At 57.9% G+C, this 230686-nt stretch carries 191 protein-coding genes, 2 tRNA genes, 1 riboswitch and 1 other annotated feature (2 of these 195 cut by a window edge); of the genes, 148 read left to right on the top strand and 45 right to left on the bottom strand.

The window, feature by feature from the left end; genetic code table 11:
- Together ACSAMM_RS09345 and ACSAMM_RS09340 are read right to left on the bottom strand one after the other, a co-directional pair.
- Positions 1 to 1633: the 5' portion of a DUF4838 domain-containing protein gene (locus tag ACSAMM_RS09345; protein ID WP_457791153.1), read on the bottom strand. The gene continues 242 nt to the left of window position 1, outside the view; the window shows 1633 of its 1875 coding nt (coding positions 1-1633); its start codon is at positions 1631 to 1633; the stop codon falls past the left edge of the window.
- A gap of 14 nt (positions 1634 to 1647) precedes the next feature.
- Positions 1648 to 2916 carry a hypothetical protein gene (locus ACSAMM_RS09340; protein ID WP_178723439.1) on the bottom strand — a complete coding sequence of 423 codons (1269 nt, stop codon included), beginning with the start codon at positions 2914 to 2916 and terminating at the stop codon, positions 1648 to 1650.
- Positions 2917 to 3368: 452 nt separating this feature from the next.
- Here ACSAMM_RS09340 and ACSAMM_RS09335 point away from each other — a divergent pair, with 452 nt between their 5' ends.
- The 16 genes from ACSAMM_RS09335 (at position 3369) to ACSAMM_RS09260 (ending at position 24140) form a co-directional block, all read left to right on the top strand.
- Entirely contained in the window at positions 3369 to 4664 is a 1296-nt protein-coding gene (locus ACSAMM_RS09335) for a beta-galactosidase (RefSeq protein ID WP_178723442.1), read from the top strand.
- Between the two features lie 14 nt (positions 4665 to 4678).
- A complete protein-coding gene (locus tag ACSAMM_RS09330; protein WP_178723444.1) occupies positions 4679 to 6025 on the top strand; it encodes an extracellular solute-binding protein in 1347 nt (448 codons plus the stop codon).
- Positions 6026 to 6046: 21 nt separating this feature from the next.
- Positions 6047 to 6946, top strand: a complete 900-nt coding sequence (locus tag ACSAMM_RS09325; RefSeq protein WP_178723446.1) for an ABC transporter permease subunit — start codon at positions 6047 to 6049, stop codon at positions 6944 to 6946.
- Between the two features lie 16 nt (positions 6947 to 6962).
- A complete protein-coding gene (locus ACSAMM_RS09320) occupies positions 6963 to 8171 on the top strand; it encodes a hypothetical protein (RefSeq protein ID WP_457791152.1) in 1209 nt (402 codons plus the stop codon).
- Positions 8172 to 8375: 204 nt separating this feature from the next.
- Positions 8376 to 9215: an ABC transporter permease subunit gene (locus ACSAMM_RS09315; RefSeq protein ID WP_178723450.1), complete on the top strand. Its 840-nt coding sequence runs from the start codon at positions 8376 to 8378 to the stop codon at positions 9213 to 9215.
- A gap of 140 nt (positions 9216 to 9355) precedes the next feature.
- Positions 9356 to 10915 (top strand): hypothetical protein, encoded by a 1560-nt coding sequence (locus ACSAMM_RS09310; RefSeq protein WP_457791151.1) that lies wholly within the window; start codon positions 9356 to 9358, stop codon positions 10913 to 10915.
- Positions 10916 to 10948: 33 nt separating this feature from the next.
- Positions 10949 to 12244: a hypothetical protein gene (locus tag ACSAMM_RS09305; RefSeq protein WP_178723454.1), complete on the top strand. Its 1296-nt coding sequence runs from the start codon at positions 10949 to 10951 to the stop codon at positions 12242 to 12244.
- Positions 12245 to 12429: 185 nt separating this feature from the next.
- Positions 12430 to 13659, top strand: a complete 1230-nt coding sequence (locus tag ACSAMM_RS09300; protein WP_457791150.1) for an ROK family protein — start codon at positions 12430 to 12432, stop codon at positions 13657 to 13659.
- Positions 13660 to 13692: 33 nt separating this feature from the next.
- Positions 13693 to 15720, top strand: coding sequence for a sialate O-acetylesterase (locus ACSAMM_RS09295; RefSeq protein ID WP_457791149.1), 2028 nt, complete (start codon positions 13693 to 13695; stop codon positions 15718 to 15720).
- An 8-nt stretch (positions 15721 to 15728) separates the two neighbouring features.
- A complete protein-coding gene (locus tag ACSAMM_RS09290) occupies positions 15729 to 17933 on the top strand; it encodes an alpha-L-rhamnosidase-related protein (RefSeq protein ID WP_178723460.1) in 2205 nt (734 codons plus the stop codon).
- A gap of 316 nt (positions 17934 to 18249) precedes the next feature.
- The gene (locus ACSAMM_RS09285) at positions 18250 to 18588 is read left to right on the top strand and encodes a hypothetical protein (protein WP_457791148.1); all 339 of its coding nucleotides are present in this window, start codon (positions 18250 to 18252) and stop codon (positions 18586 to 18588) included.
- 296 nt (positions 18589 to 18884) lie between these two features.
- On the top strand, positions 18885 to 19811 hold the full coding sequence (locus tag ACSAMM_RS09280) for an AEC family transporter (RefSeq protein WP_457791147.1): 927 nt from the start codon (positions 18885 to 18887) through the stop codon (positions 19809 to 19811).
- A gap of 30 nt (positions 19812 to 19841) precedes the next feature.
- Positions 19842 to 20690: an aminoglycoside adenylyltransferase domain-containing protein gene (locus tag ACSAMM_RS09275; protein WP_457791146.1), complete on the top strand. Its 849-nt coding sequence runs from the start codon at positions 19842 to 19844 to the stop codon at positions 20688 to 20690.
- 67 nt (positions 20691 to 20757) lie between these two features.
- On the top strand, positions 20758 to 22200 hold the full coding sequence (locus ACSAMM_RS09270) for an HlyC/CorC family transporter (protein WP_457792169.1): 1443 nt from the start codon (positions 20758 to 20760) through the stop codon (positions 22198 to 22200).
- A gap of 177 nt (positions 22201 to 22377) precedes the next feature.
- Positions 22378 to 23862 (top strand): 4-alpha-glucanotransferase, encoded by a 1485-nt coding sequence (malQ, locus tag ACSAMM_RS09265; protein WP_457791145.1) that lies wholly within the window; start codon positions 22378 to 22380, stop codon positions 23860 to 23862.
- 143 nt (positions 23863 to 24005) lie between these two features.
- Positions 24006 to 24140, top strand: a complete 135-nt coding sequence (locus ACSAMM_RS09260) for a hypothetical protein (RefSeq protein ID WP_457791144.1) — start codon at positions 24006 to 24008, stop codon at positions 24138 to 24140.
- A 45-nt stretch (positions 24141 to 24185) separates the two neighbouring features.
- On the opposite strand, the gene ACSAMM_RS09255 is transcribed toward ACSAMM_RS09260, so the two are convergent.
- From ACSAMM_RS09255 to ACSAMM_RS09235, 5 genes are all read right to left on the bottom strand, one after another.
- On the bottom strand, positions 24186 to 24566 hold the full coding sequence (locus ACSAMM_RS09255; protein WP_457791143.1) for a hypothetical protein: 381 nt from the start codon (positions 24564 to 24566) through the stop codon (positions 24186 to 24188).
- Positions 24567 to 24918: 352 nt separating this feature from the next.
- Positions 24919 to 25569 (bottom strand): immunoglobulin-like domain-containing protein, encoded by a 651-nt coding sequence (locus tag ACSAMM_RS09250; protein ID WP_457791142.1) that lies wholly within the window; start codon positions 25567 to 25569, stop codon positions 24919 to 24921.
- Positions 25556 to 26077: an RNA polymerase sigma factor gene (locus ACSAMM_RS09245; RefSeq protein WP_457791141.1), complete on the bottom strand. Its 522-nt coding sequence runs from the start codon at positions 26075 to 26077 to the stop codon at positions 25556 to 25558. The genes ACSAMM_RS09250 and ACSAMM_RS09245 overlap by 14 nt, the downstream gene beginning before the upstream one ends.
- A 126-nt stretch (positions 26078 to 26203) precedes the next feature.
- Entirely contained in the window at positions 26204 to 28660 is a 2457-nt protein-coding gene (locus ACSAMM_RS09240) for a glycogen/starch/alpha-glucan family phosphorylase (RefSeq protein WP_178724473.1), read from the bottom strand.
- Between the two features lie 312 nt (positions 28661 to 28972).
- Complete coding sequence (locus ACSAMM_RS09235) at positions 28973 to 29458, bottom strand: HD domain-containing protein (protein WP_178724475.1); 486 nt, start codon at positions 29456 to 29458, stop codon at positions 28973 to 28975.
- 239 nt (positions 29459 to 29697) lie between these two features.
- Here ACSAMM_RS09235 and glmS point away from each other — a divergent pair, with 239 nt between their 5' ends.
- On the top strand, positions 29698 to 31527 hold the full coding sequence (gene glmS / locus ACSAMM_RS09230; RefSeq protein ID WP_178724477.1) for a glutamine--fructose-6-phosphate transaminase (isomerizing): 1830 nt from the start codon (positions 29698 to 29700) through the stop codon (positions 31525 to 31527).
- Between the two features lie 54 nt (positions 31528 to 31581).
- Here glmS and ACSAMM_RS09225 read toward each other — a convergent pair whose 3' ends face one another.
- The 4 genes from ACSAMM_RS09225 to ACSAMM_RS09210 all read right to left on the bottom strand — a co-directional run bounded on the left by ACSAMM_RS09225 (position 31582) and on the right by ACSAMM_RS09210 (position 33036).
- On the bottom strand, positions 31582 to 31758 hold the full coding sequence (locus ACSAMM_RS09225; RefSeq protein WP_178724478.1) for a hypothetical protein: 177 nt from the start codon (positions 31756 to 31758) through the stop codon (positions 31582 to 31584).
- A 128-nt stretch (positions 31759 to 31886) separates the two neighbouring features.
- A complete protein-coding gene (locus ACSAMM_RS09220) occupies positions 31887 to 32174 on the bottom strand; it encodes a GNAT family N-acetyltransferase (RefSeq protein ID WP_178724480.1) in 288 nt (95 codons plus the stop codon).
- A 72-nt stretch (positions 32175 to 32246) separates the two neighbouring features.
- Complete coding sequence (locus tag ACSAMM_RS09215; protein ID WP_178724482.1) at positions 32247 to 32624, bottom strand: TSUP family transporter; 378 nt, start codon at positions 32622 to 32624, stop codon at positions 32247 to 32249.
- A gap of 49 nt (positions 32625 to 32673) precedes the next feature.
- The gene (locus tag ACSAMM_RS09210; protein WP_178724484.1) at positions 32674 to 33036 is read right to left on the bottom strand and encodes a TSUP family transporter; all 363 of its coding nucleotides are present in this window, start codon (positions 33034 to 33036) and stop codon (positions 32674 to 32676) included.
- A 285-nt stretch (positions 33037 to 33321) separates the two neighbouring features.
- Between ACSAMM_RS09210 and ACSAMM_RS09205 the strand changes: the two genes are divergently transcribed.
- The 6 genes from ACSAMM_RS09205 to ACSAMM_RS09180 all read left to right on the top strand — a co-directional run bounded on the left by ACSAMM_RS09205 (position 33322) and on the right by ACSAMM_RS09180 (position 38242).
- Positions 33322 to 34374: a Gfo/Idh/MocA family protein gene (locus tag ACSAMM_RS09205; RefSeq protein ID WP_457791140.1), complete on the top strand. Its 1053-nt coding sequence runs from the start codon at positions 33322 to 33324 to the stop codon at positions 34372 to 34374.
- 104 nt (positions 34375 to 34478) lie between these two features.
- Entirely contained in the window at positions 34479 to 35021 is a 543-nt protein-coding gene (locus tag ACSAMM_RS09200; RefSeq protein WP_178724488.1) for a DUF5317 family protein, read from the top strand.
- Positions 35022 to 35174: 153 nt separating this feature from the next.
- On the top strand, positions 35175 to 35693 hold the full coding sequence (locus tag ACSAMM_RS09195; RefSeq protein ID WP_178724490.1) for a hypothetical protein: 519 nt from the start codon (positions 35175 to 35177) through the stop codon (positions 35691 to 35693).
- Positions 35638 to 36264, top strand: a complete 627-nt coding sequence (locus tag ACSAMM_RS09190) for an accessory gene regulator ArgB-like protein (protein WP_457791139.1) — start codon at positions 35638 to 35640, stop codon at positions 36262 to 36264. The genes ACSAMM_RS09195 and ACSAMM_RS09190 overlap by 56 nt, the downstream gene beginning before the upstream one ends.
- A 33-nt stretch (positions 36265 to 36297) precedes the next feature.
- Positions 36298 to 36423 carry an AgrD family cyclic lactone autoinducer peptide gene (locus ACSAMM_RS09185; RefSeq protein ID WP_178724494.1) on the top strand — a complete coding sequence of 42 codons (126 nt, stop codon included), beginning with the start codon at positions 36298 to 36300 and terminating at the stop codon, positions 36421 to 36423.
- 127 nt (positions 36424 to 36550) lie between these two features.
- Positions 36551 to 38242: a diguanylate cyclase gene (locus ACSAMM_RS09180; protein WP_178724496.1), complete on the top strand. Its 1692-nt coding sequence runs from the start codon at positions 36551 to 36553 to the stop codon at positions 38240 to 38242.
- Positions 38243 to 38292: 50 nt separating this feature from the next.
- Here ACSAMM_RS09180 and ACSAMM_RS09175 read toward each other — a convergent pair whose 3' ends face one another.
- The 5 genes from ACSAMM_RS09175 to ACSAMM_RS09155 form a co-directional block, all read right to left on the bottom strand.
- Positions 38293 to 39891: an ABC-F family ATP-binding cassette domain-containing protein gene (locus ACSAMM_RS09175; RefSeq protein WP_457791138.1), complete on the bottom strand. Its 1599-nt coding sequence runs from the start codon at positions 39889 to 39891 to the stop codon at positions 38293 to 38295.
- Between the two features lie 83 nt (positions 39892 to 39974).
- On the bottom strand, positions 39975 to 40862 hold the full coding sequence (locus ACSAMM_RS09170; protein WP_457791137.1) for an ATP-grasp domain-containing protein: 888 nt from the start codon (positions 40860 to 40862) through the stop codon (positions 39975 to 39977).
- Positions 40863 to 40892: 30 nt separating this feature from the next.
- A complete protein-coding gene (locus ACSAMM_RS09165) occupies positions 40893 to 42059 on the bottom strand; it encodes a cation diffusion facilitator family transporter (RefSeq protein ID WP_457791136.1) in 1167 nt (388 codons plus the stop codon).
- Positions 42060 to 42094: 35 nt separating this feature from the next.
- Positions 42095 to 42919, bottom strand: coding sequence for an HAD hydrolase family protein (locus tag ACSAMM_RS09160; RefSeq protein WP_457791135.1), 825 nt, complete (start codon positions 42917 to 42919; stop codon positions 42095 to 42097).
- 25 nt (positions 42920 to 42944) lie between these two features.
- Positions 42945 to 43451: an NUDIX hydrolase gene (locus ACSAMM_RS09155; protein WP_457791134.1), complete on the bottom strand. Its 507-nt coding sequence runs from the start codon at positions 43449 to 43451 to the stop codon at positions 42945 to 42947.
- A gap of 196 nt (positions 43452 to 43647) precedes the next feature.
- Between ACSAMM_RS09155 and ACSAMM_RS09150 the strand changes: the two genes are divergently transcribed.
- From ACSAMM_RS09150 to ACSAMM_RS09060, 19 genes are all read left to right on the top strand, one after another.
- The gene (locus tag ACSAMM_RS09150) at positions 43648 to 44463 is read left to right on the top strand and encodes a TlyA family RNA methyltransferase (protein ID WP_457791133.1); all 816 of its coding nucleotides are present in this window, start codon (positions 43648 to 43650) and stop codon (positions 44461 to 44463) included.
- 200 nt (positions 44464 to 44663) lie between these two features.
- Positions 44664 to 46061: a hypothetical protein gene (locus ACSAMM_RS09145; protein WP_457791132.1), complete on the top strand. Its 1398-nt coding sequence runs from the start codon at positions 44664 to 44666 to the stop codon at positions 46059 to 46061.
- Positions 46062 to 46124: 63 nt separating this feature from the next.
- Positions 46125 to 46841 carry a response regulator transcription factor gene (locus tag ACSAMM_RS09140; protein ID WP_457791131.1) on the top strand — a complete coding sequence of 239 codons (717 nt, stop codon included), beginning with the start codon at positions 46125 to 46127 and terminating at the stop codon, positions 46839 to 46841.
- A 27-nt stretch (positions 46842 to 46868) separates the two neighbouring features.
- A complete protein-coding gene (locus ACSAMM_RS09135; protein WP_457791130.1) occupies positions 46869 to 48311 on the top strand; it encodes an ATP-binding protein in 1443 nt (480 codons plus the stop codon).
- Positions 48312 to 48380: 69 nt separating this feature from the next.
- The gene (locus ACSAMM_RS09130) at positions 48381 to 49562 is read left to right on the top strand and encodes a DUF1385 domain-containing protein (RefSeq protein WP_457791129.1); all 1182 of its coding nucleotides are present in this window, start codon (positions 48381 to 48383) and stop codon (positions 49560 to 49562) included.
- Between the two features lie 8 nt (positions 49563 to 49570).
- A complete protein-coding gene (prmC, locus tag ACSAMM_RS09125) occupies positions 49571 to 50422 on the top strand; it encodes a peptide chain release factor N(5)-glutamine methyltransferase (protein ID WP_457791128.1) in 852 nt (283 codons plus the stop codon).
- A 137-nt stretch (positions 50423 to 50559) separates the two neighbouring features.
- Entirely contained in the window at positions 50560 to 51714 is a 1155-nt protein-coding gene (gene recA, locus ACSAMM_RS09120; RefSeq protein WP_457791127.1) for a recombinase RecA, read from the top strand.
- 366 nt (positions 51715 to 52080) lie between these two features.
- Positions 52081 to 52716, top strand: coding sequence for a RecX family transcriptional regulator (locus tag ACSAMM_RS09115; RefSeq protein WP_178721394.1), 636 nt, complete (start codon positions 52081 to 52083; stop codon positions 52714 to 52716).
- A gap of 29 nt (positions 52717 to 52745) precedes the next feature.
- On the top strand, positions 52746 to 54089 hold the full coding sequence (gene rimO / locus ACSAMM_RS09110; protein ID WP_457791126.1) for a 30S ribosomal protein S12 methylthiotransferase RimO: 1344 nt from the start codon (positions 52746 to 52748) through the stop codon (positions 54087 to 54089).
- The gene (gene pgsA, locus ACSAMM_RS09105; protein WP_178721398.1) at positions 54073 to 54663 is read left to right on the top strand and encodes a CDP-diacylglycerol--glycerol-3-phosphate 3-phosphatidyltransferase; all 591 of its coding nucleotides are present in this window, start codon (positions 54073 to 54075) and stop codon (positions 54661 to 54663) included. Before rimO ends, pgsA begins: the two co-directional genes overlap by 17 nt.
- Before the next feature lie 555 nt (positions 54664 to 55218).
- Positions 55219 to 55884: a serine O-acetyltransferase gene (gene cysE, locus ACSAMM_RS09100; RefSeq protein ID WP_178721400.1), complete on the top strand. Its 666-nt coding sequence runs from the start codon at positions 55219 to 55221 to the stop codon at positions 55882 to 55884.
- 109 nt (positions 55885 to 55993) lie between these two features.
- Complete coding sequence (gene cysS / locus ACSAMM_RS09095) at positions 55994 to 57385, top strand: cysteine--tRNA ligase (protein WP_178721458.1); 1392 nt, start codon at positions 55994 to 55996, stop codon at positions 57383 to 57385.
- Positions 57386 to 57641: 256 nt separating this feature from the next.
- Positions 57642 to 58595: a 1-phosphofructokinase family hexose kinase gene (locus ACSAMM_RS09090; RefSeq protein WP_457791125.1), complete on the top strand. Its 954-nt coding sequence runs from the start codon at positions 57642 to 57644 to the stop codon at positions 58593 to 58595.
- A gap of 186 nt (positions 58596 to 58781) precedes the next feature.
- On the top strand, positions 58782 to 59384 hold the full coding sequence (locus ACSAMM_RS09085; RefSeq protein ID WP_178721404.1) for a hypothetical protein: 603 nt from the start codon (positions 58782 to 58784) through the stop codon (positions 59382 to 59384).
- On the top strand, positions 59377 to 59595 hold the full coding sequence (locus ACSAMM_RS09080) for a cation transporter (RefSeq protein ID WP_178721406.1): 219 nt from the start codon (positions 59377 to 59379) through the stop codon (positions 59593 to 59595). Before ACSAMM_RS09085 ends, ACSAMM_RS09080 begins: the two co-directional genes overlap by 8 nt.
- Positions 59596 to 59610: 15 nt before the next feature.
- Positions 59611 to 61761 (top strand): heavy metal translocating P-type ATPase, encoded by a 2151-nt coding sequence (locus ACSAMM_RS09075; RefSeq protein WP_457791124.1) that lies wholly within the window; start codon positions 59611 to 59613, stop codon positions 61759 to 61761.
- Positions 61762 to 61764: 3 nt separating this feature from the next.
- On the top strand, positions 61765 to 62601 hold the full coding sequence (locus tag ACSAMM_RS09070; protein ID WP_457791123.1) for an NAD(P)/FAD-dependent oxidoreductase: 837 nt from the start codon (positions 61765 to 61767) through the stop codon (positions 62599 to 62601).
- A gap of 206 nt (positions 62602 to 62807) precedes the next feature.
- Positions 62808 to 63128 (top strand): thioredoxin, encoded by a 321-nt coding sequence (gene trxA, locus ACSAMM_RS09065; RefSeq protein ID WP_178721412.1) that lies wholly within the window; start codon positions 62808 to 62810, stop codon positions 63126 to 63128.
- 128 nt (positions 63129 to 63256) lie between these two features.
- Complete coding sequence (locus ACSAMM_RS09060; protein WP_418977484.1) at positions 63257 to 64705, top strand: IS1182 family transposase; 1449 nt, start codon at positions 63257 to 63259, stop codon at positions 64703 to 64705.
- 57 nt (positions 64706 to 64762) lie between these two features.
- Here ACSAMM_RS09060 and ACSAMM_RS09055 read toward each other — a convergent pair whose 3' ends face one another.
- A complete protein-coding gene (locus tag ACSAMM_RS09055) occupies positions 64763 to 65764 on the bottom strand; it encodes a glycosyl hydrolase (RefSeq protein ID WP_457791122.1) in 1002 nt (333 codons plus the stop codon).
- A 12-nt stretch (positions 65765 to 65776) separates the two neighbouring features.
- On the bottom strand, positions 65777 to 68074 hold the full coding sequence (locus tag ACSAMM_RS09050) for a hypothetical protein (RefSeq protein ID WP_457791121.1): 2298 nt from the start codon (positions 68072 to 68074) through the stop codon (positions 65777 to 65779).
- A gap of 4 nt (positions 68075 to 68078) precedes the next feature.
- Here ACSAMM_RS09050 and ACSAMM_RS09045 point away from each other — a divergent pair, with 4 nt between their 5' ends.
- From ACSAMM_RS09045 to groL, 26 genes are all read left to right on the top strand, one after another.
- A complete protein-coding gene (locus ACSAMM_RS09045; RefSeq protein WP_457791120.1) occupies positions 68079 to 69818 on the top strand; it encodes a hypothetical protein in 1740 nt (579 codons plus the stop codon).
- 179 nt (positions 69819 to 69997) lie between these two features.
- On the top strand, positions 69998 to 70993 hold the full coding sequence (locus ACSAMM_RS09040; RefSeq protein ID WP_457791119.1) for a spore photoproduct lyase family protein: 996 nt from the start codon (positions 69998 to 70000) through the stop codon (positions 70991 to 70993).
- A 169-nt stretch (positions 70994 to 71162) separates the two neighbouring features.
- Positions 71163 to 73196, top strand: coding sequence for a single-stranded-DNA-specific exonuclease RecJ (gene recJ / locus ACSAMM_RS09035; protein ID WP_457791118.1), 2034 nt, complete (start codon positions 71163 to 71165; stop codon positions 73194 to 73196).
- Positions 73197 to 73254: 58 nt separating this feature from the next.
- Positions 73255 to 75459, top strand: a complete 2205-nt coding sequence (locus ACSAMM_RS09030) for a RelA/SpoT family protein (protein WP_457791117.1) — start codon at positions 73255 to 73257, stop codon at positions 75457 to 75459.
- Between the two features lie 19 nt (positions 75460 to 75478).
- On the top strand, positions 75479 to 76000 hold the full coding sequence (locus ACSAMM_RS09025) for a GNAT family N-acetyltransferase (RefSeq protein WP_457791116.1): 522 nt from the start codon (positions 75479 to 75481) through the stop codon (positions 75998 to 76000).
- On the top strand, positions 76001 to 76453 hold the full coding sequence (gene dtd / locus ACSAMM_RS09020; protein ID WP_457791115.1) for a D-aminoacyl-tRNA deacylase: 453 nt from the start codon (positions 76001 to 76003) through the stop codon (positions 76451 to 76453). It begins immediately after the preceding gene.
- 13 nt (positions 76454 to 76466) lie between these two features.
- Positions 76467 to 77099, top strand: coding sequence for an MBL fold metallo-hydrolase (locus ACSAMM_RS09015; protein WP_457791114.1), 633 nt, complete (start codon positions 76467 to 76469; stop codon positions 77097 to 77099).
- Between the two features lie 31 nt (positions 77100 to 77130).
- Complete coding sequence (hemZ, locus tag ACSAMM_RS09010) at positions 77131 to 78615, top strand: coproporphyrinogen dehydrogenase HemZ (RefSeq protein WP_457791113.1); 1485 nt, start codon at positions 77131 to 77133, stop codon at positions 78613 to 78615.
- A 225-nt stretch (positions 78616 to 78840) separates the two neighbouring features.
- The gene (locus ACSAMM_RS09005) at positions 78841 to 79794 is read left to right on the top strand and encodes a nucleoside kinase (protein ID WP_178721427.1); all 954 of its coding nucleotides are present in this window, start codon (positions 78841 to 78843) and stop codon (positions 79792 to 79794) included.
- Between the two features lie 136 nt (positions 79795 to 79930).
- Entirely contained in the window at positions 79931 to 80290 is a 360-nt protein-coding gene (locus ACSAMM_RS09000) for a zinc-ribbon domain-containing protein (RefSeq protein ID WP_178721429.1), read from the top strand.
- Positions 80291 to 80437: 147 nt separating this feature from the next.
- On the top strand, positions 80438 to 81262 hold the full coding sequence (locus ACSAMM_RS08995; protein WP_178721431.1) for a purine-nucleoside phosphorylase: 825 nt from the start codon (positions 80438 to 80440) through the stop codon (positions 81260 to 81262).
- A gap of 29 nt (positions 81263 to 81291) precedes the next feature.
- Positions 81292 to 83031: an oligosaccharide flippase family protein gene (locus ACSAMM_RS08990; protein ID WP_178721433.1), complete on the top strand. Its 1740-nt coding sequence runs from the start codon at positions 81292 to 81294 to the stop codon at positions 83029 to 83031.
- A gap of 44 nt (positions 83032 to 83075) precedes the next feature.
- On the top strand, positions 83076 to 83894 hold the full coding sequence (mazG, locus tag ACSAMM_RS08985) for a nucleoside triphosphate pyrophosphohydrolase (protein WP_178721434.1): 819 nt from the start codon (positions 83076 to 83078) through the stop codon (positions 83892 to 83894).
- Positions 83895 to 83961: 67 nt separating this feature from the next.
- Positions 83962 to 84237: an HU family DNA-binding protein gene (locus ACSAMM_RS08980; RefSeq protein ID WP_178721436.1), complete on the top strand. Its 276-nt coding sequence runs from the start codon at positions 83962 to 83964 to the stop codon at positions 84235 to 84237.
- 109 nt (positions 84238 to 84346) lie between these two features.
- The gene (locus tag ACSAMM_RS08975) at positions 84347 to 84592 is read left to right on the top strand and encodes a S4 domain-containing protein (RefSeq protein ID WP_178721438.1); all 246 of its coding nucleotides are present in this window, start codon (positions 84347 to 84349) and stop codon (positions 84590 to 84592) included.
- Between the two features lie 73 nt (positions 84593 to 84665).
- Positions 84666 to 84947: a sporulation protein YabP gene (yabP, locus tag ACSAMM_RS08970; protein ID WP_457791112.1), complete on the top strand. Its 282-nt coding sequence runs from the start codon at positions 84666 to 84668 to the stop codon at positions 84945 to 84947.
- Positions 84948 to 84980: 33 nt separating this feature from the next.
- Positions 84981 to 85523, top strand: a complete 543-nt coding sequence (yabQ, locus tag ACSAMM_RS08965; RefSeq protein ID WP_457791111.1) for a spore cortex biosynthesis protein YabQ — start codon at positions 84981 to 84983, stop codon at positions 85521 to 85523.
- 119 nt (positions 85524 to 85642) lie between these two features.
- On the top strand, positions 85643 to 85924 hold the full coding sequence (locus ACSAMM_RS08960; RefSeq protein ID WP_178721442.1) for a septum formation initiator family protein: 282 nt from the start codon (positions 85643 to 85645) through the stop codon (positions 85922 to 85924).
- Positions 85925 to 85953: 29 nt separating this feature from the next.
- Entirely contained in the window at positions 85954 to 86379 is a 426-nt protein-coding gene (locus ACSAMM_RS08955; protein ID WP_178721444.1) for a S1 RNA-binding domain-containing protein, read from the top strand.
- A gap of 115 nt (positions 86380 to 86494) precedes the next feature.
- Positions 86495 to 87649, top strand: a complete 1155-nt coding sequence (locus ACSAMM_RS08950) for an amidohydrolase family protein (protein WP_178721446.1) — start codon at positions 86495 to 86497, stop codon at positions 87647 to 87649.
- Positions 87650 to 87668: 19 nt separating this feature from the next.
- A complete protein-coding gene (locus ACSAMM_RS08945; protein WP_457791110.1) occupies positions 87669 to 88511 on the top strand; it encodes a fumarate hydratase in 843 nt (280 codons plus the stop codon).
- 160 nt (positions 88512 to 88671) lie between these two features.
- Positions 88672 to 89205, top strand: a complete 534-nt coding sequence (gene hpf, locus ACSAMM_RS08940; RefSeq protein WP_178721450.1) for a ribosome hibernation-promoting factor, HPF/YfiA family — start codon at positions 88672 to 88674, stop codon at positions 89203 to 89205.
- Positions 89206 to 89293: 88 nt separating this feature from the next.
- Positions 89294 to 90412 (top strand): THUMP domain-containing protein, encoded by a 1119-nt coding sequence (locus ACSAMM_RS08935; protein ID WP_178721452.1) that lies wholly within the window; start codon positions 89294 to 89296, stop codon positions 90410 to 90412.
- 25 nt (positions 90413 to 90437) lie between these two features.
- Complete coding sequence (locus ACSAMM_RS08930; RefSeq protein ID WP_178721454.1) at positions 90438 to 91385, top strand: diacylglycerol kinase family protein; 948 nt, start codon at positions 90438 to 90440, stop codon at positions 91383 to 91385.
- A gap of 130 nt (positions 91386 to 91515) precedes the next feature.
- On the top strand, positions 91516 to 91800 hold the full coding sequence (locus ACSAMM_RS08925; RefSeq protein ID WP_178721456.1) for a co-chaperone GroES: 285 nt from the start codon (positions 91516 to 91518) through the stop codon (positions 91798 to 91800).
- Between the two features lie 55 nt (positions 91801 to 91855).
- Entirely contained in the window at positions 91856 to 93484 is a 1629-nt protein-coding gene (gene groL, locus ACSAMM_RS08920; RefSeq protein ID WP_457791109.1) for a chaperonin GroEL, read from the top strand.
- Positions 93485 to 93539: 55 nt separating this feature from the next.
- Here the strand turns inward: groL and ACSAMM_RS08915 are convergent, their stop codons facing one another.
- On the bottom strand, positions 93540 to 94016 hold the full coding sequence (locus ACSAMM_RS08915; RefSeq protein ID WP_457791108.1) for an SLOG family protein: 477 nt from the start codon (positions 94014 to 94016) through the stop codon (positions 93540 to 93542).
- 114 nt (positions 94017 to 94130) lie between these two features.
- Between ACSAMM_RS08915 and ACSAMM_RS08910 the strand changes: the two genes are divergently transcribed.
- The 9 genes from ACSAMM_RS08910 (at position 94131) to purD (ending at position 102402) form a co-directional block, all read left to right on the top strand.
- Positions 94131 to 94334 (top strand): helix-turn-helix domain-containing protein, encoded by a 204-nt coding sequence (locus ACSAMM_RS08910; protein ID WP_457791107.1) that lies wholly within the window; start codon positions 94131 to 94133, stop codon positions 94332 to 94334.
- Between the two features lie 384 nt (positions 94335 to 94718).
- Positions 94719 to 95216 (top strand): 5-(carboxyamino)imidazole ribonucleotide mutase, encoded by a 498-nt coding sequence (gene purE, locus ACSAMM_RS08905; RefSeq protein WP_178722775.1) that lies wholly within the window; start codon positions 94719 to 94721, stop codon positions 95214 to 95216.
- A gap of 25 nt (positions 95217 to 95241) precedes the next feature.
- Positions 95242 to 95952: a phosphoribosylaminoimidazolesuccinocarboxamide synthase gene (purC, locus tag ACSAMM_RS08900; protein ID WP_457791106.1), complete on the top strand. Its 711-nt coding sequence runs from the start codon at positions 95242 to 95244 to the stop codon at positions 95950 to 95952.
- Between the two features lie 38 nt (positions 95953 to 95990).
- Positions 95991 to 97400, top strand: a complete 1410-nt coding sequence (locus ACSAMM_RS08895; protein WP_457791105.1) for an amidophosphoribosyltransferase — start codon at positions 95991 to 95993, stop codon at positions 97398 to 97400.
- A gap of 36 nt (positions 97401 to 97436) precedes the next feature.
- On the top strand, positions 97437 to 98477 hold the full coding sequence (purM, locus tag ACSAMM_RS08890; protein WP_457791104.1) for a phosphoribosylformylglycinamidine cyclo-ligase: 1041 nt from the start codon (positions 97437 to 97439) through the stop codon (positions 98475 to 98477).
- A 22-nt stretch (positions 98478 to 98499) separates the two neighbouring features.
- On the top strand, positions 98500 to 99126 hold the full coding sequence (gene purN / locus ACSAMM_RS08885) for a phosphoribosylglycinamide formyltransferase (protein WP_457791103.1): 627 nt from the start codon (positions 98500 to 98502) through the stop codon (positions 99124 to 99126).
- Between the two features lie 62 nt (positions 99127 to 99188).
- The gene (locus ACSAMM_RS08880; protein ID WP_457791102.1) at positions 99189 to 99902 is read left to right on the top strand and encodes an IMP cyclohydrolase; all 714 of its coding nucleotides are present in this window, start codon (positions 99189 to 99191) and stop codon (positions 99900 to 99902) included.
- Between the two features lie 35 nt (positions 99903 to 99937).
- Positions 99938 to 101113 carry a phosphoribosylaminoimidazolecarboxamide formyltransferase gene (locus tag ACSAMM_RS08875; RefSeq protein WP_457791101.1) on the top strand — a complete coding sequence of 392 codons (1176 nt, stop codon included), beginning with the start codon at positions 99938 to 99940 and terminating at the stop codon, positions 101111 to 101113.
- A gap of 17 nt (positions 101114 to 101130) precedes the next feature.
- Positions 101131 to 102402, top strand: a complete 1272-nt coding sequence (purD, locus tag ACSAMM_RS08870) for a phosphoribosylamine--glycine ligase (protein ID WP_457791100.1) — start codon at positions 101131 to 101133, stop codon at positions 102400 to 102402.
- Positions 102403 to 102438: 36 nt separating this feature from the next.
- Here purD and ACSAMM_RS08865 read toward each other — a convergent pair whose 3' ends face one another.
- Positions 102439 to 103077 (bottom strand): orotate phosphoribosyltransferase, encoded by a 639-nt coding sequence (locus ACSAMM_RS08865; RefSeq protein ID WP_457791099.1) that lies wholly within the window; start codon positions 103075 to 103077, stop codon positions 102439 to 102441.
- Between the two features lie 298 nt (positions 103078 to 103375).
- Between ACSAMM_RS08865 and ACSAMM_RS08860 the strand changes: the two genes are divergently transcribed.
- The 3 genes from ACSAMM_RS08860 (at position 103376) to ACSAMM_RS08850 (ending at position 106227) form a co-directional block, all read left to right on the top strand.
- Positions 103376 to 103885: a DUF6106 family protein gene (locus tag ACSAMM_RS08860; protein ID WP_457791098.1), complete on the top strand. Its 510-nt coding sequence runs from the start codon at positions 103376 to 103378 to the stop codon at positions 103883 to 103885.
- Positions 103886 to 104050: 165 nt separating this feature from the next.
- Positions 104051 to 105583 (top strand): NAD(P)H-hydrate dehydratase, encoded by a 1533-nt coding sequence (locus ACSAMM_RS08855; protein ID WP_457791097.1) that lies wholly within the window; start codon positions 104051 to 104053, stop codon positions 105581 to 105583.
- Positions 105584 to 105693: 110 nt separating this feature from the next.
- Positions 105694 to 106227 (top strand): hypothetical protein, encoded by a 534-nt coding sequence (locus ACSAMM_RS08850; protein WP_457791096.1) that lies wholly within the window; start codon positions 105694 to 105696, stop codon positions 106225 to 106227.
- Positions 106228 to 106276: 49 nt separating this feature from the next.
- Here the strand turns inward: ACSAMM_RS08850 and ACSAMM_RS08845 are convergent, their stop codons facing one another.
- From ACSAMM_RS08845 to ACSAMM_RS08835, 3 genes are all read right to left on the bottom strand, one after another.
- On the bottom strand, positions 106277 to 107041 hold the full coding sequence (locus ACSAMM_RS08845; protein WP_457791095.1) for a GNAT family N-acetyltransferase: 765 nt from the start codon (positions 107039 to 107041) through the stop codon (positions 106277 to 106279).
- Positions 107042 to 107055: 14 nt separating this feature from the next.
- Positions 107056 to 108456, bottom strand: coding sequence for an MFS transporter (locus ACSAMM_RS08840; RefSeq protein ID WP_457791094.1), 1401 nt, complete (start codon positions 108454 to 108456; stop codon positions 107056 to 107058).
- A 139-nt stretch (positions 108457 to 108595) separates the two neighbouring features.
- Positions 108596 to 109339 (bottom strand): phosphotransferase, encoded by a 744-nt coding sequence (locus tag ACSAMM_RS08835; RefSeq protein ID WP_178722749.1) that lies wholly within the window; start codon positions 109337 to 109339, stop codon positions 108596 to 108598.
- A gap of 388 nt (positions 109340 to 109727) precedes the next feature.
- On the opposite strand from ACSAMM_RS08835, the gene adhE reads away from it, so the two are divergent.
- From adhE to leuD, 7 genes are all read left to right on the top strand, one after another.
- Complete coding sequence (gene adhE, locus ACSAMM_RS08830; RefSeq protein WP_457791093.1) at positions 109728 to 112364, top strand: bifunctional acetaldehyde-CoA/alcohol dehydrogenase; 2637 nt, start codon at positions 109728 to 109730, stop codon at positions 112362 to 112364.
- 368 nt (positions 112365 to 112732) lie between these two features.
- Positions 112733 to 113629, top strand: a complete 897-nt coding sequence (locus tag ACSAMM_RS08825; RefSeq protein ID WP_457791092.1) for an ABC transporter ATP-binding protein — start codon at positions 112733 to 112735, stop codon at positions 113627 to 113629.
- On the top strand, positions 113626 to 114879 hold the full coding sequence (locus tag ACSAMM_RS08820) for an ABC transporter permease (protein WP_178722743.1): 1254 nt from the start codon (positions 113626 to 113628) through the stop codon (positions 114877 to 114879). The genes ACSAMM_RS08825 and ACSAMM_RS08820 overlap by 4 nt, the downstream gene beginning before the upstream one ends.
- Positions 114880 to 114931: 52 nt before the next feature.
- Positions 114932 to 115216 (top strand) — a binding site (T-box leader).
- A gap of 60 nt (positions 115217 to 115276) precedes the next feature.
- Positions 115277 to 116953, top strand: a complete 1677-nt coding sequence (gene ilvB, locus ACSAMM_RS08815; protein WP_457791091.1) for a biosynthetic-type acetolactate synthase large subunit — start codon at positions 115277 to 115279, stop codon at positions 116951 to 116953.
- Positions 116954 to 117028: 75 nt separating this feature from the next.
- Positions 117029 to 117538, top strand: coding sequence for an acetolactate synthase small subunit (ilvN, locus tag ACSAMM_RS08810; protein ID WP_178722739.1), 510 nt, complete (start codon positions 117029 to 117031; stop codon positions 117536 to 117538).
- A 26-nt stretch (positions 117539 to 117564) separates the two neighbouring features.
- Positions 117565 to 118845, top strand: coding sequence for a 3-isopropylmalate dehydratase large subunit (gene leuC / locus ACSAMM_RS08805; protein ID WP_457791090.1), 1281 nt, complete (start codon positions 117565 to 117567; stop codon positions 118843 to 118845).
- A gap of 18 nt (positions 118846 to 118863) precedes the next feature.
- On the top strand, positions 118864 to 119352 hold the full coding sequence (gene leuD, locus ACSAMM_RS08800) for a 3-isopropylmalate dehydratase small subunit (RefSeq protein WP_178722735.1): 489 nt from the start codon (positions 118864 to 118866) through the stop codon (positions 119350 to 119352).
- Positions 119353 to 119539: 187 nt separating this feature from the next.
- Positions 119540 to 119626: riboswitch (cyclic di-GMP riboswitch) on the top strand.
- 149 nt (positions 119627 to 119775) lie between these two features.
- Here the strand turns inward: leuD and ACSAMM_RS08795 are convergent.
- Positions 119776 to 120600 carry a methyltransferase domain-containing protein gene (locus ACSAMM_RS08795; protein WP_178722734.1) on the bottom strand — a complete coding sequence of 275 codons (825 nt, stop codon included), beginning with the start codon at positions 120598 to 120600 and terminating at the stop codon, positions 119776 to 119778.
- The gene (locus ACSAMM_RS08790; RefSeq protein WP_457791089.1) at positions 120545 to 121102 is read right to left on the bottom strand and encodes a hypothetical protein; all 558 of its coding nucleotides are present in this window, start codon (positions 121100 to 121102) and stop codon (positions 120545 to 120547) included. The genes ACSAMM_RS08795 and ACSAMM_RS08790 overlap by 56 nt, the downstream gene beginning before the upstream one ends.
- On the opposite strand from ACSAMM_RS08790, the gene ACSAMM_RS08785 reads away from it, so the two are divergent.
- The 4 genes from ACSAMM_RS08785 (at position 121077) to ACSAMM_RS08770 (ending at position 123158) form a co-directional block, all read left to right on the top strand.
- Entirely contained in the window at positions 121077 to 121427 is a 351-nt protein-coding gene (locus ACSAMM_RS08785; protein WP_457791088.1) for a hypothetical protein, read from the top strand. The two genes, ACSAMM_RS08790 and ACSAMM_RS08785, sit on opposite strands and share 26 nt — an antisense overlap.
- A 160-nt stretch (positions 121428 to 121587) precedes the next feature.
- On the top strand, positions 121588 to 122166 hold the full coding sequence (locus tag ACSAMM_RS08780; protein ID WP_457791087.1) for a cyclase family protein: 579 nt from the start codon (positions 121588 to 121590) through the stop codon (positions 122164 to 122166).
- Between the two features lie 64 nt (positions 122167 to 122230).
- A complete protein-coding gene (locus ACSAMM_RS08775; RefSeq protein WP_178722725.1) occupies positions 122231 to 122650 on the top strand; it encodes a hypothetical protein in 420 nt (139 codons plus the stop codon).
- A gap of 13 nt (positions 122651 to 122663) precedes the next feature.
- A complete protein-coding gene (locus tag ACSAMM_RS08770; RefSeq protein ID WP_457791086.1) occupies positions 122664 to 123158 on the top strand; it encodes a zinc-ribbon domain-containing protein in 495 nt (164 codons plus the stop codon).
- A gap of 62 nt (positions 123159 to 123220) precedes the next feature.
- On the opposite strand, the gene ACSAMM_RS08765 is transcribed toward ACSAMM_RS08770, so the two are convergent.
- Positions 123221 to 124081: a fumarylacetoacetate hydrolase family protein gene (locus ACSAMM_RS08765; RefSeq protein ID WP_457791085.1), complete on the bottom strand. Its 861-nt coding sequence runs from the start codon at positions 124079 to 124081 to the stop codon at positions 123221 to 123223.
- A 226-nt stretch (positions 124082 to 124307) separates the two neighbouring features.
- Here ACSAMM_RS08765 and ACSAMM_RS08760 point away from each other — a divergent pair, with 226 nt between their 5' ends.
- The 5 genes from ACSAMM_RS08760 to ACSAMM_RS08740 all read left to right on the top strand — a co-directional run bounded on the left by ACSAMM_RS08760 (position 124308) and on the right by ACSAMM_RS08740 (position 128974).
- On the top strand, positions 124308 to 124532 hold the full coding sequence (locus tag ACSAMM_RS08760; RefSeq protein ID WP_178722721.1) for a putative Se/S carrier-like protein: 225 nt from the start codon (positions 124308 to 124310) through the stop codon (positions 124530 to 124532).
- A 22-nt stretch (positions 124533 to 124554) separates the two neighbouring features.
- Entirely contained in the window at positions 124555 to 125718 is a 1164-nt protein-coding gene (locus ACSAMM_RS08755) for an aminotransferase class V-fold PLP-dependent enzyme (RefSeq protein ID WP_178722719.1), read from the top strand.
- A 259-nt stretch (positions 125719 to 125977) separates the two neighbouring features.
- Positions 125978 to 126871: a diadenylate cyclase CdaA gene (gene cdaA / locus ACSAMM_RS08750; RefSeq protein WP_178722717.1), complete on the top strand. Its 894-nt coding sequence runs from the start codon at positions 125978 to 125980 to the stop codon at positions 126869 to 126871.
- Positions 126872 to 126982: 111 nt separating this feature from the next.
- Entirely contained in the window at positions 126983 to 128308 is a 1326-nt protein-coding gene (locus tag ACSAMM_RS08745; RefSeq protein ID WP_178722715.1) for a CdaR family protein, read from the top strand.
- A gap of 96 nt (positions 128309 to 128404) precedes the next feature.
- Positions 128405 to 128974 carry a GNAT family N-acetyltransferase gene (locus tag ACSAMM_RS08740; protein WP_178722712.1) on the top strand — a complete coding sequence of 190 codons (570 nt, stop codon included), beginning with the start codon at positions 128405 to 128407 and terminating at the stop codon, positions 128972 to 128974.
- A 45-nt stretch (positions 128975 to 129019) separates the two neighbouring features.
- Here the strand turns inward: ACSAMM_RS08740 and ACSAMM_RS08735 are convergent, their stop codons facing one another.
- Entirely contained in the window at positions 129020 to 129529 is a 510-nt protein-coding gene (locus tag ACSAMM_RS08735; protein WP_178721012.1) for a helix-turn-helix domain-containing protein, read from the bottom strand.
- Between the two features lie 306 nt (positions 129530 to 129835).
- On the opposite strand from ACSAMM_RS08735, the gene ACSAMM_RS08730 reads away from it, so the two are divergent.
- Positions 129836 to 130009: a hypothetical protein gene (locus tag ACSAMM_RS08730; protein ID WP_178721010.1), complete on the top strand. Its 174-nt coding sequence runs from the start codon at positions 129836 to 129838 to the stop codon at positions 130007 to 130009.
- Between the two features lie 88 nt (positions 130010 to 130097).
- Here ACSAMM_RS08730 and ACSAMM_RS08725 read toward each other — a convergent pair whose 3' ends face one another.
- From ACSAMM_RS08725 to ACSAMM_RS08710, 4 genes are all read right to left on the bottom strand, one after another.
- Positions 130098 to 131069: a substrate-binding domain-containing protein gene (locus ACSAMM_RS08725; protein ID WP_178721008.1), complete on the bottom strand. Its 972-nt coding sequence runs from the start codon at positions 131067 to 131069 to the stop codon at positions 130098 to 130100.
- 9 nt (positions 131070 to 131078) lie between these two features.
- Entirely contained in the window at positions 131079 to 133691 is a 2613-nt protein-coding gene (locus ACSAMM_RS08720) for a GH116 family glycosyl-hydrolase (RefSeq protein ID WP_457791084.1), read from the bottom strand.
- Positions 133692 to 133863: 172 nt separating this feature from the next.
- Positions 133864 to 135204 (bottom strand): GDSL-type esterase/lipase family protein, encoded by a 1341-nt coding sequence (locus tag ACSAMM_RS08715; protein ID WP_457791083.1) that lies wholly within the window; start codon positions 135202 to 135204, stop codon positions 133864 to 133866.
- Between the two features lie 226 nt (positions 135205 to 135430).
- On the bottom strand, positions 135431 to 136771 hold the full coding sequence (locus ACSAMM_RS08710; protein ID WP_457791082.1) for a GDSL-type esterase/lipase family protein: 1341 nt from the start codon (positions 136769 to 136771) through the stop codon (positions 135431 to 135433).
- 247 nt (positions 136772 to 137018) lie between these two features.
- Between ACSAMM_RS08710 and ACSAMM_RS08705 the strand changes: the two genes are divergently transcribed.
- Positions 137019 to 137834, top strand: coding sequence for a prohibitin family protein (locus ACSAMM_RS08705; RefSeq protein WP_457791081.1), 816 nt, complete (start codon positions 137019 to 137021; stop codon positions 137832 to 137834).
- Positions 137835 to 137892: 58 nt separating this feature from the next.
- Here the strand turns inward: ACSAMM_RS08705 and pnuC are convergent, their stop codons facing one another.
- The 5 genes from pnuC to ACSAMM_RS08680 all read right to left on the bottom strand — a co-directional run bounded on the left by pnuC (position 137893) and on the right by ACSAMM_RS08680 (position 140964).
- Positions 137893 to 138591 carry a nicotinamide riboside transporter PnuC gene (pnuC, locus tag ACSAMM_RS08700; RefSeq protein ID WP_178720996.1) on the bottom strand — a complete coding sequence of 233 codons (699 nt, stop codon included), beginning with the start codon at positions 138589 to 138591 and terminating at the stop codon, positions 137893 to 137895.
- Positions 138592 to 138763: 172 nt separating this feature from the next.
- The gene (locus tag ACSAMM_RS08695) at positions 138764 to 139354 is read right to left on the bottom strand and encodes a hypothetical protein (RefSeq protein WP_457791080.1); all 591 of its coding nucleotides are present in this window, start codon (positions 139352 to 139354) and stop codon (positions 138764 to 138766) included.
- Positions 139355 to 139508: 154 nt separating this feature from the next.
- Positions 139509 to 139595, bottom strand: a tRNA-Leu gene (locus tag ACSAMM_RS08690).
- 82 nt (positions 139596 to 139677) lie between these two features.
- Entirely contained in the window at positions 139678 to 140199 is a 522-nt protein-coding gene (locus ACSAMM_RS08685; protein WP_457791079.1) for a cob(I)yrinic acid a,c-diamide adenosyltransferase, read from the bottom strand.
- 30 nt (positions 140200 to 140229) lie between these two features.
- A complete protein-coding gene (locus ACSAMM_RS08680; RefSeq protein WP_178720991.1) occupies positions 140230 to 140964 on the bottom strand; it encodes a glycerophosphodiester phosphodiesterase family protein in 735 nt (244 codons plus the stop codon).
- A gap of 214 nt (positions 140965 to 141178) precedes the next feature.
- On the opposite strand from ACSAMM_RS08680, the gene ACSAMM_RS08675 reads away from it, so the two are divergent.
- The 8 genes from ACSAMM_RS08675 (at position 141179) to ACSAMM_RS08640 (ending at position 152677) form a co-directional block, all read left to right on the top strand.
- A complete protein-coding gene (locus tag ACSAMM_RS08675) occupies positions 141179 to 142708 on the top strand; it encodes a Ppx/GppA phosphatase family protein (protein ID WP_457791078.1) in 1530 nt (509 codons plus the stop codon).
- Between the two features lie 31 nt (positions 142709 to 142739).
- Positions 142740 to 144818: an RNA degradosome polyphosphate kinase gene (locus ACSAMM_RS08670; protein WP_457791077.1), complete on the top strand. Its 2079-nt coding sequence runs from the start codon at positions 142740 to 142742 to the stop codon at positions 144816 to 144818.
- A gap of 65 nt (positions 144819 to 144883) precedes the next feature.
- Positions 144884 to 145957 carry an ATP-dependent 6-phosphofructokinase gene (locus ACSAMM_RS08665; RefSeq protein WP_178720985.1) on the top strand — a complete coding sequence of 358 codons (1074 nt, stop codon included), beginning with the start codon at positions 144884 to 144886 and terminating at the stop codon, positions 145955 to 145957.
- Between the two features lie 212 nt (positions 145958 to 146169).
- Positions 146170 to 147456, top strand: a complete 1287-nt coding sequence (locus ACSAMM_RS08660) for a UDP-N-acetylglucosamine 1-carboxyvinyltransferase (protein ID WP_457791076.1) — start codon at positions 146170 to 146172, stop codon at positions 147454 to 147456.
- A gap of 17 nt (positions 147457 to 147473) precedes the next feature.
- Positions 147474 to 148265: an MBL fold metallo-hydrolase gene (locus ACSAMM_RS08655; RefSeq protein WP_457791075.1), complete on the top strand. Its 792-nt coding sequence runs from the start codon at positions 147474 to 147476 to the stop codon at positions 148263 to 148265.
- 27 nt (positions 148266 to 148292) lie between these two features.
- Positions 148293 to 148775 (top strand): 23S rRNA (pseudouridine(1915)-N(3))-methyltransferase RlmH, encoded by a 483-nt coding sequence (rlmH, locus tag ACSAMM_RS08650; RefSeq protein WP_178720979.1) that lies wholly within the window; start codon positions 148293 to 148295, stop codon positions 148773 to 148775.
- 420 nt (positions 148776 to 149195) lie between these two features.
- Positions 149196 to 150926, top strand: coding sequence for an ABC transporter ATP-binding protein (locus tag ACSAMM_RS08645; protein WP_457791074.1), 1731 nt, complete (start codon positions 149196 to 149198; stop codon positions 150924 to 150926).
- Positions 150923 to 152677 (top strand): ABC transporter transmembrane domain-containing protein, encoded by a 1755-nt coding sequence (locus ACSAMM_RS08640; RefSeq protein WP_178720977.1) that lies wholly within the window; start codon positions 150923 to 150925, stop codon positions 152675 to 152677. Before ACSAMM_RS08645 ends, ACSAMM_RS08640 begins: the two co-directional genes overlap by 4 nt.
- A gap of 253 nt (positions 152678 to 152930) precedes the next feature.
- Here ACSAMM_RS08640 and ACSAMM_RS08635 read toward each other — a convergent pair whose 3' ends face one another.
- Positions 152931 to 153257 carry a DUF1292 domain-containing protein gene (locus tag ACSAMM_RS08635; RefSeq protein WP_178720975.1) on the bottom strand — a complete coding sequence of 109 codons (327 nt, stop codon included), beginning with the start codon at positions 153255 to 153257 and terminating at the stop codon, positions 152931 to 152933.
- A gap of 1421 nt (positions 153258 to 154678) precedes the next feature.
- Complete coding sequence (locus ACSAMM_RS08630; RefSeq protein WP_457791073.1) at positions 154679 to 155569, bottom strand: SGNH/GDSL hydrolase family protein; 891 nt, start codon at positions 155567 to 155569, stop codon at positions 154679 to 154681.
- A 201-nt stretch (positions 155570 to 155770) separates the two neighbouring features.
- Here ACSAMM_RS08630 and ACSAMM_RS08625 point away from each other — a divergent pair.
- Positions 155771 to 155855 (top strand) — tRNA-Leu (locus ACSAMM_RS08625).
- 68 nt (positions 155856 to 155923) lie between these two features.
- Here the strand turns inward: ACSAMM_RS08625 and ACSAMM_RS08620 are convergent.
- From ACSAMM_RS08620 to ACSAMM_RS08605, 4 genes are all read right to left on the bottom strand, one after another.
- The gene (locus ACSAMM_RS08620; protein WP_457791072.1) at positions 155924 to 156142 is read right to left on the bottom strand and encodes a DUF4368 domain-containing protein; all 219 of its coding nucleotides are present in this window, start codon (positions 156140 to 156142) and stop codon (positions 155924 to 155926) included.
- The gene (locus ACSAMM_RS08615; protein WP_457791071.1) at positions 156139 to 157638 is read right to left on the bottom strand and encodes a recombinase family protein; all 1500 of its coding nucleotides are present in this window, start codon (positions 157636 to 157638) and stop codon (positions 156139 to 156141) included. Before ACSAMM_RS08615 ends, ACSAMM_RS08620 begins: the two co-directional genes overlap by 4 nt.
- A gap of 726 nt (positions 157639 to 158364) precedes the next feature.
- Positions 158365 to 158670 carry a helix-turn-helix domain-containing protein gene (locus ACSAMM_RS08610; RefSeq protein WP_457791070.1) on the bottom strand — a complete coding sequence of 102 codons (306 nt, stop codon included), beginning with the start codon at positions 158668 to 158670 and terminating at the stop codon, positions 158365 to 158367.
- 41 nt (positions 158671 to 158711) lie between these two features.
- Complete coding sequence (locus ACSAMM_RS08605; RefSeq protein ID WP_457791069.1) at positions 158712 to 159098, bottom strand: RNA polymerase sigma factor; 387 nt, start codon at positions 159096 to 159098, stop codon at positions 158712 to 158714.
- A gap of 373 nt (positions 159099 to 159471) precedes the next feature.
- Between ACSAMM_RS08605 and ACSAMM_RS08600 the strand changes: the two genes are divergently transcribed.
- The 19 genes from ACSAMM_RS08600 (at position 159472) to ACSAMM_RS08510 (ending at position 195819) form a co-directional block, all read left to right on the top strand.
- Positions 159472 to 162315 carry an extracellular solute-binding protein gene (locus ACSAMM_RS08600; RefSeq protein ID WP_457791068.1) on the top strand — a complete coding sequence of 948 codons (2844 nt, stop codon included), beginning with the start codon at positions 159472 to 159474 and terminating at the stop codon, positions 162313 to 162315.
- A 13-nt stretch (positions 162316 to 162328) separates the two neighbouring features.
- Entirely contained in the window at positions 162329 to 163234 is a 906-nt protein-coding gene (locus ACSAMM_RS08595) for a carbohydrate ABC transporter permease (protein WP_457791067.1), read from the top strand.
- A gap of 11 nt (positions 163235 to 163245) precedes the next feature.
- Entirely contained in the window at positions 163246 to 164145 is a 900-nt protein-coding gene (locus ACSAMM_RS08590; protein WP_457791066.1) for a carbohydrate ABC transporter permease, read from the top strand.
- Between the two features lie 11 nt (positions 164146 to 164156).
- Positions 164157 to 166283 carry a YIP1 family protein gene (locus ACSAMM_RS08585; RefSeq protein ID WP_457791065.1) on the top strand — a complete coding sequence of 709 codons (2127 nt, stop codon included), beginning with the start codon at positions 164157 to 164159 and terminating at the stop codon, positions 166281 to 166283.
- Between the two features lie 9 nt (positions 166284 to 166292).
- Positions 166293 to 168551, top strand: a complete 2259-nt coding sequence (locus ACSAMM_RS08580) for a DUF5696 domain-containing protein (RefSeq protein ID WP_457791064.1) — start codon at positions 166293 to 166295, stop codon at positions 168549 to 168551.
- Position 168552: 1 nt separating this feature from the next.
- A complete protein-coding gene (locus ACSAMM_RS08575; RefSeq protein ID WP_457791063.1) occupies positions 168553 to 169461 on the top strand; it encodes a carbohydrate ABC transporter permease in 909 nt (302 codons plus the stop codon).
- Between the two features lie 13 nt (positions 169462 to 169474).
- On the top strand, positions 169475 to 170434 hold the full coding sequence (locus ACSAMM_RS08570) for a carbohydrate ABC transporter permease (protein WP_457791062.1): 960 nt from the start codon (positions 169475 to 169477) through the stop codon (positions 170432 to 170434).
- A 51-nt stretch (positions 170435 to 170485) separates the two neighbouring features.
- The gene (locus ACSAMM_RS08565) at positions 170486 to 172018 is read left to right on the top strand and encodes an extracellular solute-binding protein (RefSeq protein ID WP_457791060.1); all 1533 of its coding nucleotides are present in this window, start codon (positions 170486 to 170488) and stop codon (positions 172016 to 172018) included.
- A 31-nt stretch (positions 172019 to 172049) separates the two neighbouring features.
- Positions 172050 to 174653 (top strand): glycosyl hydrolase family 28-related protein, encoded by a 2604-nt coding sequence (locus ACSAMM_RS08560; protein ID WP_457791059.1) that lies wholly within the window; start codon positions 172050 to 172052, stop codon positions 174651 to 174653.
- Positions 174654 to 174782: 129 nt separating this feature from the next.
- The gene (locus ACSAMM_RS08555) at positions 174783 to 176348 is read left to right on the top strand and encodes a hypothetical protein (protein ID WP_457791058.1); all 1566 of its coding nucleotides are present in this window, start codon (positions 174783 to 174785) and stop codon (positions 176346 to 176348) included.
- 115 nt (positions 176349 to 176463) lie between these two features.
- Positions 176464 to 178677 carry a glycosyl hydrolase family 65 protein gene (locus ACSAMM_RS08550; protein ID WP_457791057.1) on the top strand — a complete coding sequence of 738 codons (2214 nt, stop codon included), beginning with the start codon at positions 176464 to 176466 and terminating at the stop codon, positions 178675 to 178677.
- 22 nt (positions 178678 to 178699) lie between these two features.
- A complete protein-coding gene (locus ACSAMM_RS08545) occupies positions 178700 to 179605 on the top strand; it encodes an alpha/beta hydrolase family protein (protein ID WP_457791056.1) in 906 nt (301 codons plus the stop codon).
- Between the two features lie 76 nt (positions 179606 to 179681).
- Positions 179682 to 185864, top strand: coding sequence for a leucine-rich repeat protein (locus ACSAMM_RS08540; protein WP_457791055.1), 6183 nt, complete (start codon positions 179682 to 179684; stop codon positions 185862 to 185864).
- A gap of 43 nt (positions 185865 to 185907) precedes the next feature.
- On the top strand, positions 185908 to 188268 hold the full coding sequence (locus ACSAMM_RS08535) for a hypothetical protein (RefSeq protein WP_457791054.1): 2361 nt from the start codon (positions 185908 to 185910) through the stop codon (positions 188266 to 188268).
- A gap of 18 nt (positions 188269 to 188286) precedes the next feature.
- Positions 188287 to 190749: a DUF5696 domain-containing protein gene (locus ACSAMM_RS08530; protein WP_457791053.1), complete on the top strand. Its 2463-nt coding sequence runs from the start codon at positions 188287 to 188289 to the stop codon at positions 190747 to 190749.
- A gap of 16 nt (positions 190750 to 190765) precedes the next feature.
- Positions 190766 to 191386 carry a beta-phosphoglucomutase gene (gene pgmB, locus ACSAMM_RS08525; protein ID WP_457791052.1) on the top strand — a complete coding sequence of 207 codons (621 nt, stop codon included), beginning with the start codon at positions 190766 to 190768 and terminating at the stop codon, positions 191384 to 191386.
- 39 nt (positions 191387 to 191425) lie between these two features.
- Entirely contained in the window at positions 191426 to 192772 is a 1347-nt protein-coding gene (locus ACSAMM_RS08520; protein WP_457791051.1) for a sialate O-acetylesterase, read from the top strand.
- A gap of 30 nt (positions 192773 to 192802) precedes the next feature.
- Positions 192803 to 194122, top strand: a complete 1320-nt coding sequence (locus ACSAMM_RS08515; protein ID WP_457791050.1) for an endo-1,4-beta-xylanase — start codon at positions 192803 to 192805, stop codon at positions 194120 to 194122.
- A gap of 59 nt (positions 194123 to 194181) precedes the next feature.
- On the top strand, positions 194182 to 195819 hold the full coding sequence (locus ACSAMM_RS08510; RefSeq protein WP_457791049.1) for a hypothetical protein: 1638 nt from the start codon (positions 194182 to 194184) through the stop codon (positions 195817 to 195819).
- A gap of 298 nt (positions 195820 to 196117) precedes the next feature.
- Here ACSAMM_RS08510 and ACSAMM_RS08505 read toward each other — a convergent pair whose 3' ends face one another.
- Positions 196118 to 197155: a LacI family DNA-binding transcriptional regulator gene (locus ACSAMM_RS08505; RefSeq protein WP_457791048.1), complete on the bottom strand. Its 1038-nt coding sequence runs from the start codon at positions 197153 to 197155 to the stop codon at positions 196118 to 196120.
- Positions 197156 to 197328: 173 nt separating this feature from the next.
- Between ACSAMM_RS08505 and ACSAMM_RS08500 the strand changes: the two genes are divergently transcribed.
- The 13 genes from ACSAMM_RS08500 (at position 197329) to ACSAMM_RS08440 (ending at position 213427) form a co-directional block, all read left to right on the top strand.
- Positions 197329 to 199281 carry a Sip1-related alpha-galactosidase gene (locus ACSAMM_RS08500; RefSeq protein WP_457791047.1) on the top strand — a complete coding sequence of 651 codons (1953 nt, stop codon included), beginning with the start codon at positions 197329 to 197331 and terminating at the stop codon, positions 199279 to 199281.
- Between the two features lie 31 nt (positions 199282 to 199312).
- Positions 199313 to 199948 carry a bifunctional 4-hydroxy-2-oxoglutarate aldolase/2-dehydro-3-deoxy-phosphogluconate aldolase gene (eda, locus tag ACSAMM_RS08495; RefSeq protein ID WP_457791046.1) on the top strand — a complete coding sequence of 212 codons (636 nt, stop codon included), beginning with the start codon at positions 199313 to 199315 and terminating at the stop codon, positions 199946 to 199948.
- Entirely contained in the window at positions 199945 to 200946 is a 1002-nt protein-coding gene (locus tag ACSAMM_RS08490; RefSeq protein ID WP_457791045.1) for a PfkB family carbohydrate kinase, read from the top strand. The genes eda and ACSAMM_RS08490 overlap by 4 nt, the downstream gene beginning before the upstream one ends.
- 56 nt (positions 200947 to 201002) lie before the next feature.
- A complete protein-coding gene (locus ACSAMM_RS08485) occupies positions 201003 to 202346 on the top strand; it encodes a mandelate racemase/muconate lactonizing enzyme family protein (RefSeq protein WP_457791044.1) in 1344 nt (447 codons plus the stop codon).
- 18 nt (positions 202347 to 202364) lie between these two features.
- Entirely contained in the window at positions 202365 to 203279 is a 915-nt protein-coding gene (locus ACSAMM_RS08480) for an RraA family protein (RefSeq protein WP_457791043.1), read from the top strand.
- A gap of 23 nt (positions 203280 to 203302) precedes the next feature.
- Positions 203303 to 204040: an SDR family NAD(P)-dependent oxidoreductase gene (locus ACSAMM_RS08475; protein ID WP_457791042.1), complete on the top strand. Its 738-nt coding sequence runs from the start codon at positions 203303 to 203305 to the stop codon at positions 204038 to 204040.
- On the top strand, positions 204037 to 204741 hold the full coding sequence (locus ACSAMM_RS08470) for an MBL fold metallo-hydrolase (RefSeq protein WP_457791041.1): 705 nt from the start codon (positions 204037 to 204039) through the stop codon (positions 204739 to 204741). The genes ACSAMM_RS08475 and ACSAMM_RS08470 overlap by 4 nt, the downstream gene beginning before the upstream one ends.
- 23 nt (positions 204742 to 204764) lie before the next feature.
- The gene (locus tag ACSAMM_RS08465; protein ID WP_457791040.1) at positions 204765 to 206060 is read left to right on the top strand and encodes an MGH1-like glycoside hydrolase domain-containing protein; all 1296 of its coding nucleotides are present in this window, start codon (positions 204765 to 204767) and stop codon (positions 206058 to 206060) included.
- Between the two features lie 35 nt (positions 206061 to 206095).
- On the top strand, positions 206096 to 208516 hold the full coding sequence (locus tag ACSAMM_RS08460) for a TIM-barrel domain-containing protein (protein ID WP_457791039.1): 2421 nt from the start codon (positions 206096 to 206098) through the stop codon (positions 208514 to 208516).
- A gap of 515 nt (positions 208517 to 209031) precedes the next feature.
- Positions 209032 to 211803 carry a helicase-related protein gene (locus ACSAMM_RS08455; RefSeq protein WP_457791038.1) on the top strand — a complete coding sequence of 924 codons (2772 nt, stop codon included), beginning with the start codon at positions 209032 to 209034 and terminating at the stop codon, positions 211801 to 211803.
- 24 nt (positions 211804 to 211827) lie between these two features.
- Positions 211828 to 212046: a hypothetical protein gene (locus ACSAMM_RS08450; RefSeq protein WP_457791037.1), complete on the top strand. Its 219-nt coding sequence runs from the start codon at positions 211828 to 211830 to the stop codon at positions 212044 to 212046.
- Positions 212047 to 212072: 26 nt separating this feature from the next.
- Entirely contained in the window at positions 212073 to 212261 is a 189-nt protein-coding gene (locus ACSAMM_RS08445; protein WP_457791036.1) for a hypothetical protein, read from the top strand.
- A 248-nt stretch (positions 212262 to 212509) separates the two neighbouring features.
- Positions 212510 to 213427, top strand: coding sequence for a hypothetical protein (locus ACSAMM_RS08440; RefSeq protein WP_457791035.1), 918 nt, complete (start codon positions 212510 to 212512; stop codon positions 213425 to 213427).
- A 238-nt stretch (positions 213428 to 213665) separates the two neighbouring features.
- On the opposite strand, the gene ACSAMM_RS08435 is transcribed toward ACSAMM_RS08440, so the two are convergent.
- Positions 213666 to 213830, bottom strand: coding sequence for a hypothetical protein (locus ACSAMM_RS08435; RefSeq protein WP_457791034.1), 165 nt, complete (start codon positions 213828 to 213830; stop codon positions 213666 to 213668).
- 874 nt (positions 213831 to 214704) lie between these two features.
- Here ACSAMM_RS08435 and ACSAMM_RS08430 point away from each other — a divergent pair.
- Positions 214705 to 217020, top strand: coding sequence for a family 78 glycoside hydrolase catalytic domain (locus ACSAMM_RS08430; protein WP_457791033.1), 2316 nt, complete (start codon positions 214705 to 214707; stop codon positions 217018 to 217020).
- A 10-nt stretch (positions 217021 to 217030) separates the two neighbouring features.
- Here ACSAMM_RS08430 and ACSAMM_RS08425 read toward each other — a convergent pair whose 3' ends face one another.
- The gene (locus tag ACSAMM_RS08425; protein ID WP_457791032.1) at positions 217031 to 217954 is read right to left on the bottom strand and encodes a helix-turn-helix domain-containing protein; all 924 of its coding nucleotides are present in this window, start codon (positions 217952 to 217954) and stop codon (positions 217031 to 217033) included.
- 136 nt (positions 217955 to 218090) lie between these two features.
- Here ACSAMM_RS08425 and ACSAMM_RS08420 point away from each other — a divergent pair, with 136 nt between their 5' ends.
- From ACSAMM_RS08420 to ACSAMM_RS08385, 8 genes are all read left to right on the top strand, one after another.
- A complete protein-coding gene (locus ACSAMM_RS08420; protein WP_457791031.1) occupies positions 218091 to 219593 on the top strand; it encodes a hypothetical protein in 1503 nt (500 codons plus the stop codon).
- Positions 219594 to 219614: 21 nt separating this feature from the next.
- Positions 219615 to 221864 (top strand): hypothetical protein, encoded by a 2250-nt coding sequence (locus ACSAMM_RS08415; protein ID WP_457791030.1) that lies wholly within the window; start codon positions 219615 to 219617, stop codon positions 221862 to 221864.
- A gap of 21 nt (positions 221865 to 221885) precedes the next feature.
- Entirely contained in the window at positions 221886 to 225956 is a 4071-nt protein-coding gene (locus ACSAMM_RS08410; protein ID WP_457791029.1) for a hypothetical protein, read from the top strand.
- Positions 225957 to 226077: 121 nt separating this feature from the next.
- A complete protein-coding gene (locus ACSAMM_RS08405) occupies positions 226078 to 227022 on the top strand; it encodes a carbohydrate ABC transporter permease (protein WP_457791028.1) in 945 nt (314 codons plus the stop codon).
- Positions 227023 to 227072: 50 nt separating this feature from the next.
- Complete coding sequence (locus ACSAMM_RS08400) at positions 227073 to 227972, top strand: carbohydrate ABC transporter permease (protein WP_457791027.1); 900 nt, start codon at positions 227073 to 227075, stop codon at positions 227970 to 227972.
- A gap of 33 nt (positions 227973 to 228005) precedes the next feature.
- Positions 228006 to 228851, top strand: coding sequence for a carbohydrate ABC transporter permease (locus ACSAMM_RS08395; RefSeq protein ID WP_457791026.1), 846 nt, complete (start codon positions 228006 to 228008; stop codon positions 228849 to 228851).
- Between the two features lie 73 nt (positions 228852 to 228924).
- Complete coding sequence (locus ACSAMM_RS08390) at positions 228925 to 230346, top strand: hypothetical protein (protein ID WP_457791025.1); 1422 nt, start codon at positions 228925 to 228927, stop codon at positions 230344 to 230346.
- Positions 230339 to 230686, top strand: the 5' portion of a protein-coding gene (locus tag ACSAMM_RS08385) for a hypothetical protein (protein WP_457791024.1). The gene runs 258 nt beyond the window's last position; the window shows 348 of its 606 coding nt (coding positions 1-348); its start codon is at positions 230339 to 230341; its stop codon lies beyond the right edge, outside the window. Before ACSAMM_RS08390 ends, ACSAMM_RS08385 begins: the two co-directional genes overlap by 8 nt.

Below are 230686 nucleotides of genomic sequence, written 5' to 3'. Positions count from 1 at the left end.
TTTGAGCACGCGCCGCAGCGGCTGTGATAGCCGGCGTGCTGTCCCGGACAAATGCGCCGGCCTCTTGAAAACGCCGCACATAATCCGCCGCTGTCATGCCCTCGTCTTCGCCTCGTATGTATGCATGCGAGAAATGCTCTGACAACCCGCGGAGATAGGCGAGCGCGAGCGCCGCGTCCCGGCCGTAGGCGGCTTCGACGAATTCCTCCGTCAGCGCCTCAAAGGAGGACGACGCCCCGTCGAACAGGGCGCGGCCCATGATGTACTGGCAGATACCGGAGGGGAAACCCGCCCGCCCCAGCTGGCAGCTTATCAGGCCGTTCAGCCCCATGTCCTTAAGGCGTGTGCAGTCGTCGTACAGCACCCGCGCCAGTTGGAGTCCGCCATATTCCTTGTCGATGTCCCACATGAGATGGTAGTCGTACACAAAGCTGTCGCCATGGAATTCCTCCTGCCAGCGGTAAAGAAACGCTAGATTCTCTTTGACGTTGGTGGGGAATACCGCCTGATTGTGGCTGTACGAGGGAAGAGGGGCTCTTTTCTCCCGGTCGACCGGTTCGTCCGGCTGATAATACGGCCGGGTATAGGTCCGGGTGATGGGCGCAAACATCAGGATGAACCGGTCGGGGTTCTTCAGGTGCTGCGTCACCGGCGGCCAGAGAAGCTCGAAATAGATGAGGAAGGCCAGCCGCGTATCCAGGCCCAGCGCCGTCAGCCGTTCGTCGATTTCGTTGAGCAGCATCACGTACCAATCCGTCTGGGAGCGGGCGCGGCAGGCGCTGCATTCGCAGATGTTGTTGTAGTTGTCCGCCAGCCAGATGTGCAGGATGGATATATCCCGGTGGTTCAAGGCGTAATCCGCCACTTCATCGACAAAACGGCGCCGCGCCTCCGGATTGGAATAGCACAGATGCGTGTTCAGCGGAATGCCGCCGAAAAACGCGCGAGTTCCGTTCACCTGCGCCAGCAGCGGACGGATTTCCGGCGGCACTCCCTCGTCCTCCACCGTGTGCCATCCGGTAGAGGGATACCCCAGACACTCGCAGGTCCAGCCGTGGCCGATCTTATGGTAAATCAGTCCCCGCTTCCGGATTTCCGCTTCAATGCGGGCCACGTGCCGCCGACTGTCCTCCAGGGTGTAGCGCTCCGCTGGCTGCGTCACGCTGCCCTCGTGTGTGTACCAGCGTTCGAAAAAGGTGTGCCCCTCCCGAAATTGGATGTAATAGGCGTTGAATCCGTTCTTGGGCAGCCAGTCCACCATATCCAGCACATTTTCCACCGATACCGCGCCTTCGATGCAGACGCCGCGGTGGCGCAGAGCCGGCCGGCCGCGGTAAGAAACGGTGCAGGCCTCGAGGGACAGGGAGGGGAGAACCTCGCCGTCCGCTCCCGGGGCAAAAAAGCGGCATCCCAGAAGAAAGAGAAAGCGGTAAACCCCCAGTAGAACGCTGCGCGGGCAGCAGCCGGCGATAACGCCGTTTCCTTTCCGGATTTCAATAGAAAACGCGTCGTCAAAAGGGGAGGCGGTGTCCGCTTGAGGCATAAGTTCAAGCCGGATATGGCCGCTGCCGCCGGTTATGCGCCGCATGTAGCGCGTCAGTTCCGCGCGGGCAAAATCTATGGTTTCCTGCACAGCGTTTGCTCCTTTCAGCTCAATTGTACATAAGCGCCGTCCCCGGCGGCCAGGCGCAGCTCCAGACTGTCTCCGTGAAACAGACGGATATCGCCGTTTTCCCGGACCTGCCCGCGGACGGCGCGGTTGAACAGCAGCCGCACACAGCCGGCGGTCGTCACGGTGTTGTTGACCACGTAATAGCCTGCCTCGCCGTTCCCCGAAAAGCACCCCACAAGGGCGGGAAGTTCGCCCGCCAGGCCGCACAGGGGGCCGAAAGCCGGGAGAATATCCTCCTTCGGGACAGGCGCGGGAGACGAGAGATGCACCAGCACCCCTTCGAAGCAGCCGCGCATCAGCAAATCCTGAGACAGGCGGATGCACGCGTTGGCCGCTTTTACATAAGCGTATTGCGGATTCAGCCGGCCGTCCAAGTGGACCATGCCGCCCCGCCATTCCCCGTCCTCGAGCGGTTGCCAGAAGGTAAAATATTGGATGCCCCGTACACCGTAGGCCAGCGCCGTGTTCACCTGCCACAGGATTTCCGCCTCTTGAGGCACGCGTACCTTTCTGTTCCAGGCGCAGGTCTGAATAAAGCACCACACCGGAAGACTATGCGCCTTGCCCGCCGCGCTTACGAGGGATAAATTCAAAAAGTAATGATCCGCCATATGGGGGAACCGTCCTTCACAAGGGTAATTGTCGAAGGACAGCACCGGCGGCTTCAGCTTCTCGATAAACAATTCCAGGTACCGGCGGTACTCCTCAACGGTGCAGGGCCGCCCGCTCTCATCGGTTTTATGCCGTTCAATTTGAGTGGATTTGGCGCACAGCGGCAGCAGATTGACATAAAACAAGCGCCCGGGAAGGGCGGCCCGATACCCCGCGGCTATCGTCCCCAGCGTATCCAGCTGCGCGACGGACGGCTCGTCATAGGCAAGAACGCCTAAATAGGCGGGATGCGCGGACTCGCCCTGTATCAGGCCCGGCACCAGCTCTTCCGGCGTCTGGCCGTCGGCCAGCCCGCAGGAGACCGCCAGATAGCGCAGCCCGCTGCGCTGTGCGCAGGTCAGTGCGCGGCGGGCGTCCTCCCGCCGGTGCTCCAGATTTTCATACAGCCCATACAGCATGGTGAACCCGGCCTCTTTTGCCAGACGATACGTCTCGTCCGTTATGTAATCCGGATTATTTCCGCTTACGCCGGCAGGCGGAGGTGCCACCCAGGCGCCAATCGGCAATACCGTCCCCGCCAATATATCATGAATGGAGACGGGCGCGGTCTCGGGCTGATAAATAGGCAGCATGACAGACAACCCCTTGTTTGACTAGATTTCAATGTTCGTATTCAGTATAACACCTTCCTTTTTATAAAGCAATAACTTTTTAAACTTAATTAATTTATCTGATATTTGTCAAGAATATTGGAGGGTATAGCTGGATATATGGGAGTTTGTACCGATTATAAAGAAAAGCGTACAAGTACTATATGAAATTAAATTTAATTTAATTCCTTTATAAGCAGCAAAATAAACAATAAATCTTTGTAAAAAAGGTATTGACAGGGAAATGTTCCGAGTGTTATAATGCGATTATCGGAGATAGGTGCGACTATTCTTTATTTCGACGCCATATTTTAAATAAAGTTTAGTAAATTACTTACGCACCGTTTTCTCCTAGGAAAATCCGCAAGAATTTAGCAGTATTTCTATGTTTTCGCATGCAAATGAACCATTTCGACAGAAAAGAGGGATCGTTCATGAAAGGAAAGCGAGGGCTGCGCGCCGGGGCTTTGCTATGTGTGGCGGCGCTGGGATGCGCGCTGGGGGCCGGCTGCTCGGGAGGAGAGGTGGCCGAACCGGTCTATGAGGACAACAAAGCGCTGCATATCGGCGCCTGGGTGGCGCCGCCGCCGGATTTCATCAGCGACGAAACCTACAAGGCCGTGGCCGATTCGGGCATCAATTGTATTTATGCCTTGTATGAGGGCGCGGATGCCAACGCCGTCAAGGCGTTGGAACTGGCGGATAAGTACGGCATTAAGTATCTGGTGCGGGACTGGGGCCTGGGTTCCATTCCGGAAGAGGATTTCGATTTGGTGCCGGAAATGATTGAGAAGTATAAAGAGTATCCGGCGTTCCTGGGGCATCTGGTTTCCGACGAGCCGGGGCCGAACCAGTTTGAGCGGCTCGGCGCGCTGAAACAGGTTTACGATAAGTCCCTGCCCGGCAAATTGTTTTACGTCAATCTGTTCCCTACCTATTCCTCACTGGCTCAGCGGGACGGGCGGGATTACGAGGCCTACATAAACGAGTACGTGGAGAAGGTCAAGCCGTCGGTCATCTCGTATGACCACTATCCGCTTTTGAAAAATGTGGACGGCACTTCTGTCACGGAGGACTACCTCCTGAATCTGGAAATCGTCTCCAAGGCGGCCAAAAAGGCGGGCATTCCCTTCTGGAACTTCATACAGACCATGTCCTTCGGGCTGGTGAACCGGTCGCCGAACTATGAGGACATCCGCTGGCAGGCGTACACGACCCTGGCCTTCGGCGGGCAGGGGATCCAGCACTTCTGCTATTGGACGCCCACCGCGGGCACCAGCGAATCCTTCGGCGAAGCCATGATCGACGCGGCAGGCAATAAGACGCCCATTTACGATTACGCCAGCCGGCTGAATCATGAACTGCTGAAGTTCGATCATGTTTTCCTGTCGTACAGCCCGGTGGGCCAGATGGTTTGGCCCAAGGAGGGGGCGCCGGCCCACACCTATATGAAAGAGCCGCTCGAGAGTTTCGCGCCGGTGAAAAGCGTGGAAGGCGGTCCGGTGCTGATGGGCTGCTTCGAGGACAAGGACGGGAATGCCGCCATTATGTTGGTGAATATGACAGATCCAGGCCAGCAGGAAACGGTCAAGGTCACCGTGACGTTTGACGGGGCGCGGGCGCTCAATGTCTATACCGGTGGCGAAAAGGAACGGGTGTCTCTCAAAGGCAAAAAAGCGGAACTGGAGTTCGGTGCCGGCGAAGGTAAGTTTATCCAAATTTTGAAATAACGGAGGTACGGGCAATGAAAAGATGGCTGCGTATGGCCGCGGCGGGTGCCGCGCTGCTGATGGGCGCCGCGGGGCTGACCGGCTGCTCGGGCGGTTCCGGGCAAAGCGGCGGCGGGGACGGCGAAAAAACGGTGCTGAAAATTTCCTTCTTTAAAGGCGGGTATGGCGACGAGTGGCTGAAAGCCATTACGGCGGCGTATACGAAGGAGCATCCCAATGTCACCTTTGATTTGGAAGGCGACGCGGACATGACCCTGAAAATCGGTCCCCGCCTGGAGTCGGGCGCCAATCTGCCGGACATCGCCATGATCCTGGCCACCAACTGGCAGCAATGGGCGGCCAAAGGGTATCTCGAAGATTTGTCGGACGTGTACGCCGCCGATGTGAACGGCACCGCAATGGCGGATAAAATCATCGAGGCGGATCGCAACGTCGGCAAATACGGCGGCAAATACTGGATGGTTCCGTGGACGGACGTTTGCAACGGCATCATCTACAACGAGACCCTGTTTGCCCAGAACGGCTGGTCCGAGCCGAAAACCGTCAGCGAGATGTTCACGCTGATGGAGCAGATGAAGGCGAAAGGCGTCACCCCCTTCTCTTTTGGCGGCAAGGTCATCAGCTATTGGGATTTCCCGGTGCTGGCCTGGTGGGCCCAGGCCGAGGGCATGGACGGCATGCAGACCTTCCTCAAGATGGATTCTCCCGAGGTGTACAACCAGCAGGGCCGTCTCAAGGCGCTGGAAGTTTTCGAAAAAATCATTAAAGACAAAACCAATTATGTAGACGGCGCCATGGGCATGGATCACATCCAGTCCCAGATGGCGTTCCTGCAGGGCAAGGCCGCTATGATTCCCATGGGCGCGTGGATGGAAACCGAAATGAAAAATTCCATTCCCGAAGGCTTCAAGATGAAAATGATGCTGACCCCCGCGCTGGACGGCGCGAAGATGACCGACGTGTCTGTCTGTACCTCTCAGGATATGATTTTCATCCCCAAGAAAGCGAAAAACGTGGAGGTGGCTAAGGATTTCCTGAAATTCATGGCCCGCGACGACATGCTGAAGCTCTATACCGAAAAGACGGGATCCCCCCGCCCGTTCACCTACGACATCGCCTCCATCACCGGTCTAAGCGATTTCAGCAACAATATCCTCGACCTGTGGAGCAAGGCCAACAAGGTGTACATGTATTCTGAGAGCCCCATCTATTTCATGAAGTATTACTATTGGCCGGCGGCTGGTACGCCCTACTCCCGGATTCAGATCGGGGATGAAACCGCCGCCGAAACCTTCAGCAACGACTATGCGTTCGCCAAGAGTAAATGGGACGCGACCAAAAAGGAACTGGGACTGGACTAAGAGTAAAGGTGTGGAGCGAACGTGAACAGCAAAGTTAAACGGAATATTTTTATCGCCTGCATGCTGCTGTACCCGGTGCTGCACATGCTGGTGTTCACCCTGTACATCAATTTCGACACCATCGCCCTGTGCTTCCAGCGCTTCAATTTTTCCACGGGGCAGACCGAGTTTTCCGGCCTGTATTGGTTCAAGCGCTTCTTCGAGGAGCTGGGCCAATCCTACGCGCTGCGCCGTTCCTTCACCAACTCCCTCTGGTTCATCCCGGTCACCAACTTTATTCTGCTGCCCCTGTCCATTCTCGCGGCGTTCTTCCTGTTTAAAAAGGTGCCCTTTTCGCGGATGTACCGGGTGGTGTTCTTTATCCCCTCCATTATCTCCATCGTGATCATGACCATGTGCTTTTCCTTCATGTTCGACAGCACCTTCGGCGTGGTCAACGATTTGCTGGGAAAAATGGGGCTGGAATCCCTGCAGCGCACCTGGCTCGGCGATCCTGGCACCGCCATGCCGATGGTGTTTCTGTACTGCGTCTGGGCCGGTATCGGCTTCAACGTGGTGCTGCTGGGCGGCGCGATGGGGCGCATCCCGGAGGATGTTATCGAATACGGCCGGCTGGAGGGGATGGGGCTGTGGACGGAGCTGACCCGTGTGGTCATCCCCATGACCTGGCCCACCATCTCGACGCTCTTTGTCACCGGCACTACCTCCGCCTTCACCATTTTCATGCAGCCCAAGCTGCTCACCGCCGGAGGGCCAAACTTCAGCTCCTCCACCATCGGGCTGTATGTGGTTTCCCAGACGGAAACGGGACAGTTCAACTGGGCGGCGACGGTCGGCGTGATGTTCTCCATCATGGGCATTCTGGTGGTTCTGCTTATCAAATCCCTGGTCGATCGCATCGGTTCGGATGTGGAATATTAGAAAAAGGAGATTCGTTATGAAAAAGCAGGTTTTTTCCCTTGGCGCGTCTCTGGCGGTTCTGGCGACCATGGCGCTGTCCGGCTTTGGGGCCGCGGCAGAAGGCGCGACGGTATTTTCCGACGATTTTGAGCGCGATACCCTGGGCGACACCTATACCTCCACGGCCGACGAGGCCGCCGTCGGTGTCAAGGACGGGCAGCTGGTTTTCAAGAACAATGTCGACGGCACCGGCGTTTTCGTAAAGCTTCCCGAAGCCCTCGGCGACAGCTACGCGCTGTCCTTCGATTTCAAGCAGGGGGAAACGTCCACCGCTCTGGCGGTGATGGTCGGCCTGACCGACGTTGGCAATCCCTCCAACTATTGGACGGCCGGCACCACCCGCATCGCCCTGGCCCCCACCGTCTATAATGTCGGCGACCCGGTAACGGGCGGCGGGCAGCTGCTCTATACGCCCGGAAGCGGCCTGGACACCGATGCGGCGAACGCCGGCGCCCAGTGCTGGTGGCGCCCCGGCTACGATGTGGCGAACATGGAAGAAGGCCAGTTCCTGAACATCCGTCTGGTGTTCGACAAGGCCGGCGATAAAACGGCCATGCGGATGTACTATAAGCTGAACACCGATCCCGACTGGATGCTGTACGTGGAGCATTCCTCCTGGGTCGGCGTGGAAAGCGCGGGCTATATCGGCTTCCTCTCGCAGGGGGCTGCCGCCGATTTCGCCATTGATAACCTGCGGATTGACTCCGTCGTTCCCCAGAAGCTCGATCTCAAGGAAAACTCCGGCAAATACGCCTTTTCCGACACGGCTGTCACCGAGGCGAACGGCAAGATTTCCGTGGCCTACAAGGACTCCCTGCGCACGGTGAAAGCGCTGACGGCGGCCGTGACCTGCGAGGACGCGACCGTGACGCCCGTCGTCCTGGACGCGGACGGCCAGGTGGTTACCGATGAAAACGCCGCGCTGGCCACCGGCATGTCCCTGGGGCTTTCCAAAAACAACGTGGTGTTCGTGTCCGTGCCGCTGGAGGTAGCCGCGAAGCCCGCCGACCCGACGACCTCCCCCTCCGCCGAGTCGGACGCCACCACCGCCCCGACCACCGCCACCACGCCGGCCGGATCCGACAGCGAGGCCCCGGCCACCGGTGCGGCCCTTCCCTTCGCCGCTCTGGCGCTGACCGCCCTGGCTGCCGGCGCGCTGATTCTGACCAAAAAAGCCCGGGGCTGATCCCCCGCGGGCGGGAGGTCTCAGGACTGTTGCACAACGCGTAAATATACGCAGGAAGTGAGAAAAAGTACGGTTTCGCGTCTGTCGGCGCGAAATGCGGGCCATAACTCATGTGCCCACGGTTTTCAAGGGCGCGTTGCATGCTCTTCCCTGTTGCAACGCGCCCGGCTTCCGGGTATTTCTGACTAGAATGAGGTGTTTGGCTTGAAAACGTCCCGGCTGCACAAAGGCATTTTCGCAGTGGTGTCCGCGTTGTTTTTCCTGTATATGCTCACCCTGATTTTCCCCTTCGTATGGATGCTGCTTAACTCGCTGAAAACCAACATGGACTTTTTTAAGGATATCTGGAGCCTGCCGGAAAAGCCGCTGCTGAGTAACTATGTGAATGTTTGGGATCAGATGAATCTGCTGGTGTATTTCGGCAATTCCATCAAGCTGACGCTTCTGGGGACCCTTGCGAGCATTCTTACGGCTTCCATGGCCTCTTATGTGATCGCCAAATATAAGTTCAAGCTGTCCAAGCTGCTGTATACCATGGCCATCGTGGTCATGCTGATCCCCTCCATCGGCACCATTGCTGCCCTGTACAAGTTCATGATAAGCACCCACCTGTTCAATACCCATCTCGGTCTGGTGCTGCTGTATTCGGGCGGCTTCGGCTTCAACTTCATTCTCCTATACGGCTTCTTCAAAAGCGTGTCCTGGAGCTACGCCGAGGCCGGCTTCGTGGACGGCGCGTCGGACGCGCAGGTGTTCTTGCGCATCATGCTGCCCCAGGCGCGCCCCGGCATCATCGCCGTGGCCATCATCCAGGGCATCAATGTCTGGAACGATTATTTCAACCCGTATATGTTCCTGCAGGACAAAAGCAAAATGACCCTGGCCGTAGGCATCTATAACCTGGTGCAGGAGCAGTCCTACGCCGCCGACTGGCCCAAGCTGTTCGCCGCCATGATTATCGCCACCGTGCCGGTGCTGATTGTGTACGCGATTTTCTCCAACACCATCATCGAGAACACTGTGGCGGGCGGCCTCAAAGGCTAGGCTGAAGATATCCCGCGCAAGTTCCTTCAGCGGGTAACCGCCAAATGGACGCTGGCGCTCCGCATACGGGATACCCTCATCGCTTACCTAGACCATGTGACAACGGGGACGGCCGGTCCGTCCCGGAAAGGCAGGAAACCATGCGAGCAACAAGAAAGCGGCGCCTTCCCGCTCTGCTGGCCGCCGTGCTGATTTTCGCGCTGGCGGCGGGCTGCGGTGGGCGGACGACGCCGGCCTCCTCCACGGCCTCCGAGGGCCGGGAGCTGGTGGACAGCCGGGAAACCTGGCCGGAGGAATCGGCGGGAGCCGTCTCCTCTTCCGGGGAAACCGACCCTTCTTCCCCAACATCTGCCGCGTCCGGCCCGACGCAGCCCGGCCGGACGACGGCGAAAACGACGGCCTCCGCCAAGCCGCCTTCCGGCAAGCCCACCTCCGGCGAGAGCGCCCCGTCCTCCTCGGGCGCGATAACCAACGGCAGCTATCCCCCTCTGGGCAAAAACATCATGCCGATCGGCGCCTGGGTGGCGCCCCCGCGCGCGGGCGTGAAAAACAACAACCCCAGCTTTATCAACGACGCCCAGTACAAGATGCTCCGCGATTCGGGCATCAACCTGATTTACGGCCTGTACGAAACGGCCAACGATCAGCTGGATGATGTGCAGAAATCCTTGGATCTCTGCCAGAAATACGGCATCAAATACCTGGTGCGGGATTCCAATACCAACGAACCCGACGAGGAACTGATGCGGGCCGCCCTGGAGAAATACGCCAAGCATCCCGCCTTTGCCGGCCTTAAGGTGCAGGACGAGCCGGGTGTCAACAGCTTTGAGCGTTTTGGCGACGCCCACCCGATTTTCCAGAAGCTGCTGCCGGATAAGTATTTTTACATCAACCTGCTTCCCTCCTACTCCACGCCGGCTCAGCTGCAGTACGGCGCTGCCACCACCCAGACCAGCGGCAGCATAACCTTTGAGCAGTACCTGGACGCGTACATCAAAACCGTCAAGCCGAAATTCCTTTCGTATGACTATTACGCCCTGACAGAGAAGAAGGATTTCATCCAAACGGGGTATTTCAACGAGCTGTCCACCTTCCGTAAGCTCGGGCTGAAAAACAACATCCCCTATTGGGTGTTCATCCAGGCCTGCTCCTTCAACAGCCTGACCCGGCGGCCGAACGAGGCGGAAATCCTCTGGCAGGTCAATACGTCGCTCGCCTACGGCGCCAAGGGCATCCAGTATTTCTGCTATTTCACGCCGATTGAGGACGACATCTTCCAGGGCAACTTCATCGATAAAAACGGAAACAAAACGGAAATTTACGCCTATGGCCAGAAAGCCAACCGGCAAATTGCGGCGGTGGACGACGTGCTGATGAACAGCGTGAGCAAAGGCGTCATCGTCACCGGCACCTCTCCCGATCCCTCGATTCCCGCCGCCGATACACTGACAAAATACGGTGCGCTGACCGGCGTCAGCCATTCGGGCGCCGCTTTCCTGACCGGCTGCTTCGACTACGGCGGCAAAAATGCGTTTTATGTTGTCAACAACTCCATCACGCAAAGCGGCACCGTCACGCTGCGGTTCGAGAAATCGGTCAGCGGCAGCCGGGTAATCGACGGGGCCAAAACCACTTTTTCCGGCAGCTCGCTGAGCCTGACGCTGAAGGCCGGCGAGGGCGCTCTGGTCACGCTTTCATAAGTTAAGTGAAGAAGGGAAACGGGTGAACCGATTATGCTGAAAAAACTAGTCTCCTGTGTCAGCGCGCTGCTGATTGGCGCCTCCTGCGCCGCCATGACGGCCGGCGCGGCGGCCAAAACCGTGTTCAGCGACGATTTTTCCTCCGGGAAATTTGACAAATGGACCAATCCCGCCATCGACAACGATCCCGACCGTAAGGATACCGAATGCGAAGGGGTTGCACAAATCAAAGGCGGCGCTATGGCCATCGAAAACATCTCCAAGACCGGATCGTTCTTCTACATCGGCGCCAAAGGCGTCAACATGCTGGATTTCACCATCACGCTCAAGGTCAAAGCCAACCAGTTCAAGGACGGCTGGCTGGGCGTGTCGTTTCGCAAGGACGTCAACGACCGGTACAACGGCTGCAACAACAACATGGTGACCCTGCGATTCCAGCCCGACAAGAGCATCGCGTCCCAGGCTTACCGCGGCTATACCGGATCGCCGCCCGCCACGCTGAGCAACAAGACGGACGCCGCCTATCGCGGCGATGTGTCCGGCTTTGTGACCTGGCGCCTGGAGGTCAGCGGATCCTCCTTTAAAAGCTACGTCAACAACGAGCTCATCGGTGACTGGGAATATAAAAAGAACGCCAACGCCGGCGCGCTGAGCATCAACGCCTGCTTGTTTGACGGCGCGGTGGACGACGTAGTGATCACCGAATACGAGGCCGGCGCCACCCCCACCACCGGAAAAACCCAGGCACCCACCAAGGCGCCCGATAAGCCGACCGCCTCCGGAAACACGACCAAGCCCGGCGGCACCACTAAGCCCGGCGGCGCGACCGCCGCGACCACCCCCGGCGGCAGCACCGAGCCCGCGCAGAGCGATGTGTCCGAGCCCGATACGCAGACCACCGCCAGCGGCAGCGAGGACGGCGGCTTTATCAAATCCATCTATAAGGATGTCACCGTCGATAACACCTTCGGCGCCGTGACCCTGACCAAGAATCTGAAGGTCAAGGATCTTCTTGTCAGCTTCAAACTCAGCGACGGCTACGCCCTGCAGGTCGTCGACGCCGACGGCGCCGCCGTGGAGGATGAAGACACCGCCGTGACCGACGCCATGAAGCTGCTGGTCACCAAGGGCGGGGAAACCGTGAAAACCTATACCATCAGCCTGAACGCCGGCGGCGGCGCGGACGAGAGTTCCGCCGTCCCCGCGGACGGTAAAGCCGGCGCGCCCGTGGGTCTGATTGTGGGCATTGTGGCGGCCGTTCTCGTCCTCGGCGGCGGCGTCACGGTTCTCATTCTCTGGAAAAAAGGCCGGCTCTTTAAGAAAGCATAAGAAAACCGCATGGCCGGGGAGACGAGGCGCTACGCCTGCCGTTTCCCCGGCTGTCCGCAAATTTCGAGAGTTTCAGGAAAGCATTTCCTTTCCGAAGCGCTTGTGCTATAATAAACGCAAAACTGCCATTCCGCGGTTTTGCAACGGGAATTGTTATGATACATGTACAGAATGTGAGGGGAACCATGGTGAAAGCAGTGGGCAGCAAACAGCGCGATGTGAAAAACGCCAATCATCGTCTGATCCTGACGCAGCTCAGGCAGCATGATTTGCTCTCGCGCAGCGAGCTGGCACGCATGCTGTCGCTCAGCGCTCCCAGTATTTCCAAAAATGTGGACGACCTCATCGGCCGGAACGTGCTGATCGAAACCGGCACGGTGGCCACCAACGTGGGCCGCCGCCCGAGCCTGGTGGGCATTAACCGCCAATACGGCTGCGTGGCCGCCGTGGATTTCAGTAGCACGGATATCCGGATCGCCATTTCCAATATGAAGGCGGATATGATCGATTACGGCACCGTGCCGGGGGAAAGCCGCCTGAATATGAGCCACCTCGAGCAGACGATCGCCCTGCTGGGGGAGATGCTCGAGCGGCACCAGATGCGCGAGCGGCTGCTGGCCATCAGCATCGGCACCCCCGGCGACATCGATCGCCAGACCGGGTATTTCCTGTACGCCCCGCGCTTTGAGGACTGCACAAAGCTGAATCTGCACACCATTTTCCAGGAGGCGTTCGGGGTCGACGTCCTGGTCAAAAACGACGTGAATCTGGCCACCATGGGGGAAAACCTGTTCGGCGCGGGCGGCGGCTGCCGCAATATGCTTTATATCGCGCTGGATTACGGCATCGGCTCCGGCATGATTCTGGACGGGCGGCTGTTTGAGGGCGCTCGCGGCTTTTCGGGGGAAATCGGCCTCTGGCTGATGGACCCTCAGGAGGCCTACGAGCGGTACCGCCAGAATACGCTGCCCGATCAGCTGGGGCTGGACAGCATCGTCAGCTGTTTCGCCATCCGGCAGAACGTGCGGCACCGGCTGGCCGCCGGCCAGCACAGCATTCTGCTCAACTGGGCGAAAAAGGACGAGGACGTCACGCTTGAGCGCATTCTCGACGCTTTCCGCCTGCGCGACAAGCTCTGCATGGAGGTGGTCGAGGAGGCGGCGGTCAAGTTTGCCTGCGCCCTCAAGAACCTCATCGATTTTCTGGATGTCGAGGTGGTCATCCTCGGCGGCCTCGCCCGTAAATTCGGCGATTATTATTTGGATATCGTGCGGGATTTTTTAAGCCGGGTACAGCCTACGTTCCCGCCCCGCCTGATATGGTCCAAGCTGGGCGACGAGTCCACGCTGTATGGGGCCATCGGAGACGCGCTCGAACACGCCTTCGATCAAATCGTGCTGCAAAGCGGCGAATAAGCCGTTCGCGGCGGAATGAAAGAGGAAATGGATATGCAGCTGCACGGCTATTGGCAAGACGGCGCGGTGATTCAGCAGGGCGCCCCCTTTACGGTAACGGGAAGGGTACAAACGGCACGGACGATCACCGTGCGCCTGATGCGCGAGGAGGACGGGGAGGAGCTGGAACGGGTCGTCTGCACGGCGGCGGATGGGCGCTTTTCCGCCGCGCTGCAAGGCCGCCCCGGATCCTACGCCTCCTACGCGCTGCTGTGCGAGGGGGAGGGGGAGACGGCTTCCTGTCACGGCCTGCTGTTTGGTGAGGTGTGGCTGGCCTCCGGCCAGTCCAATATGGAGTTTGTGCTGCGCAGCTGCGCGGATAGGGACAGGGCGGATGCTCTGTATTCCCCCTATATCCGGTACCTGAACTGCGCCAAGCCGGCGGACGCCGCCGACGGCGGGGAGGTGGCGCGCGCCGTCCATCCGCTGGAGGAGCTGTCTGCCGCCGGCTGGCGGGCGGCGGATTCGATGGAAAATGCCGGGAACATGTCCGGCGTGGCCTTCTTTATGGCGGCCGCCCTCCTCGCCCGTCTCGGCGTGCCGGTGGGGATGATTTGCACCGCGGCGGGAGGGACGACCATCGAAGCCTGGCTGTCCCGAGACACGGTGGAGGCGGATCCGCTTTTGGCCGACCACCTGCGCCGCGCCGAACGCTATGTGTCGGAATCTCAGTTCAACACCATGGGCGGCCGGAATTACACGCAGCTGAGCGGTTTGTATAACGAGCGCATCGCGCCTCTGCGCGGCGTATCCCTGCGCGGCCTGGTCTGGCTGCAGGGGGAAAGCAGCGCGGGCAGCGAGGAAGAGGCCGCGTTCTACACCCGCGCCCTGACGGCGCTGGTGACGACCTGGCGGGCGCTGTTCGGCGCCCCGCTTCCCTGCATCGTGGTGGACATCGCCGCGGAAAACTATCAGTTCGAGCCTTTGGCCGTCCCCCATCTCAACGAGGGCATCGCCGCCGCCGTGGAGACGCTGGACGCCGTATGGGAGGTGCCGGTGTACGATCTGCCTCTCACCTGGCGGATCGACGGGACGGCGGACGGCCATCCCATCCACCCCTCTGAAAAATACCCGGTGGGAACCCGGGCGGCGGCGGTGGCCTGCACCGCCGTCTACGGCCTGGAGGACGGGGCCCTCGCGCCCCGCATGACCGCCGTGACGTTTGATGGCGGACGGACTCTTGTCCGCTTCCGGGATGTGGGCGCCGGGCTGCGCTGCCCGGACGGGACGCTGCGCGGCTTTACCCTATGCGGCGAAAACGGCGTCCACCTGGAAGCCGGGGCGCGCATCGTCTCACCCGACACGGTGGAGGTGACCCATCCCGCCGTTGGCCGGGCCGCCGGTTTTACCTATGCCTTCGCTCTGTATAACCAGCGCGCCAACCTGTACGGCAGCGGCGGCGTGCCCGCCGTCCCCTGCCGCCGGGATACGGTGCCGCCTGTGTATACCGAGCCCCGCGAATGGCTGGACGCGGACAGGACGGACGCCTTTGAAAGCTGCTTTGAATGCGCCCTGGGCGGCGCGGGCTATAAGCCGCTGTGGAGACCGGGTAGCCTTTGCGGCACGGCGGAAGCCGTGGTGGCGGTGGAGGACGGCGTGCGTCTCGACTACCGCACCGGCTGGGAAACCGGATTTCTGGCCGGCGTTTCGCCGGAAATCGCGCTGGCCGGCCGGTATCACGGCTTGGATACGGTGGATTATCTGGATGTGACGGTGGACAATCCGGATGAGCGGGACAAGGCCTTTGCCGGCATCCTGATACAAACGCTGCGGGGGCGGCGCTATTATCTGCCGGTGGCGCAGGGGGAGGAACGCCGTCTGTTCGCCCCCCTGGCGGCCGGCGCACGGGGCGCGGTATACCGGGTGGATCTGCGGGCCTTCTTCGGCTGCTATCTCGCGCCGGAGCGCAAGGAGCCAGCGGATGTGTCCGACATGACGGCCATGGAACTGGTGTTTATGGATAAGTGCCCGGAACCGGGGCGCATAGTTATCCGGCGGCTGACGCCGGGATTTTGGACGTGAGGTGCGGTATGGGTAATGGCTTGGATCGGGCGAGGTGGATTTGGCTGCCTCTCCCGGAGCAAATCAATCAGTACGGCGATTTCCGGCAGGCGTTCACGCTTCCCGAAACGGTCGGGAGCGTCCGCCTGCATATCAGCGCCGATTCCCGCTACGCGGCGTTTATCAACGGCGGGGAGCTGCCCGCTTCCCAGTTTGCCGATTATCCGGCGTATAAGGCATACGACACGATGGATATCACCGCCCTGGTTCACCCCGGAGAAAATGTGCTGGCCGTCCTGGGCTACTGCCAGGGAGAGGACAGCTCGGTATACCGCCTGGGGACGCCGGGTGTGATCTTCGCCGTGGAGGCGGATGGGGCCGTCGTCGCCGCCAGCGGCGGGGGGACGCTCTGCCGCTTGTCGCGGGAATACGAAAGCGGCGAGGTGGAGCGCTTCTCCGGTCAGCTCTCCTTTTCCTTCCGGTATCACGCCTCCGCACGGGATGGCTGGCAGGCGGCGGATTACCGTCCGGGGCCGGATTGGGGCCCCGCCCGGGAAACCGGCGCCCGCCCCGTGCTGGTTCCCCGTCCCAACCGGCCGCTGGTGCGGCGGCCCCCCTGCCCCGGCCGGCTGACGGCCCAGGGGGTGTTCACCGACCCGCTGTCCCCTGCCGCCCCCTGCGGGGAGCGGATGCAGCGCGCGGCGCTGGCCTATCGCGCCCCCGGCGACTGGGGCCTGCCGGAAACGCCGGCCAGCCTGCCGGTCGAAAAGGGCCTCCGGCTGGCTGACCCGGCCGGGGACGGGCTGTACCTGCTGGTGGATCTGCAGCGGGAGGAGGCGGGGCTCCTTCACCTGGACATCGCGCTGCCGGAGCCCGCGCGTATCCTCATCGGCTTCGGAGAGCATCTCGACGACCTGCGGGCGCGCACCAGTGTCGGCGGGCGGCAGTTCGCCGCCGTCTACGAGGCGCGGGCCGGCCGGCAGACCTTCACCCATGCCCTCAAACGCGCCGGCTGCCGGTATGTGCAGCTGCATATTTACGCCCACGCCGCCACGCTGTACTACGCCGGCGTGTGTCCCACCGTCTATCCGGTGGACTATCGCCCGGCCTTCCACTGCGCGGACGCTCTCCATAACCGCATTTTCGAAGTCAGCCGCCGTACGCTTGAGCTGTGCATGCACGAGCATTACGAGGACTGTCCCTGGCGGGAACAGGCGCTGTACGCCATGGATTCCCGCAACCAGATGCTCTGCGGCTATTATGTGTTCCAGAATAAGGAATTCGCCGCGTCCAGTCTCCGCCTTTTGGCGCTGGGCCAGCGGGAGGACGGACTGCTCGAGCTGTGCGCCCCGGCCCGGGTGGGGGTGACCATTCCCTGCTTTTCCCTGAGCTTTGTCACCGCGCTGTGCGAGCACGTGGAGGCGGGCGGGGAGCTCGCCTTCGGGCGGGAGCTGCTTCCCGTGGCGGAGCGCATCCTGTCCCTGTTCCTGGGGCGGCGCGGCGAAAACGGCCTGGTCCCTTGCTTTACCGCCCCCGGCCTGTGGAATTTCTACGAGTGGCGCGACGGGCTGGACGGCGGCTCCATTTTCCGGGAGGATCAAATCCCGGAAACCTACGACGCCCCTCTGAACGCCATGCTGTCCCTGGCGCTGAACGACGCGGCGGGGCTGTACGCCCGCCTGGGCGATACGGATGCTGCCGTCCGCTGCCGGCGGGAGAGGGATGCCCTGAACCGCGCCATGGCTGCCTTCTGGGAGGAGGAACGGGGCGCTTACGCCACCTATCTGACTGATACGGGCCGCCGCCATTTCTGCGAGTTGACCCAGGCGCTGCTGGTGTGCGCCGGCGCGGCGGACGGGGTGCGGCTGGATCGGGCGCTGGAAGTCCTGTCCAGCGCGCAAAACGGCCTGGTGCCTGTCACCCTGAGCTGCAGCATTTTCAAGTACGAGGCGCTTATGCGCCGTCCCGAGGCGTATGGCCGGTGGGTCATGGAGGATGTCGCCCGGATTTGGGGCGGCATGCTGTTCGCCGGGGCGACCAGCTTCTGGGAAACCGACGCTGGCGCCTGGGATTTCGAGCGGGCGGGCAGCCTCTGCCATGGCTGGTCGGCCGTGCCGATTTATCTGTATTATCGTTACGTCCTGGGCCGCCGCCTCGACGGAGAGACGGAACCGCCGGTGTTCTGCGGGCTGTATGAGGCCGCGGAGCGGGAAGAGGCGGACGCGCGCCCATGAAATCGACTCTTTCAACCTATCAGGAAAAGCCGCCGGCAGCCGCCGGCGGCTTTTTTGTTCGATAATTTTTAAGAGTCCGTTTTATGGGACACGTAACAGCGTATACTTTTTATTGTTGAAGGAAAGCCAGACGGACACAAGGTGGACATACAATATATAGATAGAAAATTACAAAAACATCTATATATAGAGAAATGCGTGAAAAGTGTGGTTTTTCAAAAAAGACTTGCAATTTGAGAGAAACGCGGTATAATGGGATTGTAAACATTTGTTCGGAACAAGCGTTCTTGAGCAAACGCGAACGGAGGAAGAAAAAATGTTGTGGAGCAGCTTGAATGTGGTGGTCATGACCATCCTGTTTATGTATATGGTGAATAAAGCCAAATGTGCCGAGACCCGTAAGCTGGCCCTGGTGCCGCTGGCGACGGCGGCAGTGGAGCTGCTGGCGGCCGGCCTGCTGCGGCCGGGCCTGTATCCGGCGCTCACGGCCCTGCTGATCGCCATGCGGCTGGTGATTATCGGCTGCTGCGTGGCGGCCCTGCGGCGGGACGCGGCCATGGCCAAAAGCCGGGCGCGCCGGCGCGCCCGGGCCCGGCGAGCGGCGGTGGAAGCACCGCGGCTGCGGGTGGTTCCCAAGCCCCCCCAATGCGCATGACGCGCGGTTAAAACGGCCCTCGTACCGGTTCGGTGCGGGGGCCGTTTTGCGCGGAAGGTGAAAAACACGCGAAAACACACGCATTTTTTCGAATTTTTTCGAGTTTTTCCGCCTCTTCTAGGGGACGAAATCGCATTTTTCCGTCCATTTTCCTTGAAAAGCCAACCGATATCGTGTAAGATAGAACCCATGGATTTTTCGCCGGGCGCCCGGCGCTGTCCGGCCCGGCCTCGGGCGGTTTCCCGCGGGGCGCCGGGGGACGCCGAGCCCGGATAAGGCAAGAGGATGGGTGACAAGTGGCGGAGAGTTTTTGGACCGTTGGCCAGCAGGTGCTGGTGCTGTTTCTGCTCATTGGGGTGGGCTTTGTGTGCGGGCGGCTGAAGCTGCTGAACGCGGGGGCGGTCAAGTGTTTGGCGGATGTGGTGCTGTACGTGGCCTTTCCCTGCGTCATCGTCCAGTCCTTCATGCGGCGGTTCGACCCGTCCATGCTGCGGGGGCTGCTGGCGGCCGGAGCGGCGGCGCTCGCGGTTCATGTGGTCTCCATCCTCATCGCCCATCTGGTCTTTCGGGACAAGGACGAGGCCAGGCGGCGGGTGCTGCGGTTCTGCACGGTGTTTTCCAATGCGGGGTACATGGCGCTGCCGCTGCAGTCCGCCCTGCTGGGGGAGACCGGCGTGTTTTACGGCGCGGCCTATGTGGCGGTGTTCAACCTGGTGTTGTGGAGCTATGGCCTGGTCACCATGAGCGGGGAGAAAACGGGGCTGTCGGCCAAAAAGCTGCTGCTCAACCCGGGGGTCATCGGGTTGGCGGCGGGGCTTCTCGTGTTTCTGCTGTCCATTCCGGTGCCGGAGGTGGTGGCTGCGCCGATCGGGCATCTGGCGGCCCTGAACACCCCGGTGCCCATGTTGATCATCGGCTTTTATCTGGCCGAGACGAATCTGCCCGCCGCCCTGCGGGACAAGCGCAGCTACGTCGCCATCGGGCTGCGGCTGGTAGCGCTGCCGCTGCTCGCGCTGTTCGGCATGGTACTGTGCGGGATGCGGGGGCCGCTGCTGGTTTCCTGCGTCATCGCGGTGAGCGCGCCGGTGGCGGCGGCCTCCACCATGTTCGCCACCAAATTTGGGCAGGACACCCTGCTGAGCGTCAACCTGGTGAGCCTGTCCACCTTGTTTTCCGTTGTCACCATGCCGCTGATTGTGGCGGTGGCCCAGGTTTGGGGGTAGGCGCGGCCGGATAGGAAAGGGGCGGACGGTGTGCACGCACAGAGCTGGCAGACCTGCGACGCGGATATTCGGGCCTTTGTGCAGCGCTTTATCCGGCTGACCACCGACTGGCTGGGAGCGGCGAACGTGACGGGGGTGTACCTCCATGGCTCGCTGGCCACCGGCAGCTATTACCGGCCGAAAAGCGATATCGACCTGCTAATTGTGGTGCCGGACAGGCTGGACGGCGGCATGGCCGCCGGGCTGAACCTGGCCATCGCCCGGCTGGCCGAGAAAAGGCCAACGGTGGGAAGCCTCGAGGTGTCGGCGATGACCGCTGACACGGCGGCGCGGGTTCCTATCCCCACCCCCTACGAGTTGCATTATTCCGCCGCTTGGCATGAGCGGGTTCTGCGGGGCGAGGTGTCCTATGGCACGGGGCGGACGGACGGGGATCTGCCGGCGCATCTGTTCTGCGTGCGCCGGCGGGGCGTCTGCCTGTACGGGAGACCGATTGCTGAGGTGTTCGGCGACGTGAGCCGGGAGGCGTTTTTGCGGGCGATTCTGGCCGACGCGGGGGAAATACTCGAGGGGGAGCGCCTGCTGGAAATCCCTTATTACGGTGTGCTCAACCTCTGCCGGGTGCTGCAGGCGCTGACAGATCGGGAGGTCTACCCCTACAGCAAGGACGAGGGAGGCGCGTGGGGGCTGCGGCGGCTGCCGGAAAGGTTCCGGCCCCTGATAGCGGCGGCGCTGGACGTTTACCACGCGGAGACACCCGTGCGGGAGGCGCAGCGGGAGACCGGGGGCGTCCGCTGGAACCGGGAGGATCTCTTGGCCTTTCGTGACTACGCCCGCGAGTGGCTGAGCGCCAGCGGGTTACCGAACGGAAGCGGCTGAACGGCGCTTCCGGCCCGCGCGGTTTTTAGGCCGTTGAGGTAAGTAATGAGTAAATCCGGTGATTGGGATGGCGCGGGGAATTCCCCGCCAAGCCGTCGCCGGTTCGCTGGACATGATGAATGCGGCGCTGCCCCAGGCATTTTTTCACGGCGGGGACCGTATTATCATAAAACAGGGGCGGGAGGAAACCGCCCGGCTTCCAGATGACGGCATAGACAATGGACGACAGAAAAGGAGTGTGGTGTCCTTCGTGGACAGTTCCAGTTGGGTGTACATCGCCGTTTTGATTTTGCTTGTGGCTTTTTCCGGCTTTTTTTCGGCGACGGAGACGGCCTTTACCACCATCAACCGGATCCGGTTGAAAACCATGGCGGCGGCCGGCAGCAAGCGGGCGGCCCTGGTGCTGCGCATGGCGGAGGATTACGACCGGCTGCTTTCCACCATCCTCATCGGCAACAACATCGTCAACATCGCCTCCGCGTCCATCGCTACGGTGGTGTTTGTGAGGTTTCTGGGGGACAAGGGCGTGACCATCTCCACCGTGGTGATGACGGTGGTGGTGCTGATCTTCGGGGAGATCTCCCCGAAGAGCCTGGCCAAGCAGAACGCGGAGAGCTTCGCCATGCTGGCCGCGCCGCTGCTGCGGGTGTTCCTGGTGGTTTTCAAGCCGCTGAACTGGCTGTTTTTGCAGTGGAAAAAGCTGCTCAACCGGGTGTTCCGGCCCCGGGCAGACACGGGCATGACCGGCGAGGAGCTGAAGGTCATGGTGGACGAGGTGCAGAGCGGGGGCAGCATCGACGAGCACGAAGGAGAGCTGATCCGCTCGGCCATCGAGTTCAACGACCTGGACGTGGAGGATATCCTTACCCCCCGGGTGCAGGTGGTGGCGGTGGAGGAGCGGGACACGCTGGAAGAAATCTCCGACAAGTTCCTGCAAAACGGATATTCCCGGATGCTGGTGTACCGGCATACCATCGACACCCTGCTGGGCGTCATCCATGAAAAGGATTTTTACACCCTGCTCCATGAGGGCGGGACGGATCTGAGCGCCATCATCCAAGAGGTGCCCTGCGTGCCGACCGGCATGAAGATTTCGGCGCTGCTGCGGCAGCTGCAGCGGGACAAGGCGCATCTGGCGGCGGTGGTGGACGAGTTCGGCGGCACCTGCGGCATCGTGACCATGGAGGACATCCTGGAGGAGCTGGTGGGCGAAATCTGGGACGAGCACGACGACGTGGTGGAGGACATCCGCCCGCTGCCGGACGGCGGCTTCTGCGTCAAGGGGGATGTGCGGCTGGACGATATGCTGGAGTTTTTCCATATCGACAAGGAATACGACGTGGTGTCGGTGGGCGGCTGGGCGCAGCAGGAGCTGGGCGCCGTGCCGCAGACCGGCGACCGGTTCGAGGCCGAGGGACTCGAGGTGACCATCACCGCCACCGAGATGCGCCGGGTGACGGAAATCCTGGTGCGGCCGGCGGCGGATGAGCCGCGGGAAGAAAGGCCGTAAGCGAGACGGCAACACCCCATCACCGGCCCGTATGGGCTTGGCGATGGGGTGTTTTATTCGGCGGAAAGCGCTGTTGGGGAGGAGAAAAGCGGCTGGGGATACCGGCCGCTTTTTGAACATATACTAGCGTTATGACCGGTCGCGGTATCGAGCAAACGGGAAAGGACGGCGGTGAAGATGAAAGCGCCACTCAAGCGGGGAGCGGGGATCCTACTGCCCATCAGCAGCCTGCCCTCGCCTTACGGCATCGGCACGCTGGGGAAGGACGCCCGGGAGTTTATTGACCGGCTGCACCGGGCGGGACAGACCTACTGGCAGGTGCTGCCGGTGGGGCCGACCAGCTATGGGGACAGCCCGTACCAATCCTTCTCCGCCTTCGCGGGCAACCCGTATTTCATTGATTTGGACACCCTGGCGCGGGATGGACTGCTGACGGCCAGGGAGCTGGCGGCCATCCCGGCGGGCCGCCCGGATCGGGTGGATTACGGCTGGCTGTTCGAGACGCGGTTCCCGCTGCTGCGCCGGGCGTTCGGGCGGTTCGCGGACAGGAACGGGGCGTTCGCGGCCTATTGCGACGCGCAGCGCGACTGGCTGGACGATTACGCCTTCTATATGGCGCTCAAGGAGCGGTTCGGTCACAGGGAATGGCTGCAGTGGGACGAGGACATCCGACTGCGCCGGCCGGACGCGGTGGATGCTTGGCGGCGGGAGCTGGCGGAGAATATCCGGTTCTGGCAGTTCTGCCAATTCCTATTTGATGGGCAGTGGGCCGCGCTCAAGACGTACGCCAACCGGGCGGGGATCGCCATCATCGGGGATATTCCGATTTACGCGGCGCTGGACAGCGCCGACGTATGGGCGGCGCCGGGGCAGTTCCAGCTGGACGAGACGGGGCGCCCCACCCACGTGGCAGGGGTGCCGCCGGACGCGTTTTCCGCCACCGGGCAGCGGTGGGGCAATCCGCTGTACGACTGGGCGGCCATGGAGCGGGACGGCTTTGCCTGGTGGCGGCGGCGGGTGGCGCGGTGCGCGCGGCTGTACGATGTGATCCGCATCGACCATTTCATCGGCATCGCCCGGTATTACGCCATCCCGGCGGCGAGCGAGACGGCTCTCATGGGAGAGTGGCGGGAGGGGCCGGGCAAGCGGCTGACCGACGCCATCGATCAGGCGGCGGGAGACGCCCGGATCCTGGCGGAGGATCTGGGGGTGCTTCACGAGTCGGTGCGCCGGCTGCTGCAGGCCACGGGATACCCGGGCATGAAGGTGCTGCTGTTCGCTTTCGACAGCGGGGCGGGGAACACCCATCTGCCCCACTGGTTCGATCACAATGCCGCGGTGTACGGCGGCACCCACGACAACGAGACCATCGCCGGCTACTGCGCGGGAAAAACCGACGAGGAGCTGCGGTATCTGATGGACTATCTGCAGGCGGGGCGGCGGGAGGACATTCCGCGCGCCCTGCTGCGCGCCGCCTACCAAAGCGTGGCGGACGCGGCGATTTTTCAAATGCAGGACATTTTGGAGCTGGACGACACGGCCCGGATGAACACGCCTTCCACCATCGGGGGCAACTGGCTGTGGCGGCTGTCTCCCGGGCAGTTCACCGACGAGCTGGCGCAGGAGCTGCGGCGGCTGGCGGAGTTGTACGGCCGGGCGTAACGGAAGTCCGGCGGGAATGGCCATCGATTCCTTTTACAGACCATTTTCTAAACGATTCGCCGCCCGGCAGGAATTTCCTGCCGGGCGGCGGGCTTTGGCGGGCACACTACCAGTAACGCCACGGAAAAAGGAAGGATCCGACCATGCCGGTAATGAAACGGCTGCTGGTTCTGCTGACGGCGGCCGTCCTGGCCGCGGGGCTGACCGGCTGCGTAAAGGACGACGACTCAGGCAACGGGCGGAGCACGGACAAGCGCTCCGTCTGCTACCGGATATAGCGTAAGGGAAGCGGGAGAGCAATGAAGCTCTCCCGCTCTTTTCGCTCATGTCTGGGCATTCTGTGCCGGTTCCGCTGCTTTTAGCTTGAGGTTTATGAGAAAGCGTTCCATCAACAGGGAAACGGGGACATCTAGAAAGCACTCATGTATCGTTCTGCTTATCACCCAATCCACGTCCCGCGTGTAATCGTTCGCGTAGAGCACAACGAGTATCAGGGTATACAGCTTTTCCCGGTAAAGCCTTTCCACGAGATCCGCAACATACTCGATATCCGGATGGTAGTTTTCGGTGTGGCAAATGCGAGACCAATCCTGGGGATTTTCTTTTGCCCAAAGGATTAAGCGGCGAAATTCCTGCTGACCGGCATCCATGTCCCGGGCGCTGGCAATGGAGGGATTCCCCTCGTTGCTATACGGTTCTGCCATGAATAAACCTCCTTTTTTTCTATAGAACTAGCGGCTATCTCCAGTATAGCACAAAGATATTTTTTCATGGCTTACACCTATAAGCAGCGAGAAAATAAATTTTTCTTTTGCAAAAAATTGGACTGTTCACAATGCGGCCGCTCTCCCGGCGAATGTCGGGAGAGCGACGATATACGCAGAGCAAACGCAGGATAAACCGCGCTTTTTCAGGGGCGAGCATCGCTCGCCCGTTTCCCATGGCGGCGGGGCTGTTTCACGGGCGAGCAGTGCTCGCCCCTACAACCTCTGTCCAAATGGGCGGGGTTGCAAAAAGCGGCGCTCTCCAATGGCTTCACCGTGGAGAGCGCCGCTTTCAGCGGCTCTCGGCATGGAAATAAAGGGATACGGTTTGCTCGGCGCCTCCTTCGGAGCCGTCCGGGTGAAGGGTCATATCGAGGCGGTAATCCCCCGGCTCCAGGCCGTCGGGGAAGAAGGGGGCGAGGGAGAATTGCCGGGAGAACTCGCCGTGGGGCGGTAGCAGGCCGGCCAGGTCGATGATCGTCCAGTCGTCGGCCGGGGGACAGGACGTCCACGAGCCGTTCGTCAGGCGGGACAGGCTGTACTCCATGCCGAAGGTATAACCGGTGCTCGTGTCGTTGATCAGGCGGGCGACAAGCGTGTTTTCCTTCGCGTCGTACCGTTCCAGATCCAGGCGCAGCAAAGCGCCGCCCGGGTAGACAGCGGACACGGCCAAGCCCCCCGGGCCGGCAGGCGGCAGGGGAAGGTTGGCCTGCCGGACGGCTAGGGTCAGCGCGGCCCCGACAACGACGACCAGAGCCGCGGCGGCTGCCGCCAGGGCGACGAGGCGGGCGCGGCTTTTCCTTGGCGGGGGACAGGGGGGCGGCAGATAGGGCGTATCCAGCAGGCCGCCGGCCGCCGCGCGCTGCCTTACGGCGGCCCAGACGTCGCAGGCGTCCCCCCGCTCGTCCAGAAAGCGGGTCAGTTCCTTATCAAACGAGGTCATTGGCGTTCCTCCATTCTTGGCGCACCCGGGCCTTGGCCCGGGCGTAGCAGGATTTGACAGTGCTGGCCGGTCGGTCCAGCAAGGCGGCGATTTGGCGGAAGGTCCAGCCGCAATAGATATGCAGCACCAGGATTTGGCGTTCCGGCTCGTCCAGCCGAAGGAGGATCTGGGCGGCCTCCACCGTCCGGGTGAAATCGCCCGCATCGTCGGGCAGGTCGGCGGGCGGCTCGGCGGCGGGCGGTTTTTTGCGCAGCAGCTCCATGGCGGCGTGGCGGGCGACGGCGAACACGAAGGCCTTACCGCTGCCCGGGTTCCGCAGGCGGGCGGCGGCGCGGGGCAGGCGGGCGAAGGTTTCCTGCACGCAGTCCTCCGCCAGAGGGACGTCCCCCAGCAGGCTGTAGGCAAAGGCGAAAATATCCCGTTTCATCAGCCGGTAGAGCTGCTCGAGCGCACCCATGTCCCCGGGACAGGCCAGCAGCAGCCGCTCGATTTCGGCGTTGGCTTTCATATCCGTCCCCCTCTCTGTAGAATAGTGACAGCGCGGGCGAAAAAAGACGACGGGATCTCGAAAAAATTTTTAGCCGGCAAAACACAAAGGGCCGCCGCGGCGCGGCAGCCCTTTGTGCTTGTCTTTTTATTTCACCGGGCGGCAGTGCCAGATCCGGTCGGAATAGTCCCGGATGGACCGATCGGAGGCGAACACACCGCTGCCCGCGGTGTTGAGCAGGGCCATGCGGGCCCATTTTTCTTTGTCCCGGTAGGTTTCGGCGGAGAGATTCTGCGCCCGCAGGTAGTCCTCGAAGTCCGCGAGCACCATATACGGGTCCTTGGAGGTGAGGGAGCCGGCGATTTCCCCGTAGGTGTGGCCGCCGAAGCCGGCGTACATGGCGTCGATGGCCCGGTGGATGTGGGGATTGCCGGTATACAGCGACTGAGGCTGATACCCCTGCTTTTTGAGAGCCTCCACCTCCTCGGTGGACATGCCGAAGATGAAGATATTGTCCGGGCCCACGGCGTCATAGATTTCCACATTGGCCCCATCCATGGTGCCCAGGGTGACGGCGCCGTTCATCATCAGCTTCATGTTGCCGGTGCCGCTGGCCTCGGTGCCAGCCAGGGAGATCTGCTCGCTGATGTCGGCGGCGGGCATGAGCATCTCGGCCAGGGTGACGCGGTAGTCCTCCAGGTACACCACCTTGAGCTTATCCCGCACGGCGGGATCGCTGTCGATCTCCTTGGCCAGGTTGCAGATGAAGCGGATGATCTCCTTGGCCAGGTAGTACCCGGGGGCGGATTTGGCGCCGAACAGGTAGGTGCGGGGGACGAAATCCATGTGCGGGTTGTCCTTGAGCTGGAGATAGGTGTGCAGGATGTGCAGGGCGTTAAGATGCTGGCGCTTGTATTCATGCAGGCGCTTGACCTGCACGTCGAACAGGGAGTCGGGGTCGATGGAGACACCGGCGGTCTTTTTGACGTAGTCGGAGAGGCGGGCCTTGTTTTCCCGCTTGATGGCGGCGAAGCGCTCCAGAGCGGCCTTGTCGTCCGCCAGGGGGCGGAGCTTCGCCAGTTCTTCGGCGTGGAGGACGAAGCCGTCCCCGATGCTTTCCCGGATGAAGGCGGTCAGGCCGGGATTGGCCTGGCAGAGCCAGCGGCGGTGGGCAATGCCGTTGGTGACGTTGGTGAATTTCTCCGGTGTGACGGAGAAGGCGTCGGGGAAAACGGTGTGCTTGACGATCTCGCTGTGCAGCTTGGACACGCCGTTGACCGAGTGGCAGGCCGCGACGCAGAGATTGGCCATTTTGATGAGGCCGTAGCTGATAATGGCCATGCGGCCCACCTTCTCGGTGTCGCCGCCGGTGGCCTCCATCATCTGGGCGCTGAAGCGGTTGTTGATTTCCCGCACGATCTGATAGATGCGGGGCAGGCGCTGGCGGAAGAGATCCTCCGGCCAGCACTCCAGGGCCTCGGCCATGACGGTATGGTTGGTATAGGCCACGGTGCGGGTGACCAGATCCCAAGCCGCGTCCCAGGAATAGCCGCACTCATCCAGCATGATGCGCATCAGCTCAGGAATGGCCAGGGTGGGGTGGGTGTCGTTGATGTGGACGGCGGCGTTGTCCGGCAGGTTGTCCAGGGTGCCGAACTGCTCGAGGTGGCGGCGCACGATGTCCTGCACCGAGGCGGAGACCAGGAAATACTGCTGCGACAGCCGCAGGGACTTGCCCTCCCGGTGATTATCGGCGGGGTAGAGCACCTGGGTGATGACCTCGGCCATGGCCTTCTGCTCCATGGCGCGCATATATTCACCCTGGTTGAACAGGGACATGTTCATGCCCGGGGCGGTGGAGCGCCACAGCCGCAGGGTGGACACGCCGCGGCCATCCTTGCCCGCGACCATCAGGTCGTAGGGCTGGGCGATGACGATATTGGCGTTGTCGTGCACCACGTGATGGAAGCCGTTGTCGTCCCACCATTCCCGGATATTGCCGTCGAAGCGCACTTCCTTGGCCAGTTCGGGACGGGGCAGCAGCCAGCTTTCCCCGCCGGGGAGCCAGAAATCGGGCAGCTCGGTCTGCCAGCCGTCCACCAGCTTCTGGCGGAAAATGCCGTATTCATACAGTAAGGAATAGCCCACGGCCGGGATGGCGGCGGTGGCCAGGCCATCCAGGAAGCAGGCGGCCAGGCGGCCCAGGCCGCCATTGCCCAGGCCGGCGTCGGGTTCCAGCTCGAACAGGGCGTCCAGCTTGACGTGGAAGCCGTCCAGCACCTGGCGGGCCTCCTCGGTGAGGTTCAGGTTATACAGAGTGTTCTTAAGCGAGCGGCCCATGAGGAATTCCATGCACAGGTAATACACCTGCTTGGACTGCTGCCGGTGGGCTTCCCCAATGTATTCCACCCGGCGGGCGCGCATCATGTCCCGCAGCACCAGCACCAGCGCGTTATAGAAGTGCTCGTTGGTGGCGCTTTCGGGCTGCACGGAAAAGTTGTGCAGCAGTTTGGCGGTCAGGAGCGCTTTCAAATCCGCTTCCGGCTGGGCCTTGGGCACGGGGGAAGCGGATTTCTTCTTTATCACTTTCGCTTTCTCAGCCATGGTCTTAATTCATTCCTTTCCATTCGATGGGCTATCGGAAATGCCGGCTGCAAGGGGCAGCCCGGCGGAAGCCTCGGCACGGGGCGGGACAAGCGAACGAAAGGACGCCTGTCTGCAGCTTCATTATATAGTGTATGCGGAAAAAAAGCAATAGTTCAACAATAATATCCAAACATTTTCTACAATAGGCAGAAATACGCTGTTGAAAATAGCAAAATGCACAAATATCGACACGTTTTAAATGGTAAGGCGATTACAGAAAGCAGGGGGATTCCACAAAGAAAGAAGCCGCCGCGAAGGGCGGCGGCCTGGTTACGGCTGGGGGAGGGCGGGGATAGGTTTGGCCAGACGGAAGGTTTCCGCGAGGGAGCAGCATTTATCGATAAGGCATACGGCGGCGGCTTCCTTGCACCGGGGGAGGCGGCGGAGTGTCAGGGGCCACATATGGCTGGCGATGACGTTCTCCGCCTTGTGGGACAGGCGGAAGCGCTGCCGGGCGTTTTTCAGAGCGGTGGCGGGGTGGGTGAAGCCATGCAGGCCGTATTGCCGGCCGACAGTGTGCCAGTCGTAGAGAAAAAAGTCGTGCAGCAGGGCGCCGCGGATCAGGCTTTCCCCGTCCACCCGCAGGCGCAGGCGGCGGCAGAGCCAATAGCTGTAATAGGCGACGGAGAGGCTGTGCTCCAGACAGGAGACACGCCCGTGCTGGGTGAAGGCGCTCATGGATTGCACCTCCGGACAGGCCAGAAGAGCCTTGGCGCAGGCATTGAAGTACAGATGCTCGTCTCGGGTGAGTTTCATGAAGCCGCCACGTCCTTTCTCTCTTATTGTATGCATTTATAAGGGCGAATGCAAGGGAGGGAGGGATTCTTTACCGCTTCTTAAGAGATTTTTTCGATTTCACAGGGGAGGCGATCCATTTTTTTCTTGTCAGGGTGGGATGGATGCAGTAAAATAAAGAGCGTTCCGCCGCGTTTGTGGGAACGAGGCGGAACGGCAGGCTGACACATGTGTGGGAAGAAAGGAGCACTGGTCAATTTATGTGTGGAATTGTGGGATTCATTGGCCGCAAGCCGGCGGCCCCTCTCCTGTTGGAGGGGCTGGCCAAGCTGGAGTACCGGGGGTACGATTCGGCCGGCATCGCGCTGGTGGGAAGCGCCGGCGTGGAGATTTACAAAACCAAAGGGCGGCTGGCCGTCCTGAGCGAAAGCATTCACGCGGGGGAAGGGATGGAGGCGACGGCCGGCATCGGCCACACCCGCTGGGCAACCCATGGGAAGCCCAGCGACGAGAACTCCCATCCCCACCGCAGTTCAAGCGGGCGGTTCGCCGTGGTGCACAACGGGATCATCGAGAACTACGCCGTGCTGAAAAAGGAGCTGCAGGATAAAGGGGTGACGTTCCTTTCCGAGACGGACACCGAGGTCATCGCCCACCTCATCGAACAGGCGTATACCGGGGATTTCACCGCCGCGGTGCGGGCGGCCATCGCCCGGCTGGAGGGTTCCTACGCCCTGGGGGTGCTGTGCGCCGAGCATCCGGACGAGATCGTCGCGGTGCGTCGTTCCAGCCCGCTGATTGTCGGGCTGTCGGAGGAGGGTAACTTCATCGCGTCCGATATCCCCGCCGTGCTGGCGCACACCCGGCGGATCCTCCAGCTGGCGGACGGCGAGGTGGTTTGCCTGACACGGGACGGGGCGCGGGTGCTCGACGAGGGCGGCCGGCCGGTGGAGAAGAAGGAGATGCTGGTCGACTGGGACGTGACCAGCGCGGAAAAGGGCGGGCACGCCCACTTCATGATCAAAGAGATTCTGGAGCAGCCGGCGGCGCTGGCCGCCACGGTGTCCCCCCGCGTCGGGGCGGACGGGGGGATCGTGCTGGACGGCATCCGCCTGACGGCCGCCCAGCTGCGCAAAATCCGGCGCATCGCCATCCTCGCGTGCGGCTCCGCCTATCACGCGGGGGTGGTGGGCAAATACGTGCTGGAAAAGCTGACCCGCATCCCGGTGGACGTGGATGTGGCGTCGGAGTTCCGGTATCGGGACCCCATTGTGGACGCGAACACCCTGGCCATTGTCATTAGCCAGTCGGGAGAGACGGCCGACACCCTGGCCGCCATGCGGGAGGCCAAACGGCGGGGGGCGCGGGTGCTGTCCATCGTCAACGTGGTGGGCAGCTCCATCGCGGCGGAGAGCGACGACGTGCTGTATACCTGGGCGGGACCGGAAATTTCGGTGGCCACCACCAAGGCGTATTCCACCCAGCTGGTTATGCTGTACCTCCTGGCGTTTTACATCGCTCACAAGCTAGGACATATCGACGACCGGGATCAGCGCCGGCTGCTCAGCGCGCTTATCCGTCTGCCTGATCTGGTGGCGGGGATCCTGCGCCAGGCGCCCCAGCTGCAGCAGCTGGCCCAGCGGTACGCCTATCTGGAGCACGCGTATTTCATCGGGCGGAATCTGGATTACGCCGTGGCGCTGGAGGCATCCCTCAAGCTCAAGGAAATCAGCTACATCCACTCGGAGGCGTATCCCGCCGGGGAGCTCAAGCACGGCACCATTTCCCTTATCGAGGAGGGCACCTTCGTGGTGGCGCTGGCCTGCAGCGACAAGCTGACGGAAAAGACCATGTCCAACATCAAGGAAGTCAAGGCCCGGGGGGCGGAGGTGCTGGTGGTGACCACCGACGACAACCGGGAGGTGCTGCCCGAGGCGGATCACGTGATTTATATCCCCAAAACCAACGATCTGCTCATGCCCTCCCTGGAGGTGGTGCCCATGCAGCTGCTGGGCTACTATATCGCGCTGGCCCGCCACTGCGACATCGATAAGCCACGCAATCTGGCCAAGAGCGTGACGGTGGAATAAGCACGGTTCAAAAAAGTACCGGCATGCCGATTCTGGGCGGCATGCCGGTACTTTTTATTTGTCGCCCGCCAGCAGGTTCTCGGCGTAGCGGTGCAGGGTGTCGGCGGTGCGCACGTTGTCGTTGCGCTGCTGAATCATGCCCTGCACGTAGTCGGGCAGGGACATGAAATACGCCCGGGCCTGGGCATCCTGGCTGATCAGCTCGGTCAGGCCGCTGTAGGAATGTTCCATGGTGCTCGTCCTTTCCCCGGCGGCGGGAATCATGCGGCGCGGGCCGGCCGCCGGACAGGGCGCGCGCCTTCCGGTACTAGTATGCGCCGGGGAGAGGAAAAAACGCTGGAAACGCCTGGCGGGTCCCGTTATTCCAGAAAGCCGTCGGTCACCAGGTCGGCGTATTCCGGGTGCTTAGGGAACCAGGCGGCGGCGTACGAGCAGGTCAGCCGGGCCTTTTTGCCCTCGGCACGGATCTGCCGGGCGGCGGCCTCCATGAGCCGGCCGGCCACGCCCTGTCCCCGCAGAGAATCGTCCACAAAGGTATGGCGGATGTCCGCTACGCGGGCGGACACCGACGGAAAGGTCACCTCCGCCAGCAGCCGGCCGTATTCGTCCTCTAAAAAAATCCGGCCCGTTTCGCTTTGAAAATCCATAGGCATTCTCCTTCTTTCCTGTTAAATCGGAGCTCTGCTGGTATCATAATACAGGCGGGGGCGGGACGCAAGCTATTTTTCGGCGGGTTCTTTCTTGGGCGCTTTGGCGAACAGCTCCCGCGCACCGATATACAGCAGCAGCACCCCGAACAGGCGGCGCAGCAGCCCCACCTCCATCCGGGCGCCCAGAAACGCGGCGGCCACCGAGGTGATCACGCCCGCCAGGGTGCAGAACAGCACCGCCTGCCAGACGATGCGCTTGTTCTTGATATGAGAGATGAGGGCGCAGGGGGCGCAGCCGATAAAATACAGCAAATTCACCCCGCCGGCGGTATACTGGTTTACCCCGGCCACCGCGGTGAGGTAGAGGATCAGCAGGGAGCCGCCGCCGATGCCGAAACCGCTGATAATCCCGGTGACCAGGCCCACCAGGAATTCGAGAATTTTCATCGTCCGTCCCCTTCCGTTCGCGAGATGGTCAAGCTATGGGTGCGGCCCGTCATAAAAGCAGCACCGCCTTCACGCCGCCGTAGAGAATCAGCAGGCCGAAGCCCCGCCGCAGCCAGACCACCGGCACCTTTTTGAAAAACAGGCCGGACAGCAGGCCGCCCGCCACACCGCCCAGCAGGTAGGGCCAGGCCAGCCCCCAGTCCATCCCGCCCTTGAGAAGAAAAACCGCCAGGGACGCGACGGACAGGGGGAGGATGACGGCCACCGAGGTGGCGAAGGCTTTCTTTTGCTCCATATGCAGCCAGCTGACGAACAGCGGCACCAGAAACAGGCCGCCGCCCGATCCAAACAGGCCGTTGGCCACGCCGGCCAGGGCGCCGGTGATAATATATTTGACTTTATCGTTCAACATGTTCCCCCCAATTACCTGTAGTTTGCGTCTGATGGGCCGGAAAATACCTGAAAAGGGCGGATGGAGGGAGACTTGTTTTTTTCGCGGGGCCTTGCTATGATACTAGGTAAGCGAAGAATAAATCACGCCTGACGGCTCAGCGGCGGCTTGGTGGGGAATTTTCCCTTCACCAAGCCATCCACTGGATTTAATCATCGCTTACCTAGTAATCCGCCAAGACTAAACTGTGTGGTGGATGGCAAGTGCTTTTTCGTCCGGATTTTTAATAAGGGTAGGAGAAGGAATATGACGATACGATACGGCATCATCGGCACGGGATGGATCACCGAGGCGTTTCTGGCGGGGGCGGCGGGTGTGCCCGGGATGGCGCTGCGGGCCGTGTGCTCCCGCAGCGAGGAGCGGGGCCGGGAATTCGCCGCCCGGCACGGGGCCGATTTGGTATTCACCGATCCCGCGCGGATGGCCGCGAGCCCGGACATCGACGCGGTGTACATCGCCAGCCCCAACGTTCTGCACGCCGCGCAGAGCCGGCTGTTTCTCGAAAACGGCAAGCACGTGCTCTGCGAAAAACCGCTGGCCGCCCGGCCGGAGGAGGTGGAGAGCCTCCAGGCGCTGGCCGCAAACCGAGGACTGGTGTATATGGAGGCCATCATGCTGCTGCATATGCCGCAGCTGGCCGTGCTGGAAGAAGCGGTCGGGCGGCTGGGGCGGATTTCCCTGGCCCATTTCGATTTTTCCCAGCTATCCAGCAAATACCCGGCCTATTTGGAGGGAGCGGCCCTGCCCAATATTTTCAATCCCGCCATGGAGACCGGGGCGCTGATGGACTTGGGGGTGTACTGCGTGTATCCGGCGCTGTATCTGTTCGGCGAGCCGGAGGGGCTGACGGCCAGCGCCGTGTTTCTCGACTCCGGGGCCGATGGGGCGGGCGCCGCGGTGCTGCGGTATCCCGACAAGGTGGCGGTGCTCACCTATTCCAAAACCGGCCAGGCGGTCGCGCCCTCTCAGATCGTGGGGGATCGGGGGACGCTGACCATCGGCTCCATCTCCAAGCTGGAGGACATGGTATTGACCGAGAAGGGGAAAGCCCCGGAGCGGCTGGTCGGGGAGCAGGACAAGGCGGCACTCATGGGGTACGAGGCGGCGCGGTTTTGCGCCGCCGTCGGCGCGAGGGATGCGGACGGCCGGATGGACGAGGACAGCCGGCTGGCCCTGCGGGTGCACCGCTGCATGCGGGAAATCCGGCGTCAGGCGGGAATTGTCTTCCCGACGGATAGGGATAAAGGGGAGCCGCGCAGACGGCCGGAGGGATTACCTCCCGAGGACAGGAAAATCTAGTAGAGTTTGTTGAAAAATCGTGCTTGTACACAGGAAAGTTCTGTGCTATACTCTATGAGGTACTCGCATCTGCCTGGATTTTGTTTCGCTGGAGGGAGCCGCCTGTGATTGAGACCGTACTGCTGGCCCTTCTCCTTGCCAAATGCCGGGGTTACCGCATCGCGCCGTTCTGGAAATCCGTCTGGTTTTACCCGGTTTTTGCGGTGGATCTGTTCTCGGTGTTTCTCCAGGTGCAGATTTTTTTGCACAATGATGCGTTTCTGCCGGTGGCCGGTGTACTCAAGAATGTGTATATGGTGCTGTACATGCTCCCCCTGCTGCGGTACCGGCTGTACAAGCCGGGGATGATAGGGGCCGGCTGCATCGTGGCGGGCACGGCGATGAATAAAATCGTCATGGCCGCCAACGGCGGAAAGATGCCCGCGTTCCCCACCCTGTCGCTGCGTACCGGGTATTTTGACCCCGCGCTGCTCGAGGCGCCGGGCTCGATCCATTGCCTGGGAACCGAGGCCACCAGGCTGAAGTTTCTAACGGATTACATAGACATCGGGTATTCGGTGCTGAGCATCGGGGATTTGTTCATTCGCGCGTTTGTGGTGCTGATCGTGTTTTACGCGGTCAAGGCCATGCAGCCGGCGGCCGCGTGAAAACCGGCCATAAACGGGATAGGGCGGTGGCCTGATAAATCACGTCACCTTGCGGCTGCCGCCGCAGCTTTGCTTTGCAAAGCCCCTACCTGCCAAGCAGACTGATGCGGTATTTCATTATGCTTTGTGACTTGGCAGGAATGGGAGGTTAAAATGGATAAGGTATGGATTGTTCTGCTGCAGGTGCTGACGGGATACATGCCCCAGGCCTTCGGCTTTTTGTTGTTTGTCTACGGTTTTTGCGACCAGAAATGGAACCACCGGTATTGGCTCGGCGGGCTGCTGCTGTCGGCGCTGAGCATTATCGCGCGCCTGCTGCCCATTGTCACGGGGGTGTCCACCCTGCTGGTGATCATCTCCCTGATCCTCATCAGCACGTATTTCTGCCGGCTGCCCATGATGAAATGCATCATTTCCTCACTGCTGACAACCATCGTCATGCTGGTGGTGGAGCTGCCCGCCGTCACCCTGTACCCGTTGCTCATCGGCAAGGAGGCATTCCTGGCCGTGCAGCAGGACGAGCTGCAGTGGGCGCTTTACGGCATCCCCACCACACTGCTGTTCTGGCTGGTGGTGGCGATTTTCTATGTCGTTCGAATGAGGAGGGCGGTGCGCCGTGCAAAAGTGGATACGGAAGGCGGCGCACAGCCTGGCGGCAGCGCAGGGGGCTGACCAGAGCCGGGAGGACGTCATCGCCTATGGGCTGACCGCCCTGTGCCAGATAGGGGCCATCCTGCTGGGCGCCCTCGTCATCGGCCTGGCCGCAGGCATGGTGTGGGAATGCCTGCTCATCTATCTGGTGGTGGGCACGTTCCGCAAATGCACCGGCGGCGCCCACGCGCCGAGTCTGCTTGGGTGCATCCTGACCAGTCTGCTCACCATCGGGGCGATGGCGGGGCTAGCCCGGTATCTGCTGGCTCCCCGCCTGACGCCGCTGGCCGCGTCTCTTTGCCTGCTGGCGTTCGTCTGGATCTGGTGGATAATCATCCGCAGGGTGCCGGTGGATTCCCCCAACAAGCCCATCCGCCGGCCAGAAAAGATCCGGCGGCTGCGCCGTCAGAGCTTCGTTTACGCGGGGGTGTGCACCCTGGCCTGTGCCGGAACGGCGGCAGCATATTGGCTGCGGCCCCTGCCGACGACGGCGCTGAGCGTATATGCTTCGCTGATTCTCGCCCTTTGTTGGCAGTCGTTTACCCTTACGGCTCCTGCCGGATTGCTGTTGTGCTGCCGTGGGGGTAAGTAATTGATAAATTTGCATAGTAAGGAGGTGCTCTGAGTGAAAAAGAAACTGTTCGGTGCTTTGGCCGCGGTTTGTGCACTGGCCGCCACGCTGGTAGCTTCTTCCGCCTGCATCTGGTATCTCTATCAGCCGGAAGAGCCCGAGGCGCTGTCCGATAAATAAGACGGACGGAAAGGGGAGCTGGCGGGGCCGTTTGGCCCAGGCTGGCTTCCCTTATTCCAACATGTACGCGGAAGGGGAGCCGACCGCTCGCGGATAGTATTGAAAACGGAAAAGGGGGGGATTCGCCATGCAGAATCGAGAAATGCAGCGGGACAAGCAGGTCGCGCAGATGCTGTTCACGCTGAAGATCATGTTTATGCTGTTTTCCATGTTCCCGGTGTTTGAAAAGGCGTTCGGCGACCGGAAAAGCGGGACGCTGACCCAGGTGAAGCCCTCCCTGATGGGGATTCTCATCCTGGTGGCGGCCGTGGGCGTGCTGGGCGTTTTCCTTTTCTCGACCTTTGCGGAGTTTAAAAAGCGGCGTGTGGTGCTGCTGCTGGAGCTGCCGCTGTTTTTTGCCTTATATATCCTGACGCTTTGGATGTCCGGCCTGCATACGAGCAACTACAAGTTTCTGTTTTTATTCGTCATCATCTACTACACCATCGCCCATTCAAAGCAGATGGGGTTCCTGGTGGCGGCCGGCGGCTCGGCCCTGGTGCTGGGACTGGATTTGTTCACCGGGAACAGCCAGGACGTGAACGTCTATTTCCAGCAGGATCTGGCCCTGGTGGTGTCCTTCTTCGTGGTGGCCCAGTGCCTGGGGCTGTTTGTGCGGGTGCAGAGGGAATATGCCGCGTATCTGGAGGAATGCGCCCGAATGGACGGCTTGACCGGCGTGTACAACCATCGGTCTTTTCATCAGCTGCTGGAGGCGGCGTATGCCGCCAGCGTGGAAACCGACGCTCCGCTGTCTGTGATTATGATGGACATCGACTTCTTCAAAAAGTACAACGACCTTTACGGGCACCAGCAGGGGGATGAGGTTCTGCGGAGTATCGCGGCCGAAGTCGGGGCGCATCTGCGCCCGGAACAGACGCTGGCCCGCTACGGCGGCGAGGAGTTCGCCGTCATTCTGCCCGGATTGGCCATGCAGGAGGCCCAGAAGGTGGCGGAGGAAATCCACCGGGCGGTGGGGGAACTGCCCGTCACGGGGGAGGAGGTCATGCCCTCCGGACGGCTGACCATCTCGCTGGGACTGGCGTCCCTGGACGCGGCGGACAGCGGCTACGAGGCGCTGCTCAACCGGGCGGACGCCGCCCTGTACCGCGCCAAGTATCTGCGGCGGGACACCATTGAGATTTATTCCTCTGCCATCGACAAATACAATCACGAGAACGGCGGCAGCCCGTGCAGCGAGGAGTCTCTCAACTCTCTGAAAACCCTTATCGGCATCATCAACTCCCGGGACAGCTATACCTACAACCATGTGGAGAGGGTGGTGTATTACTGCGAAATTTTCGCCGATTATCTAAAGCTCCCCGCCGAGGAGAAGCGGCGGCTGTTGTACGCGGCATATCTGCACGATCTGGGAAAAATCAACATCCCTAAGGAGGTGTTGATCAAGCCCACCGCCCTGAGTGAGGAGGAATGGGGGCTGTTCCGCCAGCACTGCGAAATCGGCTATGACACCATCAGCCGGATAAGCGAGCTGCGGGATATCGCGCCCATTGTCCTGCAGCATCACGAGCGGATGGACGGCACCGGCTATCCCAACCGGCTGCGGGGCGGGGAGATTCTGTATCCGGCGCGGATGCTGGCCATTGCCGACAGCTTTGACGCCATGACCAACGAGCGGCCTTACAACAAGCGCAAAACATTTAAGGAGGCCTTTGTCGAGGTCCGCTGCTGCGCCGGCACCCAGTTCGATCCCGATTTGGCGGAACAGTTTATCGCGGCCATGCAGGAGGCCAGCTCCCCCAGCCACATCGCGTCGTAATAAAAAATAGGGTACGCGGCGACAACTGTCGCCTGCGTACCCTATTTTTGTTATTTCCCCAGGCTGTCCTTAAAGTCCAGAAATTCGTCGTAGGTCATCAGCTTGTCGAGAATCTGGCCGTTTTCGATTTCGATGATGCGGTTGGCCACGGTCTGGATGAACTGGTGGTCGTAGGAGGAGAACAGCACGTTGCCCTTGAACTCGGCCAGGCCGTCGTTAACGGCGGTGATGGATTCCAGATCCAGGTGGTTGGTGGGCTGATCGAGCACCAGGACGTTGGAGCCGAACATCATCATGCGGGAGAGCATACAGCGCACCTTCTCGCCGCCCGACAGCACGTTCACCGGCTTGAGCACGTCGTCCCCGGAGAAGAGCATCTTGCCGAGGAAGCCCCGCAGGTAGGTTTCGGTCACGTCGGCGGAATACTGGGCCAGCCATTGCAGGATGTTGTCTTCCACCCCGTCGAAAAAGGCAGAGTTGTCTTTGGGAAAATAGGACTGGGTGGTGGTGCCGCCCCATTTGTAGCTGCCCGCGTCGGGCTCAAGCTCGCCCATGATGATTTTAAACAGGGTGGTGGTGGCGATTTCATCCTGGCCGACAAAGGCGATCTTATCCCCTTTGTTCACCCGGAAGGAGACATTGTCCAGAACCTTAACGCCATCCACCGTCTTGGTCAGCCCTTCCACAGCCAGGATCTCCTTGCCCGCTTCCCGATCCATGGTGAAGCCCACGTAGGGATAGCGGCGGGAGGAGGCGGGCATTTCGTCCACCGACAGCTTCTCGATGAGCTTTTTGCGGGAGGTGGCCTGACGGGATTTGGACTTGTTGGCGGAGAACCGCTCAATAAAGCTCTGCAGTTCCTTGATTTTTTCTTCGTTCTTTTTGTTCTGATCCTTCATCATCCGCTGCATCAGCTGGCTGGATTCGTACCAGAAGTCATAGTTGCCCACGTAGATTTTGATTTTGTTGTAGTCCACGTCCACGATATGGGTGCAGACATTGTTCAGGAAATGCCGGTCGTGGGAGACCACGATGACCGTGCCGATGTAGTCCATCAGGAAGTCCTCCAGCCAGCGGATGGAGGCGATGTCCAGGTGGTTGGTGGGCTCGTCGAGCAGGATGATGTCAGGCTGGCCGAACAGGGCCTGGGCCAGCAGGATTTTCACCTTCTCCTTATCGGCCACCGCTGCCATGGGGCTTTCCAGCAGGGAGGTGTCCAGGCCGAGCCCCTGCAGAATCCGACCGGCCTCGGTCTCGGCTTCCCAGCCATTCAGCTCAGCGAACTCACCCTCCAGCTCGGAGGCCAGCACTCCGTCTTCCTCGGTGAAATCCTCCTTGGCGTACAGGGCATCCTTCTGCTTCATAATCTCATACAGGCGGGGATTGCCCAGGATGATGGCGTCCAGCACGGTGTATTCGTCGTAGGCGTAGTGATCCTGCTTGAGCACCGACATGCGGGTTTTGGGATCGATAGCCACCTCGCCGGTGGAGGGCTCCAGCTCCCCCGCCAGGATTTTCAGGAAGGTGGATTTCCCCGCGCCGTTGGCGCCGATGACGCCGTAGCAGTTCCCTCCCGTGAATTTCAGGTTGACGTGGGTGAACAGGTTCTGCCCGCCGAAGCTCAGGCTGACATCCGAAACAGTAATCATGGTTCCTCCAGGTATTCCGCAACATGCGTGTATTTGACAAACAGGGTAAGTATACCATCAATCGGGAGGAAACACAATACGGATTATTCCTCCCGCTGCAGGACATAGTCCGCGATGAGGCCCGCCACATCCACGCCGGTGCAGGCGGTCAGCGCCGCGAAGTGGGCGTTGGAGTTCACCTCGCAGACCAGGGGACCGGTCTCGGATTGCAGCAGATCCACCCCGGCGATTTCCGCGCCCAGGATGGCGGCGCATTCCAGGGCCAGGCGCTCCTCCTCCGCCGTGGGGGGGCAGGCCTCCCCATGACCGCCGTTCCCGATGTTGGCGCGGAAATCCATTTCCGACCGGCGGCGCATGGCGGCGGCGACCCGGCCGCCTACCACGTACAGCCGCTTGTCCTCTCCGGCGGATGCGGCGACAAACTGCTGGAGCAGGAACGGCTTGGGCCCCATGGTATCGGCCAGGCGGCAGAGCTGGCCGCGGTCGCGGGCCAGGTACACCTGCCCGCCCAGGGAACCGAAGCATTCCTTGACCACCAGGGGAAAGCCCAGCGTCTCCGCCCCTCGGCGGAGAAACGCGTCCCCTTGCGCGTCCATGTTCACATAGGTCATGGGGGCCACCAGGGTGCGGGGCATGGGAACGCCCCGGCGGGCCAGTTCCAGATGGGTGGCCGCCTTATCGTCGCAGACGGCCACCGCCGCCGCCGTGTTGTACAGCCGCACGCCCATCCCCTCCAGCGCCCGGGCCAGGCGCACGTCCTTGTCCCAGAACAGGGCGTAGTCTCCCGCTTGAAGCGGCGGAACGCGCAGGGCCCGTTCCCGCCGCTCACCGGTGAATTCCGCCGTCACCGCCGTGTTGGGCAGCGGGACCCACTTCGCTCCCCTGGCCGCCGCGGCGGCTGTCAGGGAGCGCACCACCTCCGGGGGGCCGTCGGGGTTCCAGAAACCGTTATAGAACACATAGCCTGCCATGAGACATCCCTTCTTGCGCCGCAAGGCGCCTTACGTAAAACTGTGCTCCACCGTCACCACGGTGAACAGATGGGGATTGACCACCGTCACCCGCCGCTGCAGCTCCGCCTTGACGCTGGCCTCGTCCTTGAAATCAAACGGGGCCACCACGTCGAAAATCAGGTTGGTGTGGGTTTCTCCGAACACCACCCGGAAATCGTGCATGGTCAGGCGGGGATCGATGTCCTCCAGAATGGTTTCCACCGTGATTTTCAGGGCCTCCACCTCTTCGTTGCCGCTGTCCACCGGATCCATATGGATGCAGGCGATGGCCCGGTATTTCCGGCTCAGCTCCCGCTCCACGCAGTCGATGAGATCGTGGCTGCGCATCATATCCTCGTGACAGGAAACCTCGGCGTGCAGGGACAGCACCAGCCGGCCGGGGCCGTAGTTGTGGATCATCAGATCGTGCACGCCGATGATGCCCGGATGGGCCATCACCGTGTTTTTGATGTCCTGCACCATCTCCGGGTCGGGCGCCTGTCCCAGCAGGGGGGACACGGTTTCCTTGATGACGGTGAAGCCCGACCAGATGACGAACAGGGCCACCAGCAGGCCGACATAGCCGTCGATGGCCACGCCGCTCAGCCAGCCGATCAAGGAGGTGAGCAGCACCACGCCGGTGCAGATGACATCGTTGCGGCTGTCCGCGCAGCTGGCCTTCAGGGCCTCCGAACGGATAGTATTCCCGATTTTTTTGTAAAACAGCGCCATCCAGAGCTTGACCGCGATGGCCAGCGCCAGCACGACGATGGTCAGCACCCCGAACTCCGGCAGGGCGGGGTGCCGGATCTTATCCACCGCGGACAGGAACAATTCGAAGCCGGCGGCCATGATCAAGGCCGCCACCCCCAGGGCGGAGAGGTATTCCATCCGGCCGTGGCCGAAGGGATGCTCCGCGTCGGGGGGCGCGGAGGAAAGCTTGAAGCCCACCAGGGTGACGATGGAGGAGCCGGCGTCGGACAGGTTGTTGAACGCGTCGGCCAGAATGGCCACGCTGCCCGACAGGGCTCCGATGGCGAGCTTCGCGGCGAACAGCAGCACGTTGGCCGTCAGCCCGGCGGCCCCGGCCAGCCGACCGTAGGTATAGCGTACCCGTTCGTCGTCCGTATCCTCCGGACGTTTGACGAACGTTTTGACAAGCCATTTCGTCAGCATGGCGATTCCTCCTCTTGATAAAGCCCGCCGGCCGCTCAGGCCAGCTCCGGCAGGGCCGCCAGGTAACGGGCCACCCCGTCGTCGTTGTTGCCGGCCACGATGACATCCGCGGCGGCCCGCGCGTCGGGCCGGCCGCTGGCCACGCAGCAAGCCACATCGGCCGCCGCGAACAGGGGCAGATCGTTGCTGTTGTCCCCGAAAGCCACCAGCCGGTCGGCGCCGATCAGCGCCTGAAGCCGCCGGGCGCCCTTGTCCTTGCCCGCTTCGGCGCTGAAAACTTCCAGATACCAGTTGTTTTCCATATAATTGTCCTTATACAGGGTGCAGGCAATGCCGGGCAGGGCGGTCAGCCGGTCTCGGATCCGGTCCAGCCGATCGTATGCGTCCTGCAGGGAGAAATAGACCCCCGCCCCCTCGCCGTAGGCGGGACGCTGCCGGAAGCATTCCGGAAACCGGGCGCCCCGCTTGGCCAGAAAGACCCGTTCTCCCTCGGAGGTCAGTTCGGTGAAGCAGGCGTGCAGCTGGCCGTCCTCCACCCGGTAGAGAAAGGGGTTCTTCCCTTCGGCTGCGCAGGCGGCCAGCACCGCGGCCACCGCGTCCGGCGGCATTTCGCAGCTCTGCAGGATGGCGCGGGAGGCCATGTCGTAAAGCATGACCCCGTTCATCAGCACCAGCGGGGTGTTCCAATGGATGCCCTGCAGGTCGAGCATCCCGAGGCCGATGAGGCTGCGGGCGGTGGCCAGGGAGAAAAGCAGTCCCCGCTCGACGGCCCGGTTGATGACGGAAGCGGAAAAAGGCGACACCTGCTGGTTGTCATGCAGCAGCGTGCCGTCCAAATCGGAAATATATAGGGTGGTCATTGTCTGAAAATCCTTTCTGCGCGGTTCAGCCTTCGCCCGGGTAGAGGGCTTGGAGCACCAGCTCAAAATACGGCCGGCCGTAATGGTGGAACGTCCGGCGGGCCACCATATCCATCAGCTCGGTGCGGGTGACCCATTTGGCCTGCGCCACCTCCTCCGTCTGGAGCCTCAGGGAGGACAGCTCCACATCCCGGCGAAGCACCCAGATATCGGTGAAGGAATTGCGCCGACGGATCCGGCCGGCGAAGCGCAGATCCTCCCCAGCGGTTTCGATGCCCAGCTCCTCCCGCAGCTCCCGGGCGGCGGCGGTGTGACTGTTCTCCCCCGCGACGGCGGAACCACCCGTGGCGGCCCAGATGTCCGGCATCAGCTTGAGGTGGGCGGCCCGTTTCTGAATCAGCAGGCGGCCCTGTCCGTCGATGATCCATATATGCACGACCAGATGGTATTGGCCGGGCTTCAAATGCTCGCCGCGCTCCATCGTTTCGCCGGTGGGGTTTCCCTCCCCATCGCGCAGGTCCCATCGTTCCATCGGTTTCGCTCCTTTCACCCCTGACACGGGGGACGGTATATGGGTCATATTGTATCCCATTTTAGGCGGGTTGTCCACCGCTATTGCCGAATTTCTGTGAAAATGACAGAGCAGGGTTGACAGCCGCGCCGGGGGGCGGTACACTTCTTTTACGGCCGGGCTCGCTCCCGTACCGACAAGAAAGGCGGAATCGCCCATGGAAACCATCCGGCTGGACGCATTGGCGGCCAAACAGTTTCATATCTCCGCTGAGGAGGCCGCCGGGCTGATCATGGCCGGCCGGGTATTCCTCGGCGGCGTCCCGGCGGACAAGCCCGGCACCCCTGTGCCGGCGGACAGTCTGCTCACCCTCAAGGAGAAGGCGCGCAAATACGCCAGCCGCTCCGGCTACAAGCTGGCCAAGGCGCTGGATGTGTTCGCCGTGGATCCGGCGGGGATGACGGCGTGCGATATCGGCGCCTCCAACGGCGGCTTCACTGACTGTCTGCTGCAGCACGGGGCCGCACATGTGTTTGCGGTGGACGTGGCCTATGGCATCCTTGCCTGGGAGCTGCGGGAGGACGCGCGGGTCACGGTGATGGAACGCACCAACGCCCGGAACCTCACGCTCGAACAGCTGGAGGCCTTCGGCGCCGCGCCGCTGCCCTGTCAGCTGGTCACGGCCGATGTTTCCTTCATTTCCCTCAAGCGCATTTTCCCCGCCGCCGATCGGGTGCTGCGGGAGGACGGGGAATGTCTCTGCCTGATAAAGCCCCAGTTCGAGGCCCAACCCCGGCAGCTGGGAAAAAACGGCATCGTCAAGGATCCGGCCATTCTGCCGCCGCTGCTGCTCTCCCTGGCCGCCGCCGCGCGGGACAGCCGGCTGTTTCTGCGGGGGCTGACCGTGTCGCCCATCCACGGCACCAACGGCAACGTGGAATATCTGGCCGCGTTCTCCCGCCGGGACGCCCTGGACGAGGACGAAACCGCCGCGCTGGTGGCCGCCGCGCTGGCCGAACAGCCCGACGAATAGAGCCGGCCATATTATTGACAAGAGTAGGCGCAGCGGGTATAATAAAACGGAAAACGAGGCTCGCACCCCCGGCGGGTGGGAGCGTTTTTCATATCGGCGGCGCATGGGGCCGCCTGCCGCGGAAAAAGGACGACGGACGGCGGGGTGGCGCCGTGTTTTTCAGACGGGGTTTCATCCCGCGACCGAAAGGGGGATTGTGTATGAAGCGCGGCGCTTTGGCCGCTCTGCTGGCCGCGGCAACGCTGCTGCTGGCCGGCTGCAGCATGGACGTGGACGCGTATTTGATTCCCCCAAAACTCCAGGGCGAGGAACAGCAGATTCAACAAGCCCTGGACGAGTTTATCCAGACGCGGTACGGCAAGGGTGCCAGCACGAACTACACCCTGAAATATCCCAAGGGCGGCGAGTATACGTCCGCCTTTATCCTGACCGATTTGAACAGCGGCCGGCTCGATACCGCTTCCAAGCAGTCGGCGGCCAACGACGTGGCCCTCGCCTTTTACCAGGTGGCGCAGAAGGGGGCCGCCGCCAACACGCACATCAACCTGCTGCGTCAGACCGACGGCGACTGGACCTCGGTCAGCGACGTGGAGGGGCTGAGCACCGATATCGAGCGGGTGGTGTTCGGCGATCTGGACGGGGACGGGATCGAGGAGCTGATGGCCGGCTGGAGCATTTATAACAACCGGGATCAGCAGCTGCACGTCTACTCCCTGGCGGGGGACACCATCACCCCGCTGTCCACCGATAATGTTTATACCCAGCTGTTCGTCGGGGACGTCACCTCCTCGGGGCGGGACGATTTGCTCTTGATGCGGCTGGAGGGCAATAATGTGACCACTGCCCGGCTCAAGGGCCTGCAGGACGGCCAGCTGGTGGAAAAGGGCGCGGTGCGCCTGGACGGGTATATCAACCAATTCGGCACGGTGCAGATGGGCCGGCTGGCGGACGGCATCCAAGGGGTGTATATCGACGCGCTCAAGGACGCCAACACCACCATTACCGAGCTGGTCTACTGGGATCACGGCCGGCTGAACGCCCCGTTTTATGATACCAGCAAGAACATCACCAGTGCGACGGCCCGCTCGTCCGGCATGGCCGCCCGGGACATCGACGCCGACGGCCGGGTGGAGATTCCCCTGTGCAACCGGCTGCCCGGTTATTACGAAACCGCGGACCCCAAGGAAACCATGTGGCTGACCGGCTGGTATGACTGGGATTATGCCGCCCAGACGGCCAAGCTGAAATTCAACACGGTGCTCAATCTGGCCGACGGCTATTATGTGCGTATCGACGACAGCTGGAAGGAACGGTTCACCACCCTGTACACCGAAGCCGACCGCACCCTGTGGTTCAAGCCGATGGAAAACGGGCAAATCGGCGAGCCGTTTATGGCTGTCCGGATATATAAGGATAACGAGTCGGTATCGGAGGATCCGGACAAGAAGTTTGAGCCGTTCGGCAGCAGCGGACATGGGAGTGGCATGGGCTATACGGAAAGTGTGCAATATGCCTTTTGGTTCGACCAGGACAACGCGTATGGGCTGACGTCCCGGGAGGCGGTGCAGGTGATTGTGACCAGGCTGCTGTTTCAGTAATAGCGGCGGTTCTTATAGGAAAGCGGCGTTTTGCTAGAGTGTGGGAAAGGACGGGGACATGCGGTGAAAAAGATCCTGGTTTGCGAGGACGAGACGTCCATCCGCGAGTTCGTGGTGATCAATCTCAAGCGGGCGGGCTATGAGGTCGTGGAGGCCGGCTCGGGGGAAGAGGCCGTCGAAAAATACGACGCGGAGCAGGGCGGCGTGGACATCGCCCTGCTGGATATCATGCTGCCGGGCATGGACGGCTTCGCCGTCTGCCGGGAGTTGCGCCAGCGCAGCGAGACCATGGGCATCATCATGCTCACCGCCCGCACCCAGGAGATGGAGAAGGTGGGCGGCCTGATGATGGGGGCGGACGATTATGTGACCAAGCCTTTCAGCCCGTCGGAGCTGGTGGCCCGGGTGGACGCCCTTTACCGCCGGGTGACGGCGGTGCGCAGCCGCAACGAGGTCAATTATCTGGAAAAAATCGAATCGGGCGCTTTTGTGCTTAACCTGCGCAGCCGCACCCTGAAAAAGGACGGCCAGCCGGTGGAGTTGACCCAGGTGGAATTTCAAATCATGGAATATTTCTTCACCAATCCGGGCAAGGCGCTCAGCCGTACCGAAATCCTGACCCGGGTGTGGGGAGAAGAGTATTTCGGGGAAGAAAAAATCGTGGACGTCAACATCCGCCGCCTGCGGATGAAGATCGAGGACGATCCCTCGGCCCCCAAGTATATCCTGACTGTCTGGGGCATGGGATATAAATGGAGCGCCGACGGGGCGAAGGCCTGATTCTGACGGGAAAAGGAGGCGCGGCGTATGCGCAAAGGGATCACCCGGCGCTGGATGGTCAACGGGTTTGCCGTCATCGTCGGCTTCCTGGTCATCGTGGAAATCGCCTTTATGGTGGCGGTGCGTTCGTACTATTACCAGGGCGTGGAGACAGCTTTGAGCAACCGGGCGGAGACGTACCGCAATTCCGTATCCATGTCCGTCGCCTTCAGCAACCTGTCCGCGGGAACGGTGGATTTGTCCCAGCGGGCCCAGGAGCTGGTGGAACGATTCAACAATAAAGAGAAGATGGAGCTGCAGGTGCTGGACAAAACCGGCGCCGCTCTGATTTCCTCCACCGGGTTCGTGCCGGCGATCGATTTGAACATGGAGGATTTCAAAAGGGCGCTGCAGGCGGGCTCCAACGACAGGGGCGTCTGGACGGGCAAAAACGCCAACCGGGAAAACGTCATGGCCTATACCCTGCTGGAGCGGGATCAAAACGGCAATGTGATCGGGGCGCTGCGCTATGTGGTGTCGCTGACCCTGGTGGATCGGCAGGTTTGGATTCTGGTGGGCGTCATGCTGCTGTTCGGTGTGGTCATCGTGTTTTTCGTCGCCCTGTCCAGCTCGTATTTTATCAGCTCCATCGTCAACCCGGTGACTGAAATCGGGCGGGCGGCCAGGCGGATCGCCCTGGGGGAGTATGACTTCCGTATCGAGAAAAAATACGACGACGAAATCGGCGAGCTGTGCGACACTCTCAACTATATGGCGGGGGAAATCGACACGGCGGAGCGGATGAAAAACGACTTTATTTCCTCCGTCTCCCATGAGCTGCGCACCCCGCTGACCGCCATCAAGGGCTGGAGCGAGACCCTGCGCCAGGTGGGGCCGGACGACACTGAGATGATGGAAAAGGGGCTGGACGTCATCGCCGGGGAGGCGGAACGCCTGTCCGGCATCGTGGAAGAGCTGCTGGATTTCTCCCGGATGCAGAGCGGGCACCTGATGATGAAGTTCGGCCGCACCGATGTGGTGGCCGAACTGGAGGAGGCGGTCTTTCTGTTCCGCGACCGGGCGGAAAAGAGCGGGATCGCCATGCAGTATGTGGAGGCGCCCGATATACAGCCGGTGCTGGGGGATCGGGACCGTCTCAAGCAGGTGTTCATCAACGTGCTGGACAACGCCATCAAATATTCCAACGCCGGCGGGAAAATCCGGGTGGAGGCGGCGGATATGGGCGGCCACGTGCAGATTGTGGTCAGCGACACCGGCGTGGGCATCTCCAAGGAGGATTTGCCGAATATCAAAAACAAGTTCTACAAGGCCAATAAAACCCGTCCCGGCTCCGGCATCGGCCTGGCCCTGGCGGACGAAATCATCCGGCGACACAAGGGACGGCTGGACATCGAGAGCGAGGAGGGCGTCGGCACCACGGTGATCATCACCCTGCCGGTGGCCCCGCCCGACGCGCCCGCGTTGTCTTAAGAGAATACCAGCGGTGTAAAAGCGGGCAGTCCCCGCGCTGTTAATAAAGGAAAGGCACAGGGAACGATTATGTCTCAGAACACCAAGAACGCTTGTCCCGGGAAAAAGACCTCCATCGGCGGGCAGGCCCTCATCGAGGGGATTATGATGCGCGGGCCGGAGACCACCTCCATGGCCGTGCGGCACGTTTCGGGAGAAATCGTGCTGGAAAGCTGGCCCACGGCCGGAGGCCATAAGCCGAAGGTGCTGCGCGCTCCCTTTATCCGGGGCATTTTCAACTTCATCGATTCCCTGCGGTATGGGTATAAATGCCTGATGCGCTCCGCCGAACTCAGCGGCTTGGAGGACGAGGAGGAACCGCCAAAAGGCAAAAAGGATAAACAGGAGCCGCCGGCCGGCGCGTTCGCCATATCCACCGCCCCGGACGCGCAGAGCGCTCTGGAACGGGAGCAGGAGGTGGTCCTCGCCGCCGAAATGGCACAGGAGGATACCGCCGCGGCCTGCGGTTTGCCGGAGGCTGCCGTGAGCGTGGCGGAGATCGGGGCCGAGGAGGCCGCGCCGACTGTTCCCGCCGCCCCGCCGGCGGAGAAAGCTGCCAAGGAGGAAAGCAAGGGCGAGAAGGTGCTCATGACCTTCCTGATGGTGCTCAGCTCCATTCTGGGGGTGGCCCTGGCCATCGGGCTGTTTTTGTGGCTGCCGTCCTTTTTGTATACGCTTCTCAAGGGCGCCGTGCCCGCGCTGGACAGCAGCGCGCTGCGGGGCGTGTTCGAGGGGGTGTTCCGGATCCTGCTGTTCATCGGCTATATGCTGCTGGTGTCCCTGATGAAGGACATCAAGCGGGTGTTTATGTATCACGGGGCGGAACATAAGGCCATTTTCTGTTACGAGGCGGGGGAAGAGCTGACGGTGGAGAACGTCCGCAAGCAGCGGCGCTTCCATCCCCGCTGCGGCACCTCCTTCATGATTTTGATGCTGCTCATCGGCGTGATTGTCTCCATGATTATCCGGGTGGACGATCCGCTGCTGCGCACCGCTATCAAGCTGCTGACCATTCCCCTGGTGGTGGGGATCGGCTATGAGCTTATCAAGCTGGCGGGACGCAAGACCAACTGGTTCACCAAAGCCATTTCGGCCCCGGGCATGTGGTTGCAGCATATTACCACTAAGGAGCCGGACGACAGCATGATCGAGTGCGCCATCGCGGCGCTCAAAGAGGTCATCCCCGCCGACCCCGAAGCCGACAACTGGTGAGGGCGGCGATGGAATACCGAGAATTGTATGCCGAAACGGAACGGCGGCTGCGGGAGGCCGGGTGTGACAGCCCGGCCTTTGACGCCGTCTGTCTGCTGGAGGATGTGGGTGGGCTGCCGCGGGGTACCTCCCCCCGGCTGAACGCCCGGACCGTTCCCGCCGACAAGGAGCGGGCGGTGCGGGACGCGGCGGAGGATCGGGCGGCCGGCCGCCCGCTTCAGTATATTCTGGGAAACTGGGAGTTCCTGACGCTGACACTCTCGGTGGGGGAAGGGGTGCTGATTCCCCGGCCGGACACCGAGCTGCTTTGCGAGGCGGCGGCGGCCCGGCTGCCCCTGGTGCCCGGCGGGGACGCTCCGCGGGTGCTCGATTTGTGCGCGGGCAGCGGCTGCGTGGGGCTGGGGCTGTGCAGCCTGTATCCGGCGGCAGCGGTGACGGCGGTGGAGCTGTCCGACGAGGCGTTCGTCTATCTGAAGGAGAACACGGCCCGGTATCCGGCGTATCGCGTGTGGCCCATCCAGGCCGATGTGCTGGCGGACGGGGAGCGGTTCGGCGGCGTCTATCAGGCCGTGTTGGCCAACCCGCCGTATATCCCGGCGGCGGAGCTGCCCTCCCTGATGCGGGAGGTGCGGCGGGAGCCCCGCATGGCGCTGGATGGCGGCGACGGCTTGGTCTTTTACCGGGTAATCGCCCGGGTTTGGGCAGCCAAGCTCTGCCCCGGCGGCTTCTGCGCCGTGGAGGTGGGGGCCGGGCAGGCGGCCGCGGTGTCCGCGCTGTTTGAAGAGGTCGGTTTGACGGGGCTGGAAATCCTCGAGGATTTGGGCGGAATCCAGCGGGTCGTCGTCGGCTGGAGAAAATAAACGCGAATAATTTCGAACGAATGTTTGCTTTTTTCGCCGAATCGGTTGCTTTTTCCGTATGGATCTCGTATAATAGAAAACGAAATCGAACATATGAGCGCGTTTGAATCAAGCGCTTTGGAAAGAAGGATGACGATATGGCGGATGTCAAGAAGAAAGCTCCTGAAAAGGCGGGCGTGAAGGCGGCCGTGGGGGATGAGCGCAAGAAGGCCCTGGAGGCCGCCCTGCAGCAGATTGAGAAGAATTACGGCAAGGGCGCGGTCATGCGCCTGGGGCAGAACGTGGGCATGAACGTGGAATGCATTCCCACCGGCTCCATGGCGCTGGATGCGGCGCTGGGCATCGGCGGCCTGCCCCGCGGTCGTATCGTCGAGATTTACGGGCCGGAGGCGTCGGGCAAGACCACCCTGGCGCTGCATGCCGTGGCGGAGGCCCAGAAGAAGGGCGGCGAGGCGGCGTTCATCGACGTGGAGCACGCCCTCGATCCGGTGTACGCCGGGGCCCTGGGGGTGGACGTGGACTCCCTGCTGGTCTCCCAGCCGGACACCGGTGAGCAGGCGCTGGAAATCGCCGAGGCGCTCATCCGGTCGGGGGCTTTGGACATCGTGGTGGTCGACTCGGTGGCCGCGCTGGTGCCCCGGGCGGAAATCGAGGGCGAGATGGGGGACAGCCATGTGGGGCTGCAGGCCCGCCTGATGTCCCAGGCCATGCGCAAGCTGGCCGGCGCGGTGTCCAAATCCAACTGCATCGCGATTTTTATCAACCAGCTGCGTCTGAAGGTGGGGGTGGTGTACGGCAACCCCGAGGTGACCGCGGGCGGCAACGCGCTGAAATACTACGCGTCCGTCCGGCTGGACGTGCGCCGCACCGAAACGCTGAAGGCCGGGTCGGAAGCCATCGGCGCCCATACCCGGGTGAAGGTGGTCAAAAACAAGGTGGCCCCGCCCTTCAAGGAGGCGGAGTTCGATATCATGTACGGCGAAGGCATCTCCAAGGAAGGGGAGCTGCTGGATCTGGCGGTCAAGCTGGACATCGTGCAGAAGTCGGGCGCTTGGTTCTCCTACAAGGAGGAGCGGCTGGGCCAGGGCCGGGACAATGTGAAGGAGCTGTTCAAGGGCAACCCGGAGCTGACCGCGGAAATCGAGGCGCTGGTGCGGGCCAACCTCGACAAGCTCAACCCTTCCCGGACCAAGACCAACCGTGAGCCGGTGGAAATCCCGCTGGCGGCGGCTGCCAAAATGTCCGCGCCCGCCGCCAAGGCGGCCATCGACATTGTGGTGGACGACGAATAAAGCAGCGGAATAAAAGACGGGGCGGTTTTAGAAAACCGCCCTCAGTCTGTCGAAAAAGGGAATCCGTCATTCGTGAAACGAAAAAAGCGGAGGCGGGTTACCGATCGGTGTTTGCGAGGACATGTGCCTCGCAAACACTCCTTATAGGCGAAAAATAGCGGAAACACGTGTGTTTCCGCTATTTTTCAAGAGCAGGGCGTGGTCGGGCGGAGCGAACGCTCCGCCAGCGGGGATAGAGGGAGCAAGGCGAGTATAACGAGCCGTCGCGATCCGGCATCCCCGTCCAGCAGCGTGTCGACTTTGTCGACACGCTGGGGGCGGTTTTAGAAAACCGCCCTATTCTTTTTTGGTAAGGAGAGGCGCGGTATGATCATTACGGATGTGCGCAAGCGGCGGGGGCGGCTGTATCAGCTGTATCTGGACGGGGAACCGGCGGTAACGGTGGACGCCGCGGCCTTCGACGAATCGCCCTATCGGATGGGAGGACGGATCGACGACGATCAGCTGCGGGAGCTGCTGGAAGCCGGAAGCCGGCGGCGGGCGCGGGAAAAAGCGCTGTACCTGCTGTCCATGCGGGATCACTCCCGCGGGGAGCTGGAGCAGAAGCTGCGCCAAACGGCGGGCGCGCAGGCGGCGGAGGAGACAGCGGCCCGCATGGAGGAGCTGGGGCTGGTGGACGACGAGGCCTACGCCCGCCGGCTGGCCCGGGACCTGCTGGCCAGAAAGCACTATCCCCGCCGCCGCCTGGCGCAGGAGCTGACGGGCAAGGGGATTGACCACGCCCTGGCGGAGGAGGCCGCGGCCGAGGCCATGGAGGAAGCGGAAACCGACGACGGACAACAGGCACTTGAACTGTTGCGCAAAAAATACTATAATAGGCTGTATGACGAAAACGCCCGCCGGAAGACCGCCGCGGCGCTGGCCCGTTACGGCTTCGGCGGCGACGCCGTCCGGCGGGCCATGGAAGCCGCCCTGTCGGATCAGGAGGACAGCGGGGACTGACGGGACAAAAGAAAAGTGGAGTACAACCTATGACATGTAAAGTGGGAATGGTATCTCTCGGCTGCCCGAAGAACCAGATGGATGCGGAACTGATGCTGGCCAAGCTGGAGCAGGCCGGCTTTGAACTGGTGGCGGAAAGCGGCCTGGCGGACGTGGTGATTGTCAACACCTGCGGCTTCATCGAGGACGCCAAAAAGGAATCCATCGAGAATATTTTGGAATTCGCCCAGCTGAAACAGGAGGGGCGGATTCAGCGCATCATCGTCACCGGCTGCCTGGCCGAGCGGTACCAGGAGGAACTGGTGACCGAGCTGCCCGAATGCGACGGCGTGCTGGGCCTCGGCGCCAACGGGGATATTGTGGAGGCGGTGCGCCGGGTGATGGGCGGGGAGAAAACCGTCCGGTTCCCCGCCAAGGACTGCTGGAGCCTGGAAGGCGACCGGCTGCAGACGACCCCCAGCTTTTTCGCTTATCTGCGCATCGGGGACGGCTGTAACAACTGCTGCACCTACTGCGCGATCCCGTCCATCCGGGGCCGGCTGCGCTCCCGCCCGATGGAGAGCCTTCTCGCGGAGGCCGAGAAGCTGGCGGCCGACGGGGTGAAGGAGCTGATCCTGGTGGCCCAAGACACCACTCTGTACGGCACCGATTTGTACGGGGAGGCCCGGCTGCCCCAGCTGCTGCGCGGCTTGTGCGGCATCGAGGGGATCCGCTGGATCCGGCTGCTGTACTGTTATCCGGAGCATATCACCGACGAGCTGCTGGACGTCATGGCCGCGGAGGACAAGGTGCTGAACTATATGGACATCCCGATCCAGCATGTCAGCGGCAAGGTGCTGACCGCCATGAACCGGACAGGCGACGCGCGCACGCTGCGGGAGCTGATTGCCCGCATCCGCGACAGGGTGCCGGGCATCGTCCTGCGCACCACGGTGATGACCGGATTCCCCGGCGAGGGAGAGGCGGAATTTGTAGAACTCTGTCAATTTATACAGGATGTAAAATTCGAGCGGCTGGGCTGCTTCGCTTTTTCTCCGGAGGAGGGGACCGTCGCGGCCTCCCTGCCCGGACAGATCGAGGAAGAGGAAAAGCAGCGCCGCCGGGATATCGTCATGGAGGAGCAGACGCGGATTTCCGACGCGTATAACCAGGCACAGGTCGGAAAAACCATCCCGGTGCTGGTGGAAAGCTATGACCGGTACGCGGAATGCTGGTTCGGCCGCAGCCAGGGGGATGCCCCCGACATCGACGGCAAGGTGTTTTTCTCCTGCCCGCGCGGTGCGGTACAGCCTGGTAGGCTGGTGCAGGTCAACATTACGGATGCCATGGACTGGGATCTGATGGGAGAGTATGTGGATGAATCTGCCCAATAAACTGACGGTGATACGCATCCTGCTGGCTCCTATATTTTTACTGCTGCTGCTGTGGGAGTTTCCGTTTCACAATCTGACGGCCGGGCTGGTGTTCGGCGCGGCGGCGCTGACCGACATGTTCGACGGGAAAATCGCCCGCAGCCGGGGCCTTATCACCAACCTTGGCAAATTTCTCGATCCGCTGGCCGACAAGATGCTGACCACGGCGGCGTTCCTCGGCTTCCTGGCGGCGGGGCGGCTGGACGTGTGGGCGGTGATGATCATCCTGACGCGGGAGTTCATGGTGACTTCCGTGCGGCTGGTGGCGGCCAAGGACGGCACCGTTATCGCGGCCAGCCTGGCCGGCAAGGCCAAGACGGTGGCTCAGTTCGCGTCCATCCTTTACATGCTGGCGGCGCTGGAGTTCTGCAGCTGGGAGCACACGCTTCTGGCCGGAACGGCGGTGCCGGGCTGGCTGTTCGACGTGCTGCCCCTGGTGGGGCAGGCGCTCATCTGGGTGTCGGTGGTGCTGACCGTGATTTCCGGGTTCCAGTACGTCTGGTCGTACCGGCAATATTTCACCAGCGGCGGCTGAATGGAAAATAAAGGTGGATTTTTCCGCCGGATCGTACTATAATGACAATAGATAAGCGATGAAGAAATCGTGCCTGGCGGCTCAGCGACCACTGGGTTTTATCATCGCTTATCTAGCGGCCCGCAGCGGCTGCCTGATATCGCTTACAGACGTTTACCGGGAGAAGTATCCGGCACACGGGCGTCCCAGAGAGGGAGCGCCGCGCCGCAGGCGGCGCGGGTGGAAGCGCTCCAGACGGCCCCGCTGGGAGAAATGCACCCGTCAGTCCGCGGAGGGAACGGGCGGCAGAGCCCGCCTTATAGTATCTTCGCGCGGAAGCCCCCGTTACCGGGCCAACAAGGCGGAAGCCGCGGCGTGAAAGCGCCCGTTTTCCGCGAACCGGAGTGGAACCGCGACGAGTCGCCTCCGTTTCGTCCAGGCGTAGGACGCTGGACGGGACGGAGGCGTTTTTCATAAGGCGAGGGGGAGCGCTCCCTCACCTTATGCGGCGGTTCCCCGGGGCCGCCGCGAGGGTTCCCTTGTGTTATTGCTAAGTAAGAAAGGAATGGGCATTGCATGTTTGAACGCATGCGCGAAGACATCGCCGTTATCCAGGAGCGGGATCCCGCCGCCCGATCGGCCCTGGAGGTCATGCTGCTGTACAACGGCTTCAAGGCCATTCGCGCGCACCGGAAAGCCAATTGGTTTTACCGGCACAGAATGAAATTTATCGCCCGCTGGATTTCCCAGAGGTGCGTGCGGCGCACCAACATCGAAATCCATCCCGCTGCCCAAATCGGCCGCCGCCTGTTCATTGACCACGGCACCGGCGTGGTCATCGGGGAAACCACCATCATCGGCGACGACTGCACCATTTATCAGGGAGTAACGCTGGGCGGAACCGGGAAGGATAAGGGCAAGCGGCATCCCACGCTGGGCAACAACGTGATGGTGGGCTCCGGCGCAAAGGTGCTCGGGCCGATCACCATCGGGGACAATGTCCGCATTGCCGCCGGCGCGGTGGTGCTTGACGCCATTCCCGAAAATTCCACGGCGGTGGGCGTACCGGCCCGGGTGGTGCGGCGCAACGGCGCTAAAATCGTCGATCTCGACCAGGTGCATATTCCCGACCCGGTGGCCCAGGAGCTGTGCCGCCTGGAGCACCGGATCGCCCTGCTGGAAGCGCAGCTGGGCGAAAAGGCCGGGGGAGACGCCCCGGACCCGACGGCGTTCGTTCAATAACAATACGGGAGTGTCCGCCGCAGGCCGCCGCCCTCCGGAAAAGCGAGACGGAGGACGGCGGCCCGGGAGGGCCCGACCGGAATTCAGTATGGAAAGAGAGAAGCAGCCCATGAAGATTTACAACACCCTGACCCGCCAAAAGGAAGAGCTGGTGACGCTGGAGCCGGGAGTGGCGCGCATTTACGCGTGCGGCCCCACGGTGTACAACTACATCCATATCGGCAACGCGCGGCCCCTGTGCGTGTTCGACGTGCTGCGCCGGTACCTGGAATGGCGGGGCTACGAGGTGAAATTCGTCCAGAACTTCACCGACATCGACGACAAGATCATCCGCCGGGCCAATGAGGAAGGGGTCGGCTATCAGGAGATCGCCGCCCGGTATATCGAGGAGTTCTGGGTGGACGCCAAGGGGCTGGGCGTGCGGGAGGCCACCGTGCATCCCAAGGCCACGGAAAACATGGAGGAGATCGAGAGCCTCATCGCCGGACTGGTGGAAAAGGGCTATGCGTACCGGGCGGCCAATGGGGACGTGTATTTCCGCACTCACAAATTTGACGAATACGGCAAGCTGTCCCATCAGCCGCTGGACGATTTGGAATCGGGAGCGCGCATTGCCGTCGGGGAGGAAAAGGAGGATCCCATGGATTTCGCCCTGTGGAAGGCGGCCAAGCCGGGAGAGCCCAGCTGGCCCTCCCCCTGGAGCGACGGGCGGCCGGGCTGGCATATCGAATGCTCCGCCATGGCCCGCCGGTATCTGGGAGAAACCATCGACATCCACTGCGGCGGCCAGGATCTGATTTTCCCCCATCATGAAAACGAAATCGCCCAGAGCGAATGCTGCAACGGCGCGCCGTTCGCCCGGTATTGGATGCACAACGGGTATATCAACGTGGACAACAAGAAGATGTCCAAATCCCTGAACAACTTCTTCACCGTGCGGGATGTGGCGGAACAGTACGGCTATGAGCCCATCCGGTTTTTCCTCATCTCCTCCTCCTACCGCAGCCCCATCAACTACAACACCGCCATCATCGAGCAGGCCAAGGCCTCTCTCGATCGGCTGTACAACTGCAAAAGCGCGCTGGAATTCGCCGTCGGGAACGCCGGCGAGGGTGACGGGGATCCGGCGTTTGCCGCGGCGCTGGCCTCCCGGCGGGATCAATTCATCGCCGCCATGGAGGACGATCTCAACACGGCGGATGCCATCGCGGCCCTGTTCGAGCTGGTGCGGGACATCAACGTCAAGTTGGGTGCCCAGCCGGCACGGGCGGACGTGGCGGCGGCGAGCGAGCTGTTCGAGGAGCTGACCGGCGTGCTCGGGCTGCTGTACGATCGGAAGACGGAGCTGCTGGACGAGGATATCGAGGCGCTTATCGAGGCCCGCACCGCCGCCCGCAAGGCCAAAAACTGGGCGGAGGCGGACCGGATCCGGGACGAACTGACGGCCAAGGGCATCGTCCTGGAGGATACGCCCCAGGGCGTGAAATGGCGCCGGGCGTAACAGCCGGTGCTAGGTAAGTGATGATGTAATCCCGCGCAAGCGCCTTGACGGAAAATTTTACCTGTTTCTGCGTTGAGAAACCTTGAAAAGCGTCCGCTTTTCGGTGCTTTTTCGCCTTGAAACCGTCAAAATTGTGCTCGTCAATCCGCACACGCCATTAAATCATCGCTTACCTAGGTTTCGCCAAACGGCGGATATTGCGGGCCCCACCGCCGAAAAGACGGCGGCGGGGACGGGACAGAAAAGGGGAAGCGACATGCACAGAGGAATTATCACCGTCACCCTCAGCCCATCCATCGACGTCACCCTCTGGCTGGACGGCCTGCGCACCGACGAGGCCAACCGGGTGACGGATGAAAGCCGGGGCGTGGGAGGCAAGGGCATCAACGTCTCCCGGGTCGTGCAGTCCTATGGATTGGACAACCTGTGCCTGGCGGTGGCGGGGAAGGACAACCACGCCGAGTTTTGCCGGTACCTCGAGAAGGACGGGCTGCGCTATGAGGTGCTCCAGGTGGAGGGCGTGGTGCGGGAAAACCTGACCCTGCGCTATGAGGAGCAGACGATCAAGCTCAACCGCAAGGGCCTGTCCATGTCCACCATGATGGTGGGGGCGCTGATGGCCCTGATCCAGTCCAGGATGAAGCCGGGGGACATCGTAGCCTTCGGCGGCAGCCTGCCGGAGAACATCACGCCCCAGGATTATCTGGAGCTGATTCTGGCGGTGAAAAACGCGGGGGCGCTGGTGGCCGTGGACACCGATTTGTTCACCTTGGAGCAGTACCGCCGTATATCCCCCTGGCTCATCAAGCCCAACATCCACGAGCTGCGGCATGTGGTGGAGGTGCCGGGCACCACCATCACCGACGTGGTTTCGGCGGCGCGGCGGCTGGCCGATGCGGGAGTGGAAAACGTGCTGGTATCCCTGGGAGGAAACGGGCTGGTCTGCGTCAGCCGGGATACCGAAGACGGCCCGGGGGAGACCATTCGCGCCATGGTGCCCAAGGTGGAGGTGAAATCCACGGTGGGCGCCGGAGACAGCACGCTGGCGGGGTATATCGTCGGCTTTGTCAAGGGCAAGAGCCAGCTGGAATGCTGTCGGCTGGCGGCAGCCTGCGGCACGGCCAGTGCCATGAAGGACGGTACCGACGTGGCCGACAAGGCATCCGCCGCCGCTTTGCTGCCCCAGATCCAGGCGGAGGTCATGGCCTAGGTAAGCGATGATGAAATCCAGTGGTTGGCTTGGTGCGGGAGATTTCCTCACCAAGCCAAGGCTGAGCCGCCGGGCGTGATTTTTTCAGCGCTTATTTAGAAATCGCCGCGAAAGCGTACGCGGCGCCACAAGGACATATCAGCCTGCCGGACAGCCGGCGGACGTGTGAAAGGAGTGCTCATACCCATGAACATATCCCGATTTGCCAAGGCGATCGCTTATGAGTGCCTGACGGCGCTTCTCCTGGTCATATCCGTACTTTTTCAGGCGGCGATGCATACGGAGGGGCAAATGGAGGAAGCCTATGTGCGATCCAACGTTCTTCTGTTCCTGACGGCGGCCGTCCTGCTGGGCGTGGGGGTGTATTCCCTCATGTCCTACACCCGCCGGCATCGGCAGCATGTCTGGGATTCGGTGTTTTTCCTGGTGATCGGCTTCGCTTTCATGATTGCGGCGGTGATGACCATCGTCAATTTCGGCGGGCTGGAGGGAACGTTTACCGAAAGCGGATACACGGCGATGAATGTCAATGTGGTGCTGCTGACGGCGCTGCCGGTGCCCTTCTGGGTTCGTTCGGTTATACTGGCTTGCTCTACCCGGGAAAAGAGTGTGGGCAAACGGATCGGCGTGCAGGCCGGTTTTGTGGTGCTGGCGGTGGCCATGGCCGTGTTGATCGGCACCGGCCATATGATGAAGATCGAAAAGTACGCCGCGGCGGACGGCGGGGCCGCCGCCGTGGAAGGCTTTGAAAATTCCCAAGCCGAGGAAGGAGACAGCGACAATGTTTGACAAAACCGAGACCCTGACCCTGCAGGTGGAGGGCATGACCTGCCCGCACTGCGTCCAGCATGTACAGGAGGCCTTGAAAGCGGTCAAGGGCGTGAAAAGCGCAAAGGTCAGCCTGGAGGCGAAAAGCGCCCAGGTGACCTATGTGCCGGCCAAGACCGGGAAAGAGGAGCTGGTCAAGGCGGTGGAAGCCGCCGGCTACACGGCGAGGTAAGCAGAAAGGGACGCTATGACCGAAACGATTACCCTGCAAATCGGCGGCATGACCTGTGTGCGCTGCTCCGCGGCGGTGGAGCATGCTCTTAAGGGGCTGGAGGGCGTGGATCAAGCGACCGTCAGCTATGCCAACGAGCGGGCTGAAATCACCTACGATCCGGCCAGGACCGACCGCAAAAAGATGGAGAAGGCCATCCGCGCTTCCGGATACAGCGTGGTGGAGGACAAGGCCACCTTCCGCAAGCGGGAATTGACCGCGCTGACCGTCACGTTTGTGATAGCGGCGGTGCTGTCGGCGCCCTTCATGCTGATGATGGTGCTGATGTTCGCGGCGCCGAACGCCCATCTGACCCATATCCTGCACAATGGCTGGCTGCAGCTGATACTGGCGACGCCTGTGCAGTTCGTGGTGGGGTGGCGGTTTTACAAGGGAGCTTTTCTGTCGCTGAAAAACCGCAGCCCAAGCATGGATGTGCTGGTGGCCCTAGGAACCACGGCAGCCTATGGCTACAGCCTGTACAACGTGCTGTCCGGCGGCGGGCATTTGTATTTTGAGAGCGGGGCCATCATCATCACCCTCATCCTGCTGGGCAAGCTGCTGGAGACGCGGGCGAGGAGCAAGACCTCGGCGGCCATTGAGCTGCTGATGAACCTGCAGCCCAAGACCGCGACGGTGCTGCGGGACGGCAGGGAGACGGAAATCCCGGCGGCGGAGGTCGTGCAGGGAGACACCGTGCTGGTGCGCCCGGGGGAGAGCCTGTCGGTGGACGGCGTGGTGCTGACCGGAAAATCGGCGGTGGACGAGTCCATGCTCACGGGCGAGAGCATGCCGGTGGACAAGCAGCCGGACGACAAGGTATTCGGCGGCACGGTCAACGGCGCGGGCGCGCTGACCATCCGGGCCGAGGGCGTGGGCCGGGACACCATGCTGGCCGGGATTATCCGGCTGGTGGAGGAGGCCCAGTCCTCCAAGGCGCACATCCAGCGGATCGCGGACAAGGTATCGGCGATTTTTGTGCCGGCGGTGATAGGGATCGCGCTGCTGACCTTCCTGCTGACGGCGCTCCTTACCCGGGATGTAGCGCAGGCCGTGACCCGGGCGGTAGCGGTGCTGGTCATCGCCTGCCCCTGTTCCCTGGGATTGGCCACGCCCACGGCGCTGATGGTGGGAACCGGCCGGGCGGCCGGCATGGGGATTTTGATCAAGAGTGCCGACGCGCTGGAAACCGCCTGCCGGATTCAGGTGATGATTCTGGATAAGACCGGCACCATCACCGAGGGGAAGCCCACGGTGACCGATTTGATCGCCTACGGACTGCCGGAGCGGGAAGCGCTGCGGCTGGCCGCGTCGGTGGAACAGCTGTCGGAGCATCCGGTCGCCCGGGCGGTGACGGACAGTTTCGATGGGGAGCTGGCCGGGGCGGAGGATTTCCAGTCCCTGACCGGGCGGGGCGTATCCGCCCAGGTGGAGGGAAAGACCATCCGGCTGGGTAACCGGCGGCTGATGGAGGAAGCGGGCATTGCCGTGGAGACCGACGTGCGGCCGCTGGAGGAGCAGGGAAAGACCGTGCTGCTCATGGCGGTGGACGATCGGCTGGCGGCGGTTATCGCCGTGGCCGATCCGGTACGGGATACCTCCCGGGCCGCCTTGGATTCCCTGCAGCGGCTCGGGATCCGTACCATCATGGTGACGGGGGATAATCCCCGCACGGCGGCGGCCATCGGCCGGCAGGTCGGCATTGACGAGGTGGTGGCCGGCGTATTGCCCGAGGGCAAGGTGGAGGCCGTGGAGGGATACCGGGCCGAAGGGCTGGTGGTCGCCATGGCGGGGGACGGCATCAATGACGCCCCGGCGCTGGCAGCGGCCGACGTGGGCTTTGCCATGGGCGGCGGCACCGATATCGCCATGGAGTCGGGAGACGTGGTGCTGGTGGGGGGCGGGATTTCCGCCCTGGCTACGGCGGTGCAGCTGTCCCGGGCGACCATGAGGAAAATCAAGCAGAATCTGTTCTGGGCGTTTTTCTACAACATCATCGGGATCCCGGTGGCGGCCTTGGGCTTCCTCGACCCCATCATCGCGGGGGCGGCCATGGCTTTCAGCTCGGTGTCGGTGGTGACCAATTCCATGCTGCTGAAAAAAAGCCGACTGGAAAGGCGGGGATGACGGATGCCGTATGATATTGTGATCGTCGGTGGCGGCCCGGCCGGGCTGTCGGCGGCGGTTAACGCCGCGGCACGGGGCAAGACCTGCGCCGTGCTGACCAACGATCGCAGGCTCAACCCCTTGTTCCGCGCCCGGGTGGTGGACAACTATCTGGGGATGCGGGGCCTGTCCGGCGGAGAGATGCTGGACAGGATGCACGCCGAGGCCGAGGAGGCCGGGGCGGTTTTCCTATCCGGCCGGGTGGTGTCGGTGCTGCCCTTCGAGGACAAGTTCCTGGTGGGGCTCGGCGACACGCTGGTGGAAGGCAAGCGGGTGATCCTGGCGACCGGCGCGATGGCCGGCACGCCGCTGCCCGGAGAGGCGGCGCTGGTGGGGCAGGGAGTCAGCTACTGCGCCACCTGTGACGGGATGCTCTACCGGGGCAAGACCGCCGTGGTCACCGGCAACGCCGCCGATCTGAGGGAAGAAGCCAATTTCCTGCAGGGGATTGGCGTGCGGGTGACGGTGATTACCCGCCAGGAGCTGGACGGGTTGGACCCGGGGATTGGCCACCGGACGGCCCGCAGCATGGCGATCCAGGGGGATGGCCGGCTGGAAGGGTTCGTGGCCGACGGGGAGCAGATTCCCTGCGATGTGGTGTTCGTTCTGCGGGAGGTCATGGCCCCGGACGCACTGGTGCCCGGCCTGGAGCTGGACGGTCGGTTCGTCAAGGTGAACCGCCGCCAGGAGACCAATATTCCCGGCCTGTACGCTGCGGGCGACTGCACGGGCAAGCCGCTGCAGATTGCCAAGGCGGTGGGCGAGGGACTCATAGCCGCCCAAGAGGCGGCCAAAGGGTAAAACGGCGCGGAGGCATTCTTCGCGCGGCGAGTACCCGGCGTCATCTAAAAGCGAGGATATACGCTGGAGCTTTTTCCGCCATCCTGCGTTGTCTTCATTCGAAAAGCGGCAGCTTTTCTCAATCATCCGCCTTGTCTGGCGAAAAAATCCCTGCGCGTTTATCTCATGTTTTAGCTGACGCAGGGTACTAGAAAGGAAGTGCAATTATGGCAAATGTCAATCATTTCGACAGCGATCATTTCGAAGCCGCCTTGGCGCAGCCCGGCGTGGTGCTGGTGGACTTTTTCGCGACCTGGTGCATGCCCTGCAAGATGGTGGCGCCGGTCATCGAAAAGGTGGCGGAATCTTATGCGGGCAAAGTGACCGTGGGGAAGGTGGATATCGACGAGGAGCCGGATCTAGCCGCCGCCTACAATGTACAGAGCGTTCCCAGCATCCTGCTGTTCAAGGACGGCAAGCTGGCTTCCACCCTGGTGGGGGCGCGGCCTTTCGAGACGTTTGCGACCGAGCTGGACAAGCTGGTCTGAACAGTCTAAAAATGACATCGATAACAGAGGCGCCGGCTGCTGTATAAGCAGCCGGCGCCTCTGTGCAGCCTGTCAAAGAAGTCGCCGAAAGGCGGCTTTTTTGGTAAAATGGAGTAGGGTGAGAAAAGATGTACGAGAGAGAAAGAGACGGACGGCGGGAAGTAGCGGTAACGGATATAGAAGCATTAGTGCCGGAGAATCATCTGGTAAGGAAAATAGAGAAGGTGATGGACTACGAGTGGATCTATGAGCGGGTAGCGCCATACTACAGCGCAGCCAAAAATGTAAGGCCGGGGACAGACCCGGTGGTACTGGTGAAAATGGTGCTGCTCCAGCACCTGTTCGGGATCCCGTCGCTGAGGCAGACATATCAGCGGGCATGTGATACAATATCGTACCGATGGTTTCTGGGATATGGGCTGTTGGACAAGCTCCCGCACTTTGCGACGGTAAGCTATGCGTTTTGCCGGCGGTTTCCGGAAGAACTGGCGACGGAAATCTTCGAGCATATACTGAACAAAGCGCTGAACAACCACATGGTGGACAGCAGCATGGTATTCATAGACGGGACGCATATCAAAGCAAGCGCCAACAAAAAGAAATACCAGAAGGAACAGGTGGCAAAGGCTGCCCGTGTGTATGCCAAGCGGCTTCGCGAAGAGGTCAACGAGGAGAGGATGAAGCTGGGGAAAGCGCCAGTGGAAGAAGAGGACGAGGATGACGACAGTCACGGGGACGGCGGAACAACGGAACAGGTGGTATCGACAACGGATCCGGAATGCGGGATGTACCACAAGGGAGAGCATGAAAAGCAGTTTGCCTATGAAGCGCACACGGTATGTGACCGTCACGGAATGGTGTTAGGGGTAAAGGTAACAGCGGGGAATGTCCATGACAGCGTGGCATGGGACAGTGTGTATGAGCAGGTAACCAGTCGATTTCCGGAAATCCAGTATGTGACAATGGATGCAGGCTACAAGCAGCCATGGATCGCGAAGCGTATTTTAGAAGACGGCCGGCTCCCCATTCTTCCGTACACCCGCCCCCACGGAACACGACGGGAAGGGTTTATGCCATGGGATTTTTCCTATGACGAAAAAAACGACCAGCTGATCTGCCCACAGGGGCAAGTTCTCCGGCATACCACCACCAACAAAGAGGGCAAACGGCTATACCGCAGCACCCCGAAGGTTTGCCGGGACTGTCCTTGCCGAAAGGAGTGCGGGGTCAATGCCAATGGGCAGAAGGTGATATATCGTCACATCTGGCAGGAAGCATTGGATTTAGCGGAGCAACTGCGCAAAACCCAATTGGCGAAAGACATTTACGCCATGCGCAAGCAAACCATCGAGCGCGTTTTTGCCGATGCGAAAGACAAACACGCCATGCGTTATACTCACCACAGAGGCTTGGCCCGCGTTACGCAATGGGTCACGCTTAAGTTTGCTGCCATGAATCTTAAAAAGCTGGCTTTATACCGCTCCCGGCACTACTCCCCTTTCTTCTTTTCCTTCTTCTTTCCCGCTTTTTTCTCCAAAAGGAGGGAGCAACCCCTTGCTTGTTCCCTCCTTCTTTGACAAGCTGAGAGGCGCCGGCTGCTGTATAAGCAGCCGGCGCCTCTGTGCTATTTTCGATTAGTCCAGCCAGGACCAATGGGGCAGGTCGTCCAGATTTTTCACATAGGGGTGATGATAGACGTGCCGGAGCATGGAGACATCGGTATAGGTTTCCTGGTAAACCAGGCGGCCGTCCGCCTCCCGCCTGAAAACAAAATCCCCCCACCACACACACCACCATAGCCAGGGGACGCCGTCGGCCAGCAAAACGTCGGGGTCGCACAGACAGCCGTTCTCACTCAGGGCGATCATGCGATCGGGGCCCACGCAGCGGGCACATAAGTCAAACCGATCCTTATGAGACGAGTAGATGCGCTCGCCGGGATAGATATCCTCGCCGCCGATATCCACGGTGTTTTTGTCCACCATCCATTCCGGCGACTGGCCGTTCCACACCCAGATAAGGTTTCCGCACTGATAGACGTCCTCCAATTGGTGAAACAGGAGATCCCACAGCTTTTTATAGGGGTGCGCGCCTTTGGCACCCCACCAGAACCATTGGCCGCTGGCTTCATGTAGAGGACGCCACAAAATCGGGACGCCTGCCTGCTCCAGGCGCTTTATCTGGGCGGCAATGTTTCGGATATGGCGCAGAATGATGCGGTTTTCTTTGGTCCCTTCCTGCAGCGCACGGGTAACATCGAAGGAGGTTTGGGACTGGAACTCGGTGCGATCGGAATAAAAGGCGGCGCCGGTAAACGCGGAACCGTTCTCGTCCGCCTGCGGGTCCGTCGGCACCATCCAGTGCCAGCAGAATGTGACGATTCCTCCCTGCTTATGCCAACGGATGGCGTCCGTGACCTGGTGGTCATCACCGAGGCCCTCCTCCAGGCCGAGAAAATCATAGCCGCGCAGGGCGGCCAGCTTGCCGGTTTCCTGATAGACGGTTTGGGCCTCATAACCCTCCGGGCCGTACATCTGCTGGCCGCTGAGAATCCCATGGCCGTAAAGGGTGCGCAGATAGGCATACAGCTCCCGCACAGCTTCGTTGGCGTGGCGGGAGACCAAAGTGTCGTGCATAAAGGTGCCTCCTTACTGATAGAGCTTGACCGGACCGATCAGCCCAGTGGGATCCTGCGGGAAGAATTTGTCAAAGGGATTGCTGTGTTCGGCTTTAACCAGGGTGTTGATCACTTCGATGACCAGATGATTATCGCGCTGGCGCAGCAAATCGGCCGGTATGGCGTAACGATAGGGCGGGCAGATACGGGTGGCCAGCTTTTGCTCGTTGAGAAACACTGTGGCGGTTTCATAGACATCCCCCAAATCCAGCAGGGCGACCTGGCCGGGCGCGGCGTCGAACGTCGCCGTGTACCGGATGGTTCCGGAAAAATCCGGAAGCTTATCGGGAGCGGCCAGGTTAACCAGCCGGGTATAGGGCAGGGGGCGAAAATCCGGATAGGTCTCCGCCGCGGCGATTTCCCAGCAATCCGGCAGGGTGCGCGCCGACTGGAAATCGGAAGGAACTATTTTTTTCTGCAGGTTGGCCGGCAGCTTGTCGCTAAATATCAGGCATATGCTTTCATAGGGCTGCAGCGTCCAGTGAAAGCGGCAGTGTCCGCCGCTGCGCTGCTGTTCCACGCTGTAGGCGGTATCTTCCATGGGATCGTAGGCGAACACGGGCAGCGGAAGCCGCACGGACATGGAACAGGCGGCTTCGTGCTGGGTGCTTTGATTGATCAGCAGATAGAAATGCGTCCCCTCTTTTTCATAGTGGGTGCAGAGAACGTCGGGATTATAGTCGGATAAGAGAAAGTCACAGGCCCCCGCGGCGGCCATGGCGGCCACCAATTGCTCATACGCCACAATGGAACAGGAACTGTAGTCCACCTGGCCGCCGTCGTAGCATCGCTGCGGGAACCCCCTCATGAAGTAAACCGGGAGGCCCTGACCGGCCAAGGCGGTGATTTTGGCCGCCACCGGATAGGGAAGCTGCTGGGCGTAGGGAACGACCAGGGCGGCATAGGTTTCCTCCCCGACCCGCAGGGCGCGCTTGCACAGCGAGCAGTTTTGCTCATCCAGCAGGCTGTCGCCAGGCAGGACATCGCAGTCAATTTGGCACTGCATCAGCGCTTTTACCACTTTTTCGAAGGGATCGCAACCGTTGGGGCCGCTGCCCCATTCCGCCTCCGCGTGATACAGGACGGCAACCGAGGCGTGATGGCGGGCATCCCGAAGCAGACGGCAGAGCCGATTGGCGTACGCCGCCCAGACGGAGAAAGCGGGCCATTGAGGATTGCGGCCATGGGCGTAGAAATGCGGCGGGCAATCCCAGTCGGGGAAGGGCGCGGGATCAAAGGCATGCGGGATGATCCCGTTGATTCCACGGACCGCCAGGGCATCGGTGATCCATTTCATCAGGCGCAGGCCCTCCGACCAGCCGTAGGCGCCGAACGCCTCGCAAACGGCCACGCCGCCTTTCTTGGGATCCAGATGGGCGGCCGAGGAGGCCATTTTGGCCAGGCCCCAATGATTGAAATCGCAGTCATAAACGTTAAAGAGCGTGGTATAGCTGCCACTGGTTTGCTCTGGGTACAGATTGCAGACCACGTCGATGCCGGCCGCGTCCAGCCCCTCCATGGCGCGGAAAAAGTGGCCGGCGCCAAAGCCGAGACGGGCGTGGGCCCCGTTTTCCTCCACCACATGCCCGATGAGCTTGACGCCGTGGGCGCGGCACCAGTCACCCAGCTGACCGGTAAAGCAAGAGGCGAACAAGCGGCTGACCTCATCCATGTAGTGATACCGCACATCCGCGGAAACGTCCCCCGCCTCATACCACAGGCAGGGGAGGAGACGGGCAAAATCCCCGCCGCCAACCTTAGCAAGACGTTCCTCCAACTCGCGGCTGTAGGGGATCGGCATGCCCGGCTGCCCCAGGCAGCAGGCATAGCCGCCAATATTGCCGAAGCGAGGCTCATCGGTGAAAAAGCCTGCGATAACCTTGCCAAAGGCCTGAGAAAAGCGGGCGTAATGCGCTTCATAGACCAATTCCTTATACCGGGCGACGGCCTGCGTATCAATGGGGTTGACATGGCCGCTGGTGTGCTCCTCCAGTCCGTGAGGGGAGAGAGCCAGTATGTAAATCCGCCATTCGCCGCCGGGCAGATCCCAATAGAGCCGGCCGGCGACAACCTGGTCGGTGAGATCCCGCAGGGTGTCGGCGCGCAGCGCGTTGCGGCGGCCGATCCTCTGCGCCGCCAAAACCCGGTAGAGCGTCTCCCCCTCCTGCAGAAAGTCTTCCACCAAAAAAGAGGAGCCGTACCGGGGACCGGTGGCGTCGATATGGTACTCGCGCCAATAGGTTTTCAGGCATTCCGGGTAGCTGTACAACTGTATGCGGGATATTCTTAATAACCATCGCGATTTTGAATTGGCCGATGAACAGACCATTGCCGCCCATGGCCGGGTAGAGCAGGAAAACGGCCATCCTGTTTTCCGGGTGGGCTATCAGACCTATCGGCTGGTGGTGCTTCCGGAAATTTATACGCTGGATATTGTCACCCTGCGGCTGTTGGAAAAATTCTCCCAGGCGGGCGGTACGATTATCAGCGCCGGCGCTCTGCCGGAGCGGGTGGACGGCGCCGTGCCCACCCCGGGTTCGGAGGAGGAACGGCTGCTTGCCGTTCTGCGTGCGGCTTGTGTCCCGGGCAAGCCCTATGAAACCCTGATGCCGGCGGTGGAACGCGCGGTAAAGAGCGAGGTTTCCATCCGCAATGAAAAGCAAGAGGAAGCCAGCAATATCTTTATCCGTCGGATGAACGCGGACGCGAACTGTCAGGTGATTTTTGCCACCAACTACGATGAACACATGCGCACCGACGCGGAGATTTCGATTGACGGGGACAAGGATCTGTATTGCATGGACACCGATACCGGGCTTATCTGGTCCATCGATTCCGTCCGGAAAAACGACGCTACCTCCTTTACCTATCGGTTCCCCCCGTTCGGCTCGTTCATGCTGCTGGTCACGCCGGCGGGCGTTAAGCCCGAGGCGCTTCAGGTGGCCGGTGTGTACAATAACAAGCTGAACATGCTGGACAGCTCCAACACCACGCCGGTGGTCTCTCTGGGAGAGGAAATGGCCTATACCTGCCATCAGCCCAATTCCATCACCCTGGACACCTGCGAATATGCGCTGGGAGACGATGAAGCCTACACGGAGCCTCTTCCTGTCTTGGATCTGCATCAGCAGCTTCAGCGTCAGGGCAAAATCGTAAAGGTGCGGCAGCGGTTCCATTTCCGCGTGGCGGAAGGGGCCGATATTCGCCAGATGACCAATCTGCAGCTGGTGGTGGAGGACGCGGAAAACTTCCGCTACATCCTGAACGGCCGCCCCTACAACTTTGTGGACACCGGCTTCTGGCGGGACGTCTGTATGCGCACCAGTTCAATCGACGGGCTGGTTCAGGCGGGCGATAACGTACTGGAGCTGGAGACCACCTACCATCCGGCCATCGATGCCAACGAGCGGGGAGAATTCCTGTCCAACGAGCTGGAAAGCATTTACATCATCGGCGATTTTGGCATAACCAGCCCCAAAGGCTATACACGGCCGGACGATCGGATGGTTTTCTGCGACGGCGCGTTCGAACTCACCAATCTGCCCCAAACGATGCGGGCCGCGGACATGGTCACGCAGGGCTTGACCTTCTATGCCGGCAATGTTACCTTCCATAAAACCGTCCGGCTGGAGAATGTGCGGGCCGCCGTGGCCTCCGGCAAGCGCTTCGCGCTGAATCCCGGAGAAAAGCCGCATGCCATTCTCTTCGGTGTAACGGTGAACGGCCAAAGCGTGCGCGATGTTGCCTGGGCGCCCTATATGGTGGATATCACCGATTATCTAACCGACGGAGATAACGACATTGAGGTCTGCCTGTACGGAAGCTGCCGCAACGCTTTCGGTCCTCACCATCATGTTCTGGGAGAACCGGCCGGCGTCGGTCCCTCCAGCTTTGAGAGAGAAAAGGGCTGGATCGAGGACTTCCTGGAGGATTCCAACATCTGGCGGGATCGGTATTGCTTCGTTCCCTATGGACTTCGCGGCCCCCTGGAAATTGTGTCCTATGAGGGATAACAGCAGACAAGAAAAGACTTTCATAATTCAATGACAAATACCTCGCCCTGGATCGCCTTGAAAAAGGCCTGGGGCGAGGTATTGTTATAAATATGAGCTGAAAACGAGATGGCTTTGTGCCTTGGGCGGGTAGTACGCGCCGGCCGGCGCATACTAGAGCGGAAAGGATGTGATCCGCTTTGCGGTTTGACGCCGTCTATTATGAGCCGGACAGCCTGCATTACCCGCTGGGAAAGCAGCTTAAGGAGCAGTATGGAGATCTGCCCTGGTTCCCTATCGAAAATCACAACCGGATTGAGGAGATGCAGCAGCAGCCCAACAGCCGGTTCGCGCAGTTGAAGCGGCACCTGGTCGTGGGGGTGCGCAAGACGCATAAATATGTGGAAAATTTTAAAATTTCCGATTATCTGGTGCCCTATACCTCCTCGGGGTGCACGGCCATGTGCCTGTATTGCTATCTGGTGTGTCACTACAACAAATGCGCGTATCTGCGGCTGTTTGTCAACCGGGAGCAGATGCTCGACCGGCTGATCGCCGCCTCCCAAAAAGCGCCGCGGCCCATGACCTATGAAATCGGCAGCAACAGCGACTTGGTGCTGGAAAATCAGGTGACCGGCAATCTGACGTGGACGATCCCGGCTTTTGCAGAAAAGGGACGGGGCTTCTTGACCTTTCCCACTAAGTTTGCCGACGTGGGGCCGCTGCTCGGCCTGCGGCACGAGGGGAAAACCATTTTCCGCATGAGCGTCAATCCGCAGCCGGTCATCAGTCACATTGAACTGGGAACCGCGCCGCTGGAGCAGCGGGTGGAAGCTCTCAACCAAATGCGGCGGGCGGGGTATCCCTGCGGCATCCTCATCGCGCCGGTGATCCTGACGGATGGGTGGGAAGCGCCATATGGCGAGCTCATCGAGTATCTGGCCGACACGCTGGAGCCGGAAACCAAGCGAGGGCTGACGGTGGAAATTATCCTGATGACCTACAGCTATGTCCATCGTGCCATCAACAGCGAGGCGTTTCCGCAAGCCCCCGATCTGTACGATAAAGAGCGCATGACGGTACGGGGGCGCGGCAAATACGGCTATCGGAACGAGGAAAGGAAACGGGCTGAGGCGTTCTTGCGGGCGCAGCTGGCGGACAAACTGAGCGAAGCCACCATCGTCTATGTCTGTTAGCCGCCGCGCCGTATGTATCGGCGCGGCGGCTGTCCCGTACGCGAAAACAGGGGATCGCCTGGAAGATTTGCAACAACGTGTTGAATATTGGGCAAAAAAATGGTAGAATACAATATTATGTATATGGCACAAAGCCGTGGAGAGGAACGGGGCGAGAGGGATTATGAGCGTGAAACGATGGACCGTAGCGCAGCCGGACGGCGATTTGGCGGCAAATCTGGCGGAAGAATGTGAGATTCATCCCTTTCTGGCCCTGCTGCTGACCACGCGGGGCGTCACCAACCTGGAAGAGGCCACCGATTTCCTGGTCAATGGGGAGATCGGGGACGACGTGTTCGCCTTTGCCGATATGGACGCGGCGGTGGAACGCATTCAAAGGGCCATCGACAGCTACGAGCGGATCGCGGTGTTCGGCGATTACGACGCCGACGGCGTGACCGCCACGGCGCTGCTGTACGACTTCCTGGCCAAGCGGGAAGCGGATGTGGTGTACTACATCCCGCAGCGAGAGGGTGAGGGCTACGGTCTGCACCGGGATTCGGTGGAAAAGCTCAAGGAGATGGGCGCCAAACTGCTGGTAACGGTGGACAACGGCATCGCCGCGTTGGAGGAGGCCGCCTACGCGGCGGAGCTGGGGATGGACGTGGTCATCACCGACCATCATCAGCCGCAGGAAGCCCTGCCGCAGGCGGTGGCGGTGGTGGATCCTCACCGGTCGGACTGCGGCAGCGCCTGCAAGGACTACGCCGGGGTGGGTGTGGCCTTCAAGCTGATTTGCGCGCTGGACGGTGACGCCGACCAGATGATGGAGGAATACGGCGATTTGGTGGCGCTGGGCACCCTGGCGGACGTGATGCAGCTGCGGGGGGAAAACCGCACGCTGGTGCGCCGAGGGCTGCAGGTGATGAACGAGCGCCGGCGGCCGGGACTGGCCAAGCTGATGGAGGTCGCGGGGGTGGGAGACAAGCGGGTGACCGCTTCCACAGCGGTGTTCACCCTGGCCCCCCGGATTAATGCGGCGGGCCGGATGGGCAGCCCCGAAACGGCGGCCAGGCTGCTGCTGACCGCCGATGGGGAGGAGGCCGCGGCGCTGGCGGAGGACATCCAGCAGCTCAACGTCGAGCGGCAGGCGGCGGAGGCGGCGATACTCGGCGAGGTGCTGGAACGCCTGAAGCAGCAGCCGGAACGGCTGGCGGCGCGGATTTTGGTGCTGGAAGGGGACAACTGGCATCCGGGCGTGGTGGGGATCATCGCCTCTCGTCTGATGGAAAGATTCGGCAAGCCCTGCATCGTGCTGTCGGTGCAGGACGGGGTGGCCAAGGGCTCGGGACGCAGCCTGCCCGGCTTCTCCCTGTTCGACGCGCTGACGGCCTGCAAAGAGGTGCTGACCGCCTACGGCGGGCATTCGCTGGCGGCGGGGGTGACGCTGGAGGCGGCGCGGATCGACGAATTCCGCGAAGCCGTCAACGCCTACGCGACGGCGGTGTGCCCCCGGATGCCGGTGCCGGAGCTGCACGTGGATTTCCGCATGCGGCCGTCCCAAATCGATGTGGAGAAGCTGGATCTGCTGGCGGCGCTGGAGCCCTGCGGAACGGGAAATCCCGCGCCGGTCTTCGGCCTGTTCCAGATGCGGCTGGACAATATTGTGCCGGTGGGCGGGGGCAAGCACCTGCGGCTGTCCCTGTCCCGGGAGGGGACGGCTGTGGCGGCCATGAAGTTTCACACCACGCCGGCGGATTTCCCCGTGCCCTGCGGAGAAACGCTGAATCTGGCGGTCACGCTGGAACGCAACGAATACCGCGGGACGGTATCCCCCTCCATCATCATCAAGGACGTGCGCTTTGCCGACACTCGGCAGGAGGAACTGCTGGAGGCGCTGGACAATTACGGCCGGGTCTGCCGGAGGGAGAAGCTGGGCGAGGGGGTCGAAGCCCTGCCCACCCGAGAAGGGATGAGCCGGGTCTACCGGCTGCTGCGGGCGGCCGGCAGGTGGAGCGGCACCCTGGAGCAGCTCCATCGTGCGGCGGGCGCGCAGACGCTGAATTACCTGCAGCTGCGGCTGGCGCTGGACGTGTTCCGGCAGGCAGGGCTTATCGACCTGGAAGATTTGGGAGACCGGCTGCATATCGCCGTCCGCCCGGCCGAGGGGAAGGCGGACTTGAACGCCACCCCCTTGATGCAATACCTGCAGAGCGGTACATAATCGACGACGACGCCCTTTCGGACGCGTCGCGTCTCTCCGGAAAGGGCAGGAAACCTGTATGAATCAGCAAATGGGCGCGGATTTGACGGTCGACGAGGTGGTCGTCGAGCTGAAACGGCGCATTATGAAAAGCGAAAAGCCGTACGATTTGGACGCGGTGGATCGGGCCATCCAGCTGGCCTGCAAGGCCCATGAGGGGCAGAAGCGATCGTCGGGGGAGGATTATGTTTGTCATCCCCTGCTGGTGGCCTGCATCCTGGTGGATTTGGGGATGGACAGCGAGACCATCGTGGCCTCCATCCTCCACGATGTGGTGGAGGATACCCCGGTGGAGCTGGCGGATGTGCAAAAGCAGTTCGGCGCCGATGTGGCCGCCCTGGTGGACGGGGTGACCAAGCTGAACAAAATCCCCTTTTCCACCAAGGAGGAGCAGCAGGCGGAGAATGTGCGCAAGATGCTGCTGGCCATGGCGCAGGACATCCGGGTCATCATCATCAAGCTGGCCGATCGGCTGCACAACATGCGCACCATCGGCGCCCGGCCGCCGCAGAAGCAGCGGGACAAGGCCAAGGAAACCATGGACATTTTCGCCCCGCTGGCCCACCGGCTGGGCATCCGCGCCGTCAAGGAGGAGCTGGAAGATTTGTCCCTGCGCATCCTGGATGGGGTGGCCTACCGGGAGATCGAGGACGCCCTCGCCCTGCGGGAGGGGGAGCGCAACGAGTTCCTCAACAGCATCCAGGATCGTATTAAAGAGCGGCTGGCGGAGTTTGATATGCACCCGTATGTGGCGGGGCGGATCAAAAGTATCACCGGCATCTACCGGAAAATGTTCATGCAGGGCAAATCCTTTGACGAAATTTACGATATTTACGCGGTGCGGGTGATTGTGGACACGGTCAACGACTGCTACAATGTGTTGGGCATCATCCACGACATGTTCCGCCCGCTGCCCAACCGCTTCAAGGACTACATTTCCACCCCGAAATCCAACATGTATCAGTCCCTGCACACCACGGTTATCAGCAAGGAAAAAATCCCCTTCGAGGTGCAGATCCGCACCTGGGAGATGCATTACACGGCAGAATACGGCATCGCGGCCCACTGGAAATACAAGCTGGGCATCCAGCGCAAGGATAAGCTGGAGGAACGGCTGGCTTGGGTGCGGCAGTTCATCGAGAACCAGAAGGACGTGGACGACGCCGAGGATATCGTGCGCAGCATCAAGACCGATTTGTCCAGTGACGACGTGTTCGTCTTCACGCCGAAGGGGGACGTGATCACCCTGCCAGTGGGGGCCACGGTGATCGATTTCGCCTATGCCATCCATTCCGCCGTGGGCAACCGGATGGTGGGGGCCAAGGTGGACGGACGGATCGTCCCTCTGGATTACCAGGTGAAGACCGGGGAAATCGTGGAGGTTCTTACCACCTCCGCACCGGGCAGGGGACCCAGCCGCGACTGGCTGAATATCGTCAAAACCGGGGAGGCCCGCAACAAAATCCGCGCCTGGTTCAAAAACGAGCGGCGGGAGGAAAATATTCAGCAGGGCAAAGCCGATCTGGAGCGGGAGCTCACCCGCAACTACATCCGCCTGCCCGAGGACAAGATGGAGGAGTTCCTCCTGGCCCAGAGCAAAAAGCAGCACTGCGCCACGCTGGACGATTTCTACGCCGCCATCGGCTACGGCGGGGTGCTGCTGTCCCGGATTATTCCCCGGATGAAAGAGGATTACCAGAAGCTGGCCAAGGTGGAGGAACCCGTTCACCCGGAACAGCTGATTACCGCCCCCCGCAAGCACCACAACAACGGGGGCGTCATTATCGATGGGATGGACAACTGCCTGGTGAAGTTCGCCCGGTGCTGCAACCCGGTGCCGGGGGATCCGATCATCGGCTTCATCACCCGGGGCTACGGGGTGTCCATCCACAAGCGGGACTGCATCAACGTGCCCCGCAACGTGACAGAGGCGGCCGAGCCCGATCGCTGGGTGCATGTCCACTGGGAGGAAAGCGTCCGGCAGGAGTTCAAAGCCACCCTGCACCTGACGGCGCGCAATCGGCACGCCCTGCTGGCGGATGTGACCACTCAGCTGGCCTCCATGCACGTGATGATCCACGCCATCAACGCCCGGGAGCCGCAGGACGGCTATGCCTCCATGAGCCTGACGGTGGGGGTCAACGGCCTCGATCATCTGCAAAGCGTCATCAACCGCCTGCTGAAAATCCCCGGCGTGGAGCAGGTGGATCGCAGCAGGGTGTAAGCCCCGCGGGAGGAACGATATGGACTGGGTAGTGGAATCGCAGCGTTTGGGCCTTCGTCCCATGACGGAGGACGACTTTGACAGCCTGTGCGTTTTCCTGCAGGATGCGGAGGTCATGGCCGCCTGGGAGCACGCCTTTTCCGACGACGAGGTGCGGGCGTGGATAGCGGAAAACCGCCGCCGGTACGCGGCGGGGGAGCCCAGCTATTATGTCGCCGTGGAGAAGGCGACCGGCGGGATTGTGGGGGCCATGGGGCCGCTTATCGAGACGATCGGTGACGAGCGCCACATGGGCGTCGCGTATATACTGGCCAAGGCCCACTGGGGCCGGGGATTGGCCGCGGAAGGGGCGGGCGCCTGCATGGCCTACGCTTTTTCCAGCCTGGGGGCCCGCCGGGTCATTGCGGAAATCCGGCCGGAAAACCGTCGATCCCGCCGGGTGGCGGAACGGCTGGGCATGCAGGTGACCGGCGAATTCGTCAAGCGGTATCACGGCAAGGATATGCTCCATTTGATTTACAGCCGGGAAAGGACTGTCTAGATGAAAGCGGTTTATCAGCGGGTGTCGTCCGCCTCGGTGACGGTGGACGGCCAGACGGTCGCGTCCATTGGCCCGGGGGTGCTGCTGCTGGTGGGCGTGACCGTGGAGGACACGCCGCGCCAGGCGGCGCTGCTGGCTCGCAAGGTGGCGGAGATGCGGCTGTTCACCGATGAACACGACAAGTTTCAGTATGCGGTGCGGGACACGGGCGGCAGCGTGCTGGCCGTGTCCCAGTTTACCTTATGCGCCAATACCCGCCATGGACGGCGGCCGGATTTTTTGGAGGCGGCTCGGCCGGAAAAGGCTCTGCCGCTGTTCGAGGAGCTGGTGGATCAACTGCGCAAAGCGGGGATTGCCGATGTGCAGACCGGCCGGTTCGGCGCGGATATGCAGGTGTCCCTGGTTAACGACGGGCCGGTAACGGTTACGCTGGACACGGATGTGTGGGGCTGAGGAGGAAGCATTCATGGAGATACGTACGCTGCCAGTGGGGCAGCTGGATACCAACTGTTATATCGTCTGGGAAGCGGACGGGCAGGCGGTGGTCATCGATCCGGGCGCGCAGGCGGGGCGGATTTTGGACGAGGCGGATGCCGCAGGCGTGCGGGTGCGGGCCGTGCTGCTCACCCACGTGCACTTTGATCACATCCTGGCGGCCCGGGAAATCATGAACGCCACGGGCGCCGAGCTGCTGGTTCCCGCGGGGGACGAGCCGGCGCTGACCTCACCGGCCCGTAGCCTGCTGGCCATGTTCCTGCCGGGCTGCCGGTATGATTTGCAGGCGGATCGTCTGCTGGCCGACGGCGACACGGTGACGGTGGGCGGGCTGACCCTGACGGTGATGCACACGCCCGGCCACACGCCGGGCAGCAGCTGCTACATCGGGGACGGGGTGATTTTCTCCGGGGACACCCTGTTTGCCGGGGGCGCCGGCCGCACCGATTTTCCCGGCGGAGACGAGGCGGCGCTGCGCCGCTCCCTCAAACGCCTGGCGGCCTTGGAAGGGGATTACCGGGTTTTTCCCGGCCATGAGGAGAGCACCACGCTCCAGAGGGAGCGGCTGGAAAACCCGTATGTCAACGGCTTTTTTGAGGAATAACACGCAGGACGGGACGGAATGAGGGCTGACCATGACATTATGGCTGCGCGGGCATGGGTACCGCTTTGAAATGGAGAATATCTGCCGGCTCTTTCTGCCCCAGGAAAAAATCCGGGCGGTGGAGGAGAGACCGGAGGAGACCGAGGGCGTGACGGCCGAAACCGGCTTGGAACGGGGTGAAACCGCCACACGCATTGTCTGCCGGCTGCGGCTGGACGATTTCGACGAGACGCTCGTTGCCGAAGTAGATAATACCCGCGCAGACTATCGGGACGCCTGCGAGCTTCAGATGGCGACGCTGTTGTATCAGCTGTTTGTGCGGCTGTTCGGGTACGCCCAGGCGTGGGGGATTGTCACCGGCGTGAGGCCGGTGAAGCTGCTGCGCCGCCTGATTCTGCAGGACGGCGAAGAGGCCGCCCTGCGGTATTTCCGCGAGGCGCTGCTGGTGGACGAGAAGAAGACCGCGCTCTGCCGGGAGACCCTGTCCCAGGAGAACCAGATTCTCGATCTGTCCCGGCCGGACAGCTTCAGCCTGTATATATCCATCCCCTTCTGCCCCACCCGCTGCGATTATTGCTCCTTTGTGTCCCAGACCGTGGAAAAGGCAAAACGCCTGGTGCCCCGGTATGTGGAGCTGCTGGCGCAGGAAATCGCCCGCACCGGGGAGATTGCTAGGGCGCTGGGCCTGCGGCTGGAGACGGTGTATTTCGGCGGCGGAACCCCTACCACCCTGTCGGCCGAGCAGCTGACGACGCTGTTCCGGGCGGTGGAAAGCAGCTTTGATTTCTCCCATTTGCGGGAGTACACAGTGGAGGCCGGGCGGCCGGACACCGTGACCATGGACAAGCTGCGCGCCATCCGGGCGGCCGGAGCGACCCGGGTGAGCATCAACCCGCAGACCCTGCGGGACGACGTGCTGCAGGCGATCGGCCGCCGCCATACGGTGGCCCAATTCCTGGAGGCCTTCGATATGGCCTGCCGCTGCGGGCTGGATAATATCAACACCGATCTCATCGCCGGGCTTCCGGGCGACGACTATGAAGGATTCACTCAGACGCTGGAAGGGATACTCCGGCTGGATCCGGAAAGCGTGACGGTCCATACTCTGTCCATGAAGCGGGCCTCCAACCTGGTCATTCACCGGCGGGCGGATTACCGGGTGAAGGACGACGCGGTGCGGATGGTGGGGCTGACCGCCGACCGGCTTCCGCGGGCGGGATACCGGCCCTATTATCTCTATCGGCAGAGCCGTACGGTGGGCAATCAGGAGAACGTCGGCTGGGCCAAGCCCAGCCGGGAGGGCCTGTACAACGTCTATATCATGGACGAAACCCACACCATCCTGGGGTGCGGCGCGGGGGCGGTGACCAAGCTCAAACAGTTCGGCACCGAGTACCTGGAGCGGATATTCAATTATAAATTCCCGTATGAGTATATCGATCGGTTTGAGGAAATGCTGCGGCGAAAAGAAGGGATCGCCGCGTTTTATGAGCAGTATATGCCGTCCATCCGTTAGGTAAGCGATGCGTAAGGCCCCCGCTCCTTTTGGCCGACAGAAAATTGTGGCAACGTACAAGTAACCCGTCGCGGCGCCGGGAAAACGGGCATACTATGCGGTAGAACCGGTTTTGGAATAGTTTCGGCTTTCGCCGCATTGTATAGAAGAAGCGCCCGGACGGACCGGGCCGGGGTTACAGGTGGAGAGAAGGCCGCCCGCGGGCGGCGGACTTAGGTGATTCATATGATCATGAAAAGAGCCATTCATAAACGGGTGCTGCTGCTGGAGGATATCAACAAGCAGGCAGCGGTGGACGCCGCCGCCTTCATCCGCCGGGAAAACCGCCGGTATTTCAGCGATTTGGAGGCCGTAGTGCGGGAGCTGGCCACCGGCATGCGGGATCGGTGCCTGGTGCTGCTGTCCGGGCCCTCCTCCTCGGGAAAGACCACCACCGCCCTGCTGCTGCGGGATCAGCTGCGGGATTTCGGGATAGACGCCCACACGGTGTCCCTCGATGATTTTTATCGGGGGCGGGAGCAGGCGCCCCGCCTGCCCAACGGCAGCTTCGACTACGAGTCCCCCGAAGCGCTCAACCTAGGGCAGCTCCAGACCTGTATGCGCTCCTTGATTAAGGACGGGCGCGCCGACCTTCCTCGGTTCGATTTCACGGTCGGACGGCCCTCCAAGGAGACCAAGGAACTGAAGCTCGCCCATGATTCGGTGGTGATTTTCGAAGGGATTCACGCCCTGAACCCGGTGTTTGAGCAGCATCTGCCGCAGGAAAATATTTTTAAGGTGTTCGTCAACACCATCTCGCCGATTTATGAGCAGGAGGGCAAGCTGATGGCCCGGCGGGATATCCGTCTGGTGCGGCGGCTGCTGCGGGATTTCCGGTTCCGCAACTCGTCGGTGGAAAATACGCTGGATATGTGGCCCCAGGTGATGCGGGGAGAAAATCTGTACCTGTTTCCCTACGTAGACACGGTGGATATCCTCATCGACACCACCCACGCCTATGAGCCCTGCGTGTTTGCGGGCGAGCTGCTGCCTCTGCTCCACCAGGTGGCGGAGGATAACCCGTATATCGAGACGGTGCGCCGGCTGATCCCCATTCTGGAGCGATTCGCCCCCTTGGCGGCGGAGGACGTGCCGAAGGAGACCCTGCTCCGGGAATTCCTGGGCGGCGGGCTGTACTGATTTTTCGGTTCAAAGTTTGTTCGCATATTCTTAAGAGATCCTTCACCTGGCCTTCTGTTGAAATTTTGACGCTGTTGGAGTATAATACTGGTAACACGAACAATCACCCACTTGAGTTTGAAAGGCAGGTAAGATCATGACCACGTTTGAAGATATTCTGTGCAAAGGCAAAAATGCGGCAGAGTGCGTCGGCAAGAAAGCCACCGATCTCGTCGAAGTGACCAAGCTGAAAATGGAAGCCGCCGAGACGGAGAAGGACATTGCCTCCACCCTGGAGGGCCTGGGCCGTCTGGTGTATGACGGGCGCAAATCCGGCCAGGACGTGACCGCCCTGACGGAGGAATGCATCGCCAAAATCGACGAGATGAACGCCAAGGTCGCGGAGCTGCGCGGCAAAATCGACGAGTACAACAACGTCGTGCGCTGCCCCCAGTGCTCCGCGGTGAATACCGACGATTCCGCGTTCTGCAAAAAGTGCGGAACCAAGCTGGCGTAAAGCGCCGAGACAAACCGATACGAGAGGCAAGAACGGGAAACCCTTCTTGCCTCTTGTTATTGTATACGGGTATGGGAACCCCCCTCCGCTGGCCGCGCGGCAGGCCGGGAGACGGTTTTCGGCCTGATGAAAGGACTGTGATTGTTCATGGCCATCCCCATGGAGCATTATGAAGAAGCGGCGGCGTATATCCGCCTCCGGATGACCGAGAGGCCGGAGGTGTGCCTGGTGCTGGGCTCTGGGTTGGGCCGCCTGGCGGAGGAAGTGGAAGACGCGGTGTCCATCCCCTACGAGGACATCCCGCATTTTCCTCGTTCCACCGTGGCGTCCCACGCCGGCCGGCTGGTGCTGGGCCGCTTGAACGGCCGACCGGCGGCGGTCATGGCGGGGCGCTTCCACTACTACGAGGGCTATTCGATGGAGACCATTACCTTTTATGTGCGGGTGATGCACCTGCTGCAGGTGAAAAAGCTGCTGATCACCAATGCAGCCGGCGGGGTCAACGAAAGCTTCCGGGTGGGGGATTTCATGCTCATCACCGATCACCTCAAGTTCTTCACCGACAGCCCGGCCCGGGGCGCGGCGCTCCCCGCTTTTGGCGAGCGGTTCTTCGATCTCAGCCGGGCCTATACGCCCCGGCTGCAGCAGCTGGCCGCGGACACGGCGGAAAAACTTGGCATATCTTTGCGCCGCGGCGTATATTTTTATATGGCTGGTCCACAATTTGAAACACCGGCCGAAATCCGCGCCATCCGCCTGCTGGGCGGGGATGCGGTGGGCATGTCGACGGTGCCCGAGGTCTTGGCCGCGGCGCAGTGCGGCATGGAGGTGCTGGGAATTTCCTGCATCACCAACCTAGCCGCGGGGATGACGCCCGGCGGGGTGGTCAGCGACGACGAGGTCAAGGAAAGCGCCGGGGCGGCGGCAGACGCTTTCTGCGCGCTGATGCGCGCGCTGGCGGCGGCTGTCTGACGGATCGAAGGCGGGAAGGGGAGAAGCGCTTGGCGAAAAATAAACGGCAGAGTTTCCAGCAGGGGGCCATCATCCTGTCCCTGGCGGCGGTGCTGACCAAAATCATCGGCGCCCTGTTCAAAATTCCCATCCAGCGGGAGGAAATCGCGGGCATCACCGGGTTCGGCTATTTTGCCACCGCTTACGATATTTATCTGCCGGTATATACCATTGCCATTGCCGGTTTTCCCATCGCGGTGTCCCGCATGGTGTCCGCGAGCGTGTCGCTGCGCCGGTACCGGGATGTGCAGGTGATATACCGGGTGGCCCGCAAGGTGTTTTTCGTCACCGGCACGGTCGGGGCGCTGGTCATGCTGGGCGCGGCGTTTGTGTACCCCGGCTTTGTGGGCATTCCCGGCAGCTTCTGGCCCATGGTGATGATGGCCCCGGCGGTCTTCTTCTGCTGTATGGTGTCGGCCCACAGGGGCCTGTACGAGGGCATGCGGAACATGACGCCCACCGCCGTCTCTCAGGTGATTGAGGCGCTGGGCAAGCTGGTTCTGGGCCTGGGGCTGGCCGTCGGCGCTCTGCGGTGGGGGCAGTGGCAGTATGCGCAGGGCAAGCCGGTGTTCGGTACAATGGCCTCCTCCGCCGCCCATGCACGGGAGCTGAGCCTGCCCTTCATCGCGGCGGGCGCTATGCTGGGCGTGACGGCGGGCTCCTTTTTCGCCCTGGTGTACATGGTGATCCGCCATCATCGACTCGGCACCGGCATCACCAAAGAGGAGCTGGCGGCAGCGCCTGTCCCGGATTCCAGCCGGACAGTTTTCCGGGAGCTGATGCGCATCGCCGTCCCGGTGGCCATGGGAGCCCTGGCCACCCAGCTGACCAATCTGATCGACGTGGCCTCCCTGCAACGGTGCCTGAAAACCGTTTTGGAGCAGCACGGCGATGTGCTGCGCGGCATGTATGAGCCCTGGCTTACCGCCAGCGGCACCAAGGATATCCTCAGCTGGCTGATTGGCGGACGGGGCACCGCCATGACCTACGTCAATCTGATTCCCAATATCACCCTGACCTTCGGCATCAGCGCCCTGCCGGTTATCACCTCCGCCTGGGCGGTTAAAAACCGGGAACGCCTGGTGCGCACGGTGGAATCGGTCATCCGCCTCACCCTCCTCGTCGCGCTGCCGGCCAGCATCGGCCTGGCGGTGCTGGCAAAGCCCATCATCTTTTTGATTTACGGGCAGCAGCATGTGGCCGCGCTGGTGGGGCCGCTGCTCGCCGTGTTGGGCGTGGCGGTGGCCTTCATCTGCTTGACCGGCCCCATCAACGCCATGCTGCAGGCCGTGGGCCGGGCGGACATCCCCATGAAGATCATCCTGGCGGGGGGCCTTATCAAGCTGGGCCTCAACGTGATTCTGGTTCTCCAGCCCCGGATCAACATCATGGGTTCCGCCTACAGCACCCTTGTTTGTTACGTGTTCATGGTGACAGCCAGCCTGTTCAGCCTGAAAAAAGCCACCGGCGTACGTCTACGGATCGGCCGGGTGTTCCTGCGGCCGCTGACCGCCGCGCTCTGCTGCGGGGCGGCCGCCTGGGCGGCGAACGGGCTGCTGGGACGGGTGATTTCCGTCAAGGCCGCCACCGTGGCGGCCATTGGTTTGGCGGCGCTGGTGTATCTGGCGGTCCTGCTTTTGGTGCGCGCTTTTACGAAAGAAGATATTTTAAGTCTTCCAAAAGGCGAAAAAATCGCGCAAACACTTGAAAAACGCGGATGGATAGGGTAATATAGTACTGTTCCGTCGAGAAAATGGCTTGTAGGAAGGGTTTTATGCCACGGATATTTCAGGTTAAGGAAAAATATGGCATACAGGATCTGCTGGAAATCATGCGGATTCTGCGTTCCCCCGAGGGCTGTCCCTGGGATCGGGAGCAAACCCATCAAAGCATCCGCACCGATTTTCTCGAAGAAACCCACGAGGCGCTGGAAGCCATCAACAACGGCGACGCCGAGGCCCTGAAAGAGGAGCTGGGCGATGTGCTGCTGCAGGTGGTGTTTCACGCCCGCATCGAGGAAGAACAGGGTGTGTTCGCCTTCGACGATGTGGTGGACGGCATCTGCAAAAAACTGGTGGTGCGGCATCCGCACGTGTTCGGGCAGGAAACCGCCGACAGCACCGGCCAGGTGCTGCGCAACTGGGACGCCATCAAGAGGCAGACCAAGGGCGGCAAAACCCAGGCCGACCTGCTGCAGAGCGTGCCGCGCACCCTGCCGGCCCTAATGCGCGCCGCCAAGGTGCAGAACCGGGCCCGCCGTGTGGGGTTTGACTGGCCGGATGTGTCCGGCGCGCTGGAAGCGCTGGACAGCGAGACGGCCGAACTCAAGGAAGCCATTGCCGGCGGTGACGCCGCCATGGTGGAGGAGGAGCTGGGCGACCTGCTTTTTTCCGCCGTCAATGTGTCCCGTTTCGTTAAAACCGACGCGGAGCAGGCACTGACCGGCGCCACCGATAAGTTCATCCGCCGGTTTGCGCGGGTGGAACAGTTGGCGCGGGAGCGGGGCCTGGACATGAGCGCCTCCTCTCTGGAAGAACTGGATGCTCTCTGGAAAGAAGCCAAGCGGGAGCAAGCCGCACCCCCAGGCAAATAGACCCATAATTTCTTTATCCATGCGCGGTCTAACCCGCTGGTGTATAAAATCTAGGAGGTACAATTGTATGAACAAGGTTGAACTCATCGCTGCCGTTGCTGAAAAGGCCGAGCTGTCCAAGAAAGATGCTGAAAAGGCTGTAGCCGCTTTTCTGGAGTCCGTTGAAGAGGCCGTTGCTTCCGGCGACAAAGTGCAGCTGGTAGGTTTCGGTACCTTTGAAGTCCGCGCCCGCGAGGCGAGAACCGGCCGCAATCCCCGCACGAAGGAGACCATCACCATTCCTGCTTCCAAGCAGCCTGTCTTCAAGGCCGGCAAGGCTTTCAAGGACGCTGTCGCGAAATAAGCACGTATTAAAGATGGAAGCCGCTCCGAAAGGAGCGGCTTTCTCTCTTCCAGTGAAAATGGGATGGGGACGCTGATAAAATCCCCGTTCGCGAAAGGATGAACGGTTTATGAGACTGGATAAATATTTGAAGGTGTCCCGCCTGATCAAGCGGCGCACCGTGGCCAACGAGGCCTGCGACGCGGGGCGGGTTGTGGTCAACGGCAAACCCGCCCGCGCCTCCTATGATGTGAAGGAGGGCGACGTGCTGGAAATCGGCCTGGGTGCCCGAAGCGTCAAGGTGCAGGTGGTGTCGGTGCAGGAGGTGGCCGCTAAAAACGATGCGGCGCTGCTCTACCGGGTGCTGGAGGGATAAACGGCCCGCCGGCGGATTTCGGACATATTTTCCTCCCTTCCCTCATAAACTGGAGGTGCAAGGGGGTGTAAGCGTGACAGAAGACAAGAAGATACTGCAGATGCCGCATCAGCTGATTCTGGAGGATCGGCGGGCGCTGACCGTGTCCGGCGTGTCCGACGTGGACAGCTTCGACGAGCTGACCGTGGTGGTGTATACCGATCTCGGGGAACTGACCGTGAAAGGGGAAAACCTCCACATCAACCGGCTGAATCTCGAAAGCGGCGAGCTGATGCTCGAAGGCCATATACAGTCCCTTGTGTACACGGAGGTACACTCCCGTTCCGGCGGTTTCTTTGGCCGATTGTTCAAGTAAAGGCGGAAGAAAAAGCGGAGAGGTACGCGCGCGGTGCGTGCGCCTGCGAAAGAATGGGATGATGGGATGGGACTGACCAACGGCGGACAGCTTACCGGGCTGTTCCTTTCCTGCGGCCTGGGCTTCCTGCTCGGGCTGTATTATGATGGGTTCCGGGTGGCGCGCTTGGTGATGCGCTCCTCCAAACGGGTGATCTTTTTTCAGGATTTGTTCTTTTTTGTTTCGGCCGCGATACTCACCTTTTTCTTTGCCCTGACCGTGACCGGCGGCGAGCTGAGGTTCTATCTGTTCCTGGGGCTCGGCATCGGCTTCACCGCGTATTATTTTACCATCGGCCGGGTGGTCATGGCGTTTGCTGAAACAGCGGTGCGGGCGGTTCTGGCCGTTTGGCACTGGTTTTGGCGCCTGGTTTTCGCGCCGTTCCGGCTTTTGGGCCGTCTGCTGCGCCGCCCGTTGGGATTCCTGCAAAAGCTTTGCGGCGCGGCGCTCGAAAAAGTTTGCCTTTTTTTGAAAAAGGGCTTGAAACGGGCTGTACATCTAGTGTATAATCAAAAAAAGAGACCTGAAGAGGAATAATTACCGGAAGCGGAAATAGCCGGCGAAAATCGCCAGCATTTTACGGAAGTGTGTATACAAAAGCGGCGGTAGATTTGTAACCGCCGGGTTTTTTAACATAGAGGAGTACAACTGAAAAGATGAAATCCGCGAAAAAGAAAAAGAAAAGCATTTTTCTTCGGATTGCCCTGTTGGCCTTTTCGGTATACGTGGTGGTGACGCTGGTGCAGCTTCAGCTGGAAATCCGCGACCGCCGCGAGGAACTCAGCACCAAGGCTAGCGAAATTGAAAGGCAGCGGCGGGTAAACGAGGATTTGGAAAATAAAAATCAGAATACCGACGAAGCACTTGATCAGCAAGCCCGGGAAAACGGGAAAGCCCGCCCCGGTGAGCAGATATATCAGGAGATACCAGGCGATTGATAGAAAAAATAGGGGGAAAACAAGCGTTTATGCAGCTGGAAGTTGGAGCGATTTTAGAGGGTAAAGTCACGGGAATCACCAAGTTTGGTGCGTTTGTGGAGCTGCCGGGCGGCAAAACCGGCATGGTACACATCTCCGAGGTGGCCCCTACCTATGTCAAGGAGATCCGCGATTATGTCACGGAAAATCAGATGGTGAAGGTCAAGGTGCTGAGCATCAGCGAGGACGGCAAAGTCAGCCTGTCGATGAAGAAGGCTGTGGAGCCGACCGCTCGTCCTGCCCGCGCTGTCTCGCCCGGCCGTCCGGGCGGCTTCGAGTGGCAGCCCTCCCGCGGCGATTCCGGCAGCTTTGAGGACATGATGTCCAAGTTCAAGCAGGCGAGCGACGAGAAAATCTCCGACCTGAAGCGCTCCTTGGACGGTAAGCACGGCGGCTTTTCCCGCCGTGGCCGATAAACACACAGCATTCAGCAGGGAATCGCGTCCGGCGGCCGCCATGGCGGCTGGGCGTGGTTCCCTGTATCTTTTGTCGGGGAATGGTATCCCCTCCGGGAAAGGCGGGTTCGGCACGATGAGAATCATACATGCGCGGATATATACCATGGAAGCGGCCGGGGTGATCCCCGATGGCTATCTGGATGTGCAGGATGGCAGGATTGCCGCCGTAGGGGCGTGGCCGCCGGCGGACGATGCGGCCGGCGAGGTGCTGGACGCGAAGGGCGGCTGGCTGCTGCCGGGCTTTGTGGACGCCCATACCCATTTGGGTATGTGGGAGGATGGCCTCGGCTTCGAGGGGGACGACGGCAACGAGGACACCGATCCCTGCACCCCCCAGCTGCGGGCGGTGGACGCGATTAATCCGCTGGATCGCTGCTTCGAGGAGGCGCGGGAAGCCGGCGTGACCACCGTGGTGACCGGCCCGGGCAGCGCCAACCCCATCGGCGGCCAGCTCTGCGCGCTCAAGACGTGGGGGCGGCGGGTGGACGACATGGTGGTCAAGGCGCCGGTGGCCATGAAAATGGCCTTGGGGGAAAACCCCAAGACCGTCTACCATGGGAAATCCCAGGCTCCGGTGACCCGGATGGCCACAGCCGCCATCATCCGGGAGGCGCTGGCCCAGGCGGCTCGGTACGGCGCGGATAAGAAGCGGGCCGCCGAGGACGAGGACGTGGACGAGCCGGAATACGACATCAAATGCGAGGCGCTTCTCCCCGTGGTCGAGGGCCGCCTGCCGGTGCATTTCCACGCGCACCGGGCCGACGATATCTTCACCGCCCAGCGGCTGGCAAAGGAATTTGGCCTGCGCTATGTGATCGTTCACGGCACGGAGGCCCACCTCTGTGCCGACCTGCTGGCCCAGGACGGGGTGCCGGTGCTGTGCGGTCCCCTGCTCTGCGATCGTTCCAAGCCGGAGCTGCGGCAGCTGACCCCCGCCAACCCGGGCATCGTGCGCCGGGCGGGCGCCGCCATCGGCATCATCACCGATCACCCGGTCATCCCCCTGCAATATCTGGGGGTGTGCGCCGGCCTGGCGGTGCGGGAAGGGCTGCCCCACGAGGAGGCGCTGCGGGCGATCACCATCGGCCCGGCACAAATCTGCGGCATCGACGATCGGGTGGGATCCATCCGGGTGGGGAAGGACGCGGATCTCGTCCTGTTCCCCGGCGATCCGCTGACTGTGGCCGCCCGGCCGCGGGCGGTGTTCGTCGGCGGTCACCGGATTTAAAAGGAAAGGGCGGATAGCCATGCGGGAAATTTCAGCGGCGCAGATCGAGGAAACGGTCTGCCGCCTGTGTATCGAAGCCAACCGGCACCTGCCGGCGGATGTATGTGCCGCCGTGCGCGGCGCCGGGGCGCGGGAGACGCAGCCTCTGGCGAAAAACATCATGAAGGATTTGGCCCATAACCTGGACGCGGCGGAAGAGCTCCAGCTGCCGGTCTGCCAGGATACCGGCATGGCGGTGGTTTTCGCCCGGCTGGGGCAGGAGGCGCACATCACCGGCGGCCTTTTGGCCGACGCGGTCAACCGGGGCGTGGCGCGGGGCTATACCGAGGGGTATCTGCGCTGCTCGGTGGTGGCCGATCCTCTTCGCCGGGTGAACACCGGCAACAATACTCCGGCCGTGCTGCATGTCACGCTGACCGAGGGGGACGCGCTGGAGCTGATGGTGGCCCCCAAGGGCTTTGGCAGCGAGAATATGAGCCGGATATATATGCTGACCCCCGCCGCGGATCGGGAAAAGGTCATCGGCTGCATCGTCGACGCCGTCCGGCAGGCGGGAAGCAATCCCTGCCCGCCCATGGTGCTGGGGGTGGGCATCGGAGGAGACTTCGAGCTTTGCGCCCTGCTGGCCAAGCGGGCCCTCTGCCGCCCGCTAGATCAGCCGAGCGGCGATCCCTTCTACGCCCGCATGGAGCAGGATGCGCTGGAGGCGGTCAATCGGCTGGGCATCGGGCCGCAGGGCTTCGGCGGCGTTACCACCGCCCTCGGGGTCGCCATTGAGACCTATCCCACCCATATCGCCGGTCTCCCGGTGGCCGTCAACGTGGGCTGCCACGTGACCCGGCACGCTTCCGCCATACTCTAAACACAGGATGTTCGTATAAAGTTCATAAATACTCTTTATTTTTACATTCTTATATGGTATACTATATGCATACCATTCCTCTGGTGAGGAAGACGGAATGTCTGCTTCATCGGGGGCCGGCGGGGGATTCTCCCGCCGTGTAAAGATAGGAGCTGATTGTATGAAGATTACGACTACTGGAAGGAAATGCACCCTGCGGCCGGCTTTTGTGGAACGAACGGAGACCAAGCTGTCCAAGATGGACAAGTTTTTTGACTCCGCCGCCTCTGCCGACGTCACCGTTTCCAACGAGCGGAACAAGCAGCGGGTGGAGATTACGATTCGATGCAATGGGCTGCTATTCCGCGCCGAAGAGGCCGCCGAGGATCCCAACGAAGCGGTGGATAAGCTGGTGGACGTGCTGCTGCGGCAGATCCGGCGGAACAAAACCCGGCTGGAGAAGCGGCTGCGCGAGGGCGCTTTCGCTCCGGATCCGCTGTTCAGCGAGCCGGTGGAGGAAGAATCCGATTTCCAGGTGGTCAAATCCAAGACGTTTCCGGTCAAGCCTCTGGATGTGGAAGAGGCGATTTTGCAGATGAATATGATTGGGCATCAGTTTTATATGTTCCGCAACATGGCGACCAACGAGGTCAACGTGGTGTACCGCCGCAACGACGGGAACTACGGCCTGCTTGAGCCGGACGCGGACGAATAACCTCAATATCTTTCAATGGGGGCGGGCAGGCTTGCCCGCCCCCATTGGTTTGCCCGGAGCGGCCGGGTGACGGAAAGGACAGAAAAACATGGCTAACGTGGAATTTTGCGCCCCTTGCCTGTTCGGCATCGAGGGGATTTTGGGCGACGAGCTGCGGCGGATGGGGGCGGAAAATGTCCGGCCGGAAAACGGCCGGGTGCTGTTCGCCGGCGATATGGAGCTGCTGGCCCGGGCCAATATCGGCTCCCGCTATGCCGAACGGATTCAAATCCATCTCGGCAGCTTCCCCGCCCGTTCCTTTGAGGAGCTGTTCCAGGGGGTCAAGGCCCTGCCCTGGGAAGTCTGGATCGGCCAGAAAAACGCTTTCCCGGTGAAAGGCTGGGCGCTGAATTCCGCGCTGCACAGCGTTCCCGACTGTCAGTCCATCATCAAGAAAGCGGTGGTGGATCGCCTGTCGCAGACCTATGGCCTGCGCTGGTTTGAGGAAACGGGGCCGGTGTGTCAGATTCAGTTCACCATTCTGAAGGATGAGGCCACTCTGCTGCTGGACACCAGCGGCGCGGGCCTGCACAAGCGGGGCTATCGGGCCAACGCGGGCGGCGCCCCCATCAAGGAAACCCTGGCCGCGGCCATCGGGGATGTGATGCGGGTGCGCCGGGCCGCCCAGGTCTGCGATCCCTGCTGCGGCTCCGGCACCATGCTCATCGAGGCGGCGCTGGCCGCCAAGGGGATCGCCCCCGGCGTCCGCCGCCGGTTCGCCGCCATGGATTGGGGCAGCGTGCCCGGATCCATCTGGAAGGAGGAACGGCAGCGCGCCCGGGAGCGGGAACGGCCGGACGCCGTTTTCCAGGCCCATGGCGGAGACATCGACGAGGCGTGCCTGCGGCTGACCGAGGAGAACGCGGCCAAGGCCGGCGTGGCCGGCTGCGTGACGGCCAAGCGGGCGGATCTGCGGCAGTTCCAGCCGGAAGGGGACACCGGCGTGGTGCTCTGCAACCCGCCCTATGGCGAGCGGCTGCTGGATGTGAAGGCGGCGGAGGAGCTTTACCGGGTCATGGGCCGGGTGTTCCGCCCCAAGCCCGGCTGGAGCTATGGGATTATCAGTCCCCATGAGAATTTCGAGACCCTGTTCGGCCGCCAAGCGGATAAGCGGCGCAAGCTGTATAACGGCATGCTCAAATGCCAGCTGTATATGTACTTCAAGTAACCGGAGGAGAGAGGAGCGAGAAACCATGCGGCATGTGTTTATCGTCAATCCCGCGGCGGGGAAAAAACGGGGGGCGCTGGAGCTGCTCCCTCGCATTCACGCGGCGTTTGCCGGGGCGGAGGAGGGCGCCTACGCCATCCGGGTGACCCGGGGCGCGGGGGATGCCACCGCCATCGCCCGGGAGGAGTGCGCCGGGGAGGGGCCGGTGCGCTTGTACGCCTGCGGCGGAGACGGCACCCTGACCGAAACAGCCACCGGTGCCGCCGGCTGCCCCCGCGCTCAAATCGCGGCCGTTCCCTGCGGATCCGCCAACGACTATGTCCGGTCCTACGGGGGAACCGCGGCTTTTCTGGACATTCCCGCCCAGGTGCATGGCCGGGCCGTCCCGGTGGACGCGGTGGACTGCGGCGACCGGGTTTCTATGAACAGCGCGTCCATGGGGATGGACGCCGCCGTGGCACAGAAGATGGTGCGGTATAAGAATTTGCCGCTGGTTTCCGGTCCCATGTCCTATAACCTCGCCATCGCGGACGTGTTCTGCCACCGGATCGGCGTGGATCTGCACGTCGTCATGGATACCCCCGACGGGCCGGTGGAGCGCCGCGGCCGCTATTTCTTCGCCCTGGCCGCCTGCGCCCGGTTTTACGGCGGCGGTTACTGCGGCGCTCCCGGCGCGCTGGTGGACGACGGCCTGCTGGACTTTGTGCTGGTAAAGGTCATGCCGCGGCTGAAAATTCCCGGTTTCCTCTCCCGCTACAAGGCGGGCCGCCACATGGATATGGCCTGCTGCGAAGCCTTCCGGGGCACGCGGATGCGGGTCAGCTCCCTCTCGCCGGTCGTCTGCAACATCGACGGCGAATGCTTCAGCGCGCCGGATATTCATTTCCAGGCGCTGCCCGGCGCGCTCTCCTTCGTGCTGCCGGAAGGCGTGCGCCTGCCCGGCCGGGCTCCCGCTGTTTCCGCCAGTTTGTAAAAAAATTGTGAAGTTTGAAAAATTTCCAGTGAACCCTCTTGATTTTTCTGAAAATCCGATTACAATAGATTTAGCACTCGAGGAAACGGAGTGCTAAAATTATCAATACTCTTCAAGGAGGATTATTCTTATGTCTATTAAACCGCTTGCTGACCGTGTTGTCATCAAAATGGTAGAGGCTGAGGAAACCACTAAGAGCGGCATCATCCTCGCCGGTTCCGCCAAAGAGAAACCCCAGATGGCCGAAGTGGTGGCCGTCGGCCCCGGCGGCAACGTCGACGGCAAAGAGATCACCATGTATATCAAGGTGGGCGATAAGGTTCTGACCAGCAAGTATTCCGGCACCGAGGTCAAGCTCGACGGCACGGAATACACCATCGTGCGGCAGAGCGATATCCTGGCCGTTGTGGAATAAGAAATCCTTTCCGGTAAGATTTTTATACTATACGAAATAACAGGAGGAACCAATCATGGCAAAACAGATTCTGTTTGGCGAGGACGCCCGCAAGGCTCTGCAGTCCGGCGTGGACCAGCTGGCCAATACCGTAAAAATCACCCTGGGCCCGCGGGGCCGCAACGTGGTGCTCGACAAAAAATTCGGCGCCCCCCTCATCACCAATGACGGCGTGACCATCGCCAAGGAGATCGAGCTGGACGACGCGTTTGAGAACATGGGTGCCCAGCTGGTCAAGGAAGTCTCCACCAAGACCAACGACGTGGCCGGCGACGGTACCACCACCGCCACCCTCCTGGCGCAGGCCCTCATTCGTGAAGGCATGAAGAACGTGGCCGCCGGCGCCAACCCCATGGGCGTCAAGCGGGGCATTCAGAAGGCTGTCGACGCGGTCGTGGAAGCGGTCGTCTCCAACTCCAAGAAAGTCAGCGGTTCCGAGGATATCGCCAGCGCTGCCACCATCTCGGCCGGCGACGAGGTCATCGGCAAGCTGATCGCCGAGGCCATGGAGAAGGTCTCCGCCGACGGCGTCATCACCGTGGAAGAGTCCAAGACTGCCGACACCTACACCGAAGTGGTGGAAGGCATGCAGTTCGACCGGGGCTACATCACCCCCTACATGGTCACCGACACCGATAAGATGGAGGCCATCATCGACGATGCCTACCTCCTGATCACCGATAAGAAAATCTCCAACATTCAGGACATCCTGCCCCTGCTCGAGCAGATCCTGCAGGCCGGCAAAAAGCTGGTGATCATTGCCGAGGACGTGGAGGGCGAGGCCCTGTCCACCCTGATTGTCAACAAACTGCGCGGTACCTTCACCTGCGTGGCCGTCAAAGCCCCTGGCTTCGGCGATCGCCGCAAGGAAATGCTGCAGGATATCGCCATCCTCACCGGCGGCCAGGTCATCTCCGACGAGCTGGGCCTGGATCTGAAGGAAACCACCATGGATCAGCTGGGCCGTGCCCGCCAGATTAAGGTGCAGAAAGAAAACACCATCATTGTGGACGGCGCCGGCGATCCCGCGGCTATCAAGAGCCGCGTGAGCCAGATCCGCGTCCAGATTGAAAACACCACCTCCGATTTCGATCGGGAGAAGCTGCAGGAGCGGCTGGCCAAGCTGGCCGGCGGCGTGGCGGTCATCAAAGTCGGCGCTGCGACCGAGATCGAAATGAAGGAAAAGAAACTGCGCATCGAGGACGCCCTGTCCGCCACCAAGGCGGCCGTGGAAGAGGGCCTGGTCGCCGGCGGCGGCGTGGCGCTCATTACCGCCTCCGCTGTGCTGGATCCCATGCTGGCCGCCGCCGAGGGCGACGAGAAGACCGGCATCCAGATTGTGCTCAAGGCTCTGGAGGAGCCGGTGCGCCAGATCGCTCTGAACGCCGGCCTGGAGGGCAGCGTCATCATCGACAAGATCCGTTCCGCCGGCAAGGTCAACTATGGCTTTGACTTTGCCAAGGAAGAGTATGTGGATATGTTCACGGCCGGTATTGTCGACCCCACCAAGGTCACCCGGTCTGCTCTGCAGAACGCGGCTTCCGTCGCGGCCATGGTGCTGACCACCGAATCCCTGGTGGCCGACAAGAAAGAGCCCGCCCCGGCGGCTCCGGCTGCGCCCGGCGGCATGGACGGCATGTATTAATCGGTAAAGAATAAAGCAAACAAGCGGCGGGAGATTTTTTCTCCCGCCGCTTGCTCTATTTCGGGGCCGGTTCCGCCAGGTTGCGCACGGGAATGCCCCGCCGCCGGCAAAGGTCCACCGTGTAAAAAGTGCCGCCGCTGTTTTCCGTCAGGTAGCACAGGCAGCAGTCGCTGTGCTCTGCCAGATGGCGGTTACGCTTGTACATGCAGCCGCTGGTGTAGCGTTCAGCGGTATACACCACCTTGTCCGCCCGTTTCAGGATCGCCTGATACCGCTTCACGTCCTCCTCCGCCCAGCCCCGCGTCTGATCCCGGCAGGGCAGCACGAGGATCAGGCGGATGAACGGGTACACCGCCTTTAAGTCCAGCACCGCTTCCGCCGCCAGGGTGTCGAAGCCCAAGGCGCCGCCCGCGCCGAAATACCGCACCCCCTGGCGGATAAGGCTCTCGATTTCCGCTTCCAGCCGTTCCCGCAGCGGCGCGACGGCCTCCGGCGGAATTCGTCGATGGCCGGTAAAGCAGCAGGTTGTCATTCCATCCACCTCCTTACATATAGACTATTACATTATATAATGTAATAGTCTATATGTAAAGGGACATACTAACCTATTATCTAATGTATAAATTAGATAATAGGGGAATGCGTAATGGTAGAGTTAAATGTTCTGCCCCTTCTGGAAAAGCAAGGCCGTACGAAATATTGGCTGTATAGGCAGCTGAACATGAGCTATCAGAATTTCAGCAGGATGATTCGAAACGAAACCAAGTCGATTCGGTATGAAAATATTGAAATACTTTGTCAGGTGCTGGAATGCACACCCAATGATCTTTTCGTATTCGTCGACGATTGATTTCATGGCCTATTTCAGCTATCAGGACTCACCCGCAAAATAAACAAAAACCCCTTTGGCCCGCCGATCTTCCCATGGTATCCCTACAAATTTCCACCGGGCGGGATTTTGCGCTTGAATTCGACCGGAAATTGCAATACAATAGTAGCAGCGAACCCTGTCTGTTATGGGGTGGAAAACGCAGGGAGGTTGTGAATATGCAGGACTATGGAATGTCCGGCTGTGGAATGTCCGGTTACGGGAGCATTCTGCGCAGGAAATGCCGTGTTCACAATACCGGTGCGGGCAAAATTTGACAAGTGCAGGCTGTGGCGCGTTCGGCGTCCCAGCCTGTTTTTATTGCCGGGACAAGCTCCCGGCGGGAAAGGGTAGGTGGTTTGTACTATGAAAAAAGTGGCGGTTATCATGGGCAGCGACAGCGATCTGCCGGTGGTCGGCAAAGCCATCGATAAGCTGGGGGACTTCGGCGTGCCCGTGGAGGTTCATGTCATGTCGGCGCACCGCACGCCCGAAGCCGCGGCGGCGTTTTCAGCTTCGGCGGCGGACAAGGGCTTCGGCGTCATCATCGCGGCGGCGGGCAAGGCGGCCCATCTGGCGGGCGTGCTGGCGGCCCACACGGTGCTGCCGGTCATCGGCATTCCGGTAAAATCCTCCACCCTGGACGGGCTGGACGCCCTGCTTTCCACGGTGCAGATGCCCTCCGGCATCCCGGTGGCAACGGTGGCCATCGACGGCGCGGAAAACGCCGCCCTGCTGGCCGTGCAGATGCTGGCGCTCAGCGACGAGACGCTGAAAAACCGGCTGATCGCCATGAAGAAAACCATGGCTGAAGGGGTTCTCGCCAAGGATAAGGCCCTGGCGGACAAGCTAAATCAGGCGTAATGCTTATACGATAGGAGACGAGTATATGAACAAGCTGGAACAACTGTACGAGGGCAAAGCCAAAAAGGTATTCGCCACCGAGGATCCGGAACTGGTGATCGTCGATTACAAGGACGATGCCACGGCTTTCAACGGCGAGAAAAAGGGCACCATCATGGGCAAGGGCGTTATCAACAACCGGGTGACCAATTTCCTGATGCAGAAGCTGGAAAAGGAAGGCGTACCCACCCATTTTGTCAAGGAGCTGTCCGAGCGGGAAACCGTGGTCAAAAAGGTGTCCATCGTTCCCCTGGAGGTCATCATCCGCAACATCGCCGCCGGTTCCTTCTCCAAGCGCTTCGGCGTGGAGGAAGGCACGGTGCTGAAAACCCCGTCTCTCGAGTTCAGCTATAAGGACGACGCGCTGGGCGATCCGCTGATCAACGAGTATCACGCGCTGGCCCTTGGCATCGCCACGAGAGAGGAAATGGATTGCATCGCCAAATACGCGTTCAAGGTCAACGAAGTGCTCAAGGCCTTCTTCCTGACGCTGGACATCGAGCTGGTGGACTTCAAGCTGGAGTTCGGTAAGCTGGCCGACGGCACCATCGTGCTGGCCGACGAAATTTCTCCCGATACCTGCCGCTTCTGGGATGTGCACACCCATGAGAAGCTGGACAAGGATCGGTTCCGCCGCAACCTGGGCGGGGAAGTGGAAGCCTATCAGGAGATCATGCGCCGCATGATGGGTGAATAATCGCAGGAAATACAGGCTTTGTACCAAGGAGGAACTATATGGGCGGCGTATTCGGCGTAGCCTCGCATGACAATTGTATCACCGATTTATTCTTTGGGGTGGATTATCACTCGCATCTGGGCACCCGCCGGGGCGGCATGGCCGTTTACAGCGCGGACAAGGGCTTTGAGCGGGCTATTCACAACATTGAGAATGCACCCTTCCGCACCAAGTTCGAGCGGGACGTGGACGACATGTCCGGGCCGCTGGGTATCGGCTGTATCAGCGACACCGATCCCCAGCCCCTCATTGTCCGGTCGCATCTGGGCAACTACGCCATCACAACCGTGGGGCGGATTAACAACCTGGAGGAGCTGGTGGGACAGGCCTTTGCCAACGGCAGCTCCCACTTCCTGGAAATGAGCGGCGGCAAGGTCAACGCCACCGAGCTGACAGCCTGCCTCATCAATCAGAAGGACTCGATAACCGAGGGGATCCGCCACGCGCAGGAGCTGATCGACGGCTCTATGACTTTGCTGCTCCTGACCAAGGACGGCCTGTACGCCGCCCGGGACCGGATGGGCCGCACCCCGCTGATTCTCGGTAAAAAGGACGGCGCTATGTGCGTGTCCTTTGAGTCCTTCGCCTACCTCAACCTGGGGTATAAGGACGAGCACAGCCTCGGCCCGGGGGAAATCGTCCGCGTCACGGCGGACGGGTACGAGGTGCTGCAGGCTCCCGGGAAGAAGATGAAAATCTGCGCGTTCCTGTGGACGTATTTCGGCTATCCCCCCTCCTCCTACGAGGGGGTCAGCGTGGAGCAGATGCGGTATAACTGCGGCCGGATCCTGGCCCAGAACGACAAGGACACCGAGGCGGACTTCGTGGCCGGGGTGCCCGATTCCGGCACCGCCCACGCCGTCGGCTACGCCAACGAATCGGGGATTCCCTTCGCCCGCCCCTTTATCAAATACACCCCCACATGGCCCCGCAGCTTCATGCCGCAGAATCAGTCGGTGCGCAACCAGGTAGCCCACATGAAGCTCATCCCCGTGGACGCCCTCATCCGGGACAAGCGGCTGCTGTTCATCGACGACTCGGTGGTGCGGGGTACTCAGATGCGGGAAACGGTGGATTTTCTCTATGACAGCGGCGCCAAAGAGGTGCATATCCGGCCCGCCTGCCCCCCCATCATGTTCGGCTGCAAATACCTCAATTTTTCCCGTTCCACCTCCGACCGGGATCTCATCACCCACACGGTGATCCAAGAGCTGGAGGGGGAGGAGGGCTTCCGCCATCTGGAGGAGTATATTGACTCCCACACCGAGCGGTACGCCCGCATGGTGGACGGCATTTGCAAGAATCTGCGGGTCACCTCCCTGCGGTATCAAACCCTGGAGGGGATGCTGGCTTCTATCGGCATCGACCCGGAGCAGGTTTGCACATATTGTTGGACGGGCCGTGAATAAGCCCGAAAGGTTCAAAGAAAGGCTGGAACTCAAACGATGAATAACAGCGTAAGCGAGAGCTATGCGGCCGCCGGAGTGGACGTCACCGCCGGGTATAAGGCCGTGGAACTGATGAAGGCCCATGTGGCCCGCACCGCCGTGCCCGGCGTGCTGTCCGGCATCGGCGGCTTCGGCGGCCTGTTTGAGCCGGATTTCAGCGGCATGAAGCGCCCGGTGCTGGTTTCCGGCACCGACGGCGTGGGCACCAAGCTGAAGCTGGCCTTCCTGATGGACAAGCACGATACCGTGGGCATCGACTGCGTGGCCATGTGCGTCAACGACGTGGCCTGCTCGGGCGCGCAGCCCCTGTTTTTCCTGGATTATATTGCCTGCGGCAAGAATTTCCCGGAGAAAATCGCCGCTATCGTCTCCGGCGTGGCGGAGGGCTGCGTGCAGTCCGGCTGCGCCCTCATCGGCGGCGAAACCGCCGAAATGCCCGGCTTCTATCCGGAGGATGAATACGATTTGGCGGGCTTCAGCGTCGGCATGGCCGATTATGACAGCATCGTCGATTCCAAGAATGTGCGGGCGGGGGACGCTCTCATCGGCGTGGCCTCCAGCGGCGTGCATTCCAACGGCTTTTCCTTGGTGCGTAAGGTCTTCGACGTGAACGAAAAAACGCTGGCCGTCCATTACGACGAGCTGGGCGCCACCCTGGGGGAAACCCTGCTCACCCCGACCAAAATCTACGTCAAGCCCCTGCTGGCCCTGATGAAGCAGGTGAAAGTGCACGGCATTTCCCATATCACCGGCGGCGGCTATTATGAGAACATCCCCCGGATGCTGCCCGAAGGGCTGACGGCGGTCATCGAGAAAAGGAACGTCCCGGTGCTGCCGGTGTTCCAGCTGCTGCAGAAGGTGGGCGGCATTCCCGAGCGGGATATGTTCAACACCTTCAACATGGGCACCGGCCTGGTGCTGGCCGTGGCGCCGGAGCAGGCGGATGAGGCGGTGCGCCTCCTGAACGCCCACGGCGAAAAGGCCATGATGCTGGGCGAGGTCCGCTCCGGCGGCGCCGGGGTCGAGCTGGTCGGCTAAACGGGGAAAGGCGGATTTTATCATGGTACATATTGCCGTTCTGGTGTCCGGCGGCGGCACCAACCTGCAGGCCCTGCTGGACGCACAGGAGGCGGGAGCGATCCGGAACGGCCGGATCGTCAAGGTCATCGCCTCGCGGCCGGACGCCTATGCGCTGGAGCGGGCGGCCGCGAAGCGGGTGCCCACGGCGGTGGTCAGCCGGAAGGCTTACGCCACCCCCGAAGCCTTTGACGAGGCCCTTTTGGCCGAGCTGGAGGCTTGCGGGGCGGAGCTGGTGGTGCTCGCGGGCTTCCTCTCCATTTTGGGGGAGAAGGTGATCGCCCGGTACCGCAACCGGATTCTTAATGTCCACCCGTCTCTGATTCCGGCCTTCTGCGGCAAGGGCTTTTATGGCCTCAAGGTGCATGAGGCGGCGCTGGCTTACGGGGTCAAGGTGACCGGCGCGACGGTGCATCTCGTCAACGAAATCCCCGACGGAGGGGCCATCGTCCTGCAAAAAGCGGTGGCCGTGCAGCCCGCCGATACTCCGGAAACCCTGCAGCTGCGCGTCATGCGGCAGGCGGAATGGGAACTGCTGCCCCAGGCGGTTTCCCTGTTCTGCGAAGGGAAAATCCGCGTGGAAGGCAACATCGCCGTCGTTGACGAATAAAACCCGGCCCCGTTTTCTATGGAGGATGGGGCCGCTTTTTCAAGAGTAAGGGAGAGAATGCTATGCAGATACAATCGCTGTCCAAAGAACTGAGCGCCACCACCTATCCGGGCCGCGGCATCGTCCTGGGCAAAAGCGCGGACGCCCGCTGCTTCTATATCGCCTACTTCATCATGGGCCGGAGCGAGAACTCCCGCAACCGTATTTTTGAAATCGACGGCCGCGGCATCCGCACCAAAGCTTTCGACGAAAGCAAAATGGTGGATCCGTCCCTCATCATCTACGCGCCGGTGCGGGTCTGCGGCGATGTCACCATCGTCACCAACGGCGATCAGACCGACACGATTTATGACGCGCTCGAAGCAGGGAAAACCTTCGAAGAGGCGCTGCGCTCCCGCACCTTCGAGCCGGACGCCCCCAATTTTACCCCCCGCATTTCCGGCGTGGTGGAGCCGAAGGCCGACCGCTACCGCCTGTCCATTCTCAAATCCGCCGACGGCGATCCCGCATCCACCCGGAGGTATTTCTTTGATTATGACGCGCCCCGCCCCGGCGAAGGCCATTTCATCCACACCTACCAGCAGGACGGGAACCCCCTGCCCTCTTTCGAGGGAGAGCCGGTTCCCGTGACCATCGAAGGGGATCTGGAGACCTTTTCCTGGACGGTATGGGACAACCTGAACGCGGACAATAAGGTCTCCCTCTTCACCCGGTCCATCGATTTGGAAACCGGTGCGGTAACGAGCCTGCTTTTTAACAAACACCAGGGACAATGAACGGGAATTGCGCTGCGAAAGGAATGTGAAGTATCATGAACGAACTGCCGCTGAAATACGGCTGCAACCCCAACCAGAAGCCCTCCCGCATTTTTATGCAGGATGGCCGCGAGCTGCCCATCGAGGTGCTGAACGGCCGCCCCGGCTTCATCAATTTTTTGGACGCCTTCAATAGCTGGCAGCTGGTCAAGGAGCTGAAAGAGGCGACCGGCCTGCCGGCGGCCGCTTCCTTCAAGCATGTCAGCCCCGCCGGCGCGGCGGTGGCCCTGCCGCTGTCCGATACCCTCAAAAAGATCTACTTCGTGGACGATCTGGAGCTGTCAGATATGGCCTGCGCCTATGCCCGCGCCCGCGGCGCCGACCGGATGAGCTCCTATGGCGACTGGGTGGCCTTGTCCGACACCTGTGACAAGCAGACGGCCGCCCTCCTCGCCCGGGAAGTGTCCGACGGCATCATCGCCCCCGATTACACCCCGGAGGCTCTCGAAATTCTGAAAACCAAGCGCAAGGGCTCCTACAACGTGGTGAAGATCGATCCGGCCTACACCCCAGCGCCCATCGAGCATAAAGACGTGTTCGGCATCACCTTCGAGCAGGGACGCAACGAAGTGAAAATCGACGAGGACATGCTGCGCAACCTCGTGACCGACAACACCGATCTGCCCGAGTCTGCCAAGCGGGATCTGCTCATTGCCCTGATCGCGCTGAAGTATACCCAGTCCAATTCCATCTGCTACGCCAAGGACGGCCAGGTCATCGGCGTCGGCGCGGGGCAGCAGAGCCGGATCCACTGCACCCGTCTGGCGGGCAACAAGGCGGACGTCTGGTATCTGCGGCAGCATCCCAAGGTGCTGGCCCTGCCCTTCCGGAGCGATATCCGCCGCCCGGATCGGGACAACACCATCGATGTATATATCTCCGACGAATATGAGGACGTGCTGGCCGACGGCGCGTGGCAGCAGTTCTTCACCGCCCGGCCGGAACCCTTGACCCGCGAGGAACGACGGGTCTGGCTGGACACCCTCACCGGCGTGTCCCTGGGCTCCGACGCCTTCTTCCCCTTCGGGGACAACATCGAGCGGGCGCATAAGTCCGGCGTCAGCTTTATCGCCGAGCCGGGCGGATCCATCCGGGACGATCACGTGATCGAAACCTGCAATAAATACGGCATCGCCATGGCCTTCACCGGCCTGCGGCTGTTCCATCATTGAGGAAAGGCGGGCGGCCTGTGGAAAAAAAGGATATTCTGGTGGTGGGCGGCGGCGGCCGTGAACACGCCATCATACGCAAGCTGAAGGAAAGCCCCCGCTGCGGGAAGCTCTACTGCACCCCCGGCAACGGCGGCATCGCCCGGGACGCCCAATGCTTCGACGTGCCCGCCACCGACGTGGCCGGCGTGGTGGAGCTGGCGACCCGTCTGATGGTGGATCTGGTCTTTGTGGCGCCGGACGATCCGCTGGTGGCCGGCATGGTGGACGCGCTGGAGGAAGCGGGTATCTCCGCCTTCGGCCCCCGCGCCAACGCTGCCATTCTCGAAGGCAGCAAGGTCTTCTCCAAAGACCTTATGAAAAAATACGGCATCCCCACCGCCGGCTACGAGGTGTTCGACAAGCCGGCGGACGCGCTCAATTATATTCGTCTGCAGGACAGCTATCCAGCGGTGGTCAAGGCCGACGGCCTGGCCCTGGGAAAAGGCGTTATCCTCTGCGACGGGTATGAGGAAGCCAAACAGGCCGTCAAGGAGATCATGGAGGATCGGGTGTTCGGCGCGTCGGGCAGCCGGGTGGTGGTGGAGGAATTCCTCACCGGCCCGGAAGTCTCGGTGCTGGCCTTTACCGACGGCAAAACCGTCAAGCCCATGGTTTCCTCCAAGGATCACAAGCGGGCCTTTGACGGTGATATGGGCCCGAATACCGGCGGCATGGGCACCATCAGCCCCAACCCCTATTACACGGACGAAGACGCCGCCTTCTGCATGGAGCATATTTTCCAGCCCACCGTGGACGCTATGGCCAAGGAAGGCCGCCCCTTCAAGGGCTGCTTGTTCTTCGGCCTGATGCTCACCCCCAAGGGTCCGAAGGTGATCGAATACAACTGCCGCTTCGGCGACCCGGAAACCCAGGTGGTGTTGCCTCGGCTGCAAACCGATTTGTTGGATATTGTGGACGCCATCCGGGAGGAACGACTGGCGGAGCTGGACATCCGCTGGAAGGAAGAGGCCTGCGCCTGCGTGGTCATGGCCTCCGGCGGGTACCCTGCCGCTTACCGCAAGGGCCTGCCCATCGCCGGCCTCGACCAGAACGGGCAGCTGCAAGAGGCCTACGCGGTCTACCATGCCGGCACCGCGTGGAAGGACGGCCGCTTTTATACCAACGGCGGCCGGGTGCTGGGCGTGACTGCCGTAGCGGATACCGTTGCCGCCGCCCTGGACAAGGCCTATGAGGCCGTGCAGCACATCGAGTTCGAAAACGCCCACTACCGCAAAGACATCGGTAAATAAAAAAACCGGCATGCAGCGCGCTGCATGCCGGTTTTTCTATACCTTCGAGTATCCGAAGCTGTTGACGATGGCGTCGATTTTCTGCTTGGCCCCACATTGGGGACACTCGTGGGAGATGGAGGTCTGGTATCCTGGAATGTCTTTCTCCCCGAATATCGCGTGCACCGGCAGGCCGTGGGATTCCTGGATGGCGCTGAATATGGCGGCGATACCCACCAGACGTCCGCTGTAATACTGTAAGCACTCCAGCGACCGGTTGATGGTCTTGCCGGTGGAGGCGGAGGAGATCAGCAGCAGAATATTCTGATTCCAAATCATCTTCTGGGTGTTGTCCCGGAAAATCATCTGATTGTTGGCGTTCAGTTCCGGTGTGATGACGCAGATGTCCCGTCCCGCGCTCATGGACGGGCCGGACTGGGACAGCTCCCGCGCCAGAAAGGCCCCCAGCATCTCGGTGCCCTCCAGGCAGATGATGGTGTCCACCGGCGTGACCGTGCGATAGTGCTCCGCCAGGACGGCCGCACCGCTCTCCGCCATCTTATGCTGGCTCTTGATGGCGGTCATGTCGATGTAATAATTGACATGCGAGTGGTTGGTGGCGAAATGGCCGGGGATCACACCGATTTTAACAGACTTGTTTTCCCGGGACACGATGCTTTGCACACGGTTTTCCATAAGCTCCTCCTTGAAACGGCCGGAATATAAAATGGCCGTTTTTATTATTGTAACACATTGAATAGGTTCTATCAAGAATTATTAAAAAAATAGTGGATTTTTTTAAAATGCGCGTGAAAAAGCAAAACAAAATGCCACCCTTTCATAACCACCAAAGTTTTCAGCGGCCGTCTGTGCAGCCTGCTGAAAAGCCGAGGCTTGTTCATGTAAAATTCATGGGTTTTTCCGCCCAGTTCCTTGCATTGTCCGGGAAGGGTATGCTATAATGACACCATAAGAATAAGGAGTGGAAGAACCGATGGATACTTTTGTGGAGCAAATTGTCGCCAAGAAAAAGGGCGGTAAGGAATATGGCATCATCTTTCTGGTGATTCTGGCGGCCCTGGTTCTGACGGCGGCCCTGTTTTTGCTGTTTCCGCCGCTGATGGTGCTGGTGGTCGGCATCGGCTACGGGGCCTGGTGGCTGATCACCAGCCAGAATGTGGAGTATGAGTACAGCGTCACCAACGGCGACATTGATATTGATCAGATTATCGCCCAGCGCAAGCGCAAGCGCATCGTGTCCGTGAGCGGCTCGAAAATCGAAAGCCTAGTGCCCTACAACGCGGCGGAATATGCCAACCGTCACTTTGATCGGACGGTGATGGCGGCGCCGTCCATGGAGGCGGCGACCTGGTGCTTCACCTATCACAGCAAGAAGAACGGCCACACCCTGGTGGTGTTTTCTCCCGAGGAGCGGGTGCTGAACGCGCTGAAATCCGGCCTGACCAAGCTGGTGGAGCTGGAGATGAAAAGGAAATCGATGTGATCCGGATGTCGTGCAACATGGAACATGTTGCACGACATTCTAGTTCCTGCGCTCGATGTGCCTTGTGCGGGACCTCTGGAAAAACCGCATGCGGGCCATGAATGGTGGCCCGCATTTCTTGTCTCCTGCGCTTACATTCTTAAAAATTCGGAAAGGATGAACACCATGAAAGTGCTGACAGCCAGAGGCATGCGTCTGCTGGAAGCGGCGGCGGTGGAGGAAGGCCTGGATTACCGCCGGCTGATGGAAAACGCGGGAAGCGCCGCCGCCCGGCGGATCCGCACCTTGGACGGCCTGACGGGCCGCACCGCCGTCGTTCTCTGCGGCAGCGGCAACAACGGCGGCGACGGCTTTGTCGTGGCCCGTAAGCTGGCGGAGGAAAGCTTCGCGGTGACCGCCGTACTGCTGTGCGGTCAGCCAAAGTCCGCCCAGGCCCGGGAGATGTACAGCCGCATGGAAGGCCTTGGCGTTTCCGTTCTCAATCTGGAGACCGAGCCATATATGGCAGCCAGCGCTGTGCGGGAAGCGCAGCTGGTGGTAGACGCAGTATACGGTATCGGCTTTCACGGAGATTTGCCCGATTATATGCGCCCCCTGTTCCGCCAGGTCAACGCCGCCGAGGCGATCACCATCGCCATTGACGTGCCCAGCGGCATGGACTGCGATACCGGCCTGTGCGATCCCGATACTCTGGCCGCCGACCGCACCATTACCTTCACCGCCATGAAGCCGGGCCTGCTGTCCGCCAAATCCTCCGCCGTCTGCGGCGCGGTGGAGGTGGTGGGCATCGGCATCGACGAGCGGCTCATCGATCAGTTCACCTCCGATCAGTCGATTATCGATTGGGATATGGTGGCCCATTGCTTCCAGCCCCGTCCGGCGGACAGCCACAAGGGCACCTATGGCCACCTGCTGTCGGTCTGCGGCAGCTATGGTATGGCGGGCGCCGCCATCCTGGCCGCACGGGCCGCTCTGCGCTGCGGCGCCGGTCTCGTGACGGCGGCCATGCCCGCCTCGGTGTATCCTCTGGCCGCCGGCAGCGTGCCGGAAGCGCTGTTTTTGCCCTTGCCTGAAACCGGCGACGGCCTTCTGGCCATGGCGGCGCGGGAGAAGCTGCGGGAGCGGCTGGCCCGCTGCACCGCCGTCCTGGTTGGCTGCGGCCTGGGCTGCGGCGGCCAGGTGCCGGCGGTGGTGGAGGACGTTCTGCGTCACGCCTCCTGTCCAGTGGTGTTGGACGCGGATGGTATAAATTGCGTCGCCCAGCATATAGATATAAGGAAAACGACCCAGGTTCCGCTGGTCCTCACGCCCCATCCCGGGGAAATGGCCCGCCTGCTCGGCTGTTCCATCGAACAGGTGCAGGATAACCGGCTGGAGACAGCCCGCCGCTTCGCGGAGGAGCAGCAGGTGATTCTCGTCCTCAAGGGCAGTAAAACCGTTGTCGCCGCACCCGGGCAGACCCTACTGGTGAATACCACCGGCAATCCGGGCATGGCCACCGGCGGCAGCGGCGATGTTCTGGCGGGCATGATCGCTTCCTTTATCGCGCAGGGGATGGAGCCCTATCGCGCGGCCATGTGCGGCGTGTATCTGCACGGACTGGCCGGGGACGCGGCGGCGCATCGGATTTCGCAGCACGCGATGCTGCCTTCCGATTTGCTGGAGGAACTGGGCGGGTTGTTTTTGCGCCTGGAATAAACGCGGGGAGCCGATGGGCCGCCGCCGTCCGGGCGGAGACTCATCGGCTCCGTTTCGCCGGCGGAAAGGGAGCGGCCAACTCTGTGCAGCCGGAGAAATGGAGTAGTTCTATGACCCGCCGTTTTTTCGGCCTGTGCCTGGCGCTGCTGATGGCGCTGCTGCTCTGCACAGCCTGCAACTCGCAAAATAAGAATCCCGAGAAGCCGGTGACCACCGGCTTTGCCTGCGATGTGGATATGACGTATCAGGATATGCGGGTGAAGGGACATTTGACCCGGATGTCCGCCGGCACGCTGAAAATGGAATTCACCGAACCCGCCACCCTGAACGGCATGTCCATGGAGTGGGACGGGGAGACCATCTCGGTCAAATATGCCGGCCTGTCCTTCGGCGTGGATCCGGCCGCCGTGCCGGAAAGCGCCCTGGGCAAGGGGCTTCTGGACGCACTGGACGCCGGCTTTCGCAGTGGGGGAGAGGGGCAGATGACCGATAAGGGGCTGTCTGTCACCGGTCAGTCGGTCAACGGCCAGTTCGAGATGCTGTCCGATCCGCAGACCGGCCAGCTGCTGTCCCTGAAGATCCCCGAATTGAAGGTGGCCGCCACCTTCTCCAATTTTCAGATCGCCGAAGAACCCGCCAAATAAGCCAAGCGCCGGCTGTGTACGCAGCCGGCGCTTTTTCTATCCGGTTTTGTCAGACTGGCGTGACCGCATAGGTAACATAGGCTCCCGCCGGCCGGTATCCAAGCTTTTCCGCCAGTGCTGCTGAAGTCGGGTTGGCGGCATCCCAGCTGGGATACAAGCCGCGATCCAGGCAGGTAAGAATTAGCCGGGCGGCGCAGGCCGTGGCCAGTCCCCGCTGCCGATGCTCCGGCGCCGTGTCGATTTCAATCTCGATGCCGCCTTCATAATACGCGTAGGTGGACGCGCCGCAGACTGGTTCGTCCGCGCACAGGGCCGCCGTCCCCACGGCGTGGGCCCGGTAATCCTCCCAGGTCGGAAACTGGCTGACCAAATCCCGGCTCCATTCTTTGGCTTTCAGCTGTTCATACAGCTCCCGGCCGATGGGAAGCTCCTGGTATCCTGCCGGAACGGCGGCCAGCCTGGCCAAATACGCCCGATCGAAGGCCGATGGCTCCTTCTCAAAGGCGTATCGCTCGACGCGCTCGAACCGCCCCGGGTTTCTCTGCTCGATGAGGGCCTCCCAAGCTGCGTCGGGCGGTACCGCCAGCAGCCAGCGAGGGATGTGCCCCGCCAGCTCCGCCGCCCCGGCCGCCCTGGCGTCCCCGCCGAAAAAGCAGAAATCGCCGAGCAGCAGCTGGGCGCAGGCGGGCGGGGTTTCCTCTGCGGCGTACGCTTCCCCCATCAGCCCTTGCAGGCAGGACCAGACCATGGTTTCCTGCACGCCCTCGAACAGTGGGGCGATGGCGGGCAGCTCCTCTTTTGTCAGCTTATGCATGTGCGCCCTCCTGTCTACTCCGTTTCAGCTTCGCTTTCGCCAGTGGGAGGCTCTTCCTGTATCACCGGCTCCCCGGCCCGGCGCAGCGCCTTGTGGGTGTAGATGCCGCCGCCCAGAAGCACCAGCAGCAGCCCGGTCGCCAGCAGTAGAACCTCGATGGGTATCGCGTCCCCCAGCGGGCCGAACAGCACCATGCCCAGCGGCATGGCGGCGGTCACCACAATCTGCAGCAGGCTGAATATCCGCCCCTGCATGTCGGACTGGATACGCTCCTGCAGCAGTACGGTGAGCGCCGAACTGAAAAAAGGCACAAACACACCGGTCACCAGGATCACCGCGAGATAGACCCAGAAGTTCAGCGGGATCCCCAGCAGCGCGGTGCAGAATCCGAAGCACGAGCAGGCAAAGGCGATGGTGGCGATGCGGTTGCGGAAACCGCCCCAGGCGGCGATGATAACGCCACCCGCCACCGAGCCGATGCTGAACAGCATCTCCACCAGGGTCAGGCGCCATACGTCGTCCCCGAAGGTGCGGGTCACTTGCAACGGCGTCATCTGCGCGGCGGGCACCAGCAGGAAGAAAAACACCGCGTAGAAAATCAGCAGCTCGCGGATAAATCCGCTTCTTTTCACATACCGCAGCCCGGCCTTCAGGTCGTCCAGGTAGCCGCCCTTCTGTTTTTCCCGCGCCTTTTGGTGCAGCGGGATTCGCTGCACGGAGAGGATGCTGATGCCGATGACGGCCGTGATTACGTCGATTAGAAAGATGAATCCGAGAGGGGCCACCGCCATCAGCCAACCGCTGACCGCGGGGGACAGCAGGGTCATCATGGACGTGACGCTGCCATTGATGCCGTTGACCTTCATCAGTTTGTCCTGTGGCACCAGCAGCGGAATAACCGCCTGAACCGCCGGCGTCTGGATTCCCTGCCCGATGGAGCGGATGCCCGACACCAGGAATATCAGCCACAGGCTGCCCTGTCCCGCCAGGAACAGGATGGCCAGGATCAGCGTAGAAACCGCGGTCAGGGTGTCGGCGCAGATGATCAGCCGCTTGCGATGATAGCGATCCGCCCACACCCCTGCGAACAAGGAAATCAGTACCTGCGGCAGAAAACCGCATAGGGTGGAGATCATCATCATGATCCCCGATTGGGTGGTCAGGGTGATATACCAGACGATGGCGTACTGCACTAGGCAGGAGCCAAACAGGGAGATGGTCTGCCCGGTCAGAAACAGGGCGATTTTGGTCTTCCAGTTGGACGGGGGTGCCTGCTGCGCCTGCGTTTCCATAACACTCCAATTCTCCGCCGCGGTGATGGTGTCCGGCAGCTCCTTCTTGCGGCGGAACAAGGAGGGCCGGGCGGGCGAGCGGGCGGTTTCACTCCGCCGTCCCCATACAAGAGGCTTTGTCACCGCCGGCTTCCGGCGGGAGGCTCATTATACCAGACCGCGGGCGTCCCGCGCAAGCGAAACCGCAAAAAACGGAAAAAGCCGGGCAAATGGGGGACTTTCCCGCATTTGCCCGGCTTTGATCAGTGCGATTCGCGCCGCCTTATTCGTACGCCACGACGTCGATCCATTTCATCAGCAGCTCTTTTTCCTCCGGACGGTTCTCCGTCAGGCGGGCGGCCGCCACGATGGGCAGCCATTCCTGGACATACTTTTTCGACGTATGGGTCTTTTCGCAGAACAGGTTCATGTACTTCTCCGCCATCTCGGGGGACTGGAGGGACAGCAGCAGATAGGTCTTGGCCACGTCCGCGCTGGCGTTGCCCTGGCGGGCGGCGATCCAGTCCACGATGTAGGTGCCCTTGTCGTTGATGATGATGTTAGCGGGGACGAAGTTGCCGTGGCACAGCTTGACATGCTTGGGCATGCTGTCCAGCCGGGTCAGCAGCTCGTATTTGATGGAATCGCTGATGGTGTCCAGGCTGTTGATGAGCCGGGTCAGCTTATCCTTCAGCTTGCTCAGCTTGGGCATTTTCTCCTGATGCACCTTCAGCTGGAGATCCACCATATCCTCCAGATACCTGTCGGCGTTCTCCGGATGCTTCTTCATCAGATCCTCCAGGGTGTCTCCCTCGATGAGATCCATGGTGATGGCCCAGTGCCCGTCGATGACCGATACTTCGTGAATGGTGGGAACCAGCAGGTCGGTATACTCGATGCGGGCATGGGTCAGCGCTTCATACAAAGCGTCGGTCTTCCGCCCGGTTTTGAAGATCTTAACCGCTTTGTCTCCCTCCCGGTAGATGTCGACGGTTTCGCTCGAGGCAATCAGATTTTTCAGTTCCATGTGGTAAGACTCCTTTCCGTTTGCAGCCTTGGCAATTAAAAATCGCCTGAAACTATATGTATTATACAACTTTAAAAAGGACTCTGTAAAGAGTTTCTTGTAGATTTAACAAACAATTTGCATTTATCGGCCTTTTGATGCAAACTGCTTGGGAACTTATGTGCATAGTGGATATTTTTCATAAGAATGCCGCCCGCTTCCAAGGGGATTTTGTCGTTCTCTGCATGGCTGTCAGGTAATTGGTCGATTTACATAATTTGCCCTTCTGCATTTTGGTTAAAGCCGGGGAAATGATGAGTTGACAGAGAGGGATACACCTGATATAATTAAATTGTTAAAAAAATAACAACTATCCTTGTGGGAAATAGGAACTGGAGGAACAAAGCAGATGAGCAAGAAAGAACTGACGACCCCCGCCGCCGAAACCGCGAACACCGGCCTGGTGGATACGGTGGACGCCTTGGTGGCCAAGATGAATGAGGTTCGCGAAGCCCAGCGTATTTTCGCCACCTATACCCAGGAGCAGGTGGATAAGATTTTCTTCGCCGCCGCTATGGCTGCCAACCAGCAGCGCCTGCCGCTCGCCAAGATGGCGGTGGAGGAAACTGGCATGGGCATCGTGGAAGACAAGGTCATCAAGAACCACTACGCCTCCGAGTATATCTATAATCAGTATAAAGATACGAAAACCTGCGGTGTGTTAGAAGTAGATTCCGTGGCCGGCATCCAGAAGATCGCCGAGCCCATCGGCGTGGTGGCGGCGGTCATCCCCACCACCAACCCCACCTCCACCGCGATTTTCAAAACCCTGATTTGCCTGAAGACTCGCAACGGCATCGTTATCAGCCCCCATCCCCGCGCCAAGAAGAGCACCATCGCCGCCGCGAAGGTGGTGCTGGACGCCGCCGTGGCGGCCGGCGCGCCCAAGGGCATCATCGCCTGGATCGACGTGCCCTCCCTGGAGCTGACCAACGAGGTCATGCGCAGCGCGGATATCATTCTGGCCACCGGTGGCCCCGGCATGGTCAAGGCGGCGTATTCTTCTGGCAAACCTGCCCTGGGCGTCGGCGCGGGCAATACCCCGGCCGTCATCGATGACACGGCGGACGTCACCCTGGCTGTCAACTCTATCATCCATTCCAAGACCTTCGACAACGGCATGATCTGCGCCTCCGAGCAGTCGGTCATCGTTCTCGACAAGGTCTATGACAAGGTGCGCAAGGAATTCGAGGCTAGGGGCTGCTATCTGCTGAAGCCCGACGAAATCGAAAAGGTGCGCAAGACAATTCTCATCAACGGCGCGCTCAACGCGAAAATCGTCGGCCAGTCCGCCCACACCATCGCGAAGCTCGCCGGTGTGGATGTGCCCGAAACCGCCAAGATCCTCATCGGCCAGGTGGAGAGCGTGGACATCGAGGAGGAATTCGCTCACGAAAAGCTGTCCCCCGTGCTGGCCATGTACCGGGCCAAGGATTTCGCCGACGCGGTGAACAAAGCGGATCAGCTGGTGGCGGACGGCGGCTACGGCCACACCTCCTCCCTGTACGTCAACGCCGTGACCGAAAAAGACAAGATCGATGCCTTTGCGGCCCGGATGAAAACCTGCCGCATCCTGGTCAACACCCCCTCCTCCCACGGCGGCATCGGCGATTTGTATAACTTCAGCATGGCGCCGTCCCTCACTTTGGGCTGCGGCTCCTGGGGCGGCAACTCCGTGTCCGAGAACGTGGGCGTCAAGCACCTGATCAATATCAAGACCGTCGCCGAGAGGAGAGAGAACATGCTGTGGTTCCGCGCGCCGGAAAAGGTCTATTTCAAGAAAGGCTGCCTGCCGGTGGCCCTGGCTGAGCTGAAGGCCGTTATGGGCAAAAAGCGGGCTTTCATCGTGACCGACTCCTTCCTCTACAAGAACGGCTATACCAAGACCATCACCGATAAGCTCGACGAGATGGGCATCACCCATACCACCTTCTACGATGTGGCGCCCGATCCCACCCTGGCCTGCGCCAAGGAAGGCGCCAAGGCCATGGCCTCTTTCGAGCCCGACTGCATCATCGCCATCGGCGGCGGATCCGCCATGGACGCCGGCAAGATCATGTGGGTGATGTACGAGCATCCGGACGTGGACTTCATGGATATGGCTATGCGCTTCATGGATATCCGCAAGCGCGTGTACACCTTCCCGAAGATGGGTGAAAAGGCCTACTTCATCGCGGTGCCTACCTCTGCCGGCACCGGCTCCGAGGTGACCCCCTTCGCGGTCATCACCGACGAGACCTCCGGCGTGAAATACCCGCTGGCCGACTATGAGCTGCTGCCCAAGATGGCGATTATCGACGCCGATATGATGATGTCCATGCCCAAGGGCCTGACGTCTGCCTCCGGCATTGACGCCATGACCCATGCTCTGGAAGCCTACGCCTCCATGATGGCCACCGACTATACCGACGGCCTGGCGCTGAAAGCGCTGAAAAACATCTTCACCTATCTGCCCCGCGCCTATAACGACGGCGCCAACGATCCGGTGGCCCGGGAGCGGATGGCCGACGCCTCCACCATGGCCGGCATGGCCTTTGCCAATGCCTTCCTGGGTGTGTGCCATTCCATGGCCCATAAGCTCGGCGCGTTCCACCACCTGCCCCACGGTGTGGCCAACGCCCTGCTCATCAATGAAGTGATGAAGTTTAACGCTGTGGATTGCCCGACCAAGATGGGCACCTTCCCGCAGTACCAGTATCCCCATACCCTGGAGCGGTACTGTGAGTGTGCCGACTTCCTGGGTATCAAAGGCAAGACCAACCAGGAAAAATTCGATAATCTGCTGGCGGCTATTGACGAGCTGAAGGCTAAGGTGGGCATCAAGAAGACCATCAAGGAATACGGCGTGGACGAGAAGTACTTCCTCGATACCCTGGACGAGATGGTAGAGCAGGCTTTCGACGACCAGTGCACCGGCGCCAACCCCCGCTATCCTCTGATGAAGGAAATCAAGGAGATGTATCTGCGGGTTTACTACGGCAAATAATTTTCTTTCCCCATAAACGAAACAGGCGGAAGGCACCGGATGCCTCCCGCCTGTTTCGTTAAGCTCGTCGCCGCTTGTTCTGGTCCTTGCTCCGGCCCCCAACCGGAAAAGCGGCCAATTCGTTGCGCCTCTGGGAACCGACAATCACCGGCGGCAGGAATTCTGACCGCTTTTTCGGGTTAAGGGTATACGGATACGGCATCATCATGGCGTCGCCTCCTTCCTTGCGCCGTTCTCGCTCATAGTTTCTCACCGGCGTGCAAAACTATGAGTTTCTTAAAAACTCGATCTATTTATCTTAAGGTCTATACGAATCCCCCTGTTATACGGTATAATAGGGGTACTCGAATTGAGGGAGGGACACACACATGGGCTTGACCGTGCGTCATGTCAGCAAATCTTTTGGAACGAAAAAAGCGGTGGATTCCATCAGCTTTTCCATGGACGAACCGGGGGTTTTCGGCCTTATCGGCACCAACGGGGCGGGGAAAACCACCACCATCCGCATGATCCTCGGCGTCATGAACAAGGACGAGGGCGACATCCTCTGGAACGGCCAGCCGCTGGATAGAAATCGGGTGCGTGTGGGCTATATGCCCGAGGAACGGGGAATTTATCCCAAAAACAAGGTCCTTGAGCAGCTGGTCTATTTCGGCGAACTGCGGGGCATGAGCCGCCGCGCCGCTACCGAGTCGGCCGAGCGCTGGCTGACCCGCCTGCAGCTTACGGAATACCGCGACATGCTGGCCGAAAAGCTGTCCAAGGGCAATCAACAGAAGGTGCAGCTCATCGCCACCGTCATCCATGACCCGGAGCTGATTTTTCTGGACGAACCCTTCAGCGGTCTGGATCCCATTAATGTGGATGTCTTCAAAAGCGTCCTGGCCGAGCTGATCGCGGCGGGAAAATACATCGTCATGTCCAGCCACCAGATGGCCACCGTCGAGGAATACTGCAAAGATCTGGTGCTGCTCACCCAAGGGAAAACCGTGCTGCAGGGCAATCTGAAGGACATTAAGGCCAGTTATGGCCATACCAACCTGAGCGTGTCCTGCCATGAGGACGTGACCGCCCTGGCCGAGAGTCTGGGCCTGCGCCTGCTGGAGCGGCGGCCCGACGGCTGCGACTTCAAAATTGAAGGCGACGACATGGCCAAAGCCTTCCTGAACGCGCTGGTGGCGGCCGGTATCTTCCCCGAGCGTTTCGAAATTCGGGAACCGTCGCTGCATGAAATCTTTGTGGAGAAAGTAGGGGCTGTGCAATGAGAGACGTACTGACGGTGTTCCGCTTCACCCTGCGGGACGCCTTGCGGAAAAAAGCCTTTATTCTCACCACCGTCATCGTGCTGGTGCTTATCGTGGCGGGCTGCACGGTGCTGCGTGTCGTGGACATGAATAAAAGCGCGCCGGATACCGGCACGGCGGAGCCCGCTCCCGCGGAAAAATCCGACACCTGTTATCTTATCGACGACGCCTCCCTGATTCCTGGCGCCTTGGAGGCCTTGACCGCGGCCCAGCCCACGGTCGACTTCGTGGCCGGCCAGTCGAATAAGCTGAACGACTATAAGGCCGAGGTGGAAACCGATAAAAGTAAATCCATCCTGGTGATTGCCGCCGGGAAGACCGGCCAGCCGGAGCTGACCTTCTACTCCACCGATTTCATGAGCGGGCTGCCCGCCGAAACCCTCACCCGGGTGGTGCAGAACGTGTACGTGGCAGGTCTGCTCTCACAGGCCGGTGTCTCCGCCGATGTCCAGCAGGCCGCCTTGACGGATTTGAGCTATTCGAGCCAGATCGTCGGCAAAATGGATGTTTCCGGCTACGCCATCGGCATCCTGCTGACCATTATCGTCTTTTTCGCTGTCTACTATTACGGCTACGGCGTGGCTATGTCGGTGGCCTCGGAGAAAACCTCCCGCGTGATGGAAACCCTGGTGGTCTCCGCGAAGCCCTCCCGCATCCTGTTGGGCAAATGCCTGGCCATGGGTGTGCTCGGCCTGGTGCAGCTGCTGGCCTTCCTGGTGGTGGGGGCCGTCTGCTTCGCCACCATCGTGCCCGCCGGCTTCACCATCATGGGCATGCCGCTGGCACTGTCCTCCTTCACCTTCGGCTCCGCCCTGCTGGTGCTGGTCTACTTCCTGCTGGGCTACGCGCTGTACGCCGTGATGAACTCGGTCTGCGGCGCGACGGTCAGCCGCGCGGAAGATCTCAACTCCGCTATGATGCCGGTGGTTCTGGTCAGCCTCATCTCCTTCTATGCGGCCTACGCCACCATGTTCCTGCCCAGCGAGGGCATTAAGCGTCTGGTGACCTATATCCCGTTCACCTCGCCCTTCGTCATGCCCTTCCGTCTGCTCAACGAGCAGGTGCCCGCCATGGATATTCTCATTTCCCTGGCCCTGCTGCTGGTGTCCATCGTCCTGGTGGCGGCGGTGTCGGTGCGGATTTACACCGCCTCGGTGCTTCATTATGGCCAGCGCCTGAAGCTGAAGGACGCCATGAAATTGAAAACCTGACCCCTTGACAAACGTCGCCCGGCGTTGTATCATTATCCTAATAATCATATGGATAAAGGTGACGACGGGGAACCAGTACCCGGAAACCTCCTGCAGAGAGCTGCCGGTCGGTGCGAGGCGGCGGAGGGACCCGGCGAATTCTCATCCCCCGAGCTGTCCGCTGAACCCGGTCCCGGCCGGTCAGTAGGCGGGAACGGTTTCCCCCCGTTAGAAGGGACGGCATTCGGACGGCCGGACGACATCTGTAAGGATGCCCGCCGCCGCTGATGCGCGGAGCGGCCCGCCCGGCGGGCAATGAGAGTGGTACCGCGGAGGAACACAAGCCTTCGTCTCTTTATCAAAGAGGCGAAGGCTTTTCTATACCCCGTGAGCGTCTGCGGAAGAAAGGATGACAACGATGCAGAAAAACGGTTCGGAAATCCTGGTGGAATGCCTGCTCGAACAGGGAGTGGACACCGTGTTCGGCTATCCCGGCGGATCGGTGCTGAATATTTACGACGCGCTGTACAAATACAGCGATCGCATCACCCACGTGCTGACGGCCCATGAGCAGGGGGCGGCCCACGCGGCGGACGGCTACGCCCGCGCCACCGGGCGGGTCGGCGTCTGCATCGCCACCTCCGGCCCCGGCGCCACCAACCTGGTGACCGGCATCGCCACCGCCTACATGGATTCCATCCCCATGGTAGCCATCACCGGCAACGTGGCTGTGCCCCTCCTGGGCCGGGATTCGTTTCAGGAGGTGGATATCACCGGCATCACCATGCCGGTGACCAAATACAATTTCATCGTCAAGCGAGTGGAGGACTTGGCGGATACCGTCCGCAAAGCCTTTATCATTGCGAAAAGCGGCCGTCCCGGCCCGGTGCTGGTGGATATTCCCAAGGACGTGACCGCCGCCCTGGCGGAATACGAGCCGGTACCCGCCGCGCCTGCCCGCCCCGCCGAACCTCCCAAGGAGGAGCGGCTGACCATGACGAAGGAACGGCTGGCCTCCTGCCGGCAGCCCCTGATTTATTTCGGCGGCGGTGTCATCTCCTCCGGTGCCGAGGCGGAGCTGCTGGCCCTGGCGGAATCCCAGGATATTCCGGTCTGTGCCTCCATGATGGGCCTGGGCGGTTTCCCGGCGCGTCATCGGCTGTGGCTGGGCATGGTGGGGATGCACGGCACCCTGGCGGCCAACCGGGCGGCGAGGGAATGCGACCTGCTGCTGGTCTGCGGTGCCCGGTTTTCCGACCGGGTGGCGGGCAGCCGCACCGGCTTCGCCCCCCATGCCGAAGTGGTGCATATCGATGTCGATCACGCGGAATTTGATAAGAATATTCCCGCCGCCGTGCGGGTGGCAGGCGATTTGAAGGAGGTGCTGGCCCGTCTGGCCGACGGCCTGCCTCCCCGCCGCCATGAGGCGTGGAACCAGGGTCTGGAGGCCTGCCGCCGTCCGGTCGTCCCCGACCTGTCGGATCCGGACGCCGTCCCCGATCCTCTAGCGATTCTTCAGACGCTCCGCCGCCTCACCCCCGATGATACAGTGGTGGCCACCGACGTGGGCCAGCATCAAATGTGGACGGCTCAGCACTTCGAGATGCGCGCCCCCCGCACCTTCCTGACCTCTGGGGGCCTGGGCACCATGGGCTACGGCCTGGGCGCCGCCATCGGCGGCCAGTTCGGCTGCCCCGATAAGCGGGTGGTTCTGATTTCCGGGGACGGCAGCTTTCATATGAACCTCAATGAACTGACCACCCTGGCCTCCTATAATCTGCCCATCGTGGTGCTGGTGATGAACAACCGGGTGCTGGGCATGGTGCGGCAGTGGCAGAAGGTGTTCTACGGCCGCCGCTTCTCAGCCACCGATCCCCACCGGAAAACCGATTTGGTCAAGCTGGCCGAGGCCTTCGGCTGCACCGGGATGCGGATCGCCCGTACCGGGGATATCGAGCCGGTGCTGCGCGCCGCGCTGGCGGCCGGCGGCCCCGTGGTGGTGGACTGCCAGATTTCTCCCGACGCCAATGTGCTGCCCATGATCCCTCCCGGCGGCACGGTGGAAAACATCCTGCTGGAAATGGAGGAGGATTGAGGTTGAGAGATAGGCCGCTTCCTCTTTCAAAAATCGGTTTTATGGGCCATACCGCCCGGAAAGGATAGGATTCGGATGCAGGAAAATAAAGTGGTGTTTTCCGTCCTGACGGTGAACCATCCCGGTGTGCTGCTGCGGGTGACCGGCCTGTTTTCCCGCCGGGGCTTCAATATCGATTCCATCGTCGCCTGCAAAACCCAGACGCCGGAGTTCTCCCGCTGGACCTTGGTGGTCACCGGCGACGAGGCCACCTTTATCCAGCTCAACCGGCAGCTCCTCAAGATGGAGGACGTCCTCACTGTGGAGGTGCTGGAACCCGACAGCTGTACCTGCAGCGAGCTGCTGCTGCTCAAGCTGGATACCGAGAAGGCGGGCCGCAGCGCCGTGCTGCGCATGGCCCAGACCTACGGCGGCCGGGTGCTGGACATCGGAGAGAAAACCGTCACCCTGGAAATGACCGGCCGTCCGGGCCAGGTGGATCACTTTCTGGCCCAGCTGGAAGGCTTCGGCATTGTGGAAATGGCCCGCACCGGCATCACTGCCCTGGAACGGGGCGACGGCACCATTCACACCGGCGATATCTGACGAACCATACAGGAGGTATTGAAACCATGGGTATGACAATGACACAGAAAATTCTGGCCGCCCACGCGGGCCTGCCGGAGGTGGGGGCCGGGCAGCTCATCGAGGCGAAGCTCGATCTCTGCCTGGGCAACGACATCACCGCCCCTGTGGCCATCAACGAGTTCGAACGCTGTGGCGCCTGCCGGGTGTACGACAAAAGCCGGGTGGCCCTGGTGATGGATCACTTCACCCCCAATAAGGACATCAAGGCGGCCGAGCAGGTCAAAAAGACGCGGGAATTCGCCGGTAAAATGGGCATCGAGCACTTCTACGACGTGGGCCGCATGGGCATCGAGCACGCCCTGCTGCCCGAGCAGGGCCTGGTGGGACCCGGCGACTGCGTCATCGGCGCCGACAGCCATACCTGCACCTACGGCGCCCTGGGTGCCTTCTCCACCGGCGTGGGATCCACTGATTTGGCCGCCGGCATGGCCACCGGCAAGGCGTGGTTCAAGGTGCCCTCCGCCATTCAGGTGGTGCTGACCGGCCGGCTGGGCCGGTTCGTGTCCGGCAAGGATGTTATTCTCCACCTCATCGGGGAAATCGGCGTGGACGGCGCGCTCTACCGCTCGCTGGAATTTACCGGCGAGGGCGTGGCCAGCCTGTCCATGGACGATCGCCTCTGCATTGCCAACATGGCGATCGAGGCCGGGGCGAAAAACGGCGTGTTCCCGGTGGACGACGTGACCATGACCTATGTGGAGGGCCGTTTCAAGCGCACGCCCGTGGTGTACGAGGCCGATCCCGATGCGGTCTACGATCAGGTCGTGACCATCGACCTGTCCGCTCTGCGCCCCACTGTGTCTTTCCCCCACCTGCCGGAGAACACCAAAACCATCGACGAGTGCCGCACCGCCGGGGAAAATGGCGGCCCGGTACGCATCGACCAGGTGGTTATCGGCTCCTGCACCAACGGCCGCATGGAGGACATGCGGGCGGCCGCGGAAATCCTCAAGGATCGCAAGGTGGCCGACGGCGTGCGGTGCATCATCATTCCCGCCACGCAGGAAATCTGGCGGCAGAGCATGCACGAGGGACTGTTTGATATTTTTGTGGAGGCGGGCGCCGTGGTGTCCACCCCCACCTGCGGCCCCTGCCTGGGCGGCCATATGGGGATCCTGGCCGCCGGTGAGCGCGCTGTGTCCACCACCAACCGGAACTTCGTGGGCCGCATGGGCCATGTGGACAGCGAGGTTTATCTGGCCAGCCCCTATGTGGCGGCGGCCTCCGCCGTCGCGGGCGTCATCGCCGACCCCGCGTCGCTGTAAATGAAAGGAGGAATACCCATGACCGCACAAGGACGGGTACATACCTACGGGGATAACGTGGATACCGACGTCATTATCCCCGCCCGCTATCTCAACACCTCCAGCCATGAAGAACTGGCCGCCCACTGCATGGAGGATATCGACAAGGACTTTGTTTCTCGCGTCCGGCCGGGTGACATCCTGGTGGCGCGTAAGAATTTCGGCTGCGGCTCCTCCCGCGAGCATGCGCCCATCGCCATCAAGGCCAGCGGCATTTCCTGCGTCATCGCCTCCACCTTTGCCCGGATTTTTTACCGCAACGCCATCAACATCGGCCTGGCCATCTTGGAATGTGACGAGGCCGCTCGGGATATTCAGGCCGGGGACGAGGTCAAGGTGGATTTCGACACCGGCCTCATCACCAATCTGACCACCGGGAAAACCTACCAGGCAGAGCCTTTCCCGCCCTTTATTCAGAATATTATTCAAAAAGGCGGCCTTCTCGCCTCTATCCAGGATCGGCTGTAATTTCAGCCGTCGCACACATCCCCGGCGGAAATATTCCGTCGGGGATGTGTGCCGTCCGGGACAAAATTGCGGCGGTAAAATGTTGGAAGATCATCATGGATCGATCTGTGGTGAATTTTCACGCGAAAAAACGAAAATTAAGTTGACAAAGAGACATTTTTCCCCTATAATAATACACGTTAAAAAAGTAAATATTTGGCAAAACTGGCGAAAGCCAGCGACGCAAAGCGATGAGTCTAAGGCGAAGGTTCGCTATGATTGTCAGGCTGCATGATGAACGTACAGAGTTGATACGTGTTGTTATGCAGCCTTTTTTATTGGCCGCGGTTCCGGACGGCTTCTTCCGGACACGAAACAAGCCCCCCCATAAGCAGTCCCCTGCCGCCCGCGCTTCTTTCCAGAGCCGGTACGACAGGGGACTTTTTATGTGGCGGCTGCCGTGTCCGGGCGGATCCCCAGGCGCAGCCGGTAGCTGAAGGTCATGGGGCAGGGCCGATCGCCCAGAGCGGCCCGCACCGCTTTCTCGAACGCCTCCAGCTGTGGCAGGACGGCCTGCGGGGCGGTGCGGATCAGCGCTTGCACCCCGCCTTGGCTGAGGGCCAGCGCGAGCAGCCGATCGGCGCTCCCATCCTCCGTATGGGCGAAGACCAGCTCCCGGGAGAATGGGAACCAACCGCTGTCCCGGATGCGGGACAAATGCCCATCCTTGTCCCAGCGGCGAAAGGTGCCGCGCACCGCCGGGTGCGTGTCCTCCATACGGCGGATATAGGCCAGCAGGACCTGGTAGGCCGTCTCCGCCCGCCTGTTGCAAAGCGGGATGGTGTCGTAATCGTAGGCCATGAACAGCCCGCCAGGCTGGAGAATCCGGGCCGCCTCCTTCAGGGTAGAGGCCGGTTCCATCCAGTGGAAGGACTGGGAGCAGGCGACGACATCGGCCCATCCGTCCGGCAGGCCGGTGTCGTCGCCATAGCCCGGCTGAATGCGAACGCTCGGGCAGCCGGCGGCGGCGCGCTCGGCCGCCGCGCGCATGTCGGGGCTAGGCTCTATGCCCACAACCTCCCGGGCCGCCTCCGCCCACGCTAGGGTAGACAGCCCGGTGCCGCACCCCACGTCCGCCACCGTCCGCGGCGGAAAGCCGCGGTATACGCGGGCAATCTCCAGAATTTGCGGCGGGCATGCAGGCCGCGCTTTGTCATAGGCGTCGGCGAAGCCGAGAAACCGGGCGGCGTTTAATTGTCGGCTGTTCATAAGCGTTCATCCTTTCCAATAGATATAGTATACCGGTGAAAAAAGAAATTGGCAATCCCCGGTCCGGTATGTACCATGGGGAAGCTTGACAACCCAAAACAGGTGCGGTACTATTTATCTGCATGATGGAGATTGATAAGAGAAAGGTGTGAATCAAATTGATCAAACGGGCTACAGCCGTTCTTTTCGCGGTAGTGTTTGCGGCTTCCCTGGCTTCCTGTGCAGAGCCGAAGCCGACCCCCACTTCCACCACCGGATCTTCGGCCTCGGATACGGAGCCGGGGCCGACGACGACACAAAGCACGGGCGAATCCAGCGGCGTATCTTCCACAGCGTCGGCTGAAAGTTCATCCTCCGCAACGCGGACAACCGCGCGTCCGGCTTCGACCAAGACCACCGTGAAGAAAACCACCAGGATCCCCCCGACGTCCGCTCCCACAACCTCAAACGCGATAAAAGCAGCCGCTTTTACCTTTTTGCAGACCTTTCCTCTGGAAATCACCGCCTATGGTGCGCGTTTTCAGATTCTGGACGCGGCCATATCCGGCGTAAAAATGGACGCGGACGGCGGCTGCACATTTAACTTTAGCTGCAGTGCAAAACGGCTGGAGGACGGGATTGCGGGGAAAAAGACCTGTGCTGTCCGGGTGAAATGGTTCAACGAGAACGGGGAACAGGTCAAGGCGACCGGGCCGGCTATCGGCAGTCTCGATGTGGGGGAAACCGGCCGCTGCAATACCGTCATGGGCATGAAAGCCTCGGAGATGCAGGGCTCGCCGAACAGTCGCTTTACCGTGTCTTTGGAAGGCTATGGCGAGGCCGGATAAGACGAGAAGGGAAGACGCAGAGAATATCTGTTGACGACGATCGTCCTGCCGGCGGGTCCGCAGAAAAAGGGATTGGCAATCCCCGGCGGCTTGCAATCGACGGGGGATTGCGCTATACTGTTGAAAGCGGTACAGCCGTTTCAAGAAAGGCGGAAAAGGGATGAAAGCAGTCGATATTTCCCGGGAAATGTTGAGCGCTCCGGTCTATCCCGGCGACCCCAGCCCTTCGCTGGAAGCCCTCTGCCGCCTGGAGTTCGGCGACGTGTGCAATACCTCCTCATTGCATGCCTGCCTGCATAACGGCACCCATATGGACGCTCCCCGGCACTTTGTTCCCGACGGGACGGACGCCGCCCATGTGCCGTTGGACGCCTGCATCGGGGAATGCAGCGTGGTTAATTTCGACGGCCTTCTTCTGGGGGCCCAGGCGGAGGCGCTCCTGCCTGGCCTGCGCTCCCGGGTGTTGTTCAAGGGAAAGATGGAGCTCAGTCCCAGCGCGGCTTTTGTGCTGGCGGACAGCGGCCTGCGGCTGCTGGGGGTGGAGGGCCAGTCGGTGGCCCCGGCGGAATGCACCGTGGCGGTGCACCGGCAACTGCTGAGCAGCGGCATGGTGCTGCTGGAGGGCCTCGATTTGTCCGGCGTGGAGGAGGGCATCTATTTTCTGATGGCCGCCCCGTTGAAAATCGACGGCGCGGACGGTTCCCCCGTGCGGGCCATCTTGTTGGAACGGCAAACCTAATCTCGGGAAGTGTTGGACGGTGTCCGTCGGCCGGGATCTGATAACCGAAAGGACGAATGTGAATATGCATCCGATTTTGGCGGCGGGGGCCGCGTGGGATTCCTGGTCGAACGTGGCGTTCATTCTGCCGTGCATGGTGCCGGCCCTGGTGCTTCTGGGCTTTTGCATTTATAACGACGCCCGCCTGCGGGGGGAGAAGCGGCCAGTGCTTTGGGGCGTGCTGTCCGGGGTGATGTTCCCGGCCGCGCTGGTGTATTTCCTGGTCACCCGGCTGGCCAAACCCATTGAACTGACGTGTAAATTCTGCGGCTATTCCTTGTCCCGGTGGCATACCGTCTGTTCCTCCTGTGGCCGTCTGCTGGTGGGGCCTGGGAAGAAGGTTAAGAAGTTCCGCCGCCGGCGCAAAGCCTTTTTTATCCTCTTTATTCTGCTGCTGATCGCCGGCTGCGTGACGGCGTCTGTTATTGGAATCAATATGTCTTGAGGGAGGGCTTGTTTTGTACGGATTTGAAACGCAGTTGGTGGACACGATTGTCCGCTTTCTTCTCGGGCTGCTCGGGTTGATCCTGCTGGAGGCCGCCGCTGGGGTGTTCCTGGGGCTGTGCGTCTATAACGACGCCTGTTACCGGGGGGACAGCAATCCGGTGCTCTGGGGGGTTCTTTCCGGCTTTTTCAATATTGTCGCTCTGGTGTATATCATCGTGCAGCTGAGCAGTAAGAACAAGACGGCGTTCTGCGTGCAGTGCCGCGCCCCCATCCCCCAGGGATATACCGTTTGCCCGGCCTGCGGGATGCCGCTGTTTCTGCGGGGCAAGCCGGTGTCCGCGGAGCAGATGGAAGGCTTTCGTCGGCGCCGGAAGCTGTTTCTCATCCTGTTCATCGTCTTTTTCGCCGTGGCCCTCATTTTGGGCGTCTTGGTGATAGTGGATTATATCACCAATATCTTTCAAACGGTGACCTCCTTCGGCGATTATTGGGAAACCGCCCTATAAGCCTTACGGACATACGAAAACCCCCTCCAGGCGCTTTGGCGCCTGGAGGGGGTTCGTTTTGCTTATACGAATCGGTTTTGCAGGGTGCCGATGCCCTGGATGTCGGCCTCCACCACGTCCCCCGGGCGCAGCCAGTGCTGCTCCTCTGGCGGCCGCCCCTGCATGACGCCGCCCGGCGTGCCGGTGAACAGGATGTCCCCCGGCTCCAGGGTGATGTAGCGGGACACATAGGCCAGAACGGCGGCGGGCGTGAAGAGCATATCCCGGGTATTGGCCCGCTGGCGCACCTCGCCGTTGACCCGGCAGGCGATGTCCAGATTGCCCGCGTCCACCTCGTCGGCCGTGACCACATAGGGCCCGATGGGGGCAAAATGATCCCAGCTTTTGCCCATCAGCCATTGGGTGGACTGAAACTGGAGCACCCGTTCGGACACGTCGTTGCCCACGGTGTAGCCGAAGATGTGAGCCGGGGCGTCCTCCTCGGCGATGTGACTGCCGCCTCGGCCCACCACGGCCACCAGCTCGGCCTCATAGTCCAGTTTGGCCGCCTCCTCGGGGAAGGGGATATCCTGCTGATGGGCGGCGATGGTATTGCTAAATTTGGAAAACAGCACCGGCTGATCCGGCTTGTCCATGGCGATTTCCGCCGTGTGATCCCGGTAGTTGAGACCCACGCATAGGATTTTTCCCGGCCGGGGCACCGCCGGCGCGTACCGTACCGGCTGGGCGACCGGCACGGTTTTGCCGGCCAGCAGCCGCTCCACTTGGGCGAGGGCATCGTCCCCGCCCGCCAGCAGCTCATGCAGGTCGGCCGGCGCAGCCAGATGCCGTCGGGCCGCCGTGGCGGCGATATTCACCGGCCCGCCCAGCGTCTGCACACCCAGCCGTATCCGGCCATTCTCATAAAAATGGAACCATTTCAAAATAAGCGCTCCTTTCTGTTCGAAAACATGTAGGTCGACTGCTTTCATCATACCCGGGTTCCCCGCCGAAATCAACGAACAGACCATGAACATTTTCTTTAGATTCCCGGTAGACTGCTGTCCGGCAGGTACGGCCCGGCCCTGTGCTGCATACATTGTAATGGAACGATAGGCTCAATACCCGGTCATTTGCGGATGAGCGGACAGAAAGGAACGGTCGACGACTATGGACAGCGTCTATTTTAACGTCAGTTCCATCACCAATGCCATGCGGGGGAAGAACCTGCTGGAGCGTAACGGGATTCACGGTTATATCAACCGGACCGTTGATGAAGAGGGGAACAACGGCTGCGGCTACAGCCTGCTGGTCAGCGGGGATACCGCCAAGGCGGAAAGCCTGCTGCGGGCGTCGGGCATCCGGATTACCGGCAAGGTCCCGGCGGATAGATAAAACAGGAAAGGAGTGATCAAGTTTGATATATTGGGACAATGCCGCCACCACCTGGCCCAAGCCCATGGCCGTGACCGAAGCCATGAGCCGGGCGCTCACGCGCTACGGCGCCAATCCGGGCCGGGGCGGCCATACGATGGGCATGGCCGCCTCCCGCGAGGTGTACCGCTGCCGGGAAACGGCGGCGGAATTTTTCCATCTGGACAATCCGGGCCAAGTGGTGTTTACCCTGAACTGCACCATGGCCATGAATATGGCTCTCAAAGGCATTTTAAGGACAAGCGGCCGGGTGGTGGTCTCCGACCTGGAGCATAACGCCGTCATGCGCCCCCTTCACGTGCTGTCCCCAGGCCGGCCCATTTATGACGTGGCCCAGGTGACGCCGGGGGACGATGACCAGACGGTGGAGGCCTTCCGCCGCTGCATCACCCCCTTCACCCGCGCGATTGTCTGCACCCATGCCTCCAACGTGTTCGGCGTGCAACTCCCCATCCGGCGTCTCGGGGAGCTTGCGCGGGAACACGATTTGCTTTTTGTGGTGGACGCCGCCCAGACGGCGGGGGTGCTGCCCCTGGACATGGAGGCCGATCACATCGACTTTCTGTGCGTGGCTGGGCACAAGGGCCTGTACGGCCCCATGGGGACCGGCATGCTGCTGTGTGGCGATCGGTTCCAGCTGCCCTCCTTCGTGGAAGGGGGGACGGGGAGCCAGTCTCTGCTGTATGAGCAGCCGGATGAGCTGCCCGACCGCCTGGAGAGCGGCACCCCCAACACCCCCGGCATCTGCGGCCTGCGGGCGGGGATGGAGTGGGTGAAGGCCCGGGGAATTGACGCCATCCGGCAGCAGGAGCTGCGGGACGTGCAGATGCTGTACGATGCCGCAGCCCGAATCCCCGGCGTTACGCTGTATACGCCGCGGCCCGAGGACGGATACGGCGTCCCCGTGCTGTCGCTGAACATCGAGGGGCGCGCGAGCACCGACGTGGCGGAGGAACTCAACCGCTACGGTGTGGCGGTGCGGGCCGGCCTGCACTGCGCGCCGAGCGCGCACAAAAAATTTGGGACGCTGCCGGGGGGGACGGTGCGGCTGGCGCCGTCGCTGTTTACCTCCAGAGCGGAGGTGGCGGAGACCTGCCGGATTTTACGGGCTTGCGCCGCTTCCGGCGGCCGCCAGGGCGTCAAATAGGCCGGCTGTATCACAGATTGTCGCTGAAAATCCCGAAGAATTTCGCATTCTTCGGGATTTTTTCGCACAAAAGCCGCCTGGAACCACCCCGCTCAGCGGCGGTTTCGCCCAAAAACGCACGGAAAAGCAGCGGCGGCCAAATCTGAAAATTCTCTTTCATTCGCGGCAAACCCATTGCAATAATCCGATAGTATGGTAAAATATAAAGGATAGAGGCGAAGGGGAAACTTTCGCTCCCCGCGGAAGGATGAAAAGCAGCATGGCAGACTTTTTTACAGACGTCTGGAAATCCATCGTCGGGTTTCTGGGGTCGTTCAACTGGATAGTGGACACGCTGGATATCCTTCTGGTGGCGTTTATCATTTACAGCGCGATCAAGCTGGTGCGGGATTCCCGCGCCGAGCAGCTGCTCAAGGGTATCATCCTGTTGCTGGTGATGTTCGGGGTGGCCAAGCTGCTGCATATGAAGGCGCTGGATTTTCTGCTGCAGACGGTATTCAACAGCAGCCTATTGCTGCTGGCCATCATATTCCAGCCGGAAATCCGGCGGGCGCTGGAGCAGGCGGGGCATTCCCGCCTGGGGCTGCGCAGCATTTTCGGCGTCAACGGCGAGCAGAACGAGGAGAGTATCAAGCAGTGGCAGAAGGCCATCTCCGCCGCCTGCGCGGCCTGCGAGACGCTGCAGCGCCAGAAGATGGGCGCCCTCATCGTCTTCGAGCGGGACACCAAACTGGGGGAAATCGCCAAATCGGGCACCTTGGTCAACGCCGACCCCACCAGGGAGCTCATCGGCAATGTGTTTTTCAACAAGGCCCCCCTGCACGACGGGGCCATGATCATCCGGGACGGGCGGGTGTACGCCGCGGGCTGCATCCTGCCGCTGTCCGATAACCTGCAAATCAGCCGGGATCTGGGCACCCGCCACCGCGCGGCGGTGGGTATGAGCGAAAATTCCGACGCCATCGTGGTGGTGGTTTCGGAGGAAACCGGCACCATCTCCACCGCTGTGGCCGGGGAGCTCAAGCGCAATTTCAGCCCCGAGGCGCTGCGGGTGGCGCTGGAAAACGGCATCATCTGGGATCGCTCCCGTCAGGATAAGGACGGCGAGCCGAAGGGCGGCCTGTTCCGCCGGGGAAAATCCCGTGACAAATAGGGCTATTCCGCGGGAATTGGTTCTGGCCGGCTGCCGCAGCCGGCGTTTCGGCCGCAGCGGGCGCGGCTGAAACCGGCCACTTCCATTTTTGCGAAAGTATGGGTGTACAACATGAAGAAGCTGTCGTTTAACAAGGTGCTGCACAATAAAAAGTTCATGATGGTATTTTCCCTGGTGGCGGCTGTCGCGATCTGGGCGGCGGTGGCCTACGGGCCGAGCAGCACCATCACCAAGACCATCAAGGGCGTGCCCATCAACGTCTCGCTGACCAACCCGCTGGCCTTGGAGGAAAACCTCCAGCTGACGGGGCAGAAGGAATTCACCGCGGATATACAGATTCAGGGCCCCCGCTCCAAGGTGGAGCGGCTGACTGGCAGCGACATCATCCTGACGGCGGACACCGCCGACGTGGTCAAGCCGGATAAGTACACCGTGGCGGTGAAGGCAAGCAACCTGCCGGATGGCTGCGAAATCAAGGACACCACCAAGCAGACCATCACGCTGACCTGCGACAAGTGGGTGGGCAATTCCTTCCCGGTGGAGGCGGATATTTCGGGCGTCAAGGTGACGGACGAGACCATATACCGGCTGGGCACCCCGATGCTGGCGGCTGATTTCCTCACAGAAGGCAAGGCCCAAGTGAGGGGGCCGTCCGGCGTGATCAGCAAAATCGACAAGCTGGTGGCCAAGGTGACGGCCGGAGAGCCCATTGCCGACGCGCAGGTGTTTTCCACCGAGCTGACGGCGGTGGACAGCGAGGGGAAGGATGTGGATTTGTCCGAATGCACCTTCCCTGACGCGGCGGAGGGCAAGGGCACCGTCAACGTCACGGTGCCGGTCCAAGTGTACCGGAAGGTGAATTTCACCTATCAGCTCGAGAACGTGCCGGAATATTACCAGGGGGTGACCAACTTTTTCACCCTGTCGCCCACCTATATCGAATTCTGGGGATCGCCCACGGCGGTGGAGAGCTTCGCCGCCCAGGTGGCCGATTTGGGCAAATTCGATTTTGACAACATGAAGGCCACCGACAACGAAAAGGTTATCCCGCTGACCATCCCGGACGGCATCACCGTGCTGGGCGATGTGCGGGAGGTCAAGGCCGCCTTCAAGCTGAGCAACGTCTCCTCCAAAACTATGGACTTGACACTGGAGATGGGGTCGAAGGGGAACGTGGTCATCCAGAACCAGCCCGCGGGCCGCAGCGTGACAGTGCAGGATAAGCTGACGGGGATCGTGCTGTGCGGCCCGAAATCCGCCCTGAACCGCGTCAGGGCCTCCGACTTGGTGGTGACCATCGACATGGCCAACAACGCCACCACCGGCCCCAGCCTGTTCCAGGCACGGATTACGGTCAAGAACCGGAAGGATATCTGGGTGTATTACGGCGATAACAAGCACGGCATCGACGTGGGAGTCACGGTGGACGTGGCCTGACGCGAAAAGTGACCGGATAGAAAAGCCCCCTGCCGCGCGGCGCCGCGGCAGGGGGCAATTGATAGGCGGCCCTCCGGGAGCAGGGGGCGGAGGCCTGTGGAAAAAGAGAGAACGGAAGCGGAGGGAAACAGCCTCGTGGATCTGGAGACGGCAAGACTGGTGCTGACGCCTGTGACAGAGGAACACATCGATCCTATCTGCGCTCATTTCACCAAAGAGGTCGTCACCTATATGGTTCCAGGCCCGGCGAAGGAGCGGGGCGACATGGAGGCGGTCGTCCGCCGGTTTATGGAGCAGCGGCGGGCCGGCACGGATTTTGTATATGCCATCACGCTGAAGGGGAGCAGCGAATTTATCGGCGTTGCCAGCCTGCACCATGTGCCGGCTCCAGTGCCGGAGCTTGGCATTTGGACAAAGATGGAGGCGCACGGGCATCATTATGGAAGGGAAGCCATTGGGGCGATGCTTCGGCTGGCCGCTTCCATGGGGATAGGCCGGCTGTGTTATCCTGTCGACCGGCGGAATGTGCCGAGTCGAAAAATCCCGCTGTATTACGGCGGGAGGCGGACAGACGCGTTCCGTCTGGTGCGTACGCCGGACGGCAGGACGCTCGAAGAGGAACGATACGAAATCGAAACCGGAAGCTGGCCGCCCGTCCTGCGTTGAACAGAGACGGGCGGCCGGCCTTTTTTATGGAAAAGTAGAGCGATTTTATTCTTTTTTTCGTGTTAAGAAAATTCCAGCGATTGCTCCAATAAGAACAATAGGTGCTAACCGCACAAATAGCCATTCAAATATATGAAAACCTGCTCCAAAAACAGCCGTTTCAGGGTCGTTATAGTTCAAACTTAAATAGGGACTATTTAAAGCAATTAAGGCCGCCGAAATGATTACTATAATAGAACACAGTGCAATAAGCAATCCTTGCATGATTTTTCGTCTGGCAATCTTTTTTTGTGCGAGCTGTAAATTTATAATCTCTAGTTTTTCCGAAAGTACTTTTAAATCATCGACCTTCGTTTCAACAACCGTTTCCCCAAGCAAAGTGCTCACCGGGACTTCCAACACCTCAGATATAGAAATTAACATATCTGAGTCAGGAACCGACAATCCTTGCTCCCATTTCGAGATGGTTTGTCGCACAACATTCAATTGAATAGCAAGTTCTTGTTGTGAAAGCCCTTTGGATTTTCTGATTGATTGAATGTTTTTACTTAACATTATACATGTCCTCCTTTTGATTTTCTCACCAATAGTATATGAGAAATTGTCCGTGGCCACAAGCAACGCATGTTAACATTCCGGTTACTCGTATGATATCAATCCCAGAGCCTTCTCATCATCAAAATCATAATTGCCAGTGTTTGTGGTAAATTCAACTATAAAATCTTAAGATAAATTGTCACAAATGTTCTCTTATTTGTGTTATAGTTAGAGAAGAGGTTCTCGATTAACCAGGCGCGCATCAACCGGGAATTCGCCTTTTCCACGGCGTATGTGTCGGACGACGGGCTGACGATTTATCCGATGAAATGGTTTTTTGAAAGGCCGGTCTCGGCCTGGGAGGCCGCGGGCATCCGCCGGGAGGGCATACAGGCCCTGGAGGAGGCGTGGCTGTACGCCATCGGCGACGCCTATAAAAACGCGCCGCTGTATGACAAAGTGAACAGCTTCCTCGGCCGGACGGTGACTTCCGGCTGACGGAGGAAGCAAAAAGGGGCGGTTGCTCGCGGCTTTTCAGCCCGGAGCGACCGCCCTTTTATCCATATGCAAAATGAGGGGGAGGAGGTTACAGGGTGGCACCCGGTATGATTTTATGGGGGAGGACGGGGGGCGGGGTGCCGTGGACGACGGCGTCCACGGCGTCGGCGCTGATCCGGTCGATGGAGCAGCCCACGGTGGTCAGCCGCTCGGACAGGTAGCGGAGCATATCGATGTCGTCGAACCCCATGACCCCGACCCGGGCGGGGACGGGGACGCCCTCCTCCCGCAGGGCGAGCAGCATGTGCAGGGCCTGGTAGTCGCTGGGAAACAGCAGGGCGGTGCGGGCCGTCGAGGCCCCGATCAGGGCGCGGACGGCGGGAATATAGTCCGGCTGGGCCACCACATGGGTTTCGAGACGAGGAAGGGCGGCGGCCGCGGCCCGGAAGCCCTCATACCGCCGCCGCTGGGCGTCGATATTGACGCGGGACTCCTGCTCCTTGGCGGTATAGACGTAGACGAGGCGGCGGTAATCCCGGCCGGCGGCGTAGCGGACAGCGTCGCCCATGGCGGCCTCCTCCCACACCCCGGCGTGGGGGAAACCGGACAGGCGGTTGCCCACCGTGACCAGGGGGACGCGCAGCCCCCGCAGCCACTGCTCATACGCCTCTCCCCGGCCGGCGGGGCAGAGCAGGATGCCGTCGGCCCCCAGGCCGCACAGCCGGCGGACGCTGTCCCGTTCCCGCGCAGGATCCCGGTCGGTGAGCAGGAGGACGACGGTGTAGCCGAGTGCGCGGGCGCGGGCCTCCACCGCGCTGGCCAGCTGGGCGAAATACTCGTTGCGCAAATCGAAGAGGACCAGGCCGATAAGCCAGGAAGCGCCCCGCACCAGGCCGCTGGCCCGCATATCCTTGACATAGCCCAGCTCCTCGGCCTTTTGCAGGATGCGGCGGCGGGTTTCTTCCTTGATTCCAGGCCGGCCGTTCAGGGCGCGATCCACCGTGCCCTGGGACACGCCGCAGATCGCGGCGAGGCGGGTGCTGGTGATTTTATCCGGCATGAGGGAGGTTCATCCTTTCGTTTCGGCGGATGGTTCCACCGTGAGGATCAGGCGGGCTCCCGCCGACAGGCGGCAGCCCTCCAAGACGACGTCGTCCCCGTCGCGGCGGCAGGGAAGGGGCCGTCCGTCCACTGACGCGGCGGGGCGGCCGGCGGGCAGCCAGGGCAGCGCCAGGCGGAGAAGGGACAGCGCGCCCTCCTCGACGTTTAGCTCCAGCCGGTTGTCCGTGATGTCCACGGTGCCCCAGGCGGCGTCCACGCTCCACAGGCAGCGAAAGCGCTCGCCCAGCGCGCGCAGCGGGTCGAAGCCGAGGCGGCCCCGAGGCAGGTCGAAGAGAAAGCCGCTGTATACGAGAAGCAGGGAAAAGCTGGCCATGGAGCGGGCGTAGTTGCTGCCGCACTCCATCTCGTTGAACGGATTGCGCTTATCCCCGTCGTACCGATCCCGGACGGCCCGGACGACGGCGAGGCCTTCTTCCCGCAGCCCTTCCCGGATCAGCAGGGCGGCCGCCTGGTATTCCATGCCGGTCATGCATTCCTGACAGTAGGGCACAGGCACCGCCGGCCGGTGCGCGCCGTCCGGATATTCGCAGATGACCATGCCGCTCTCCCCGTTGAGGCAGTAAACGCGGCAGGGATTGCAGTAGGCGCGCATGTCGGGCTTGAAATTGTTCCGAAACAGGCTTTGCAGGGCGGTGCGGGTCTGTTCCCGGTCGAACAGATCGCCCAGGCCGCAGAGATCGGCGTGCCACTGGCCGCAGAGCTGGTCGATTTCGCAGCCATGGCCTATCTGGTATTTCAGCTCCCCGGCCTCCTCGTTCCAGTACCGGGAGCGGGTCTCCTCGTCGTAGGGGTCGAGCAGCTGCCGATCGGTCAGGCCGATGGGCTGGTCGAAGTAGGCGCCGTTGAACAGGTGCTCTTTTGTCCAGGCCTTTCCCTTTTCAAACAGGGCGCGGTACGCGGCCGCTGTTTCCGCCTCGCCCAGGTAGGCGGCCATTTCCTCGCCGGCCCGCAGGGCGGCGAGATAAAAGCCCTGGAGCCAGGCATTGGGGCCGTACAGCTCCATATCCAGGGTGTGGTGCTGCCGCCCCTCCAGCACGCCGTCCTTGTTCCCGTCCCAGCGGTAGGGGTTGGCGGGGCTCCAGGCGTATTCGAGGGCCAGCTTGACCTGCGGCCACAGGGAGCGGAGCCAATCGTCGTCCCCGCACAGCTTCCATTCGCGGTAGGTCTTGATAACGCCGCCCATCTGGCCGTCCACGCAGGGGTGGAAGCCGTCCCGGCCGCGGCCCAGGGGAAGCTGGAGGCGAAAGGACATCCGCCCGTCCTCCCACAGGTTATAGCGGACATCCAGTTCGCGCATGGATCGCTCCAGCTTGGGGAACAGGAAGGGGAGGGCGTAGGCGTAGTTCCAGACGTGGGTGCAGCTGCCCTCGCAGCTGCCGGCGGTTTCGTGCAGGCCCTCCCAGCCGTAGAAGGAGCCGTCCTCCAGCCGCATGACGGTGGGGGTTTTGAGCACAGCCAGGTTGGCCGACACCGCCTCGCTCACCTCCGGGGGGAGGGTGGAGGCGAACAGGGCCCTTTGAAAGCGGCGTGTCCGCTCGTACAGAGACGTCCAGTTTGCCAGGGCGTAGGCGGCGGTATCCTGCGACGTGGGGAAGAGGGTGCTGTCGTAGGTTTTCCATACCACGTCCCGCTCCCCCTGGGGCGTCTGCTCCCGGCAGGGGTTCCAGTAATTGAAGCGGTTGGGATACCGCCAGGCGAGCAGGAAGCGCACTGTCCGCGTTTCTCCCGGCTCGAGGGAGAAGGGAACGGCCAGGGTGGCCACGTCGCCGCCGCCGGGCTCGTCATAGCGCCGCGGGGGGAGGGGGCCACCCTGGGCGAAGTCGCGCCAGTACACCGTCGGGCCGTCGAACCACTCGCCCCGATACCAGGCCTCCTGGGCCTGGACGTCCCGGGCGTCGGTGGCCAGGGTCAGCTCGCCGTATTCCGGCGCGTCCTCTCCGCAGGCTTCCTGCCAGAAGGCCAGGCCCGACCAGCCGTCCCGGCGGACGAAGCGGTTGCGCGTTTGCCGGGAGAAGGGGTTGCGCACTGAGAAGGCGGCGGTATAATCGATGGGGAAGGCGGCGGTGTTTTCCATCGCCACCTCAAAGAAGGCCGCCGGCAGGCTGGAATTCTTATCGTCCAGGGGAATGAAGGGGTTGAAGGCCGTCAGGGACACCCGGCCCGGAAAGGCGGGATCCGCGAATTCCAGCCGGGCGATGGGAAACTCCCCGATAAAGGTATGCTCCCGGAAATGGGGGAAGCCGGCCAGGCTCTCCCGCTGGGGGCCGTAGCCGTACCCGGCGAAGTTTCCCTTGCCATAGGCGCCGGCCAGATCCTTGTACAGATCGCCGGCCAGAACCTTGGCGCACAGCAGACGGCCGCCGGCCGCCGCCTTGACGGCCAGATGGCTGTAGTCGTTTATGGCCCCCTTATGGGGGCGGCCGTCGATTTCCCAGTCCGTGAGGCGGCCGTTGCCGCCCAGGCCGATGCTGCCGGTGCCGATGCCGCCCAGAGGAAACACGATTTCCCGGGTGCTGGCGCCGGTATACACGCAGCGCGGGTTGACGTTGTCCGTGGTCATGCGTATCACGCGTCCTTTCCATCAGCGGGTGTCCAGGGGCTTTCCGTGTACGTACACGTTATAGCACGAAAAGCGGGGAGTGTCAACCTATCCGATGGAGAAAAACGAAAAAAAGCCCCCGCCGCGAGCGGCAGGGGCAAAGGCTGCAGACAAAGAGGCAACCGGCAGAGGGTTAAGAGGCGGAAACCAGGCGGTTCTGCCGCAGAAAGGCGACCAGGCTGTCGGCCATGGAGCGATGCTGTTCGACGGTGGGATGGCCGTTGCCGCCCTTGTTGGGGCCGCAGGGCAGGGGACAGACGTAATAGTTCTTCGCGGCCCCGCCCAGGCGGTTCACCGCGTCGGCGGCCTCGTCCAGATAATCGGCCATGATGCCGCCCGCTGCCCAGACGATGGCGGCCCGCGGATTCTTCCGCCGCACCTGCCGCATGAAGTCCTGCATCGCCTGGGTCAGCGCCGAGGAGGAGCCGCCGGTCCACAGGTCGTTGGTGCCCAGGTTAATGACCACGATGTCCGCCTGGCGGGAGAAAGCCCAGGGGGCGGTTTTGTCCCGGTAATAACTGATAGACTCGTACATGGGAGGCAGGGCGGGGTTGCCGCCGTCCCAGCCGTGATACGCGCCGATGCCGCTGCGGGCCAGGACGCTGATGTCCGCGCCCAGGGCCTGCGCGGTCAAATAGGCGTAGCTTTGCGTGCCGTCCTGGTTCTCTGAATAGTCGCTGGCCGGCTGGGGGAGGCCCAGGCAGAGATTCCCGAGGCCCACGGTGATGGAATCGCCCAGGAATTCCATGTAGAGGGGCCGGTCGGCGGGGCGGCTTTTCAATTGGCCTGTCAGTTCAATGGCGCAGAGAGTCGCTTGGCCATAAAAGCTCTCCGTCTGGCGGACGACCTGGAAGGTGTGGTCGCCTTGGGGAAGATTTTCCGCAAGGAACAGGCGGGAGCCGGTTCTATGCGCGCGCTTTTGCTCTTTTCCGTCCACGAGGACGGTATAATACAAGGTCTGTGAGGCATTTTCCTTCAAGGTCAGGCTCACGCTGCCCGCGCAGGCGGCCTGAAATTCCAGGGTGTTGGCCGACCAGTCGAAGCTGACGCCGGAGGAGACGGGGCCGCTGCGGCCCTGAATTTTCACCTTGGACAACACGGCTGCATCGGCCAGGGAGAAAACGGAGACGGAGGCGTTATTCGAGGTGGGGGCCGAGGAGACGGACCCGGAAGAGGCGGTCGTCCGATCGACGGAGGCGTTTCCACCAGCCGATGTGGAGCTGCCGGAGGGAGCGGGCGCCCGGTTTCCCGTCGTGGTTTCGATCCGGTCCGCGTCTTCGCTTTGACCGGAGGAGGTGGAAGCAGCGGTCACTTCCGCGGCGGAGGTTGATTCCGCGGCCCCGGGGGTTACATGCCAGCTCAGGCTTTCAGAGGGGGCGGGAGGCGAATTCCCGCAGGCGGCGGAAAGAAAACAGAGGACGCCGCTCAGGACGATGCCGAGGATCCGTACAGCCGATTTGTCACACGGGCACATAGTGGCCAAGTCCCTTCCGATTTGATATTCGCACGACCCGATCCGCCGGACGCGGCGTATTAGACGAAGCAAAAAACCGGCGGGGCCTCGTTTAAAAGCCCAAGCCGGTTCGCATGGTTTGTCATCGGGTGGCCACCTGCATAGTACCGCAAGAAAAGGCTGGCTGCAATCCTTCATTTTCTACTGATGGATCGTTTTCCGAAAAAGGGGGCAGGGACGCATGAGTTTAGGCGGCGGGAACCAGGTGGTTCCGCCGCAGGAAGGCGACCAGGCTGTCGGCCATGGATTGGTGCTGTTCGGCGGTGGGGTGACCGTTGCCGCCCTTGTTGGGGCCGCAGGGCAGGGGACAGACGTAATAGCCCTTCTGCGGGCCGCCCAGGCTGTCCACCGCGTCGTCAGCCTCGTCCAGGTAATCGGCCATGATGCCGCCCGCTGCCCAGACAATCTTGGCCTGCGGATTCTTCTGCCGCACCTGCCGCATAAAATCCTGCATGGCCTGGGTCAGCGCCCGGGAGGAGCCGCCGGTCCACAGATCGTTGGTGCCCAGGTTGATGACCACGATGTCCGCCTGGCGGGAAAAATCCCAGCGGGCGGTTTTGTCCCGGTAATAGCTGATATAGTCATACATGGGGGGCAGAGCGGGATTGCCGGAATCCCAGCCCTGATACGCGCCGATGCCACTGCGGGCCAGGACACTGATATCCGCGCCCAAGGCCTGTGCGGCGTAATAGGCATAGCTTTTGGTGCCGTCCTGGTTCACCGAGTAGAAGCTGGCCGGCGCGGGAAGGCCCAGGCAGAGGTTACCCATTCCCACTGTAATGGAATCGCCCAGGAATTCCATGTAGAGGGGCCGATCGGCGGGGCGGCTTTTCAGCTGCCCTTTCAATTCAATGGAGCAGAGGGTTACCTGGCCGAAAAAGCTCTCCGTTTGGCGGACAACCTGAAAGGTATGGTCGCCTTTGGGCAGATTCTCCGCGAGAAGCAGCCGGGAACCGGAGCTGCGCGCCCGCGCCTGCTCTTTTCCGTCCACGAGGACGGTATAATACATGGTATCCGAGGCCTTTTCCTTTAAGTTCAGGCTCACGCTGCCCTCGCAGACGGCCTGAAATTCCAGGGTGTTGGCCGACCAGTCGAAGCTGATGCCGGACGAAACGGGGCCGCTGCGGCCTTGAATTTTCACCTTGGCCAGCACAGCTTTATCGGTCAGGGAGAGAACGGACATGGCGGGCTCTTTTGGCGTGGTGACGGTAGGCGAGGAGGTGGGGGCTTCGGTCGAGGCAGTGGTTATCCGGCTGGTGGGGGTGTTCCCGCGCGTTGGCGCGGCGTTTTTGGACGACGGGGACGGCCGATTCCCCGTCGTGGAACCATCGGAAGAGGTTTGGTTCTCCGGCACGGCTACGGATTGGCTTGGGTTTTCACTTTGGTCGGAGGAGGATGCCGTTCCTGTATCCCAGCTGCTTTCCGGAGAGGAGGAAGGCGTTTTTCCGCAGGCGGTGGACAGAAAACAGAGGGCACCGCTCAAGACGATGCAGAGGATTCGCACGGCAAATTTGGCGCGCTGGTACATGCTTGACAAGTCCTTTCCTATTTTTTGTTTTGTCCACGGCTAGTTTGGAGTGCTTTTGTTTCGTATACAGTTATCTTCATTATAAAAACAAAAGAGCGCTAACTGAATGGAATATATATTACGAAAACGTGAGGGATTTTAGCTTTTTGTATGACGCTTTATTCGTTTTTGTTTTTGACTTATGGGAACCACTCCGGTATAATACTTACTGCCAAGACCTAAAAAAGCAACGGGGAGAATGAAGAATATGGATAAGAAAATGCCGAAGTTTGCCAAAAGACTGCTGGTTATCGTCCCCTGCGCCATCGCGGCGCTGATTGTTGTCGCCGGCTGTTTCGACATTGTGCCGGCCGGGTACAAGGGCGTCAAGCTGACTATGGGGGCGGTGGGCGACACCGTGCTGAATGAGGGGCTGGCGTTCAAACTGCCCTTTGCGCAGCGGATCGTGCATGTGGACGCCCGGGTCAAAAAATACACGGTGGAGGGCGAGACCTCAGCGAGCAAAGACATGCAGTCCATCACCACCAACGTGGCCGTGAACTACCGGGTGGACGGGGCCAACGTGGACGAGCTGTATAAAAATCTGAGCCTCAACTATGAGGACACCATTATCGCGCCGGCCGTGTCCGAATGCATCAAGTCGGTCACGTCCCAGTACACGGCCGAGGAGACCATCACCCGCCGCAGCGAGATTTCCTCGCAGATCAAGGATATGCTCAAGGAGCGGCTGGAGGACAAGTACATATTCGTGGACAGCCTCAACATCACCGACCTGACCTTCAGCGCGGCGTTTGATAAGGCCATCGAGGAAAAACAGGTGGCGGAGCAGAACGCCCTCAAAGCGAAGTACGATCTGGAGAGGATCAAGACCGAGGCCGAGCAGGCGGTTATCAAGGCCAAGGGCGAGGCGGAGGCCATGGAAATCAAGAACAAGGCGCTGACCGAAAGCATCATTGAGCTGGAGTTCCTGGAGAAATGGGACGGGAAGATGCCCACCTATTACGGCGGGGACGCGGATTTGCTTTTGTCTCTCAACCCGGACAAGGAGAAGGCGGCGGAATAAAACAGACAGAACCGCCGGCGGGTCATGGAATGTGGCCCGCCGGCGGTTCTGTTTGTATTTACGCGCCTTCGCAGCGCTGCTGCCGGCTGCGCATGCGGCGCCAGTTATAGAAGCCGTAGAGATCGTTGCAGAAAAACATGGCGAAGCAGACCACCATGGGCAGATACGACAGGCTGTCCATAGCGGCCAGCACCCAGAGGACGATCAGAACCAGATCGTTGGCTGCGTAGGCCAGCGCGTAGGCCGGGCTGCGGCAGAACATCAGGTAGGATGCGAGAAAGCTGGTCAGGATGGACACCGTGCTGACGAGAAGGTTAGCGGTTTCGAAATAGGCGAGGATGAAGTAGAACAGGACGGTGACGATAAGGCCGAGGCCGCTCATCCAGGCGATTTGTCCGGCGGTCAGGCGGGCGACGGCCACCTCGCTTTTACCGGCCTGATACGGGTGCTTGAGCCAGGACACCACCGACATGACGGCGATGGGCGCGGTCATGCCGAGGTAGGTGATCATTTCGCCGTAGTAGCGGAACCGCAGGGAGACGGCGGCGTAGGCCAGGCTGAACACCACGGTGAGGATTTGGCCAAGGACCTCGCCCTTGGCGACGAAGATGAGGGCGGTCACGCCGATGAGGGAGGCGGCCAGGGTCAGGGGATGGCCGCCGCCGAAGAGGAAGGACAGCGTCACCACCGCCAGAGAGAACAGCCACAGGCCCCATTCGAAGCCGGTCAATTTGCGGAAAGGATTCCATGCTTGCATACGAGAAACCTCCATAAAAAATAAGCACCCGTGGCGCACATCTTCAAAGACCTAACGATGTGCGACGAATGCTTAACAGCATACACTACCCGGTGGCAGTTCCTATATAAGAGTTCTGTGACCGTATTATATCCGAGGAGGCGGGAAAAGTCAAGGGGGAACCGGCGCGGGCTTATGCTTCCAGAATTTTGGCGCGATACAGGCCTTGCTGCTTCAGCCGCTCCGCGATGGTATACACGTCTACGCCGTCAATGGAGATACGCCGACACTCGCCGGGCGCTTTTCGGGAAAAGGTATCCCATGGCGTTACGAGATGATCGGTTTCGGTCAGCCCATAGCGCTGCAGCAGGGGGATAAAGCGACGTGGCGACGGAGAATACAAATCTGTCAGCTTGTACTTTTGAATAAATATTTCTTCATGATTGACGTGGGAGGAAACGGCAAATTGAGACATGCCGTCTTCCAGGAGGATTTGTCCGTATTCCTGCAGGATGGCGTCTATCTGATCACGCGTCTGCCCATCAAGATAGCAGACCTCATCATGCCAACCTTTTTGCTCCAGCTGTTGTTCTTCCTGTTCAGTCAGCGGCAGCTGCAGCACGAAAAACAGCGGCTCGGGAAGGCCCTGGTAAAATTCGGTAAGCAAAGGCTGCAGCTTTTCAAAGCTGATGTTGGCCTGGATCGCTCGGCCCTCGTACACTTGAAACTGTTCTTGGATTTGTTCTGGAAAGGGCAGGGTCACCCCTGGCGCGATTTGAAACATGTGCATTCCTCCATCCAGCTTATGAAAGGCTCCTTTTAACCGACTGCAGGCCTGGTGCCGCAGGCGGGACTTGTAACCCGGGCGGGTTCAACTCTCGGCGGCTCCAGCGAACATAAAGGACGCACATCCCTGACGGGACGCACGTCCTTTATGTTGGTGCCGCAGGCGGGACTTGAACCCGCATGATGTTGCCACCGAGGGATTTTAAGTCCCTTGTGTCTGCCGATTCCACCACTGCGGCGTGGGGCACACCTATCATAGACGTTTTTTCGTCCGCTGTCAAGACAGGGCGGCCGAAATATCGGCCGCCCTGTTCTAGAACGTTACCATTCGATGCCGGGACGGGCGGCCTGACCGCGCTGGTAGGGGTGGCGGACAACCCGCATTTCGGTGATGTAATCGGCCAGCTCCAGGAGCTCGGGAGAGGGATCCCGGCCGGTGAGGACCAGCTCCAGGCTGTCGGGCCGGTTCTTTACGAAGGCCAGCAGGGATTCCTCCGGCAGGATGCCGGTGTTCACCGCGTCGAGCACCTCATCAAGCACCAGCAGATCCAGGCCGGACGCGGCCGATTCGCAGGCGCGCAGGAGAGATGCGTAGAAATCCCGGGCTTCCTCCCGATCCTCCGGCGTCATGGAAAAGGTAAAAGGGACATGAGGCAGGGCATCGAAAACCGTGACGCCCGGCAGGACTTTCAGCGCCGCGCATTCGCCGGAGGATCCATCCTTGAGAAACTGGGCGAAGCCGACACGAAGGCCGTGGCCGGCGGCCCGCAGGCAGAGACCCGCGGCGGCGGTGGTTTTCCCCTTGCCGCCGCCATGATAGATATGCAGCAATCCAGCGCGCATGATGCAACCGTTCCTTTCGTTATGGGGGGCTCAGCGGCCGAGGGCGGCCAGCACCCGGTCGGGAACATTGGTGATGATGCCGTCCACCTCAAGGGCGATGGCTTTTTCAATGGCCTCGGGGGCGTCCACCGTCCAGGCGTTGATGAGAATGCCCCGTTCGCGGCAGGCGGCCACTATCGCGGGGGTCAGGCCGCCCAGCTCCGGATGGATAGCGTCGGCGTGACAGCGTTCTACGAGGGCGAGGGTTTCCTCCACGGAATAATGCTCGCCATAGAGCAGGCCGAGGCGCAGGTCGGGATGCAGCTCCTTCAGCCGGCGGCCCCAGTCGTGCCAGAAGGTGGAGATGATGGTGCGCTCGACGCAGCCGAACTTGGCGATATTGGCGTAGAGGAGGTGGAGGGCCTCGTCCAGATCCTGGCCGGCGGCCAAGGGGCCTTTCAGCTCGATGTTGACCACGTCCATATGGTGGGTCAGCTCCAGCAGCTCGTCCAAGGTGGGGATGGGGGTGCCGGCGAATTTCGGGTTGAATTTCACGCCGAAATCGAAGGCTTTCAGCTCGGCCATGGTCATGTCCTGGATATGGCCGGCGCCGGTGGAGGTACGGCTGATGTCGTCGTCGTGGCAGACGGCGTACTGCTTGTCGGCGGTCAGATGGACGTCGGTTTCGAAGCCGTCGGCGTGCATATCCAGCGCGAGCTGGAAGGCGGGCAGGGTGTTTTCCGGCGCGTATGCACTCGCGCCGCGGTGGGCTTGAACCTGAATCATGCGATGACCCCTTTTCTGCACAAGATATGTCTCATTATACAACCGGGCCGCGGGGGATGACAAGCCTGAATCGACGGGGGCTCGTTTGAATTTTCTATAGGGCGATAAAAAACAGGAATAGTAATAGGGGAAATTCGATTCTTTACGGGATACTATCCCGTGTAGTATACTGTTAGACAGAAAACGAGATTGCCGGAAAGGAATGGGCGCGGCCATGAGTGAAAAACGGGCGGGCAAGGTCGTCAGCGTGACGGACATCGGCTCCAATTTTGTGCGCATGGGGGTATATCAGGCGGGCAAGGGAGGCGTACAGCGGTTGGACTATCTGGAAGTTCCGCTGCGGCTGGGGCACGAGGTATTCGCCACCGGCCGGATCAGCGTCTCCACGGTGCGGCAGCTGTCCTCCATTTTGCGGGGATACGCCCAGGTGATGAAGGAATACGGGGTCACTGAATACCGGGCCATCGCCACCACGGCCATGAGGGAAGCGAAAAACCGGGCCTATGTGCTCGATCAGCTGCGGATACAGAACAATCTGGTGGTGGAGGTGCTGGAGGACGGAGAGGAAAGCTCCCTGGTGTACAGCGCGCTGTGCCGTTCGCCGCTGCTGCGGGAGGAATCGCTGCTGTCCTACGTGGGGACGGGCAGCGTGGGCCTGGCGGTGTGGCGGCAGGGGGCGGTGGATCTCAGCTGCAATCTGACCATCGGGTTCCTCAAACTCAGCGAAATGCTGCGGGGCCAGGAGGAGCTGACGGCCCGGTTTTACAGGGTGCTGGAGGAATATGTGGAGAACTATTTCCAGCGGGTGGCCCTGCGGCTGGATGGGCAGACCTTTTCGCGCATTCTGCTGTCTGGGCGGCAGCTGGATTCCATCGCGGCCCTATGCGGCGGCCGGGAGGAGAAGGGGGCGCTGGTGGTGGAACGCCGCCAGCTCGAGGAAATGTATGCCCTGCTCAAGGGGATGAACGCCTCCACGGTGGCCCGGGAAATGCAGCTAAGCGAGGAGGTGGCGGACCAAATCGCGCCTATGCTGGCCATTTACCGGCGGATGTTGGATATCACCCAGGCGAAAAAGCTGGTGGCGCCGCCGGTCAACCTGATGGAAATCCTGGCCGCCCAGCTGCTGCTTCCGGCGGAAAAGGCCGCCTTCGAGCAGGCGCAGCGGGCGGGGGCCGTGGCCTCCAGCCGCCGGCTGGCCCTGCGGGAGGGGGCGGACGCCGCCCACGCCGAGCGGGTGCGCAGCGTCAGCGTTTTTCTGTTCGGCAAGCTCAAAAAGCTCCACGGCATCAACGCGAAACGGCTGGTCCTGCTGGAATGCGCGGCACTGCTGCACGAGCTGGGGCACCGGGCCAACGTCAAGGACGAGGCGCAGGCGGCCTATGATTTGATCAAATCCTCTTACATTTACGGACTGGACGACGAGGAGACCATGCTGGTGGCGGAAATCGCCCGGTATGGCAACCCTCACCGGACGCCCGACGCGGATCGGCCCCTGCCCGAAAAGCAGCGGCTGCTCATCGACAAGCTGGCGGCCATCATGGGCCTGGCGGACGCCCTGGATATCACCCGGAAGGGGCGGATAAGCGATCTCAAGGTGCGCCTGGAGGAGGATAAGCTGGCGGTAACCGCCGCGGCCCGGGACGATCTGCTGCTGGAGAAGTGGGCGTTCCAGGAGGGGGGCGCGTTCTTTGAGGACGCGTTCGGCATCCGGCCGGTACTGACGCACAAAAGCCTGCTGCTGTGACAGCGGGACGGGAAGGAGCGGGAATACGCATATGAAAACCGAGAAAAAGGGACCGGGCGTCCCGTATATCAACCGAGAGCTCAGCTGGCTGGACTTCAACGCGCGGGTGCTGGAGGAGGCCTATGAAAAGGAGAATCCGCCGCTGGAGCGATGCAAATTCCTGGGAATCACGGCCTCCAATCTGGACGAATTTTTCATGGTGCGGGTGGCCGGCGTCAAGGAACAGGTGCGCTCCGGGTACAAGGAGACGGATCCCGCCGGGCTGACGCCCGACCGGCAGCTGCGGCTGCTGGCGGAGAAAATCCACGCCTTTGTGGAGAAGCAGTACAGCTGCCTGACCCGCTCGCTACTGCCCCTGCTGCGGCAGAACGGGATCGCCCTGCTCAAGGGGGACGACCTGACCGCCGAGCAGGAGCGGTTTGCGGACGATTATTTCGAAAACGTGCTGTTCCCGGTGCTGACGCCGCTGGCGGTGGATCGCAGCCGGCCCTTTCCGATGCTGTCCAACAAGAGCCTGAACCTGGGCGTCCGGCTGCGCAAGGAAGGGGAAACGGCCTTTGCGGTGGTGCAGGTGCCGGCCATCCTGCCCCGGCTGGTGGAGGCGCCGGCGGAGGAGGGACGGGCGTTCCTGCTGCTGGAGAGTCTCATCGCCCGGCATTTCGGGGATTTGTTCGAGCTGCACGACATTGTGGCGTACACGGCGTTCCGGGTGACCCGGAATTCCGACCTGGACATCGACGAGGAGTCGGAGGATCTGCTCATCGAAATCCAGGAATCGATTAAGAAGCGCAAGCGGGGACGGCCGGTGCGCCTGGAGCTGTCCCGCCACTGCGACGCCGAGCTCAAGGAGTTCCTCACCGAGATGCTGGAGGTGGAGGAGTCCGAAATTTACGAGGCGGCGGGGCCGCTGGATCTGACCTTCTGCTTCCGGCTCAGCGGGCTGGACGACCGGCTGCGCCTGCCGCCCATCGTGCCGGCGGCCCCGGCGGATTTCTTCGGGTACGACGACATGTTCGAGGCCATCCGGGAGGGGGATCGGTTCGTCCATCACCCCTATGAGAGCTTCGACTGCGTGGTGGATTTCGTGCGGGCGGCGGCAGAGGACCCGAATGTCTTGGCCATCAAGCAGACCCTGTACCGGGTCAGCGGCCATTCCCCTATCATCGCCGCCTTGATGCGGGCCGCCGACAACGGCAAGCAGGTGACGGTGCTGGTGGAGCTTAAGGCGCGGTTCGACGAGGAGAACAACATTCACTGGGCCCTCAAGCTGGAGGAAGCGGGGTGCCATGTGATTTACGGGCTGGCGGGGCTGAAAACCCATTGCAAGATTCTGCTGGTGGTGCGCCGAGAGGAGGACGGGCTGCGGCGGTACGTCCATCTGGGGACAGGCAACTACAACGACAGCACTGCCCGGCAGTACACCGACATGGGGATGTTCACCTGCCGGGAGAGCTTTGGGGCGGACGCGTCCTCTTTGTTCAACGTGCTCACCGGGTATTCCCGGCCGCCCCGGTACAACCGTTTCATCACGGCGCCGGACAACATGCGGCCCTTCTTCGAGCGGATGATCGATCAGGAGACGGCCAACGCGGAGCAGGGGCTGCCCAGCGGCATTTTCGCAAAGGTAAATTCCCTGGTGGATCCGGACATCATCGCGCGGCTGTACCGCGCGTCCCAGGCGGGGGTGCCGATTACGCTGGTGGTGCGGGGGATCTGCTGCCTGGTGGCCGGGCTGCCGGGGGTGAGCGAGACCGTCACGGTGTACAGCGTGGTGGGGCAGCTGCTCGAGCACAGCCGGATTTTCCGCTTTGAAAACGGGGGAAGCCCGCGGCTGTATCTGGGCAGCGCCGACTGGATGCAGCGCAACCTGGATCGGCGGGTGGAGCTGGTGTTCCCGGTGGAGGACGAGGGCATTGTCCGCCGGGTGGAGGAGGTCATCTCCCTGACCACCGAGGACACGGTCAACGCCCGAGTGCAGCTGCCGGACGGAAGCTATGAGCTGCAGGATCGGCGGGGACGGCCCGTGCTTAACTGCCAGACCGAGCTGGCCGCGCGGGCGCGCCGGGCACTCCAGCAAAAGGAGAAGGATATTAACGAAGGATTAATATAACGAATGTTAATTAAAATGAGGATTCGGGAACCGTTTCGATTTCTGCGAAAAGGGATGTTATAATTATGAAAAAAGTGGGGATATTAACCAGCGGCGGCGATTGCCAGGGATTAAATGCGGCGATCCGCGGCGTGGCCAAGGCGTTGTATGAGGCGTTCGACGAGGTGGAGATTTACGGGATCCTGGAGGGCTACAAGGGGCTGATCGAGGGAAACTGGCGGAGGATGAAGCCGGAAGATTTTTCCGGGATTCTGACGCTGGGCGGCACGGTGCTGGGCACCTCCCGGCGGCCCTTCAAGCTCATGCGGGTCATCGAGGACGACAGCGTCGACAAGGTGGCGGCCATGAAAAAGACGGTGGCGGATTTGGGGCTCGACTGCCTGGCGATTCTGGGCGGGAACGGCACCCACAAGACGGCCAACCTCCTGCGGGAGGAAGGGGTGCATGTGGTGACGCTGCCCAAGACCATCGACAACGATTTGTGGGGCACCGACATGACCTTCGGGTTTCAAAGTGCGGTGGACATCGCCACCCAGGTCATCGACTGCATCCACACCACCGCCACCTCCCACGGGCGGGTGTTCATTGTGGAGGTCATGGGCCACAAGGTGGGATGGCTGACCCTGCACGCGGGCATCGCGGGCGGCGCAGACATCGTGCTGCTGCCGGAAATCCCCTACGACATCCAGAAGGTGGGCAAGGCCTTGGACAAGCGGAGGCGGCAGGGCAAAACCTTCTCCATCCTGGCGGTGGCGGAGGGCGCCCTGTCCAAGGAAGAGGCGAAGCTGGGCAAAAAGGCGCTGGCGGCCAAGCGGGCGGCGGAAGGGGATCCGTCCATCGCCTACCGGATCGCCAAGGAGCTGGAGCCCTTTGTAGGCACGGAGACGCGGGTATGCGTACCGGGGCATTTCCAGAGGGGCGGCAGCCCCTGCGCCTACGATCGGGTGCTGGCCACCCGGCTGGGCGCGGCGGCGGCGCGGCTGATCGCCGAGGAAAAATACGGGTACATGTGCGCCGTCATCCATGATGAAATCGTGCCCGTTCCCTTAGAAGAGGTGGCCGGCAAGCTCAAGAAGGTGCCGGCGGACTGCCCGGCCATTCAGGCGGCCAAGGAAATCGGGATGAGCTTCGGTAATTGATTTTCAGCGCTTATGCCCGCACGATAACGGAATTTTTGTGAAAAACAGAAATTGTTTTCCATTCGGCACGGATTTACTGGACAGACGGCTGTTTGTCCGGAGAAAAACGGCAGCGAAGGAATAAATACCAAGGGATAGCAGCATTTTATGTTTGATTTTTTCCCTTTTGGTGATATAATAGGAATGTTAAAATTCCGGAGGAGTGGGGCCGATTGGAAAAATATAGAGTATATGGCGGCCATCGGCTGGTCGGCGACGTGGAAATCAGCGGCGCCAAGAACGCGGTGGTGGCCATTCTTCCTGCTGTGATCCTTGCCGACGGCGTCTGCCGTATTGAAAATATACCGAACATTATGGATGTGGCTACATCCCTTGAAATTCTGTCTTCCATCGGCGCGCAGGTGCGCCGGCTGAATAAAAACACGGTGGAGATCGATCCCCGGCCGATTTCCACTCATGTGGTGCCGCACGATTTGGCGCGGCACATGCGGGCTTCTTATTATTTCATCGGCGCGCTGCTGGGCCGGTTCGGCACGGCGCGGGTTTCCATGCCGGGCGGCTGCTATTTCGGCGTGCGGCCCATCGATCAGCATCTGAAGGGCTTCACGGCGCTGGGAGCGACGGTGGCGCCCATGGAGCATGGCATGATCGATGTAGTGGCCGAGCGTTTGGTGGGCAACTCCATTTATCTCGACATGGTGTCGGTGGGCGCGACGGTCAACATCATGCTGGCCGCCGTGAAGGCCCGGGGAATTACGGTCATTGAAAACGCGGCCAAGGAGCCGCATATCGTGGATCTCGCCAACTTTTTGAACTCCATGGGCGCGGATGTGCGGGGCGCGGGCACCGATGTTATCAAGGTGCGGGGCGTGGAGCATCTCTACGGCGCGTCCTATTCCATCATCCCCGATCAAATCGAGGCGGGGACCTATATGGCGGCGGCCATGGCCACCGGCGGCGACATCGTGGTGCGCAACGTCATCCCGAAGCATCTCGAATCCATCACCGCGAAGCTGATGGAAATGGGGGCCGTGGTGGAGGAATACGACGACGCGGTGCGGGTGCGCCGGGACGGGCCGATCCTCCACTGCAACGTCAAGACCATGCCGCATCCCGGATTCCCTACCGATATGCAGCCGCAGATTGGCGCATTGCTGACCATGGCGGAGGGCACGAGCATTGTCACCGAGGGCATCTGGGACAACCGGTTCCGGTATGTGGACGAGCTGCGGCGCATGGGCGCGCAGGTGCAGGTGGACGGCAAGGTCGCCGTGTTCCAGGGCATCGATCAGCTGACGGCGGCCCCGGTCAAGGCGGTGGATCTGCGGGCGGGCGCGGCGATGGTGATCGCCGGGCTGGCGGCCAGAGGCTGCACCGAAATCGAAGAAATCCAGTATATCGAGCGCGGCTACGAGGATATCGTGGAGAAGCTGCAGAGCCTGGGAGCGGATATCCGGCAGGTAACCATTCCCGACACGGTACTGCGGCAGGCGCTTTAAGAGGTTGAGGTAAATACATGGCGCGTTATTGTCCCCTATTCAGCGGCAGCAGCGGCAACTGCTGCTACATAGGTTCCGCCGCGGGCGGGGTCCTGGTGGATGCCGGGGTGAGCGCGAGACGGATCGAAACCGCCCTGCGGGAGCGGGAGATCGATCCCGGCAGCATCCGGGCCATCTGCGTCACCCACGAGCACAGCGATCACGTGGCGGGGCTGCGGGTGCTGACCCGGCGGTACGGGATGCCGGTCTTTGCCTCCCGGGGAACGCTTGAGGAGCTTTTGCACGCCGGTATTTTGGGGGAGCGGGACGCCTTCGCCGTCATCGACGAGGAGGGCATCGAGGTGGCGGACATGGAAATCACCGCGTTTCCAACGCCCCACGACAGCGCCGAAAGCCTGGGGTTCCGGATACATACTGCCGACGACCGGCGGATTGCGGTGGCCACCGACATGGGCTATATGACGCCGGTGGTGCGTAAGGCGCTGCGCGGCTGCGACCTGGTGCACATCGAGTCCAATCACGATATCCGCATGCTGGAAAACGGGCCCTATCCCTATTTCTTGAAAAAGCGGATACTGGCCAAGACAGGTCATCTGTCCAACGAGGCGTGTGCCGCCGAGCTGCCGCAGTTCGCGCAGGAGGGGACGACGCGGTTCGTGCTGGCCCATCTCAGCGCGGAGAACAATCTGCCGGATTTGGCATACGTCACCTCGCAGGCGGCGCTGCAGGAAGCGGGGCTGCGGGCCGGGGTGGATTTTCTTCTCCAGGTAGCGGAACGGGTATCCACCGAAAAAGTGACGGTATTTTAACGAATGTTAATTGTATAGGTTGTTGCTGTGAGACATATATCGCTGCTCTGTGTGGGCAAACTGAAGGAAGCCTATTGGCGGGACGCCTGTGCCGAATATGGAAAGCGGCTGTCGGCCTTCTGCCGCCTGACGGTGACGGAGGTGGAGGAGGAGCGGCTGCCGGAGAATCCCTCCGCCGCGCAAATCGCGCGGGCGGTGCAAGAAGAGGGGCGCCGGCTGCTGGCTAAGGTGCCCGCCGGCGCGGCGGTGATCGCCTGGTGTATCGAGGGGAAAGAGCTGGATTCGCCGGCGTTTTCCGAAACGCTGGACAAGCTGGCGGTGGACGGGGTGAACGCGGCGGCGCTGGTCATCGGCGGCTCTTGGGGCTTGTCCGACGACGTGAAGAAGGCTGCGCGGCTGCGGCTTTCCATGTCGCCCATGACCTTCCCGCACCAGCTGGCCCGGGTAATGGTACTCGAGCAGCTCTATCGGGCCATGCAGATTTCCCAAGGAGGGAAATATCATAAATAGAATCACGGCGGCTGATACCGCAAGAGGTTACGAACGGGGGTTATGCCCCCGTTTTGTTATTGTAGGAGAAAACCCGACGCGGTATCGTCAGGCGGATTCCCTGCGTTTGGCATCGGCCTTGTTTTGAAGGTATGGCCGACCGGGGAATGAACGGACGGCGGTGGGACAGACTAACGGAGAAGCAGCCCGTTCCAGCCAAACGTATCCGGCGGGCCGGGGAACGACCGCCTACAAAGAAGTTCGAGGGACGGGAGCCCTGACAAAACGGCGACAATTCCGGTTCGGCCGCGGCACAGGTTTGGCGATCTTTCTATGGCGGGAAAAGGGGAAATATGGTACACTATTTTCGTTGCCGCGACAGTTAGGTAAGCGGCTTTTCTTTCCACTTAGCTGACTATACATCTCCTGGAGGTGGCCCATTTGTCCCTGAAGCCTTTCGGACCCTTTCTCAAACCCTACCGCGTCTATTGCATTCTCGGCCCGGCGGCCAAGCTGGCGGAGGCGGTGCTCGAGCTGTATCTGCCGCTGCTGATGGCCAAGGTGATCGACGACGGCATCGCCAAGGGAGATACGGGATATATCCTGAAAATGGGCGGCGTGATGCTGGGTATCGTGACAGTGGGGCTGCTGTGCGCCCTGGTGTGTCAATACGTGGCCTCCGTCACCTCCCAGGGCTTTGGCACCGGTCTGCGCCACGCGGTGTTCCGCCGGATTACATCCCTGTCCCACGCGGAGCTGGACGCCTTCGGCACCCCGTCCCTCATCAACCGGGTGACCAGCGACGTCAATCAGCTCCAGTACGCGGTGGCCATGCTGATCCGGCTGGTGATCCGCGCGCCGTTTTTGTGCGTGGGTGGGATCGTCATGGCCATGACCATCGATCTGCGGCTGTCACTGGTGATTATCGTGGCTATCCCGCTGTTCGTGCTGATTATCACCCTGGTGATGCGTAAGACGGTGCCGCTGTACCGCACGGTGCAGGGCCGGCTGGATAAGCTGACCCGGGTGCTGCGGGAAAATCTGTCGGGCGTGCGGGTGATCCGCGCGTTTGCCCGCACGGACAAGGAGCAGAAGCGGTTCGGCGGCGCGACGGAGGAACACACCGCCGCCTCCATCCGGGTCGGAAAGCTGGCGGCGCTGCTCAATCCCGGCACCCAGCTGATCATGAACCTGGCCATTCTGGCCATCGTGTGGTTCGGCGGGCTGCGGGTGGAGGCCGGGGGCATGACCACCGGCGAAATCATCGCGTTTATCAATTATGTTAACCAAATTCTGCTGGCGCTGCTGGTGGTGGCTAACCTGGTGGGAACTTTCACCAAGGCCTATGCCTCCGCCGGACGGGTGCTGGAGGTGCTGGGAGCGGAGCCGTCCATCCAGGAGGAAGAGGGCGGCGAGACGCAGGGTGTCCCGGGGACGCCGGCAGTGGAGTTCCGGCATGTGGATTTTTCTTACGGCGGCGACCGGGTATTGACCGACATCTCCTTTTCGGCGCCCAGAGGGGCCATGGTGGGCATTTTGGGCGGCACTGGCTCGGGCAAATCCACGCTGATGCATCTGCTGATGCGGTTCTACGACGTCGAGGCGGGGGCCGTGCTGGTGGAAGGCCGGGACGTGCGGGAGTATGCGCCCGACGCGCTGCGGCATAAGGTGGGGCTGGTGCCGCAGAAGGCGGAGCTGTTCTCCGGCACCATCGCGGACAACATCCGCTGGGGCGACCCGCAGGCCGACGATCAGGCGGTGCGAGACGCTGCCGTCATGGCTCAGGCCGATGAATTCATCCGCCGGCAGAAGGACGGCTATCAATCCCTGGTGGAGCGGGGCGGAACCAATCTGTCCGGCGGGCAGAAGCAGCGGCTGACCATCGCCAGGGCGCTGGTGCGCCGGCCCGCCATCCTGGTGCTGGATGATTCCTCCAGCGCGCTGGATTATGCCACCGACGCGGCGCTGCGCCGGGCCATCCGGGAGGGCACCGAGGGGATGACCGTATTCATGGTCTCCCAGCGGGTCAGTGCCGTCAAGCAGGCGGATCTCATCCTGATGCTGGACGACGGCGAGCTGGCGGGGGCGGGCAGTCACGAGGAGCTGCTGGCCACCTGCGAGGCTTACCGGGAAATCTGCGAGTCGCAGGAGAAAGGAGGCGACGGCCGATGAAAACCGACAAGCCGCGCACCATGCGGCGCCTGCTCGGCTATGTGGGGCGGCACAAGGCGGCTCTGGCGGGCGTGTTTGTGTTCGCGCTCATCGGCAACACGTCGCTGCTGCTGGCCCCCAAGCTGATTGGGCGGGCTATCGACCTTATCCTGCCGGGGACGGGGGGCGGCTATCTGGCCGCTCTGCTGAAAACGCTGGCGGTCATCGGCGTGCTGTACCTGGCCGGCTCCCTGTTCAACTGGCTGACGGCCCTGTGCGCCAATCTGGTGGCCAACCGGACAGTGCGGGCCCTGCGGGTGGATTTGTTCGGCAAGCTGGGGCGGTTGCCGCTGCAATACTACGACACCCATTCCCATGGCGACATGATGAGCCGGTTCACCAACGACATCGATGCCATCTCCGACGGGCTGAACCAGGGGATCGTCCAGCTGGTGTCCGGCGTGATGACGGTGCTGCTGTCCCTGGCGTTCATGCTGTCCCTCAATCCCATGGTCACGCTGGTGGCGGTGTTCGTCACGCCGCTCTGCTTCCTGGTGGGCTTTGCCATCACCAAATACGGCAGCCGCCGTTTTAAGGAGCAGAGCCGCACGCTGGGGCGGCTTAACGGCTACGCGGAGGAGCTGATAAGCGGGCAGAGGACGGTCAAGGCCTTCGGCTATGAGGACCGGGCGGTGGACGGGTTCGACGCCATCAACGCCGAGCTGTACCAATGTGGATACCGGGCGCAGTTCGCTTCCGCCCTGGTCAACCCCTCCACCCGGTTTGTCAACAATGTGGCTTACGTGCTGGTGGGGGTGTTCGGCATCCTGGCGGTGCTGAAAAACGCCCTGACCCCCGGCGGGGTAGCCAGCTTTTTGACCTATACGGCGCAGTTTTCCAAGCCCTTCAATGAGATAACGGCCATCACCATGCAGCTGCAGCTGGCCATGGCCTCCGCCCGGCGGGTGTTCGCCGTGCTGGACGGGGAGGAGCAACGGCCCGAGCCGGCCGACGCGGCGCGGCTGGAGGCAGCGGAGGGCTCCGTGGCTTTCGAGCACGTACGCTTCGCCTACCAGCCAGAACGGCCGCTGATCACCGATTTCAACCTCACGGTGAAGCCGGGGATGACGGTGGCTATCGTGGGACCCACGGGGGCGGGAAAGACCACCCTGGTCAACCTGCTGATGCGGTTCTATGAGGTGGACGATGGCCGCATCAAGGTGGAAGGACAGGATATCACCGGGGTGACCCGGGACAGCCTGCGGCGCAGCTTCGGCATGGTACTGCAGGACACCTGGCTGTTTGCCGGCACCATCCGGGAAAACATCGCCTATGGCAAGCCGGACGCCACCGACGAGGAAATCGAAGCGGCGGCCAGGGCCGCCCATGCGCACAGTTTCATCCGCCGGCTGCCCGACGGCTACGGCACCCTAATCGCGGAGGACGGGGGCAACCTGTCCCAGGGGCAGAAGCAGCTGCTGACCATTGCGCGGGCCATGCTGCTGGATTCGCCCATGCTGATCCTGGACGAGGCCACCAGCTCGGTGGATATTCTCACCGAGATGCGGATTCAGAAGGCCTTCCGGAAGATGCGGGAGGGGAAAACCGCCTTTATTATCGCCCACCGGCTGTCCACCATCCGGGATGCGGATCTCATCCTGGTGCTGGACAAGGGCGACGTGGTGGAGCAGGGAACCCACGGCGAGCTGCTGGAAAAAGGCGGGTTTTACGCCAGTCTGTATAATTCCCAGTTCGCGGGGGAAGAAGCCTGAAAAAACGCCCGGAGGTAAGATTACCTCCGGGCGTCTGTTTGTTTATATAGTCCCGCTGTGCCGTATCGCGACTTGCATAACCTGCTACTAATAAGTCAAGCAGGTGGGCGCCGCCCAGGACGTTCCGACTCCCTTCTTCCCGCCGAAGCGGGGAGGTCTGTCATCCGGCCCCGGAGCTAGGCTCCCGAAGTCCAAGTGTAGTAGGGTTAAAAAGCCGCAGTCCGCGCACACAGCAGGAGGGCGGACGATGGAATCAGTTAAGAGGCTCCTCGTCTGCCGGGGATTCCAGTTCCTCGACCTCGTACAGGTCGGACAGGCGTTCCTCGAAGATTTCGGCGATCTCATCGAACACGGCGTCGTCTTCGATGGGCACCAGCAGATCCTCGCCGTTTTCCTCCGCCACTTCCAAAATAATCAGCTCGCCGTCGTCGTTGACGGATTCGTCCGCATCGTCATAGACGGGAAGAAGGGCCACATACCGCCCGTCGTCCGTCTCGATGGCGTCCAGCAGTTCGAACTGGTGCTCGTTTCCTTCGTCGTCCAGGACGGTTACCAAATCCGCGCCGTATTCATCCGACATAGTCTTTCTCCCATCCGCAGCGGTCCCGCCGGGGGACACGTTCGTTCAATTTTACGTACCGGCGGGATTGCCCGCAGGACGTTACCACCATTTTACCCTGTAAACCGGGTTTCGTCAAGAGTAGGAGATTGGAATTTTCAATAAGTTAATAATTCCACTTTTCATCTTTTATTAACAAATAATATATTGACAATTCACAAATGAAGTGCTATACTACAATCAGCGAAAGGGAACAGAGAAGAACCTCACAGGGTGAGGAACCTGAGCCTGATCGTGAAGGCAAAAGAAAGGGGTGAGTCCCATGCACAGCGATTCAGAAGCACAGCAGATTGCCTGCGCGGGGCGGAACCCGCAGCAGGCGGAACAGCGGATCGACCCTGCATAGAGGCCATACCGGGAAGGAAAGCATGCGCATTCCGGCAAACAGGCAAGCAAAATCCATACTTGCAGCCTGCCGCATTTTGCAGCATCTCCATCCAAATCAATCGGTGTATCAAAAATACCTCTTGGCGACGTTCGGTGTTCCGGCGCGAAAAGCGCCAGCGATGAGAGGATGACGGCCCGCGTTCCAGTGTTGCGGAGCGTGTTCCACCAGGGCCGGTGACTAAAGTATCCCCATCGTACAAGTAAATATGCGCAAGGTCCTGACTGGCTTTCCCGGAGGGAAAGGCCGATACCAATGATTTCTTCATATAAAATAGCGTGACCAATCTTCCCGGGAGGCAAAACCTCCGTATCGTGGCAGGCTATGAAATACTCTTTCCAGAACGGGATTCGAAACCTCGATTCCAGATGTTTGATGCCGAGGAAGCGGCATAAGGGAAAGTCAAAAAGGTGAGTCCAATGCCTTAAACAATATGTCACTTGGAACCATGCCTAAGGCGATGCCCTATAGCGAGTTTGTCAGCCGTGGATGTCACGCGGGGGGACCGGAACGGGTGCCCGCCGAAAACTGCATAAGAAAGGTGAGTCCCATGGGCTAAACGCTTCCGCAAGGAGCAAACTTCGCATAGAACCGACTGCCGGCATATTTCACGCGGGGCCATCCCGCGGGAAAAGGTGAGTCCCATGGATTAAGAAATCCAACCCTTTGAGGTTGAGAAATCCTAAAAAACTGGAAAAGGTGAGTCCCATGGTGTAAAATGGCAGCGTATCCCGTAAAGACAGGGGAGTACGCTTCTTGAGAACGGGCATATCCGAAGAATGCCGTTCTTTGGTCGGCGGGGGCGCCGAACGGATGCGTCGGCAAATGACTGGACGTGTCCGAGCTGCTTCTTACAAAGGAGGATCATGATCACACCATTTCGATAACCTCCTCTGCCGTGTTGTGCAGAGGAGGTTATTGTATTATACCGCCCTCTGGGTAAACCGTATACAAAAAGGCTGTGGAATTCTCCACAGCCTTTTTGTTATCGAGGGGATTATTCCCAATCGGGGAGGGCATGGGTGCGGATATACGTGAGGATTGCTTCGCCGGCGGCGGCGTTGAAATGCAGGCCGTCCCCTTTGTCAAAACGGGGATCCAGATTGTTGTCCGCGCCCTTGAGAGCCTGTGCCGTGTCGAGATAGTACAGGCTTTTCTCTTCCGCCAGCTTAAGCAGCTGCTGGTTGTACCAGTCGATGGTATCGTTGGCCATGCGGGGATCCTTCTGGGCGTACGCTTTCGAGACCGGCAGGATGGACTGGAGAATCAGCCGGCTGTCCGGCGACTGTGCGAGCAGGGCGTCGATGAATTCCTCGTAGCTTTTCATAAAGCCGGTTTTCCCCATATAGGCCACCCCGTTGATGCCGAAGGCCACGAGCATGATGTCGGGCTTTCGGATGCCCACCGCCTGGGGAATCGTCAGCAGCTTGCCTGTGCCCAGGTCGATGATCGCTTTGTTCAAGGCGACGCTGTGGCTCAGTCCGTTTTCCGCAAAGGTGTTGGCGGAAGAGATCTGACGGCTGTACAGCATGCCGTTGATGCGGGAATCGCCCAGAAACAGGATTTTTTGCGTGTAAGCGTCCCCGGCATCCGCGGTCTTTGCAAGCAGCGTGGAGGAGGGGGGCGTCGTGGTTTTGGCGGGGCTCGAGGAACCCGTGGACACGGAGACGGTGGTCGACGCGGACGAGGGGGAGGCGCCGCCGGAGGCCGCGGACGAGGAAAGTCCCTCCGCCATTGGGCTGATAGTGGGGATCTGCCTTTGCAGGCCAAGATATATGGCGAACAGGGAGCCGCCGCCCGCCAGGACGATGACCAGCAGCAGGCTAATCGTTCTCCAGGCGGCGGAGGGCTTACCATGCCGCCCGGTTCGTCGGAAGGTGGAGGACAAAGCGCGTCACATCCTTTGAATGCCTAGCAGTTTAGTAAGGGGCGGCGAAAAGTCCGCCCGGGGTGCAGTATACCATAAACCGGTGAACGTTGCAACTTTTGGGGAGAAGGCGCGTTTCCATGCCGGGATATCGAAACACCCACGCGGCGGTAAAGCATCTTGCGCGGCGGGAGAAATTGTGGTATACTGTTCCAGGATTATGCGGGTATGGCGGAATTGGCAGACGCGCTGGATTTAGGTTCCAGTGCCGCAAGGCATGCAGGTTCGACCCCTGTTACCCGCACCATAACGAGTGTCCTTATAGGATTTGAGTATCCTATAAGGACACTCGTTTCTTATGCTCATTTTGCCAGCTTAACTGGCAGCGGCCGGCGTCGGATCGTATGTCACAACGACCCCTCTCCGGGTCTTCACCGCGATTTGTGGAAGAGGAATATTCATCTCATCTGGAATCTGAACAGAACCGATACAGTTATAGACAATGCGGATTCGTTGTGTGCGGCCGCCCGGGGTGTTTTCTGCCTGGTATACTTCTATACGGTCAATGAGTTCTGTTAAAACACGCGGCGTCAATTTTTTATACGAGTATACTTTTTGACAGCTGCCATAAAGGTCTCTGTGGTGGTCGCTTTCGCGTTGGCTTCGTCAAAGGCCTCTTTCAGATAGTCGATCCGATCCACAATCGATACCTGCTCTTCCTCATATTTTCGGGAGAACTTCGCAAATCGGTCATCGGAGATTTTGCCGGTAGCATTGTCCTCGTAGATTTTCTCGAACAGCATATCCAGTTCTTTGTCCCGAGCCATCAGGGCCTTTAACTCGTTCTGACGAACCCGCTGATCGGTTTCCATACTCTTTCTGGAATAGTCGGAAACCGTGGCGATAAATTCTTCCTCATGGTGGCAAGCGAAACGCGTCAGCCGCCGGATTTCACTTAATACGACATTTTCCAGAAAGTCCACCCGGATATAGTGGGTGGAATCGCAGCATTTTCTTTTTTCCATGTTATAACCGGAGCAGCAGAAATACTGAATATCAGGGTTACCCTGGTTAAAATGGAAATGCATATTTCGGCCGCAGTCCGCACAGACAAGGATACCGGAAAACATATTCTTTTCTCCGCTCGCTGTCTTACGCTTACGAACCTTGCCGCGCTTTTCCTGGATTCTCTCAAAGGTCTCCCGTTCGATAATCGGTTCGTGTACGTCGAGGAAGACCATCATATTTTCCGGAGCGTTGCGGTAACGCTTCTTATTTTTGTAGGACTTGGAATAGGTCTTGAAATTGATGACGTCGCCGCAATACTCCTGCGTAGAAAGGCTTTTGCATATGGTTGACGAGTTCCAATGACAGGGATCGTCATACGTCCGCTTGCCGGGCTTTTTCGAACCTTTGCTGATGGCATATTCCATGGAGGTCAACACCTTTTGCTCGGTTAATCTGACGGCGATCTGCTCGGTTCCTATCCCATCTAAAAACCATGAAAAAATGCTCCTAACAACTCTGGCAGCATCTTCGTCTATGATCCAATGCTTGGGGCTTTCCGGATTTTTCATATAGCCATAGGGGGGAGCACTCAAGGGTTCACCAGAACTGCCCTTGATTTTGTTGCTGATCCGCCGCTTTTTACTGATGTCGCGGGCGTACCATTCATTAAATAGATTTTTAATGGGTGCCAGCTCGTTGTCGCCCTCAAAGGAATCAATGTTGTCCGACACCGCTACCAGCCGTATGTTGTATTCTGGGAAGAATTCCTCTGTAAGCCGGCCCACCTCGATATAGTTGCGACCCAGGCGAGAAAGGTCTTTTACGAATACAGCGGCAGCTTTGCCATCCTGGAGCTGCTGCAACATATCACAAAAAGCCGGCCGCTTCATGGTCACGCCGGAAATGCCGTCGTCGCAGAAATGCACCAGGTTTGTATATCCCATTTCCTTTGCCACTTTAATCAGCAGCTTTTTTTGATTTGCTATGCTGTAACTCTCACCCTCCAAATCATCATCACGAGATAGACGCTCATAAAGAAATGCTGTTAAGTCTCGCTTATTTTTACTATTTGACCGTTTCATACTGCCTCCTTCCCGCAGCCAAATAAACAGTACCAGGAGATAGAATCGCAGCTGCTTATGTGTTGTCGATTTCATTCTGCATGAGCTTTAGCAGAACATACCCCAATGTTTCCTGACTGTCAGCCTGGAATTTCGGCTCTACAATGTAGTATTGCCAACCATATACGTCTGTTCCTGCTCAAGCTCTTGCTGTACCTGCTCATTTTGCATAAGCGTTCTGTCTGTTTTGCTCAAGCATTTCGCCTCCCCAAAAGCCCGTATAGGAAGACATGGAAGGCGTCGCAAGACAGCTTGCTGCGATAGCCCAGATAACTGGGTATGTCTTCAGTATACGGGACGCCATGGCTTTGTCAAATTTCGTTTATAGGTTTTTTGCGGAAATACCGGTTTGTACGAAAACCATTTGTATGTGGACGGGTTTTTTCGTTCCCACCCGCAGGGGATATGCCACGGCAGCCGACAGCCCCCCGGGACTTTGTGCACCGGATGCACAAGGTTCTGGGAGAGAACCGCTTCATAACAAAAATCGTTAGGGCCGTCCACAGACGGCTCCGCCAAGCTCCAGCGGCAAGTGTCTTCCGGATCGTCGCACCGCTGCTCTGTCGTACAGCGGATTTATCGCTCTTAACGCGCTCCCCGGATCGTTCCGCGGCATATTACCATGATGCCTTCCGGCATATTTTTCAAGGTTCCACAGGGACATCTATCTCACCGGCCTCGCTGATCCTATGAAGTGGGCGACGGCACGATAAGGACTAGAACACACTCGCCGTTCAGATAACGGATGAGTTTCCTGCGCAGGGGTATCAAGCTCTGCACGAAGGTGATAAGGATTTCTTGCCGGAGATCTTCGTTCAGACGAGTACTGTAACAACAGCCGTCGTCCGCATAAACGGGCTCGACAGCCGCTTTGCAAATGTAGGGATCGTAAAAAGAAAGAAATTGGCTATCCGTTTCCGGAGCCGAGCGGATAAGATCCAGAACCAGATCGGCCGATGGTACCGGACAGTTGTGGTAGCTTTTATTTTTCATCGACGCTCATTCTCCTTTTTATAACATGTATGGCTTTATCCTTATGTTTTTTTCACCATGCTAATACTGATACCAAGTTCAAGGGCGATCTGCTTCATAGGGATTTTGAGAACAACGTTTTTTAACAAAACCAACCGTTGCTTTTCTGTCAGGCTTCGCAGAGTATCGGCCAGTTCCGGATTTAAGACAGGAATTTTGATCCCCTGCACATCGCTCCACTGACAAAGCGCCTGTTCAATTCCCGGATCGTCATAGTGTAGGTCTTCAGCGTATTTATCCAGTTCGACAAAGACAATGCCGTATTTGAGGGAACGCTTTTTGTTTCGGTAATAGCGGCGTTTGGTGTTGCTGATGACGGTTTTCAAATATTTATCTACATAGTCGAGCAATTCACTGGTGATGTCTTCGAGTGAAAAATTGTTTTTCATATGCCCTCACCTTTGCCCTTTCACTAAAGCCACAAGGCATAGAAAACAAGAAATGTATACCCCATTCCTTAGATAATTTTAGCAAAAAGAAAATCGATTTGCGTATAGGTAAGTATATGCTAAAATTTGATAAATTTCAACAGTTTCGTTTATAAGTATAAGTCATCAACCAAGGGCGCTGTCAGTATTTATCAGAAAATTTGAAACTCGGGAAAATTTAGAGAGTAAGACCAAGTAAAAAAGAGTGACGAAAAAGATACTAATATATATTGACAATTCATTTTATACGCTATATAATTTAGCCATAGCAAAACGATTTGCTTTAAGCTATGATCCAATTCGATTGTGGAATGAGTGGAAAGGAACGATGACTTTGTTCTACCAAGGAAGAAAGCAGCTGTGTGTATGGCTGGTTGTATGTGGGGTTGTGGCAGTAATGCTAACGGGGTCGACTCCATCTGCAACTGCGGAGGGCTCAACCGATAGAACTTCTATCCCTTCAAATAGATCGGCTTTATCGCAAACTTCTCTTACAAATACAAGTCTGGAGTATGCCTCATATTTGCAGGATTGTCCGACACATCAGTTTTCTTCTGAGACCATATCGATACCGGTCGAAGCAAAGCTGGATAGCGAAAATCCAGAATGTGAAGTAGGTTTTGAGGTACAGCAAGCTGGTTTATATAATCTTGGTTTAAGATATACGCCTGCCAAGGGAACGGGTCAAAATATTCGACTGGCAGTACGTTTTGATGGTGCCAGTGCATACTCCGATCTGGAGAATCTTTCTTTTCCTCGCCTGTGGATTAATGAAAAAGGGTTTCGGAAAACCAGTGGTGATGAGAATCGCCCGACGCAGATAGAGACTTATCAGGATACATTTCAATGGGCCCAAAATGCATTGGGATTGTATGATGAACCGTACGCAATTTATCTCGAAAAAGGGACGCATACAATTTCGATAGAACGAACGGCTGAAGCAGCCATGATTCAAGAAATAACTCTTGCGGACTGGAAGAAGAATATTCCTTCTTATTCCGATTATCTTGCGTCGTTTGAAAAGACGGATGCAACAAACGTCGTTGTGATCGAGGCAGAAGATGCAGTGCTGAAGAGTGATCGTACACTTGCTGCAACCGCGGATATGACGAATGCCGGTATGTCACCGGTAAGCGCCGACCGGCGTCTCATCAATTCATTCGGCAAGGATTATTGGACGACGAATGGCCAGTGGGCAATGTGGCGTGTACCAGATGATGCGCAGGAGGGCTTTTATACTCTGGCCTTCCGGGCCAAGCAGAGCGGGGCGGTCGGTACAACGACTTTTCGGCGTCTGTATGTTAACGGACTTATCCCGTTTGACGAGGCTCGATGTTTGGCATTTCCCTACGCGACCCAGTGGCAGAACATTCAGTTTGGAGAAGAAAGCGCCTTTAAGCTCTACCTCAAACCCGGCGATACGATCACGCTAGAGGCGACGACGGGGCTGATGGCTGAAGCGCTTAACACGATTTATGCGGCGGTTAATCAATTAAACGAAGTCTATCAGTCTATTATTATGGTAGCCGGAACAGAACCGGATGCAGAGCGTGATTATAATATTCAAAAAGAGGTTCCGACACTGCTGGAGGATTTGGCTTCTGTCCGTGAAAAAGTGCTGTCGATTATGGCGCAAATCGAGCAGGTAATGGGAGAAACCAATCCCAAAATCTTTTTCATGAAGCGTTTTGAGAAGATACTCGATAAATATCAACAAAATCCAAATCTAATTGTGCCGAATATTTCGGAGCTGAAAAGCTACATAGATTCATTCGTCGGACAGACCTACGATTTCAGCAGTCTTCCATTAGAGTTGGATCGCATTTATCTGTTACCGGTTGCTGGGGAGCTTCCTCCGGCTGAAGCAGGCTTCTGGAAAACCGTAAAATTCGAGTTTGCACGGTTCGTCTACTCCTTTACAGATGATTATGCTTCTGTACAGAAGGATGCCGCAGAGGATTCGATTACGGTATGGTGTACACTTGGACGCGATCAGGCACAGGCGATTAAGCAGATCATTGACGATGACTATGTGCCATCCTCCGGGACAAAGGTGGATTTTAAGGTATCCACAACGACGTTGGCCGAGGCTATTCTGGCTGGTTGTGAACCGGATGTTTCCTTGTCCGTCACGCAGGAGGTTCCGGTCGATTTGGCGTTGCGTGGTCAGGCTCTGGAGTTAACACCCTATTTGAAGAAAACGGAGAAAACTTTTCAGGAACAATTTGCGGAATCGGCTTGGATTCCGTTCACTTATCATGGGGGAGTATACGCAATTCCGCTGACGCAGGATTTTAATATGCTGTTCTATCGGACAGATATCTTTGCACGTCTCGGCCTGACTGTGCCAGAGAATTGGGATTCCTTTTACGATGTTCTCAGGGAACTGCAAAAAAATAGTTTTCAAGTCGGCATCCGTGAGAGTGATACGACGAACGCCGGTGTGTCCTGTGGAACAGGCTTTTTTGAAACATTGCTGTTGCAACAGGGAGAAAGTTACTTCACCGATGATTTGTTGTCCGTTAACTTTGAAAGCGCTGGTGCCAAGAACGCTTTTATGCAGTGGGTTCGATTGTATCGTGATTATGACCTGGATACAGACTTTGATCTTGTATCGCGCTTTCGATCCGGTGAAATGCCAATGCTCATAACGAGTTATGGATTTTATCAGAATATTTCAACGACAGCGCCCGAGATCGCAGGCCGCTGGACATTTGCAGCAATGCCAGGAACGCTACGTACGGATGGAACAATTAATCGGGCGGTATCCAGTACAATGACCGGAACGATGATACTGCGTTCAGCGGAAAAAAGGGGAAAGGCCAATGCAGCATTTTCCTTTATTACTTGGTGGGCCTCAAAGGATGCACAGATTAAGTATTCTCAAGCTATGCAGGCTCTTCAGGGCGTCGCGGGCCGACCAATGGTGGCAAACCGTCATGCTTTTGAAAGTATTGGTTGGTCTGACTCCGAAAAACAAGCCATCGGTTATCAGTGGAATTATGTTAACGCGATCCCGCAAGTTCCGGGTACATATATTATCAACCGTTCACTGACAAATGCTTTGCGCACATCCTATGCGGATAATGTTGATGCTCTGCGGCAACTTGGCATTCAGACTAGACTGATCAATGAGGAGCTAATGCGTAAACGCGCCGAGTTTGAGCAGAATGATTAAAGGGAGGAGCAAAGTGGAACAAAAAAAAAAGACGATAGGGCATCACACTTCGTTGCAGAAAAACGGAGCTTTTTATGTGATGTTGCTTCCGTTTGTGGTTATTTTTACAGTGTTTACATTGATTCCGGCATTAGTTGGTGTGCTGGCGAGCTTTACGAACTTTAATGGCATGACAATGCCGGGGTTTACAGGACTTGACAACTATTTCCGGTTGTTCTTTAAGGATCAAACCTTTTTGGTGGTTTTTCGCAATACGTTGTGGCAGGCAATGCTGGTCGGCCCTCTTGGCTATATTTTGAGCTTTGCGGTTGCTTGGCTGATTAACGAACTTGGGAAAAAGACGCGCTTATTGATTATATTCCTGTTTTATTCCCCCAGTATAAGCGGCACATTGTTCGTAATATGGAAGTATGTATTTGCCAATGATTCAAATGGTGTGCTCAATGGGATCCTAGCGAGAATGGGAGTTGAGCCGATTAACTGGCTTTCCGACCCAGCTTATTCAATGATTGTTGTAATCATTGTGAGCCTTTGGATGAGCTTCGGTGCCGGTTTCCTCTCGTTTGTCGCTGGCTTTCATGGTCTCGATCGGGCTTTCTACGAGGCAGCTGCAATCGACGGACTGCGTAATCGGTGGCAGGAGCTGTACTATGTAACCCTGCCGCAGATGGGCCCACAGCTACTTTTCGGTGCCGTGCAATCTATTGCTTCATCTTTTGCTGTTGGTTCGATCAACTTGCAACTAACCGGATATCCCAGTACGAATAATGCAACAGATACGATTCTGCTTTATATGAATGAGTATGGTAAAACGCGTTTTGAACTGGGTTATGCCTCGGCTATGTCTGTGTTTTTGATGGTTATTATGCTGATACTGTGGAAATTGATCAATTCCGTGCTGCGGACTTTTAATGAGTGAGGAGGATGGCAATGACGGACAGGCAGGCCCTGATCATGCGGATCCGCTCTCACCGTCGGGCAAGCAAGACTGTTACCTTGTCCCGATCAAAGGTCGGCACCTTTGGTATTTTTCTCTTTCTGGCTTTGATGAGTGTTTTCATGGCGATCCCGCTTGTTTATACGATACTACAATCACTTAAACCTATTGAGGAATTCTACATATATCCGCCGCGCTTTTTTGTAATGAACCCAACCCTGGATAACTATAAGGCAATTCTGAATACGGTCGATACACTTGGTGTGCCGTTTACCCGCTATATTTTTAATGCTGTTTTTACGACATTGGTCGGCACAGCCGTCTATCTGCTTTTGGCGTTGATCACTGCCTATCCCATCGCAAAATCCAAGATCCGTGCAGTTAAGATCCTGAATGTTGCTCTTGTTTATGCGATGCTGTTCCATAATGATACGATGGCGCTTGTGCGGTTTCTTGTCATGTCCAAGATGCGAATAGTTGATACTTATATGGCTGTGATACTGCCTAATCTCGCCAGCACAATGGGGATTTATCTGTTGGTACAGTTTATGCGTAACTCGGTTCCCGACAGTGTACTGGAGGCGGCACGAATTGATGGTGCAGGAGAATTTCGTATTCTGTTTTCCATAGTGGCGCCGAGCGTTAAGGCTGGTTGGCTGACGGCAATGATCTTTGTGTTTCAGAGCTACTGGAACGCCGGCAGCGGCAGTTATATCTATTCAGAAAATCTGAAGCATATTGCTACAGTCATGTCTAGTATTGCGGGCAGTGGCATCACGCGTGCGGGTACTGGCATGGCTGTAACGATTGTGTTGATGATTCCGACGATCGTTGTATTTCTCTGGAATCAGCGATCGATCATGAATACGATGGCACATTCCGGCTTAAAGTGAGGCGACCAGTTATGAATAAATTTGTGCGCATAATCATCGTTGCTCTTTTAAGCACTATATTCATCTTGAACACCTCGGCGGAGGGCGGCTTTATTCCTTACGATACATACGAATATAACGAATTTGGCGAGCCTGTTGAGACGCCGGCTGGCTACATACCGGCGCAGACAATTGATGCGGCTAAGCTGGGATTAACGAAGCCGTTTGATTCCATTTCCGATCTTTGTTATGTGAATGGAACACTGTATATTTTGGACAGCGGCAATGGACGAATTGTAGAACTGGATGAGGAGCTTAATCTAGTTGCCGAATATTCGGAGTTCGTCATAGCGGATGGGGCGGGCTTAGAATGCAGAGATGCCTTTCCTGACGGGGAAGTGACCTTTGTGGGGGCAGAAGGCTTTACCGTGACACCGGATGGAAGTCTGTATGTTGCCGATACGATGAACTACCGCGTTCTCTGTTTCTCGGCTGATCGTCAGTTAACAAGGGTGATTGTCCGACCGGATCATGTACTTAATAATACAGGGGCCGCATTTGATCCAGTCAAAATCGAGGCGGACAGTAAGGGACGCATCTATATTGCGACAAACAGCATCACTCTTGGATTGATGGTATTTAATGAGGATGGAAGCTTTTCGCATTTCTTCGGTGCCAATGAGGTGTTATCCACTACGCAGGCATTTATTAAGGCCTTTCGCAAGCTGTTTCTTTCAGTTGCTCAGTTAGATTTGGTCGAACAGTCCACGCCGGTTTCGATCCTGAACATGGATTTTGATGCAGATGGTTTTTGCTACACGGTCTCTCCGTATCGCGACACAGACAGCAAGGCTGCTGTCCCCGGCCTCTTACGAAAGCTCAATTACGAAGGCAACGATATTCTGGACAGCCAATTGATTTTCGGCGATATCGAAGAAGCCGAATTAAATAAAACGCATTTTTCCGACGTGGATATCGATCAGAATGGATTCATTAATTTGCTTGATCAGACACGCGGCCGGATTTTTCAATACACGGATAGCGGGATGCTGCTGGCGGTCTTTGGAGCAAATGGAGACCAGAACGGTTGCTTTTCCTATGCTTCAGCGATCGAATCGATGGGAAGCGGAATTCTGGCTGCAGATAAGAAGAAAAACTGTATTTTCCTGTATTCGCCGACGGAATATATTCAGACCGTGCACAGTGCGGTATTAAAAATGAACGAAAACGATTTGAATGGTTCCCAAAACGAATGGGAGCAGTTACTCAGGATGAATAGCAATAATTATCTTGCCTATAAGGGACTAGGGCGTATCGCCGACTATCGCGGCGATTATCGGCAGGCGATGGATTATTTCAAGCTGGCCTATGCGCAGGAGGAATATGCTCTCTCATATCAGCAGCTCCGACAGAAATCGCTTGAAAATCATGCCCTTTGGATCGTATTCGGTGTTGTTGCGCTTTTAGTTGCTGCGATTGTCGGCGTGAAAAGACTTGCCCGTTATCTGGCTGTTGCTCCGGCTAATCAGGCGTATTCCCGTCTGGAAAGCCGCGGCGGTATGCCGCTGTATGTATTGCGTCATCCGGTAGACGGCTTTTCACAGTTCAAACGGCGCCATATTGGTTCGTGGTCATTGGCGGCGGTTATTGTTTTCCTCTGGCTGGTAGCCAGCGTGACGGAATACTATGGAACGGGATTTGCATTTGCCATAAATCGGAATGTGGATTTCAATATGGCGATACGTGTGGCCGTAACGGTTGGCGTATTTGCCGCGTTTGTCCTTTCAAACTGGATTGTATCAATCATCCTTGATGGCAATGGCTCTCTCAAGGATATAACAGCGACGGCGGCGTATAGTCTCATTCCATATATCCTGTCGCTTTTTCTGAAGGTTGGCCTGACAAATGTTCTCATTCCGGCGGAAAGCGTTTTTATTGACATCCTGTTGATAGTCGGTTTACTCTGGAGCGGCGTTTTGTTGTTCCTTGGTCTGATGACGATTCATGAATTCTCTGTGGGAAGGACGATATGGTCTTTGCTGTTGACGCTGGTCGGTATGATCATCATCGTGTTTTTAATTATTCTTCTGTACAGCTTGGTTCGTCAGCTGGCCGATTTTATTGTTTCCGTATACAAAGAGTTTCGGTTCCGCAGTTGAGGTGAGTATATGAAAAAAATCGGGCGAAAAGTTCTGTGTATGCTTGTGGCTGTTGTGATGGCCTTTCTTCGAATTACCCCCGTGCATGGAATCGACGGTCCGACAGATGCGGCCGACACGGCGGCGGATGAGGTGAATGACACCGGGGTGGATACGTCCGCTGTTGAGAATGATCGGCTGCGTCTGACGGTTGATATGGGAAATGGAACATTTTCTCTGATGGATAAGGAGAATGGGAAGACATGGCACAGCGTACCTGAAAATCCCAATGCGGATAAGATCAGCATCGGGATTATGCGCACAAATGTGCGGTCACATATACTGATGGAGTACATAAACCGCGAGGATGAAAACACCGATCAGCTTACACAGACGACAAACAGCTATATTCAGTGCGAGAGCGAAGAGACAATTCAGGTTACCAAGCAGTCTGATGCCTATCGTGTCGAATACACGTTTCAGGAGCTGGGTATCCGCATCCCATTGGTCTATACGTTGAAAGAGGATTGTCTTCAGGTATCGATCGATGTGGCGGGAATCGATGAGGGAAATGAAAACCGCATTGTTTCTATCGCTCTGCTGCCGTATTTTGGAGCAGCCGATCAAACGGTAAACGGTTATTTGTTTATCCCGGATGGCTGTGGTGCTGTGGCTGAGTTTAATCGGAACATCATCCCACTGAAAGCCTATGAAAAAATGATCTATGGTTCAGATTTGGCGCATTCGGCCGAACGGCAGACTTCCAAGGAAATGGACATCCGTCTCCCCGTCTTTGGCACGGTGCAGGACAACGGGGCCGGCTTAATGGGCGTGATAACGGAAGGCGACGGAGCGGCTTCGATCCATGCGGAAACCGGCAGCGCTAAGGTTAACTACAATTATATTTATAGCAAAATGATCCGAAGGATTTACTCGATCGAGAAGTCGTTGTATGTGACGAACAAAAAAAATGATATTTCCACAATCACCTATACGGACTTTGGAACTGACCATTATACCGTGTGTTATTATCCGTTATCCGGGGAAGATGCCTCTTATTCCGGAATGGCGGCCGTCTATCGGGATTTTCTGGCTGAGACTTACTCCATGCAGCCGAATAAGGTTGAACACACACTGTCTCTTAAGGTTTACGGTGCGCTGGAGGAGCAGAAGAATTTCTTAGGAATTCATTACTACAAGAAGCAAGCGCTTACACGTTTTGATGAACTGCAGAACATTCTGAAGGATCTTCAAAAAAACGGTGTGGATGATCTCAGTATTCAATTGTTGGGTTGGACCGGGAACGGTGTGTATAATCGCAAGATTTCAACGGACTGCAAGCCTCTGCGTGTCTTGGGAGGTAAACAATCCTTTGCACAACTGTCCGATTATATACGCGAACAGGGGTTCGTTCTGTATCCAGATGTGGATCTTCTAACATATACAAAAGGTGGCAACAGGATCTCCGTGACATCGGACAGCGCCAAGGCACCAAACGGGGATAATGCAAGGCAATACGCCTATTCGATCGTAACGCAGGAAAAGAGAAATACGATTGATCCTTGGTATTTGCTCCGTCCGCAAAAGATCTCCTCGCTATTTTCCGACTTTCTCCGACAGGCTCAAAAAACAGGAGTCACCGATATATCCTTCTCCGGCATAGGTTCCATGCTCTATTCGGATTTTAAAAAGAGTGACGGAACATACCGGGTTGAAAGCTTGTCCATTATCCAGAAATCGCTCGATCAAGCTGAGAAACAGCAAGGGAGAATAGCTGTCAGCGGCGGCAACGCCTATACGCTTCCATATGTCGACCGTGTATTTGAAGCGCCAGCGTTTTCCAGCGGTTATGATATTTTTTCTTACGATGTCCCGTTTTATCAGATGGTTTTGCAAGGCTATGCCAGCTATACATTACCACCGGTCATACAGTCAGGTGAGCAGAAAACAATGCTTCTTAAGGCGGCAGAAACCGGCAGTGATCTTCTGTATGCGTGTATTGCAGGAGATTCCTATCGTCTTCGTGAAACGAGGCTCTCTGCTATGTACAGTGCAGGCTATGACCTGTGGAAATCACCGGCGATAGATGCCTATGCGTCTTTGAAGGAGTTGTATGTGCGGACAGGCAGCAGTGTAATCGTTCATCACGAACGTCTGGCAGAGGAACTTTATCGTACAACCTATGATAACGGTGTGCAGGTACTTGTGAACTACTCTGCAAATTCCACAGAATACGCGGGTCAAAAGATTGATGGCGAAAGTTTTGTCATGAGTAAGGCGGCGGAATAATATGAAAAAATCATTATCAAAACCGCGCATCACATTAAAAGGGCGTGAAGCCATTTATGCACGCGTATTCATGCTGCCCTTTTATTTGGGCTTTATTCTTTTCTCGGTGAAGCCTTTGATCGAGACGTTTATCTTTATCTTCAACAGTGTTTCGATCCGATACGGCGGCTATGACATGACCTATACGGGAATAAAAAATCTAAATAAGATTTTTAACGAGGATCCGGATTTCCTCTTAAACCTTTTTACTACAGTCGGAAATATGCTTTGGCAAGTACCGTCCATTTTGTTCATATCGCTTTTCCTGGCACTTCTGATCAATTCGAAATTTCATGGATGCGGCCTTGTAAGGGTAATATTTTTTCTGCCGGTTGTTGTCGTTTCCGGTGCGGTTATCACGATCATCCAAAACGACGTGGTCGCTAGCGCGGCACTTAGCGGCGGCGTAGTTGCTGGCGGCAAGATAGAATACGACGTCGGCATCGAGCAGCTGCTGGTGGATGCCGGTATGAACGCAAAAGTTGTTTCTTTTTTTACGACGCTGGCAAACAGTATGTTCAATATGCTTTGGAAGAGCGGTGTGCAGATCGTTTTGTTCCTGGCCGGGCTACAAAGTATTCCGGCCTCACTTTACGAAGCTTCTTCGGTGGAGGGGGCGACAAAGCTGGATGACTTTTTCAAAATTACGCTGCCCATGTCGCTTCCGATCATGCTGGTGAACACGGTATACACGATTGTAGATTCGTTTACGGACGCGAATAATAAGGCGATGAATCAAGTAATGGTCGCCGTGACGGAACTTGATTTTGGCAGCGGCGCAGCGATGGCCTGGGCGTATTTTGTGCTTATCAGTATTTGCATCGCAGCTGTGGGGCTTATTTTCTTAAGGCTAAATAAAAAATACTTTTAGGAGGCGCGTCTGGGTGAAAAATTCTTTAAATGCATATCATGCCAAACGCGTCGGCGTTCGCATCTGTGTTAGTATTGTACGTTTTGTTTTCGTTTCCTGTGTTTGTTACTTGTTCCTCTTTCCGCTGTTGTATCTGCTGATCGCTTCTATCCAGACGCCGGAATCACTGAAAGATCCTTCGGTCGTGTGGATACCACGTGAGCTGACGGCCCAGAACTTCGCGCGCGCTGCTGAGATGCTGGATTTTGGACGGTCATTTGCCTTGACGGCCGCGATCGCTGTTTTCGGTACACTGGCGACCCTGTTCTCTTGTGCGATGGCCGGATATGCCTTGGCACGATTTGAGTTTTTGGAAAAAAGGCTGGCCTTTGCTTTGGTGCTGATACTGATCATCATACCGCCTCAGACGACTTCTATGTCGGTATTCCTGAACTTCCGCTTTTTTGATCCGCTCGGTATCATTTCAGCCTTTGAACCGCTGACGGATATCGACAGCTTGAATCTGATAGGCTCTCCGGTGTCTATTATCCTGCCAGCGGTTTTTGCCAGCGGTATCCGTTCCGGTTTATCGATCTTTATTTTCCGTCAATTCTTTCTTGGCCAGCCAAAGGAGCTTGAGGAGGCGGCCAAGATTGATGGCTGCGGCGTGTTCGGCACATATGCCCGCATCATGCTGCCGCTGGCTACACCAGCGATTATCACGGTTGCGGTCTTCTCCTTTGTCTGGTATTGGAACGATTCTTTCTTCAGTTCGCTGTTCTTTACCGACGATTTGAAGCCGCTGGCGGCGCAAATCGCACTGCTGCGCAATACCTTTCTCGCCGACTCAGGTAATGTATTGTTTTCAGCACAGGAGAGCAAGGCTATCCTTGCGGCGGCCGGTTTGCTGTCCATTGCCGCACCGCTGTTCGTTTATCTTATCATACAGAAGCAGTTTTCCGAAAGTGTAGAACGCACGGGGATTGTGGGCTAAGGTTTTAACAGTTGGGCTGTTGAAATACATAACTAAGAAAGGATCATGACTATGGGAAAGAAGATTATTAGTGCATTCGTACTTGTGGCAATGCTCGGTTCTTTGGTTGCCTGTCAGGGCAATAAGAATCCAGATGACGGAACGAGCACAGTATCAAACAACTCGACGGCTAATATTTCAGGCAGCGAATCGGCAGTTTCCGAGGGGATGTCCACAGAGTCAGAGAACGGGGATAATAATTCCGAAACGAATGCTACGACCAGCGGTCAGACAAATTCCGGCAGCAAAGGGTCTGGCAATTCGAAAACGACAACTATCAAGCCTCCGACGGCGAATATCAAACCTCCGACGCAGCCGACGATAGAAAAATCTCAACTGGAAGGTAAAAATTACGGCGGCAAGACCTTTAAGTTCCTTTATTGGTATTCGCCGGATGATGTTGTCAAGCGCAAGGTCGCGGCGTTTAATAAGGCGCACAACGCGAACCTGACGATTGACGTTGTGCCGGCAGAAATGAACGAGACTGTCGCCAAATCAATCGCCAGCGGCACGCCATACGATGTGATCGCCAACCACGGCCGGTATTTCCCGCAAACGATCTTTGCCAATCTTTACGAGCCTCTGGAAGGGCAAATTGCCAAGCAGGATATGTATGACGCCTCTAATCCCGAGCGTTGGGGACTGAGCAAGGCGGTATGCGATGCTTTTGCGTGGAACGGTCGTTACTATGCGCTTGGCAGTGCGAAAAGCGTGTATCCATATGTGCTTTACTATAACAAAAAGATGTTTAAGGAGGCCGGACTGGACGATCCCTGGGAGCTGTATCAGAAGGGGCAGTGGACATGGGAGAAGTTCCTCGAGATGGCCTATATGGTCACCGATGTGTCCAACAACCAGTTCTTTTTCCATAACGATGAGCTGATGAACTGGTTGTGCCTGAACACCGTTTCCGGGATCACGCTTAAGGACGGTGTGCTGACCGAAACAATGACAAATGCCGACTTTGTATCCGCTGTCACGCAGTTCCAGAAAAACCTGACAGGAGAAAACCCGATATCGATGTTCGCCTCTGGCGGGGATCCATTTAAATCGGGGCGTGCTTATACCTCGATGCAGGTGACGGATGCATATAAGCAACTGGCCAACAATGTGCGCACCTCCAGCGCCTTTGGCCGTAAAGTGGAAAATCTGGGCACCGTTCCGATGCCGTATGCCCCGATGAACAAGAGCAAGAAGTATCCCGGCCATGCACCGCAGGGCTACAGCGCGACCAAGGGTGCCGATCCGTCGGTGGCGGCGTGCTATGCACTGTTTGAGAGCCGTTACACAGATGTCAAGGGGAGCGGCTATCAGCTGCCGGTCGAGGTGCGCAACGAGATCGATAAGCTGTTTGCCATGAACGGCTATCTGCCTTATGTCGGTTTCAAAAACTCCAGCGGCTATGGCTACAGCAATATCGTAAACGAAAAGATTGCACATGAGATCGCGGGTGGCGCGGATGTCAATGCGACGATCAATAACTATCGCAACGAGGTCAACCGCCTGATTGAGGAAACGCTCGATAAAGCATCCGAATTGAAATGAGTTCATTCACAGAAAGGTTGGGCTACGATTTATGAAACGTATTGCCGCTATCAGTACGGCAGTGTTGCTGCTTCTGTCTGCAACATCATGTCAAGGGCGCAAGCCCCCCAACGAATCTGCGGTCAGCATCGACAGCTCGGTGATTGTCGAACCGACCGGCATTTTGCCGGAATCCTCTGACACGGCCCAATCGTTTACAGAGGATAGCGGAGGAAATTCTACGGGCAACCCTAGCGTTCGGCCCTCGACCGGATCAGGCAGCGGCCAAAAGCCAAGCAACAGCTCTACGACATCGAGTGGCCAAATCGGCAAAGACGATCCAAAGCTATGGTCGAACGCCGCTCTAACCCCTCCTGGCGATAAATATGATGTGCCGAACATTCAACGTTCCGGCGCAAATGCCCCGGTTATCGCCCAACTGAGCAAGCAGGTCTCGCCCGGTAGCAGCGTGACGGTGTCCGGCAGCGGATTTTCCGCTGCCGGAACCAAGGCGTATGTGTTCGCACAAAACGGCTCGGCAGCGGGCAAGACATATGAAGCGTCGATGAAAACCGTTGATGATAATACGATGATCGTCACGGTTGACGCGTCGCTTAAGTATGGCATCTATGGCATTTATGTAAAGAATGCGAACGGCACCAGCAACCTCGCCTATGTGAACCGCCCGCTCGTCTGGTGGGTTGGCATGACAGCGGTGAATTCGGGTGATGAATTCAGCCTGTACGGGGAAAACCTGACCACCGGAAACGGCAGTTCGACAAACGCGTATCTCGTCAACGACGAGGGCGGATGGCGTAAGCTGGAGGTGCGTTTTGCGGATCCATACAAGGTGACGGTCAAGATCCCAACCGGATTGGCGGACGGCAAGAAATATACGGTACGTCTGCACAACGGCCACGGCGGTCAGCAGGGCTGGGCGGACGCCACAGAAACGATCACCTATTATGCCGCCAGGGTTAATGCCTTTACGGGCAAGACACTGAATGTAACCGCCTACGGCGCCGATCCGGCCAATGCGGCCAACGACGACAGCGCCGCACTCCAGAAAGCGATCAATGCGGCGTCAGACGGGGACACCGTCTACTTCCCAGCTGGAACATATCTGTGCAAATCGTCTATCACCGTGCCGGTCGGTATCCGTCTGAAGGGCGACGGGGCAGAGAAAAGTAAGATCGTCATGGGCTCCGCACTGAAAGATACCAGTATCTTTAAGATCAAGGTCGGCCCCACGGAAATTTCCAGCTTAGGTTTTGAGGATGTCAGTACAACTAAACAAATTAAGGCCGGATTCATCGATTATTACGGCGATATGACGGTCAGCGAAAGCGCCAATCTGTATATTCATGACTGCCGTTTTGTGCAGGGTACCCGTGCTAATATGCGATCCAAGTATGCGGTGATCCAGGCGCGTGCCGCAGCCAGCGTCGTGATCGAAAACAACTATTTTGAGGCCACCACGGTTATGTTCACCTCGTCTATGCAGAAGGTGATCGTCCGCAACAACGAGATATGCGGTGTATTCTATTGCGGGAAATACTACGATCAGAACACGTTTCTGATCTGGGATACCGAGATGTTCGACGCGTCGAACAACAAGATCTATGGCAAGGATCTGCTGACGGATAACAGCGGTGAACTCAGTTCTAACGATTTTACGGTCGGACGCTCGTTTGCCATCCAGGGCTTTAACCGTAATCAGTATATCTCACATAACACGATCACGCGGGCAGGCCTGCCGAACGACAATGCGGGTGAGCAGATCATGCTGGAGGGTATTAAAGATTTATATTTCGGAAAGATCACGTCCGCAACCGAAACCACTATAACTGCACCGTATGTGAAAGCACTGAAGAAAAACTATATCGTCACGATTGTTAAGGGGAAAGGCGCCGGGCAAACCCGCCATATTAAGACGGCTAAGAACAAGAGCATCACGTTGTCTGAACCATGGGTGATTGTGCCGGACAACACCAGCACCATCCTGATTACAGCCGGTTTTGATAACTATGCGATCCATGCAAATACGATCGACGGCTTTAAGAATCATAACAAGGCGTATACGGCCACCTGCGGTGTGCAGGTGTACGGTAATACGCACAACACCTTTATTACAAACAACACGTTCAAAAACATGGTTAACGGCGTGTGCCTGACCTCGCATTTCCAGTGTGACGGCAAGGTGGAGATGACAAACGGCGTCTATTGGACGACCGTGGACAACAACAAGATCGAGGATTGCTCGGTCGGCATCAAGTTCAAGCTGTCGCATATGATCGCACAAAATGCAGACGAGATCGCCATGTATACCAGCTATGGTGTGACGATACGAGGCAATGAGTTCAAAAACATGATGGACTTCGACTTCGATAGTCGCCGAACGCTGGGCGGTGTCGGGATCGAGCTTGGTACGCGAATGTATACCTATACGAACGTTCAGCCGACAGTCACATGGAACGGCGCATGGGAAAATGCCTCGCTGATCGAGAACAACCGCTTCATTAACTGCGCAAAGCATAACATCATCCTTTGCCGTCATCAAGGGAACACCGTATTACGCGGCAATCAGGCTTCTGGCCCAGTGACGGAAATCGTCGATATTGAAAAACCGGGCTACGCTCCGATCCATATGAATTGAGTCTACGGGACGGAGTAAAAAAGATGGTAGATGCTCCTGCCAGAAAATATCAGGAAGGGGGGAAAACAAAAAGGCATTCCTTCGGCGAGCTCTGCAATGCACATTTTAAAACGAAAAGGAGAGTTACCTGTGAAAAAGTTCTTGTCTATCGCATTATCTGTGGCACTGATGATCACGGCGCTGTGTTCCATTGGTTTGCTCGCGTCAGCGGAAGAAGATGCTTACGGTACAAAAGAGGATGGCATGAACGCCGGCAGAGGCCAGGTTCAGAACAGCTATGAGCCGCTGGAAGAGCCGAAGAACCTCGATTTCTCCGAGGGCCTGCGTTACTGGACGAACATCGATGCCGGCGTTAAGGCGGACTATGCCAGCACGTCTGTTTCGCTGCACAACGAGAACGGTTTTGACTATATCAAGATGAATGGCAAAAATCCCGTGAATCTGGGTATCGTCTGCTATCCGTTCTATCTTGGCGATACTATTAAAAACGGCGACCGCGTAGCGCTCCTCTTTGATTGGCGCGGTGAAAAGCTGGACGCCCGCATTCATCTGCGTCAGGCGAGAGTTGCTGAAACATGGGTAACCTCGAACGATGCTACGGATTTGATTACGGCGGAAACGGCTGATGGCTGGAACACAGCGGTCAGTCCTGCACAGGGCGTATGTACGGTGAGCCAGGCAGACAAAGCGGCATGTTATCTTGTATATATTCAGGAAACCAACGAAAAGGTCGAAAACGCCTCCACGGTCGAGATAAAGAATATCCGTGTGGTCAAGACCAACGAGGATTCCTCCAAATTCTGGGATCTCAGGACGGGCGAGGAGATCACTGTTGCGCCGTCCGATCCCTATGGCACATTTGATGAGGGCATCGATGCCGGCCGTAATGTGCTCAATAGCACTTATGAGAAGATTGAGGGGCCGCATAATCTGGATTTCTCCGAGGGTCTGCGCTATTGGTCGTGGTTGGCTCCGGCCGGTGTGACGGTCACTAAGACCACCGATATCGGCTCGATCCACAAAGCGGATGGCTATAACTACATTAAGCTGAACAAGGCCAACGCGCAGTATGCAGGCTTTGCTTCGTATCCGTTCACCCTGAATAATTTGACGAAAGAGGGCGACTATCTCGCCATCATCTATGAGTGGCGCGGCGAGAGCAGCGATTTTATGGTGCATATGCGGGAGGAGCGCAAGGGCGGCCAAGGCGACTGGGTGACCGACTCTTATAACACTCTGTATAATGCCGCCACCACTGACGACGGCTGGAACACGAGTGTGATTTCGGCTATGAAGGGACTAGCTGCAGACGAAACGGAGCCTTACTATTATATCGGCATCCAGACTAACACGCCTCTTAACGACTGTGACACGGAGTTTCGCAACCTGCGCCTTGTTCGGACGAACGGCCTTGGCGAGGACAGCACCAAATTCTGGGATCTTAAGACCGGCGAGGAGATCGTTCTCAAGATGGACGGCGAGGAACCTGAGGACCCTGACACTCCTAGCAACCCGGGCAACCCGAGCACTCCTAGCAACCCGGGCAACCCGAGCACTCCTAGCAACCCGAGCACGCCGGATACGCCCGATGCTCCTGACACGCCGAACACTGGTGTTGCCTTGGCTGTGTGGCCGTTTGTCGCGACGATTGCCGCCGCCGGCGGGGCTAGCCTCCTGCGGAAAAAGAAATATTGACGCGGTTGTACAAATTTGCTTTTCTGACTAAAGGATAATGTTCGAATCCCCCCCGGCACCGTTTGTGGCCCGGATGCCGGGGGGAAATTTATATGCGGGTATGAGGGATACTGCCATGATAAGCAAAACGTGGAGGATCGAGGAAACCGAATTCGACAAAACGGCGATCGAGCAGAATGGCAGCCGCTTTTTGGTAGCCAACGGATACATGGGGTATCGCGGCACTCTGGAAGAGTTCCGTGCGCCGCAGCTGACGGCGCTGAATCTCGCCGGCCTGTTTGATCGCAATGGAGACTCCTGGCGTGAATCGGTCAATGCACCGAATCCACTTTATACATATACCAGGATCGGCAAGGAAAAGCTGGATGTACTTTGTTTGCCGATCCGCACACACCGTCAGCAGCTTGATTTTTTTCACGCGCTCCACAGCCGTGAGACAGTGTTTGTTTTGCATGACGGCACGGCGGTCAGCGTGCGCGCCGAGCGCTTTGCAAGTCTGGCCGATGAACATATTCTGGCTATGCGCTATGAGGTGACGGCCGATACAGATGTTGTTATCGAACTCAAAACCGGCCTTGACGGCTGTATCTGGGATATCAATGGCCCTCATCTGAATGAGGGGCTCTACCATTTTGCGGATAACGTGAGCCGTTGGAATTTCCGGACATTGGAGAATCGGATTCCTCTCTCGGTTTACGAAACGATATGTATGGACGGCGCTGCCTGCAGCGCGGCGAAGCAGGAAAATGGCTGCTGGCTGCATACGCTGCGAGGCAGCCGGTCGCTCGTTATTGAAAAGATCTGCGCTGTGTATTGGGGAGAAGATACGGTTGCGGCAGATCGGGCGTTTGCAGCTGCGGCAGCTATAGGCTATGAGGGTTTGCGCGCGGCGCACTGCCTGGCCTGGGAGAAAGTCTGGGATCGTGCAGACATTACCATTGATGGTGATAATGAAGCTCAGTTCGCGCTGCGGTACAGCCTGTATCATCTGAACGCGATTGCTCCGCGCGGGGGCGGACGGTGTGGTATACCGGCGCGCGGCCTTTCCGGCCAGGTATATAAGGGCGCATCCTTCTGGGACACCGAGATGTTCATGCTGCCGTTTTTTGATTTTACCGATCCCGAGGTCGCCCGCCGCTTGGTACAGTATCGCATCCATACGCTCCCCGGCGCGCAGCGCAAAGCGGCCGAAATTCACTGCGGCGGCGCTTTTTATGCCTGGGAGAGTCAGGAAACCGGCGACGATGCCTGTACGCTGTTCAACATAACCGATGTTTTTACGAAGCGACCGCTGCGTACCTATTTCCGGGATAAACAGATTCATATCAGCGCGGACGTCGTATATGGCTTGTGGGAATACTGCTGCATTTCCGGAGACCATTCACTCCTGATGCAGGGCGGGCTGGAAGTGATCTGGCAATGCGTTCGCTTTTTCTACAGCTATGCGTATTACAAACCGCAGAAACAGCGCTATGAGCTGCTGGATGTCGTGGGCCCGGATGAATACCATGAGCGTGTGAATAATAACGCTTACACAAACGCTATGGTTAAGCACGCGGCGTCGATCCTGCTTTTGGCGCTGGATTGGGTTAAGATACATGACCGTGAGGGCTATGCAGATTTTATCACAGAACATGATGTATCATGGACCGAAGAGTTTGCTCAAAAGCTGTATGTGCCGAATCCGGATGAAAACAATCTGATTGAACAGTTTGATGATTATTATACGCTGGAGGATGTTCGGCCGGCCGCACTCAAAAAACGCGAGCTCGATCCGAACGAATACTGGGGATGCGGCCATGGACTGGCGACTACGACACGTGTACTGAAACAGGCAGATGTTGTGATGATGCTCAGTGTGCTTCGCCGCCAATATTCCGAAAAGGTTAAGAAAGCCAACTGGGCCTTTTATGAGCCGTATACAGAACACGGTTCAAGTCTGAGCGCCTGCGCTTACGGGATTGTAGCAGCCAATGTTGGCGATCCGAATTGGGCGTACCGGTATTTTATGAAAACGGCAACGGTCGATCTGACCGGTGCGACACGGCAGTATCTTGGAACGCTGTATATCGGCGGTACGCATCCAGCCGCTAACGGTGGATCATGGAATACGGTTATATTCGGTTTTGCCGGTGTGAGCTATGACGAAAACACGTTGGATATTGCGCCGCATCTGCCCGATGGTTGGAAGGGATTGAGCTTTAGGCTGCTTTGGAAGGGCGTCCTGCTGCATATACGGATTCGCGGAAAAAATATAACGGTTCATGCAAACGGAAAGGAAGCAAAGGACACCCGGATTACGATATACGGTAAACCGTATATGCTGTGAGGGAGCTTGGAGGAGAGGCTAAATGGTGATCGAACATATTCTGAAAGACGAATCGCTGGATCTGGCACCGTACATAGCCGGACATACAGGCGACAGAACCGTAACCTATAAAGTCGTAGATAATGAACCGATACATCTGAGCTTTTTTTATCCGCCGCATTTTGAGCCGAACAGGCGGTATCCGGCCTTTCTGTTTGTGCATGGCGGTGGATGGCGCAGTCGAAAGATCTTTGCCGATCAGGCAGGATGGGGCGGCGACCATCTCGGCTATCTGGCGCGGTATTATGCCGATCGCTCGTTCGTCTGTGTAAGCATAGACTACCGTTTGGCGGATAAATATGCTCAGGCGGCGGGAAAACAGCTCTCCGATCTGTATGAAGATTGCTATGATGCGGTAGAGTATGTCTTGCGGCACTTGGCCGAAAATGGTATCGATGAAAAGAATATCTATCTGCTGGGGGAGTCGGCCGGCGGCTGGCTTGCCGGCGCGTTGGCTACTTTTCATTACCGACCGACGCACCAATTTAAAAAGGTCTTTCTGGTCAATGCCATTACCGATCTTTCTAACGATCTGGGGTGGAGCGCTTATGTGCCGCAGTATCCGGATAATGGCGCGCTTGCCTCATTATCAATCGAGAAAAGGGCGGAATTCTTGTCGCCTGATCAGCAAATCACGGCGAGCACCTGTCCGGTGGTGCTGATTCACGGAGCTAATGACCGTTGCGTTAGCTTCCTTCATTCTGAACGGTTTCATGCGAGAATGGAGCAGTTGGGGAGACCATGTCATTTACATCGCCTGGAGGATACAGATCACGCATTTCTTCTGGCTGAATATACAGACAACCTTTCGGCTTGCTTACTGGGCATCCGAATCTTGGATAAAGAAATACAATACGCCTTTGATGAGGAAAACGCTCCTATAGAATAATATGGTCTCTGTAAAGAGCGATTTGGTGTACATTGTGATTGTTCTCGCGAGTTCAAAAAAAGAGGGAGGGACTACTATGCGATTACTGAGAAAGGCGTTATCTATTTGCTTGTCTTTGGCGATGGTACTAGCTATTTTCCCTGCGCTCGTAGTGCGAGCCGAAATTGCGGAGTTGGATACGTTTACGAATATCAACGGAACCGGAATATCCGGTGTATTGTACAGCGACGGAAGATTGGTACTGTCCGGTAATGCCAAAAACGGCAATTTTTCGTTAAGCAGTGAGTTAAAGGCGGATACTCGCTTAAAGTATGTTGATTTTAGCGCGACGACGGGTATTGTCACTCTGAACGGCGGCGGCTTTGCCGGAGCCAGTATTGAACGTTTCGATTTTCCTGAAAGTGTAAAAACTGTGGGGAGTGGTTTGCTGCAAAACTGCACGCATCTGAAAAGTGTAGAGTTTCCCGCTTTTTTGGGCGAAAACGATGCAACCGTATATACATCGAATTTCTTAAAGGGGACAACAGCACTTGAGAGCGTGACGATTGACTTTGTCATGGACAGCACCTTAGCCGGAAGCGGGCTTTTGGGCGATGCCGGCCGTCCAGTTGGGCAAGGCGGACTTTCTATCACCTTCGGTGAGCATGCAACCATATTCAACGACTTGTACTTTGCCAATAACAGTCAGATCACTCGTGTAAAGGTAGACGCTTCTTCGGTTAGCTTTCGTGGGCGGCCGTTTGCCAGTGCTGCTAATCTGCAGGTAATCGATTTATCTGCGGTAACAGAGATTACACGTTACAATGAATCCATTTTTCAAGATATTGCTCAGAACAGCGTAGTATATCTATCTGAACGGTCGCTTGCTGAGAATCTGATAGGCAGTGTTAACAACACGCGCGATTATGGCAACGGGCATTATTGTTCCTCAAGAACCGGGCTGGTAGTGCTCAGCGGCGGGAAAGCCGACGAGCTGACTGCTCCGCAGCTTCCGGTCTTATCAAAAGATGGATTTTTGTTCGACGGGTATTTTACGGACAACGGCGGTACACAAGTGACCGCAGTGGCTGTTGGTAAGATAACGGAGGCTTCGTTTTCGATCGGTGTAGTTGAAACTTACATCAATATTGCCGGCACTGGCCTCAATGGTACCCTTTTGTCAAACGGGGTCTTGGTATTAAACGGAACGGCAGTAGAGGGCAGTTTTGCATTGAGTTCCGAACTAAAAAATGAGCCGCGCCTGCGCCGCCTGGATTTTGAACAGGTAACCGGCTTGTATAGGTTCTCCGAAGGAGCATTTGCCGGTTCCTATTTGGAATCCATGACGATACCTTCGTCTGTGACAAATCTTGGCGGAGCGTTATTTCAAAATTGTGTGCATCTGCGCGAAGTGGGGTTCCCTTCATCTTTGAATGCGGAAACGGCAGTGCTGGATTATACCGATATGCTCAAGGGTACATCGGCGCTTGAAAAGGTGACGATCGATTTTTGCATGGGAGATGTATCGAATAATGCCGGCCTTTTGAAAAATGCCGGACGTTCCGCGGAGAACGGAGGCTTAGCTGTCGTATTTGGCCCTCATGCGGCTGAATTGGGGGATCGGTACTTGTGTGCCAATCCCAATATTGTTAAAGTAACCGTTCAGGCGGAAACGATCAGCTTTAATGGACAGACATTTGCGGTCGCCCAGAATCTAATGGTAATTGATCTGACAGCCGTTAAAGCGATAACCTCCTGTGCAGAAGGCGTTTTTCAGAATATCGGCGAAAACAGCATCATTTATGTTGACACAGCTTCAATCGCTCAGATGTTCTCCGGAAATACAGCCAATGTGGCTGCAACAGGCAACGGACATTTCTGCTCATTACGCACCGGCATTGTTGTAATGAATGGCGCGGTCGCGCAGGATATGACGGCTCCCTTACTGCCGTCCGTCTCAAAATTGGGTTATGTTTTTGACGGCTATTTTCTGGCTGATTCGGTGACTTTTGTAACGGCTGTCATACCCGGTCGTATTATTATTGCTTCGTTTTCTGTCGCTGCAATTGCAAACTACTCAAATATTAATAATACCGGAATTGATGGGACTCTTTATAGCGACGGCAAGCTGGTGCTTTCCGGTACAGCTACAGATGGCTCGTTCTCGTTAAGTATGGCTTTGAAAGACGATGCCCGCTTAAAAAGCATCGATTTTTCCGGAACGACCGGTATAGTTACTTTGCTGGGCGGTGCATTTGCGGAGTCTTCGATCGAAGAGTTTACTTTCCCCTCTACGATCACAACCTATGGAAATTCACTTTTTAAAAATTGCCGTAAGTTGAAGCGATTGATCTTTCCAGCCTTTTTCGACGAAGAAAACGTTACTCTGTACAGCAGCAATTTTCTGAACGGGACAAGTGCTTTGGAATATGTTGAGTTTCATTTCACCATGAGCGGCGCGGCCGGCCCTGCACACTCGCTGCTTTACGGGGCTGGAAGACCAGCCGTTAATGGCGGCCTGACGGTCGTTTTCGGTGAGGAAGTATCCGAATTTAACGATCTGTATTTTGCCGAAAACAGCAATATTGTTTGTGTAAGGATGATGGCCGATACGGTTTCTTTTAATGGCCGACCTTTTGCCAGTTCACGCAATCTGAAAATTATTGATATGTCGGCTGTCAAATCTGTATCCAAGAACAACGAGGCCCTTTTTCAGGACATTGGCGAAAACAGCGTGGTATATCTTTCTTCACGGGATATCGCCAGCATGTTCATCGGAAGTGAAAACAATACACGTAGCTACGGGAACGGCCACTACTGCGCTTCCAGAACTGGTTTAATCGTATGTCGGGGTGCGCAGATTGATATCGAGTACACGGACGGGCGGCTACCGCTTCTGGAAAAAGACGGATACTCCTTTATTGGTTATGCAACACAAGCTGAAGATGTAGATACGATATCGCAGATCCTTGGAGAAATGGCAATCGCTATTTTCACGCCAGGAGAAGCACCAAATGTTGTTAAGACATATCCCGAAGAAACGGTTGGAACCGGCCTGGAAGCTACGCTGTATTCGGATGGCTCCCTGATTGTCACCGGCGACGGGCACATCATTAAAACGGCTGCTTTTGAAAACGAAGCGGAAATTCGTTTGGTACAGCTTCCGGCCGGGATAACGACGATCGGGCCATCCGCCTTTGCAGGAACTGGCCTTACCCGCATGGCAATTCCGGATACGGTAAATACGATCGGTGCAGCAGCTTTTCAGAACTGTACACAGTTGGAGGAGATTACGCTGGGGAGCGGGTTGACGGCTGCGGATTCGATCGGCATAGCGGCCTTTGCCGGGACATCTGCGCTGGAGAAGGTCATCACCTCCTCCGCACCGGCTTGCACCATGACCTCTCCCGCCGGTGAGAATAATCCATGGCGTCTGGCAGGGCGTGCGGGGGACAATGGCGGTTTTCTGCTTGTTCTCAAGCCATCCGTTACGGAGATAGGTGCCAGTTTCGTAGCTTCGGCGCAGAATTTGACCAAGGTAGTGATAGAGTCTGCACAGCTTTCCGCAATCGGCCAATTTGCTTTCAGCAACTGCCCGAATCTGCGTATTGTGGATTTGACGTCAGCACCAGCGAGTATGGTGGTCGGGCAAGCGTTTAACTGGCTGTACGATGGAAGCGTTATTTTTGTCGGCTCGGCTAATGTTGCAGCCGTATTTTCCGATGGTCGCACAGGTGTTTCGCTTACGGATTATACACGGGCCGGACAATATGATCCTTCAAAGACCGCAATCCGACGTACAGACAGTTCTTCTGATGTGACAATCTTCTATCCAAGCTATGACTTTCCGCTACCGGAAAACACGGCTGCTCCCGGAGACTTCTACTGCCCGCCATCATTGGCAGTGGGCACAGAAGGCTGTCCGGTTATCAGCGGCTTTACCGATCAGGCGGATCCCGATCAGAGTATTACAGTTGAAGGGAGCAACTTCACCGCTGGTGATACACCTGAAGTTTGGGTCTATGCGCAAACGAATGTTCAGGACGGAACGTTTTATCGCGCTGCTGTAGCGGGAGGATCGCCAACCGGTTTTACGGCAACAATGGCTGCGTCTATGCCCTATGGCATGTATCTTCTGTACATCAAAAATGGCGTTGGATTCAGCCGCCCCGTCCGCATTAACGCGCCTCGTGTAACATGGCTCAGTGCGGATAATGCTTCCGCCGGCGAAACGATCACGATTTACGGGAATAATCTGACGACCGATAATCTGGAGGGTACAAGCTATGTTTACCTTCGTCGCGCAGATGCCGGAGACAGCGAACCCTCGATTTCTGCAGCTGTCAATTATGCAGATCCTTATAAGGTGACATTTGTGGTTCCGTCCGGTTTACAGGCGGGGGCTGTTTATCAGATCTGGCTGCATAATGGTCATGGAGGCAATTACGGTTGGAGCGAGCCCGCAATGTTTACCTACAGCGGTATAGCGACGACGTCATCTGCAAATGTGCGCAATGTGATGAACTACGGTGCGGCGGGAGACGGCGCGGCGGATGATACGCCTGCAATCGTGGCCGCCATTGAAGCTGCTGACAGTGGGGATACAATATATTTTCCTGTAGGCACCTATCGTATTACACAGAGAATAGTAGTTTCGAAATCCGTTCATTTCCTCGGTGCAGGAAATGATGCCAGCACAATCAGCATCGGGAGCAATTTTCCGCTCACTCAAAATGCGTTTTATTATAACTCGCCTCAGGCGATTCCAACCTCATTTCGCGATCTTGCTTTTGTGGATACACGCATACGAAGTGATACAGAGGCCCCAGCCGAAATTATTCGGGTTCATTTGGCTGCAAATGCATCAGGCAATATCAACAGCAACGGAAAGATCAATTTCCGCTTTGAAGAGTGCCGTATAGAACGCATCGCGTTTGAGCAGTCTCGAACGGCAACGGTAATCTCATATCCGTCGAATGCGATCAAGATCACGTATTTGGACGGGATCAGCATCCAAAACAATACGTTTACCTGTGCCGATGCCTTAAATATGAGCGTGTGTTCGCGTATGTTTATCCAGAGTAATCAGTTTTACGGCAATTGGGTCTCAATTGCTGGCGAATTTAATGCACCGTGTGCCATTATGATATGCGGAAACGAAAAATTGGATATTAGCGGCAATCAGATTTACGGCCGCGATGCGCTGACAGATCCACAGCAGGCTTATGCCGTAGGAGATGAAACCTTTGGGCGTGCTATTTGTATGGCCGGAGGTAATTATACAACATGGAACGTCTATATTGCCAAGAATGATACCAAGTGCATCGGAAATCAAAACAACAACCTTGGAGAGCAGATATTGTTTGAATCTGGTGCAACACTTGTTTCGGCGAACGCTGTCAGTTCCACGCCCATGAGCGTTACCTTTGCGGACGATGTCGATGTTTCGGGCTTGTGTAAGGATCGGATGATCGGTATCCTGTCCGGTCAGGGCAAACGCCAGTATCGCGTGATCACCTCCGTTTCAGGCCAGACCGTTACGATCTCCGAACCATGGACGATTCAGCCGGACGAGACCAGTTATTTTGTTGCGGGAAAATTCTATCGCGATATTGTGGTGTACAAAAATATGCAGATGTCGTTTACAAATGTTACAGACGGTATGAACGCTTCCTGCGGAATCGGCGGTCCGTGTAATACGGTCAATCTAACGGTGTCGTCCAATACATATTCCTATATGAATACACCGGTCGGCCTATACTCTATTGTGGAACAGAAAAATGGCCAGAATCTCTATGATATTCTGGCATGGGCAAAATTTGATCATAATGCAGCTGAAAAAGTAAAAAACGGTTTTGGATTGCGCGTATTCTATTACGGCAGCGGAGATACTGTACCAAAAACCGGTGCAACGATGTCGGGCATCCTTTTCCGGAACAATTCTGTCAACGACCTTGTTTGGAGCCGGGACTTGAATGTTCTCGGAGGGAGCAGTTACGCAATGGCTCTAGGAACACCGGAAAGAGATAGCTGGGCCGTTACGCAAACAAGCAATTTTGGATGGATCGATGGTTTGGTATACGAAAACACAATATCACCGGACGAAGAGGTCGGTGGAATCCATCTGATGAAGCATCAAGCAGGAACGATTTTACGCAACAATCATTTAGGTAACGACGATGTGAATATCGACGAGGATGCAGAAGCTGCCATATACGTCGATGCTTCTTCAGTGACGATGCGCAAATATTGGGTCGTAGACGGAAGCGTGCTGAACTGATGGATTAGGCCAATACAACGTGATAATAAAAAGGGTGGTAAACATGTGTGAAAACATAAAGCCGGAAATCTCCCGCATTTGCTCCTATGAAGGCGGAGACGTCGTGCAAATATTCGGAGAGGGCTTTACGGAACACAATCGCATTTTCTGGTGGCGGCCGGAGAGTCACGTCGGTGAACCGGACTGGCTGTTGACGGAAGCAGAATGTAGCGTGGCAATGCCCGAATTTCCGCCGCAGGATGCCAAGGAGTTTAAACCGGATAAAGTGTTTGAACGGGTTTTATACTTCGGCGATGCGGAAACGGTGCCTGGCGGTACAGCGGTGCTCTGGGTGGAAAAGGATGGCGTGTATTCGCGTCCCGTCGTTGCCAATCGTCCGCGGGTGTGGAATCTTTCAGCCTATGATCTGCATCCGGGCGGAAATCTTTCTGTATACGGAAAGGATTTCGGCCCGAGCGAACGAGTCAAAACGGCTGTACTGCGCAGCTGCGAAAGCGGAAGAATCATCCGGCTGGTCTCCGCACAGACCCCCTCCTATCCGTATGATGCATACAAATACAGTGCGGATTTCCGCGTTCCATCCGAGGTGCCGGACGGAAAATACGAGCTTTTACTCCATTCCGGCAAAGGCGGTGCGGTCGGTTGGTCGGAGCCTGTTGCTGTGTCCGTCAGCGCAGCGTATGATCTTATCGACTATTACGTCGAAAAATGGAATCAGTGCTCCGGCACCTGCCGTTCGCTGCCGGAGCATACAACGGAGATTATAGCTGCCGATCCAGCCGGTGCTTACAAGGATATGACCGACATTCTGCAGGCGGCGATCGACCGAGTTGCACAGAATCAGGGAGCGGTTATCCTTGGAGCCGGTACTTTTGCGATCTCCCGGACACTGCTGCTCCGCCCGGGTGTCGCTCTCATCGGAGCTGGAGCGGGAGCCACGGTCATCCGGGTCTGCGAAGGGATGCCCTTTGTGCAGGATTGGAGTAATGTGTTTTTTGCGCGCCGCAGCGGCGGCGCAAAGGGATGGGCCGTCGACTGGCAGCCGCATATGGCAAAATACGATGAGGCTGCTCTCGTGCGTATCCTGGATCATGCGGGCATGGAGGGGATTCGCCTAGAACTCGGCGGCGGGGCTAATATTGGCGTCCTGTTAGCAAATGATCGGGAAGCACCTGTGGAAAAGGCGTTTCTAAATCATGTTGTCGTGGAGGCAGCCGGGCTGACGGAATATGAAACGGACGGCGTGTTCGGTGCGATCAGCGCCGGCTTGCTCAGCGTCAGTCCGTTTGCCGATGTGACGGTGTGGGATTGCCGCTTCTGCGCTTTGATGCCGATGTCCATGCTGCCGGCGCGAAACGAGCGGCTTCGTCTGATAAACAATCACGTTGAATGCCGCCCGCGTCAGATGAGTGAATCCTATTTCTGCGGTCTGCAGCATTCTGTCGTGATCGGGAACACGTTTATGGGCGGCAGACGCTCCTTTATGTGCCAGAATGGATTTTCCAACAACTGGGTGTATCAGAATCGCAGCGTGGATGTTGCCCGTTCGCAGAATGCGCAGGAGGTCTATATGTCTGAGCACGGCGAGGGACTGTGGCACGGAACGGCGCAGGCGGTCGGCGTGCAGCATATCGATATTGCTTTAAATACAGACGCCGGTGAACTTGGGGAGGGGCTTCCTCTGAGTGAACGGTTGGCGGAATATGAGTATTTTATCTGCATTGCAGACGGGCGCGGATTTGGGCAGTACAGAAAGGTTACAGCAGCAAAAGAACATCGACTGACGCTGGAAAGTCCGTGGGATGTTCTGCCGGATACGGATACCTTATTCACACTGGTCATCACGACCCATCACAATTTATGGATCGACAACAGCACGGCGCTGTCTAACGGGCCGACCCAGTTTATCTGGAACGGCGGTATTGAAAATGTCATATCCGGGCACATGGTTGATCTAGCATCTGAAATCCGCCTGTTCAATCTGGTCGATCACGATAATTTCGCCGTGGTGGCCTTTAATACAATATCGCTTTGTCAGGTGCGGGCAAGCGGCAGCGGACTGCGTATGGATTGGGCGTGCTACAATGGAGAGCCGGTACGGGCAAAAGGCTTTGAAAAGACCTATGGGATCTTCGGCAACTGCATCCGGCACAATGCGTTTGATGGCGATTCTGGCCTGATGTATCTCAAGAATCAGCACGAATGGATGGATATGCGCCATCCGGCGGGCATGTCTATCGGCGGAGGCTTTAACCGAATCCTTCATAATCGGATCAACGGCTATGAGCGGTCGATCATGCTGATCGACCCCTGTGAGGGAAACTATGTTGCCGGTAATGATTTTGCCCGTGAAACAACGCGCTTTTGCGGCGAGGGAACGCCGGTCGGCTCCGATGTGATTTGACGGAAAGGATGAAACACATTGTTCAGAGCAAAGCTCCTGTCGGTTGAAGCCAGTTTCAATTACATTGAGCCGGGGGATACGCTGTATATCACGACACGGTGGCAGAACATCGGCGATGAGCCGTTGGACAAGCGAGCGTCGATCGCAGCGGATATCCGATTCGCCCATATTCAGCGCAAGTCGGAGGAACGCCCTGAGGACTTCCGCTTTACATGGGAGCCTTATCCGTCTGTCCTTGACTGGCAGCCCGGAGAAATCGTTACCACGACTGGTGCATGGACGGTTCCGGCCATGTGGGGCGGGACTTATACGGTGTGCCTGTCCATGGTCGGCTCTGATGGCGAGGCACTCCGTTTTGTCGACGGCAAAAATACGGTGTTTTCTGTTAGGACGCTGAATATCCATATCGGTTGGGGCTGGGGAAGGGCGAGCCTGCTTCGGCTGCGTCATCCGCTTATCCACAACATAGCTGAGTCGATACCTGGGGTTGAAGAAAAGACACCCTCCGCTTTTTATTGGAACGGGCTGCTGCTGGATGAAAAATTGCCAATCATCTGCGGCAGAGAAACGGTGGAATGGCGCCGTTTCCAGCCGCTTATTCGTGAGCGGAGAATACAGGACAATACCGTCATAGAGTCTGTACCGCAGTCTGTATCGATGCAGAAAGATTCTGACTCGATCCTTTACCGGTTGAAAGGCTTTTATTCTACATTTGCTGTGCTGTTCAAACAGGAGCACACCGGCTTTTCCGTTCGCGTAACAGATATGGAGCTGATGACCGGTTGTGAGCTGTTGAGTGTGGAGTTGCCCGGATTATTGCAGTCAACAGAACCAGATGCAACGTTGATAAGTCCCTATGGCGGCGGCCGGATCATATCCCTTGCGAACGCGCGGACGCAAAGCGCGGTGTTTTATTACGACACCTGTCATTTCCTGGCGATCGGCTCGCAAAACGGCTTTTTCTGTGCCGATGCCGCAGACGAACCGGATGCGGTTCTGCGGCAGGCTGTAACCGCCGATCCGAGCAGCACATTACGGGCGGTCATCGGCGCAGAGCTTCGGCTCCATATTCCGGCCGAAAAGGCGGGGCTGCGCTCCATTCCGGTGAAGCATAAGGGTTTGATGGTACATCAACTGCCGAAAGGCGACTGGAAAACGGCCGCGACGATCATTCGAAACCGCTGGAGTGCAGAACAGCGGCCATCCACTTATGCGAACACCTTGATATACAAGATGCTCGTGGATGCCAGTGCGGAGTTCAATCCAGCCAATCCGTTAACCTTTGGTCATAAAAGGCTTACTACGCTGAGGGAAGCAGAGGAAATGGCTGCCCGTATGTCTGCTATGACGGATGGAATGCAGCAAATCGTCTATCTGGTCGGCTGGCAAAAGGGCGGACACGATTTCTCATATCCGGAGCCATACAAATTTGGATTTAATCCTAGGCTGGGGACAACGGAAGAGTTCCTGGCTGCGGCAGGACGGTTGAGGAAGCAGAATGTTCTGCTGTCATTACATGATAATTTTGATGACGCTTACCCCTCCGAGGATGTTTCCGCTTCACCGGATATACTGGCGTTGAACGCATATGGGGAACCTTACTGCGGTTGGTTGTGGTCCGGAGGCATGGCGTATACGGTCGAGCCCAAAAAGTATGTGACTTCCGGGAAAGCGGCCGAACGGATCGAGCAAACAGTAAACCGGTTCGGCATCCATACATCGTATCATTTAGATGTGCTGTCTTCTGAAAACCGACGCTATGACTTCGATCAAGCGGCCTTGACAGACGCGAGAGAAAATCTGGAGTACAAGAAAGAAATCGTTCGGCAATTTAATCGGCGGGGGATCGATGTTACCAGCGAAACACTTGCAGAGCCGTTCATTGGCGTGATCGGTGCGGCACACAGCACACGGTATAACTTCGTCCGCCATCTGTTTGACGGCGATCAATTTGTTCCGTTGACAACGCTTGCATTTCACGGCGCCATGCCATATGGCATGACGCCTGGGAATGACATGGAGTTGCTGCAGGCCATCGCTGTGGGCGCATCGCAGTTCGGTGAGATCCGCCGCGATGGGAGCGATACAGAATATTTCTATCTGTTGGCACTCCCGATGCTTTGCCTCGCCTACAAAAAAGCAATCGATGCGTGTTGGGATGGCGAAGCTGCACGGGTTGTATACGAAGATGACAGTTCTGTTCAGGTGGATTTTGCCGAGAAAACCTATCGTATTCAATGCGAAGGGCAGTTGATCGGCGAAGACTTTACATCGTTCGTATCTCAAAAGAATAAATACCTTTTTTATGCGCGTAACGCCGGTGAATATGTCCGGCATATTCCGGACAACTGGCAGACAGTAAGCGTAATTCCGTTGACGGAGAACGGTCGAGGAGAGCCGATTTGTGCGGACATTCAGCACGGATTATTGACGATCCATGCTGCGGCGGGACAGCCGTATGTGATAGAACGACTGCGTTGAGCAAAAGGAGAGCAAAGTGAAAGGTGCCATTTTTGATCTGGACGGTGTCCTTGTAGACACGGCTGTCTATCATTATCAGGCGTGGAAGCGTTTGGCAGATGAACTCGGCTTCGATTTTCTGCCGTCCGATAATGAGAGGCTTAAGGGAGTCAGCCGCGAGAGATCGCTGGAAATACTACTCGAAGTAGGCCATATTTCGGCTACAGAAGCTGAAAGGCGGGTAATGGCAGATAAAAAGAACCGCTGGTATGTGGAAATGCTGCAAGGGATTACTCAGGATCACTTGCTCGACGGAGCGCTGGCATATTTGATAAAGCTTCGCGGCGACGGCGTAAAAATCGCCCTCGGATCGGCCAGCAAAAATGCACCTTTGATTTTGGAGAAGACAGGGATCACATCGCTTTTTAATGCAATTGTGGATGGCAATCAGGTGACAAAAGCCAAGCCGAATCCGGAGATCTTTCTGAAAGCGGCTGAAATGCTAAAATTGCCAGAGAAATTCTGTGTGGTCTATGAGGATTCACAGGCCGGGATTGATGCAGCACGGGCGGCGGGCATGGGGACGGTTGCCGTTGGCCGAAGCGATGTACTAGGAAATGCCGATCGCTATGTTCGTTGCCTGAAAGAGTTGCTGTAATACGGATGCAGACTGCAAAAAATGGAGGGTAGGATAGAAATGCTTCTTGGTATAAAGAACGGCATGGTCATGCAGAGAAACAGTGAAAACGTCGCAGATATCACCGTTACAAGCGACACGGCATTGACGTTTGTTCACTATACCGGATTTTGCTCCGGTGAGGCGGCGATACTTCCCCTTGCAGACGGCCGATATCGGCTGACCGGTATTCCGGTGGGCGGGCCGTATGAGCTCCGGACTGATAATGCAACCTTTATGGACATCTATGTCGGCGACCTTTGGATATTAGCCGGGCAATCCAATATGCAGGGAGTCGGTTGGTTTGCGCCTGAGGATTTGACAGATCCGGGGGAACCGGACATCCGGGCGTTGTATATGGAGGATGAGTGGGGAGTTGCTCGGCACCCTCTGCACCTGATGTGGAAGGCAAAGGATAAGGTGCATACGCAGGTGCTTCACTCCAGGCCGCCGGAGGGCGAGCTGTATCAGGGCGTCGGCCCGGGGATCACGTTTGCGCAAACCATGAAAAAGCTGACCGGCGGTGTACCGCAGGGGCTTTTGTGTTGTGCGCACGGCGGCGCCAGCCTAACGCATTGGTCGGAAAAAATCAAGGAAGAAGGACCTGACAAAAGCCTGTATGCAGCGATGCAGCGCCGCTACAAGGCAAACGGAAGCCATGTGCGTGGTATGTTCTGGTATCAGGGATGTGCTGACGCTTTTGATGGTACGGCGGATACTTTTGAAGAGCGCATGCTTTCCTTTATTGCTTCGTTCCGCAACGATTTTGGCTTAATCCCTATTATTCAAGTACAGCTCGCCCGTGTAGTTCATCCAATGTGGCCGGGTTTAGAAGAAAACTGGATAAAAATCCGCGAGATTCAACGCTTGTTACCACAAAAGGTCGAGGGGCTTTATACGATTGGCTCTATCAATAAGTCACTGGACGATTTGATTCATCTAAGTCGTTCTGCGCAACTCGAACTTGGTGTACAGGGGGCCGAAGCCATGTATTATGCGCTGCATGGCAGTCAAGATTATCATTTCGAAGCGCCTCCAGAGTTCGAGAGTGTTCGAGTTATGGAGAATCCGCTCTCTCAAAAGGTAGATATAGAAGTCATATTTCGTAATGTCTATGGCGGTTTAAAAAGCGATGGTAGAACAAGCGGTTTTTCCCTAACCCACCATCCGTATAAACCGGATACGGATGTGGCTGTTAATGTTTGTCTGAAAAAAAATATGGCCAAAATCCGTACTTGGATCAGCCGTCAGGAAATGGAAGGTATGTATCTTTATTACGGATTTGGGCTAGATCCGTATGCCAACATCACCGATGCCCGCGGACGTGATATACCTTGCTTTGGGCCGATCAAATTGGAAATGAAATAAATGACTGTATTTGTAAAAGGAGTAGAGTTCATGGAGAAATGGCGTCAAAAGGTACGGGATATACTGTATCAAAACCGTGAAGAGATTGATGATCGCGTTCAGAACGGAATCGAATTGTATCGTAAGGGATATCTAAAGCTACATTTTGTCGATAAAGATGGGCACCCTGTTCAAAATGTGCGTATCCAGGGAGAATTAAAAAAGCATTCGTTTCATTTCGGCGCTAATATTTTCATGCTTGAGGAACTGGAAACCCCGGAAAAGAATCGGCAATATGAGGAGTATTTTAAGAAACTCTTCAATATGGCGACCCTGCCGTTTTACTGGAAAGATTTAGAGCCGGAACAAGGGCGCCCTCGTTATGCGGTTGGCAGTAGCCGCGTTTACCGGCGTCCGCCGATCGATCTCTGTCTGGACTTCTGTGAGAAAAACGGAATAGAGCCGAAAGAGCATTGCCTCAATTATGATCAGTGGTCGCCGGATTGGCTGGAGCGCCACGATATATCGGAAATTAAGTACCAACTTGAAAAACGATTTGCGGAAACGGCAGAACTTTACGGCACTCGTATTCACGATTGGGAGATCACAAACGAAACATTCTTTAATAACAATGTGACAGACTTCTATTTTTCAGATGATTATGTTGAGTGGAGCTATCGGACAGCAGATAAATATTTTAAGAAGAATTCGCTCATTATTAATGAAGCCATGGATGCATCTTGGATCTATTTCCGCGAAAATCGTACACAGTATTATATGCAGATCGAGCGGCTTCTGAATATGGGGTGCCGTGTAGACAAGATCGGTATGCAATATCATATGTTTTGGGAGCGCGAGACGGCATTGCCCTATCTGGAATTAGCCTATGATCTGAAGCGCTTTTCACATATATTGGATCGATACAGTGAATTCAATCGTCCCATGCAGATTACGGAGATTACTATTCCTGCGTACACAACACAGGCTGCAGATGAAGAATTGCAGGCGGAGATCTTGACTCGCCTGTATAAGCTGTGGTTCAGTCACCCGAAAATAGAAGCGATCATCTACTGGAATATGGTGGATGGTTATGCCGCTTATGCGCCGCAGGGCAGTGAAGAAGGCGAAAACTATTATCATGGCGGACTGCTGCGCTATGATTTTACAAAAAAGCCTGCCTACGATGCTTTGTATCATCTTATCCATGAAGAATGGCATACCGTTATAGATGGTCTTGCTGCAAAAGGGGAATATACATTTAAGGGCTTCTACGGAGACTATGAACTGGAAGCAACAGTAAATGGCAAGGTACTTCCTTTGAAGTTTACCTTGTCACCTAATGATGAAGCGGAAAAAACTTTTGTTGTGTAAGAACAACAAACGGGGGCCGGATTAACGAGCGACCGACAGACACAAGCAGGAGGGGCTGAATGGCGGAATCGGTGATACGACTGGACGCGCGGGAGGGCGCGGCGGCGGAGAATTTTGAGCGGCTGACGCGGGCGGCGGAGGACCGCCTGCGTCTGGAGGTGGATGGCGAAAGCGCGCCGCTATGGAACGAGAAGGCGCAGACGCTGCGGCGGGAGTTGCTGGACGGCGGGCTTTCTCCGGTGAACGACCGGTATTGGCGGGAGCAGCGCAATATCGCCGTGCATGTCACCGGCCGAGAGGAGGTCGTGGTGGACGGCGGCGGCATCACCCTTTTATGCGACGGCCTGATGCAGCCTTTCGCCTTCTGGAACTGCGATCGGGTGACGATCAAAAATCTGGGGATCGACTGGCGACGTCCTCTCTTTTCAACCGGCACGGTGGTCGGGGTGGACGCGCATACCGTGACCTTCCGCCCCTTGCCCGACGGTGCACTGCAGGGCGGTGAGCCGGTGGTTTCCTTCCAGACGGCGCGGGCGGACGGTGTGCCGAGCGGGATCTGCCTGTTCGAGGGGATTAGCCGGGTGGAGCGGTCGTCGGAGGGCCTCTTTCGGATTTACAGCCGGGAGACGGTCGGGCCGGTACGGACAGGAGATATGATTCTCCTGCGGCATATCTACAGCTATGCGCCGGTGGTTCATCTGTTCGGCTGCCGAGAGGCAGTGCTGGAAAACGTCCGCATTCATGCCGGGCCGGGGATGGGGCTCATCGCTCACCGCTGCGGCGATGTGCGGATCGAGGGCCTGCGGATCGAGCCATCCGGCAGCCGGGTGATGTCCACTAACTGCGACGCCACTCATTTCATCAGCTGCAGCGGGGAGATCCGGATTGCCAGGTGTGTGTTCCGCGGGATGGGGGACGATGCCGCGAACGTCCACGGTTTTTACCTGACGGTGCGGCGGATCGAAGGCTGCCGAGTGATCGTTTCGCTCGACGTGGCGCCGCAGGATTTCGAGATGGATCTGCCCGATCCTGGGGACCAGCTCGAGCTGGTCCGGTCGGACACCTTGCTGCCCTATGGAACCGGTACTGTCTTGCAGGTGTTCTGGGACGGGATCTCCCGGCAGGCGGAGCTGGAGCTGTCGGGAGATCTCACGCCGCAAGCGGCTGTCGGGGATCTGCTGGCCAACCGATCCAAGGCCGCTCGGCTGGTGTTTGAGGATAACACGGCGGAGAATATCCGCGGTCGGGCGTTGCTGGTGCAGACCAGGCACGCCGTGGTGCGGGATAACCGGTTTGTACACTGCACCGGGCAGGGAGTACATGTGGACACAGCGACCGGCTGGATGGAAGCGCTGGGCACGCGGGATATCCGGATCGAGCGCAACCGCTTCCTCGCTTGCGGCTATGGCCGGACCAAATACTGCGACGCAGCGGGCGTGGTGGTGGAAACCGAATGCGCCCGGCCCGCTGTGGGAGTTCACCGGAGAATCCTCATAGCCGACAACGACATTCAGGGGGAGAACTACGGGGTGGTGGTGCGCTGCGCCGAGGATGTGCAGATCCGGGGCAACGTCTTTGAGACCACTAAGGCACCGATTGTGCTGGGAGACTGTGGCACGGTGAACCTTTCGGGCAACCGGTTTGTATTCACGGAGGGAAGAGAAGCCTGCCCTTCACCGCGCGAGACAACTGGGTGAACAAAGGAGAACATGCCCCGCATTCTAACAGAGTCCTGCAAACCTTATCCATTCAACGGGACTCTGCAAATTAATTTGCGCATAACGGTATTCCTGCATAATTCTTGACACCTATCTTTCAATAGCAAATTCCATAAATAAGCCGTCTTGAAACACAAAAAACGCCTCTTGAATGAGCCTTTATCGGCCTGATCAAGACGCGTTTTTGCGCATTTTAGCCTCTTTTTCTCTCGAGTTCCTTTGCAACAGCCTCATGCTAGCTTTTTCACAATTTTTTGTTGAAACTAAACCTTCAGTTTTACAGACTTTCTCTTTCTATAATCCGGGAATTGAGACAAATGCTTGGTGCAGTTGTAGAGCGATCTTCACGTTGTTGTTCTAACAACCTTACACAGCTTTCGGCAATCTCTTGGTAAGGATAATGCACGGTTGTGATCGGAGGATTCGTGTGTGCCGCAGTTGGTAGATCATCAAAACCCATAATCCCAACGCGGAATTTTTTTGAGATATTTTTCATATTTAGTAATTCGGCAACCGAAATGGCATCCACATCATTCCAACAAAGAAAAGCAAGATCCTTTTGCTGCCTTTTGAGAATTGGCTCCATTAGAGACCAGATTTCATTTTTATCTCGATAAATCGTTTTATACTGAAGAAGATCTCCGCAAATATCATGTTGTTTAATATAATCGAGATAGGCGCGCACACGGTCCGGATAAAAGGAAACATAGTCCATTGCTATAAAATAGATTTCGGAATACCCTTTGGAAACGATATGATCAAGGGCTTTCTGCGTCCATAAATAAGAATCAGCGTATACTGTGGGATAGTCTCTGACCATATTTGTATGAGCAACCTCTACCAAATTAACACCATAATTCTGATACAGGTCGGAAAAGAACTCATTTGGCACCTGATCGTCTACTGCACAGTCGAAAATAATGCCATCAGCCCGCTTGGAACGCCAGAGCTTTATGTATTCCTGCTTTACAGGCTGCCAATCCCTGTGTGAATGAATGGTACGGATAATAACGTCTTGTCCGCGCTTTTTTGTGACACGAATAACATCTAGAATAAACTGAAGCGTGCTGGCATTCTGTTCCTCCAGAAATGTCTGGCTATAAACGAGCATAATACAATTGCTGACATTGGTCCGCAGTTGTTTGGCGTTTAAATCCGGCACATAGCCAAGCTTTTTGACAGCTTTCATAACCTTTTGCCGGGATTCCTCACTGAAACGTCCCTCTACGTTATTTAGGACAAAGGAGGTGATCGCACAGGATACGCCGGCCTCTTTGGCGACATCTTTGATTGTTACACGCCCCATTTTGTTCATGTACAACACACAACTTTTCAATAACGTTCTAGAATCCCTTACAGTATACGTCATTTCGTATACGATTGTCAAATATGTGTTGAAAGCGTACATTTTCTATTGACATGGAAATTAGAACACGATATACTATATATCGCAAAACGATTTGCTATTTTGGGGGCGTGAGACCGGGTATGTGGGAAATTAAAAATGCAATGGTGCTTTGCGATGATAACATTGTTTTGAAAGAAGCTGTTGCGGTTACGGGCCTTCATGAGGATTCATACGGCGGAGCATATATGCGGCTGCGTGCGAAAACGGCTGCTGAAGAAACGGTCTATGATCTGGGCTTCATTCCACGGCTTTGTTGCTTTATGGGGGGGTATCGTTCGGTCCCGCTTTTCATGTCGCACGAATGCGGTAAAGAGATAGCGGAGATACATGAGGAGACGCTTTTCCTGCTGACGGAGTTAGAGGACGGTCAATATGTGCTTTTTCTGCCGCTGTTTGATGAATATTCCCGGGCAGCTTTAGGCTCTCAGGACGGCAGAATGACTCTCGTTGGCGTGACCGGTTCGCCGGAGCTTTCCGTGGACAGCGGCGAGCTTTTGTATGCGATCTCCGGTCATGATCCCTATGTCATGATGGAATGCGCCGCACTTTCTTTACGTAAGCATATGGGCACTTTTCGTTTACGAACGGAAAAAGTGTTGCCGCTGTACTTTCAGTATCTGGGATGGTGTACATGGGATGCCTTTTACTTCGATGTGGACGCCGTTAAATTGCTCGACGGTTTACGCGAATTCCGCAGGAATGGCATCTCGATCGGCTCGGTGATCATGGACGATGGTTGGCTAACAACAACGGAGGGGAAGCCGATCGGTTCTCGTAGACTGGCTGACTTTCACGAAAAAGCAGAGAAATTCCCCAATGGGCTTGCTGGGATGATTCGTGAAATCAAAGAAAAATACGCAGTATTTTGTATGATGGTCTGGCATGCCTCTATGGGGTATTGGGGCGGCGTGAATATGGAGGGCTTCAGCGGAGAGAACAGCTATGCCCGCTTTCCTCAAGCGGTCAGCAGCTACGCCGATGCATTGAATAAGCAATTTGCCCATCGTCCGCTTTTGGCGGATAAGGCCGAAGGCTTTTACGAGGAATGGTATGACTATCTGCACTCGGCCGGTGTGGACGGTGTGAAGATTGATGTTCAATATCTGATCGAGGCTCTGTCTGCGCAAGCAGGTGGTCGAACGAGAGCGATGCGCGTTTATCATCAGGCGATCGAGAGCGCAGTACATAAGTATTTTCACGATAACTGCCTGAATTGCATGAGTTGTTCAAACGATATGGTATATCGCATGACGGATTCCAATGCCATACGGTCGGGAAATGATTTTATGCCGAAGATACGCAATTACGGCGCAATTGTCTCCAATGCGTATAGCAATTACTGGCTGGCTCCATTCGCTTGTGCAGATTGGGATATGTTCTGGAGCAGCAAGACCGAGGCGCGTATTGAGGCGATTGCCCGCGTGGTGGGAGGGTCGGCAGTTTATATTTCGGACAGACCCGGTGAACATGATTATGACTTGTTAAAAAGCCTTTGCACGGAGGACGGACGGGTTTTACGACCCTTAGACTCCGGTCGCCCCACGCTTGATTGCTTGATGAGCGATCCCCTGCATGACGGCACAGTGCTTAAACTGTTTAACCGAAATACGAGCGCATATCTGATTGGAGCGTTCAATTTTTCCTCCACCGAAGCAAAGGCCTGCATTCTGTCGCCCAAGGATGCCCTGGATACCTCAGGGGAGCGATTCGTCCTGACAAAGAGCGGCGCTGAGCTGTTGACGGTGATATCGTCAGGGGATACGACAGTGGCAGAGCTGAATCCAGAAAGCGCGGAGTTGTTTGCCTTTTCTCCGATACGGAACGGCTTGGCAGTAATCGGTCTCGTCGGGAAGCTGAATGCGACAGCGGCGGTTAGCCGCTATTATCTAGAAAAAGGTACACTAAATGCTGAAGTCATAGACTGTGGTTGTTACCTCTTTTATGCAGAAGCCCGCCCAGAGGCTGTGGTTATCAATGGCAAAGACTTACCGTTTTCCTACGATGGCTCTGTTCTTTCTGTAGAATACCGATAAATCTGTGAGAGTCAGAAGGGGAGAAACCACTTTGAAATGGATCGATGAGCTTCAGAAACTGCGCGTCATACCCGTTGTACGTTTGAAGGATGCCGACACGGCCGTGCCAATGGCCGCTGCACTACGTCGCGGCGGATTACCGTGTGCTGAGATTACATTCCGTACTCCGGCGGCCGCCGAAAGCCTGAGACGGATACACAAAGCTGACCCGGAATTTTTACTGGCGGCGGGAACGGTACTAACAACGGCGCAGGCCGACGCGGCCATGGCGGCCGGCGCGGCCTTTCTGGTCAGTCCCGGATTCAATGCGAAGGTGGCGGTTCATTGCATCGACCATGGCTACCCGCTTGTGCCGGGCATCTGTACGCCGAGTGAGATTGAAGCGGCCTTGTCGGCTGGTCTTATGTGGCTTAAATTCTTCCCAGCTGAGGCGTCCGGAGGTGTGGCAATGCTGCGCGCGCTGCACTCGCCCTACGGTATGGTACGCTTTATGCCGACCGGAGGCATCACGCCCACAAATTTGGCAGACTATTTGGCCTGTCCGTCTGTATTTGCCTGCGGCGGTAGTTGGATTGTACCGGATAGCGCGTTGGAGGCAGGAGATTTTGACGAGATCGAGCGACTGGCCTTTGGGGCTGCCGCGATTGGAAAAGGAGATCACAAATGAGCCGGGTTATCACTTTTGGCGAGATCTTGTTGCGCCTGACCGCGCCGAGGCACCAACGCTTTATACAGGCGCAAAGCTTTGCAGCGTGCTACGGCGGCAGCGAGGCAAACGCCGCTGTATCACTGTGTAATTATGGTACGTCGGCTGAATTCGTCACCCGTCTGCCTGCCCACGCATTGGGGCAGGCGGCGATCGACAGTCTACGCGCCCGCGGCGCAGGCACACGGTATATCGTTCGCGGCGGTGATCGGTTGGGAGTGTATTATGTCGAACAAGGCGCGGGCTATCGCGGGCAGACGATCGTTTATGACCGCGCTGGTTCGGCGATCGCTGAAGCAGCGGCAAATGAATTTGACTGGAAGCATATATTCACCGACTCCGGTGCCGAGTGGTTCCATTTCAGCGGCATTACCCCGGCGCTGAGCGACACGTGTGCTGCGCTGTGCTTGAGTGCCTGCCGCGCAGCTAAGAGGCTGGGACTAACCGTGAGCTGCGACCTGAACTATCGCGAGGCACTCTGGTCGCAGGAAAAAGCCAGACGCGTCATGGCAGAGTTGTGCCGATATGTCGATGTGTGCATCGCCTATGAGGACGAGCCGGGTGACATCTTCGGCATCCGCGCGCCCGAAGGATTGTCCCGCACGGACGCTGCCTGCACAATCGCACGTGCGCTGCGGGAACGCTTTGATTTCTCAGCGGTCGCTGTTACAGTCAGTCGATCGTCTTCGGCCATGCGGCGGGATTGGTCAGCAGTGCTTGCTGACAGATGCAGCGGCAGTTGCTGTGTCAGCCGTTGCTATGAGTTTGACGCCGTAGACCGTATCGGCGGCGGCGATGCGTTCTCCGGCGCTCTGATCCATGCGCTGCTGAACCGCCTGCCGATGCAGCAGGCGATCGATTTTGCCGCTGCGGCGGGATGCCTCAAATACACGATCGAGGGCGACGTAAACGCTGTGACAAGCGACGAGGTAATGACGCTGGCGGGAATTACAGAGTAACCGGGTTAGATTTTAATGAAAATAGGACGACCGTTATTTTTGTGGGAGGTAAAAACATGAGCTTTAATTCCTGTTCCAACCCTACAGAGCTGAAGATCACCGATCTGCGGTTCGTGGATATTGATGGCGCGCCTAAGCGCTGCACGATCCTGCGTATCGATACCAATCAGGGTATTTCCGGATTTGGAGAGGTACGTGATGCTTCGAGCAAGACCTATGCGCTGATGCTCAAGAGCCGCCTTCTCGGCGAAAACCCCTGCAATGTGGATCGTATCTTCCGTAAGCTCAAGCAGTTCGGCGGCCCGTCCCGGCAGGGCGGCGGGGTATCCGGCATTGAGATCGCATTGTGGGATCTGGCTGGCAAGGCGTATGGCGTGCCGCTGTATCAGCTGCTCGGCGGTAAGTTCCGTGACGAGGTACGTGTCTATTGTGATACGGACGTGGATGGCAAACACACCGGCCACGACATGGGAATGGCGCTGAAAAAAAGAATAGAAATGGGTTTTACCTTTCTCAAGATGGATCTAGGCATCGGCCTGTTGCTGGATGAGCCCGGCACGATCAATGCGCCGCTTGGTTTCATTGACGATATGAAAAAATACGCACCGCACATTCTCAATGTGCAGGGGGGCAGTGTGACTGCCGACATGGTGAAGGCACAGAAGAGTTATGCGATCGTGACGACTGCGCATCCGTTTACCGGTATTCATTTGACCGAAAAGGGACTGGACTATCTGGAAAACTATGTGCGTGAGGTGCGCGAGGTTATCGGCTATGAGGTGCCGCTGGCAATCGATCATTTCGGCCATGTGTGTGTGGAGGATTGTATCCGCTTTGCCCGGCGGATGGAACCCTATAATCTGGCCTGGATTGAGGACATGGTTCCGTGGATGTACACCGACCAGTATGTGCGGCTGAAAAACAGTTCCTGCATCCCGGTTTGTACAGGCGAGGATATCTATCTCAAGGAAGATTTTGAAAAGCTCATCAAGGCAGGCGGGGTGTCGGTCATTCACCCGGATATTCTGACCTGCGGCGGTGCGCTGGAACTGAAAAAGATCAGTGATATTGCCGACGAAAACGGCGTGGCGGTTGCCGTGCATATGGCCGAAAGCCCGGTTGCCTGTTTGGCAGCGGTACATACAGCGGCCGCTATGCACAACGTTCTGGCCCTTGAGTTCCACTCGGTCGACGTGCCATGGTGGGCCGATATGGTGACCGGTATTCCAAACCCGCTGTTTGAAAACGGTTTTATCAAGGTTCCGGAGAAGCCTGGCATCGGCTTTGACGACCTTAACGAGGAAGTACTGCGGGAGCATATCAATCCTCAGATTCCCGGTTATTTTGAGCCTACCGACGAATGGAACAGAGAGTTTTCCAACGACCGTATCTGGAGCTGAGAAGGGGGATGAAACGCTATGCATTTCAATGACAGAGAAGAGATCATCGCTTTAACACCGCTGTGGCACGGCGAACGTCTGCCGGACGGAAGGCCGAAGGTTGCAGACAAATATCTGGATGCGTTGCGCGGCATGACGCTGGAAGAGGTATGGAAGCCAATTTTTGTGTTGGGATATGAAAGTCAGTTCGTCGGTGGCGGGGAGCACCCGCTGCACCCGCTGCACGATGATGGTCGCAAGCTGATCGGCCGAGCCGTGACCTGCAATTTTTGCCCGACGCGTCCTGACCTACATGAGGTCATGTTCCGAAAGGGGGCAGAGGAGGGCCGTAAGGGCAATTACAATCAGTGGGTCGTGGATAGTCTGGCCGATCGTGATGTAGTCGTGGCCGATATGTACGACAAGATCTATAAGGGGACGTTCCTCGGTGGCAACCTGACAACCGCGATCAGGACGCGTACCAGAACCGGTGGTGCGGTTATCTGGGGCGGCGTGCGTGATGTGGAGCAGATGAAGCAGGTGCCGGAGGTGCAGGTTTATTACCGCGGGATCGATCCCACGCCAATCCGTGATTTTATTATGACCGGCTTCAACACGGTGACGAACTTCGGAGGCGCGGTATGCCTGCCGGGCGATGTCGTATTCGGTGCAGGCGGCGGCGTACTGTTCATTCCAGCGCATCTGGTCTCCGATGTGGTCGAGGGCGCAGCCAAAACGCACGTTAAGGATGATTTTGGCTTTGAGATGATCGCGCAGAACAAATTCACTACGGCGCAGATCGACAAAAACACCTGGACGGAAGAGATGCTGGATATGCTGCTCGACTGGATCCGTACCGATACACGGGGAGAGGCCTATCGCGGTTTGGATTGGTCGAAGGAATACGCTCTGGCGCGCAACGGCGATCCGAACGATACGCAGACGGCGCTGTGACAGGCAGAAAGGAGATCATCAGCATGGCAAACGGAAAGCGGGCGCTCGTGACTGGTTCGTCTCGCGGCATCGGCCGCGCAATTGCGATTGCGTTGGCTGCGGACGGCTATGAGGTGTTGATCCACTGTGCCGGTAATATGCAGAAAGCGGAGGAGACGCGCAAGCTGATCGAAAGAGCCGGCCATTCGGCGACAGTCATACAGGCCGATTTGTGCAATTTGGATCAAACGGCCAGGCTTGTGGCAGAAATGGGCGATATCGACGCGTTGGTGCTCAACGCATCCATGCAATATCGTAATAAATGGGAGCAGATCTCACAGGATGAGTGCCGTGATCAGCTCAATTGCAATTTTATATCCTCGCTGCTGCTCGTTCAGGGGGCTGTGCCGCATATGCGGACAGCCGGTTGGGGACGGGTTGTGACGATCGGCTCGGTGCAGGAGGCAAAACCGCACCCGGATATGCTCGTGTATTCGGCCTCCAAAGCGGCGCAGACGAACCTGATGCGGTCGCTGGCGTTGCAGCTCGCAAAGGACGGCATCACGGTCAATAATGTCGCGCCGGGCGTAATCTACACCGATCGCAACACGAAGGCGCTGGCAGATCCCGCTTATGCTCAGCAGGTTATGGATTCCATTCCGGTAGGCTTTTACGGCAAGCCGGAAGACTGCGCCGGGATCGTATCCCTGCTCTGCTCGGAAAAGGGGAGATACATCACTGGACAGAGCATTTTTGTAGACGGAGGAAAGAGCATACAATGAATATCGAGTGGATCGGCCAGAGCGGCTATATACTTCGCACGGCCGAAGCAACGCTAGTGCTGGATCCGTATCTGTCGGATGTCGTCAACCGTGTAGCCGGGCGGCCGCGTCTGTTTTCGGCACCGATTGAGCCAGAAGCTATCCGCGCCGACGCCGTTGTCTGTACGCACGACCACCTTGACCATCTCGATCCGGATGCCATAGTTCGCATGGATGCCGACTTGCATTTTTTAACTACCTGCGAGGGGCGGAAGAAGCTGCGTTCTCTTGGCCGTGAGAATGTGACGGCCCTTCATGTCGGCGATACAATCGCGGTCGGGAATATGACGGTGACGGCTGTATATGCGAGACACACAGTTGAGGCGTTCGGCGTAGTCGTACGCGGCGACGGCGTGACGCTATATTTCAGCGGAGATACGCTGTTTGACAAACGGCTGTATGGGGTGGCGCAGTTTGCGCCGGATGTGACGTTCCTCTGCATCAATGGTAAGCTCGGCAACATGAATGTGAGCGAAGCCGTGGAGGTCGCCCGGTCTATCGGCGCACCTGTGAATGTGCCGAACCACTATGGGATGTTCGCATCCAACACAGAGGATCCCGCCAAGTTCACCTGCTGTGTGCCGGGCGGGACGGCGTTGGAGAGCTCAACCCGATATCAGGTAGAGAAAAACAGCGGTGCAGTAAGACTCTACAAGGCCTGAATACAGCCAAAGGAGAATGCGCGATGGTATTGCCGGAGAAGATCGGAAATACAGTTTATGAACCTGGCTATCTAGAACGCGACCCAGGCGTAATGCCTAAGGGGAAGATTATCTATCATGAAATTGCAACCCGAAGAGAGCGAAACGAGATCCTGCGTCATTATTTTGGGCAACAGATTTCTGTTCTATATAAAGAACCGAAAGGAGCGATGAAATTCCCGTATCTTGTGCCTGGCGGCGCATATCAGGATCTATGGGATTGGGATGCTTTCTTTGTGGCCTGCGCTGTGCCAGAAAGCGGCTTGCCCTATGCTAAAGGCGCTGTAGAAAATTTTCTGGATGGAGTTTTCCGTACGACCGGCCGACCTGCAAAGAAGATTGGTCCGGACGGTTCGCGCGAGGCGTTTTCCTTCCCCTATCCTCTGCAGGCGCAGTTTTCCTATATCATTGGTGAACGCTTGGGCGATTTCTCGTGGCTCGAACAATACTGGAACAATTTGAAACGTATGCGAAAATGGTTTGATGCCTATTCGGTTTCGCCGCGGGGTTACTATCTTTGGAATAAGATGTACGGCAATGGCCTGGATAATAATCCGGCAGTTTACGGTCGGCCCAATCGCTCATCGGCCGGGGTCGATCTGGCCAGCTGGCACTATCGGGATATCATGGCAATGGCTCAATTAGCCAAACATTTTGAGCCGACGGCAGTATCCCGTTATTACGAACAGGCGCAAAAGCTGAAAGCACAGATTCAACAGGACTATTGGGATAAGATCGATCGTTTTTTCTATAACATTGATTGCCAGGATGACTTTGAGTTTACGACTTGTCAGTCTATCACTTGGCGCACATATTTGAAGTTCCGGAATTTTTCCTGCTTCTTTCCACTGTGGGCCGGCGTGGTCACACAGGAACAAGCTGTTTGTATGCGGGACGTTCTAATGGATGAAAAGCAATTTCTCGCACCGTGCGGGATACGCTCTCATTCCAAGGAAGATATCGATGTGTACAACAATGTTCAAATGGTTGACCCTTCCAATTGGCAGGGCCCGGTTTGGGGCTTGACCTCCTATCTGTGCGCCTATGGCCTCTCACGGTACGGCTTTCAGCAGGAAGCGGCGGAAATCGCACGGCGTATGTCCAACACTTTCGCAAATGATATTCAGCAAAACGGCTGTATTCACGAATACTATTCCGGCGAGGATGGGCAACCGCTGTTCAGGCCGGGCTTTATCAGCTGGAATGTTTTGGCCCGGTGTGCCGAGGACGAAATTGCCGCCGGGCGTGATAGTACAACGCTTGGACTGTTGGATGAATAAAGAAACGAGGGAATAGAGCGATGCTACCTGAACGGTTGAAACGGCGTGATACCGCGGAAGCGGCACAGCAGCAAATGGTACTCTGCGGTAACTGTCGGTTTACAGTGCTGACGGATCGGCTGCTGCGGATAGAATTTGCACCGGATGCTGTTTTTGAGGATCGCGGAACGCAGAGTGTTGTCAATCGGCAATTCCCTGAAACACCTTATAGGCTGAGACGTGACAGCCGGTCTATCCAGATCGAAACTGGAAAGCTAACGCTTTATTGGGAACATGAGGCTGCTTTGTCTGCACTGTCTGTCACGGTGCATACGATGCCGGGAAACCCGGTATGGCATTGGGGAGACGAAGTGCATACGCTGAAAGGAACGTGCCGAACCCTTGACGGCTATCCGGTTGAAAGCAACGGGGAGCTTGGCGAGGGCGTATGCTCACGAAACGGGTATTCCGTGCTGGAAGACGGCGGCAGCTTAATCGTTAATGATGAGGGTTGGGTTGAACAGCGCCCGGATGGTGTAACGGACATCTACTTTTTTGGCTATGGGCATGATTATATTGGCGCGACGTGGGCGCTGTATGCCCTGACCGGTCTGCCCCCGCTGCTTCCGCACTACGTTTTCGGAAACTGGTGGAGTCGTTTTTATCCCTATGATGAAGAAAGCTATCTTTCTTTGATGGATCGTTTCCGTAAAGAGGATATTCCATTCACCGTGGCGGTAATCGATATGGACTGGCATTGGGCAGGCAGCGGATTTGGAAAGGACTGGAGACAGCTTTGGACGGGCTATTCGTGGAACAGGAGGCTGTTTCCGGATTATCGGCACTTTTTGAACAGGCTGCATGAGCGTGGTCTTCATCCGGCCCTGAATCTGCATCCAGCGCGCGGAGTACAGGATCACGAGGATATGTACAAAGAGATGGCGGTAGCTAGAGGAATAGATCCGGATACGAAAAAAACGGTCAATTTTGAGCCTGCAGATCCGAGCTTTTGGGATCCGTATCTGTCGATCGTGCACCATCCATATGAGAAGGATGGTGTCGATTTTTGGTGGATGGACTGGCAACAGGGAAGGACGAGCGATATGCCGGGGCTCGATCCGCTGTGGGCACTCAACCATTTTCATGCTTTGGATTGTGCACGCGGAGATAAACGGCCTATGTTTTTTTCGCGTTATGCCGGACCGGGCAGTCAGCGGTTTTATGTTGGGTTTTCCGGTGATACCTATATCTGTTGGGAATCTTTAAAATATGAGCCGTATTTTACAGCAACGGCTGCAAACATCGGATATCCGTATTGGAGCCACGATATCGGCGGCTTCCAGCAAGGAAAACGGGATGACGAGCTGTATATCCGCTGGATCCAATTTGGCGTGTTTTCGCCGATCAGCCGCCTGCATTGCAGTAACAATCCGTTTCTCGGAAAAGAACCGTGGAACTATGATCCTTCAGCAGAAAAAGTCGCCAAGCAATTTTTGCGCCTGCGTCATCAATTGTTTCCTTATCTGTATTCCATGAATCACCGCACACATATGGAAGGTCGTGCTTTGTGCGAGCCGCTGTATTACCGCTATCCAGAGGAAGCTGGCGCCTATGAATTTGGCAACGAATACTTCTTTGGAACGGAAATGCTCGTCTGTCCTGTGACGGAGCCCATGGATGAGCGGACACGGCTTGCAGAGACGGATTTGTGGCTGCCAGAAGGACAGTGGATCGACTGGTTTACCGGTGTGATTTACACAGGCGGTCGCCGCGTATGTGCCCGACGCGCGCTGAATTCAATTCCGGTGTTTTGCCAGGCAGGCGCGATTGTGCCGATGCAGAGCAGAGCGGAAGGCGACAATGCCGTTGGGCCTGCAATGCAACTGGAACTGGTCGTGTTTGCCGGTAAAAGCAACCGCTTTACGCTGTATGAGGACGAAGGGGTTAACAATCGCTATATGGAAGGCCATTTTGCTGAAACCCTATATGAGTGGCAGTGGACGGATGAAAAAGCATGTTTTGTGATCCATCCGACGAAAGGGGATGCCGATGTTCTTCCAGTTAGGCGAGATTACACATTGCGCTTTCGGGCGCTTCCTGTCGAGACAGAAATACGCGTCTTGATCGATGGTTTGGTACACGCTACTTCGTCAACATATGAGCCGGAGATGGACAGCTGGACAATTACATTATTCAATGTACCCGTGAACAAAAAAGTGATGGTTGAGTTTACGGCGGAACAGCTGTGTCTCACAGATAAGGGCAGTCGACAGAAAGCGCTCTTTGACATTTTGCTATATTCCCATACTGAAAATGAGCCTAAGGCGGATATGTGGCAGTTCCTCTCAAATGATGCATTTGCAGAAGAACAACGGCGGGAGAAATTGTTTACCTATCGGCAGATAGAGCCTTTATTGGTTGACGCACTGGAGGAGGTTCTCAAAGCGCAGAAGCAAGTCGATGGCTCTACGGATTAAGAAGCCAATTTGCGGTATACTGCCATCGTAGAAGGCGGATTTTTAGCCTGTTCTGTTGGATGATTACTATTTACCTGTTAAACTGTACGAGAAAACTCGATCCGCTTTCTAAACTTGTCGAGCAGGAGTTATAAATAACTCCCTTGTTGATAATGCGGGTATGGTGTAGCTGTGCTTTCGCTGATCTTTCAGTACAACACCGGCGATAAAAATTTGCTTATGCAAATATATTGTGCTCTACGTTGACAATGCTATCTATATATGGTATAGTATACTTGTTTTAGGTTTGAGATAATGACCCTTTCGCGGGTCTTGGTTTGAGTTAAAAGGTCGGATGATTCCCTTTCCGGGGGATACTCCGGCCTTTTTTCTTTCCCGCCGTTTGGTCGGGAAAATCAGTAAAGCAAATCCAAGCGACCGCAAAAGGCCGCGTCAACTTTCCGTTCGTGTGGGGAGTGGCGCGGCCTTTTCGTTATATATAGACCAAAATTGAAACGGAAAGGACGGATGCAAGCGTGCCAACCCCATCTCTGATTCGTGTGCGCTGCCTGGACGCAGAAAGAGCCGTGGGCCTTGTCAATTATGCGGACATGGTGGTATACGATCAGGAGAAAAATGTGGTTGCCCTGCGGATCGGCGGATACCCGGAAACGGTGCAGGCCATGAGCGACGCCATCCTCGGCGGCTGCGAACTGGAGCTGACCGGCTCTAAAAGCTCCCTTTGCTTAAACAGCAAAGGGAGGCGGAACTATGCGAGGCGGATCTCCCACGACGGCGTGTACGCCGAGGGAATCCACTGGCTTCAGGACGATTCCCTGCAATCCCTGGCCGTCGGACAGGAAGACGACGACCCCAAAAGTGAAAAGGAAACGGTCAGTCTGAAACGGAACCTGTATATCTTCTGTACCAGCAGCGCGGAGCTGTTTGACGAGCTGGACCGTAAGCTTTCCGTTCCCCTTTTGCCTGAGTTCCGGGGGTATTTCCTCTCGGAACTGAAAAAGCGCGGTTTGCTGGACCGCCTGAAGGTGTACTGTCCGGGCCGTAAATTCCAGTGCTGGCATATGAGCGTATCAAAAGACGAAAGCGAAATCGTCCAGGTGCTGGAAGACGGCCTGAAGGACGGGTGCATCGTCATTCCGGGGAGCTCCCCGGGCCAAGAGGATGTATTCCGGCACATCCCTTCCTTTACCGCCTACCTGCGGGAGTTCGGCGACAAAATCGCCGGGCGGATCAAGGACTGCTTCCCTCCCCGGTTCAACCCGGCCGAGGAGGCGGTGTCGCCGCCGGTGCAGGAGGTCAATCGGTATGTCCTCGCACACGCCGGATACTCTCTGTTCGACGCGCAGCTTGGTGCGGCGGAGGCCCTCAAGCGTCAGCTGGAAACCGACAGGCTGGCGCTCCTGGTGGCCGAATGCGGCACCGGCAAGAGCAAGATCGGCGCAGCCGCCCTGTATGCCTACCAGCACGGCCAGCCGGACAGACGCACCAATCGGAAAGACTTCAACGTCGTGGTCTGTCCATCCCATCTGACCGGGAAATGGGTACGGGAGCTGCACGAAACCGTACCGGACTGCTTTGCCCAGCACGTGAACAGCATCCGGGACATCGACCGGCTGTACCGCCTATACCAAGGGGAAAACAAAACAGTATTCTGCATTCTTTCCAAAGAAACCGCCCGCAACGGGTATATGCACCGGCCGGCCGTAACCTGGAACCGGCGGAAGAGAGGTTTTATCTGCCCGGACTGCGGCAGGGTGCAGGAGATGCGCGATCCCGACACTTCCGCCTGGGTAAAGGCGGACGCCATGTTTTTTCAGCAGGAAAACTCCCGCAACCACCGCTGCCGTTTCTGCGGCGCTTCCCTCTGGACGGTTCAGAATCCCGACGACCTGACGCCAAAACGAACCCAGTGGGTGCGCATCGGCGGTTACGGCTATGTCCACCGCCTGTTTGCCTATCAGGCGGCCGAAACCTGTAAAAAGACGTTCCGTGCGAAGATCGAGGAAGTGGTGGAGCGGCCGGACGGCCTCTTTCCCGCCGCCGGCGCCTACCGGCGGTATCCGCTGTCCGCCTATCTCAAGAAAAAGCTGAAACGGATCGACGCCTTAATCGTAGACGAGCTGCACCAGTACAGCGGCGAGAGTGCGCAGGGACAGGCTATGGCAGAACTGGCCGGGATCGCCGACAAGGTACTCGGCATGACCGCCACCCTCGTCAACGGGTACGCCAAAGGCATCTTCTATCTGCTGTTCCGGCTGAAGGCCCGCCTGATGCTGCTGGATAACCAGGCGTACAAACGGCCGCGGGATTTCTGTTTGCAGTATGGGGTGCTGGAAGAGCTGTACGAAGAGGATACCACCGAATACAACAGCACATCCAAATCCAGAAGGCGCAAAGTACGGGAACGGTTCCTGCCGGGGGTCTCGCCTATCGTGTATTCGCGGTTTTTGCTGGAAAATGCGGTGTTCCTGTCGCTGAACGACATGGGAAAGGAGCTGCCCGACTACGAGGAAATCCCCATCCCCTGTACCATGCTGCCGGAAGTCCAAAAGGAATACGATGCCCTGCAAAACAACTTCCGGCATCTGATGAGGCAGGCGCCCCGAATCGGTAAGCGGGTGATGTCCGCGTATCTGAACCTGCTGGCCGCTTATCCCGACCAGCCCTACGGCCACGAGCCGATCCGCAACCCGTTTGTACCGGAGGAAGACCAGAACGTACTCGCCGCCCCCCAAGACGTCGGCAGCGCGGCAGATTTGCAGCCCAAGGACGAGGTGCTGCTTGATTTGATCGACCGGAAGATTCAGGCGGGCGAGCGCGTCATCGTCTTCACCGCATGGGTGCGGCTGGATACACAGGAGCGGCTTCACAAACTGTTGATGGAAAAAGGCGTCAAAGCCGCGATTCTGGATCAGGCCGTGCCGACCGTACAGCGGGAAGAATGGGTAGACAAACGCGTGCGCGAAGGGATAAAGGTACTGATCGTCAATCCCAGTTTGATCGAAACCGGCCTCGATTTGAATGCTTTTACCACCCTGGTATTCTACAACATCGCCTTCAACCTGTATGTGTTCCGGCAGGCGTCCCGCCGAAGCTGGAGGATTAACCAGACCGTGCCCAAGGTGGAGATCTATATGCTCTACTATGCCGACACCATGCAGCACAAGGCACTCCGCCTTATGGCGTCCAAGCTGTCCGCAGCCACCGTCGTTGAGGGGCAGATTTCCGACGAGGGGCTGGCGGCCATGTCCGACTGCCAGGATCTCACCACCCAGCTTGCCAAGTAACTGATGCGCGGCCTGAAGGACGACGTGGAGGATCTGGCGGCGAGCTTCAAGAAAATGGCGATCATCGGGAACCACCCCAAACCGGCAGCAGCCGAAAAGCTGTCTGCCCCGCCAGAACCGGAAAAGCAGGCGCCGCCTGTTCAACAGCCGGTTTTGCTTCCTGTACCGCCCTATTCGCAAACCAACAGCGGCGGAGCGGAAGACACAGGCCAGGTCAGTATTTTTGACCTGCTGGCTTCATGAAACAACATCGTAAGGAGGAAGCATTCATGCAATTCACAGCCAACCGTCTCCTTTTGCTGAAAGCCGTGAAAACGGCCTTAAAGGTGGTTCAGCCCAACCGGGATATTCCGGAAATTGCCGGAGTCCTGATCGAAGCGGATGCGTCCAGCGGCCTGCTGACCGTTACGGGCACCGACATCCGCACCCATATCCAGCGGCGGCTCCGGCAGGAGTAGGTGGAGGAAAGCGGCAGCATCATCCTCACGCCGCTAATCGCCAGCGTCCTGGACAAGCTGGCCGGGGAGTCGGTATCGTTTCAAAGTGACAAAGGGACGGTGATGATCGGTTCCGAAAACGCCGCTTTTTCACTCCCGTTTCTGGAGGCCAAACACATTTTAATACAAATATCCCTTTTTTGACACATAGTGATTTTGGTATTAATGGCAACCTAGGTGGTGGATGTCAAGAAAAGCAGATGTCTGAAATGTGGGAATTTAATATCGAGATTGCTCAGGACGTAATCGAATTACTACATAAAGTTAAATTTAAGAAATATATAGTGCTGGAAAATTTTCATTACTTAACAGATGAGACACAAAGAGCATTTTCAATAGATTTGAGGGTATTTCAGGACAGTGGAATAAGATTTATCATATTAGGTATTGGGAAAGAGAAGAATCGTTTATTACAATTCAATAGGGACCTGCTTGATCGAATATGTGAAATTCCAGTTGAACCATGGGTATCTAAAGATTTTAAAGAAGTAATTAAATTAGGAGAGCATTATCTAAATATTAGTATTGCTGAAGAAATTAAAGAAAAGATATTAGAAAATTCTTTCGGTAATATCGGTATAGTACAGGAGTTGTGTAAGTACGTTTGTCTTTTTTCGGGAGTAAATAAAAACTCTGTAGTTAAAAAGAATATATTGTTGAAGGAGGTTCTGGAGAAAGCACTTGAACAAAAGGCAGAAGATTACAGAGCAAGCCATATAAGATCTCTTGAGTGCATAGCATCTGCGTCATTAAGAACACGTGGATTATATATGCCGTACTACCTTATAGTAATTATAGCAAATACAGATGTAAATGAACTTTTATTTGGAATTACAAGATCTAAGTTATTACCGCTTTTTAAACAATACCATTATAGACCAGATGATGTTCGTTCTAGTGATCTTACATATCTTCTCAATAACTTCGCAGAACTACAATTAAAAAATTATATTAATCCTCCATTAATTGATTACGATTTAGTAGGCCGAAAGTGGAGGGTTATAGATGCAACACTATTATACTTTTTAAAATTTGAGGATACCGAACGATTATTAGAAGATATTGAGATACCTATTGAAGATAATCAAGTGAAAATTGATATGGATAATTACACAGTGGAGGTCTGATTTTATTATATATTGTGAACATGACCCCCGTATAATTCAATTTTTAAAGAACGATAAATTGTATTAAAACTTGTTACTTTAGCCACACCTGCGGTGGGCATGTCGTGCGCCGCAGGATTTTTTATAATGAGATGTCTGCGAGCAAGGGACGGCTTTTCTCGTTACCTATTTACAGTTTAAGGGCTCATTTTCAAAAGCATATCCCCAACATTCAAGGTGTCACGGTATATACAACTATTTAGGGCCTTTCCGTAACCGTCACGATTTCATTAATCTCCCACTCCAACATCGGAATCTTTTCCTGTAACGACAAAATGTGGGCGTTGAGGCTTGGTTTCTTCAACGCCCACATTTTTTGCATCTCCGTCAGCTGTTTCAGTTCTTTCGTGAATTGTTCCCGCATGGATTCAGCATTCTTCCATGCCCCCTATGCGAATTGACGGACAGAAAAAGCAGTCGTAAAACGGAAAGGAAAGAGGGCCCAGAAAATGGGAGAAACAAGAAAAAGACACGAAGCTTTCAAAGCTGGGGTAGTGCGCATGGTGACCGGCCAAGGTCGTCCTAGCGCCGAGGTAGCCAAGGACCTTCGACACGCTACGCAGCTGGCTTAAGACCGCTACAGGTAAAAAGCCGGGGCCGTTGACCGCCAGAACCGTGACGTCCGCCGTGTGCGAGAACTGGAAGCCGAGGTTCGCGCAGAAAGACCGCACCGCGTAACGCGGCTTCGTCCTTGATTCAGTTCCCAATCTATAATTTGAGGTAATCAAGAGATACAGTTATTTGCTTTTGACAAGAAACTTATTCCTTAACAAGAATCATTTCATAACAGCTGTGCAATTTTCTCAGACATAGGTTGCTGCCTTCTTTCAGAATGGTGTGCCGTGGCTTCATTCTACCCAAGGCTGCAAACCATGTCTCTTTTTATGCCTTTTTTAATTTGCGCAACGTATTCTACCTGTACATCACGGAAAGCTGTTTATCGATTTGTGTGAACAGGTTTTGGTATGCATCTGCTCTTCTTTGCTGGAGGATTCGCCGGAAATGGGCATTTTTATCCTTAAACTTGGTATTTATAGGAAGTAATTTGACAAATTTGTTGTTTTGTCCGCATTTTAACATTGTTTGGCCAGATGATTATATTAACGCTCTTGGGGATATGTTATCCTATATGTGTAATTTTATTGAAATATATTTGGGGTGTTTGTACAGGTGTATGCGATCAGCACAAGAACACTGCCAATTTGCCTAAACGTTTGGGGGAGTACAAAATGAGCGCCATGGCAAAGTGGATATGGATTCAAAAGGAATTTTGCAGCCGGCCGGAATATGTTTTGTTCCGTAAAACGCTCCGGCTAGAGGAGGTGCCGGAGGAGTTGCGCCTCCAGGTGACGGCGGACAGCCGGTACATTCTCTGCATCAATGGGCATATTGTTTCTCGGGGTCCCGCACGCAGCAATACAATGGTGAAATTTTACGATACGGTGGATATTGCACCGTATTTGCAGGCGGGCCGCAATGTGCTGACCATCGACGCAGTGCATTATGCGGGTGATGCTCATGAGGCAAATGAATTTACTGCTGGCCCCACGTCCATTCCCACTTCGGCACGAGGAGGCGTGCTGGTCGATGGGGACTGTCGGTTCTGCACCAACGACAGTTACCGCTGTCTCCGGCTGGATGCCTATCAGTTCAAGCAGGCGGAGGTGGCCGAATACCTGGGTTACTTCGAACAGGTGGATGGCCGCTTGTATCCCTTTGGCTGGCGGGATCTTGCTTATGACGACAGCGGCTGGGATCATGCGGTGGAGAGAATTGCCCATGTTCCCTACACCCGCGGCGGATTGGCCAATGTGTGGCAGACGGAACCGCGGCCTATCCCCATCCCGTATGAGCGGGAGGAACAGTTTGCCGGCGTGACCCGCACAAACGCTGCGGGCGGAGAAAGGATATTGGACGGCGGTCTGCGTGTGGAACCGCATCAAACAGTTTTTGTTGAGTTGGATGCCGGCGTGTATAAAACCGGCTTTGTGGAATTGGAGATCGTTGGCGGCCAGGGGTCTCGAGTCAAGCTGCTCTATTCGGAAAGCTATGGCCGGGATAGGGGCGGCGCCTGCTACATAAAAGAATGCCGCGACGACTGCGCAGAAGACGCTTACCTGCTAGGGGACAGTGACGTATACATTGCGGGATCGGACGTACAGACCTATACGTCGTTTCATTACCGGGCTTTTCGTTTTGTGCGGTTGGAAGTGGCCTGTGCCGAGGAGCCCATCGAGGTGAAGGTAACAGGCCTGCGGCAGACCGGATATCCGCTGCAGGTGACCACAAAGTTTCATTGCGCTGATATGGTTTATAACCATATGTGGGATATCAGCCTGAGGACGCTGCAGTGCTGTATGTATGAAACGTACATGGACTGTCCTCATTTTGAACAGATGCAGTACCTGATGGACACGCTGCTGGAAGCGCTTTATACCTACTCCATATCCACAGACAGCCGTCTGGCGGAAAAGGCCATACGGGATTTCTACGAATACCAGCTGCCCAACGGGCTCATCCCCTGCAACGCGCCCACTCGTATTGTACAGATTATTCCGGTGTTCACTCTATACTGGATATTCATGCTGTACGATCACTATCAATATTTCAAAAATGCAGCCTACATCAAGGATTTCTTCCCCGGCGTGGAAAAAATCGTGATATTTTTCCGTTCGCACCTTCTGGAGAACGATCTGCTGGGCGACACGGGATTCTGGCAGTTCGTGGACTGGACGAAAGAATGGGACAACGGTGTGCCGGTGCGCGGGCCACAGGAGCAAAATCTGATTTACAGTATGGTGCTGGTTGCCGCATTGCACCAGGCTGCCTATTTGGCCAAGATATTGGAGCGTCCCGATTATGCTGGTCAACTGACCGAACTAGCCGGCCGGATATCCGCCGCTGTGGAGAAGCACGGATACGACGCCAGACGGGGGTTATACCGCGACGTGACCGGCCGGGATGCCTTCAGCCAGCACGGGCAGGTTTGGGCCGTTCTGTCAGGCATCGCGCTGCCAGAACGTAGGAAAGCCATTATGCGCAAGGCGCTGCAGGATGATACACTGGTTCGTTGTTCGCTGTGCACGCACTATTTTCTGTATCGGGCGCTGGACGAGGTGGGGCTGTATACCCGGACTGAGGAGTTGTGGGATTCCTGGAAGGCCATCATGGATATGAAGGTGACCACATGGCCGGAGGATCCTGTCAACTGGCGCAGCGACTGCCACGCCTGGAGCTCCACACCGCTGTATGAGTTCGTGGCCTGCGGGTTGGGGATAAAGCCAGAAGCGCCGGGCTTCGACGTGGTTCGGATCGAGCCGAAAATGCTGTGGCTCCGGTCCTGTGAGGGGAGCGTACACACCCGCCACGGAACCATCGCCGTGAGCTGGACCGAAACAGACGGAAATTTTTCCATCCGGCTTCAGACACAGCGCCCCGTACCGGTGGTTTGCGTTCTGCCCGATGGCACCGAACATCGGGAGATTGTCCAGGGAGAATTGAACCTGCAGTGCGAGCTGCATGCGGTGCGTTCGCCGGACACGGTAGCGGTTTAAGCGGAAACGGTCAGGGAAACTCGGAAAGGTTGGTCTTTCGATATTGCTGAGGTGTCATGCCGGTGGCTTTCTTAAATTGGAGGCAAAAATAGGAGACGCTGTTAAAGCCGCTTTCCAGAGCAACATCCTCGATTTTCCTTTCGGTGGACTGGAGCAGAATCTTGGCATTGCTGATACGCTGCTGCAGGATGTATTCCGCAATGGACATTTCCATCACGGTCTTGAATTTTCTGGTCAGATGGCGCACGCTGAAATGGGTGTATTCCGCGAGCCTCTCCAGCGTGATTTCATGGTTGTAGTTTCGGCTGATATATTGCACCACCATCTGGATGCAGTTTGAGAAGTTATCCAGCAGGCCGTTCGTCTGCGAATAGTACACCCGCATAAATTTGGTCAGTATCAGGGAGAAATACAGCTGCGCCATGGTATTGTATCCGATAGCCTTGGTTTTTAGTTCGTCTTCCAGTCTCTCGATCATCTCACAAGTGAACTGCTTCTCATCCGGCGTAAGGGCGATTTGAAACTGCTGCCTTTTCATGGCCGGAATATAGGGGTAGATATGAATAAAGTCAGAGGCGGACATATCGTCCCAATTTGTGTTATCTCCCCGCTGTACCACCAGAGGATTGAACAGTAGGTTGATGATTTCCAGCTCTTCTCCCGGCTCGAATTTGAACGAGTGCTTTTCCCCCGGAGCAATCATACAGACGTCTCCGTCAGAAATGGGATAGACAATTTCCTCGCGCTCGGGAAGGTAAACCACATGGCGGCCCGTGCCGGATAAGACCAAAGCGATTTCCCAAAAATTGTGGGAGTGAAGCGGAACAGGCGACTGAATGCTGTGCTTTCGCCGGTAAATACGCAGAGGAATGCGGTTTGTCTGCAGACCATGCTCCGCGTCCGTATACATTTCAAACAGATCAGAATCGTACATAAGCATCCTCCCTATTTAGATAATATTTATATCACAAGTTGCGGCTCTTGCCAAGTGGCATGATCCGGTCAGGGTATACGGCGGAATTCACCGTCTTACCAATACATTTAGTAAAGTAAAAGGAGAGTGTTGACCCATGTTCAAACGACTATTGGCTTTGAGTGCGGCCTGTTTGATGCTATTGAGTGCGGCGGCATGCGGCGGAGCGGATAAACCGGAAACCTCTTCCAATCCTGCTTCGGGCAGCGCCATGTCCACCGATTCGCTGTCCGGCGAATCCGGTTCGGAAACCGGCTTAACCGATACCTCTCAGACGGAGGAAACCGGCGAAACGGAAGGTACCAACGCATCTGGCGGGAAGAACACGACCACCCCAAAAGGCGACAGCACCAAGACGACAAAAAAAACCAGCACCGGCGGCAAATCTATTGTCTGGTGGACAGAGAATCCTGGCTCCGGCGCGACGAAGCATCTGAACAACGCGCTGATCGAGTTTGAGAAAAAGAGCGGTATCACCGTGGAGATTTTCATTCAGCAGCCTTCCGGCGGTACCCTGACTGCATTTGACGACAAGTTCATCCCGGCCATGGCTGCGGGAAATGGTCCGGACGTGACCTCCTTCAACTATGTCAACCCGGAATACGCCGTGGACATTACCTCGAAATTGAATGCCGACTTCTGGAACCAGTTCTTCCCGTCGGTACGGGACAGTCTGAAGCTGGACGGCAAATATTACTCCACGCCCACCTTTATGAGCGTCAACGGCCTGTTGCTGTACAGCAAGGTGGACTTTAAGAACGCAGGCCTGGATCCCAATTCGCCTCCCACCACCATCAAGCAGCTGGATGAAATGGCGGCGAAGCTGTATAAGCCCAACAAAGCCGGCGACGGCTACGATCAGGTGGGCTTCTATCCCTGGTTCTGGCTCATGCTGGAATACCCGAATCTTCTGACCAAGCCCTTCGGAGGCGACTGGACCAACGCGGATGGCTATCCTACCGCCAACAGCGCCGAGGTGATCGCGGCACTGGAGTGGATGATGGGATATGTTAAGAAGTATGGCTTTGATAAGGTCAATAACTCCCTCTCCAAGCTCGTCAATGAGAATAATATGTACGGTCACGCGCTGGCCATGAATATGAGCTTCAGCGCACAGCTCAACGCTATGGCAAAGGGCAAGATGGATTCCAAGGAATGGGGTATCGCTCCCTTCCCCGGCAAGGATGCTAACCACAACGGCCTGTCCATCGGTCTGGCCGCCGGCTACAGCGTGGTTAAGGGGTCTAAGAAAGTGGATGAATCGGTGGAGTTTATGAAGTTCATGAGCACCGATTATCAGAAAAACTATGTGACCAAGAACTATCAGAATTATGACACCTATTCCTGCAACAAGAGCGCCTGGGAAGCCAACAAGGGCCAGCTGGACGGCTTCACCAAAATGATGTATGAAGACGTGCTGAGCTCCGCAAGGGCATCGGATATCGGCAGCCGGCTTCGTCAGGGCACATACACCACCCCCGCCACCTACATGACTCTGGTAAAGAACTCCATCGATAAGATTCTCAAAGGCGAGGTTGAAATTAGGGCGGAGATGGACGCTCTTCAGAAAAAGATCGCGGCTCAGACCAAAAAGAACTAATCCGCAGAAAGGACACATCACATGGATGGGAATACCCTGACACCGGCAGTGGCCTGCGTACAGACATATCACGGCATTCCCCGTTTGTTTATCAACGGGAAGCTGACGGCTCCTGTGTGCTACCTGCCCTCCGCCGCCGAATACACGGCGGAGCAGGACGCGCAGGAGATGAAGAGGGCGGCGCAGGCCGGTGTCAATTTGCTTGTGATCCCTTGGGGCACCTTTGACTATGCGGACCGGGATGCTTTTGTGAAACGTCTTAAGGACGATATCCTGTTTAATTCTTCCATGTCGGAGAATCCGGGCGCCTATATCATTCTGCGCATGGACTGCAACTTCGCGCCGGAGGCCATCGATATCGACGAAGGCGAACGGCTGGTGGTCAACGGTGGGCAGAAGGAGAACATCGCCTCGCTGACTTCGGCTCCCTGGTACGAGCACGTAAAGATTCGTCTGCGGATGATTGTGGAGCATGTGAAGAGCGATCCGCTGCTCAATGCGCGGATCATCGGCTACGAACTGCTGGGCGGCGATTCGGGCGAATGGTTCGGCCCGGGCTACTGGGACGGTTATATGGACACCTCGGAACCCAACCGGCGGGCGTTCTGCCGTTTCCTGAGGGAACGCTATGGCAGCGATGCCGCGCTGCGGCAGGCATGGGGGGAGCCGGGGGTTACCCTGGACAGCGCCCCGCTTCCTGCCTATGATCGGCTGCCCGGCGTGGTCAACGAACAGGCGCAGCTGGACAACGTCCAGCAGGGGCAAACCCTGCTGGACTCGCCTGGCAGCCAACACATCGTGGATTATCTAGATTATACCAACGAACTGCGGGCCAGCCGCTTGGCCGGTTTCGCCAAGGTGGTGAAGGAAGCCTGCAATGGTGAAAAGCTGGCCATGACCTATTATGGATATCATGCCGACTGCTATACCGCCAGCTCCAACCATTTTGCCATGTTCTGTCTGCTGGAGTCCCCGGATATTGATGTGCTCAGCGCGCCGGTGTCCTATCAGGATCGCTGCGAAGGCGGCATCGGCGCGTACATGGGCCTGGTGGATGCCGTGACGGCGGCCGGCAAGCTGTGGATGGACGAAGGAGACTATCGTTCGCCCCACCATATGACCGATCCCGGCCTGCCCTATCCCCCCACCACAGAGTTGCTGGATCAGATCCTGCGGCGGGAAATGGGCAAGTGCATGGTGTACAACACGGGCGTCTGGTGGCTGTCCTTCAACCAGGGCTGGTTCAATTACCCCTCTTTCTGGGAACACAACCGGGAGATGACCGGCCTCATGGAGCGGTATAACGCCGTGAAAATGGCGGATACGCCGGAGATTTGTTATGTACTGGATGAAAGGGCTATGTCGCTGGCGGGCGACGCCAACGCCACCGGTCTGCAGCTTGTCCGCTTCGCGCGCACGGTGCTGTATCGGTCGGGTTATCGGTTCGGCCTGTACACGCTGCAGGATCTGTTGGCCGGGCACATCGACGATGCCAAGCTGTACATTCTCGTGAATCCCTGGCGGCTGGATACCGAACAGACGCGGCAGGCTGCGGCGCATCTGCACCGTCCCGGCAAGGTCACGCTGTATGTGTATGGCAGCGGCTGGACCTCCCCGGAGAATTTCCGCACGCTGACCGGCATGACGCCGGAAAAATGGACAGGTTCCCACGGCTATACGCCGAAATGGAAGTTGAAGGAGGAGCTGGATCCTCAGCTGGCCGATTCCGCCTACCGGGAGGATCGGGTTCACGGCATTACGCAGGCGCTGGCCGATCTGGCCCTCACTGAACTCAACCCTGTCTATTCCATGGTCCCGGAGCCTGGGGTGACGGTGCTGGGTTCCTATCAGGGTGGCCCGGCGGACGGTAAAACCGGTTTCGCCTCCTATACCCGGGACGGCTGGACCTCCGTCTTCTTCGGAGGCATGAAGTTTTCGCCGACTTTGCTGGCCTATACGGCCGGACTGGCCGGGGTGCATGCCTTCATCGAACCGGGCGATGTGCTCAACGCTGACGCTCAGATGGTGATGCTGCATGTGTCCGAACCCGGGCAAAAGGTGGTTAGCTTCCCACGGGAATGCGACATTTACGCGGTGGATGAAAACCGGTGGAGCCGGGGAGACCGCTATATCATCCCGGATGCCTACCGGGGACAAACCATTCTTCTGCTCTATGGCGATCGGGAGACGCTTGAGCCGATTGTCGGGCCGGCGGAGTCGCTCTGTTCGAATGAAGGCGGCTGCGGTCGTATTCAGGTCATAGAAATATAATTTGAAAGAGGAGTGAACAAAGTGAAAAGAAGAAGCAAGTCTATTCTGGCTGTTTTGTCTTCTGTGGCTGTGCTCTTGAGTGCGCAGGTCGTCATGAGCCTCGGCGCTACCGCTTCCAATACGGATACCGTCGAAGCCTATGAGACCAAAGACGGCGACGCGAGTCATCTAATCAAAGATGCAACGGTAAAGTTGGCGAACGGCAACGGGCCTGGCACAGCGGTCGCTGGAAGGTGGCAGGAGAATTCTGACGGTACGCTGACGCATAAGGGCACGCATAACTATGATGCGCTTCTGTATCAGTTCGGTGAAGAAAATCTGCCGTCTGCCTATGAGATCGCGGGCAAATTCATGGTGAATGCGGTGCAGGACGGGAACTATGAGCTCTCTCTGGTATTCGGCACGGAATCCGTTGAAGACGTGATGCAGTACCAGATGGCGATGCTGTCTAACGTGCCGTATGACGATGCGTATCCGGGAACCCCCAAGGGCGCTTATATCAACCGATTCGGCGTCGGAATCAATTGGAATGTCACTTCGGATCCCAGGGACTGGAGCCTGCCGGGCATTGGTCAGGAGACCTCTTTTGCCATCAAGGTGAACGGCCGTGAAGTGGAGCTCACTCTGGGAACTGCGAGCTATACCTATCAGATTCCGGCAGGCTATGAAGACACTCGTGTGGCGTGGGGATTCTATATCGATGGCGTGGATGTCACCATCTCGGATCTGGCGTACAGTGCAGCCGGTGAAGAACCGGAAACCTATCCCACCAAAGACGGCGACGCGAGTCATCTAATCAAAGATGCAACGGTAAAGTTGGCGAACGGCAACGGGCCTGGCACAGCGGTCGCCGGAAGGTGGCAGGAGAATTCTGACGGTACGCTGACGCATAAGGGTACGCATAACTATGATGCGCTTCTGTATCAGTTCGGTGAAGAAAATCTGCCGTCTGCCTATGAGATCGCGGGCAAATTCACGGTAAATGCGGTACAGGACGGGAACTATGAGCTTTCTCTGGTATTCGGCACGGAATCCGTTGAAGACGTGATGCAGTACCAGATGGCGATGCTGTCTAACGTGCCGTATGACGATGCGTATCCGGGAACCCCCAAGGGCGCTTATATCAACCGATTCGGCGTCGGTATCAATTGGAATGTCACTTCGGATCCCAGGGACTGGAGCCTGCCGGGCATTGGTCAGGAGACCTCTTTTGCCATCAAGGTGAACGGCCGTGAAGTGGAGCTCACGCTGGGAACTGCAAGCTATACCTATACGACTCCGGAAGGGGTCGAAGACGCTCGTGTGGCGTGGGGCTTCTATATCGATGGCGTGGATGTCACCATCTCGGATCTGGCGTACAGTGCAGCCGGTGAAGAACCGGAAACCTATCCCACCAAAGACGGCGACGCGAGCCATCTAATCGATGGGGCGACGGTAAAGCTGGCGAGCGGCAACGGGCCTGGCACAGCAGTCGCCGGAAGGTGGCAGGAGAATTCTGACGGTACGCTGACGCATAAGGGTACGCATAACTATGATGCGCTTCTGTATCAGTTCGGTGAAGAAAATCTGCCGTCTGCCTATGAGATCGCGGGCAAATTCACGGTAAATGCGGTGCAGGACGGGAACTATGAGCTTTCTCTGGTATTCGGCACGGAATCCATTGAAGACGTGATGCAGTACCAGATGGCGATGCTGTCTAACGTGCCGTATGACGATGCGTATCCGGGAACCCCCAAGGGCGCTTATATCAACCGATTCGGCGTCGGTATCAATTGGAATGTCACTTCGGATCCCAGGGACTGGAGCCTGCCGGGCATTGGTCAGGAGACCTCTTTTGCCATCAAGGTGAACGGCCGTGAAGTGGAGCTCACGCTGGGAACTGCAAGCTATACCTATACGACTCCGGAAGGGGTCGAAGACGCTCGTGTGGCGTGGGGCTTCTATATCGATGGCGTGGATGTCACCATCTCGGATCTGGCGTACAGTGCAGCCGGTGAAGAACCGGAAACCTATCCCACCAAAGACGGCGACGCGAGCCATCTAATCGATGGGGCGACGGTAAAGCTGGCGAGCGGCAACGGGCCTGGCACAGCAGTCGCCGGAAGGTGGCAGGAGAATTCTGACGGTACGCTGACGCATAAGGGTACGCATAACTATGATGCGCTTCTGTATCAGTTCGGTGAAGAAAATCTGCCGTCTGCCTATGAGATCGCGGGCAAATTCACGGTAAATGCGGTGCAGGACGGGAACTATGAGCTTTCTCTGGTATTCGGCACGGAATCCATTGAAGACGTGATGCAGTACCAGATGGCGATGCTGTCTAACGTGCCGTATGACGATGCGTATCCGGGAACCCCCAAGGGCGCTTATATCAACCGATTCGGCGTCGGTATCAATTGGAATGTCACTTCGGATCCCAGGGACTGGAGCCTGCCGGGCATTGGTCAGGAGACCTCTTTTGCCATCAAGGTGAACGGCCGTGAAGTGGAGCTCACTCTGGGAACTGCGAGCTATACCTATCAGATTCCGGCAGGCTATGAAGACGCTCGTGTGGCGTGGGGTTTCTATATCGATGGCGTGGATGTCACCATCTCGGATCTGGCGTACAGTGCAGCCGGTGAAGAACCGGATGCTTATCCCACCAAAGACGGCGACGCGAGCCATCTAATCGATGGGGCGACGGTGCAGCTCGCCAACGGCAACGGCCCGAGTGCGGTTATTCCCGGTCGATGGCTGGAAAACACCAACGGCACCCTGACTCACAAGGGAACGGGGAACTATGATGCGATCGTATATCAGTTCGGCGACGAGAAGCTGCCCAATTCCTATGAGATCGCGGGCAAATTCACAGTGAATGCGGTGCAGGACGGCAACCGCCAGTTCTCGCTGGTATTCGGTACCGAATCCGTCGACGACGTGTCGCAGTATCAGATGGCGATGCTGTCAAACGTGTCGTTTGACTCGGTGTCAGACTATTCTGATCCCGCTACGAATTACATTAATCGCTTCAACGTGGGGATTGGCTGGAACACCTCTTCCGTTAACAAGGATTGGGCTCTCTCGGAAATTGGAAAGGAAACCACCTTCATCCTGCGTGTGAACGGCCGGAATGTGGAACTTGTCCTGGACGGCGAAACCTATGCGTATCAGACTCCTGAGGGGGTTGAGGACGCCCGCGTGGCGTGGGGCTTCTATATCGATGGCGTGGACGTGACCATTTCGGATCTCTATTATGGCGACATCCGCCCGGACGAGAACTTCTATGCCACCGAGGACGGCGACGAGAGCAACCTCTTTGACGGCTCCACCATCCGGTTGGATAATCTGGGCGAAAACATGGATCCCGTGGTGGGTGCCTGGAAGGAAGGCAAAAACGGCACGCTGGTGCACAGAGGCAACGGCAGCAAATATAACGCCATCCTGTATGAGTACGAAGAGTATATGCCCACCTCGTACGAGATTTCCGGCACGATGACCATTGACAAGGTGGACGGTATGGCTAGCCGGTTCGCCATTATCTTCGGCAGCAGCGAGTTTGACGACGACTTCTGGCAGGCCGCCCAAATGGCCCCCCGGAATTCGGAAGGGAAGCCGTATAATGACAACTACACCAACGGCTATCTGGCTGCCGGTATCGGCTGGGTGCCGAAGGCCAATCCTGGCGAAGCGCAGTGGACGCTTCCCGAAGAGGGAAAGACGGTAAAATTTGTGCTTATCGCGGACAATCGGACCATCACCCTGTCTCTGGATGGGGTCGCCTATGCGTCCTATTATATCGATGACGCGCACGATTTTACGGCGATCAATCGGTACTATGGGTTCTATTCGGACGGCGTGGACATCACTTTGTCGGATCTCTATTACGGCCCGATCAAGACCAAGCTGCCCGAACCAACCACGCCGTCTGAAGAGGACGAGGGCACGGTTATCACCCGTGCACCGGAAGAGGGCGAAAGCAACGGCGGCGAGGAAGACATTCCTTCCACCGGCGAGAGTTCTCTGCTTGCGGTCATCGCACTGTTGGGGGCGGTTCTCTCCCTGGCAGCGGTGCTGCTGATTAAAACGCAGAAAGCCCTAGGCATGAAAGAATAACCTGTAAACCGGTTCCTGTTTCGAGCCGGCCCGGGTCTTACGCCGGGCCGGCCGATAGGGCGGCGCTGGCCGAATTTGTTCAGCGGGTTTGCCGATTTATGAGAAAAGAGGTTGGTTCGTGTTGCAAGCGAAAGAATTTCTCCCAAACACCTCAAAAAACATGCTGCGCTACCGTAAACGGACAAAAAACCTGCTGGTTAAAGTCGCCATCTATTTTATCCTAATCAATCTGGCGTTTGTTTTTCTCTATCCATTTTTGCAGGTGTTTGTGCGTTCCATCAAGTCGGCCGACGATCTGATGAACGTGACGGTGAACTGGATTCCCCACTCGCCGCAGCTGTTTGATAACTATTCCCGCGCAGCCGAAGCGCTGCAATATGGGAAATTTTTGCTTAATTCTTTGATTTTGACCATTCTGCCCACCATCGGGGCGGTACTTTCCGCGTCGCTGGTCGGCTATGGATTTGCCCGGTACAATTTTAAAGGGCGCGGTATTTTATTCATGCTGGTGCTCCTCACCCTGATTGTACCGCCACAAGCTGTGATTATTCCTCTTTATGAGTTATACAATACATTCGGCTGGCTGAATCCGCAGCAGCCGTATCTCTCCTGGCTTCCTCTGATTGTCCCCAGCTTCTTTGCCAACGGCCTGAAAGGCGGTTTGTTTGTCTTTATATTCCGGCAGACCTTCCGCGGCATTCCCAAAGAGCTGGAGGAAGCCGCCCGCCTGGACGGCTGCGGCATGCTGCGGTCTTATCTGTTGGTGGCGATGCCACTGTCCGGCCCGGCGATCTTGGTCTCCTCTATTCTGTCTATTGTGTGGCAATGGAACAATTATTTTGAGCCGCAGGTTTTCCTCACACTGGACACGATGTGGCCGCTGACCATGCGTCTGGCCGATATCTATACCTATTATTTCCAATCGGCTCAGGATGCATTTTCCACCTATAACATCGCCATTGTAGCGGCAGCAAGCGTACTGGTGATGATACCCATGGTGGTTTTTTATGCGCTGGTACAGCGTTTGTTTATCAAAGGTGTGGAACGTACTGGACTGGTAGAATAATGACGCCTCAAGTCATCCGAAAGGCGGGGTTGTGACAAATGCGAAAACATATGAGCAGGTCAAGCGGCCTGCATACTACCCGTAAGCTGGCGTGGACCGGATTCCTGTTTACGTTGCCGTTTTTGGTGCTTTTTCTGATATTCACCGTGCTGCCGGTACTGGAATCCGCGTGGCTCAGCCTGACCAATTACAACATGATGGAGTCGGGACAATGGGTGGGCTTTGACAACTATTTCAACCTGTTTACCAACGATGATGTGTTTTTGATCGCGCTGAAAAACACGCTGCTGTTTGCGTTGCTGGTGGGACCGGCCGGTCTGGTGCTTTCCTTCATTTTTGCCTATGTCATCAGCCAGCTGAAGTTCAAAACCGGATTTGCGCTGGCCTTTTATGCGCCGTCCATCACCAGCAGCATTGCTCTGTCCGCGGTTTGGCTGTATTTTTTCTCGCCTGACCGCTATGGCCTTCTCAATGATTTACTGTATTCCTTGGGGATCATCAACTCGCCGATTCTGTGGACCACCGACCCGCAGTACATTTTCATCGTCGTGGTGATCATCACCCTGTGGATGAGCATGGGCACCGGGTTTCTGACCTTTCTGGCCGGTATCCAGAACGTATCGGCCGAGCTCTATGAGGCTGGCATGATAGATGGGGTGCGCAATAAGTTCCAGCAGCTGATTTACATCACGCTGCCCAGCATGAAGCCCCAGCTGCTTTTCGGTGTCATCAATGCAGTCGCCTCCTCCTTCGGCGCATTCGACATCGTCGTCGCGGTCGCCGGTATTCCCAGTCCCAATTATGCAGCGCATACGCTGGTGGCGCATCTGTACGATCACGCTTTTCTGCAATTCGAAATGGGGTATGCGTCGGCAGTGGCGGTCGTCCTGTTCGTGCTGACCTATTCCGTGGGCAGCATTTTCCGTAAGATACTGGCATCCGACGACTGAAATGACCTCTAAGGGGGAAAGCAAGCAATGGCTATGGTTCGCAGCCGAAGCTCCAAGGTGTCGATGATCTTTGTTTATGTGATCATCACCTTGATTTTGATTATTACCGTGCTGCCGCTCATTTACTTGGCTGTCACGGCATTTAAGCCTTTGGATGAGCTGTTTATCTGGCCGCCCCGTTTTTATACGCTGCGGCCCACGCTCTCCAATTTCAGCAGTCTGTTCACCGCCATAAGCGGATATACCGTACCGTTTACCCGGTACATATTCAACAGTCTGTTTACCACTGTGGCGAGCGTGCTGGGTACGGTGATTGTGTGCGGAATGGGCGCCTACGGGATGTCCAAGTTCCGCTATCCCGGTTCCCGTCTGCTGTTTTCGCTGGTGGTGGCGGCACTGATGTTCAGCCCTCAGGTCACCCAAATCCCCACCTATATGGTGGTGTCTGGCATGCATCTGACCAACACGTATTGGGCACTGATTCTGCCCAAGCTGTCCACGGCTATGTATTTGTTCCTGGCCAAGCAGTTTATGGATCAGATCCCGGATACCTATATAGAGTCGGCCCGTATTGACGGGGCGGGGGAGAGCACCATATTTATCCGCATCATCCTCCCCATGATCAAGCCCGCGCTGATGACGGTAGTGGTGTTTTCCTTCACCGCCTTCTGGAATGACTTTTTCAGCCCGATGGTATACACTACCACGGAAGAAATGAAGACACTGCCGCTGGCGCTGCAGACCATCGGTACCAACGTCATGCGGGCCGGCGCGTCCAACGCCGCCTCTTTCCTGATGACGGTGCCCACCATTGTGGTGTTCGTAATCATGCAGAAGCGGGTCATGGAAACCATGATTTATTCAGGAATCAAGGGCTGACAGCCTTTGAAAGAAAATCTGTATGCTACCCCATGCATCTGCATGGCGGGCATGGAAAGGCGGGGTGCTACCTGTGCGTAAATGGATTGCGATACTGCTGACGCTGTTTTTATGCGCGCTGCCCGTGTCGGCCAAACAGGTTGACTATGTGATTACCGGAGATGGGATCAAACTGCCGATTACCGTCAGTTATCGTTTCCAGGATATTTTGTCCTATGTTGACAGCAGCGAAAATCCCTTTTTCAAAAATCCCAATGGTCTCTATGTGGACGGACAGGACAACGTATATGTTTCCGATACGGGCAACAACCGGGTGGTGAAATTCAATAAGGCTCTGGAATTTGTACGGGAATACACCCTGGCGGACACGGATACGCCGCTCAAAGAGCCGCAGGGCCTGTATGTGGACGATCGGAACAGTCTTTATGTAGCCGATACGGGCAACAACCGGGTGGTGCACATTGCGGAGGATGGACACTGGATCGAGAATTTCACCGCGCCGGATTCCAGTCTGTTCGATTATGAGAGCTACGGATTTTCTCCCACCAAGGTGACCATCGATAACTTCGGCTATCTCTGTATTCTCAACGGAAACGACTATCACGGCATCATCAAGCTGGATGCGCATAACCGCTTTGTGGGGTATTACGGAACCAATAAGGTGACTCCTACCCTCGGCGACTATATCATCCGTTATTTCGGCTCAGAAGAACAAAAAGAGCAGTATATGAAAAAGCAGCCGCCCTACATCACGGGTATGTATGTGGACGACTCTGGTTACACCTATACGACTAACGCGCTCGTCGAAAATCAGGAGATTAAAAAGCTGGATCAGAGTGGTTCCAACACCTACGCTTCTACAGACAGCTTTGTGGAAGAAGATAAGCTAGGGAAGGGGCGGCTGGAGGATATCCATGTATCCGACGACGGAATCGTTACCGTGGTAGACAGTGCCAAGCGCAAGATATATCAGTATGATTCCATGGGCAATATGCTGTGCGCTTTTGGCGAAGAGGGCGATGTGGAGGGGACCTTCGGCTATCCCGTGGCTGTCAGTGCGGACAGCCACGGCAACCTGTACGTTCTCGACCGGGATTTGGGCAACGTGCAGATCTTCCAGAAAACCGAGTTCATGCAGAATGTGCACGACTATTTATTTCTATATAAAGAGGGCCGGTACGACGAATGTGCGGAAAAAATTCAGGCGGTGCTGCAGACGGACTCCACCTATCTGCCGGCCTATCATGTCAGAGGCAAGCTGCTCTATAAAGACGGGCAGTATCAGGAAAGCATGAAGGCTTATGCCGCCATACATGACATGAAAGGGTATTCCGATGCCTTTGACAAGCAAAGGCAGATTTATTACCGCCAGTATTTCGTGCCAATCCTCATAGGAATCGTACTGCTGGCTGTGGGAATCGTGATGCTTGTATCCCGTACGAGACGCTGGGCCAGACGGAAGATACTGGATGGGATGGTGAACCGAGATGCTTAGGAATATCCTGATTACCCTGTATTATCCGGCGGATGGCTATGAGCGGCTGCGGCGCAAAATGCCTTATGGACAGGCGTGCATCCTGTATGTGTGCATCTGTGTGATGACCGTGCTGCAGGTACTTTTTACCCACCAGCCGCTGGCTCTGGTTCGTCCGGATGAGGCCAATCTGTTTTTTGAAATTTGTAAGGTCATGGTGCCTCTGCTCACATTTGTACTGGTCAGCTATGGCATGTCCACCCTCAACGACGGCGAGGCAAAGCTGGGCGCGGTGTTTATCGGTACGGCATTCAGCATGCTGCCGTATCTGCTGATGACGCCGGTGCTCATTACGCTGTCC

The sequence above is a fragment of the Anaeromassilibacillus sp. SJQ-5 genome (assembly GCF_054108045.1).
Note: the sequence above shows the minus strand (reverse complement) of the source record. Positions and strands in the feature narration are given on the sequence as shown.

What these genes read in the sequence shown, in the direction of transcription:
- ACSAMM_RS09210 (WP_178724484.1), bottom strand. Translation starts at nt 33,036, where the DNA reads ATGTTGAACGATAAAGTCAAATATATTATCACCGGCGCCCTGGCCGGC.
- ACSAMM_RS08505 (WP_457791048.1), bottom strand. Translation starts at nt 197,155, where the DNA reads ATGAACAAAATGGGGCGTGTAACAATCAAAGATGTCGCCAAAGAGGCC.
- ACSAMM_RS08745 (WP_178722715.1), top strand. Translation starts at nt 126,983, where the DNA reads ATGAAGAAGCTGTCGTTTAACAAGGTGCTGCACAATAAAAAGTTCATG.
- purC (WP_457791106.1), top strand. Translation starts at nt 95,242, where the DNA reads ATGAACAAGCTGGAACAACTGTACGAGGGCAAAGCCAAAAAGGTATTC.
- ACSAMM_RS09225 (WP_178724478.1), bottom strand. Translation starts at nt 31,758, where the DNA reads ATGGAACATTCCTACAGCGGCCTGACCGAGCTGATCAGCCAGGATGCC.
- ACSAMM_RS09145 (WP_457791132.1), top strand. Translation starts at nt 44,664, where the DNA reads ATGAAGCGCGGCGCTTTGGCCGCTCTGCTGGCCGCGGCAACGCTGCTG.
- ACSAMM_RS08935 (WP_178721452.1), top strand. Translation starts at nt 89,294, where the DNA reads ATGGCTAACGTGGAATTTTGCGCCCCTTGCCTGTTCGGCATCGAGGGG.
- ACSAMM_RS08775 (WP_178722725.1), top strand. Translation starts at nt 122,231, where the DNA reads ATGCATCCGATTTTGGCGGCGGGGGCCGCGTGGGATTCCTGGTCGAAC.
- ACSAMM_RS09215 (WP_178724482.1), bottom strand. Translation starts at nt 32,624, where the DNA reads ATGAAAATTCTCGAATTCCTGGTGGGCCTGGTCACCGGGATTATCAGC.
- ACSAMM_RS08580 (WP_457791064.1), top strand. Translation starts at nt 166,293, where the DNA reads ATGAAAAAAATCGGGCGAAAAGTTCTGTGTATGCTTGTGGCTGTTGTG.
- ACSAMM_RS09180 (WP_178724496.1), top strand. Translation starts at nt 36,551, where the DNA reads ATGCAGAATCGAGAAATGCAGCGGGACAAGCAGGTCGCGCAGATGCTG.
- ACSAMM_RS08855 (WP_457791097.1), top strand. Translation starts at nt 104,051, where the DNA reads ATGAAAGTGCTGACAGCCAGAGGCATGCGTCTGCTGGAAGCGGCGGCG.
- ACSAMM_RS08480 (WP_457791043.1), top strand. Translation starts at nt 202,365, where the DNA reads ATGCATTTCAATGACAGAGAAGAGATCATCGCTTTAACACCGCTGTGG.
- ACSAMM_RS08950 (WP_178721446.1), top strand. Translation starts at nt 86,495, where the DNA reads ATGAGAATCATACATGCGCGGATATATACCATGGAAGCGGCCGGGGTG.
- ACSAMM_RS09015 (WP_457791114.1), top strand. Translation starts at nt 76,467, where the DNA reads ATGGAGATACGTACGCTGCCAGTGGGGCAGCTGGATACCAACTGTTAT.
- ACSAMM_RS08550 (WP_457791057.1), top strand. Translation starts at nt 176,464, where the DNA reads ATGATAAGCAAAACGTGGAGGATCGAGGAAACCGAATTCGACAAAACG.
- ACSAMM_RS09240 (WP_178724473.1), bottom strand. Translation starts at nt 28,660, where the DNA reads ATGGCTGAGAAAGCGAAAGTGATAAAGAAGAAATCCGCTTCCCCCGTG.
- ACSAMM_RS08445 (WP_457791036.1), top strand. Translation starts at nt 212,073, where the DNA reads ATGCAATTCACAGCCAACCGTCTCCTTTTGCTGAAAGCCGTGAAAACG.
- ACSAMM_RS08895 (WP_457791105.1), top strand. Translation starts at nt 95,991, where the DNA reads ATGGGCGGCGTATTCGGCGTAGCCTCGCATGACAATTGTATCACCGAT.
- ACSAMM_RS09305 (WP_178723454.1), top strand. Translation starts at nt 10,949, where the DNA reads ATGCTGAAAAAACTAGTCTCCTGTGTCAGCGCGCTGCTGATTGGCGCC.
- ACSAMM_RS08605 (WP_457791069.1), bottom strand. Translation starts at nt 159,098, where the DNA reads ATGAAAAACAATTTTTCACTCGAAGACATCACCAGTGAATTGCTCGAC.
- ACSAMM_RS08835 (WP_178722749.1), bottom strand. Translation starts at nt 109,339, where the DNA reads ATGGAACTGAAAAATCTGATTGCCTCGAGCGAAACCGTCGACATCTAC.
- ACSAMM_RS08845 (WP_457791095.1), bottom strand. Translation starts at nt 107,041, where the DNA reads ATGCATAAGCTGACAAAAGAGGAGCTGCCCGCCATCGCCCCACTGTTC.
- ACSAMM_RS09290 (WP_178723460.1), top strand. Translation starts at nt 15,729, where the DNA reads ATGGGTAATGGCTTGGATCGGGCGAGGTGGATTTGGCTGCCTCTCCCG.
- ACSAMM_RS08545 (WP_457791056.1), top strand. Translation starts at nt 178,700, where the DNA reads ATGGTGATCGAACATATTCTGAAAGACGAATCGCTGGATCTGGCACCG.
- ACSAMM_RS09220 (WP_178724480.1), bottom strand. Translation starts at nt 32,174, where the DNA reads ATGGATTTTCAAAGCGAAACGGGCCGGATTTTTTTAGAGGACGAATAC.
- ACSAMM_RS09270 (WP_457792169.1), top strand. Translation starts at nt 20,758, where the DNA reads ATGGCGCGGGGAATTCCCCGCCAAGCCGTCGCCGGTTCGCTGGACATG.
- purE (WP_178722775.1), top strand. Translation starts at nt 94,719, where the DNA reads ATGAAAAAAGTGGCGGTTATCATGGGCAGCGACAGCGATCTGCCGGTG.
- ACSAMM_RS09005 (WP_178721427.1), top strand. Translation starts at nt 78,841, where the DNA reads ATGATCATGAAAAGAGCCATTCATAAACGGGTGCTGCTGCTGGAGGAT.
- adhE (WP_457791093.1), top strand. Translation starts at nt 109,728, where the DNA reads ATGAGCAAGAAAGAACTGACGACCCCCGCCGCCGAAACCGCGAACACC.
- ACSAMM_RS08435 (WP_457791034.1), bottom strand. Translation starts at nt 213,830, where the DNA reads ATGCGGGAACAATTCACGAAAGAACTGAAACAGCTGACGGAGATGCAA.
- ACSAMM_RS08705 (WP_457791081.1), top strand. Translation starts at nt 137,019, where the DNA reads ATGGATAAGAAAATGCCGAAGTTTGCCAAAAGACTGCTGGTTATCGTC.
- purM (WP_457791104.1), top strand. Translation starts at nt 97,437, where the DNA reads ATGAATAACAGCGTAAGCGAGAGCTATGCGGCCGCCGGAGTGGACGTC.
- ACSAMM_RS09300 (WP_457791150.1), top strand. Translation starts at nt 12,430, where the DNA reads ATGGTGAAAGCAGTGGGCAGCAAACAGCGCGATGTGAAAAACGCCAAT.
- ACSAMM_RS08610 (WP_457791070.1), bottom strand. Translation starts at nt 158,670, where the DNA reads ATGAAAAATAAAAGCTACCACAACTGTCCGGTACCATCGGCCGATCTG.
- ACSAMM_RS08490 (WP_457791045.1), top strand. Translation starts at nt 199,945, where the DNA reads ATGAGCCGGGTTATCACTTTTGGCGAGATCTTGTTGCGCCTGACCGCG.
- pgsA (WP_178721398.1), top strand. Translation starts at nt 54,073, where the DNA reads ATGAATCTGCCCAATAAACTGACGGTGATACGCATCCTGCTGGCTCCT.
- ACSAMM_RS09255 (WP_457791143.1), bottom strand. Translation starts at nt 24,566, where the DNA reads ATGGCAGAACCGTATAGCAACGAGGGGAATCCCTCCATTGCCAGCGCC.
- ACSAMM_RS08915 (WP_457791108.1), bottom strand. Translation starts at nt 94,016, where the DNA reads ATGACAACCTGCTGCTTTACCGGCCATCGACGAATTCCGCCGGAGGCC.
- ACSAMM_RS09310 (WP_457791151.1), top strand. Translation starts at nt 9,356, where the DNA reads ATGCGAGCAACAAGAAAGCGGCGCCTTCCCGCTCTGCTGGCCGCCGTG.
- ACSAMM_RS09170 (WP_457791137.1), bottom strand. Translation starts at nt 40,862, where the DNA reads ATGGCAGGCTATGTGTTCTATAACGGTTTCTGGAACCCCGACGGCCCC.
- ACSAMM_RS08710 (WP_457791082.1), bottom strand. Translation starts at nt 136,771, where the DNA reads ATGTACCAGCGCGCCAAATTTGCCGTGCGAATCCTCTGCATCGTCTTG.
- ACSAMM_RS09000 (WP_178721429.1), top strand. Translation starts at nt 79,931, where the DNA reads ATGACCACGTTTGAAGATATTCTGTGCAAAGGCAAAAATGCGGCAGAG.
- ACSAMM_RS08760 (WP_178722721.1), top strand. Translation starts at nt 124,308, where the DNA reads ATGGACAGCGTCTATTTTAACGTCAGTTCCATCACCAATGCCATGCGG.
- ACSAMM_RS08500 (WP_457791047.1), top strand. Translation starts at nt 197,329, where the DNA reads ATGTGGGAAATTAAAAATGCAATGGTGCTTTGCGATGATAACATTGTT.
- ACSAMM_RS09045 (WP_457791120.1), top strand. Translation starts at nt 68,079, where the DNA reads ATGCGGGATATTCTTAATAACCATCGCGATTTTGAATTGGCCGATGAA.
- ACSAMM_RS09165 (WP_457791136.1), bottom strand. Translation starts at nt 42,059, where the DNA reads ATGCTGACGAAATGGCTTGTCAAAACGTTCGTCAAACGTCCGGAGGAT.
- ACSAMM_RS08945 (WP_457791110.1), top strand. Translation starts at nt 87,669, where the DNA reads ATGCGGGAAATTTCAGCGGCGCAGATCGAGGAAACGGTCTGCCGCCTG.
- ACSAMM_RS08860 (WP_457791098.1), top strand. Translation starts at nt 103,376, where the DNA reads ATGGATACTTTTGTGGAGCAAATTGTCGCCAAGAAAAAGGGCGGTAAG.
- ACSAMM_RS09260 (WP_457791144.1), top strand. Translation starts at nt 24,006, where the DNA reads ATGCCGGTAATGAAACGGCTGCTGGTTCTGCTGACGGCGGCCGTCCTG.
- ACSAMM_RS08510 (WP_457791049.1), top strand. Translation starts at nt 194,182, where the DNA reads ATGGCGGAATCGGTGATACGACTGGACGCGCGGGAGGGCGCGGCGGCG.
- ACSAMM_RS09080 (WP_178721406.1), top strand. Translation starts at nt 59,377, where the DNA reads ATGTTTGACAAAACCGAGACCCTGACCCTGCAGGTGGAGGGCATGACC.
- ACSAMM_RS08520 (WP_457791051.1), top strand. Translation starts at nt 191,426, where the DNA reads ATGCTTCTTGGTATAAAGAACGGCATGGTCATGCAGAGAAACAGTGAA.
- ACSAMM_RS08560 (WP_457791059.1), top strand. Translation starts at nt 172,050, where the DNA reads ATGAAACGTATTGCCGCTATCAGTACGGCAGTGTTGCTGCTTCTGTCT.
- ACSAMM_RS08475 (WP_457791042.1), top strand. Translation starts at nt 203,303, where the DNA reads ATGGCAAACGGAAAGCGGGCGCTCGTGACTGGTTCGTCTCGCGGCATC.
- ACSAMM_RS08685 (WP_457791079.1), bottom strand. Translation starts at nt 140,199, where the DNA reads ATGCGCGCTGGATTGCTGCATATCTATCATGGCGGCGGCAAGGGGAAA.
- ACSAMM_RS09130 (WP_457791129.1), top strand. Translation starts at nt 48,381, where the DNA reads ATGTCTCAGAACACCAAGAACGCTTGTCCCGGGAAAAAGACCTCCATC.
- trxA (WP_178721412.1), top strand. Translation starts at nt 62,808, where the DNA reads ATGGCAAATGTCAATCATTTCGACAGCGATCATTTCGAAGCCGCCTTG.
- cysE (WP_178721400.1), top strand. Translation starts at nt 55,219, where the DNA reads ATGTTTGAACGCATGCGCGAAGACATCGCCGTTATCCAGGAGCGGGAT.
- ACSAMM_RS08590 (WP_457791066.1), top strand. Translation starts at nt 163,246, where the DNA reads ATGACGGACAGGCAGGCCCTGATCATGCGGATCCGCTCTCACCGTCGG.
- ACSAMM_RS09150 (WP_457791133.1), top strand. Translation starts at nt 43,648, where the DNA reads ATGGAAACCATCCGGCTGGACGCATTGGCGGCCAAACAGTTTCATATC.
- leuD (WP_178722735.1), top strand. Translation starts at nt 118,864, where the DNA reads ATGACCGCACAAGGACGGGTACATACCTACGGGGATAACGTGGATACC.
- ACSAMM_RS08925 (WP_178721456.1), top strand. Translation starts at nt 91,516, where the DNA reads ATGTCTATTAAACCGCTTGCTGACCGTGTTGTCATCAAAATGGTAGAG.
- ACSAMM_RS09155 (WP_457791134.1), bottom strand. Translation starts at nt 43,451, where the DNA reads ATGGAACGATGGGACCTGCGCGATGGGGAGGGAAACCCCACCGGCGAA.
- ACSAMM_RS08575 (WP_457791063.1), top strand. Translation starts at nt 168,553, where the DNA reads ATGAAAAAATCATTATCAAAACCGCGCATCACATTAAAAGGGCGTGAA.
- dtd (WP_457791115.1), top strand. Translation starts at nt 76,001, where the DNA reads ATGAAAGCGGTTTATCAGCGGGTGTCGTCCGCCTCGGTGACGGTGGAC.
- ACSAMM_RS09070 (WP_457791123.1), top strand. Translation starts at nt 61,765, where the DNA reads ATGCCGTATGATATTGTGATCGTCGGTGGCGGCCCGGCCGGGCTGTCG.
- ACSAMM_RS08825 (WP_457791092.1), top strand. Translation starts at nt 112,733, where the DNA reads ATGGGCTTGACCGTGCGTCATGTCAGCAAATCTTTTGGAACGAAAAAA.
- ACSAMM_RS08635 (WP_178720975.1), bottom strand. Translation starts at nt 153,257, where the DNA reads ATGTCGGATGAATACGGCGCGGATTTGGTAACCGTCCTGGACGACGAA.
- ACSAMM_RS08850 (WP_457791096.1), top strand. Translation starts at nt 105,694, where the DNA reads ATGACCCGCCGTTTTTTCGGCCTGTGCCTGGCGCTGCTGATGGCGCTG.
- ACSAMM_RS08675 (WP_457791078.1), top strand. Translation starts at nt 141,179, where the DNA reads ATGAGTGAAAAACGGGCGGGCAAGGTCGTCAGCGTGACGGACATCGGC.
- ACSAMM_RS08780 (WP_457791087.1), top strand. Translation starts at nt 121,588, where the DNA reads ATGAAAGCAGTCGATATTTCCCGGGAAATGTTGAGCGCTCCGGTCTAT.
- ACSAMM_RS09055 (WP_457791122.1), bottom strand. Translation starts at nt 65,764, where the DNA reads ATGCACGACACTTTGGTCTCCCGCCACGCCAACGAAGCTGTGCGGGAG.
- cdaA (WP_178722717.1), top strand. Translation starts at nt 125,978, where the DNA reads ATGGCAGACTTTTTTACAGACGTCTGGAAATCCATCGTCGGGTTTCTG.
- ACSAMM_RS08960 (WP_178721442.1), top strand. Translation starts at nt 85,643, where the DNA reads ATGAAATCCGCGAAAAAGAAAAAGAAAAGCATTTTTCTTCGGATTGCC.
- ACSAMM_RS08540 (WP_457791055.1), top strand. Translation starts at nt 179,682, where the DNA reads ATGCGATTACTGAGAAAGGCGTTATCTATTTGCTTGTCTTTGGCGATG.
- prmC (WP_457791128.1), top strand. Translation starts at nt 49,571, where the DNA reads ATGGAATACCGAGAATTGTATGCCGAAACGGAACGGCGGCTGCGGGAG.
- ACSAMM_RS08795 (WP_178722734.1), bottom strand. Translation starts at nt 120,600, where the DNA reads ATGAACAGCCGACAATTAAACGCCGCCCGGTTTCTCGGCTTCGCCGAC.
- malQ (WP_457791145.1), top strand. Translation starts at nt 22,378, where the DNA reads ATGAAAGCGCCACTCAAGCGGGGAGCGGGGATCCTACTGCCCATCAGC.
- ACSAMM_RS08735 (WP_178721012.1), bottom strand. Translation starts at nt 129,529, where the DNA reads ATGTTAAGTAAAAACATTCAATCAATCAGAAAATCCAAAGGGCTTTCA.
- ACSAMM_RS09205 (WP_457791140.1), top strand. Translation starts at nt 33,322, where the DNA reads ATGACGATACGATACGGCATCATCGGCACGGGATGGATCACCGAGGCG.
- ACSAMM_RS08975 (WP_178721438.1), top strand. Translation starts at nt 84,347, where the DNA reads ATGAGACTGGATAAATATTTGAAGGTGTCCCGCCTGATCAAGCGGCGC.
- ACSAMM_RS08565 (WP_457791060.1), top strand. Translation starts at nt 170,486, where the DNA reads ATGGGAAAGAAGATTATTAGTGCATTCGTACTTGTGGCAATGCTCGGT.
- ACSAMM_RS09195 (WP_178724490.1), top strand. Translation starts at nt 35,175, where the DNA reads ATGGATAAGGTATGGATTGTTCTGCTGCAGGTGCTGACGGGATACATG.
- ACSAMM_RS08995 (WP_178721431.1), top strand. Translation starts at nt 80,438, where the DNA reads ATGGCCATCCCCATGGAGCATTATGAAGAAGCGGCGGCGTATATCCGC.
- ACSAMM_RS08955 (WP_178721444.1), top strand. Translation starts at nt 85,954, where the DNA reads ATGCAGCTGGAAGTTGGAGCGATTTTAGAGGGTAAAGTCACGGGAATC.
- ACSAMM_RS09030 (WP_457791117.1), top strand. Translation starts at nt 73,255, where the DNA reads ATGAATCAGCAAATGGGCGCGGATTTGACGGTCGACGAGGTGGTCGTC.
- ACSAMM_RS08715 (WP_457791083.1), bottom strand. Translation starts at nt 135,204, where the DNA reads ATGTGCCCGTGTGACAAATCGGCTGTACGGATCCTCGGCATCGTCCTG.
- ACSAMM_RS09115 (WP_178721394.1), top strand. Translation starts at nt 52,081, where the DNA reads ATGATCATTACGGATGTGCGCAAGCGGCGGGGGCGGCTGTATCAGCTG.
- ACSAMM_RS09285 (WP_457791148.1), top strand. Translation starts at nt 18,250, where the DNA reads ATGTTGTGGAGCAGCTTGAATGTGGTGGTCATGACCATCCTGTTTATG.
- ACSAMM_RS08515 (WP_457791050.1), top strand. Translation starts at nt 192,803, where the DNA reads ATGGAGAAATGGCGTCAAAAGGTACGGGATATACTGTATCAAAACCGT.
- ACSAMM_RS09320 (WP_457791152.1), top strand. Translation starts at nt 6,963, where the DNA reads ATGAAAAAGCAGGTTTTTTCCCTTGGCGCGTCTCTGGCGGTTCTGGCG.
- leuC (WP_457791090.1), top strand. Translation starts at nt 117,565, where the DNA reads ATGGGTATGACAATGACACAGAAAATTCTGGCCGCCCACGCGGGCCTG.
- ACSAMM_RS08395 (WP_457791026.1), top strand. Translation starts at nt 228,006, where the DNA reads ATGGTTCGCAGCCGAAGCTCCAAGGTGTCGATGATCTTTGTTTATGTG.
- purN (WP_457791103.1), top strand. Translation starts at nt 98,500, where the DNA reads ATGGTACATATTGCCGTTCTGGTGTCCGGCGGCGGCACCAACCTGCAG.
- ACSAMM_RS09175 (WP_457791138.1), bottom strand. Translation starts at nt 39,891, where the DNA reads ATGATTACTGTTTCGGATGTCAGCCTGAGCTTCGGCGGGCAGAACCTG.
- hpf (WP_178721450.1), top strand. Translation starts at nt 88,672, where the DNA reads ATGAAGATTACGACTACTGGAAGGAAATGCACCCTGCGGCCGGCTTTT.
- ACSAMM_RS09330 (WP_178723444.1), top strand. Translation starts at nt 4,679, where the DNA reads ATGAAAAGATGGCTGCGTATGGCCGCGGCGGGTGCCGCGCTGCTGATG.
- ACSAMM_RS08720 (WP_457791084.1), bottom strand. Translation starts at nt 133,691, where the DNA reads ATGACCACGGACAACGTCAACCCGCGCTGCGTGTATACCGGCGCCAGC.
- ACSAMM_RS08865 (WP_457791099.1), bottom strand. Translation starts at nt 103,077, where the DNA reads ATGGAAAACCGTGTGCAAAGCATCGTGTCCCGGGAAAACAAGTCTGTT.
- ACSAMM_RS08820 (WP_178722743.1), top strand. Translation starts at nt 113,626, where the DNA reads ATGAGAGACGTACTGACGGTGTTCCGCTTCACCCTGCGGGACGCCTTG.
- ACSAMM_RS08725 (WP_178721008.1), bottom strand. Translation starts at nt 131,069, where the DNA reads ATGCCGGATAAAATCACCAGCACCCGCCTCGCCGCGATCTGCGGCGTG.
- ACSAMM_RS09025 (WP_457791116.1), top strand. Translation starts at nt 75,479, where the DNA reads ATGGACTGGGTAGTGGAATCGCAGCGTTTGGGCCTTCGTCCCATGACG.
- ACSAMM_RS09250 (WP_457791142.1), bottom strand. Translation starts at nt 25,569, where the DNA reads ATGACCTCGTTTGATAAGGAACTGACCCGCTTTCTGGACGAGCGGGGG.
- ilvB (WP_457791091.1), top strand. Translation starts at nt 115,277, where the DNA reads ATGCAGAAAAACGGTTCGGAAATCCTGGTGGAATGCCTGCTCGAACAG.
- ACSAMM_RS08420 (WP_457791031.1), top strand. Translation starts at nt 218,091, where the DNA reads ATGTTCAAACGACTATTGGCTTTGAGTGCGGCCTGTTTGATGCTATTG.
- ACSAMM_RS09160 (WP_457791135.1), bottom strand. Translation starts at nt 42,919, where the DNA reads ATGACCACCCTATATATTTCCGATTTGGACGGCACGCTGCTGCATGAC.
- pnuC (WP_178720996.1), bottom strand. Translation starts at nt 138,591, where the DNA reads ATGCAAGCATGGAATCCTTTCCGCAAATTGACCGGCTTCGAATGGGGC.
- ACSAMM_RS09295 (WP_457791149.1), top strand. Translation starts at nt 13,693, where the DNA reads ATGCAGCTGCACGGCTATTGGCAAGACGGCGCGGTGATTCAGCAGGGC.
- ACSAMM_RS08670 (WP_457791077.1), top strand. Translation starts at nt 142,740, where the DNA reads ATGAAAACCGAGAAAAAGGGACCGGGCGTCCCGTATATCAACCGAGAG.
- ACSAMM_RS08485 (WP_457791044.1), top strand. Translation starts at nt 201,003, where the DNA reads ATGAGCTTTAATTCCTGTTCCAACCCTACAGAGCTGAAGATCACCGAT.
- ACSAMM_RS09340 (WP_178723439.1), bottom strand. Translation starts at nt 2,916, where the DNA reads ATGCTGCCTATTTATCAGCCCGAGACCGCGCCCGTCTCCATTCATGAT.
- ACSAMM_RS08730 (WP_178721010.1), top strand. Translation starts at nt 129,836, where the DNA reads ATGAAATGGTTTTTTGAAAGGCCGGTCTCGGCCTGGGAGGCCGCGGGC.
- hemZ (WP_457791113.1), top strand. Translation starts at nt 77,131, where the DNA reads ATGACATTATGGCTGCGCGGGCATGGGTACCGCTTTGAAATGGAGAAT.
- ACSAMM_RS08440 (WP_457791035.1), top strand. Translation starts at nt 212,510, where the DNA reads ATGTGGGAATTTAATATCGAGATTGCTCAGGACGTAATCGAATTACTA.
- ACSAMM_RS08535 (WP_457791054.1), top strand. Translation starts at nt 185,908, where the DNA reads ATGTGTGAAAACATAAAGCCGGAAATCTCCCGCATTTGCTCCTATGAA.
- ilvN (WP_178722739.1), top strand. Translation starts at nt 117,029, where the DNA reads ATGCAGGAAAATAAAGTGGTGTTTTCCGTCCTGACGGTGAACCATCCC.
- ACSAMM_RS08640 (WP_178720977.1), top strand. Translation starts at nt 150,923, where the DNA reads ATGAAAACCGACAAGCCGCGCACCATGCGGCGCCTGCTCGGCTATGTG.
- ACSAMM_RS09085 (WP_178721404.1), top strand. Translation starts at nt 58,782, where the DNA reads ATGAACATATCCCGATTTGCCAAGGCGATCGCTTATGAGTGCCTGACG.
- ACSAMM_RS08415 (WP_457791030.1), top strand. Translation starts at nt 219,615, where the DNA reads ATGGATGGGAATACCCTGACACCGGCAGTGGCCTGCGTACAGACATAT.
- cysS (WP_178721458.1), top strand. Translation starts at nt 55,994, where the DNA reads ATGAAGATTTACAACACCCTGACCCGCCAAAAGGAAGAGCTGGTGACG.
- ACSAMM_RS08980 (WP_178721436.1), top strand. Translation starts at nt 83,962, where the DNA reads ATGAACAAGGTTGAACTCATCGCTGCCGTTGCTGAAAAGGCCGAGCTG.
- ACSAMM_RS08875 (WP_457791101.1), top strand. Translation starts at nt 99,938, where the DNA reads ATGAACGAACTGCCGCTGAAATACGGCTGCAACCCCAACCAGAAGCCC.
- rimO (WP_457791126.1), top strand. Translation starts at nt 52,746, where the DNA reads ATGACATGTAAAGTGGGAATGGTATCTCTCGGCTGCCCGAAGAACCAG.
- ACSAMM_RS09075 (WP_457791124.1), top strand. Translation starts at nt 59,611, where the DNA reads ATGACCGAAACGATTACCCTGCAAATCGGCGGCATGACCTGTGTGCGC.
- ACSAMM_RS08880 (WP_457791102.1), top strand. Translation starts at nt 99,189, where the DNA reads ATGCAGATACAATCGCTGTCCAAAGAACTGAGCGCCACCACCTATCCG.
- ACSAMM_RS08910 (WP_457791107.1), top strand. Translation starts at nt 94,131, where the DNA reads ATGGTAGAGTTAAATGTTCTGCCCCTTCTGGAAAAGCAAGGCCGTACG.
- ACSAMM_RS08615 (WP_457791071.1), bottom strand. Translation starts at nt 157,638, where the DNA reads ATGAAACGGTCAAATAGTAAAAATAAGCGAGACTTAACAGCATTTCTT.
- glmS (WP_178724477.1), top strand. Translation starts at nt 29,698, where the DNA reads ATGTGTGGAATTGTGGGATTCATTGGCCGCAAGCCGGCGGCCCCTCTC.
- ACSAMM_RS08695 (WP_457791080.1), bottom strand. Translation starts at nt 139,354, where the DNA reads ATGTTTCAAATCGCGCCAGGGGTGACCCTGCCCTTTCCAGAACAAATC.
- ACSAMM_RS09335 (WP_178723442.1), top strand. Translation starts at nt 3,369, where the DNA reads ATGAAAGGAAAGCGAGGGCTGCGCGCCGGGGCTTTGCTATGTGTGGCG.
- ACSAMM_RS08585 (WP_457791065.1), top strand. Translation starts at nt 164,157, where the DNA reads ATGAATAAATTTGTGCGCATAATCATCGTTGCTCTTTTAAGCACTATA.
- ACSAMM_RS09245 (WP_457791141.1), bottom strand. Translation starts at nt 26,077, where the DNA reads ATGAAAGCCAACGCCGAAATCGAGCGGCTGCTGCTGGCCTGTCCCGGG.
- ACSAMM_RS09060 (WP_418977484.1), top strand. Translation starts at nt 63,257, where the DNA reads ATGTACGAGAGAGAAAGAGACGGACGGCGGGAAGTAGCGGTAACGGAT.
- recA (WP_457791127.1), top strand. Translation starts at nt 50,560, where the DNA reads ATGGCGGATGTCAAGAAGAAAGCTCCTGAAAAGGCGGGCGTGAAGGCG.
- ACSAMM_RS09135 (WP_457791130.1), top strand. Translation starts at nt 46,869, where the DNA reads ATGCGCAAAGGGATCACCCGGCGCTGGATGGTCAACGGGTTTGCCGTC.
- ACSAMM_RS08665 (WP_178720985.1), top strand. Translation starts at nt 144,884, where the DNA reads ATGAAAAAAGTGGGGATATTAACCAGCGGCGGCGATTGCCAGGGATTA.
- mazG (WP_178721434.1), top strand. Translation starts at nt 83,076, where the DNA reads ATGCCACGGATATTTCAGGTTAAGGAAAAATATGGCATACAGGATCTG.
- ACSAMM_RS08470 (WP_457791041.1), top strand. Translation starts at nt 204,037, where the DNA reads ATGAATATCGAGTGGATCGGCCAGAGCGGCTATATACTTCGCACGGCC.
- groL (WP_457791109.1), top strand. Translation starts at nt 91,856, where the DNA reads ATGGCAAAACAGATTCTGTTTGGCGAGGACGCCCGCAAGGCTCTGCAG.
- ACSAMM_RS08400 (WP_457791027.1), top strand. Translation starts at nt 227,073, where the DNA reads ATGAGCAGGTCAAGCGGCCTGCATACTACCCGTAAGCTGGCGTGGACC.
- ACSAMM_RS08430 (WP_457791033.1), top strand. Translation starts at nt 214,705, where the DNA reads ATGGCAAAGTGGATATGGATTCAAAAGGAATTTTGCAGCCGGCCGGAA.
- ACSAMM_RS08655 (WP_457791075.1), top strand. Translation starts at nt 147,474, where the DNA reads ATGGCGCGTTATTGTCCCCTATTCAGCGGCAGCAGCGGCAACTGCTGC.
- ACSAMM_RS08680 (WP_178720991.1), bottom strand. Translation starts at nt 140,964, where the DNA reads ATGATTCAGGTTCAAGCCCACCGCGGCGCGAGTGCATACGCGCCGGAA.
- ACSAMM_RS09090 (WP_457791125.1), top strand. Translation starts at nt 57,642, where the DNA reads ATGCACAGAGGAATTATCACCGTCACCCTCAGCCCATCCATCGACGTC.
- ACSAMM_RS08425 (WP_457791032.1), bottom strand. Translation starts at nt 217,954, where the DNA reads ATGTACGATTCTGATCTGTTTGAAATGTATACGGACGCGGAGCATGGT.
- ACSAMM_RS08465 (WP_457791040.1), top strand. Translation starts at nt 204,765, where the DNA reads ATGGTATTGCCGGAGAAGATCGGAAATACAGTTTATGAACCTGGCTAT.
- ACSAMM_RS08930 (WP_178721454.1), top strand. Translation starts at nt 90,438, where the DNA reads ATGCGGCATGTGTTTATCGTCAATCCCGCGGCGGGGAAAAAACGGGGG.
- ACSAMM_RS09235 (WP_178724475.1), bottom strand. Translation starts at nt 29,458, where the DNA reads ATGAAACTCACCCGAGACGAGCATCTGTACTTCAATGCCTGCGCCAAG.